The sequence below is a fragment of the Achromobacter sp. ACM02 genome (assembly GCF_014851605.1).
Lineage (GTDB): Bacteria > Pseudomonadota > Gammaproteobacteria > Burkholderiales > Burkholderiaceae_B > Achromobacter > Achromobacter aegrifaciens.
In genome coordinates this window covers 282,481-508,296 of sequence record NZ_JACUZY010000002.1, presented here as the reverse complement: position 1 = coordinate 508,296, position 225,816 = coordinate 282,481, and the positions used below count along the sequence as shown (strand labels likewise).

Annotated in this window: 216 protein-coding genes, 1 tRNA gene and 1 pseudogene (2 of these 218 cut by a window edge); 93 read left to right on the top strand and 125 right to left on the bottom strand. The window is 66.8% G+C overall.

The window, feature by feature from the left end; genetic code table 11:
- A protein-coding gene (thiM, locus tag IB258_RS07205; RefSeq protein ID WP_192328522.1) for a hydroxyethylthiazole kinase crosses the window boundary here: on the top strand, positions 1 to 371 show its 3' end. Its footprint begins 448 nt before the window's first position; the window shows 371 of its 819 coding nt (coding positions 449-819); its start codon lies beyond the left edge, outside the window; its stop codon occupies positions 369 to 371.
- 116 nt (positions 372 to 487) lie between these two features.
- Positions 488 to 2,572, top strand: coding sequence for a 5'-nucleotidase C-terminal domain-containing protein (locus IB258_RS07200; protein WP_054456173.1), 2,085 nt, complete (start codon positions 488 to 490; stop codon positions 2,570 to 2,572).
- On the opposite strand, the gene IB258_RS07195 is transcribed toward IB258_RS07200, so the two are convergent.
- From IB258_RS07195 to IB258_RS07175, 5 genes are read right to left on the bottom strand one after another with little or no spacing between them, the layout of a single operon-like run.
- The gene (locus IB258_RS07195; protein ID WP_119451240.1) at positions 2,569 to 3,333 is read right to left on the bottom strand and encodes an ABC transporter ATP-binding protein; all 765 of its coding nucleotides are present in this window, start codon (positions 3,331 to 3,333) and stop codon (positions 2,569 to 2,571) included. The two genes, IB258_RS07200 and IB258_RS07195, sit on opposite strands and share 4 nt — an antisense overlap.
- The gene (locus tag IB258_RS07190; protein WP_175162182.1) at positions 3,330 to 4,316 is read right to left on the bottom strand and encodes an iron chelate uptake ABC transporter family permease subunit; all 987 of its coding nucleotides are present in this window, start codon (positions 4,314 to 4,316) and stop codon (positions 3,330 to 3,332) included. Before IB258_RS07190 ends, IB258_RS07195 begins: the two co-directional genes overlap by 4 nt.
- A complete protein-coding gene (locus tag IB258_RS07185; RefSeq protein ID WP_054456168.1) occupies positions 4,309 to 5,301 on the bottom strand; it encodes an ABC transporter permease in 993 nt (330 codons plus the stop codon). The genes IB258_RS07190 and IB258_RS07185 overlap by 8 nt, the downstream gene beginning before the upstream one ends.
- A gap of 33 nt (positions 5,302 to 5,334) precedes the next feature.
- Entirely contained in the window at positions 5,335 to 6,285 is a 951-nt protein-coding gene (locus IB258_RS07180; protein WP_192352331.1) for a siderophore ABC transporter substrate-binding protein, read from the bottom strand.
- Positions 6,286 to 6,327: 42 nt separating this feature from the next.
- Positions 6,328 to 8,346: a ligand-gated channel protein gene (locus tag IB258_RS07175; protein ID WP_119451239.1), complete on the bottom strand. Its 2,019-nt coding sequence runs from the start codon at positions 8,344 to 8,346 to the stop codon at positions 6,328 to 6,330.
- Positions 8,347 to 8,558: 212 nt separating this feature from the next.
- On the opposite strand from IB258_RS07175, the gene IB258_RS07170 reads away from it, so the two are divergent.
- Positions 8,559 to 9,272, top strand: a complete 714-nt coding sequence (locus IB258_RS07170; RefSeq protein ID WP_054456165.1) for a response regulator transcription factor — start codon at positions 8,559 to 8,561, stop codon at positions 9,270 to 9,272.
- Entirely contained in the window at positions 9,272 to 10,663 is a 1,392-nt protein-coding gene (locus tag IB258_RS07165; protein ID WP_054456162.1) for an ATP-binding protein, read from the top strand. Before IB258_RS07170 ends, IB258_RS07165 begins: the two co-directional genes overlap by 1 nt.
- Before the next feature lie 12 nt (positions 10,664 to 10,675).
- Here the strand turns inward: IB258_RS07165 and IB258_RS07160 are convergent, their stop codons facing one another.
- From IB258_RS07160 to IB258_RS07150, 3 genes are read right to left on the bottom strand one after another with little or no spacing between them, the layout of a single operon-like run.
- The gene (locus IB258_RS07160) at positions 10,676 to 11,494 is read right to left on the bottom strand and encodes a TatD family hydrolase (protein WP_054456160.1); all 819 of its coding nucleotides are present in this window, start codon (positions 11,492 to 11,494) and stop codon (positions 10,676 to 10,678) included.
- A gap of 39 nt (positions 11,495 to 11,533) precedes the next feature.
- Positions 11,534 to 12,223 carry an ABC transporter ATP-binding protein gene (locus IB258_RS07155; protein WP_119451237.1) on the bottom strand — a complete coding sequence of 230 codons (690 nt, stop codon included), beginning with the start codon at positions 12,221 to 12,223 and terminating at the stop codon, positions 11,534 to 11,536.
- Complete coding sequence (locus IB258_RS07150; RefSeq protein ID WP_233564600.1) at positions 12,216 to 13,448, bottom strand: lipoprotein-releasing ABC transporter permease subunit; 1,233 nt, start codon at positions 13,446 to 13,448, stop codon at positions 12,216 to 12,218. Before IB258_RS07150 ends, IB258_RS07155 begins: the two co-directional genes overlap by 8 nt.
- A 178-nt stretch (positions 13,449 to 13,626) precedes the next feature.
- Here IB258_RS07150 and IB258_RS07145 point away from each other — a divergent pair, with 178 nt between their 5' ends.
- Both IB258_RS07145 and recJ read left to right on the top strand, forming a co-directional pair.
- The gene (locus IB258_RS07145) at positions 13,627 to 14,571 is read left to right on the top strand and encodes a hypothetical protein (RefSeq protein ID WP_192352330.1); all 945 of its coding nucleotides are present in this window, start codon (positions 13,627 to 13,629) and stop codon (positions 14,569 to 14,571) included.
- Positions 14,553 to 16,253 carry a single-stranded-DNA-specific exonuclease RecJ gene (gene recJ, locus IB258_RS07140; RefSeq protein WP_119451235.1) on the top strand — a complete coding sequence of 567 codons (1,701 nt, stop codon included), beginning with the start codon at positions 14,553 to 14,555 and terminating at the stop codon, positions 16,251 to 16,253. Before IB258_RS07145 ends, recJ begins: the two co-directional genes overlap by 19 nt.
- Before the next feature lie 92 nt (positions 16,254 to 16,345).
- Here the strand turns inward: recJ and IB258_RS07135 are convergent, their stop codons facing one another.
- Positions 16,346 to 17,656, bottom strand: a complete 1,311-nt coding sequence (locus IB258_RS07135) for an MFS transporter (RefSeq protein WP_125470689.1) — start codon at positions 17,654 to 17,656, stop codon at positions 16,346 to 16,348.
- A 257-nt stretch (positions 17,657 to 17,913) separates the two neighbouring features.
- Here IB258_RS07135 and prfB point away from each other — a divergent pair.
- The 4 genes from prfB (at position 17,914) to IB258_RS07115 (ending at position 21,685) form a co-directional block, all read left to right on the top strand.
- Positions 17,914 to 19,018 (top strand): peptide chain release factor 2 gene (prfB, locus tag IB258_RS07130; RefSeq protein WP_119451233.1). Its coding sequence is split into 2 segments (ribosomal slippage): positions 17,914 to 17,994 and positions 17,996 to 19,018, totalling 1,104 coding nucleotides; the frame shifts between segments, so codons are not numbered across the junction.
- A gap of 41 nt (positions 19,019 to 19,059) precedes the next feature.
- A complete protein-coding gene (locus IB258_RS07125; RefSeq protein WP_119451232.1) occupies positions 19,060 to 19,815 on the top strand; it encodes an SDR family oxidoreductase in 756 nt (251 codons plus the stop codon).
- 10 nt (positions 19,816 to 19,825) lie between these two features.
- Positions 19,826 to 21,349, top strand: a complete 1,524-nt coding sequence (lysS, locus tag IB258_RS07120; RefSeq protein ID WP_054456145.1) for a lysine--tRNA ligase — start codon at positions 19,826 to 19,828, stop codon at positions 21,347 to 21,349.
- A 15-nt stretch (positions 21,350 to 21,364) separates the two neighbouring features.
- Positions 21,365 to 21,685 carry a preprotein translocase subunit TatB gene (locus tag IB258_RS07115; protein WP_192352329.1) on the top strand — a complete coding sequence of 107 codons (321 nt, stop codon included), beginning with the start codon at positions 21,365 to 21,367 and terminating at the stop codon, positions 21,683 to 21,685.
- Between the two features lie 21 nt (positions 21,686 to 21,706).
- Here the strand turns inward: IB258_RS07115 and IB258_RS07110 are convergent, their stop codons facing one another.
- The 8 genes from IB258_RS07110 to IB258_RS07075 form a co-directional block, all read right to left on the bottom strand.
- The gene (locus IB258_RS07110; RefSeq protein WP_370539818.1) at positions 21,707 to 22,342 is read right to left on the bottom strand and encodes a TetR/AcrR family transcriptional regulator; all 636 of its coding nucleotides are present in this window, start codon (positions 22,340 to 22,342) and stop codon (positions 21,707 to 21,709) included.
- A gap of 6 nt (positions 22,343 to 22,348) precedes the next feature.
- Positions 22,349 to 23,503, bottom strand: a complete 1,155-nt coding sequence (locus IB258_RS07105; RefSeq protein WP_054456139.1) for a thiolase family protein — start codon at positions 23,501 to 23,503, stop codon at positions 22,349 to 22,351.
- Positions 23,500 to 25,359, bottom strand: coding sequence for a long-chain fatty acid--CoA ligase (locus IB258_RS07100; RefSeq protein ID WP_192352328.1), 1,860 nt, complete (start codon positions 25,357 to 25,359; stop codon positions 23,500 to 23,502). Before IB258_RS07100 ends, IB258_RS07105 begins: the two co-directional genes overlap by 4 nt.
- Positions 25,356 to 26,150, bottom strand: a complete 795-nt coding sequence (locus IB258_RS07095) for an ABC transporter ATP-binding protein (RefSeq protein WP_054456135.1) — start codon at positions 26,148 to 26,150, stop codon at positions 25,356 to 25,358. Before IB258_RS07095 ends, IB258_RS07100 begins: the two co-directional genes overlap by 4 nt.
- Positions 26,151 to 26,211: 61 nt before the next feature.
- Positions 26,212 to 27,393: an ABC transporter substrate-binding protein gene (locus IB258_RS07090; protein ID WP_054456133.1), complete on the bottom strand. Its 1,182-nt coding sequence runs from the start codon at positions 27,391 to 27,393 to the stop codon at positions 26,212 to 26,214.
- A 41-nt stretch (positions 27,394 to 27,434) separates the two neighbouring features.
- Positions 27,435 to 28,472: a branched-chain amino acid ABC transporter permease gene (locus IB258_RS07085; protein WP_013394582.1), complete on the bottom strand. Its 1,038-nt coding sequence runs from the start codon at positions 28,470 to 28,472 to the stop codon at positions 27,435 to 27,437.
- Between the two features lie 3 nt (positions 28,473 to 28,475).
- Positions 28,476 to 29,354, bottom strand: a complete 879-nt coding sequence (locus IB258_RS07080) for a branched-chain amino acid ABC transporter permease (protein WP_054456130.1) — start codon at positions 29,352 to 29,354, stop codon at positions 28,476 to 28,478.
- The gene (locus IB258_RS07075; protein ID WP_175162167.1) at positions 29,354 to 30,178 is read right to left on the bottom strand and encodes an ABC transporter ATP-binding protein; all 825 of its coding nucleotides are present in this window, start codon (positions 30,176 to 30,178) and stop codon (positions 29,354 to 29,356) included. Before IB258_RS07075 ends, IB258_RS07080 begins: the two co-directional genes overlap by 1 nt.
- Before the next feature lie 230 nt (positions 30,179 to 30,408).
- Between IB258_RS07075 and IB258_RS07070 the strand changes: the two genes are divergently transcribed.
- Positions 30,409 to 31,212, top strand: coding sequence for an enoyl-CoA hydratase/isomerase family protein (locus IB258_RS07070; protein WP_175181411.1), 804 nt, complete (start codon positions 30,409 to 30,411; stop codon positions 31,210 to 31,212).
- A 36-nt stretch (positions 31,213 to 31,248) separates the two neighbouring features.
- Here the strand turns inward: IB258_RS07070 and IB258_RS07065 are convergent, their stop codons facing one another.
- Genes IB258_RS07065 through IB258_RS07055 form a run of 3 tightly spaced genes read right to left on the bottom strand, consistent with a single transcriptional unit; the run spans position 31,249 to position 34,228 of the window.
- Entirely contained in the window at positions 31,249 to 32,025 is a 777-nt protein-coding gene (locus IB258_RS07065) for an enoyl-CoA hydratase/isomerase family protein (protein WP_054456124.1), read from the bottom strand.
- 14 nt (positions 32,026 to 32,039) lie between these two features.
- Positions 32,040 to 33,251 carry a CaiB/BaiF CoA-transferase family protein gene (locus IB258_RS07060; protein ID WP_225590308.1) on the bottom strand — a complete coding sequence of 404 codons (1,212 nt, stop codon included), beginning with the start codon at positions 33,249 to 33,251 and terminating at the stop codon, positions 32,040 to 32,042.
- 2 nt (positions 33,252 to 33,253) lie between these two features.
- Positions 33,254 to 34,228, bottom strand: a complete 975-nt coding sequence (locus IB258_RS07055) for a tripartite tricarboxylate transporter substrate binding protein (RefSeq protein WP_054456123.1) — start codon at positions 34,226 to 34,228, stop codon at positions 33,254 to 33,256.
- A 126-nt stretch (positions 34,229 to 34,354) separates the two neighbouring features.
- Here IB258_RS07055 and IB258_RS07050 point away from each other — a divergent pair, with 126 nt between their 5' ends.
- The gene (locus IB258_RS07050; RefSeq protein WP_192352327.1) at positions 34,355 to 35,314 is read left to right on the top strand and encodes a LysR family transcriptional regulator; all 960 of its coding nucleotides are present in this window, start codon (positions 34,355 to 34,357) and stop codon (positions 35,312 to 35,314) included.
- Here the strand turns inward: IB258_RS07050 and IB258_RS07045 are convergent.
- From IB258_RS07045 to uvrB, 11 genes are all read right to left on the bottom strand, one after another.
- Entirely contained in the window at positions 35,307 to 36,191 is an 885-nt protein-coding gene (locus IB258_RS07045; RefSeq protein ID WP_175162163.1) for a methylglyoxal synthase, read from the bottom strand. The two genes, IB258_RS07050 and IB258_RS07045, sit on opposite strands and share 8 nt — an antisense overlap.
- Positions 36,192 to 36,329: 138 nt before the next feature.
- The gene (iscX, locus tag IB258_RS07040; protein ID WP_054456117.1) at positions 36,330 to 36,524 is read right to left on the bottom strand and encodes a Fe-S cluster assembly protein IscX; all 195 of its coding nucleotides are present in this window, start codon (positions 36,522 to 36,524) and stop codon (positions 36,330 to 36,332) included.
- A complete protein-coding gene (gene fdx, locus IB258_RS07035) occupies positions 36,524 to 36,865 on the bottom strand; it encodes an ISC system 2Fe-2S type ferredoxin (RefSeq protein WP_013394592.1) in 342 nt (113 codons plus the stop codon). The genes iscX and fdx overlap by 1 nt, the downstream gene beginning before the upstream one ends.
- A gap of 9 nt (positions 36,866 to 36,874) precedes the next feature.
- A complete protein-coding gene (gene hscA, locus IB258_RS07030) occupies positions 36,875 to 38,737 on the bottom strand; it encodes a Fe-S protein assembly chaperone HscA (RefSeq protein ID WP_054456114.1) in 1,863 nt (620 codons plus the stop codon).
- A 72-nt stretch (positions 38,738 to 38,809) separates the two neighbouring features.
- Entirely contained in the window at positions 38,810 to 39,322 is a 513-nt protein-coding gene (hscB, locus tag IB258_RS07025) for a Fe-S protein assembly co-chaperone HscB (RefSeq protein ID WP_054456112.1), read from the bottom strand.
- 3 nt (positions 39,323 to 39,325) lie between these two features.
- Complete coding sequence (iscA, locus tag IB258_RS07020; protein ID WP_042794073.1) at positions 39,326 to 39,649, bottom strand: iron-sulfur cluster assembly protein IscA; 324 nt, start codon at positions 39,647 to 39,649, stop codon at positions 39,326 to 39,328.
- A gap of 2 nt (positions 39,650 to 39,651) precedes the next feature.
- Positions 39,652 to 40,059, bottom strand: coding sequence for a Fe-S cluster assembly scaffold IscU (gene iscU, locus IB258_RS07015; RefSeq protein ID WP_054456111.1), 408 nt, complete (start codon positions 40,057 to 40,059; stop codon positions 39,652 to 39,654).
- Positions 40,060 to 40,092: 33 nt separating this feature from the next.
- On the bottom strand, positions 40,093 to 41,304 hold the full coding sequence (locus IB258_RS07010) for an IscS subfamily cysteine desulfurase (protein ID WP_054456109.1): 1,212 nt from the start codon (positions 41,302 to 41,304) through the stop codon (positions 40,093 to 40,095).
- A 21-nt stretch (positions 41,305 to 41,325) separates the two neighbouring features.
- A complete protein-coding gene (gene iscR, locus IB258_RS07005) occupies positions 41,326 to 41,868 on the bottom strand; it encodes a Fe-S cluster assembly transcriptional regulator IscR (RefSeq protein ID WP_054456107.1) in 543 nt (180 codons plus the stop codon).
- Positions 41,869 to 42,062: 194 nt separating this feature from the next.
- On the bottom strand, positions 42,063 to 42,554 hold the full coding sequence (locus IB258_RS07000; protein ID WP_006386176.1) for a low molecular weight protein-tyrosine-phosphatase: 492 nt from the start codon (positions 42,552 to 42,554) through the stop codon (positions 42,063 to 42,065).
- Between the two features lie 249 nt (positions 42,555 to 42,803).
- Positions 42,804 to 44,924, bottom strand: a complete 2,121-nt coding sequence (gene uvrB / locus IB258_RS06995; RefSeq protein ID WP_225588755.1) for an excinuclease ABC subunit UvrB — start codon at positions 44,922 to 44,924, stop codon at positions 42,804 to 42,806.
- Between the two features lie 75 nt (positions 44,925 to 44,999).
- On the opposite strand from uvrB, the gene IB258_RS06990 reads away from it, so the two are divergent.
- Positions 45,000 to 46,199 carry an amino acid aminotransferase gene (locus IB258_RS06990; protein WP_054456103.1) on the top strand — a complete coding sequence of 400 codons (1,200 nt, stop codon included), beginning with the start codon at positions 45,000 to 45,002 and terminating at the stop codon, positions 46,197 to 46,199.
- A gap of 202 nt (positions 46,200 to 46,401) precedes the next feature.
- Positions 46,402 to 47,052: a transcriptional repressor LexA gene (gene lexA, locus IB258_RS06985; RefSeq protein ID WP_054456101.1), complete on the top strand. Its 651-nt coding sequence runs from the start codon at positions 46,402 to 46,404 to the stop codon at positions 47,050 to 47,052.
- Between the two features lie 123 nt (positions 47,053 to 47,175).
- Here the strand turns inward: lexA and lon are convergent, their stop codons facing one another.
- The 5 genes from lon to IB258_RS06960 all read right to left on the bottom strand — a co-directional run bounded on the left by lon (position 47,176) and on the right by IB258_RS06960 (position 54,178).
- Positions 47,176 to 49,626 carry an endopeptidase La gene (lon, locus tag IB258_RS06980; protein ID WP_054456099.1) on the bottom strand — a complete coding sequence of 817 codons (2,451 nt, stop codon included), beginning with the start codon at positions 49,624 to 49,626 and terminating at the stop codon, positions 47,176 to 47,178.
- A gap of 259 nt (positions 49,627 to 49,885) precedes the next feature.
- Positions 49,886 to 51,184: an ATP-dependent Clp protease ATP-binding subunit ClpX gene (gene clpX / locus IB258_RS06975; RefSeq protein WP_054456097.1), complete on the bottom strand. Its 1,299-nt coding sequence runs from the start codon at positions 51,182 to 51,184 to the stop codon at positions 49,886 to 49,888.
- A gap of 100 nt (positions 51,185 to 51,284) precedes the next feature.
- Positions 51,285 to 51,938 carry an ATP-dependent Clp endopeptidase proteolytic subunit ClpP gene (gene clpP / locus IB258_RS06970; RefSeq protein WP_054456095.1) on the bottom strand — a complete coding sequence of 218 codons (654 nt, stop codon included), beginning with the start codon at positions 51,936 to 51,938 and terminating at the stop codon, positions 51,285 to 51,287.
- A 4-nt stretch (positions 51,939 to 51,942) separates the two neighbouring features.
- Positions 51,943 to 53,253 carry a trigger factor gene (tig, locus tag IB258_RS06965; RefSeq protein WP_054456093.1) on the bottom strand — a complete coding sequence of 437 codons (1,311 nt, stop codon included), beginning with the start codon at positions 53,251 to 53,253 and terminating at the stop codon, positions 51,943 to 51,945.
- 169 nt (positions 53,254 to 53,422) lie between these two features.
- Entirely contained in the window at positions 53,423 to 54,178 is a 756-nt protein-coding gene (locus IB258_RS06960) for a M48 family metalloprotease (protein ID WP_119449349.1), read from the bottom strand.
- Positions 54,179 to 54,437: 259 nt separating this feature from the next.
- On the opposite strand from IB258_RS06960, the gene IB258_RS06955 reads away from it, so the two are divergent.
- A complete protein-coding gene (locus tag IB258_RS06955; RefSeq protein WP_054456088.1) occupies positions 54,438 to 54,989 on the top strand; it encodes a TIGR00645 family protein in 552 nt (183 codons plus the stop codon).
- A 120-nt stretch (positions 54,990 to 55,109) separates the two neighbouring features.
- On the opposite strand, the gene IB258_RS06950 is transcribed toward IB258_RS06955, so the two are convergent.
- The 5 genes from IB258_RS06950 to IB258_RS06930 form a co-directional block, all read right to left on the bottom strand.
- A complete protein-coding gene (locus IB258_RS06950; RefSeq protein ID WP_006225311.1) occupies positions 55,110 to 55,316 on the bottom strand; it encodes a cold-shock protein in 207 nt (68 codons plus the stop codon).
- Between the two features lie 330 nt (positions 55,317 to 55,646).
- A complete protein-coding gene (locus IB258_RS06945; protein WP_054456086.1) occupies positions 55,647 to 56,210 on the bottom strand; it encodes a DUF924 family protein in 564 nt (187 codons plus the stop codon).
- 228 nt (positions 56,211 to 56,438) lie between these two features.
- Positions 56,439 to 56,642, bottom strand: a complete 204-nt coding sequence (locus IB258_RS06940) for a cold-shock protein (RefSeq protein ID WP_006220190.1) — start codon at positions 56,640 to 56,642, stop codon at positions 56,439 to 56,441.
- A gap of 375 nt (positions 56,643 to 57,017) precedes the next feature.
- Complete coding sequence (locus IB258_RS06935; protein ID WP_054456085.1) at positions 57,018 to 57,338, bottom strand: hypothetical protein; 321 nt, start codon at positions 57,336 to 57,338, stop codon at positions 57,018 to 57,020.
- Positions 57,339 to 57,431: 93 nt separating this feature from the next.
- Positions 57,432 to 57,830 carry a hypothetical protein gene (locus tag IB258_RS06930; protein ID WP_054456082.1) on the bottom strand — a complete coding sequence of 133 codons (399 nt, stop codon included), beginning with the start codon at positions 57,828 to 57,830 and terminating at the stop codon, positions 57,432 to 57,434.
- Between the two features lie 125 nt (positions 57,831 to 57,955).
- On the opposite strand from IB258_RS06930, the gene IB258_RS06925 reads away from it, so the two are divergent.
- Complete coding sequence (locus IB258_RS06925; RefSeq protein ID WP_054456477.1) at positions 57,956 to 58,255, top strand: DUF2513 domain-containing protein; 300 nt, start codon at positions 57,956 to 57,958, stop codon at positions 58,253 to 58,255.
- 12 nt (positions 58,256 to 58,267) lie between these two features.
- On the opposite strand, the gene IB258_RS06920 is transcribed toward IB258_RS06925, so the two are convergent.
- From IB258_RS06920 to IB258_RS06910, 3 genes are all read right to left on the bottom strand, one after another.
- On the bottom strand, positions 58,268 to 58,540 hold the full coding sequence (locus IB258_RS06920; protein WP_054456080.1) for a hypothetical protein: 273 nt from the start codon (positions 58,538 to 58,540) through the stop codon (positions 58,268 to 58,270).
- Between the two features lie 70 nt (positions 58,541 to 58,610).
- Positions 58,611 to 58,997 carry a RidA family protein gene (locus IB258_RS06915; RefSeq protein ID WP_054456078.1) on the bottom strand — a complete coding sequence of 129 codons (387 nt, stop codon included), beginning with the start codon at positions 58,995 to 58,997 and terminating at the stop codon, positions 58,611 to 58,613.
- A gap of 24 nt (positions 58,998 to 59,021) precedes the next feature.
- On the bottom strand, positions 59,022 to 60,179 hold the full coding sequence (locus IB258_RS06910) for a DSD1 family PLP-dependent enzyme (RefSeq protein ID WP_054456077.1): 1,158 nt from the start codon (positions 60,177 to 60,179) through the stop codon (positions 59,022 to 59,024).
- A 98-nt stretch (positions 60,180 to 60,277) separates the two neighbouring features.
- Here IB258_RS06910 and IB258_RS06905 point away from each other — a divergent pair, with 98 nt between their 5' ends.
- Positions 60,278 to 61,183 (top strand): LysR family transcriptional regulator, encoded by a 906-nt coding sequence (locus IB258_RS06905; RefSeq protein ID WP_054456075.1) that lies wholly within the window; start codon positions 60,278 to 60,280, stop codon positions 61,181 to 61,183.
- On the opposite strand, the gene IB258_RS06900 is transcribed toward IB258_RS06905, so the two are convergent.
- Positions 61,180 to 61,578, bottom strand: a complete 399-nt coding sequence (locus tag IB258_RS06900) for a RidA family protein (RefSeq protein WP_054456073.1) — start codon at positions 61,576 to 61,578, stop codon at positions 61,180 to 61,182. The two genes, IB258_RS06905 and IB258_RS06900, sit on opposite strands and share 4 nt — an antisense overlap.
- A 63-nt stretch (positions 61,579 to 61,641) precedes the next feature.
- Positions 61,642 to 62,832: an MFS transporter gene (locus tag IB258_RS06895; protein ID WP_175181415.1), complete on the bottom strand. Its 1,191-nt coding sequence runs from the start codon at positions 62,830 to 62,832 to the stop codon at positions 61,642 to 61,644.
- Between the two features lie 92 nt (positions 62,833 to 62,924).
- On the opposite strand from IB258_RS06895, the gene IB258_RS06890 reads away from it, so the two are divergent.
- The 3 genes from IB258_RS06890 (at position 62,925) to IB258_RS06880 (ending at position 65,472) form a co-directional block, all read left to right on the top strand.
- Entirely contained in the window at positions 62,925 to 63,509 is a 585-nt protein-coding gene (locus IB258_RS06890; protein ID WP_125470709.1) for a TetR/AcrR family transcriptional regulator, read from the top strand.
- A gap of 117 nt (positions 63,510 to 63,626) precedes the next feature.
- Positions 63,627 to 65,069 (top strand): MFS transporter, encoded by a 1,443-nt coding sequence (locus IB258_RS06885; RefSeq protein WP_192352326.1) that lies wholly within the window; start codon positions 63,627 to 63,629, stop codon positions 65,067 to 65,069.
- A gap of 94 nt (positions 65,070 to 65,163) precedes the next feature.
- A complete protein-coding gene (locus tag IB258_RS06880; protein ID WP_054456476.1) occupies positions 65,164 to 65,472 on the top strand; it encodes a hypothetical protein in 309 nt (102 codons plus the stop codon).
- Positions 65,473 to 65,526: 54 nt separating this feature from the next.
- On the opposite strand, the gene IB258_RS30310 is transcribed toward IB258_RS06880, so the two are convergent.
- Positions 65,527 to 65,778, bottom strand: coding sequence for a hypothetical protein (locus IB258_RS30310; protein ID WP_225590307.1), 252 nt, complete (start codon positions 65,776 to 65,778; stop codon positions 65,527 to 65,529).
- 33 nt (positions 65,779 to 65,811) lie between these two features.
- Here IB258_RS30310 and IB258_RS30305 point away from each other — a divergent pair, with 33 nt between their 5' ends.
- Positions 65,812 to 66,018 (top strand): hypothetical protein, encoded by a 207-nt coding sequence (locus IB258_RS30305; RefSeq protein WP_225590306.1) that lies wholly within the window; start codon positions 65,812 to 65,814, stop codon positions 66,016 to 66,018.
- Position 66,019: 1 nt separating this feature from the next.
- On the opposite strand, the gene IB258_RS06870 is transcribed toward IB258_RS30305, so the two are convergent.
- Entirely contained in the window at positions 66,020 to 67,669 is a 1,650-nt protein-coding gene (locus IB258_RS06870) for an intermembrane transport protein PqiB (RefSeq protein WP_054456064.1), read from the bottom strand.
- A 176-nt stretch (positions 67,670 to 67,845) separates the two neighbouring features.
- On the opposite strand from IB258_RS06870, the gene IB258_RS06865 reads away from it, so the two are divergent.
- A complete protein-coding gene (locus IB258_RS06865) occupies positions 67,846 to 68,331 on the top strand; it encodes a GNAT family N-acetyltransferase (protein WP_054456062.1) in 486 nt (161 codons plus the stop codon).
- A gap of 21 nt (positions 68,332 to 68,352) precedes the next feature.
- Here IB258_RS06865 and IB258_RS06860 read toward each other — a convergent pair whose 3' ends face one another.
- The 9 genes from IB258_RS06860 to IB258_RS06820 form a co-directional block, all read right to left on the bottom strand.
- The gene (locus IB258_RS06860) at positions 68,353 to 68,661 is read right to left on the bottom strand and encodes a hypothetical protein (RefSeq protein ID WP_054456059.1); all 309 of its coding nucleotides are present in this window, start codon (positions 68,659 to 68,661) and stop codon (positions 68,353 to 68,355) included.
- A gap of 66 nt (positions 68,662 to 68,727) precedes the next feature.
- On the bottom strand, positions 68,728 to 69,585 hold the full coding sequence (gene kdsA / locus IB258_RS06855; protein WP_054456057.1) for a 3-deoxy-8-phosphooctulonate synthase: 858 nt from the start codon (positions 69,583 to 69,585) through the stop codon (positions 68,728 to 68,730).
- A gap of 93 nt (positions 69,586 to 69,678) precedes the next feature.
- Positions 69,679 to 70,242: a cytochrome b gene (locus tag IB258_RS06850; protein WP_192352325.1), complete on the bottom strand. Its 564-nt coding sequence runs from the start codon at positions 70,240 to 70,242 to the stop codon at positions 69,679 to 69,681.
- 77 nt (positions 70,243 to 70,319) lie between these two features.
- Complete coding sequence (locus tag IB258_RS06845; RefSeq protein ID WP_054456053.1) at positions 70,320 to 71,009, bottom strand: MgtC/SapB family protein; 690 nt, start codon at positions 71,007 to 71,009, stop codon at positions 70,320 to 70,322.
- Positions 71,010 to 71,060: 51 nt separating this feature from the next.
- A complete protein-coding gene (gene aqpZ / locus IB258_RS06840) occupies positions 71,061 to 71,774 on the bottom strand; it encodes an aquaporin Z (protein WP_054456051.1) in 714 nt (237 codons plus the stop codon).
- 260 nt (positions 71,775 to 72,034) lie between these two features.
- Positions 72,035 to 72,427 (bottom strand): VOC family protein, encoded by a 393-nt coding sequence (locus IB258_RS06835; RefSeq protein WP_054456049.1) that lies wholly within the window; start codon positions 72,425 to 72,427, stop codon positions 72,035 to 72,037.
- 116 nt (positions 72,428 to 72,543) lie between these two features.
- Positions 72,544 to 72,873 (bottom strand): hypothetical protein, encoded by a 330-nt coding sequence (locus IB258_RS06830; protein WP_054456047.1) that lies wholly within the window; start codon positions 72,871 to 72,873, stop codon positions 72,544 to 72,546.
- Positions 72,874 to 72,916: 43 nt separating this feature from the next.
- Complete coding sequence (locus IB258_RS06825; RefSeq protein ID WP_054456045.1) at positions 72,917 to 73,249, bottom strand: hypothetical protein; 333 nt, start codon at positions 73,247 to 73,249, stop codon at positions 72,917 to 72,919.
- A 234-nt stretch (positions 73,250 to 73,483) separates the two neighbouring features.
- Positions 73,484 to 73,570: transfer RNA gene (locus IB258_RS06820), tRNA-Leu, on the bottom strand.
- A gap of 47 nt (positions 73,571 to 73,617) precedes the next feature.
- Here IB258_RS06820 and dapC point away from each other — a divergent pair.
- The 9 genes from dapC (at position 73,618) to IB258_RS06775 (ending at position 85,081) form a co-directional block, all read left to right on the top strand.
- A complete protein-coding gene (dapC, locus tag IB258_RS06815) occupies positions 73,618 to 74,814 on the top strand; it encodes a succinyldiaminopimelate transaminase (protein ID WP_192352324.1) in 1,197 nt (398 codons plus the stop codon).
- A gap of 24 nt (positions 74,815 to 74,838) precedes the next feature.
- The gene (gene dapD / locus IB258_RS06810) at positions 74,839 to 75,660 is read left to right on the top strand and encodes a 2,3,4,5-tetrahydropyridine-2,6-dicarboxylate N-succinyltransferase (RefSeq protein WP_013394697.1); all 822 of its coding nucleotides are present in this window, start codon (positions 74,839 to 74,841) and stop codon (positions 75,658 to 75,660) included.
- Positions 75,661 to 76,803, top strand: a complete 1,143-nt coding sequence (dapE, locus tag IB258_RS06805; RefSeq protein WP_175213693.1) for a succinyl-diaminopimelate desuccinylase — start codon at positions 75,661 to 75,663, stop codon at positions 76,801 to 76,803.
- Positions 76,804 to 76,812: 9 nt separating this feature from the next.
- Positions 76,813 to 77,709, top strand: coding sequence for a 50S ribosomal protein L3 N(5)-glutamine methyltransferase (gene prmB / locus IB258_RS06800; protein ID WP_192352323.1), 897 nt, complete (start codon positions 76,813 to 76,815; stop codon positions 77,707 to 77,709).
- On the top strand, positions 77,706 to 79,640 hold the full coding sequence (locus tag IB258_RS06795) for an ABC-F family ATP-binding cassette domain-containing protein (protein WP_119449339.1): 1,935 nt from the start codon (positions 77,706 to 77,708) through the stop codon (positions 79,638 to 79,640). Before prmB ends, IB258_RS06795 begins: the two co-directional genes overlap by 4 nt.
- A gap of 124 nt (positions 79,641 to 79,764) precedes the next feature.
- A complete protein-coding gene (locus IB258_RS06790) occupies positions 79,765 to 80,253 on the top strand; it encodes an RNA polymerase sigma factor (protein ID WP_054456036.1) in 489 nt (162 codons plus the stop codon).
- Positions 80,254 to 80,255: 2 nt separating this feature from the next.
- Positions 80,256 to 81,176: a FecR domain-containing protein gene (locus tag IB258_RS06785; protein WP_175162145.1), complete on the top strand. Its 921-nt coding sequence runs from the start codon at positions 80,256 to 80,258 to the stop codon at positions 81,174 to 81,176.
- 117 nt (positions 81,177 to 81,293) lie between these two features.
- Positions 81,294 to 83,927 (top strand): TonB-dependent receptor, encoded by a 2,634-nt coding sequence (locus IB258_RS06780; RefSeq protein ID WP_192352322.1) that lies wholly within the window; start codon positions 81,294 to 81,296, stop codon positions 83,925 to 83,927.
- On the top strand, positions 83,900 to 85,081 hold the full coding sequence (locus tag IB258_RS06775) for a cytochrome-c peroxidase (RefSeq protein ID WP_125469996.1): 1,182 nt from the start codon (positions 83,900 to 83,902) through the stop codon (positions 85,079 to 85,081). The genes IB258_RS06780 and IB258_RS06775 overlap by 28 nt, the downstream gene beginning before the upstream one ends.
- Before the next feature lie 63 nt (positions 85,082 to 85,144).
- Here the strand turns inward: IB258_RS06775 and IB258_RS06770 are convergent, their stop codons facing one another.
- The 3 genes from IB258_RS06770 to IB258_RS06760 are packed head-to-tail and all read right to left on the bottom strand — an operon-like array spanning position 85,145 to position 88,955.
- Positions 85,145 to 85,450, bottom strand: coding sequence for a chorismate mutase (locus IB258_RS06770; RefSeq protein ID WP_054456030.1), 306 nt, complete (start codon positions 85,448 to 85,450; stop codon positions 85,145 to 85,147).
- Positions 85,451 to 85,455: 5 nt separating this feature from the next.
- Positions 85,456 to 87,750, bottom strand: coding sequence for a UvrD-helicase domain-containing protein (locus IB258_RS06765; protein ID WP_059373632.1), 2,295 nt, complete (start codon positions 87,748 to 87,750; stop codon positions 85,456 to 85,458).
- The gene (locus IB258_RS06760; protein ID WP_054456025.1) at positions 87,747 to 88,955 is read right to left on the bottom strand and encodes a fatty acid desaturase; all 1,209 of its coding nucleotides are present in this window, start codon (positions 88,953 to 88,955) and stop codon (positions 87,747 to 87,749) included. Before IB258_RS06760 ends, IB258_RS06765 begins: the two co-directional genes overlap by 4 nt.
- 355 nt (positions 88,956 to 89,310) lie before the next feature.
- Here IB258_RS06760 and IB258_RS06755 point away from each other — a divergent pair, with 355 nt between their 5' ends.
- Entirely contained in the window at positions 89,311 to 89,706 is a 396-nt protein-coding gene (locus tag IB258_RS06755) for a hypothetical protein (protein WP_175162139.1), read from the top strand.
- A 14-nt stretch (positions 89,707 to 89,720) separates the two neighbouring features.
- Here IB258_RS06755 and IB258_RS30590 read toward each other — a convergent pair whose 3' ends face one another.
- Together IB258_RS30590 and purN are read right to left on the bottom strand one after the other, a co-directional pair.
- Entirely contained in the window at positions 89,721 to 91,061 is a 1,341-nt protein-coding gene (locus IB258_RS30590) for an RsmB/NOP family class I SAM-dependent RNA methyltransferase (protein WP_192352472.1), read from the bottom strand.
- 1,015 nt (positions 91,062 to 92,076) lie between these two features.
- Entirely contained in the window at positions 92,077 to 92,733 is a 657-nt protein-coding gene (gene purN / locus IB258_RS06745; protein ID WP_088159649.1) for a phosphoribosylglycinamide formyltransferase, read from the bottom strand.
- Positions 92,734 to 92,867: 134 nt separating this feature from the next.
- Between purN and IB258_RS06740 the strand changes: the two genes are divergently transcribed.
- The 4 genes from IB258_RS06740 (at position 92,868) to coaBC (ending at position 98,588) form a co-directional block, all read left to right on the top strand.
- Positions 92,868 to 93,833, top strand: coding sequence for a bifunctional riboflavin kinase/FAD synthetase (locus tag IB258_RS06740; RefSeq protein ID WP_054456020.1), 966 nt, complete (start codon positions 92,868 to 92,870; stop codon positions 93,831 to 93,833).
- Positions 93,823 to 96,684 (top strand): isoleucine--tRNA ligase, encoded by a 2,862-nt coding sequence (ileS, locus tag IB258_RS06735; RefSeq protein ID WP_192352321.1) that lies wholly within the window; start codon positions 93,823 to 93,825, stop codon positions 96,682 to 96,684. The genes IB258_RS06740 and ileS overlap by 11 nt, the downstream gene beginning before the upstream one ends.
- Before the next feature lie 2 nt (positions 96,685 to 96,686).
- A complete protein-coding gene (lspA, locus tag IB258_RS06730; RefSeq protein ID WP_054456015.1) occupies positions 96,687 to 97,223 on the top strand; it encodes a signal peptidase II in 537 nt (178 codons plus the stop codon).
- A gap of 165 nt (positions 97,224 to 97,388) precedes the next feature.
- The gene (coaBC, locus tag IB258_RS06725; protein WP_054456013.1) at positions 97,389 to 98,588 is read left to right on the top strand and encodes a bifunctional phosphopantothenoylcysteine decarboxylase/phosphopantothenate--cysteine ligase CoaBC; all 1,200 of its coding nucleotides are present in this window, start codon (positions 97,389 to 97,391) and stop codon (positions 98,586 to 98,588) included.
- Between the two features lie 99 nt (positions 98,589 to 98,687).
- Here coaBC and IB258_RS06720 read toward each other — a convergent pair whose 3' ends face one another.
- The 7 genes from IB258_RS06720 to IB258_RS06690 form a co-directional block, all read right to left on the bottom strand.
- Complete coding sequence (locus IB258_RS06720) at positions 98,688 to 99,581, bottom strand: cation diffusion facilitator family transporter (RefSeq protein WP_054456011.1); 894 nt, start codon at positions 99,579 to 99,581, stop codon at positions 98,688 to 98,690.
- 124 nt (positions 99,582 to 99,705) lie between these two features.
- The gene (locus IB258_RS06715; RefSeq protein ID WP_175163009.1) at positions 99,706 to 100,695 is read right to left on the bottom strand and encodes a tripartite tricarboxylate transporter substrate binding protein; all 990 of its coding nucleotides are present in this window, start codon (positions 100,693 to 100,695) and stop codon (positions 99,706 to 99,708) included.
- Positions 100,696 to 100,813: 118 nt separating this feature from the next.
- Positions 100,814 to 101,500, bottom strand: a complete 687-nt coding sequence (locus IB258_RS06710; protein ID WP_192352320.1) for an AroM family protein — start codon at positions 101,498 to 101,500, stop codon at positions 100,814 to 100,816.
- On the bottom strand, positions 101,497 to 102,426 hold the full coding sequence (locus tag IB258_RS06705; RefSeq protein ID WP_175181426.1) for a DUF1177 domain-containing protein: 930 nt from the start codon (positions 102,424 to 102,426) through the stop codon (positions 101,497 to 101,499). Before IB258_RS06705 ends, IB258_RS06710 begins: the two co-directional genes overlap by 4 nt.
- Positions 102,423 to 103,127, bottom strand: a complete 705-nt coding sequence (gene pepE / locus IB258_RS06700) for a dipeptidase PepE (RefSeq protein ID WP_054456008.1) — start codon at positions 103,125 to 103,127, stop codon at positions 102,423 to 102,425. The genes IB258_RS06705 and pepE overlap by 4 nt, the downstream gene beginning before the upstream one ends.
- 70 nt (positions 103,128 to 103,197) lie before the next feature.
- The gene (locus tag IB258_RS06695) at positions 103,198 to 103,965 is read right to left on the bottom strand and encodes an IclR family transcriptional regulator (protein WP_175163001.1); all 768 of its coding nucleotides are present in this window, start codon (positions 103,963 to 103,965) and stop codon (positions 103,198 to 103,200) included.
- A gap of 158 nt (positions 103,966 to 104,123) precedes the next feature.
- Positions 104,124 to 105,062 (bottom strand): LysR family transcriptional regulator, encoded by a 939-nt coding sequence (locus tag IB258_RS06690; protein WP_054456005.1) that lies wholly within the window; start codon positions 105,060 to 105,062, stop codon positions 104,124 to 104,126.
- A gap of 137 nt (positions 105,063 to 105,199) precedes the next feature.
- On the opposite strand from IB258_RS06690, the gene IB258_RS06685 reads away from it, so the two are divergent.
- Entirely contained in the window at positions 105,200 to 106,192 is a 993-nt protein-coding gene (locus IB258_RS06685) for a tripartite tricarboxylate transporter substrate binding protein (RefSeq protein WP_192352319.1), read from the top strand.
- Positions 106,193 to 106,208: 16 nt separating this feature from the next.
- Positions 106,209 to 107,636 (top strand): amidase, encoded by a 1,428-nt coding sequence (locus tag IB258_RS06680; RefSeq protein WP_192352318.1) that lies wholly within the window; start codon positions 106,209 to 106,211, stop codon positions 107,634 to 107,636.
- Between the two features lie 9 nt (positions 107,637 to 107,645).
- On the opposite strand, the gene IB258_RS06675 is transcribed toward IB258_RS06680, so the two are convergent.
- On the bottom strand, positions 107,646 to 108,686 hold the full coding sequence (locus tag IB258_RS06675; protein WP_192328550.1) for a metal-dependent hydrolase: 1,041 nt from the start codon (positions 108,684 to 108,686) through the stop codon (positions 107,646 to 107,648).
- Positions 108,687 to 108,792: 106 nt separating this feature from the next.
- On the opposite strand from IB258_RS06675, the gene IB258_RS06670 reads away from it, so the two are divergent.
- The 6 genes from IB258_RS06670 to IB258_RS06645 all read left to right on the top strand — a co-directional run bounded on the left by IB258_RS06670 (position 108,793) and on the right by IB258_RS06645 (position 113,091).
- A complete protein-coding gene (locus IB258_RS06670) occupies positions 108,793 to 109,431 on the top strand; it encodes a DedA family protein (RefSeq protein WP_054455998.1) in 639 nt (212 codons plus the stop codon).
- 16 nt (positions 109,432 to 109,447) lie between these two features.
- Positions 109,448 to 109,966, top strand: a complete 519-nt coding sequence (locus IB258_RS06665; protein WP_054455996.1) for a hypothetical protein — start codon at positions 109,448 to 109,450, stop codon at positions 109,964 to 109,966.
- 69 nt (positions 109,967 to 110,035) lie between these two features.
- A complete protein-coding gene (locus IB258_RS06660) occupies positions 110,036 to 110,722 on the top strand; it encodes a dUTPase (RefSeq protein ID WP_175162993.1) in 687 nt (228 codons plus the stop codon).
- Positions 110,723 to 110,894: 172 nt separating this feature from the next.
- Positions 110,895 to 111,590 carry a 2OG-Fe(II) oxygenase gene (locus IB258_RS06655; protein ID WP_175181429.1) on the top strand — a complete coding sequence of 232 codons (696 nt, stop codon included), beginning with the start codon at positions 110,895 to 110,897 and terminating at the stop codon, positions 111,588 to 111,590.
- 50 nt (positions 111,591 to 111,640) lie between these two features.
- On the top strand, positions 111,641 to 112,345 hold the full coding sequence (locus tag IB258_RS06650) for a 2OG-Fe(II) oxygenase (protein WP_054456471.1): 705 nt from the start codon (positions 111,641 to 111,643) through the stop codon (positions 112,343 to 112,345).
- Between the two features lie 14 nt (positions 112,346 to 112,359).
- On the top strand, positions 112,360 to 113,091 hold the full coding sequence (locus IB258_RS06645) for a 2OG-Fe(II) oxygenase (protein WP_370539817.1): 732 nt from the start codon (positions 112,360 to 112,362) through the stop codon (positions 113,089 to 113,091).
- A gap of 13 nt (positions 113,092 to 113,104) precedes the next feature.
- Here IB258_RS06645 and IB258_RS06640 read toward each other — a convergent pair whose 3' ends face one another.
- Positions 113,105 to 114,040, bottom strand: coding sequence for a LysR family transcriptional regulator (locus IB258_RS06640; RefSeq protein ID WP_054455989.1), 936 nt, complete (start codon positions 114,038 to 114,040; stop codon positions 113,105 to 113,107).
- 146 nt (positions 114,041 to 114,186) lie between these two features.
- Here IB258_RS06640 and IB258_RS06635 point away from each other — a divergent pair, with 146 nt between their 5' ends.
- Both IB258_RS06635 and IB258_RS06630 read left to right on the top strand, forming a co-directional pair.
- Positions 114,187 to 115,176 carry a tripartite tricarboxylate transporter substrate binding protein gene (locus tag IB258_RS06635; protein ID WP_054455987.1) on the top strand — a complete coding sequence of 330 codons (990 nt, stop codon included), beginning with the start codon at positions 114,187 to 114,189 and terminating at the stop codon, positions 115,174 to 115,176.
- A gap of 23 nt (positions 115,177 to 115,199) precedes the next feature.
- Positions 115,200 to 116,270, top strand: coding sequence for a maleylacetate reductase (locus tag IB258_RS06630; RefSeq protein ID WP_054456470.1), 1,071 nt, complete (start codon positions 115,200 to 115,202; stop codon positions 116,268 to 116,270).
- A 36-nt stretch (positions 116,271 to 116,306) separates the two neighbouring features.
- Here IB258_RS06630 and IB258_RS06625 read toward each other — a convergent pair whose 3' ends face one another.
- From IB258_RS06625 to IB258_RS06600, 6 genes are all read right to left on the bottom strand, one after another.
- Positions 116,307 to 117,419 (bottom strand): NADH:flavin oxidoreductase/NADH oxidase, encoded by a 1,113-nt coding sequence (locus IB258_RS06625; protein WP_192352316.1) that lies wholly within the window; start codon positions 117,417 to 117,419, stop codon positions 116,307 to 116,309.
- A gap of 107 nt (positions 117,420 to 117,526) precedes the next feature.
- Positions 117,527 to 118,297, bottom strand: a complete 771-nt coding sequence (ehuA, locus tag IB258_RS06620) for an ectoine/hydroxyectoine ABC transporter ATP-binding protein EhuA (RefSeq protein ID WP_054455983.1) — start codon at positions 118,295 to 118,297, stop codon at positions 117,527 to 117,529.
- On the bottom strand, positions 118,294 to 118,965 hold the full coding sequence (gene ehuD, locus IB258_RS06615) for an ectoine/hydroxyectoine ABC transporter permease subunit EhuD (protein WP_054455981.1): 672 nt from the start codon (positions 118,963 to 118,965) through the stop codon (positions 118,294 to 118,296). The genes ehuA and ehuD overlap by 4 nt, the downstream gene beginning before the upstream one ends.
- Complete coding sequence (gene ehuC, locus IB258_RS06610) at positions 118,962 to 119,615, bottom strand: ectoine/hydroxyectoine ABC transporter permease subunit EhuC (protein ID WP_054455979.1); 654 nt, start codon at positions 119,613 to 119,615, stop codon at positions 118,962 to 118,964. Before ehuC ends, ehuD begins: the two co-directional genes overlap by 4 nt.
- 10 nt (positions 119,616 to 119,625) lie before the next feature.
- Positions 119,626 to 120,534, bottom strand: coding sequence for an ectoine/hydroxyectoine ABC transporter substrate-binding protein EhuB (gene ehuB / locus IB258_RS06605; RefSeq protein WP_156337399.1), 909 nt, complete (start codon positions 120,532 to 120,534; stop codon positions 119,626 to 119,628).
- Positions 120,535 to 120,709: 175 nt separating this feature from the next.
- Positions 120,710 to 121,864 (bottom strand): ABC transporter substrate-binding protein, encoded by a 1,155-nt coding sequence (locus IB258_RS06600; RefSeq protein WP_119449321.1) that lies wholly within the window; start codon positions 121,862 to 121,864, stop codon positions 120,710 to 120,712.
- Positions 121,865 to 122,128: 264 nt separating this feature from the next.
- Here IB258_RS06600 and IB258_RS06595 point away from each other — a divergent pair, with 264 nt between their 5' ends.
- Together IB258_RS06595 and IB258_RS06590 are read left to right on the top strand one after the other, a co-directional pair.
- Complete coding sequence (locus IB258_RS06595) at positions 122,129 to 122,554, top strand: OsmC family protein (RefSeq protein ID WP_054455974.1); 426 nt, start codon at positions 122,129 to 122,131, stop codon at positions 122,552 to 122,554.
- A 130-nt stretch (positions 122,555 to 122,684) separates the two neighbouring features.
- Entirely contained in the window at positions 122,685 to 123,974 is a 1,290-nt protein-coding gene (locus IB258_RS06590) for an Nramp family divalent metal transporter (RefSeq protein WP_175162986.1), read from the top strand.
- A gap of 69 nt (positions 123,975 to 124,043) precedes the next feature.
- Here the strand turns inward: IB258_RS06590 and IB258_RS06585 are convergent, their stop codons facing one another.
- Positions 124,044 to 124,265, bottom strand: coding sequence for a hypothetical protein (locus tag IB258_RS06585; protein ID WP_054455972.1), 222 nt, complete (start codon positions 124,263 to 124,265; stop codon positions 124,044 to 124,046).
- Between the two features lie 184 nt (positions 124,266 to 124,449).
- Positions 124,450 to 125,058: a TetR/AcrR family transcriptional regulator gene (locus tag IB258_RS06580; protein WP_054455971.1), complete on the bottom strand. Its 609-nt coding sequence runs from the start codon at positions 125,056 to 125,058 to the stop codon at positions 124,450 to 124,452.
- A 102-nt stretch (positions 125,059 to 125,160) separates the two neighbouring features.
- On the opposite strand from IB258_RS06580, the gene IB258_RS06575 reads away from it, so the two are divergent.
- On the top strand, positions 125,161 to 126,444 hold the full coding sequence (locus IB258_RS06575; RefSeq protein ID WP_192352315.1) for an MFS transporter: 1,284 nt from the start codon (positions 125,161 to 125,163) through the stop codon (positions 126,442 to 126,444).
- Between the two features lie 57 nt (positions 126,445 to 126,501).
- On the opposite strand, the gene IB258_RS06570 is transcribed toward IB258_RS06575, so the two are convergent.
- The gene (locus IB258_RS06570; protein WP_225590304.1) at positions 126,502 to 127,200 is read right to left on the bottom strand and encodes a GntR family transcriptional regulator; all 699 of its coding nucleotides are present in this window, start codon (positions 127,198 to 127,200) and stop codon (positions 126,502 to 126,504) included.
- Between the two features lie 129 nt (positions 127,201 to 127,329).
- Between IB258_RS06570 and IB258_RS06565 the strand changes: the two genes are divergently transcribed.
- The 3 genes from IB258_RS06565 to IB258_RS06555 are packed head-to-tail and all read left to right on the top strand — an operon-like array spanning position 127,330 to position 130,436.
- On the top strand, positions 127,330 to 128,325 hold the full coding sequence (locus IB258_RS06565; RefSeq protein WP_054455963.1) for a tripartite tricarboxylate transporter substrate binding protein: 996 nt from the start codon (positions 127,330 to 127,332) through the stop codon (positions 128,323 to 128,325).
- A gap of 51 nt (positions 128,326 to 128,376) precedes the next feature.
- Positions 128,377 to 129,177 carry an enoyl-CoA hydratase/isomerase family protein gene (locus tag IB258_RS06560; protein WP_125470024.1) on the top strand — a complete coding sequence of 267 codons (801 nt, stop codon included), beginning with the start codon at positions 128,377 to 128,379 and terminating at the stop codon, positions 129,175 to 129,177.
- Between the two features lie 20 nt (positions 129,178 to 129,197).
- Positions 129,198 to 130,436, top strand: a complete 1,239-nt coding sequence (locus IB258_RS06555; RefSeq protein WP_175213711.1) for a CaiB/BaiF CoA-transferase family protein — start codon at positions 129,198 to 129,200, stop codon at positions 130,434 to 130,436.
- A 901-nt stretch (positions 130,437 to 131,337) separates the two neighbouring features.
- Here IB258_RS06555 and IB258_RS06550 read toward each other — a convergent pair.
- The 13 genes from IB258_RS06550 to clpS form a co-directional block, all read right to left on the bottom strand.
- Entirely contained in the window at positions 131,338 to 132,069 is a 732-nt protein-coding gene (locus tag IB258_RS06550) for an ABC transporter ATP-binding protein (RefSeq protein ID WP_054452351.1), read from the bottom strand.
- Positions 132,066 to 132,866 carry an ABC transporter ATP-binding protein gene (locus tag IB258_RS06545; protein ID WP_054452353.1) on the bottom strand — a complete coding sequence of 267 codons (801 nt, stop codon included), beginning with the start codon at positions 132,864 to 132,866 and terminating at the stop codon, positions 132,066 to 132,068. The genes IB258_RS06550 and IB258_RS06545 overlap by 4 nt, the downstream gene beginning before the upstream one ends.
- Positions 132,863 to 133,951, bottom strand: coding sequence for an ABC transporter ATP-binding protein (locus tag IB258_RS06540; protein ID WP_054452355.1), 1,089 nt, complete (start codon positions 133,949 to 133,951; stop codon positions 132,863 to 132,865). The genes IB258_RS06545 and IB258_RS06540 overlap by 4 nt, the downstream gene beginning before the upstream one ends.
- Positions 133,948 to 134,799, bottom strand: a complete 852-nt coding sequence (locus IB258_RS06535; RefSeq protein ID WP_370126311.1) for a branched-chain amino acid ABC transporter permease — start codon at positions 134,797 to 134,799, stop codon at positions 133,948 to 133,950. Before IB258_RS06535 ends, IB258_RS06540 begins: the two co-directional genes overlap by 4 nt.
- 236 nt (positions 134,800 to 135,035) lie before the next feature.
- Complete coding sequence (locus IB258_RS06530) at positions 135,036 to 136,181, bottom strand: branched-chain amino acid ABC transporter substrate-binding protein (protein ID WP_013394755.1); 1,146 nt, start codon at positions 136,179 to 136,181, stop codon at positions 135,036 to 135,038.
- Positions 136,182 to 136,419: 238 nt separating this feature from the next.
- Positions 136,420 to 140,241: a trifunctional transcriptional regulator/proline dehydrogenase/L-glutamate gamma-semialdehyde dehydrogenase gene (gene putA, locus IB258_RS06525; protein WP_192352314.1), complete on the bottom strand. Its 3,822-nt coding sequence runs from the start codon at positions 140,239 to 140,241 to the stop codon at positions 136,420 to 136,422.
- Positions 140,242 to 140,398: 157 nt separating this feature from the next.
- Complete coding sequence (locus IB258_RS06520; protein WP_225590330.1) at positions 140,399 to 141,115, bottom strand: membrane integrity-associated transporter subunit PqiC; 717 nt, start codon at positions 141,113 to 141,115, stop codon at positions 140,399 to 140,401.
- A gap of 8 nt (positions 141,116 to 141,123) precedes the next feature.
- Positions 141,124 to 142,788, bottom strand: coding sequence for an intermembrane transport protein PqiB (locus IB258_RS06515; RefSeq protein ID WP_054452359.1), 1,665 nt, complete (start codon positions 142,786 to 142,788; stop codon positions 141,124 to 141,126).
- Between the two features lie 39 nt (positions 142,789 to 142,827).
- A complete protein-coding gene (locus tag IB258_RS06510; protein WP_054452361.1) occupies positions 142,828 to 144,144 on the bottom strand; it encodes a paraquat-inducible protein A in 1,317 nt (438 codons plus the stop codon).
- Positions 144,145 to 144,152: 8 nt separating this feature from the next.
- A complete protein-coding gene (gene clpA / locus IB258_RS06505; RefSeq protein WP_054453626.1) occupies positions 144,153 to 146,465 on the bottom strand; it encodes an ATP-dependent Clp protease ATP-binding subunit ClpA in 2,313 nt (770 codons plus the stop codon).
- Positions 146,466 to 146,520: 55 nt separating this feature from the next.
- The gene (gene pbpC / locus IB258_RS06500; protein ID WP_175162975.1) at positions 146,521 to 148,743 is read right to left on the bottom strand and encodes a penicillin-binding protein 1C; all 2,223 of its coding nucleotides are present in this window, start codon (positions 148,741 to 148,743) and stop codon (positions 146,521 to 146,523) included.
- On the bottom strand, positions 148,740 to 153,935 hold the full coding sequence (locus IB258_RS06495) for an MG2 domain-containing protein (RefSeq protein ID WP_370539816.1): 5,196 nt from the start codon (positions 153,933 to 153,935) through the stop codon (positions 148,740 to 148,742). The genes pbpC and IB258_RS06495 overlap by 4 nt, the downstream gene beginning before the upstream one ends.
- A 164-nt stretch (positions 153,936 to 154,099) precedes the next feature.
- The gene (gene clpS, locus IB258_RS06490) at positions 154,100 to 154,414 is read right to left on the bottom strand and encodes an ATP-dependent Clp protease adapter ClpS (RefSeq protein WP_006383989.1); all 315 of its coding nucleotides are present in this window, start codon (positions 154,412 to 154,414) and stop codon (positions 154,100 to 154,102) included.
- A 225-nt stretch (positions 154,415 to 154,639) separates the two neighbouring features.
- Here clpS and IB258_RS06485 point away from each other — a divergent pair, with 225 nt between their 5' ends.
- On the top strand, positions 154,640 to 154,885 hold the full coding sequence (locus IB258_RS06485; RefSeq protein WP_006220277.1) for a cold-shock protein: 246 nt from the start codon (positions 154,640 to 154,642) through the stop codon (positions 154,883 to 154,885).
- A 188-nt stretch (positions 154,886 to 155,073) separates the two neighbouring features.
- Positions 155,074 to 155,481: a DUF192 domain-containing protein gene (locus tag IB258_RS06480; RefSeq protein WP_119449368.1), complete on the top strand. Its 408-nt coding sequence runs from the start codon at positions 155,074 to 155,076 to the stop codon at positions 155,479 to 155,481.
- An 85-nt stretch (positions 155,482 to 155,566) separates the two neighbouring features.
- On the opposite strand, the gene pcaF is transcribed toward IB258_RS06480, so the two are convergent.
- From pcaF to xseA, 5 genes are all read right to left on the bottom strand, one after another.
- Positions 155,567 to 156,772 (bottom strand): 3-oxoadipyl-CoA thiolase, encoded by a 1,206-nt coding sequence (pcaF, locus tag IB258_RS06475; RefSeq protein ID WP_054452365.1) that lies wholly within the window; start codon positions 156,770 to 156,772, stop codon positions 155,567 to 155,569.
- Positions 156,773 to 156,946: 174 nt separating this feature from the next.
- Entirely contained in the window at positions 156,947 to 158,338 is a 1,392-nt protein-coding gene (locus IB258_RS06470) for a chloride channel protein (RefSeq protein WP_054452367.1), read from the bottom strand.
- 72 nt (positions 158,339 to 158,410) lie between these two features.
- Positions 158,411 to 160,102, bottom strand: coding sequence for a methyl-accepting chemotaxis protein (locus IB258_RS06465; RefSeq protein WP_192352313.1), 1,692 nt, complete (start codon positions 160,100 to 160,102; stop codon positions 158,411 to 158,413).
- 282 nt (positions 160,103 to 160,384) lie between these two features.
- Complete coding sequence (gene sodB, locus IB258_RS06460; protein ID WP_013394768.1) at positions 160,385 to 160,963, bottom strand: superoxide dismutase [Fe]; 579 nt, start codon at positions 160,961 to 160,963, stop codon at positions 160,385 to 160,387.
- A gap of 155 nt (positions 160,964 to 161,118) precedes the next feature.
- Positions 161,119 to 162,486 carry an exodeoxyribonuclease VII large subunit gene (gene xseA, locus IB258_RS06455; RefSeq protein ID WP_192352312.1) on the bottom strand — a complete coding sequence of 456 codons (1,368 nt, stop codon included), beginning with the start codon at positions 162,484 to 162,486 and terminating at the stop codon, positions 161,119 to 161,121.
- Between the two features lie 349 nt (positions 162,487 to 162,835).
- Here xseA and IB258_RS06450 point away from each other — a divergent pair, with 349 nt between their 5' ends.
- From IB258_RS06450 to rpsT, 10 genes are all read left to right on the top strand, one after another.
- Positions 162,836 to 163,459 carry a MotA/TolQ/ExbB proton channel family protein gene (locus IB258_RS06450; RefSeq protein ID WP_054452372.1) on the top strand — a complete coding sequence of 208 codons (624 nt, stop codon included), beginning with the start codon at positions 162,836 to 162,838 and terminating at the stop codon, positions 163,457 to 163,459.
- Entirely contained in the window at positions 163,456 to 163,869 is a 414-nt protein-coding gene (locus IB258_RS06445) for a biopolymer transporter ExbD (RefSeq protein ID WP_054452373.1), read from the top strand. The genes IB258_RS06450 and IB258_RS06445 overlap by 4 nt, the downstream gene beginning before the upstream one ends.
- Positions 163,866 to 164,906 carry a tetraacyldisaccharide 4'-kinase gene (gene lpxK / locus IB258_RS06440; protein WP_192352311.1) on the top strand — a complete coding sequence of 347 codons (1,041 nt, stop codon included), beginning with the start codon at positions 163,866 to 163,868 and terminating at the stop codon, positions 164,904 to 164,906. Before IB258_RS06445 ends, lpxK begins: the two co-directional genes overlap by 4 nt.
- A gap of 64 nt (positions 164,907 to 164,970) precedes the next feature.
- A complete protein-coding gene (locus tag IB258_RS06435; protein WP_054452377.1) occupies positions 164,971 to 165,153 on the top strand; it encodes a Trm112 family protein in 183 nt (60 codons plus the stop codon).
- A 10-nt stretch (positions 165,154 to 165,163) separates the two neighbouring features.
- Positions 165,164 to 165,928, top strand: a complete 765-nt coding sequence (gene kdsB / locus IB258_RS06430) for a 3-deoxy-manno-octulosonate cytidylyltransferase (RefSeq protein ID WP_054452378.1) — start codon at positions 165,164 to 165,166, stop codon at positions 165,926 to 165,928.
- 91 nt (positions 165,929 to 166,019) lie between these two features.
- Positions 166,020 to 166,676 (top strand): adenylate kinase, encoded by a 657-nt coding sequence (gene adk / locus IB258_RS06425; RefSeq protein WP_054452380.1) that lies wholly within the window; start codon positions 166,020 to 166,022, stop codon positions 166,674 to 166,676.
- Positions 166,677 to 166,808: 132 nt separating this feature from the next.
- Positions 166,809 to 167,567, top strand: a complete 759-nt coding sequence (locus IB258_RS06420; protein WP_054452382.1) for a 3-hydroxyacyl-CoA dehydrogenase — start codon at positions 166,809 to 166,811, stop codon at positions 167,565 to 167,567.
- 182 nt (positions 167,568 to 167,749) lie between these two features.
- Positions 167,750 to 169,309 (top strand): murein biosynthesis integral membrane protein MurJ, encoded by a 1,560-nt coding sequence (gene murJ / locus IB258_RS06415; protein WP_192352310.1) that lies wholly within the window; start codon positions 167,750 to 167,752, stop codon positions 169,307 to 169,309.
- A gap of 192 nt (positions 169,310 to 169,501) precedes the next feature.
- Positions 169,502 to 170,470 (top strand): FecR domain-containing protein, encoded by a 969-nt coding sequence (locus IB258_RS06410; protein ID WP_175163563.1) that lies wholly within the window; start codon positions 169,502 to 169,504, stop codon positions 170,468 to 170,470.
- A 259-nt stretch (positions 170,471 to 170,729) separates the two neighbouring features.
- Positions 170,730 to 170,993, top strand: a complete 264-nt coding sequence (gene rpsT / locus IB258_RS06405; RefSeq protein ID WP_006396042.1) for a 30S ribosomal protein S20 — start codon at positions 170,730 to 170,732, stop codon at positions 170,991 to 170,993.
- A gap of 150 nt (positions 170,994 to 171,143) precedes the next feature.
- On the opposite strand, the gene IB258_RS06400 is transcribed toward rpsT, so the two are convergent.
- Positions 171,144 to 172,016: a LysR family transcriptional regulator gene (locus IB258_RS06400; RefSeq protein WP_225590303.1), complete on the bottom strand. Its 873-nt coding sequence runs from the start codon at positions 172,014 to 172,016 to the stop codon at positions 171,144 to 171,146.
- A gap of 208 nt (positions 172,017 to 172,224) precedes the next feature.
- Between IB258_RS06400 and IB258_RS06395 the strand changes: the two genes are divergently transcribed.
- The 3 genes from IB258_RS06395 to IB258_RS06385 are packed head-to-tail and all read left to right on the top strand — an operon-like array spanning position 172,225 to position 176,207.
- Entirely contained in the window at positions 172,225 to 173,796 is a 1,572-nt protein-coding gene (locus IB258_RS06395; protein ID WP_175213714.1) for a GMC family oxidoreductase, read from the top strand.
- A complete protein-coding gene (locus IB258_RS06390) occupies positions 173,793 to 175,265 on the top strand; it encodes an aldehyde dehydrogenase family protein (RefSeq protein ID WP_225590302.1) in 1,473 nt (490 codons plus the stop codon). Before IB258_RS06395 ends, IB258_RS06390 begins: the two co-directional genes overlap by 4 nt.
- Before the next feature lie 42 nt (positions 175,266 to 175,307).
- On the top strand, positions 175,308 to 176,207 hold the full coding sequence (locus IB258_RS06385; RefSeq protein WP_192352309.1) for a catalase: 900 nt from the start codon (positions 175,308 to 175,310) through the stop codon (positions 176,205 to 176,207).
- Here the strand turns inward: IB258_RS06385 and IB258_RS06380 are convergent.
- Entirely contained in the window at positions 176,165 to 177,118 is a 954-nt protein-coding gene (locus IB258_RS06380; RefSeq protein WP_192352308.1) for a LysR family transcriptional regulator, read from the bottom strand. The genes IB258_RS06385 and IB258_RS06380 overlap by 43 nt on opposite strands.
- 115 nt (positions 177,119 to 177,233) lie before the next feature.
- Here IB258_RS06380 and lysA point away from each other — a divergent pair, with 115 nt between their 5' ends.
- Entirely contained in the window at positions 177,234 to 178,469 is a 1,236-nt protein-coding gene (gene lysA, locus IB258_RS06375; RefSeq protein ID WP_054452398.1) for a diaminopimelate decarboxylase, read from the top strand.
- Between the two features lie 6 nt (positions 178,470 to 178,475).
- Here lysA and garL read toward each other — a convergent pair whose 3' ends face one another.
- From garL to IB258_RS06345, 6 genes are all read right to left on the bottom strand, one after another.
- Positions 178,476 to 179,243: a 2-dehydro-3-deoxyglucarate aldolase gene (gene garL / locus IB258_RS06370; protein WP_054452400.1), complete on the bottom strand. Its 768-nt coding sequence runs from the start codon at positions 179,241 to 179,243 to the stop codon at positions 178,476 to 178,478.
- Positions 179,244 to 179,317: 74 nt separating this feature from the next.
- Positions 179,318 to 180,313, bottom strand: coding sequence for a tripartite tricarboxylate transporter substrate binding protein (locus IB258_RS06365; protein WP_175181439.1), 996 nt, complete (start codon positions 180,311 to 180,313; stop codon positions 179,318 to 179,320).
- Between the two features lie 47 nt (positions 180,314 to 180,360).
- Positions 180,361 to 182,106 (bottom strand): L-arabinonate dehydratase, encoded by a 1,746-nt coding sequence (gene araD / locus IB258_RS06360; protein ID WP_054452402.1) that lies wholly within the window; start codon positions 182,104 to 182,106, stop codon positions 180,361 to 180,363.
- Between the two features lie 47 nt (positions 182,107 to 182,153).
- Positions 182,154 to 183,260 carry an Ldh family oxidoreductase gene (locus tag IB258_RS06355; RefSeq protein WP_054452404.1) on the bottom strand — a complete coding sequence of 369 codons (1,107 nt, stop codon included), beginning with the start codon at positions 183,258 to 183,260 and terminating at the stop codon, positions 182,154 to 182,156.
- A 49-nt stretch (positions 183,261 to 183,309) separates the two neighbouring features.
- Positions 183,310 to 184,083: a FadR/GntR family transcriptional regulator gene (locus IB258_RS06350; protein ID WP_118932816.1), complete on the bottom strand. Its 774-nt coding sequence runs from the start codon at positions 184,081 to 184,083 to the stop codon at positions 183,310 to 183,312.
- 80 nt (positions 184,084 to 184,163) lie between these two features.
- A complete protein-coding gene (locus IB258_RS06345; RefSeq protein ID WP_059379899.1) occupies positions 184,164 to 185,093 on the bottom strand; it encodes a dihydrodipicolinate synthase family protein in 930 nt (309 codons plus the stop codon).
- A gap of 224 nt (positions 185,094 to 185,317) precedes the next feature.
- On the opposite strand from IB258_RS06345, the gene IB258_RS06340 reads away from it, so the two are divergent.
- From IB258_RS06340 to IB258_RS06330, 3 genes are all read left to right on the top strand, one after another.
- Positions 185,318 to 186,331: a tripartite tricarboxylate transporter substrate binding protein gene (locus IB258_RS06340; protein WP_054453632.1), complete on the top strand. Its 1,014-nt coding sequence runs from the start codon at positions 185,318 to 185,320 to the stop codon at positions 186,329 to 186,331.
- A 74-nt stretch (positions 186,332 to 186,405) separates the two neighbouring features.
- Positions 186,406 to 187,392: a tripartite tricarboxylate transporter substrate binding protein gene (locus tag IB258_RS06335; RefSeq protein WP_054452407.1), complete on the top strand. Its 987-nt coding sequence runs from the start codon at positions 186,406 to 186,408 to the stop codon at positions 187,390 to 187,392.
- 103 nt (positions 187,393 to 187,495) lie between these two features.
- A complete protein-coding gene (locus IB258_RS06330) occupies positions 187,496 to 188,452 on the top strand; it encodes a 2-hydroxyacid dehydrogenase (protein WP_054452409.1) in 957 nt (318 codons plus the stop codon).
- Between the two features lie 143 nt (positions 188,453 to 188,595).
- Here IB258_RS06330 and IB258_RS06325 read toward each other — a convergent pair whose 3' ends face one another.
- The 3 genes from IB258_RS06325 to radA all read right to left on the bottom strand — a co-directional run bounded on the left by IB258_RS06325 (position 188,596) and on the right by radA (position 191,222).
- Positions 188,596 to 188,835: a hypothetical protein gene (locus IB258_RS06325; protein ID WP_054452411.1), complete on the bottom strand. Its 240-nt coding sequence runs from the start codon at positions 188,833 to 188,835 to the stop codon at positions 188,596 to 188,598.
- A gap of 162 nt (positions 188,836 to 188,997) precedes the next feature.
- The gene (locus IB258_RS06320; protein ID WP_054453641.1) at positions 188,998 to 189,777 is read right to left on the bottom strand and encodes a sulfite exporter TauE/SafE family protein; all 780 of its coding nucleotides are present in this window, start codon (positions 189,775 to 189,777) and stop codon (positions 188,998 to 189,000) included.
- An 83-nt stretch (positions 189,778 to 189,860) separates the two neighbouring features.
- Positions 189,861 to 191,222, bottom strand: a complete 1,362-nt coding sequence (gene radA / locus IB258_RS06315) for a DNA repair protein RadA (RefSeq protein WP_059379903.1) — start codon at positions 191,220 to 191,222, stop codon at positions 189,861 to 189,863.
- 413 nt (positions 191,223 to 191,635) lie between these two features.
- On the opposite strand from radA, the gene IB258_RS06310 reads away from it, so the two are divergent.
- Both IB258_RS06310 and hpaR read left to right on the top strand, forming a co-directional pair.
- Positions 191,636 to 192,271, top strand: a complete 636-nt coding sequence (locus IB258_RS06310) for a hypothetical protein (protein ID WP_192352307.1) — start codon at positions 191,636 to 191,638, stop codon at positions 192,269 to 192,271.
- A gap of 98 nt (positions 192,272 to 192,369) precedes the next feature.
- The gene (gene hpaR, locus IB258_RS06305) at positions 192,370 to 192,834 is read left to right on the top strand and encodes a homoprotocatechuate degradation operon regulator HpaR (RefSeq protein WP_054452418.1); all 465 of its coding nucleotides are present in this window, start codon (positions 192,370 to 192,372) and stop codon (positions 192,832 to 192,834) included.
- Here the strand turns inward: hpaR and hpaD are convergent, their stop codons facing one another.
- Positions 192,835 to 193,686 (bottom strand): 3,4-dihydroxyphenylacetate 2,3-dioxygenase, encoded by an 852-nt coding sequence (gene hpaD / locus IB258_RS06300; RefSeq protein WP_054452420.1) that lies wholly within the window; start codon positions 193,684 to 193,686, stop codon positions 192,835 to 192,837.
- 37 nt (positions 193,687 to 193,723) lie between these two features.
- Positions 193,724 to 195,190 (bottom strand): 5-carboxymethyl-2-hydroxymuconate semialdehyde dehydrogenase, encoded by a 1,467-nt coding sequence (gene hpaE, locus IB258_RS06295; RefSeq protein ID WP_175163550.1) that lies wholly within the window; start codon positions 195,188 to 195,190, stop codon positions 193,724 to 193,726.
- Between the two features lie 201 nt (positions 195,191 to 195,391).
- On the opposite strand from hpaE, the gene IB258_RS06290 reads away from it, so the two are divergent.
- The 4 genes from IB258_RS06290 to hpaI are packed head-to-tail and all read left to right on the top strand — an operon-like array spanning position 195,392 to position 198,849.
- The gene (locus tag IB258_RS06290) at positions 195,392 to 196,432 is read left to right on the top strand and encodes a fumarylacetoacetate hydrolase family protein (RefSeq protein WP_192352306.1); all 1,041 of its coding nucleotides are present in this window, start codon (positions 195,392 to 195,394) and stop codon (positions 196,430 to 196,432) included.
- 15 nt (positions 196,433 to 196,447) lie between these two features.
- Positions 196,448 to 197,197, top strand: coding sequence for a fumarylacetoacetate hydrolase family protein (locus IB258_RS06285; RefSeq protein ID WP_054452424.1), 750 nt, complete (start codon positions 196,448 to 196,450; stop codon positions 197,195 to 197,197).
- Positions 197,198 to 197,230: 33 nt separating this feature from the next.
- Entirely contained in the window at positions 197,231 to 198,034 is an 804-nt protein-coding gene (hpaH, locus tag IB258_RS06280; RefSeq protein ID WP_119449295.1) for a 2-oxo-hept-4-ene-1,7-dioate hydratase, read from the top strand.
- A 14-nt stretch (positions 198,035 to 198,048) separates the two neighbouring features.
- The gene (gene hpaI / locus IB258_RS06275; protein WP_054452428.1) at positions 198,049 to 198,849 is read left to right on the top strand and encodes a 4-hydroxy-2-oxoheptanedioate aldolase; all 801 of its coding nucleotides are present in this window, start codon (positions 198,049 to 198,051) and stop codon (positions 198,847 to 198,849) included.
- Here the strand turns inward: hpaI and IB258_RS06270 are convergent.
- From IB258_RS06270 to IB258_RS06260, 3 genes are all read right to left on the bottom strand, one after another.
- A complete protein-coding gene (locus IB258_RS06270; protein WP_192352305.1) occupies positions 198,843 to 199,619 on the bottom strand; it encodes an alpha/beta fold hydrolase in 777 nt (258 codons plus the stop codon). The two genes, hpaI and IB258_RS06270, sit on opposite strands and share 7 nt — an antisense overlap.
- Positions 199,620 to 199,629: 10 nt before the next feature.
- Complete coding sequence (locus tag IB258_RS06265; RefSeq protein ID WP_192352304.1) at positions 199,630 to 200,607, bottom strand: tripartite tricarboxylate transporter substrate binding protein; 978 nt, start codon at positions 200,605 to 200,607, stop codon at positions 199,630 to 199,632.
- Positions 200,608 to 200,679: 72 nt separating this feature from the next.
- Positions 200,680 to 201,573, bottom strand: a complete 894-nt coding sequence (locus tag IB258_RS06260) for an MBL fold metallo-hydrolase (RefSeq protein WP_013394808.1) — start codon at positions 201,571 to 201,573, stop codon at positions 200,680 to 200,682.
- Between the two features lie 110 nt (positions 201,574 to 201,683).
- Here IB258_RS06260 and IB258_RS06255 point away from each other — a divergent pair, with 110 nt between their 5' ends.
- Entirely contained in the window at positions 201,684 to 202,637 is a 954-nt protein-coding gene (locus IB258_RS06255) for a LysR substrate-binding domain-containing protein (protein ID WP_054452434.1), read from the top strand.
- 21 nt (positions 202,638 to 202,658) lie between these two features.
- Here IB258_RS06255 and IB258_RS06250 read toward each other — a convergent pair whose 3' ends face one another.
- Complete coding sequence (locus tag IB258_RS06250) at positions 202,659 to 203,039, bottom strand: tautomerase family protein (RefSeq protein WP_054452436.1); 381 nt, start codon at positions 203,037 to 203,039, stop codon at positions 202,659 to 202,661.
- An 81-nt stretch (positions 203,040 to 203,120) separates the two neighbouring features.
- On the opposite strand from IB258_RS06250, the gene IB258_RS06245 reads away from it, so the two are divergent.
- Complete coding sequence (locus IB258_RS06245; protein ID WP_054452438.1) at positions 203,121 to 203,978, top strand: LysR substrate-binding domain-containing protein; 858 nt, start codon at positions 203,121 to 203,123, stop codon at positions 203,976 to 203,978.
- A gap of 17 nt (positions 203,979 to 203,995) precedes the next feature.
- On the opposite strand, the gene IB258_RS06240 is transcribed toward IB258_RS06245, so the two are convergent.
- Positions 203,996 to 204,715, bottom strand: a complete 720-nt coding sequence (locus tag IB258_RS06240; protein ID WP_042794220.1) for an SDR family oxidoreductase — start codon at positions 204,713 to 204,715, stop codon at positions 203,996 to 203,998.
- A 154-nt stretch (positions 204,716 to 204,869) separates the two neighbouring features.
- Positions 204,870 to 205,997 (bottom strand): alanine racemase, encoded by a 1,128-nt coding sequence (alr, locus tag IB258_RS06235; RefSeq protein ID WP_054452440.1) that lies wholly within the window; start codon positions 205,995 to 205,997, stop codon positions 204,870 to 204,872.
- Positions 205,998 to 206,126: 129 nt separating this feature from the next.
- On the opposite strand from alr, the gene hpnC reads away from it, so the two are divergent.
- From hpnC to hpnE, 3 genes are read left to right on the top strand one after another with little or no spacing between them, the layout of a single operon-like run.
- Entirely contained in the window at positions 206,127 to 206,957 is an 831-nt protein-coding gene (gene hpnC / locus IB258_RS06230) for a squalene synthase HpnC (RefSeq protein ID WP_054452442.1), read from the top strand.
- 1 nt (position 206,958) lies between these two features.
- Positions 206,959 to 207,822, top strand: coding sequence for a presqualene diphosphate synthase HpnD (gene hpnD, locus IB258_RS06225; protein ID WP_054452444.1), 864 nt, complete (start codon positions 206,959 to 206,961; stop codon positions 207,820 to 207,822).
- Positions 207,819 to 209,141, top strand: a complete 1,323-nt coding sequence (gene hpnE, locus IB258_RS06220) for a hydroxysqualene dehydroxylase HpnE (RefSeq protein ID WP_192328601.1) — start codon at positions 207,819 to 207,821, stop codon at positions 209,139 to 209,141. The genes hpnD and hpnE overlap by 4 nt, the downstream gene beginning before the upstream one ends.
- A gap of 16 nt (positions 209,142 to 209,157) precedes the next feature.
- Here hpnE and crcB read toward each other — a convergent pair whose 3' ends face one another.
- Together crcB and IB258_RS06210 are read right to left on the bottom strand one after the other, a co-directional pair.
- Positions 209,158 to 209,550: a fluoride efflux transporter CrcB gene (gene crcB / locus IB258_RS06215; RefSeq protein ID WP_054452448.1), complete on the bottom strand. Its 393-nt coding sequence runs from the start codon at positions 209,548 to 209,550 to the stop codon at positions 209,158 to 209,160.
- Between the two features lie 6 nt (positions 209,551 to 209,556).
- Positions 209,557 to 210,111 carry an HdeD family acid-resistance protein gene (locus tag IB258_RS06210; RefSeq protein WP_054452451.1) on the bottom strand — a complete coding sequence of 185 codons (555 nt, stop codon included), beginning with the start codon at positions 210,109 to 210,111 and terminating at the stop codon, positions 209,557 to 209,559.
- A 187-nt stretch (positions 210,112 to 210,298) separates the two neighbouring features.
- Here IB258_RS06210 and IB258_RS06205 point away from each other — a divergent pair, with 187 nt between their 5' ends.
- The 5 genes from IB258_RS06205 to IB258_RS06185 are packed head-to-tail and all read left to right on the top strand — an operon-like array spanning position 210,299 to position 214,705.
- Positions 210,299 to 210,925, top strand: coding sequence for a PepSY-associated TM helix domain-containing protein (locus tag IB258_RS06205; protein WP_054452454.1), 627 nt, complete (start codon positions 210,299 to 210,301; stop codon positions 210,923 to 210,925).
- Between the two features lie 28 nt (positions 210,926 to 210,953).
- Entirely contained in the window at positions 210,954 to 211,469 is a 516-nt protein-coding gene (locus IB258_RS06200) for a DUF2271 domain-containing protein (protein ID WP_054452457.1), read from the top strand.
- A gap of 20 nt (positions 211,470 to 211,489) precedes the next feature.
- Positions 211,490 to 212,290: a DUF4198 domain-containing protein gene (locus IB258_RS06195; protein WP_054452460.1), complete on the top strand. Its 801-nt coding sequence runs from the start codon at positions 211,490 to 211,492 to the stop codon at positions 212,288 to 212,290.
- 14 nt (positions 212,291 to 212,304) lie between these two features.
- A complete protein-coding gene (locus IB258_RS06190) occupies positions 212,305 to 213,330 on the top strand; it encodes an FAD:protein FMN transferase (protein ID WP_175181448.1) in 1,026 nt (341 codons plus the stop codon).
- 4 nt (positions 213,331 to 213,334) lie between these two features.
- On the top strand, positions 213,335 to 214,705 hold the full coding sequence (locus tag IB258_RS06185) for a sulfite reductase subunit alpha (protein WP_192352303.1): 1,371 nt from the start codon (positions 213,335 to 213,337) through the stop codon (positions 214,703 to 214,705).
- 7 nt (positions 214,706 to 214,712) lie between these two features.
- Here IB258_RS06185 and IB258_RS06180 read toward each other — a convergent pair.
- Together IB258_RS06180 and IB258_RS06175 are read right to left on the bottom strand one after the other, a co-directional pair.
- Positions 214,713 to 215,672: pseudogene (locus IB258_RS06180) on the bottom strand (tripartite tricarboxylate transporter substrate binding protein BugE).
- Between the two features lie 32 nt (positions 215,673 to 215,704).
- Complete coding sequence (locus tag IB258_RS06175; protein ID WP_175164169.1) at positions 215,705 to 217,189, bottom strand: amidohydrolase family protein; 1,485 nt, start codon at positions 217,187 to 217,189, stop codon at positions 215,705 to 215,707.
- A gap of 126 nt (positions 217,190 to 217,315) precedes the next feature.
- Here IB258_RS06175 and IB258_RS06170 point away from each other — a divergent pair, with 126 nt between their 5' ends.
- The gene (locus IB258_RS06170) at positions 217,316 to 218,281 is read left to right on the top strand and encodes a LysR family transcriptional regulator (protein WP_192352302.1); all 966 of its coding nucleotides are present in this window, start codon (positions 217,316 to 217,318) and stop codon (positions 218,279 to 218,281) included.
- A gap of 18 nt (positions 218,282 to 218,299) precedes the next feature.
- Here IB258_RS06170 and IB258_RS06165 read toward each other — a convergent pair whose 3' ends face one another.
- The 3 genes from IB258_RS06165 to IB258_RS06155 are packed head-to-tail and all read right to left on the bottom strand — an operon-like array spanning position 218,300 to position 220,853.
- Complete coding sequence (locus IB258_RS06165; RefSeq protein WP_054452474.1) at positions 218,300 to 218,743, bottom strand: SRPBCC family protein; 444 nt, start codon at positions 218,741 to 218,743, stop codon at positions 218,300 to 218,302.
- Between the two features lie 56 nt (positions 218,744 to 218,799).
- The gene (locus tag IB258_RS06160) at positions 218,800 to 219,630 is read right to left on the bottom strand and encodes a phosphoenolpyruvate hydrolase family protein (protein WP_175164168.1); all 831 of its coding nucleotides are present in this window, start codon (positions 219,628 to 219,630) and stop codon (positions 218,800 to 218,802) included.
- A gap of 11 nt (positions 219,631 to 219,641) precedes the next feature.
- A complete protein-coding gene (locus IB258_RS06155; RefSeq protein WP_119449286.1) occupies positions 219,642 to 220,853 on the bottom strand; it encodes a Tm-1-like ATP-binding domain-containing protein in 1,212 nt (403 codons plus the stop codon).
- A 147-nt stretch (positions 220,854 to 221,000) separates the two neighbouring features.
- Here IB258_RS06155 and IB258_RS06150 point away from each other — a divergent pair, with 147 nt between their 5' ends.
- Positions 221,001 to 221,648: a TetR/AcrR family transcriptional regulator gene (locus tag IB258_RS06150; protein ID WP_054453648.1), complete on the top strand. Its 648-nt coding sequence runs from the start codon at positions 221,001 to 221,003 to the stop codon at positions 221,646 to 221,648.
- A gap of 6 nt (positions 221,649 to 221,654) precedes the next feature.
- On the opposite strand, the gene IB258_RS06145 is transcribed toward IB258_RS06150, so the two are convergent.
- On the bottom strand, positions 221,655 to 222,473 hold the full coding sequence (locus IB258_RS06145) for an IclR family transcriptional regulator C-terminal domain-containing protein (RefSeq protein ID WP_156337347.1): 819 nt from the start codon (positions 222,471 to 222,473) through the stop codon (positions 221,655 to 221,657).
- A gap of 140 nt (positions 222,474 to 222,613) precedes the next feature.
- Here IB258_RS06145 and IB258_RS06140 point away from each other — a divergent pair, with 140 nt between their 5' ends.
- The 4 genes from IB258_RS06140 to IB258_RS06125 all read left to right on the top strand — a co-directional run.
- Positions 222,614 to 224,191 carry an alkaline phosphatase family protein gene (locus tag IB258_RS06140; RefSeq protein ID WP_175213728.1) on the top strand — a complete coding sequence of 526 codons (1,578 nt, stop codon included), beginning with the start codon at positions 222,614 to 222,616 and terminating at the stop codon, positions 224,189 to 224,191.
- A gap of 50 nt (positions 224,192 to 224,241) precedes the next feature.
- Positions 224,242 to 225,210 (top strand): tripartite tricarboxylate transporter substrate binding protein, encoded by a 969-nt coding sequence (locus IB258_RS06135; RefSeq protein ID WP_192352301.1) that lies wholly within the window; start codon positions 224,242 to 224,244, stop codon positions 225,208 to 225,210.
- A gap of 71 nt (positions 225,211 to 225,281) precedes the next feature.
- A complete protein-coding gene (locus IB258_RS06130) occupies positions 225,282 to 225,776 on the top strand; it encodes a hydroxyquinol 1,2-dioxygenase (RefSeq protein ID WP_192328611.1) in 495 nt (164 codons plus the stop codon).
- 34 nt (positions 225,777 to 225,810) lie between these two features.
- A protein-coding gene (locus IB258_RS06125) for a hydroxyquinol 1,2-dioxygenase (protein ID WP_192328613.1) crosses the window boundary here: on the top strand, positions 225,811 to 225,816 show its start. 1,014 nt of this gene lie beyond the right edge of the window; the window shows 6 of its 1,020 coding nt (coding positions 1-6); its start codon is at positions 225,811 to 225,813; its stop codon lies off the right edge, out of view.

Sequence of the window (225,816 nt, the reverse complement as noted above, 5' to 3'; positions counted from 1 at the left end):
GCGACGCGGTCTCGCAGGCGGAGCAGTCCGCGCATGCCATCGCCGCCCACCGCGGAACCGTTGTGGCAGTGACGGGCGAGACCGACTACGTCACGGACGGCACGCGCGCCGTCCGCATCGTGGGCGGCTCGCCCTTGATGCCGCGCGTCACAGCCACCGGCTGCGCGCTGACGGCGGCCGTAGGCGCCTGCGCCGCAGTATCCAGGACTGACCCGTTTTCCGCGGCAGTCGCCGCCCTGTCGTGCTTCGCCATCGCCGGGCGGCGCGCCGGCGCACAGGCGGAAGGACCCGGATCTTTCGCGTGGCGCTTCCTGGATGCGCTGGCGGCTTTGGATGCGGACGACCTCAGCGGCGAATCGCCGCTGCGCTAGGCGGGACACCGCGGCATCCGCTCATGTCACGGGCGGGTCACACACTGTCCCCAGAATTTCTTTCCTTCAAACCCGGAGGAAAGACGGTGAAGCCGAATCTAGGAAAGATCCTTGCGATGTCCGCCAGCGCCGCGCTGCTGGCGGGCCTGGCCGCCTGTGGCGGCGATGATGACGACGATGACGCGCCGCAGACGCCGCCGCAGGCGAGCGTGCCCCAGGGTTCCACGCTGGACGTGGCCATCCTCGGCACCACCGACCTGCATGCCAACGTGCTGGGCTACGACTACTACAAGCTGGCCGAGGACAAAAGCTACGGCGTGGACCGCACGGCCACGCTGATCGCCAATGCGCGCAAAGAGAACGCCAACACCCTGCTGTTCGACAACGGCGACACCATCCAGGGCACGGCCCTGTCCGATTACCAGGCGCTGGTGGCGCCGGTGCAATGCAGCGACATGCTGGCGATTTACAAGCAGATGAAGCTGCTGGCCTATGACGCGGCCACGCTGGGCAACCACGAGTTCAACTACGGCCTGCCCTTCCTGTCGCAAGTCACGAATACGGACTTCGGGCTGGCCGGCATCGGCAAGGGCACGGCGCAGACCAATTCCGCCGGCGCCAAGGACTGCGCGGCGCCGGGCTTTCCCTTCGTCTCCGCCAACGTGGTGTCCGCCGCCAGCAAACAGCCCATCTTCAAGCCCTGGGTCCTGCTGAACAAGACCTTCAAGGCCACCGACCCCAACGGCAAGCAGATCGAGGTCGCGCTGAAAGTCGGCGTGATCGGCTTTGCGCCCCCGCCCATCCTGCAATGGGACAAGGCCAATCTGGAAGGCCACGTGGAAGTCGCCGGCTGGAAGGAATCGGCGCAGCGCTACGTGCCGGAAATGCGCGCGGCCGGCGCGGACCTGGTGGTGGCATTGGCGCATGGCGGCATCGACATGCTCACCGAGTACAGCCCGGCCATGGAGAACGGCGCCGGCTACCTGAGCCAGGTGGCCGGTATCGATGCGCTGATCACCGGCCACCAGCACCTGCTGTTCCCCGACACCAATGCCAAGTCGCAATTCGCGGGCCAGCCCGGCATAAATCTGGAGAAAGGCCTGATCAACGGCGTGCCGACGGTGCAGGCCGGCCAATGGGGCAACAACCTCGGCCAGATCACGCTCAAGCTTGCCTATGACAAAGGCTGGCAGGTGCAGAAGGACGCCACGCGCGTGCAGCGTATCTCCACGCGCCTGACCGCGCAGAACGGCGCCACGCCCGCGACCTACGTCGAACCCGATGCCGCCGTGCAACAGCTGGTGCAGGCAGAACACGCCGCCACCATTTCCTATGTCAAAACGCCCATCGGCCAGAGCCGGTTCGACATGGCGACCTATTACGCGCTGGCGGGCGACGTGTCGGCGCTGCAGATCGTCAACATGGCGCAGATCGATTATCTGACGGACTACATCGCCAAGAACAAGCCGTCATACGCCGCCCTGCCCATCCTGTCGGCGGCTGCGCCCTTCAAGGGCGGACGCAACGGTCCGGGCGACTTCACCTACGTAAAGCAGGGCAACATCGCCATCAATAACGCCGCCGATCTCTACCTGTACCCGAACACCTTGCAAGTGGTGCGGGTCAGCGGCGACATCGTGCGCCAGTGGCTGGAGAAGACTGCCGAGCAGTTCAGGCAGATCGACCCGGGCCAGGTCGCGCCGCAGGACCTGATCGACACGGGCTTCCCGACCTTCAACTTCGACGTGCTGTATGCCGCGGGCAATGCCCTGCGGTATGAAATCGACGTCACCCGCCCCAAGGGCTCGCGCATCACGAAGTTGACGTACCAGGGCGCGCCGCTAGATCCTGCCGCGCAGTTCCTGGTGGTCACGAACAACTACCGCGCCAGCGGCGGCGGCGACTTCCCCGGCCTGGCCGGCGGCAAGGGAGACATCGTGCTGCAAGCCCCGGACGCCAGCCGCGACGTGCTGATCAGCTACATCAGGAAGCACCCGGACCTGGATCTGGCGACCTACGGCCTGGACCGCAGCTGGCGCTTTGCGCGGGTGGGCGCCCTGGCCGGCCCGGTGGTGTTTTCGTCGGTGCCGGGCACCCTGGCCATGGCCGCGGCGCATGGCGTGGACAACGTCACGGTGCACGACGCCACGCCCGACTCCGTGACCCAGTTGTCGCGCTACGCGGTGGACCTCAGCCGCTAAGGCTGGCGGTAGTAGACGCAGATGCGCCGGCCGCCGATCTCGTGCACCTCGATCGGCAGCTCGTAAAGTTCGCTCAGGACCTCCGGCCGGACCAGTTCGGCCGGAGTCCCCTGATGCGCGATGCGCCCCGCCCGCATCGCCACGATGCGGTCCGCGTATGTGGACGCGAAGTTGATGTCGTGCAGCACCAGCACCACCGTCTTGCCCAGCTCGTCCGCCGCGCGCCGCAAGGTGCCCATCATGGCGACCGCGTGCTTCATGTCCAGGCTGTTCAGGGGTTCGTCCAGCAGGACGTAGCGCGTGTCCTGGCACAGCACCATCGCCACGAAGGCGCGCTGGCGCTGCCCGCCCGACATCTCGTCCAGGTAGCGGTCGGCCAGCGGCTCCAGGTTCAGGTAGGCGATGGCGCGGTCGATGTGGGCCTTGTCGTCCAGCGTCAGGCGGCCGCCCGTGTGCGGATAGCGGCCGAACGCGACCAGGTCCCTCGCCGTCAGCCGCAACGGCAAGTGATTATCCTGCCGCAGGATGGCCAGGCGGCGGGCCAGTTCGCGGCTGTCGGCCCGGGTCACGTCCAGCCCCTCGACCAGCACGCGGCCCGCCGACATCGGCAGCAGCCGGCTGACCATGGACAGCAGCGTGGACTTGCCCGCGCCATTGGGACCGATGATGGCCGTCACGCCCCCCGCGGGCAGCGACAGGCTGACGTCGTCGACCACCACGCTGTCGCCGTACTGCTTGCTGACTTGCTGGATCTCTATCATCGGCGCCCCCTGCGCAGGATCAGGACGAGGAACATCAGCCCGCCCAGGAATTCGATCACCACGCTGACGGTGGTATTCAGGCCCAGCACGCGTTCAAGCAGCGTCTGGCCGCCCACCAGGAAGATCACGCTCAGCAGCACGGCCGCTGGAACCGTGTGGCGGTGCCGGTCGGACCCCATGGCCTGATAGGCCAGGTTGCTGACCAGCAGGCCGAAGAATGTCACCGGCCCCACCAGCGCGGTGGACACCGACACCAGCACCGCGATGGCGGCCAGCGTCAGCATCAGCGTGCGGCGATAGTCCACGCCCAGGTTCACCGCAATGTCGCGGCCCAGCGCCAGCACGTCGTAGCGCCGCCGCATGCGCCACACCAGCAGCGACGCCGCGCACACCGCGGCCAGCGCGATCGGCAACAGGCCCACACGCACGGTATTGAAGCTGGCGAACATGCGGTCCTGCAACACCAGGAATTCATTGGGGTCGATCAGCCGCACCACGAAGTTGGACAGGCTGCGAAACAACAGGCCGAAGATGATGCCCACCAGCATCATCAGGTGCAGGCTGCGCACCGCGTCCGAAAACAGCCAGCGGAACAGCAGGCAGGCGAACGCCGTCATGGCGCCGACCTCCAGCAGGAAGGCGGCCACCGGATGGCTGGCGGCCGTGGCCGCCTGGCCGAAGCCGAACACCACCACGGCCTGTATCAGCAGGTACAGGGCGTCAAAGCCCATGATGGCCGGCGTCAGGATGCGGTTGTGGGTGATCGTCTGGAACAGCACCGACGACACCGCCACGGCATAGGCCACCAGCAGCATCGCCGCCAGCTTGGCGCCGCGGAACGGAATCACGAAGGACCACTGGCCGTTGGCGCCCAGCGTCATGAAGGCGATGGCGCAGGTCAGCGCAAGAGCGCCCAGCAGCCACAGACGCCAGGTTTGCGGCGCACGGACCGGCGCCGGCGCGGAGATGGCGAGTTCAGCCAAGCCGGTTCCTCCGCGTGCGCAACAGCCACAGGAACAGGATGCTGCCCAGCACGCCGACCACAGTGCCGATGGGAATCTCGTAGGGATGGATCACCAGCCTGCCGATGACGTCGCAGGCCAGCACGAACACGCCGCCCAGCACCGCCACCCAGGGAATGGAGCGACGCATGTTGTCGCCCAGCACCAGGCTGACGGCGTTGGGCACGATCAGGCCCAGAAAGGGTATGCCGCCCGCCGTCACCACCACCACGGCCGAAATCGCCGACACGATCAGCAGTCCGGCCAGCGTCAGCCGCGCATGGTTCAAGCCCAGGTTGGCGGCGAACTCGCGGCCCATGCCGGCCACGGTGTAGCGATCGGCCGCCGCGTAAGCCGCGCAGGCCAGGCCGAAGCCTATCCATAGCAGTTCATAACGTCCCCGCAGCACGCCGGAAAAATCGCCCGTGGTCCAGGCGTGCAGCGACTGCAGCAGGTCGTAGCGGTAGGCGACGAAGGTGGTGGCGGCGTGGATCACCCCGCCCAGGATCAGGCCGATCAGCGGCACGATGAAGGGCGTGCGCAGCGGTACGCGCTTGAGCAGCGCCAGGAACAGCAGGGTGCCCGCCAGCGCAAAGCCCGTGGCCGTCAGCATCTTGCCGATCACGGGCGTATCCGGCGCCAGCAGCGTGACCACGAGTATGCCCAGTGTGGCGGACTCCACGGTGCCGGCCGTGGTGGGTTCGACGTAGCGGTTGCGCACCAGCATCTGCATGATGAGCCCCGCCACCGCCAGCGACATGCCGGCCAGCAGCAAGGCCAGCGTGCGGGGAATGCGGCTGACCATCAGCAGGCGCCAGGCGCGCTCGGCCTCGTCGCCATTGCCCCACAGCGCGGACAGGCTGAGCTGCCCCGCGCCCAGGCTGACGCTGGCCGCGCACAGGGCCAGCAGCAAGCCCACTGCCGCCGCCAGCCCGCCCCAACCGCCTATCGACTGCCGCCAACTCACCCGCGATTACTCCCGCCGCTCACGCATCAGGCTTTACTTGCCCGCGGCCAGCGCGGCCGCGATCTCGTCCACGTTCTGCTGCATGGCGGTCAGGCCCGCGCTGCCCAGCAGATACCAGTTGTAGCCGTTCAGATAGACCACGCGCTTGTTCTTCCAGGCCTTGGTCGGACGCACCAGCTCGTTGTCCAGCATGCGCTGGGCCGACACGCCTTCACGGCCGATGGCGGCGTCGCGGTCGATCACGAACAGCCAGTCGGGGTCGGTCTGGGCGATGAACTCGAACGAGATCGCCTGGCCGTGGTTCGACACGCTCAGCCCCGTCGTCGCCGGCTTGATGCCGAAGGCGTCGTGGATCACGCCGAAGCGCGAACCCGGACCGTAGGCGCTCATCTTGCCGCCAGTGGTCAGCACGATCAGCGCGGTGCCGGCGTTGGCCGCCTTGCCGTTCAGGTCCGCGATCGAAGCGCGCAGGGCGTCGAGCTTGGTCTTGGCGACAGCCTGCTTGCCGTAGATGGCGGCCAGCGTTTCGGTGTTGCGCGTCACGCTGCCGACCAGGTCCTTCGCATTGACCGTCAGGTCCACGGTGGGCGCCAGCTTGGCGAGCTCGTCGTACTTGGGCGCGGAGCGGCCCGCGACGAAGATGAGTTGCGGCGCGGCGGCGTGGATCACCTCGTAGTTGGGCTCGAACATCGACCCCACCTTCAGGTAGCGCTGATCGGCATACTGGCTGAGCTGCGGCGGCCACTTGGCCACCGTCGGCACGCCCGCCACGTTTACGTCCAGCGCATGCAGGGTGTCCAGCACGGCCAGGTCCATCACCACTGTCTTCGCCGGGTTGGCCGGCACGGCGGTTTCGCCGCGCGCGTGCTTCACCGGCACCGTCGCCTGCGCGGCGCATACCGCCGTGGCGGCGCCCAGGACCAGCGCGGCCCCGGCCTGCATCGCCCAACGCCGGACGCGGCCTGCCTGCATTTGCTTCTTCATGCGTACCTCTTCATGTTGCGGGCGCCAAGCGCCCTTTCAAACTCAGAACTTGACGCCCACGCCCAGCCAGTAGCGGCGGCCGTCCTCGACGTAACCGTAGTCGTCGTACGTGACCTGCTTGTCGAACAGGTTGTAGATGCCGGCGTACACCGCCACCGTCTTGTTCACCTGGTACGAACCGCCCAGATCCACGAACGTGTAGGAAGGCGCGACCACCGACGAGGACGAGGGGCCGGTGATGGGCTGGCTTTCCTTGCCGCGGTAGTTCAGGCGCGCCCATGCCTGCAGCGCGTCCGAGGCCTGCCAGTTCACCGTGGTGGTGAACAGGTGCTTGGGCAGCTGGTTCAGCGGCTGGCCCTTGTACTGGCCCGACTTCTGCTCCGACTTGGTGAAGGTGTAGCTGCTGGTCAGGGACCAGTCGCGCGACAGCGGCAGCTTCAGGTTGGCTTCCACGCCGCGCGAATTGGCCTTGTCCACGTTCATGTAGGTGGTCGGGTCCGAGCCGAACTGGTTCGGGCCGTCCGTGCACTGGGTCGCCGGGCAAGCCACGCGGGTGATCTTGTCCTTGAAGTCGTTGTTGAAGATCGTCAGGCCGGCGTTGAAGCCTTCGCCGTCGTCATACAGGATGCCGATTTCCTCGGTCACCGACTTCTCGGGCGTCAGGTCCGGGTTGCCGTACATATTGCCGCCGCGGCTGACCTGGCCCCAGCCCGCCACCGTCTGGCGCAGGTCGGGCGCGCGGAAACCGGTGGACACGCCGCCCTTCAGGGTCCAGCGGTCGGCCATGTGCCAGACGCCGTACAGGCGCGGGCTGAAGTGCGTGCCGAAGTTCTCGTCTTCGTCCATGCGCAGGCCGGTGGTGACGGCGAAGGTCTCGGTCAGGCGCCATTCGTCTTCGGCGAACAAGGCCCACTGGTAGCGGTCCACCTTGCTGGGGCCGTTGGCCAGCTGGTTGCCGGTCTGGTCGTTCAAGCGCTGGCTCAGGTAGCTGCCGCCCAGGGTCAGCATGTGCGAACCCAGGGGCAAGGTCCAGCTCGTCTGGATGTCCAGGTTCTTGATCTTCATCTGGCGCGAGCGGTTGTCGAACTCTTCCTGCTGCACATAGCTGTCCGACACGCCCCAGCCCCAGCGTCCGGTATGCGACAGCGCCCACTTGTTGCTGCGGTAGTCGGTATCGGACGAGGCCGGGCAACCATTGCGCCCGCAAGCCTGGCCGGGCGGCAGCGGCTCGACCGTCTTGCCCAGCGTTTCGTGCAGCTTCTGGCGCATGGTGGTCGCTTCCAGCACGATGTCGTGGTCGCGGTTGGGCGTCAGCGCCAGCTTGGCCGTGACGCTTTCCGAGTTGCGCTTGCGGAAGCCGTCGACGATGTCGTCTTCGTCGCGCTGCGTGGCCTGGCCGTAGATCTGCAGGCCCAGCAGGTCCGTCTTGATCGGGCCGGACAGGTAGAAGTTGCCCTGGTAGATGTCGCCCGACTTGTTGCTTTCCTGGATGGTGGTGTCCAGGCGGATCTCGCCGCCCCACTCCGAAGGCACCTTGCGCGTGATGATGTTGATCACCCCGCCCATGGCGTCCGAGCCGTACAGCGAGGACATGGGGCCGCGCACCACCTCGATGCGCTCGATGGCGGAAAGCGGCGGGGTCCAGCCGCCTTCGACGCCCGTGGAGTCCGAGTTGGTGCGGGTCTCGCGCGAGTTCTGGCGCTTGCCGTCGATCAGTATCAGCGTGTACTTGGGGCCCATGCCACGCAGGCTGATGTCCTGGCGATCGCCGCCGCCGGTGACGATCACGCCTGGCACGTCCACCAGCGCGTCGTTGATGTCGCGGTAGAACTTCTTGTCCAGGTCCTCGCGGGTGATCACGCTGATCGATGCCGGCGCATCCTGGATCTGCTGTTCATAACCCGAGGCCGTCACCACCACGGTATCCAGCGTCTTTGCGGTGTCGGCGCTCTGCGCCCACGCGGGCTGCGCCACGCCGAAACCCGCTGCGCACAGGGCTGCCGCCAACTGCGTGCGCGAACCCGGACCGCGCCGGCCGGCGACCAATTCTTTGCTGCTCATGATTCCAGTTTCTCCCGTCCCAGGCCCGCGCCCCACCCCGCGTGCGGCGTCCGTCCTGCCCCGTATTTATTAATGAAAACCATTCTCATATTAGAATTGGACCTGCCGGGAGCCAGCAACACGCTTTCCGCAACTTTTATCTTCTTTGAACTTCTTGACACTCCGGCCCGCGGCCATAAGCCAAACTGCCGGATGCAGAACCGACGACACGCATGCCTTTTTCCCACGCACCGGCGACTCGCCGCATCCTGCTGATTGACGACGATGTCGAGCTTGCGCAGATGCTGCGCGAGTACCTGGAACCCGGTCACTGCCAGCTCACCCTGGCGCATAGCGGCACGCAGGGCCTGGCCCTGTTGGCTCAGGACGACTACGACCTGGTGCTGCTGGACCTGATGCTGCCCGACGGCAACGGGCTGGATCTGCTGAAGCAATACCGCCAACGCTCGCGCCGGCCGGTCATCATGTTCACCGCCCACGGCGGCGAGACGGACCGCGTGCTGGGCCTGGAGTTCGGCGCCGACGATTACCTGGCCAAGCCCTTCAGTCCGCGCGAACTCAAGGCCCGCATCACGGCCGTGCTGCGCCGTTTCGAGGAAGTGCCGGACACGGCCCGCCCCGCCCTGGCGCTGGGCGCAGTGTCGCTGGACGCCGCCACCGGCGTGCTGCGGATGGGCGACAGTGAAATCCCGCTGACTGGCGCCGAACAGCGCATCCTGGAAATCCTCATGCGCACGCCCGGCCAGGTGGTCGCGCGCGACCAGATCGGCCTGTACGCGCTGGGCCGCAAGCCGGACCGCTACGACCGCAGCATCGACACCCACATCAGCTCGCTGCGCAAGAAGCTGCGCAGCGACGGCGGCGCCGAGACCTTGGCGATCCGCAACCTGCGCGGCCTGGGTTACGTGCTGGCGGGCGCTGACTGATGGCCTGGCTGCCCACCCGCTCGCTATTCGGACGCGCCTTCCTGACCTTCTGGGGTGCGATGGCCGTCATCCTGGTCTGCGGCATGGTGCTGACGGCCGCGGTCGCCTGGTACCGCTTCAATTCCCTGGATGGCCTGAATCCCGGCAATCTCACGCGCGATGCTGCGCAGATCGCCCGCAGCGAGGGCGTGGATGGCCTGGAACGCTGGGTCGAAGCCATGGACCGGCGCTACTCGGCGCTGAAGATCTACGTCATGGACGCCCAGGACAAGGACATCCTGGGCCGGCGGCTGCCCGCCCGCATGGAAGACTGGCTGAGCGATTTCCGCGCCGGGCCGGACCGTTCGCCGAAAGCCGACTACCTTCCCGCCGACCCCACCGGCGAGCGCGTTTCCTGGTGGGAACCGCAAAAGCTGGTCTTGCCCGATGGTTCGCAGCTGTTGCTGCTGTTCCTGCCGTTCGATTCATCGCATTGGGAAGTGCTGGCCCTGTCGCCCGTGGCGCTGGCCCTGGTGCTGTTCGCGCTGGCGGTGACCGCACCGTTCTGCTGGGCCCTGAGCCGCCACGTGACGGCGCCCTTGGCGCAGTTGCGCCAGACCACGCATGCCCTGTCCGCCGGGCGGCTGGATGCGCACACGCCCGCCAAGCTGGCCCGACGCAAGGACGAACTGGGCCAGCTTGCGCGCGACTTCGACGCCATGGCCGACCGACTGAAGGCGCTGGTCGACACGCGCGAACAGCTGCTGCACAACATCGCACACGAACTGCGTTCGCCGCTTGCACGGCTGCGGCTGGCGGCGGAGCTCGCGCGGCGCAAGGACGAGCGCCAGGATCTGCAGCTGGACCGCATCGAACTCGAATGCGAACGCCTGGACGCGCTGGTCGGCAACACCTTGCGGCTGGCGCGCCTGGGCGCCCTGCCCGTGCCTACTGACACCCTGGACCTGGCCGAACTCGTGTCGGACGTCGTCGAGGATGCACGCTTTGAGGCTGGCGGCCGGCAGATCCGCATAGAGTGGAGCCAACATGCGCCCGTGCCCCTGGTCGGCGACCGCTGCAGCCTGGCCAGCGCCATCGAGAACGTACTGCGCAACGCCCTGCGCTTTGCGCCCGCGCACAGCGCGATCCGCGTGCGCCTGCTGTCGAACGCGCACGAAGCCTGCCTGGAGATCGAGGATCATGGGCCCGGCGTGGCCGCCGAAGAGCTGCAATCGCTGTTCGAGCCCTTCTATCGCACCGCCTCGGGCGCGCGCAAGCCGGGCAGCGGCGCCGGACTGGGCCTGTCGATTGCCCAGGCCGCCGTGGCCGCGCACAAGGGCAGGATGTCGGCCCGCAATATTTCGCCACAGGGGCTGAGCGTGCGGCTGGAACTGCCGCGCCTGAACGGCTGAAGCCAGGGTCGATCAGTCGGCGTCGGCCAGGATCGCGGCCGGCAGCCGCGGCAATACCCGCATGGCGTTGGCGGTGGTGGCATGGGCCACCTGCGCCGGCGTGATGCCACGCAATTCCGCCAACGTGGCCGCGATGCGGACCAGTTCGGCAGGCGCATTGCGCCGATGCGGCGGATGCAGCCAGGCCGGAGGGATGTCCGGCGCATCGGTTTCCAGCACCAGGTGCGCCAGGTCCACGTCTACCGCATGGCGGCGTATCTGCAAGGCGCGCTCATAGGTCATGGCGCCGCCCAGGCCCAGCGCGAATCCCTGGTCTATGAATGCCTGCGCCTGCTGCGCGCTGCCGTTGAAGGCGTGCGCAATGCCGCCGATGCGCGGATGGCGGCGCAGGTACTTCAAGAGGATGTCCTGCGACTTGCGCACGTGCAGCAGCACCGGCAGGCCGAACTCGGCAGCCAGCGCCAGTTGCGCAGCGTAGAAGCGCTCCTGGCGCTCGCGCGGTTCGCCGGAGGCTATTTCGGGAACGAAGAAATCCAGGCCAATCTCGCCGATGGCGACGAAGCGAGGATCGCCCAGCGCATCCTTGACGGCAGCGCGCAGCGCTTCCAGATCGGCGTCGCTGGCGCGCTGGACGTATAGCGGATGGATGCCCAGCGCATAGGCGCCGCCGGCCGTCTTGCCGGCCAGCTCGCGCACCGCGGAAAAATTGGCGCGTTCGACCGCTGGAATCACAATGGACTGCACGCCTGCCTGGCAGGCGCCGTCGGCGACTTGCTCGCGGTCGGCGTCGAACTCGGCGGCATCCAGGTGGCAATGGGTATCGATCAGCATGGGCGCGACCTCCTTGCCCGGATTATCCCCCGGCGCGCCTTAACCCGAAACCAGGCGGCCGTTTTCCATGAGCAGCTGGCGGTCGGCGCGGGCGGCCAGTTCCGGGTCGTGCGTGACGATGGCGAACGCCGTGCCGGACTCCTGGTTCACCCGCGTCAGCAGTTCGAACATATTGTGCGCCGTGTGGCGGTCCAGGTTGCCGGTGGGCTCGTCGGCCAGCACGCAGACGGGCCGCGTGACCAGGGCGCGCGCCAGCGCCACGCGCTGCCGTTCGCCGCCGGACAGCTGGCCCGGGAAGTGACCTTCGCGCGCGGCCAGGCCCACCATGCCCAGGACCTCGTGCGCGGCTTGCCGCGCCTTGTCGCGGCTTTCACGGCGCACGATCAGCGGCATCGCCACGTTGTCCAGCGCCGAGAACTCCGGCAGCAGGTGGTGGAACTGGTAGACGAAACCCAGGCTGCGGTTGCGCACGGCGCTCTTGCGGGCCTCGGACAGCCCGACGGCAAGCTGGCCGTCCACCGAAACCGAGCCGCTGGTGGGCACGTCCAGCAGGCCCAGGATATGCAGCAGCGTGCTCTTGCCGGAGCCGGAGGCGCCGACGATGGCGACCATTTCGCCGCGCGCCACGGTCAGGCTGACGTTGCTCAGCACTTCGATGCGCGCAGGGCCTTCGTCGTAGACCTTGACGATGTTGTCGGCCTGCAGCGCGGGAGTCAGCATGTCAGTCATGGCGCAGCACCTGTGCGGGTTGCAGGCGCGAGGCGCGCCAGCTGGGGTACAGGGTCGCCAGCAGCGACAGCACCAGGGAGGTCACGCCGATGGTGACGATGTCGCCCATCTGCGGATCCGACGGCAAGGCGCTGATGAAATAGATTTCGCGCGGCAGGAAATGCACGCCCAGCAGACCTTCGATGAACGGCACGATCACGTCCACGTTATAGGCAATGAGGATGCCGCCCGCGACCCCCAGCAGCGTGCCGATCACGCCGATCAGCGCCCCTTGCACCAGGAAGATGCGGGCGATTTCTCGCGGTCCCGCGCCCAGCGTGCGCAGGATGGCGATGTCGGACTGCTTGTCCTTCACGGCCATGACCAGGGACGACAGCAGGTTGAACGCGGCCACGGCCACGATCAGCGCCAGGATCAGGAACATCATGCGCTTTTCGGTCTTCACCGCCGCGAACCAGGTGCGGTTGTTGCGCGACCAGTCGCTGGCCATCATGTAGGGCGGCAGCACCTTCTGCAATTCGGCCGCCACTTCCGGCGCGCGCTGCATGTCGGCGATGCGCAGGCGCACGCCGGCGGTGCCGCTGTCGCGGAACACGCGGGCGGCGTCCTCGTCGTCGACGAAGGCCAGCGAAGAATCGTATTCGTAGTGGCCGGACGAGAACACGCCCACCACGGTGAACTGGCGCATGCGCGGCGTGAAGCCCGCCGGGCTGATCGAGCCTTGCGGCGCCATCATCAGGAGCGTGTCGCCCAGCTTGACGCCCATGCCGTCGGCCAGTTCATTGCCCAGCACCACGCCGAAGCTGCCAGGCTTGAGGTCGGCGAGCTTGCCCGACACCATCTGGCGCGGCAGGTCCGACACATTGCCTTCGGTCTGCGGATCGATGCCGCGCACCTGCACGCCGCGCAAGGCCTGCCCGCGCACCAGCATGCCCTGCGCCGCCACGAACGGAGCGCCGGCCTTGACGGCGGGATTCTTCTCGGCGGCGGAAGCGAACTCCTGCCATCTCTCCAGCACCCGCTCCGGCGCCGCGCCGGGGATGTAGAGTTCGATGTGTGGCAGCACCGACAGCATGCGGTCGCGCACTTCCTTCTGGAAGCCGTTCATCACGGACAGCACCACGATCAGGGCGGCAACGCCCAGCGCAATGCCCGCCATGGAACTGGCGGCGATGAAGGAGATGAAGCGATCGCGGCGGCCGCGTCGCTGGCGGATTCGGGCCAACCCGGCATAGCGGGCGCCTATCCATAGTTCGTAGGGTATTTTCAGCACGAGCGCATTATGGCATTAACCGCCTGGATTCCGCCCCGCGGATGTGCGGTTCCGAGACCAGGCGTTTCAAGCTATGGCAGTGGCGGACGCCGCTTAGTTCCCGCGGCCCGCGCGGACTACAATCGCGCCCATGCTGATCGTCATTCCGGGCGCCCTGCCCGCCCTTCCCGTCGCCGCCGAACTGGCCAAGCTCTTGCCCGAACGCGCGCCCACGCTGCACGGCTGGCTCCAGGCCGGCGCCGCCCGGCCCCAGGCCCATGACGTGCGCGTCCAAGGCTGTACGCCCTACGAAGCCTGGCAGTTGGCCCGCGCCGGCTACGTCCCCGAAGCGGGCCTGCCGCCCGGCGCCGGACTGGGTCCGCTGCTGGCCGGCGCCCAAACCGGCGGCGATGGCCCCGTCTGGCTGGCCGAACTGGTCCACCTGGCGCTGGGCACGGACCAGGCCGCCTTGCTGGACCCCGGCCAGATGGAACTGCGCGCCGAGGAAACGGCTGCTCTGCTGGACACCGCCCGCCCCCTGTTCGAAGACACGGGCTTCGAGGTCCAAGCGCTCTCGCCCGAACGCTGGCGCCTGCGCCTGCCGGAGGGCCTGCGGCCGCAGACCGCCAGCCCGCTGGCCGTGGCCGGACAGCGCCTGAACGACTGGTGGCGCCAGGACGCGGAAGCGCGCCCGTGGCGCCGGCTGCTCAATGAAATACAGATGGCCTGGCACGAACACCCGGTCAACGACGCCCGCGCGGCGCGCGGCCTGCCTCCGGTCAATGCGCTGTGGCTGTATGGCGGCGGCAAACCTTGGACGCAGTCCCAGCCAACCCCGGCGCAGGTTTACAGCAACCTGGACGCCCCCCAGCGGGCCGGCGACTGGGCCGCCTGGCTGGACGCCCTGGCCGCGCTGGACGCACAGCATCTGCGCCCGCTGGCCGGCAAGCAAGGCCTGCCGGCCGCGCCCGCCGAACTGCTGCTGCTGGGCGACGACCGCAAGGTCGCCCTCACCCTGAAACCGCGCGGGGGCCTGCTCGGCTTGCTGCCCGCGCCCAAGAAAAACTGGAGCGCCTGGTGGTCTCACCCCGCTTAACCGTCCGCACGCCCGACCTGCAAGCCTGCCGCATCCTGGAAGCCTCGGGCATCCACCCGCTGCTGGCCCGCCTGTGGGCCGCCCGCGGCGTCACCCATCCCGATCAGACCCAGCTCGCCTGGAAGTCGCTGCTGCCGCCCAACGGCCTGACGCATTCGGACCACGCCGCCGGCGTGCTGGCCGACGCCATCCAGACAGGCAAGAAGCTGCTGATCGTGGCCGACTACGATTGCGACGGCGCCACCGCCTGCGCGGTCGGACTGCGCGCGCTGTCCGCCATGGGCGCCGACGTGGACTTCCTGGTGCCCAACCGCTTCGAAACCGGGTACGGCCTGTCGCCGGCCGTGGTCGAGCTGGCGGTCCGGCACCGCGCCGGCAAGCCCGACATCATCATCACCGTGGACAACGGCATCGCCAGCGTGGACGGCGTGGCCGCGGCCAATGAGGCCGGCATCGGCGTGGTGATCACCGACCACCACTTGCCGGGCGACACGCTGCCGGCGGCCCTGGCCATCGTCAACCCGAACCAGCCGGGCTGCGGCTTTCCGTCCAAGAACCTGGCGGGCGTGGGCGTCATTTTCTACATGATGCTGGCGCTGCGCGCCGAGCTGCGCCGCCGCGGCGTCTACGCGGCCGATGGCGGCCCGCGCCTGGACGCGCTGTCCGACCTGGTGGCCCTGGGCACCGTGGCCGACGTGGTCAAGCTGGACGCGAACAACCGCCTGCTGGTCACCCAAGGGCTGCAACGCATGCGCGCGGGCCGCCTGCAGCCCGGGCTGCGCGCGCTGTTCGCCGTGGCCGGACGCGAGCCGCGCGCAGCCAATGGCTTCGACCTGGGCTTTGCGCTCGGCCCGCGCATCAATGCGGCCGGCCGCCTGGCCGACATGAGCCTGGGCATCGCCTGCCTGACCACCGACGACGAGGCGCAGGCGCTGGAAATGGCCCGCGAGCTCGACAACATCAACCGCGAGCGCCGCACCATCGAAGCCGAAATGCGCGAACAGGCGCTGGCCGCCATGGAAGAGCCGAACGCTGCCGCCGGCGCTACGGTCTGCGTGTTCGATCCGGGCTGGCACCAAGGCGTGGTAGGCCTGGTGGCCTCGCGCCTGAAGGAAAAATTCTGGCGCCCCACGCTGGCCTTCGCGCCCGCCGGCGACGATGAAATCCGCGGCTCCGGCCGCTCCATTCCCGACGTGCACCTGCGCGACGCGCTGGACCTGGTGTCCAAGCGCCATCCCAACCTGATCCGCAAGTTCGGCGGCCACGCCATGGCGGCCGGCCTGACGCTGGGCCGCAACGACTTCGCGGCCTTCGCCCCCGCGTTCGACGCCGCCGTGCGCGAGCTGACGGGCCGCGACACCTTCGAGCCGGTGATCGAGACCGACGGCTCGCTGGACACCGGCTACGCCAACGCCGACGTGGCCGGCATGCTGCAGCAGCAGGTCTGGGGCGCCGGCTTCGCCGCGCCGCTGTTCCTGGACGAGTTCGTGGTGCGCAACCAGCGCCTGGTTGGGGAAAAGCACCTGAAACTATCGCTGGAGCGCGGCCACCAGCGCTTCGACGCGATCTGGTTCGGCCACGACCAGTCGCTGCCCGAACACATCCAGGCGGCATACCGGCTGGAGCAGAACGTGTGGAACGGGATGGTGTCGGTGCAGTTGGTGATCGAGCACGCGGGCTAACAAGGCCCGCCATGTAAGCGAGCCCGCCGCGACCCGCGTAGGGTTGCGCGCGGCGGGCGCCTGAACTCTCGTCTCAGGCCGCGCGCTCCCTCCTACTTGTTCACCAGCTTCGCCGGCTGCGCCAGGGCCACCAGCGCCCCCACCACCAGGCAGCCCGACAGCATGTAGAGGCCGGTGTTGGTGGTGCCGGTCATGTCCTTCAGCCAACCCACCAGGTACGGGCTGACGAAACCCGCCAGATTACCCACCGAATTGATGAGCGCGATGCCGGCCGCGGCCGCCGTGCCGCCGAGCAAGGCGGTGGGCAGGCTCCAGAACAGCGGCAGCACCGTGCAGATGCCGATGTTCGCCACCGTCAGCGCAGCGATCGCCAGCACGGTATTGCCGCTCCAGACCGCCGACAGCAGCAGGCCCAGCGCGCCAAACAGCGCGGGCAGCGCGACGTGCCAGCGGCGTTCGCGGTGGCGGTCCGAGTTGCGCGAAATCAGGATCATGCCGATCACGGCGAACAGGTTGGGAACCGCCGTCAGCAGACCGATGGCCAGCGGGCTCTGCACCCCTGTGCCCTTGATCAGGGTCGGCATCCAGAAGCCCACGCCGTAAAGCCCCATCACGAACGAGAAGTAGATCAGCGACATCGCCCAGACGCGCGGCTTGGCCAGCGCGGCGCGGATCGGCGGGTCTTCCTTCTGCTGTTCCTCGGCCGCGATATTGCGGATCAGCACCGCCTTTTCCGTGGCGGTCAGCCATTTGGCCTTATTGATGCGGTCATCCAGATAAATCAGCACCAGCACGCCGATCAGCACCGACGGTATGCCCTCCAGCAGGAACAGCCATTGCCAGCCCGACAGGCCATGGTCGCCATGGAACGTGCTCATGATCCAGCCGGAGATCGGCCCGCCGATCAGCCCGGACATGGGCACCGCGGTCATGAAGAAGGTCGTGATGCGGCCGCGCCGCGCCGCGGGGTACCAGTAGGTCAGGTACAGGATGATGCCCGGAAAGAATCCGGCCTCGGCCGCGCCCAGCAGGAAGCGCAGGATGTAGAACATGTGCACGCTGGTCACGAACATCATGCAGGCGGAGATGATCCCCCAGGTGATCATGATGCGTGCGATCCAGATCCGCGCCCCCACCTTGTGCAGGATGATGTTGCTGGGAATTTCGAAAATGAAGTAGCCGATGAAGAAGATGCCCGCGCCCAGCCCGTACACGGTCTCGCTGAACTGAAGCTCCTGCAGCATCTGCAGCTTGGCAAAACCCACGTTCACGCGGTCCAGGTAGGCCACGACGTAGCAAACCACCAGCAGCGGCACCAGCCGCCAGCCTACCTTGCGGTAGATCCGGTCTTCCTCAGACGCCGGGATCGCCGGCGAAACCCCGGGGGCCATCGCATTTTCCATCTATGTCTCCATTCCTCTGTCGGGATAGGCCGGCTGCGCCGGCGCCTTTACGGCCCGGTCATCCCGATCAGGAACGGCTGGACCGCTTATACGCAGCCTAGAACCGCTGACTTGACAAAAAACTGAACAACTTGGGGTCCACGCCGGGAAACCGCCTGCTCGCGATCCGTCCCCCTTCCCGCCAACGCGGCCGCGCACTTGGCCCAAGCACGGTAAAATGTTTGGTTTCGCACAAAAGTCATCAGGACAGGATCATCATGGAAGCCGAACGTCAGAACCAGCTCGCAGCCCGCCTCGCCGATTACGCGGAGCGCGAACAGGCTCTACGGAGGTATCTTTGACTACGATGCCAAAGCTGAACGCCTGCAAGTCGTAAACGCCGAGCTCGAAGATCCGGCGGTCTGGAACGACCCCAAGCACGCCCAGGACCTGGGCCGTGAAAAGAAAGCCCTCGAAGACGTGGTGGAAACGCTCACGGCGCTGGGTACGGGCCTGTCCGACTCGAACGAACTGTTCGAAATGGCCGCCTCCGACGACGACGACGCCACCCTCGAATCCATCGAGCAGGACGCCGACGCCTTCCAGGAAAAGCTGGAAGCGCTGGAATTCCGCCGCATGTTCTCCAATCCGGCCGATCCGCTGAATTGCTTCCTGGACATCCAGGCGGGCGCCGGCGGCACGGAAGCGCAGGACTGGGCCTCCATGCTGCTGCGCCAGTACCTGAAGTACGCCGAGCGCAAGGGCTTCAAGGCCGAAGTGCTGGAAGAATCCGAAGGCGACGTGGCGGGCCTGAAGTCCGCCACCATCAAGATCGAAGGCGAGTACGCCTTCGGCTACCTGCGCACCGAAACCGGCGTGCACCGCCTGGTGCGCAAGAGCCCGTTCGACTCCTCGGGCGGCCGCCACACCTCGTTCGCCAGCGTCTTCGTCTACCCGGAAGTCGACGAATCCTTCGAAGTCGAAGTGAACCCCGCCGACCTGCGCGTGGACACCTACCGCGCGTCCGGCGCGGGCGGCCAGCACATCAACAAGACCGACTCGGCGGTGCGTCTGACCCACATGCCCACCGGCATCGTGGTGCAGTGCCAGAACGACCGTTCGCAGCACCGCAACCGCGCCGAAGCCATGCAGATGCTGAAGTCCAAGCTCTACGAACTCGAGATGCGCAACCGCATGGCCGAGCAGCAGAAGCTGGAAGACTCCAAGACCGACGTGGGCTGGGGCCATCAGATCCGTTCCTATGTGCTGGACCAGAGCCGCATCAAGGACCTGCGCACCAACGTTGAAATTTCCAACACGCAGAAAGTGCTGGACGGCGACCTGGATCCCTTCATCCAGGCCAGCCTGAAGCAAGGCATCTAAGTTTCGCGATACTCCCCCTCAACGCATCCAGAGGTTCACGAATGTCCGACACCATTGCAATTCTCACCGGCGCATCGCGCGGCATCGGCGCCGCCATGGCGCGCGGCCTGGCCAAACCGGGCACCCGCCTGATCACCCTGGCGCGCCGGGAAGATCCCGAGCTGGCCGCCTATGCGCGTTCGCAGGATGCGCAGCTGGAACAGCTGTCCGTGGACCTCTCGGACCTGAACGCCGTTGAAGCGGCGGCGCAGCGCATCTGCGCGTCGCTGCCGCGCGATGCCAGCCGCTATCTGCTGATCAACAACGCCGGCACGGTGCACCCCATCGCCGGCACCGACGCGCTGGTCGACGGCGCGGCCATCACCGCCGCCTTCAACCTGAACGTCAGTGCCGTCATGCTGCTCACCGCACGCTTCCTGGCCGCGGTCGAAGACCTCAAGGCCGACCGCCGCGTGCTCAACATCTCCTCCGGCGCGGGCCGCAACCCGAACGCCGGCTGGGGCGTGTACTGCGCCACCAAGGCCGCGCTCGACATGTACTCGCGCGTGGTCAAGGCCGAGCAAGGCGCCGACGGCGCGCGCATTGTCGCGCTGGCCCCCGGCATCGTCGACACCGACATGCAGGTCGCCATCCGTTCCAGCGATCCGGAAAGCTTCCCGGCGCTGGCCAAGTTCCAGGAGTTCCACGCGACCGGCAAGCTGTCCTCGCCCGCCAACGTGGCCTCCCGCATCCTCGCCTACCTGGATCGCGAAGATTTCGGCACGACCGAGATCGACGACATCCGCAATTACGACTGATTCCCCGACCATGACCGACCACTCGACCACTCCGGCGCCCGCCCAGGATGAAAACCGCTTGATCGCCGAACGGCGCGCCAAGCTGGCCAAACTGCGTGAAGCCGGGGTCGCGTACCCCAACGATTTCGTTCCCGACGCCCGCGCCGCCGCCTTGCACGACAAGTACGACGGCCAAGAGCAGGAAGCCCTGGCCGCCAACCCCGTCACCGTCAAGGTCGCGGGCCGCATGATGCTCAAGCGCGTCATGGGCAAGGCCAGCTTCGCCACGCTGCAGGACAGCACCGGCCGCATCCAGATCTACCTGGACCGCGGCACCCTGGGCGAAGACAGCTACGCCGCGTTCAAGCAATGGGACATCGGCGACATCATCGCGATCGAAGGGTCGGTCTTCAAGACCAACAAGGGCGAACTGTCGGTGCACGCCGCCAGCGCGCGCCTGCTGTCCAAGTCGCTGCGCCCGCTGCCGGACAAGTTCCACGGCGTGGCCGACCAGGAACTGCGCTACCGCCAGCGCTACGTCGACCTCATCATGACGGACGCCACGCGCCGCACGTTCGAGGCGCGCAGCAAGGCCGTGGGCAGCATCCGCCAGTTCATGCTGAACGCGGGCTTTCTTGAAGTGGAAACCCCGATGCTGCACCCGATCCCGGGCGGCGCGGCGGCCAAGCCCTTCGTCACGCACCACAATGCGCTGGACATGGAAATGTACCTGCGCATCGCGCCCGAGCTCTACCTCAAGCGCCTGATCGTGGGCGGCTTCGAACGCGTGTTCGAAGTCAACCGCAACTTCCGCAACGAGGGCGTGAGCCCGCGCCACAACCCTGAATTCACCATGATGGAGTTCTATGCGGCCTTCGCGGAATACCGCTGGCTCATGGACTTCACCGAAGAGCTGATCCGCCAGGCCGCCATCTCGGCCACCGGCAGCGCCGTGCTGACCTACCAGGAACGCGAACTGGACCTGTCCAAGCCGTTCGACCGCCTGACCATCTGCGAAGCCATCCTCAAGTACGCGCCGGGCTACACCCAGGCGCAACTGGACGATCCGGCCTTCGTGCGCGCGGAACTCAAGAAGCTGGGCGCCGACGCCGACGGCCCGGTGCTGTCGCGCGCCGGCCTGGGCGCGCTGCAGCTGGCGCTGTTCGAAGAGACCGCCGAAGCCAAGCTCTGGAACCCCACCTACATCATCGACTACCCGGTGGAAGTCTCGCCGCTGGCGCGCGCCTCCGATACCCGCGAGGGCATCACCGAGCGCTTCGAGCTCTTCATGACCGGCCGCGAAATCGCCAACGGCTTCTCGGAGCTGAACGATCCCGAAGACCAGGCCGAGCGTTTCCGCTCGCAGGTCGAAGCCAAGGACGCGGGCGACGAGGAAGCCATGTTCTACGACGCGGACTACATCCGCGCCCTGGAATACGGCATGCCTCCGACGGGCGGCTGCGGCATCGGCATCGACCGTCTGGTCATGCTGCTGACCGACAGCCCCAGCATCCGCGACGTCATCCTCTTCCCGCACCTGCGCCGTGAAGACTAAACGGGCGCTGGCATCATGATCTTCAAGATCCTGATGCTGCTGCTGGTCGTGGCGGGGCTGGTCTACTGGATCAAACAGCCCCGCAGCGGCTCGCCCTATTCCCCCTATCCGGCGGCGCGGCCGCGTCGGCCGGTGTTCATCGCGCTGTGTATCGCCGCGGCGCTGTCGGTGGCGGCTTCGCTCATGACCTTCCTGTTGTGGGCGGGCGGCGTGGCCGGCGGCGTAACCGGCGGCGGCTATCACGGGCAGGTGGATTTCCTGCTGCCCGTGGCGGGCACGCTGCTGACGCTGGCCGTCGTCTGCGCCGTAGGCGCGTTCCTCAAGCGCCGGGGCTGAACGCCCGCCCCTGCCGCGCGCCTATTCGGGCCACTTGCCGGCGCCCGCCGGCAACGACGGCAGCGAGGCCTGCAACATCGCATCGATGAATTCGTCGGGCGGCAAGCGGCCGTCCGGCTTGTACCACTGCACCGTCAGGTTCATGGCGCCCAGCACGCAGCGCTTGATGACGCGCGCATCGCCTTGCAGCAGCCCCGCCGCGACCGCTGCCGCCACCGCGTCCTGCCACATCTCCTCATAGTGGTCGCTCAGCGATTTCACGGCCGCGCGGCTGGGTGCGGACAGGCTGCGCCATTCATAGACCAGCGCGTTCATCGCGTCGCCGCCCGCGCCGTGCAGCATGCTCCACATATGCACGCGGAACAGCGCCGCCAGCCGGTCAGCCGGCGCCCGGTAGCGCGCCAGCGCCCGTTCGCCGTCGTCTATCACTTCCTGGATGCCGTTGTTCATCACCGCCACCAGGATCTCCTCCTTGCTGCGGAAATGATGGAACAGGCTGCCGGACTGCAGACCCACCGCCCGCGCCAGCTCGCGCACGGTGGTGCGTTCATAACCGTGCTTGCAGAACAGCTGTCCGGCCGTCAGGATCACCTCGCGCCGGCGTTCGGACTCCGAACCCTCGTCCCGCCCTTGCGCGGCCTCCCGCAGTTTCTCCATGTCCGGTCACAGCCTCTGGATGATGGTCGCCGTGGCCATGCCGTGGCCGATGCACATCAGCTGCATGCCCAACTCGCCTTCGGTGGCTTCCAAACCCGTCAGCATCTTGGCCATCAGGCCGGCTCCCGTCGCCCCCAGTGGATGCCCATGCGCGATCGCCCCGCCCCAGGGATTGACGCGCGACAGATTGGCGCCCAGTTCACGCTGCCAGGCCAGCACCACACTGGCGAAGGCTTCGTTGATCTCGATCCAGTCGATGTCTTCCAGGCTCAGGCCGGCGCGCGCCAGCGCCTGCCGCGCCGCCGGGATCACGCCTGTCAATTGCAGCACCGGATCCGATCCCACCACCACCCGCGCCAGGAAGCGCGCGCGGGGCCGCAAGCCATCGGCCAGCGCCGCATCTCGGTCGGCCAGCAGCACCGCGGACGCCCCGTCCGCCAACTGGCTGGCGTTGGCGGCCGTGACGCCACCCTGGCCTGGCGGCCGCAAGGCAGGCGCCATGGCGGCCATGCGGGCGGGGTCGGTTTTCTCGCGTATGCCTTCGTCACGCCCGGCATCGGCCCGCGGCCCCGGCAGCAGCTCGGCGTGGCGGCCGGCCTGCGCGGCGCTCCAGGCGCGCGCGTGGCTTTCCCTTGCCCATTCGTCCATCTCTGCCTGGGACAGCTGCCAACGTTCTGCGATCCGCTCCGCGCTCTCGATCTGGTGGATCAACGGATAGCGCTCCAGCAGGGCCGGGTTCAAGCCTTCGAAGCCGCGGAACTCGCCCTGGCCCAGCGTCACGTCCAGGAACATCGGCACCCGGCTCATGCTCTCCACGCCGCCCGCGACCACGTAGCGCATGTCGCCCGCGGCGATGGCTTGCGCGCCGAAATGCACCGCCTGCTGGCTGGATCCGCACATGCGGTTCAGGGCCACGCCCGGCACGCTCTCAGGCAGGCCAGCAAGCATGGCGGCCAGCCTGCCGATGTTGGCGCCCTGCTCGCCCGCCTGGCTGACGCAGCCCGCGATCAGGTCCTCGACCTGGGCCCCTGGCAGTCCGGCCCGCGCCAGCAGGCCGGACACCGTCTCGGCCAGCAGCGTATCCGGCCTGGTATCCGCCCACCATCCGCCGCGCCGCCCGAAAGGGGTGCGCACGGCCTCCACGATCACGGCTTCGTTCATGCCGTCGTCTCCTCAACGTAGAGCGCTTCGATCTCATCCGCGTAGCTGCGGTAGATGCTGGCGCGCCTGACCTTCATGGTCGCGGTCACTTCGCCATCGTCGTGATCCAGCTCCTTGGTCAGCAGATGGAAGCGCTTGATCTGCGCCACCGGCGCCAGGCCGGCGTTGGCGCGCGCGACTTCCTGCTGCACCAGTTCGCGCACCTGCGCGCATTCGGCCAGCGAGCGGAAATGCGTGAAGGCGATGCGGCGCGACTCGGCCCATTTGCCCACCGTGTCGAACTCCAGCTGGATCAGCGCGGACACGTACTTCCTGCCGTCCGCGATCACGATGCATTCCTTGACGTAAGGGCTGCCCTTGACCGCGTTCTCGATCTCGGAGGGCGTCAGGTTCTTGCCGCCCGCCGTGATCATGATGTCCTTCAGGCGGTCCACGATGCGCACGCGCCCCGCGTCTTCGGCCACCACATCGCCCGTATACAGCCAGCCGTCGCGCACGGTGCTGGCGGTGGCTTCCGGATTCTTGTAATAGCCCTGGAACACCATATCGCCGCGCACCAGCAGCTCGCCGGCCTCGCCCATGCGCCATTCCACGCCCAGGATGGGTTCGCCCACGGTGCCCACCTTTACGCGGTCCGGATGCTGGCCGAAGATCATGCCGGCGGACTCCGTCAGCCCATAGACCTCGATCAGCGGCACGCCCAGCGTGCGGAAGTAGCGCACAACGTCCGGCGAGATCGGCGCCGCGCCGGTCATGGCCACGCGCACCCGCCGCAGCCCGATGAAGTTCTGCAGGGCGCGCAGCACCAGCCAGTACCAGAGCCAGCGCGTCCAGCGCTCGCGCAACGTGTACTGCGCGGGGGACTTTTCCAGGAACGGCGTGCAGGCGGCCAACGCGCGTCCGTAAAGCCATTGCTGCAAACGCCCGGCCTCCTGCATCTTGATCGAAATGGAGGCGTGCAGTTTTTCCCAGATGCGCGGCACGCCCAGGAAGATCGTCGGCGCGACTTCGCGCAAATCTTCCTGCACCGTGCGTATCGATTCGCCAAAGTTCACCTGCGCGCCCAGATAGATGGGCACGAAGGTGGACAGCATCTGTTCGGCCACGTGACATAGCGGCAGGTAGGACAGGTGCACGCTGCCGCCGTCCATCGCCAGGCGGTCGGCAATGCCCGGCGCCACGCCGCGCATGTTGCCGTAGCTCAGCATCGCGCCCTTGGGCTTGCCGGTGGAACCGGACGTGTAGATCATGAGGCCGGTATCGTCCAGCCGCTGGCCGTCCAGCGCCGCGTTCAACGCGGCGAGTTCCGCCGCCTCGCGCCGCGCGCCCTCGGCCTCGATCTCGGCGTAGGTCACGATGCGCTCGCGCTCGGCCGGCGCATAGGAGCGCAGGCCCTTGGTCTCCATCATGACGATGCGGCGCAAAAGGGGCAGCCGGTCCGCCACCTGCAGCACCTTGTCGGTCTGCTCCTGGTCCTCGCACACCACCAGTTCCACGTCCGCGTGTTCCAGCACGTAGCCCATCTCCTCGGCCGGGCTGGTGGAGTACACGCCCACCGCCACCGCGCCGACCGCGCCCGCGCCCATCTGCGTCAGCAGCCATTCGACGCGGTTCTCGGAGACGATGGCGACCCGCCCGCCCGCGCTCAGTCCCAGGGCGCGCAGGCCCAGTCCCACGCGGCAGGCCCGGCTCCAGTATTCCGCCCAGGTCATGGGCTTCCAGATGCCGAAATCCTTTTGCCGGATGGCGATGGCCGCGGGTTGGCGCCGGGCCTGTTCGCGCAGCATCTGCGGCAGCGTCAAGGCCGGCCACGCCTGCGCCGATGCGCCGGAGGTATCCATATGCTTGTCCATCATGACAGCCAGCGCTTGCGGCGCTTGTAGTGCTTGATGTCGCGAAAGCCACGGGCCTCGCCCGTGCCGCCCACGCCCAGATAGAACTCCCGCACGTCGGGATCCGCCGCCAGCTTTTCGGCGCTGCCGTCGATCACCACCTTGCCGGTCTCCATGATGTAGCCATAATGCGCCACCGCCAAGGCCACCGAGGCGTTCTGCTCCACCAGCAGCATCGACACCCCTTGTTCGTGGTTGATGCGCGCGATGATGGAGAAGATGTTCTCGACCAGCATCGGCGACAGGCCCAGCGAAGGTTCGTCCAGCAGCATCAGCCTGGGCTGCGCGATCAGCGCGCGGCCGATGGCCAGCATCTGCTGCTCGCCGCCCGACAGATAGCCTGCCAGGCCGCGGCGCCGCTCGAACAGGCGCGGAAAGTAGCCGTAGACCAAGTCGAAGTCGACCTTCGCCCCCGGCCTGCCCGTCAAGGCATAGGTCGCGGCCACCAGGTTTTCCTCGACCGTCAGGTCCTCGAACACCCGGCGTCCCTCCATCACATGCGCCAACCCCGCGCGCACCAGGTTCTGCGGCCTGGCGCCCGCGGTGTCGCCGCCGTTGAAGACGATCTGCCCGCGCACCAGCGCACCGTCCTCCAGATCCAGCAGGCCGGACACGGCCTTCAGGGTGGTGGACTTGCCGGCGCCATTGCTGCCCAGGAGAGCCACGATGCTGCCGGCGGGCACCGACAGGGACAAGCCGCGCAGCACCTGCACCGCCTTGTTGTAGACGACTTCGATATTGTTGATATCGAGCACCGCCGCTGCGGGCGCTGCGGGCGCTGCGGCATGCGCGTCATGTCCAGGGTTCACAGCCGCCTCACTTCAGCACGATCCAGTCGGATGCCGGCACCATCTGCTTCTGCTTCACATCGGCGCGATAGATCCGGCCCACCGGGATGGAGTTGCCCTTGATCGAGATCGGCACGCCGATCAGGCCGCCCGTGTCGAAGTCCTTGATGCCGTCCAGCGCCGCCTTCATGTTGGCGCTGGTCAGTTCCTTGCCGGCGTCCAGCGTGCGCTTGGCGACCTCGGTGAACAGCATGGCGGCCAGGAAGCCCTGCATGTAGCCGGTGCTCTGGTACTGCGGGCGCATTTCGCGGATCTTCTTCAGCATCGGCGCGTCGGCCGCCGTGTCGTAGTAGTAGCGGTACGGCATCACGCCCATGAAGCCTTCGGCATCCTCTCCCATCTGCATCACGGTGGAGTTGTCCATGGTCCAGAACGTGCCCATGTAGCGCGTCTTCAGGCCCATGCGCTTGCCCTGCCCCACGAATTCGGGAATCGGCGCCAGCACGTAGCCGTGGAAGATGGTGTAGTCCGGATCGGCGCGGCGCAGCTTGATGACCTCGGTCGACACGTCCACGCTGCCCGGCGGCGTCATGATCTCGGTCGCGACCTTCAGGCCCAGTTTTTCCGCCACCGCGCGCGAGCTGGCGATGGGATCGCGGCCGAACTCCGTGTCCGAATACACGAAAGCCACCTTGGCGCCCGGCTGTTCCTTGGCGATATAGCGCAGCAGGATGCCGAACATTTCCGTGTAGTCAGGTCCCAGCATGAACTGGGCCGGGTACTTGGCCGGATCGTTGAGTTCCGTGGCAAAGGACGCGCCTGTCATCAGGATGTCGCCCGTGCGGTTCAGCTCGGCGTTGATGGTCTTGGAGAAGCCTGTCGAGTCGCCGTAGTAGAAGTTCACCTTGTTCTGGCTGGTGATCTTCTTGAAGGCCGCCACCGACGCGTCCACCTTGTAGGCGGTGTCTTCCGGCACGTAGCGCAGCTTGCGGCCTTTTACCCCGCCCTGGTCGTTGACGATCTTCACGTAGTCGGTGATGCCGGCGTGGATGCCCTGCCCGGCGAAGGCGAACACCCCGCTCAGCGGGATGGAGCCGCCCAGCACCAGGTCCTCGGCCGCCTGCGCGGCGGGCGCCGCCGACAGGGCCGCCGCCAGGCCCAGCGGGGCCAACAACCTCGATAAACCGCTGCCGATCCGGATGCGCTTCATGGTTAGTCTCCTGAGGGTCTTATGGATGGCCGCCGCCATGGCTAGGTACGGAATGGCCAGAGGTGGAAGTAGCGGCGCACGCGCCGCCAGATTTCCGCGAGCCCGTGCGGCTCGAAGATCAGAAAGCCCACGATCAGCAGGCCGAAAACAATGGTGCGCACCGGCGAGATCAGGCGCAGCGCGTCGCCGCCCACCGGCAGCCAGCCCACGATCAGCTTGAGCAGTTCCGGCACCATGGTCATGAAGATGGCGCCCAGGATGGACCCCAGGATCGTGCCCATGCCGCCCACGATGATGGCCGCCAGGAAGAAAATCGACATGATCAGCGGGAAGCTCTCGGGCGTGACCACCCGGAAGAAATAGGCCCACATGCCGCCCGCCACGCCGGCGTAGAACGAGGACAGGCCGAACGACAGCAGCTTGTAGCGCAGCAGGCGTATGCCCAGCACCTCGGCCGAAATGTCGCGGTCGCGTATGGCGATGAAGGCGCGCCCGATGCGCGTGCGGAACAGGTTGGCCGCCCCCAGCACCATCAGCGCCGTCACCGGCACGATCAGCCAGTAGATCTTGAACGAGGTATCCAGGTCCACGCCCAGCACCCGCGCCGGCGGCACCTGCATTCCCGTCGTGCCGCCCGTGAACTGCCAGTTGGCGAAGATGAAATGCGCGATGAACGACGCGGCGATCGTGGCGATGGCCAGGTACAGGCCCTTCACTCGCAAGGACGGAATGCCGACCAGCAGGCCGCCCAGCATCGCCACCAGCCCGCCGGCCACCAGATTGAGCAGCACCGGCGTGCCCAGCCGCTGCTCCAGCACCGCGACCGTGTACGCCCCCAGTCCCATGAAGGCGGCCTGCCCCAGGCTGACCAGGCCGGTATAGCCCGTGAGGATATTCAGTCCCGTGGCGCTGGCGACGTTGATCGCCACCAGGCAGGCCAGGTACAGCCAGTAGGCATCCGCCACGAAGGGAAACATGACCAGGGACGCAGCCAGCAATACCAGCCACGCCTTCTGCGTACGGGTGTCGAACAGCGCTTCGTCCGCAAGATAAGTCTGCTTGGCAGTCGCGATGCGCATCGGTCAGAGCCTCTCGATTTCACGGGTGCCGAACAGGCCATAGGGCCTGACCATCAGCACCACCACCAGCACGATGAAAGTGGCCAGCAATTTGTATTCGCCGCCCATGTAGGCGCCGGCCCAGGCTTCCAGCAGGCCGATGAACACGCCGCCCACCAGGGCGCCCGCCACGCTGTCCAGCCCGCCCACGATGACCACCACCAGCACCGACAGGCCGAACACGCCCATCGACGAGGAGATGCCGCCGATCGCGCCCACGATCACGCCCGACACCGCGGCCAGCGCGCCCGCCGCCACCCAGGCCAGCGAAAACACGCGCGGCACGTTGATGCCCATGGCGTAAGCCGCGCCCTGGTCCGAAGCCGTTGCGCGCAGCGCCACCCCGCCGCGCCAATAGCGGAACACCACCAGCACCAGCAGCGCCAGCACTACCGCCACCCAGAAGCCGTAGAACACCTTGGGCGCGACGAAGGCCTCGCCTATCATCACCGGCGAGCGCGGCATGAATTCCGGCAAGCGGCGCTGGTCCGCCGTCCAGATCAGTTCGACCACGCCCACCAGGATCGACGCCAGCCCCACCGTGATCATGAATACCGAGATCGGCGCTTCGCCCAGCATGGGACGGATGGTCAGCCGCTCGACCAGCGCCCCCAGCGCGCCCGACACCACCACCGCTCCCACGATGGCCAGCCAGATCGGCCATTCCATGCCGGTGGCAAAGGCATAGAACACGTAGGCGCCCAGCATCAGGAATTCGCCGATGGCGATGTTCACCACCCGGGTCGCCTTGTAGACGATGACGAAGGCCAGCGCCGCCAGCGCATAAAGCCCACCGCTGCCCAGCCCGGCCAGCGTGACTTCCAGGAAGAACAGCATGTCCATCAGGCCGCCTCCCGCAGGCGGCGGCGCAGATCGCCGACGTCGCCCGCGCCCAGATAGGCCTGGATGACCTGCGGGTCTGCCTGCACCTGCGCCGGCGTGCCATCGGCAATGACTTGGCCGAAGTTCAGCACCACCACGTGGTCCGACAGGTCCATCACCATGCCCATGTCATGCTCGACCATCAGCACCGTCACGCCCCATTCTGAGCGCGCGTCCAGAATGAAGCGCGCCATGTCATCGGTCTCTTCGCGGTTCATGCCCGCCACCGGTTCGTCCAGCATCAGCACCCTGGGATTCATGGCCAGCGCCCGCGCCAGCTCCACCCGCTTTTGCAGGCCGTAGGACAGCGCGGCCACCGGCGCGTGGCGGATGTGGTCGATCTCCAGAAAGTCGATGATGCGTTCTTCGATGTCGGCGCGCAGCGCCATCTCTTCGCGGCGCGCCCGCCCGAAATACAGCAAGGCATCCAACACATTGGTCCGCAGGTGGGCGTGGCGGCCCAGCTTGATGTTGTCCAGCACCGTCATGCCGCGGAACAGCGCAATGTTCTGGAAGCTGCGCGCCAGGCCCAGCCGGGCGCGTTCGGGCGCCGCCACGCGCGTGATGTCGCGACCCTGGAAGCGGATCTGCCCGGATGCGGGGCGGTAGAAGCCGGAAATGGTGTTGAACAGCGAGGTCTTGCCCGCGCCATTGGGGCCGATGACCGTGGTGATGGAGCCGGACTCCACGCGAAAGCCCACACCGGTAAGCGCCTTGACCCCGCCGAACGCCAGCGTGACCCCATCCACCTCCAGCAAGGGAGGGCTGTCGGACTGATCCACCATTTGTCTCCTCGCCTTTACATGCGAAGTTTTTATCGACGTTGGTCTGGCGAACCCGCGAGGCAGGAGATGCAACGAACCTGTCTTTACCTACGCCAGTACAGCGCCGGAAAATCGTTCTATGCGTTACGCTAAGCGTGCTTAAAAGAAAACCAAGCAAGCGCTCGGTTCAGACCATAGCATCGCGGTTTTTGGATCGACAGTTGGTACTTACCCGATAACGGAGACTCGCCATGACCCAAGAACACCCCGCCTTCCAGACGCTGTTTCTGGAAACCGACGGCGCGATCGCGACCGTGACGCTGAACCGCCCCGACGCGCTGAACGCCATCGACGTGGCGATGGCGCAGGACTTGCAACGGGCCGCGCAATGGCTGGAAGCGCGCGATGAAATCCGCGTCGTGCTGCTGCGCGCGACGGGCAAGACTTTCTGCGCGGGCGGCGACATCAGTATGTTCACGGGCGAACCCGCGTTGGTGCGCGCCACGCTGCTGGACCTGTTCACGCCATTGAACGACTTCATTGCGCGCATCGCCCGCATGGACAAGATCTGGATTGCCCAGGTCCACGGCATTGCCGCGGGTGCGGGCCTGTCGCTGGTCTTGGCCTGCGACCTGGCCATCGCCGACGCCGACGCCCGCTTCATGACGGCCTACCTCAAGCTTGGAGCGACTCCCGACGCCGGCATGACCCACGGTCTCACGCGGGTGCTGGGCGCCCGTCGCGCGCTGGACTTGCTATTGCGCCATGACCCGTTCCCCGCCAGCGACGCGCTGGCCTGGGGCATCGTCACCCGCACCGCCCCAACCGGAGAACTCGCGCAAGCCGCGCAAACCTACGCGCAAGAGATTGCCCGCCACGCGCCGCACGGCATCGCGGGGGCCAAGGACCTGCTGCGCTCGGCCGAACACGCCACGCTGGAAACCCAACTGGCCGAGGAAACCGCGCGCTTTCTGGACAGCGCCTCGCGCACGGACTTCGCGGAAGGCGTACGGGCATTCCGCGAGAAGCGGACGCCGCAGTTCAAGGGTGAATAGGCCCAAAGGTACGTCTGGCGGCGGCTCCACCCCGCCTCACCGCAGCCCGCTCCAGTCGGGCGCGCGCTTTTGCACGAAGGCGCTCAGGCCCTCGCGCGCCTCGGACGTCGCGGCTGAGTTGCAGAACACCTCTACCGCCGTTGCAACCCTGCGCCGGTACTCGTTGTCATTGCTGTAGACGAAAGCGCGCCGCCCCAAGGCCAGGACTTGCGGCGGCTTGTCCGCCAGCGAGCGCGCCAGCAGGCGGGCCTGCTCCAGCAATTCCGCCGTGGGCGCAACGCGCGCCACCAGCCCCAGCCCGTGCGCCTCCTGCGCATCGAAGATGCGCCCGGTGAACAGCAGGTCGAACGCCCGGTGCTTGCCCACGACGCCCGGCAAATGCACGTAATGTATCGCCGGCAAGACGCCGACATCGATTTCCGGATAGCCGAAAGTGGCGGTGTCCGCGGCCACCACCAGGTCGCTGGAAATGGCCACCGTCATGCCGCCGCCGCGCACTGCGCCCGACACCACCGAGATTGAAGGCTTCGTCAGGTTGAACTGCGTGTCGTAGAGCTTGATATACAGCTTGGACAACAGCGCGTGGATCCGCGCCGGCGTGCTGTCCAGCAACTTCTTCATGTCCAGCCCGGCGCAGAAGCGCCCAGGCAAATCGCTGGCCAACAGCACGGCGCGCACCGCGGGATCGGCATTGGCCCGTTCCAGCGCGGCGATCAGCGCGTCCAGCATGTCTTCGTCCAGAGCATTGACGGGCGCATGGCACATATGGATTTCCGCAATACGATCGCGGACTTCGTAGCGCAGGAATGTCATCTGTCTTCTCGCATTCAGGAATGGGTTTGCACGCTGCCCGACGCCAGCAGCGCTTCGATTTCAGCTTGCGCGTAGCCCAGCTCGGCCAGGACTTCGCGAGTGTGCTCACCCAGCACCGGCGCCGGCAGCGCAGCCTGGCGAGGCTGGCGGCCGAACCGTATCGGCAGGCCGACGTTGCGGACCTCGCCCAGCACCTTGTGCTCACTCTTGACGATCAGTTCGCGCGCAGCGACCTGCGGATGCGCCAGCGCCTCGTCCAGCGTGTGGATGGCGGAACAAGCGATGCCCGCGGGCTTGAGCGCATCCAGCCATTGCGCCACGCTGCGCGTCTGCATGCGCGCCTGGACCAGCGCGACCGTCTCGGCGAAATGGCGGACCCGGTCGGCGTTGGTCGCGAATTGGGGCGCATCGACATGGTCCTGCAGTCCCGCGACCGCGCAGAAACGCTGCCATTGCGCATCGTTCCCCACGCCCAGCATGATGTCGCCATCGGCCGCGCGAAATGCCTGATAAGGACACATGGCCGGATGGCCCGTGCCCATGCGGCGCGGAATCTGGCCGGTGCGCCAGTAGTTCTGCGCCATGTACGACATCAGGCCGAGCGAGGTGTCCAATAGGGAAACGTCCAGATACTGGCCCTTGCCGGTCTGGCTGCGCTCCAGCAGCGCGGCCAGAATCCCGCTCAGCGCGAACGAGCCCGTGCCCAGGTCCACAGGCGAGAAGCTGGCGCGCGCGAAATTTCCGTCCGGCTCGCCCATGGTGCTGATCATGCCGCTGAAGGCCTGCAGCATGACGTCGTAGCCCGGCTCCTCGCCCATCGGGCCTTCGCGACCATAGCCCGATATCTCGCAGTACACCAGACGGGGATTGAGCCCGCTGAGCGTCTCGTAATCCACCCCCAGGCGCGCGGCGGTCTTGCCGCCAAAACCCTGCAACACCACATCCGACTGTTGCGCGAGGCGGTGCACCACGGCGCGCCCTGCCGGCGTCTTGAGATCCACGGCCAGGCTGCGCTTGTTGTGGTTCACCGCCAGGAAAGTCGCGGATTGGCCGGCATCCTGCGGCAGCCAGGCGCGCGTATCGTCGCCCTTGCCCACGGGTTCGACCTTGATCACCCGCGCGCCCAACTCGCCCAGATACTGGCCGCATAGCGGCCCGGCCAGCACCTTGCTCAGGTCCAGGACGGTGATGTTCTTCAACGGCGTCATGCGTGCTTCAGTCGACATGATTACTGCTCGCCCTTCAGGCCGATGGTTTGCGCGGCCTGGGTCCATTGCGCGGTTTCACGCTTGAAGAACGCATCCAGTTCGGCGGGGGCGACCTGGAAAGCCTCTGCGCCGCGCTCCTGCATCGCCTTGCGGTAGGCATCGCTCGCGACCACGCGGGCCACGGCCTCGCGCAGCTTCCGCACCACGTCCGGCGGAGTGCCCGCGGGAGTCTGCAGGGAGAACCAGAACTTGAGATCCAGGCTGGGATAGCCCGCTTCCTTCAGCGTGGGCACGTCCGGCAGCAAGGGCGAACGCTCGGCGGCGGTAATCGCCAGGGCCCTCAGCCTGCCGCCTTGCACCTGGCCGAGGCTGGTCGACATGCTGTCGAACAGGAAATCGACCTGTCCGCCGATAACGTCGGTCACTGCGTTCGCGCTGCCCTTGTAAGCCACGCCCACGGCCTGAAAGCCCGCAAGCTGCTGCAACGACGCGCCATAGACATGCGGCGAACTGCCCGGACCGAAGGTGGCATAGCTGAGCCCGTTCTTCATGTCGCGGCCGCGCTGGACCAGCTCGGCCAGGGTCTTGACCGGCGTGCGCTCGGGATTGACCACCAGCAGATTGGGCATGGCGCCCGTCGTGCCGACCGGCACATAGTCCTGCAGCGGAGCCATCTTCGCGCTCGGGTACATCAGCGGATTGATGGCCTGCATGGCCACCGTGTTGTGCATCAGCGTGTAGCCATCCGCGGGACCGTTCAGCACGCTTTGGTAGCCGACATTGCCGCTGGCGCCCGGTTTGTTCTGCACGATGACCTGCTGTCCCAATTCGCGCGCCAGAGGCTCGGCCACCAGACGCGCGATGAAATCAGTCGGACCGCCGGCCGAAAACGGCACGACCAACGTAATGGGCTTGGCAGGCCAGGTATCGGCCCACGCCGGGCCGGACAGCGCCGCCGCAGTCGCACAAGCGGCAAGAATTCTTTGGAACGCCATGATGTCTCCGTTGTGTTCTTAGAGGGATGGCGTCCATTATGCGAAGCGTCTTGATATATTAGAAATACCGTTTAAATATGCAGGCCATAATAAATTTGTGATGGCCTGCCTGCACGAGGTTTACGCATGTCGATGTCAATCCGCGCGATGCAATGCTTTGTCGCCGTGGTCTCCACCGGATCGATCAGCCGCGCCGCGGCCGCGCTGCACGTCGCGCAGCCCGCGCTAAGCCTGCTGATACGCAATCTGGAAGAGGATCTGGGCGTGGTGCTGTTGCATCGCAGCGCTCGCGGGGTCACGCCAACGGCCGCGGGATCGCGCATGCTGGCGCACGCACGCGAGATTCTCGGCCGCATCGACGCGGCGCGCGCCGACGTGCGCGAAGACATCAGCGCACCGCGCGGGACCGTCTCGCTGGCCATGTCCATGTCCATGGCCAAGCTGCTCACTGTGCCGCTCCTGCGCTTTTCCCTGGAACACTGGCCCGGCGTCTACCTGAAGATCATCGAATCCAGCACCGGGTACATCCCGGGCTTCGTCAGTTCCGGCCATGCCGACCTGGGACTGACGTTCAGCGACGACGCCTCGGTCGACCTGCGCTTCCAGCACCTGATAGATGAAGAACTGGTCGTGGTTTCGCCGCCGCCGGCCAAGTCACGCAAAAAGCCGGCCCCAGCCGCGCTACATGCGCTGCCGGCCATGGATCTGCACGCGCTCGCCGAATTGCCGCTGGTATTGCCCGGCAGCCAGCACAGCCTGCGCCGCCTGCTGGACCACTATCAGCAACAGGAGCGCGCCGAATTCCGCGTCATTGCCGAGGCCAACGCCATTCCGCAACTGATCGAACTGGCGCAGGCTGGCATCGCGCACACCATCCTGTCTTACGCGGCGGTGCACCAGGAAGCCGCGCGCGGCGAGGTCCTCCTGCATCGCATCGTCAAGCCGCGCCTGGCGCGGCCTGTGTTCCTGTGCAGGTCCGATGTCCTGCCATTGTCCATGGCCGCGTCCGCCGTTGCCGACCGGGTCAGCCGCATCATCACGGACTCCCGGCCTGGCGACCCGCCCACCCGGGTCAGGCTTAGATGACGCGCTTTTCCACCGCCTGCGCCCAGCGCCGCGCCACTACCGGCGAAGTCGCGCAGGTCGCGGACTCGGTCACCACCCGCACCGCGCGTTCCAGCAGCTGGATGTCGGCCTCGTGCTGGCGCGCCACATGCGGATCCTCGAAGAAGATCACACGCTGGCATTGGTGTTCCAGCACCAGCTCCGCGATCTGGGCGTCGCCGCCCAGCGGCCCGCTCAGGTAGCGGTGCACCCAGGGCGTATCCTTGGGCCAGCCGCGCGACCAGGCCAGCTCGTTCAACCGGCCGCCGGTGGTGCCCGTGGCGACGCGCCGCGCAAACCGCGACAGCACGTCGAAATGCTCGCTGGCGAATGCCACCATCTCGTCCTTGAGCGCATCGTGGGCAATCAGCGCCACCGTCTGGCCAGTGAAGTTGAAATGGCGCGAAGCCGAGACGTCCGGCGCCAAGCCGGCGTGGACCCGTTCGACTTCCATCCATTCGATGGCGCCGGCAAGCGTCGAGATGAACGGGCGGCCGTGCGTGATGCACTGGCGCTTGAGCGCCAGCGCCTCCGGGAAAATCGACGACGGGTCGACGGGATCGATCAGATAGATCGCGCCGTCGAACGGCGCCTGCCCGTCACGCCCTTCCGTCACCCGGGCCACCAGCTTCATCAGGCCGCCCTCGCGGCCGTACGGATAGCGGATCAACCCGCCGTAGCCCTGCAGCATGCCCTCGCGCACGATCGCGTCGTGCGTGCGGCCGACGGTGTGCAACTGCACGCCCAGCTCGCGTATCGTGCCCGAACAGGCGCGCAGCCAGGTAAACAGCGCGGCATCGGGAGTTTCGTGGTGCAGCCGGTTGGCGGCCAGGCCAAAGCGCAATTGGGCAGCGGGCATCGGTGGACTCAGGCAAGTAGGGACAACAAGAAGATCCTTGATGATACCGTGGCGGGCATGGCCGCGGCAGCTTTGGCCCCGATCCGCCGCGCTCAAAAACAAAAACGCTCCCCGCAGGGAGCGTTTCTGGTTTGGCGATCAGTCCGCCTCGTCGATCCAGGCCATCTGGATGGCCTCCAGGATCTTCTCGCCGCAATGCGCGGGGTCGTCGTTGAAGCCCGGCAAGGCCAGGACCCATTCGCGCAGCTGCACGAAGCGCAGCGTCTTGGGGTCCGCGTCAGGATGCGCGTCGAGCAGAGCCTCGGCGATCTGGTAGGTGTCGGTCCACTTCATCAATGGCCCTCTTTGGCGTGGTTGATGGTGTATTTGGGGATCTCGACCGTCAGGTCGGCGTCCGTCACCAGCGCCTGGCAGGACAGGCGCGAGGTCGGGGTCAAGCCCCAGGCCTTATCCAGCAGATCCTCTTCGTCATCGGTCGCGTCTTCCAGCGAAGAATAGCCCTGCTTGACCACCACGTGACAGGTCGTGCAGGCGCACGACAGTTCGCATGCGTGTTCGATGTCGATGTGGTTATCCAGCAGCACGCGGCAGATCGACACGCCCTTGGGCGCGTCTTCGATCACGGCGCCTTCCGGGCAGTAGTCGGGATGAGGCAATACAGTCAGTTTCGGCATAGCGTGTTATCAGGCAATCTCATCAAGTTTGCGGCCCGCCAGCGCGGCGCGGATGCTGCGATCCATGCGGCGCGCAGCGAAATCATCGGTCGCGGCCGACAGGGCCTGGACCGCGTCCTTCACTGTGTCCACGTCCTGCGCATCCTGGGCGGCGATGGCAGCCTGCAGGCATTCGTCCACGCGCTTGCGTTCTTCGGCGTCCAGCAGATCGCCATCGACGGCCAGCGCGGCCTGCACCGACTCGACCAACTGGCGCGCGTCCACCTGTTGCTCGCGCAACATGCGGGCGCGTGCATCGGTGTCGGCTTGCGCCACGCTGTCTGCCAGCATCTGCGCGATCTCGTCGTCGGTCAGGCCATAGGACGGCTTGACCGACACCATGGCCTCGACTCCCTTGCTCTGCTCGCGCGCGGTCACGCTCAGCAGGCCGTCGGCGTCCACCTGGAAGGTCACGCGGATGCGTGCTGCGCCGGCCACCATGGGCGGAATGCCGCGCAGCTCAAAGCGCGCCAGCGAGCGCGAATCGGAGACCAGGTCGCGTTCGCCTTGCACCACGTGGATGCTCATGGCCGTCTGGCCATCCTTGAAGGTCGTGAATTCCTGGGCGCGCGCCACGGGAATCGTGCTGTTGCGCGGGATGATGCGCTCCACCAGGCCGCCCATGGTTTCCAGCCCCAGCGACAGCGGGATCACGTCCAGCAACAGCCAGTCTTCGCCGGGAGCGCGGTTGCCCGCCAGCAGATTGGCCTGCAAGGCGGCGCCCAGCGCCACCACCTGGTCCGGATCGAGGTCGGTCAGCGGTTGCGTGCCGAACAGCTTGCCCACGGCAGCGCGCACGACCGGCATGCGCGTGGCGCCGCCGACCATCACCACGCCGCGCACATCGGCTGGCGTCAGCGAGGCGTCGCGCAAGGCGCGGCGCGCGCAGTCCAGCGTGCGCACGATCAGGGGCTGCGCCAGTTCTTCAAATGCCGCCCGCGTCAGGTTCGTGTCCACGGTCCGGCCATCGGACAATTCCAGCTTCAGGCTGGCCGCATCGGCGTCCGACAAGGCTTCGCGCGCAGCGCGCGCCGCCATCAGCAGGCGGCGGCGGTCCGCCGGCGAAAACTCGCCAGCAGCGAGTCCGGCCACCACGTGATCGACGATCAAGGCATCGAAGTCGTCGCCGCCCAAGGCGGTATCGCCGCCCGTGGCGATGACTTCGAACACGCCCTGGGTCAGGCGCAAGATGGAAACGTCGAACGTTCCGCCGCCCAGGTCGTACACCGCATACACGCCTTCGGCGGCATTATCCAGGCCGTAGGCAATGGCCGCCGCCGTGGGTTCGTTCAGCAGGCGCAGCACGTTCAGGCCGGCCAGACGCGCGGCGTCTCGCGTCGCCTGGCGCTGGGCGTCATCGAAGTAAGCAGGCACCGTGATGACCGCGCCGACCAGGTCATCGCCCAGCACGTCCTCGGCGCGCTGGCGCAGGACGGCCAGGATCTGCGCCGACACTTCAACCGGGCTCAGGTCGCCCTGGACGGTGCGGATGCGCACCATGCCAGGCGCGTCCACGAATTCGTACGGTGCGCGGCTGGCGCGCGCCTCTTCCAGCGAACGGCCCATGAAACGCTTGACCGACACAACGGTATTCAGAGGATCTTCGGCCTGCTGCGCGAGCGGATCGCGCCCCGTGGTGACCTTGCCGCCGGCGAAATAGCGCACGGCGGAAGGCAGCAAGGCGTGGCCTTGCTCGTCCCTCAGCACTTCGGCGACGCTGCTGCGCACGGCCGCGACCAGGGAATTGGTGGTGCCCAGGTCGATCCCGACCGCCAGCTTGCGCTGGTGAGGCGCGGGCGATTCGCCAGGCTCTGATATCTGCAATAAGGCCATGATTCTGTTTTTTTGGTCAGTAGGCGGCGCTGTGCCGGCGCCCGTCTCGCGGACGCCCCGGCGCGGCCTGGGCTATGCGGCGGGCTGGGCGTGCGCCAGTTCTTCCGCCAACTTCTCCACGAACATCCACTCGCGCACCTTGAGCCCCGCCGCGGCGTAGTCGCGGTCCTGGTCCAGCAGACGGGCCAGCGTGGCGCGCATGGCAGCGCGCGCCTGCTGCAATTCCGCCTGCAAGGCCGCCAGGGCGTCGGCGTCGTCGCGCGCGTCGTCCAGCATCTCGCGCCACGTCATCTGTTGCATCAGGAACTCGGGGTCCATGGCCGTGTTGCTCTCGGTCTGCAGATCCACGCCGGCCTGCTCGCACAGGTACCGCGCCCGCAGCAAGGGATCGCGCAACAGGCGGTAGGCCTCGTTGGCGCGAGCCGCCCACTGCATGGCCACGCGGCGTTCCGCGGGGCTGGCAGTGGCGTAGCGGTCGGGATGCACCTGCGCGGCGACGGTGCGCCACGCGGACTCAAGCGCCTGGGCGTCCAGATCGAAACGCGCCGGCAAGCCGAACAGGCCGAAGTGATCGTCTCCAGCCAAGACTTACACCGTGAACGACTCGCCGCAGCCGCAGGTCGCCTTTTCGTTGGGGTTGCGGAACTTGAAGCCTTCGTTCAGGCCTTCGCGGGCGTAGTCGAGTTCGGTGCCGTCCAGGTAGGCCAGGCTTTTCGGGTCAATGAAGACCTTCACGCCGAAGCTTTCGAACACCACGTCTTCCGCTGCCGCGTCGTCCACGTATTCGAGCTTGTAGGCCATGCCGGAGCAGCCCGTCGTCCTAACGCCGAGCCGCAAGCCGATACCCTTTCCGCGCTTCTGCAAGTAGCGGCCGATATGGGTGGCAGCCTGTTGGGTCAGGGTAACGGACATGTTCAGCCCGCCACAGCAGCTTCAGCCGGGGCCGAATGCTTTTCTTTGTAGTTCTGCACCGCGGCCTTGATCGCGTCTTCGGCCAGGATGGAACAGTGCACCTTCACGGGCGGCAGGGCCAGTTCTTCGGCGATCTGCGTGTTGCGGATGTTCATCGCCTCGTCCAGCGTCTTGCCCTTGACCCATTCGGTCACGAGCGAGCTGGAAGCGATGGCCGAACCGCAGCCGTAGGTCTTGAAGCGCGCGTCTTCGATCACGCCGGCTTCGTTCACCTTGATCTGCAGCTTCATCACGTCGCCACAGGCGGGTGCGCCGACCATGCCGGTGCCGACCGACTCGTCCGACTTGTCGAACGAACCGACGTTGCGCGGGTTTTCGTAGTGATCCAGGACTTTGGTGCTGTAAGACATGTTAATTCTCCACGAATTTCAAGGCGCGGGCGCTTAGTGCGCAGCCCACTGCACGGTGTTCAGGTCGATGCCTTCCTTGGCCATTTCCCACAGCGGCGACATATCGCGCAGCTTGCCGACGCGGCTCTTGAGCAACTCGATGGCGTAGTCCACTTCCTTTTCGGTCGTGAAACGGCCCAGCGTGAAGCGGATCGAGCTGTGCGCCAGTTCGTCGTTGCGGCCCAGGGCGCGCAACACGTAGGACGGTTCCAGGCTGGCCGAGGTGCAGGCCGAGCCGCTGGAGACGGCAAGTTCCTTGATCGCCATGATCAGGGACTCGCCTTCGACATAATTGAAGCTGACATTCAGGTTGTGCGGAACGCGTTGGTCCATGTCGCCGTTGAGGTAGACCTCTTCGATCTGCGACAGGCCAGCCCACAGGCGGTCGCGCAGCATGCGGATGCGCTCGTTCTCGGTGCCCATTTCTTCGCGGGCCAGGCGGAAAGCTTCGCCCATGCCGACGATCTGGTGCGTGGCCAGCGTGCCCGAGCGGAAACCGCGCTCATGGCCGCCGCCGTGCATCTGCGCTTCGATGCGGATGCGCGGCTTGCGGCGCACATACAGCGCGCCGATGCCCTTGGGGCCGTAAGTCTTGTGAGCCGAGAACGACATCAGGTCGACCTTGAGCTTTTGCAGGTCGATTTCCACCTTGCCGGTTGCCTGGGCGGCGTCCACGTGGAAGATGATGCCCTTTTCGCGGCAGATCTCGCCCAGCGTTGCCACGTCCTGGATCACGCCGATTTCGTTGTTCACCATCATCACGGATACCAGCACGGTATCGGGGCGCAGCGCGGCCTTGAAGGTGTCCAGGTCGATCAGGCCGTTGTCCTTGACGTCCAGGTAGGTCACTTCGAAGCCCTGGCGCTCGAGTTCGCGACAGGTGTCCAGCACGGCTTTGTGCTCGGTCTTGACGGTGACGATGTGCTTGCCGCGTTCCTGGTAGAAGTTGGCAGCGCCCTTGATCGCCAGGTTGTTGGATTCGGTGGCGCCGGAGGTCCAGACGATTTCGCGCGGATCGGCGTTCACCAGCTTGGCGACTTCTTCGCGGGCGCGTTCAACGGCTTCCTCGGATTCCCAGCCAAACGCATGGCTGCGGGATGCCGGGTTGCCGAAGTTGTCGTACAGCCAGGGCACCATCTTGTCCACGACGCGGGGGTCGACGGGCGTCGTGGCGGAATAATCCAGATAGATCGGGCGGGTGGTCATTTCTACAACTCCTGATACTGCTTATACGGTGGCGTTGGCGGCGACGGTCGCGGCCGGGGCGTTGGCGGCGTTGTTGGCGCCCCCCACCCGGTTCACGCGCACCGCGCAAGCCTGCGCTTGATTGTTGGCTTCCTGCAATTGGCGCACGCGCTGCTGATCGACGAGATCCTGCAGGGACACCGAATCCAGGTAATCCACCATCTTGCGATTCAACGTAGCCCAGAGTTCGTGCGTCATGCACTTGCCCGGCTTGCCGTCGTTGCCGCTCGTACAGTCCCGCTTGCCGCCGCAGCTGGTGGCGTCCAGGGGTTCATCGACGGCGAAGATGATGTCGGCAACGGTAACGTTGCGGGCGAGGCGCGCGAGCGAGTAGCCGCCCCCGGGGCCGCGCACGCTGTCCACGAGTTCGTGGCGACGCAGTTTCCCGAACAGCTGTTCCAGATAGGACAGCGAAATGTTCTGACGCTGGCTGATGGCCGCAAGAGTGACCGGACCGCTATGCTGCCGCATAGCCAGATCGATCATGGCAGTCACGGCGAAACGCCCCTTGGTAGTTAGCCGCATGGTAGGTTCCCAGTGATTCGGCAATGGCCGCAGGCGAATCCAGCGGTCAATACCCGAGTAATTGCCTCAAGTATAGCCTATTCCCGACTAATTTGGTATGGCTCCCGGCTAGAAAAAACCGCGCATTCGCGCGGTCTTTTACTGCCAAGCACCTCCGAGAACCGCCCGGCGGGCAGCCCTGCGGCAAAAGCGGATCAAGCCGCCTGGTACTGGGTAGCGCGCTTGCGCACCAGCTCGAGGACGCCCTGACAGGCGTCTTCCAGGTAGTCCAGGACCTTGCCGAAACCGTCGGCGCCGCCATAGTACGGATCGGGCACGGTGGCCTCTTCGAACTCATTGGCAAAGCGCATCAGCAGCATCAGCTTGTGCTGGTAGGCCTTGGGGCACTGCTGCTGCATGGCGGACAGATTGTCCCAGTCCATGGCGAGGATCAGGTCGAAATCGCGGAAATCTTCCGCGGTGACCTGACGCGCTTCGCAGTGCGTGATCTCGTAGCCGCGCTTGCGCGCTGCGGCCTGCGCCCGGGCATCAGGCGCCTCGCCGATGTGAAACGCGTGCGTGCCCGCGGAGTCGATGCGAACCACATCGCCCAAACCCGCGTCGTTCACCAAATGGCGAAACACGCCCTCTGCGCTCGGCGAGCGACAGATATTGCCCATGCAAACGAAAAGTACCTTGGTCATCATGAAAGTAAGTGTGCGGGAAAACCCGAGATAAGGCAAGCTTTTTTTGCGTCTGCGGGATTCTGACCGGGCGAATATGACCCCAATATTTATTCAATTAAATCAAATACTTAGGAAGAAATCTGGATCCAGCCTGTGAACACTGAATCCGGATATTCGGACGAATCGTGGCAGCCTGATTGCAACGCAGCAGATTTCCGGCATATTCAGCCGCCTGTCAGCATATAGAAACATTCAGACATGATTTCGCCGTTACACCGCCCCATCCAGCAGCACGCGCTGCTTCAGCGCGGTCAGCGCATCGCGCGCCGCGGCAGCCTGTTCGAACTCCAGGTTTCGGGCATGATCCATCATCAGCTTTTCCAGGCGCTTGATCTCGCGAGCCAGGGCCTTTTCGTCCTTCAGGAACTCGGCCGGAACCGCGGCCTCGAGCGCATCGTGCTGGGTTGGAGCGACAACGCCATCGATCAGTTCCCGCACGGCCTTTTGCACGCCCCGGGCGGTAATGCCATGGTCGGCATTGAATTTCAGCTGCTTGGCACGCCGCCTCTCGGTTTCCTCCATGGCGCGTTGCATTGAATCGGTGATGCGGTCCGCATAGAGGATGGCGTGGCCATTGAGGTTGCGCGCCGCGCGCCCGATGGTCTGGATCAGGCTGCGCTCCGAACGCAGGAAGCCTTCCTTGTCGGCGTCCAGGATCGCCACCAGCGACACTTCGGGAATATCCAGCCCTTCGCGCAGCAGGTTGATCCCCACCAGCACGTCAAAGGTGCCCAGACGCAGGTCGCGGATGATTTCGACACGTTCGACAGTGTCGATATCCGAATGCAGGTAGCGCACGCGCACGCCATGCTCGCTGAGGAAGTCGGTGAGATCCTCCGCCATGCGCTTGGTCAGGGTGGTGACCAGCACGCGCTCCGCTTGCGCCACGCGCGCCTTGATCTGCCCGAGCAGATCGTCGACCTGGGTACGGGCGGGCAAGACCTGGACCAGCGGGTCCACCAGGCCCGTAGGCCGGACCACCTGCTCCACCACATTGTCGGTGTGCTCTTTCTCGTAGGCGGCCGGCGTGGCCGACACGAACACGCACTGGCGCATCCGGGCCTCGAATTCCTCGAGCTTCAGCGGCCGGTTGTCCAGCGCCGACGGCAGGCGGAAACCGTACTGCACCAGCGTTTCCTTGCGCGCCCGGTCGCCCCGGTACATGCCGCCCAACTGGCCGATGGTGACGTGGCTTTCGTCGATGAACATGAGCGCATCGGACGGCAGGTAGTCGATGAGGGTGGGCGGCGGTTCGCCCGGCGCCGCGCCCGACAGGTGGCGGGAATAGTTTTCGATGCCTTTGCAGAAGCCCAGCTCCTGCAGCATTTCCAGGTCGAAACGGGTGCGCTGCTCCAGCCGCTGGGCTTCGACCAGATGACCGTCGTCGACGAAGCGCTTGACCCGTTCGCGCAGCTCTTCCTTGATGGTCTCGATGGCGCGCAGCACGGTGTCGCGCGGCGTGACGTAGTGCGAACCGGGGTAGACAGTGAAACGCGGCAGCTTCTGGCGGATGCGGCCGGTCAGCGGATCAAACAGCTCCAGGCTTTCGATCTCGTCGTCGAACAGCGTCAGGCGCAGCGCCAGTTCCGGGCTTTCCGCCGGGAAGATGTCGATGGTCTCGCCACGCACCCGGAAAACGCCGCGGGTGAACTCGGCGTCATTGCGGGTGTACTGCATGGCGACCAGGCGGGCCAGGATCTCGCGGCGCGAGATCTGGTCGCCGGCGCGCAGGATCAGCACCATGGCGTGGTAGTCGCCGGGGTTGCCGATACCGTAGATGCAGGACACGGTGCCCACGATGATGGTGTCGCGGCGCTCCAGCAGGCTCTTGGTCGCCGACAAGCGCATCTGTTCGATGTGCTCATTGATGGACGAATCCTTTTCAATGAACAGGTCGCGCGTGGGGACGTACGCCTCGGGCTGGTAGTAGTCGTAGTACGAAACGAAGTACTCGACGGCGTTCTTCGGGAAGAACTCCCGCATTTCGGCGTACAGTTGGGCGGCCAGGGTCTTATTGGGGGCCAGTACCAGCGCCGGGCGCCCCATGCGGGCGATGACGTTGGCCATGGTGTAGGTCTTGCCGGAGCCCGTCACGCCCAACAGCGTCTGGAACATCAGGCCGTCTTCGACCCCCTGGGTCAACCCCTCGATGGCGGTGGGCTGATCGCCCGCCGGCGGATAGGGTTGGTACAGATGAAACGGGCTGCCCGGGAAATCGATGAATCCAGGGCCTGGCGCGGACGGATCCGCCACGGCCGATGCCGCCGCGGGATCGGCCGCCAGGTTCGCTGCGGCCCCCGCCGTAATCGGGTCTATTGCGCTCTTAGGCATGCTAGACTCTTCCAGGGTAAACCCCTCATTATCCACAGCAGCCTGTACTGCGTCCACCCACCTCATCAGACTCCCATGAGCACCCTTTTCGATTCCGTCGAACTCGCCCCGCGCGACCCCATTCTTGGCCTGAACGAACAATACAACGCTGATACGCGTCCCGGTAAAGTCAATCTGGGCGTGGGCGTGTACTACGACGATCAGGGTCGCATCCCCCTGCTGGGCGCGGTCCGCAAGGCCGAAGCCGCCCGCATCGAAGCCGCCGCCGCCCGCGGCTACCTGCCGATCGAAGGCATCGCCGGTTACAACAACGGCGCGCAAGCCCTGCTGCTGGGCAAGGATTCCGCGCTGGCCGCCGCCGGCCGCGTGCTGACCACTCAGGCCCTGGGCGGCACCGGCGCGCTGAAGATCGGCGCTGACTTCCTGCGCCAGCTGCTGCCGACCTCCAAGGTCCTGATCAGCGACCCCAGCTGGGAAAACCACCGCGCCCTGTTCGAGCGCGCCGGCTTCGAAGTCGGTACCTATTCGTACTACGACGCCGCCACCCGCGGCCTGAACTTCGATGCCATGCTGGCCGACCTGAAGGCCGCGCCGGCCAAGACCGTCGTCGTGCTGCATGCCTGCTGCCACAACCCGACCGGCGTGGACCCCACCGCCGACCAGTGGAAGCAGATCGCGGCCGTCGTGAAGGAAAACAATCTGGTCCCGTTCCTGGACATCGCCTACCAGGGCTTCGGCGACGGCCTGACCGAAGACGCTTCGGTCGTGCGCATGTTTGCCGATCTGGACCTGACCATGTTCATCAGCTCCTCGTTCTCGAAGTCGTTCTCGCTGTACGGCGAGCGCGTCGGCGCGCTGACGGTCGTCGCCGGCAGCAAGGACGAAGCCACCCGCGTGCTGAGCCAGCTCAAGCGCGTGATCCGCACCAACTACTCCAACCCGCCCACCCATGGCGGCACGGTGGTGTCGACGGTCCTGAACACGCCTGAACTCTTCGCGATGTGGGAAGAGGAACTCGCCGGCATGCGCGACCGCATCCGCCTGATGCGCAAGCAACTGGTCGACAAGATCAAGGAACACGGCGGCAAGCAGGACTTCAGTTTCGTGCTGCAGCAGCGCGGCATGTTCTCGTACTCGGGCCTGACCGCGGCGCAAGTGGATCGCCTGCGCGAAGAGCATGGCGTGTATGCCGTCTCCAGCGGCCGCATCTGCGTGGCCGCGCTGAACAGCGGCAACATCGACAAGGTCGCCAAGGGCATCGCGGCCGTGCTGTAAGCCATTTGCAGCGCACAGGCCCACGCGGGCCTGCCGTCAGGAACGGGACCTTCGGGTCCCGTTTTTCTTTTGGTCCGGACCGGCTTCTTCTTTTGGTCCGGACCGGCTTTTTCTTTTGGTCCGGACCGGCTTGCTTTTTTGCGCTGCGTCCCCCAGAATGGCGCTGTATATATGTACAGTCCGCTAGCACCGGATCATCGCCATGGCCAGCAAACTCACTGATCGCCAACAACAAATCCTGGATCTCATCAGGCAGACCGTCACTCGCACCGGCTTCCCGCCGACGCGTGCCGAAATTGCCCTGGCCCTGGGTTTCCGTTCCCCCAACGCGGCGGAAGATCACCTCAAGGCGCTTGCCCGCAAGGGCGCCATCGAACTGACGGCCGGCGCGTCCCGCGGCATCCGCCTGAAAGACACCTCCCCTGCTCCCACGCAAAGCTCGCTGCCCATGCCGGGCCTGGCGCAGTTGCTGCTGCCGCTGGTCGGCCGCGTGGCCGCAGGCAGCCCCATCCTGGCTGCCGAGCACGTCGAACGCGAGGTCGGCGTCGATCCCAACCTGTTCGCCCAGACGCCCGACTACCTGCTCAAGGTGCGCGGCATGAGCATGCGTGACGCCGGCATCCTGGAAGGCGACCTGCTCGCCGTAAAGAAAGCCTCGGAAGCCCGCAACGGCCAGATCGTGGTGGCCCGCCTGGGCGACGACGTCACGGTCAAGCGCTTGCAGCGCCAGAACGGCCACATCGAACTACTGCCCGAAAATCCCGACTTCGAACCCATCGTGGTCGAAGCCGGCCAGGATTTCGCGTTGGAAGGCATCGCGGTGGGCCTGATCCGCACGCACGCGCTGCACTAGCCCCCACTACTCCCGCGTTTGCGCGCGGCATGAAAAAAACCCCGCCAAGAAATTGACGGGGTTTTTTGTTGGAAGCTATCCAGAAGGGGCGCCGCTTACCGGCGGCGTCCCTCCCGGTGTCCATCAGTGCTTGAGCACCGGGTCGGTCGAACCAGGTTCGGCAGGCTTGGCCACCAGGGGTTCCTTGACCGCTTCTTCCTCGGCCAGGGGCTCCGGCAGACGCTCCAGCGCCAGTTCCAGCACCTTGTCGATCCAGCGCACCGGCACGATCTCAAGGTGGTTCTTGACGTTGTCCGGGATCTCCGCCAAATCCTTGACGTTTTCTTCCGGGATCAAGACCGTCTTGATACCGCCACGGTGAGCCGCCAGCAGCTTTTCCTTCAGGCCGCCGATGGGTAGGACTTCGCCGCGCAGCGTGATCTCGCCGGTCATGGCGACATCGGCGCGCACCGGGATGCGCGACAAGGCCGACACCATGGCCGTGGTGATCGCGATACCCGCGGACGGACCGTCCTTGGGCGTGGCGCCTTCCGGCACGTGCACGTGCATGTCGTGCTTTTCGAAGACGCTGTCGGCAAAGCCCAGACGGCGGGCGCGGGAACGCACCACGGTGCGGGCCGCCTCGACCGACTCCTTCATCACGTCGCCCAGCGAACCGGTGCGTTGGATGACGCCCTTGCCCGGCATGTCCGCGACTTCGATCGTCAGCAGGTCGCCGCCAACTTCCGTCCAGGCCAGACCCGTCACCTGACCGATCTGGTTTTCCTTTTCGGCCATGCCGAAGGCGTAACGGCGCACGCCCAGGAAATCGCTCAGGTTGTCGCCCGTGACGTTGACCGGCTTGACCTCGGCGGTCTTGCCTTCGGCCTTGGCGCGGTCGCTCTGGGTCAGCAACTGCTTGATGACCTTGCGGCAGATCTTGCCCACTTCGCGTTCGAGCGCACGCACACCGGCTTCGCGGGTGTAGTAGCGCACGATGTCGCGCAGCGCGCTGTCGTCGACCGTAAGTTCGCTATCCTTCACGCCGTTGTTCTTCATCAGCTTGGGCAGCAGATGGTCGCGGGCGATGTGGATCTTCTCTTCCTCGGTGTAACCCGACAGGCGGATCACTTCCATGCGGTCCAGCAGCGCCGGCGGAATGTTCAGCGTGTTGCTGGTAGCCACGAACATGACGTCGGACAGGTCGAAGTCGACTTCGATGTAGTGGTCCTGGAACGTGTGGTTCTGTTCCGGGTCCAGCACCTCGAGCAGCGCCGACGAGGGATCGCCGCGGAAATCCATGCCCAGCTTGTCGATTTCATCGAGCAGGAACAAGGGATTGCGCACGCCGACCTTCGACATGTTCTGGACGATCTTGCCCGGCATGGAGCCGATGTACGTACGACGGTGGCCGCGGATTTCGGCTTCGTCGCGCACGCCGCCCAGCGCCATGCGCACGAACTTGCGGTTCGTCGCCTTGGCGATGGATTGGCCGAGCGAGGTCTTGCCCACGCCCGGAGGGCCGACCAGGCACAGGATCGGCGCCTTCACCTTGTCCACGCGCTGTTGCACGGCAAGGTATTCCAGGATCCGTTCCTTGACCTTTTCCAGACCGTAGTGGTCATTGTCCAGCACCGTTTCGGCGTTGCTGATGGAATTGTTGATCTTGCTCTTCTTCCTCCAGGGGAGGTTGATGAGCGTATCGATGTAGTTGCGCACCACGGTGGCTTCGGCCGACATGGGCGACATGAGCTTGAGCTTCTTGAGCTCGGCATCGGCCTTCTTGCGCGCCTCTTTGGGCATATGGGCAGCGATGATCTTCTTTTCGAGCTCTTCGATGTCCGCGCCCTCTTCGCCTTCGCCCAACTCCTTCTGAATGGCCTTGACCTGCTCATTCAGGTAGTAGTCGCGCTGGCTCTTTTCCATCTGCTTCTTCACGCGGCCGCGAATCCGCTTCTCGACCTGGAGGATGTCGATTTCGGTTTCGAGTTGCGTGAGCAGACCCTCGAGGCGCTCGGAGGTGCCGACGATCTCGAGCATCTTCTGCTTCTGCTCGAGCTTCAAGGGAAGATGCGCGGCGATCGTGTCGGCCAGGCGTCCGGCATCATCGATGCCAGCCAGCGAGGTCAGGATCTCCGGGGGGATCTTCTTGTTCAGTTTTACGTACTGCTCGAACTGCGCGACGATGGCGCGGCGCAGGGCTTCGGTCTCGGAGCCTTGCATGGCGTCCGGTTCGATCGGCGACACCTGGCAGGTGAAATGCGAATCGGCATCTTCGATGCTGTTGATGCGGGCGCGCTGGGTGCCTTCGACCAGCACCTTGACGGTGCCGTCGGGCAGCTTGAGCATCTGCAGGATGCCGGCTACGCAGCCGATCTCGTAGACGTCTTCGGGGGTGGGATCATCCTTGCCGGCGGATTTCTGGGCCACCAGCATGATGCTCTTGCCCGCTTCCATCGCAACCTCGAGCGCGCGGATAGAGCGCGGACGGCCGACGAACAGCGGGATGACCATGTGCGGAAACACCACGACATCGCGCAGTGGAAGCAGGGGCAGGTCGATCGGGTCGGAAGGCAGGGTCTGGCTGGCAGACATAGGAGGTTCCTCGGTATGACTCGGCGTATCGGGGACGGGAGGCCTGGGTATACCCGGACAATCCACGTCGGTTACGTCTGTTATGGGAACAATAGCCGAAAATTCAAGATCTCGGCGCCTGGATCCCCCAAAGGCTGAAAAAAACCGCGGGGCGGCACCCTCAGTATGCAAGCGTCGCGCCTGCAGGAAAAGCGTGTTTGCACCCGGGAATGTGCCTTAGGCAAAAAAACCCGTTACAGGAACGGGCTTTTTTGAAATATCAGGCTGCGGCGTCGCGGACTTCTCCGCGCTCTGGCTTGTCTGAAGCCGCGTCCTCGTCGGCGTAGATGAGCAATGGCTTGCCCTCGCCTTCGATCGCGTTCTCGTCCAGCACCACGCGCTTGACGTTGCCCTGGGAAGGCAGGTCATACATGGTGTCGAGCAGGGCCTGCTCGATGATGGAACGCAGACCGCGCGCGCCCGTCTTGCGGCGCAGCGCCTTGCGGGCGATCGCCTTCAGGGCGGCGGGACGCACGTCGAGCTCGGCGCCTTCCATGGCGAACAGCTTCTGGAACTGCTTGAGCAAGGCATTCTTGGGCTCGGTCAGGATTTGCACCAGGGCCGCTTCGTCCAGCTCGTCCAGGGTTGCGACCACCGGCAGACGGCCAACCAGTTCGGGAATCAGGCCGAACTTGATCAGGTCTTCGGGTTCGACTTCGGAGAACAGTTCGCCCACGCCGCGCTCCGACTTGGCGCGCACCGAGGCCGAAAAGCCGATGCCCGATTTCTCGGTGCGGTCGCGGATGACCTTTTCCAGTCCGTCGAAGGCGCCGCCCACGATGAACAGGATGTTGGTCGTGTCGACCTGGACGAAGTCCTGGTTCGGGTGCTTGCGGCCGCCCTGCGGGGGCACCGAGGCGACCGTGCCTTCGATCAGTTTCAGCAGGGCCTGCTGCACGCCCTCGCCCGATACGTCGCGGGTGATGGACGGGTTGTCGGACTTGCGGGAAATCTTGTCGATTTCATCGATGTAGATGATGGCGCGCTGCGCCTTTTCCACTTCGTAGTTGCAGTTCTGCAGCAACTTCTGAATGATGTTCTCGACGTCTTCGCCCACGTAACCGGCCTCGGTCAGCGTGGTGGCGTCGGCCATGACGAAGGGCACGTTCAGCATGCGCGCCAGCGTCTGGGCCAGGAGCGTCTTGCCCGACCCGGTGGGGCCGATCAGCATGATGTTGCTCTTGGAGAGCTCGACTTCGTCGCCCTTGATCTCGCCGTGGCGGATGCGCTTGTAATGGTTGTAGACGGCCACGGCCAGCATGCGCTTGGGCGAGTTCTGCCCAATGACGTACTGGTCGAGGAAGGTCTTGATTTCAGCCGGAGTGGGCAGTTCGGAACGAATCGCCGCGCGCGCGGTGGCTTGCGCCTCCTCGCGGATGATGTCGTTGCAAAGATCTATGCATTCATCGCAGATGAATACCGACGGACCCGCGATCAGCTTGCGGACTTCATGCTGGCTTTTATTGCAAAACGAGCAATGCAGCACTTTTGCGTCTGCCGATCCCTTTTTTTCAGGCATATATGTTCGTATCTCAGGTAAAGATGCGCCAGGCCGGCTAAAGGCCTAGCGCATGCGCTTACTCAAACGTGGTGGCAGCGGGTTCGGGTCAACCGGGAAGTCAGCCTTCCGAGCGGGAGGTCATAACCTTGTCCACCAGTCCATACGATACCGCATCTTCGGCCGACATGAAGTTGTCACGCTCCGTGTCTATGCCGATGCGTTCCATGGTCTGGCCGGTATTGTCGGCCAGGATGCGGTTCAGGCGTTCGCGCAGGTCCAGGATCTCGCGAGCCTGGATCTGAATGTCCGAAGCCTGCCCCTGGGCGCCGCCCGAGGGCTGGTGGATCATGATGCGCGAGTTGGGCAGCGTGAAGCGCTTGCCCTTCTTGCCTGCCGCCAGCAGGAACGCGCCCATGCTGGCCGCCAGGCCGGTGCAAAGGGTGGACACGTCCGGCTTGACGAATTGCATGGTGTCAAAGATGGCCATTCCCGCATACACCGACCCGCCGGGCGAGTTGATGTACAGGGAAATGTCCTTGTCAGGATTCTCCGATTCCAGGAACAGCAACTGCGCCACGACCAGGTTGGCCGTTGCGTCATTGACCGGACCCACCAGGAAAATGAGCCGCTCGCGGAGCAGACGCGAATAGATGTCGTAGGCGCGTTCGCCGCGCCCCGACTGCTCGATCACCATGGGAATGTAGCCCAGGCCGGTGGGGGTCACCGAAGACCCGCCATTCATTGCCGCATAGAAATCGGTGAATCTCTGCATAGTGTTACGCCATCCCCATCAACTGATCGAAAGGCACCTTCTCTTCGGTGACCTTGGCCTTTTCAAGCACGTGCGCGACGACATTGTCTTCCAGCACGATAGCCTCGATTTCAGCACGACGCTGGCGGTCGGCCAGGTAATAGCTGACAACCTGTGCGGGTTGTTCGTAGTTCTCGGCGAACTCTTCGATACGCGCACGGACTTGTTCGGGCTTGGCTTGCAGCTGGGCTTGCTTGACCAGTTCCGACACCAGCAGGCCCAGGCGCACGCGGCGCTCGGACTCGGTGGCGAAGGCTTCGGCCGGGATCGGCACGGATTCGGCGTTGGGGATGCCGCGCTGCTTCAGCTCTTCGCGGGCGGCGGCGACACGGCCTTGCACGTCGTTGTCGACCAGGGCCTTCGGCACGTCGAACTTGCCGGCTTCGACCAGGGCGTCCATGACGCTGGACTTGGTGCGGCCAGCCGAACGGACCTTGACTTCGCGCTCGATGTTGCTGCGGATGTCGGCCTTCAGCTTTTCGATGTCGCCTTCGGCCTGGCCGAGGGACTTGGCGAATTCGCCGTTCAGTTCGGGCAGCACGCCTTCAGCCACTTCCTTGACGGTGATGGTGAATTCGGCGGTCTTGCCGGCAACTTCCTTGCCCTGGTAGTCATCGGGGAACTTGAGCGGGAAGACCTTGCTTTCGCCAGCCTTCAGGCCGCGGGCGGCTTCTTCGAATTCCGGCAGCATGCGGCCTTGGCCGAGCACGAACGGGAAGGCTTCGGCCTTGCCGCCTTCGAACGGCACGCCGTCGATGGTGCCGGCGAAGTCCAGCGTGACGCGGTCGCCGTCTTGCGAGGCGCGGCCTTCACGGGCTTCGAACGTGGCGCGCTGCTTGCGCAGGACGTCCAGGGTCTGCTGCACTTCGGCGTCGGTGACGGCCGTTTCGTAGCGGGTGACGGCCAGGGCCGACAGATCCGGCACGGCGACTTCGGGGTAGACCTCGAACGTGGCGGTGAACGCCAGCGTGTCGTCGGCAACGCCTTCAGTCTTGGGCTCGAGGTTCGGGGCGCCGGCGACGCGCAGCTTGGCGCCATCGACAGCTTGTTCAAAGGCACGGCCAACTTGGCTATTGATCACGTCGTAGCGGATGCCGGGGCCATGGCTACGCTCGAGCATGGCGAGCGGAGCTTTGCCCGGACGGAAGCCGGGGACCTTGGCGGTCCGGGCCACGCGCTTCAATTGCGCCTGGACTTCCTTTTCGACGTCGGCCACCGAGACGGCCAGATCAACACGGCGCTCCAGGCCGGAGAGGGTTTCAACCACAGGCTGCATTAAAAGACCTATTTTCCGAGAGATAAAGAGATGACGGGCGGATAAACGGGGCATTTTACCGGAAACTTCCGGTCCCCTGACGCAAAGGGGCGCGAGCACCCGGATAAGTCCGGATACTCGCGCCCCGTTTTCCACCCGGGACGGGAGAATATACGTCAGCCAGAAAGCCTTATTTGGCCTTGGCGATGCGCTCTTCGATGTGCTGCGCGCGCTTGGCCGAGGACGGATGCGAGCTCATCATGTCGCTCTTGCCGCCGTCCAGCTCAGCCAGCTTCTGGAACGCGGTCACCAGGCCGCGGGTGTTCAGGCCCTTGGCCTGCAGCTGGTCGAACGAGTAATCGTCGGCGGCGCTTTCCTGCGACTGCGAGAACTGCGCGTTGATGAACTTCTCGGTCAGGTCGCCCAGTTGCGACGAGCTGAGCGCGGCCACGGTGGCGCCGCCTGCCGCATTGGCGGCATCGCGCGCGGCGGAAACGGTGTAGGCGGTCTGCATCGCCTTCTTGCTGTGGCCCAGCGCGACGTGGCCGATTTCGTGGCCCACCACGCCCATCACCTCATCGTCGGTCATCATGTCCATCAGGCCGCTGTAGACGCGGATGCAGCCGTTGGCCATGGCCCAGGCGTTGACGTCCTTGGTGATGTAGACCTTGTAGCTGGCCTTCTGGCCGTTGACCGTGCCGCCCAGTTGCTTGGCGATCTTCTGCAGACGGGCGTCGTACTTGCTGCCGGGAGCGGCGATCTTTTCCTGGGAATCGCTCTGCGCGCAAGCCTTGTCCGACAGGGTCTTGATCTCGGCATCGCTCAGCGTGGCAGCTTGAACGACCTTGCTGCCGGCGCCGACCAGGCCGCCGATGTCCAAAGCGTGGGAGGCGGAGAAAGGGGCGAGCGCAACGCCCAGGGCGGCGACGGTGTAGCGGATCTTCATGGGAACAAACTCCTCTTTACTGGCTCTATGCGAACGAGGCCGCAATTCTATATACGACCAATGCGCACCAAGCGTTTCGCCACACAGTTTCGCAAATGCCAGTTTTCCTTACATAAAACCCGAACAGGATTTGCGCAATCGTGCTAGCGGGTATTCCCTTGGATCAGACCCTCTCAAAGAAACTGATATCTGCGGCAACGCGGCGTTGATAGAATTGCGCCCGCCATTTTTTCGCACACACCATAGGGCTCGCACCCAAATGATCTCCAACACCCCTCCCCGCCTGGGCCTGCTGCCCAGCCTGATCTTCAGCTCGCGCTGGCTGCAACTGCCCCTGTACCTGGGATTGATCGTCGCGCAAGGCGTCTACGTCATGCTGTTCCTGAAAGAGCTCTGGCACCTGGTGACGCACGCCAGCAGCTTCGGCGAAATGGAGATCATGCTGATCGTGCTGGGCCTGATCGACGTGGTGATGATCTCGAACCTGCTGGTCATGGTGATCGTGGGCGGCTACGAAACCTTCGTGTCCCGCCTGCGCCTGCAAGGCCACCCGGACCAGCCGGAATGGCTCAGCCACGTGAACGCCAGCGTGCTCAAGGTCAAGCTGGCCATGGCCATCATCGGCATCTCCTCGATCCACCTGCTGCGCACCTTCATCGAGGCCGGCACGCTGGGCACGCCGAACGCGCGCTTCTCCGAGGCCGGCGTGATGTGGCAGACCATCATCCACGCCCTCTTCATCCTGTCGGCGCTGGGAATTGCGCTGGTGGACAAGCTGGCCACGCCACCGGCCAACCACGCGAAGCACTGACGCCGGCAAGCGCCCCAGAGGCGCGCCCGCCCGGCAACAAAAAAAGCCCCCGCACATTGCGTGCGGGGGCTTTTTTCTGGGCGGAGCGCCGGGCCGGCCCGGGGCGCTGCCCTGCGAAGGTCAGGCCGCTACCTTGATGTTCTTTGCGCTGGGACCCTTGGGGCCGGTACCGACCTCAAAGGTGACGCGCTGGTTTTCCTGCAGCGACTTGTAGCCTTCGCTGCGGATTTCCGAGTAGTGAGCGAAAAGATCCTTGCTGCCATCATCGGGCATGATGAAACCATAACCCTTTTCGGCGTTGAACCACTTAACGATGCCGGTTGCCATGGAGTGTCCTTGAACCTAGAAAAAGCGATTGCTCGCGGGGCGCCAGATCATCAAGGATGGGAGAGGAAGCAACCGCAGTACCACTGACGGCGACAAGTGAAACGCAGACCGCGTCGCTTGAAAATCTCGCTGAACCCAGTGTATTGGCGAACCCCGAAAAACGTCAAACATCCGCAAATTCAGGAGCACCGCCAAAGCAGCGGAGAAGCAAGGCCGGCGCGGGTTTGACACCGCCAGGCAGCCCGGAAATTTTCAACTTGGCACGCGTAGACACATGCGGATACCTGCTGCCGGAAAGGCGCCTGGACCCACGTGCCGCGCGCGGTGCGCCTACCCCGCAAACCCGCCGGAATCGAGAAACTCCTGCTCCGCCTGCGTAGTTTGCCGGCCCAACGCGGCATTGCGATGGGGAAAGCGCCCGAAGCGCTTGATGATGTCGCGATGCAGGACCGCCCAGCGCAGCGAGTCGGCGTCCAATGGTTCCATCAAGGCCACGGCGCGGTTTTGCGCGGCGAGGTTCTCCGCGTGCTCGAAGGGCAGGTAGAAAAACTGACGCAGTTGCGGGTCCACCCCCAGATCATGGCCGGCCGCGATGGCCCGGTCGGCGAAGTACTGGGCCAAAGGGTCCGTGGCGAACATGTGCGCCGTCCCCCGGTAGGCGTTGCGCGGAAACTGGTCCAACAGGACCATCAGGGCCAAGGCGCCGGTGGCATCGTCCAGCCACGCATCCAACTGGCGCGCGGCCGCAGCCATGTGGGCGGCCTCGAAACGGGCGCGGAAGGCTGCGTCGAAGTCCGCGCTCTTGTTGAACCACTGTTGCGGGCCGGCATCGCGCCAGAACGCCACCACCTCGTGGGGTTGCGGAACGATTTGCGTGGCGGGGGTAGAAGTCATGAGCGCGCATATCCTGAAGTCGAAAGCAAGGCCGACAATAACAGAGACGCGCACCATATTAGGATCCATACACCGAATGAATGAATCGGGTGTGACTTGGAAACCTGAATAACGCACTCTAGGGATTACCCTGAGATTACAAGCGCAGCGATACTTTCCATGTTTAGGAACGCTGCGGCAGAAAACAAAAAAGCCCCACGAGGGGGCTTCTATCGAAAACTCAGACCCTTACAGGACCTGGATCTTCGTAGCTTGCGGGCCCTTGGGGCCGTTGGCCGTCACAAAGCTGACGCGCTGGTTCTCTTCCAGAGACTTGAAGCCCGAGCCCTGAATTTCGGAGAAGTGAGCGAACAGATCCTTACCACCCGCTTCCGGAGTGATGAAGCCATAGCCCTTTTCCGAGTTGAACCACTTAACGACGCCGGTTTCCATACTGTATTTCCTAGAGATAATGGGCAAATGCCCGGAGGTCACGAATCAATCAAGGAGGGGACAGTAGAACAATAACGCTGAGCCGGAAAAGGCACGGCACTGAACGAAAATCGCAACGCTTGTGATCGTGTGCCGACACTATCGTTAGGTTCCCCTCACAAGTCAACATAATCCTAAAAAATGCGTGCCAATAATGCAACAAAGAGAAACTGCACGCGGATTCCACACATTTTCATAGGCAATAAGAAGTCCTGCATAGGTGTTTACACCCACGCATCATAAAAAAACAATCTAGGCTTATATAAATGCCGCCTGCCCGCGTACGAGGATTTCTTCATACGCCGTTCGGGCTAGCACTTTGGTTTGCCGCCAGGCTTACTCGTCGATAGGTAAACCCAGCAGATCGAGCGCCGCGCCGAAAGCATCGGGACCCGAGCAAAGGAAAACCGCCACGTCGCCGGGATTCATATTCTCCAGGACTTGGTCGATCTGTTCTTGCGCATTATCAACATTGTCGACACTAGAGGCGTGTATGTCAGCCCCTGCTTCGACTTTTTCACGCGGCACGATGTCTGCGATCGCATTGAGATCCGCCACGCCTTCCAGGACGTAGACGCTGATGCTCTCGCCATCCAGCGTGGTGTGCAGCTCGACGCCGCCCGCTACGTCGGCAACCTGCCGACTTACTATTTCCATGATCACTCTTCCTTGACTTGCGGGCGCTGCCCGCCTGGGCACGCACCTTGCAGGTGCACTCGCACGCCCAGGCGCGACTATAACAGCCTTGGGCTAATGCTTCTTGACAGTAGGACCAAGCGACTGCCGCGCGGCGCCGGAGGTGGCGGCAACGGAACGGGTCCGCACCCCGGCATCGGCCAGAACCCGGACCAGCGGCTTCTGCGCCGCCAGGAAGCGGTCCTTCTCCTCGCCGGCGAGCTTGCAGACGAACATCTGGGCCAGGAGCTGTGTACGGCGGGCCTTGCGGTTGCCGGCCTCCTGGGCCAGCCAGTCGCCGACCCACGCCGCCGCCGCATCCGCATCGCCCTGCAGCTTGATATGGCCAAGCAGATCGAACACGGTCACGCCTTCGATGCGGCCGTCCTCGCTGCGCGTGAGAAAGAGCTTGGCGGCCTGGCCCGTGTAGCCGGGGATCAGCGCGAGGCAATCGCGCTCTGCGGGTTTCTTCATGGAATCTGCATGTATCGGTTATCGAGAACCCTGGACTGTAACCCGGCTGCGGCCCCTGTCGCGTCGCGGCAATGGATCTCTGCTATCGTCGGCCTGTCTTTTACCCCCAATGAATGGTGGACAACATGCAACGCGATTTCGACCTGGTCGTCACTATCCTGGGCGCCCTGCGCGACGCCCCCGGCCCCAACCTGAGCACGCACGACATCAAGAACGTGGCCCTGGCGCCGCATCCCGAAGAGCAAGGCCTGCAACTGATTGCGCATCACCTCGACCTGCTGGAAGACGCCGGCCTGGTGAAGCAGATCAGCGAGACGGCGGCCACCGCGGGCGCGACGCGCTGGCGCATCACCTGGAAGGGCTACGACGCCCTGGAACAGGATGAAGAAGACGAAGACGACGAAGATTTCGACGCCGAAGAATAAGGCGCGAAGCGCTCAGCGGCGCAAGAGTATGCGCCGCGTGAGCAGCGATGCGGCGGCGCCGATCACCAGGCTGAACATGAAGGCGGCGATCGACAGCATCGCCGACAGTTCGCTGAAGCCGCCGTGGCGGGACAGCAGGAACACCGCCACGCCCACCGCCGCGGCCAGCGCGACAACCCCCAGCAGCACCCGCTTGACGGAGCCCAGGCGCCCGCATAGCGAGCCGCCTGCCAGCGCCGCCGCCACCATAGCGGCCATGGACCAGAACAGGTATTCGTACTGCATGCGGACGGTCTCCCCCGAAGGTATTGAGGCGCAGGCATTATAGGCGTCCGCCTGCGCGGTCCGCCGCGGGCTAGGCGACGGCGACCACGCTGATCTCCACCTGGGCGCCGTAGTGCAGCTCGCGGGTGGGCACAATGGCCCGCGCGGGCCGGTGAGCGCCGAAGCACTCCTCGTAGACTTGGTTGACCTCGTCCCAAAGCGCCACGTCCGGGATGTACACGGTCACGCTGGCGACCGCGGCAAGCGACGCGCCGGCCGCTTCGAGTATGGCGCGAACACTGCGCAGCGCTTCCCGGGTCTGGGCCGCGGCGCCATCGGCCAGCGCTGGTCGCGCGCCCGGCGCAGCGGGCGGCAGGAAGCCCAATTGCCCCGAAACGAATATGAAACCGTTGGCGCGGACCGCCTGCGAATAATGGCCCGCGGGCGGCGTGGCCCGATTCGTATGGATGAGATCCATGCATGCCTCCTCGTGAAAGGCGGCTTACCAGCCGCGAAAGCGTTCCCAATGCGCCACCACCCCGGACGAATCCGGACGCACGACCTCGTAGGCATCATGCTGCGCGCAGGTGGCGCAGGCGTGATTGGGCACGATGCGCAGCTTCGCCCCCAGCGGCAGCTCGGGCAAGGCCGCGCCGCTGCCAGGACGCACCTTGATGATGCCCTGCTCCTGGTTGGTCTCGGCCAGCAGCAAGTCGGGGTAGACCGTACCGCTGGCGTCGCACACCAGGCCGTACAGTTGGTCCACCCGCTGCTTGGCCGTGCCCCGGTCGCGCGACATGGCCATCCATCCGGCATCCACCAGGATCCAGCCCTTGTCCGGCTGATGGCCGATCACGGTCGTCAACACCGTGGCGGCGATGTCGTCGACCGTACACACGCCCAGCCCGGCCATCACCAGATCGAAGAATACGTATACGCCCGCGCGCACTTCGGTCACGCCATCGAGCTTGCGGGCGAAATGCGCGGTGGGGGTGGATCCCACGCTGACCACGGGACATGGCAGGCCAGCCTGGCGGATCGCCTCGGCGCAACTCACGGCCGCCACGCGCTCCTGCTCGGCCATGTCGGCAATGGCGTCGACGCTATCGCAGCCGTACGACTCGCCGGCGTGCGTCATGACGCCGCGCAGGCACGCGCCGTCTTCATGCAGGACGCGCGCAATCGCCAGCAACTGTGCCGTATTACCCGGCTGCACCCCGGCGCGATGGCCGTCGCAGTCGATCTCGATCAGTGCCGGGATGGCGTCGCCAGCATCCCTCCCCCGCTGGGCGACGGCGCGCGCCGCTTCCAGGCTGTCCACCACCACGGTGAGATCCACGCCGCGGCGGCGCAGCGCCAGCACGCGGTCCAGCTTTGCCGGCGACACGCCCACGGCGTACAGCAGGTCGGTGACGCCGGCAGCCGCGAACTGTTCGGCCTCCTGCAGCGTGGACACGGCGGCCGGCCCCTGGGGTGTAGACATGAGCCGGCGCGCGACGTCGATCGATTTGGGCGTCTTCAGGTGCGGACGCAGTTGCACCCCATGCCCGGCCATCAGCGCATTCAGACGATCGATGTTGCGCATCATGCGCGTCTCGTCGAGCAGCAGGCACGGGGTGTCCAGGGTCTCGAGGGAGGAAGGCGTGGCGTTCTGGTTCATGGCGTTCTCGGCATGGCGTATCGGAATGGCTGAAGTATGGCGCGGCGGCGGTTCCGCGTGTTTAATCTAGACTTAATCATCCATTAATCCATGCCTGCATGATTACGACCGAAGACCTGCGTTTCTTCCTTAGCCTGGCCGCCACCCGCTCGCTGGCCGAAGCGGCGCGCGCGCTGGATGTCACGCCGCCCGCAGTCACCCAAAGACTGCATACGCTGGAAAAACGGCTGGGGGTCAGGCTGGTCAACCGTTCGGGACGCGGCACCGCGCTGACCGACGAAGGCAGGCTGCTGGCGCTGCGGGCGGAACAGATCTGCGGCGAACTGGGCGACCTGGCCGACGAACTGGCAGGCCGCAGGGGCGTGGTGGCAGGCCATCTGCGCGTGGTCGCGCCGCTGGGATTCGGGCAGCGCTACATCGCTGGGCTGGTCGCCGAGTTCCGCAGCCAAAGCGCGGACGTGACCGCCAGCCTGACGCTATCCGACGGGCCGCCGCGGCTGGCTTCCGATGACTGGGATGTGATGGTTCACATCGGCGAGCTGCGCGATTCGACATTGGTCGCGTACCCGCTGGCGCCCAATCGCCGGATCCTGTGCGCGGCGCCCTCCTACCTGGCGCGCCACGGCGCTCCTGCCAAGCCCGAGGACCTGCGCGGGCACGACTGCATCGCGCTGCGCGAGAACGATGAAGACGTGACCTTGTGGCGCTTCAAGCATGGACGCGGCCCGGCCGTGGGGGTGCGCGTGGCGCCGGTGCTGTCCAGCAATGCCGGGGAAACCGCCGTGGAGTGGGCCCTGGCCGGGCACGGCATCATCGTGCGCTCGGAATGGGATGTGGCCACGCATCTGCAGGCGCGCGCGCTGGTGCCGCTGCTGCCCGGCTGGACCTTGCCGTCGGCCGACGTGGTGGCCCTGGTGAAATCGCGCCAGGAACTGCCCGCGCGCACGGCCGGCTTTCTGGCGCATCTGCGCGCCGCCTTTGCAACGGCGCCCTGGCGCGCCTAGTCGAGCATGGCCTCGGCCTCGATCTCGATCAGCCATTCCGGCAGCGACAGGCCGCTGACGATGATCCACGATGAGGGCGGAGGATCTTTCTTGAAGCGGTCGCGCAGCGCCTGCGCAATGACTTCCTGATCTTCCCTGGCCGTTTCGCAGATGTAGATGCGCAGCATGATCACCTGCGCCAAAGTGCCGCCGGCCGCAGCCAGCACGCGCTCGACATTGTCCAGCGCGGCTTCGGTCTGCTCCTGCAGGCCCGGCCCCGCCGTACGCTCGTTGATGTCGACGCCAACCTGGCCGGACAGCAGCATGCGGCGCTGCCCCGTGACGATGACGGCCTGGCTGAATCCATACTGGACGGTGTTGAACACGGTGTCGGGATTGACGACTGTTCTGGACATGCGGTTCTCCTTGCGGCGCGCCTGGGGAGGGCGCCGGACTCCCCATTCTATCGGCCGGCCTGGTCAGGCGCCGGCGCGACCGGCCACGGGACTGCGTCCCACCGGCATGGCGGCCAGCAGCACGATGGCGCCCGCCCCTACCGCCGTCCAGAATCCCGCGCCCACGCCGTAGTGGTCGACCACCCAGCCCGCCAGCGCCGCGCCCGCCGCGACGCCCGCACCCAGGCCAGTCACCAGCCACGTCAGGCCTTCCGTCAGGCGATGGCCAGGCACGCTGCTTTCCACCAGCGCCATCGCGATGATCATGGTCGGCGCGAACGACAGGCCGGCCAGCAGCACGCCCAGCACCAGGGTCAGCAGATCGTTCACCAGCAGCAGCGGAACCGTGGTGAACGCTGTTACCGCCGCCGCGACCACAAGCAGGCGGGCCAGCGGCATCTGGAACTTCAGTACGCCGAACACCAGGCCGGCCACGCAGGAACCCAGGGCATAGGCCGACAGCACCAGGCTGGCGCCGGCCGGCATGCCCTGCTGCCGGGCAAAGGCGACGCTCAGGACGTCGATGGTGCCGACGATGACGCCCATGGCGGCCATCATCGCCAGCAGGGACCGCATCGGCGGCATGCGCAACACCGACGCCTGACGCCCTTCCTGCGTAAACCGCACGGCAGGCGCCGTGGCCCGCTGCAGCACGAAGGCCGTGACGCCCACCGCGAGCAGCAGCGCCGCGAACAAGGGGCCAGCCTGCGGAAAAAACAGCGCGCTCAGCCCGACGGCCAGCGGCGGGCCGACGATGAAGCTTAGCTCGTCGGCCACGGACTCCAGCGCGTAGGCGGTGCGCAACTGCGGCTGGTCCCTGAATATCTCGGTCCAGCGCGCGCGTATCATCGCCGGCATGCTGGGCAAGGCGCCAGCCAGCGCGGCGAAGACAAACAGGGTCCACTCGGGCGCATTCCATTGCACGCAGGCCGCCAGGCCAACCAGCCCCGCGACGCACAGGCCCGCGGCTACCGGCAGCACCCTGCCCTGGCCATGGCGGTCCACCAGGCGGGAAATCCGCGGCGCCAGCAAGGCCGTGGCCAGCGCAAACGTGGCGGCGACGGCGCCCGCCAACGCGTAGGACCCGCGAACCTCGGACAGCATGGTGATGATGCCGATGCCGATCATGGGCAAAGGCAGGCGGGCGATGGCGCCGGCCAGGACAAAACCCAGTGCGCCGGGCGCCTGGAACAACTCGCGATACGGATTCGACACCGGAAACCTTTGATTGCCATGGACAGCGGCATCGTATTCACATACGATGCGTATGTCAATTTACATACGTATCGTATGTGCATGGAGAGAGCATGACGCGTTCCCGCGCCGAGATGATCGAAGCCACCCGCGCGAAACTGTTGGCCACGGCCCGGCAAGCCTTCCGCGATGTCGGCTATGCGGCCACGTCCATGGACGACTTCACGGCGGCGGCGGGGTTGACCCGAGGCGCCCTGTACCACCACTTCGGCGACAAGAAAGGCCTGCTCGCCGCCGTGGTCGAACAGATCGACGGCGAAATGGACCAGCGCCTGGCGGCCATCGCAGCGCGGGCGCCCGATGCCTGGTCCGCCTTGCAGGGACGCTGCCGCGCGTATCTGCAGATGGCGGCCGAAACCGAGATCCGGCGCATCGTGCTGCAAGATGCACGGGCGGTGCTGGGCGGGGCGGCGGACGGCTCGCAGCAACACTGCATTGCTTCCCTCGCCGCGCTGTTGCAGACGATGATGGATCAGGACCTGATCGAAGCCGCCGCGCCGCAGGCGCTGGCGCGGCTGATCAACGGCAGCCTGGTCGAAAGTGCCTTCTGGATCGCGCAGGACGCCGAGGACGGCCCGCGTCTGGCGCAGGCCTTGCAGGCGCTGGACCTGCTGTTGCGCGGCTTGCTCAAGCGCTGACCGCCGCCGCGGCGAGGACTGCGGCGCTCGTACACAGCGTTTGCTGTTGCACGCCGGCATGCGTATTATCCAATAATTATCTTGTTTAAATAATTTTTCTCGAAGGCGGAAGACCGCGTGAGCACCGGCACAACCCATGTTTCAAGCGCGTCCTGGGCAGATCTGCTGCACGGGACCAATGCCCTGCGCTCGATCGCGCTGGCGGGCGGGGTGGCGCTGCACGCCATCAACGTCTACATCGTCACCACCATCCTGCCCAGCGTCATCAAGGACATCGGCGGCTTGGAGTATTACGCCTGGAACACCACACTGTTCGTCGTGACCTCCATCGTCGGGTCGGCGCTGTCGGCCAGACTGATCGAAACGCTGGGGCCGCGCGCAGCCTACCTGCTCGCCGTCGCGGTGTTCACCGCAGGTACCGTGGTGTGCGCGCTGGCGCCGAGCATGCCGGCGCTGCTGGCCGGACGCAGCATCCAGGGCTTGGGTGGCGGCATCCTGTTTGCGCTCAGCTATGCCCTGATCCGCCTGGTATTCGAGGCGCCGCTCTGGTCGCGCGCAATGGCCCTGGTGTCCGGCATGTGGGGCGTCGCCACCCTGTGCGGCCCCGCCATCGGCGGCGTCTTCGCCCAGACCGGGCACTGGCGGCTGGCGTTCTGGGCCTTGTTGCCCGTGGCCGCCGCCCTGGCGGCGATCGTGGCCCTCAAGGTAGGCGGCAAGGAATCGGTTCCGGCCTCGCGGCCAAGCCCGCTGCCCGTGACCACGCTGGGCCTGCTGGTGGCCAGTGTGCTGGCGATCACGCTGGCCAGCCTGTCGACGGACCTGCGCTGGAATCTGGCGGGCATCGCCGCCGGACTGGCCATCGCCGCGCTGATCGCGGCGGTGGACCAGCGCGCCGCAAAGCGGCTGCTGCCGACCGGCGCCTACTCGATAGCCACGCCGCTGGGCGCGCTGTACGCGGTGATGTGCCTGGTGGTAGCGGCTATCACCACCGAAATCTTCGTGCCGTATTTCCTGCAGGTCATCCATGGCATGACACCGCTGGCGGCCGGCTACATGACGGCGGCCATGGCGGCGGGCTGGACCTTGGCCGCCATGCCCAGCGCCACCCGCAGCGGCCCGGCGGCGAATTTCCTGGTGCGCCTGAGTCCCATGGTGATCCTGGCCGCGCTGGCCGCCCTGGCCTATATGACGCCGCGCACGGCGCAACTGCAGTCCTACCCGGGGCTGGCGCTCTATGTGCTGGCGCTAGCCGGCGTGGGCTTCGGCATCGGCCTGAGCTGGCCGCACCTGCTGACGCGCATATTCACCGCGGCGCCTGCCGGCGAAGAAACCCTGACATCTTCGTCCATCACGACGGTGCAGCTTTACGCGACGGCATTGACGGCGGCGCTGGCCGGCGTCATCACCAATAGCGCAGGCCTGGCGGATCCCGGGGGCGTCGCGGGCGCACAGCATGCGGCGCAATGGCTGTTTGCTGCGTTCGCGCTGGCGCCGGCCGGCGCCCTGCTGCTGCTCGGGCGCATCACGCGCAGCCATGCGCAGGACGCCATCCAGCAATAGCAGCCAGCCGGGCCCGCCAATTTCCGCCAAAGGCGGTATGGATGGCCCGGGCCGCTTTTGCTACGCTGGACGCTATCTGCAAGGGGTCCTGGCCATGACCAACAGAATCCGCGTGCTGACCGTCCAGCCGTCGTCGTTCTCGGCGCGTTTCGCGTTCCTGGGTATCGCCCTGCGCTGGACTCTGGGCGCAACGCCCCGCCCCAGCCGGCTGCTGATCGGGCCGCACGACCTCGAACCGGTAGGCTCCGAGGCAGCCTTCTGGCAATTCGCCTTGCGGCATGCCGCGACCGGCCGGTCCTTCCTGGTGACGCGCGGCGACCGCTGGGACCTGGCGGCGTCCGTGGACGGCGACGAAGTGCGGGCTTTCGGCCGCAAGTTCGCTTTGCGACAATGCCTGTTCTGATTCGGCCGGCGCGGACGCCTCGCGCGCGCGCCTGCACTGAAAGGAACAGCCATCTCAACGCCCGACACCACCGTCATCCATCTCAACGGCCCGATCAACAGCGGTAAATCGACGGTCGGCGTAGCGCTGGCCGGCCTGCTGCCCGCTGCACGCTTCATCGACGGCGACGATCACGACGCCCCCAGCCATCTGCCATACACCGAGCAATGGGCGCTGGCGCTGGCCCGCCTCACCAGGCTGATCGCCGAGGCGCAGGAGCGTTATCTGGTCATCGCCTACCCCTTGGAGCAGGATAGCTACGAGCAAATCCTGGCTGCGTGCCGGCAACGCGGCGCGTGCTTGCGCGTAGTGACCCTGGCCCCCACGCTTGCGGCCGCGCAATCGGACAGAGGCGGACGGGTATTGACCGATTGGGAGCGGGAGCGCGTCGCGCAGATGTACCGCGAAGGCTATGCCACGCGTCCGTTCAGCGACCTGGTGCTGGACACTTCAGGCACGGATGCGCAAACCAGCGCCCGCCAGATCGCGCAGTGGCTCGCGGCCTAGCCTAGCGCGCCGGCTGGCGCTGATACTGGGCATCGGGAGCGCGGCCGCGCAGCAACGACTCCGGATGCGCTTGCAGATAGTCCGACAGTTCCCGCAGCGACCGGGCCGCCCGCGACAGTTCCTGCAAGACTGCATTGGCATTGACCGGCAGGCCGGCGTCCGGATTCAACACCCCGCCCACGGCAGCCAAGGACTTGCTGGCCTGGCGCAGCATGGCTTGCGCCTCGGGCGCCAGGCGGGTATCGAGCCGCTTCATCAGGCTGGAAGTGGCGCGCAGCAATTGGCCCAGATCGGCGCCCAGCCCTTCGAACGGCACCCTGTCCAGCTTGGTGAGGATACTGTTGATCTGCTGCTGCAACTGATCCAGGTTGTTCGGCACGGTAGGAATGAAGGGATCCTCTTCCATCTTGAACGTCACCGGCTTGGCGTCGGGGAACACCGCCAAGGCGACATATAGCTGCCCGGTCAGCAGATTGCCGATACGCAGTTGCGCGCGCAGGCCCTGCTGGATCAAAGCGGCCAGCAGCTTGCCGCTGGGATGCTGCAGCGTCGAACCCGAGTATTCCTTGATTTCCTCGACCGTCTGCGCGCCCAGGCGTTCGGGGTAGACGGTGGCTCCGACCAGCGCATAGAACTGCTTGATCGCCGGATCGAACTCCAGGCGGATCGAGTCCACCTGGCCGATGGACGCGCCATACGCGTCGATGGGCGCGCCGACCACCAGCCCCCGGACCGACTGGTCAAAGCGCATGCGGATGTGCAGCGGCGTGCCATCGGGTTGCGCGCGGGCCGCGCCTTCAGACGAGAAGATGGTGAACTCGGCATCGGCCTTGGCCGCCACATGCGCATGCTGCTCGACGGTGTCGAACGCAACGCCCCCCACGATCACGGACAGCAGCGACTGCGAGCGCACCTGCAGGCCGCGCGCATCAACGCTGAAATCCACGCCGCTGGCATTCCAGAAGCGCGTGGCGCTGTTGACGAAGTCGTCATTGGGTGCGTCGATGAAAACCTGCACGTTGACGCCTTCCCCGCTGCTGTCCAGATGGTAGGCGACCACCTCGCCCACCGCGATGCGGCGGAAGTAGACGGGTGAACCTATGTCCAGCGAACCCAGGTCGTGGGCTTTGAGGGTGAAGCGCTTGCCGGCGCGGTCCTGCTGCACCTCGGGCGGCGTCTCCAGGCCGACGAAGCTGTACTTGGTGGCGCGGGTTTCGGTTTCCTGGCGGAACTGGTCGGACGGGTCCACGCCTATGTAGGCGCCGGAGAACAGGGTGCTCAGGCCCGATACGCCGCTCAGGGTCAGCCTGGGCCGGACCACCCAGAACATCGTCCCTTCCTGCAGCAGGCTGCCGGCGTCCTTGTTGATGCGCACGGTCGCGACGATACCGGAACGGTCCGAGTTCAAGGCCACGCGTTCGACCACGCCGACGACGACTTCCTTGTAGCGGACCTGGGTCTTGCCGGCCTCCAGCCCTTCGGCGGTCTGGAAGCTGATGGTGGCGGTGGGGCCGGCTTCCATCCAGACGCGTACGACCAGCGCCAGTCCGCCCACGGCTGCGATGAGAGGCACCAGCCAGATCCAGGACAGGCGACGCCTTTTACGGCTTGCGGCAGGCGTGCTGGCAACGGCGGACCCAGATTCAGGCATGGGAGATGTCCCCTGTTGTACGCATTGGACTCGAGGGCAGAACGCTTTCAAGAATCGCGCCCGCAGGGTCAGCGCGCAAGTAAGGGTATTCCCGGAATGGACGCGCTGGCCAAAAATGCGCGCCGCCCGATTCACGGGTAGGATAAGGCCCCCAAAAGCAGCAGCAGGAAGTACCCGTGACTATCGAAATTCGCCCCGCCGTCGCCTCGGACGCGGCCCAGATCCATGCCTTCATCACCGAGCTGGCCGTATACGAACGCGCCGCCCATGAAGTGATCGCCAGCCCCGCGGACGTCGAGCGCACCCTGTTCGCCGAGAACGCGCCGGCCAAGGCCCTGATGTGCCTGCTGGACGGCAAACCCATCGGCTACGCCGTCTACTTCTACAGCTACTCGACCTGGCTGGGCAAGAACGGCATCTATCTGGAAGACCTGTACGTCACGCCGGAGCAGCGCGGCATCGGCGCGGGCCGCGATCTGTTGCGCCATCTGGCGCAAGAGGCGGTGGCCAATGGCTGCGGCCGCCTGGAATGGAGCGTGCTGGACTGGAACACGCCCGCCATCGATTTCTACAAGTCGATCGGCGCGCTGCCGCAGGATGAATGGGTGCGCTACCGGATGGCCGGAGACGCCCTGCTCAATTTCGCCCAGGGCCGGCGCTAGGCGCCTGCCGGGCTGCCCGCATCAGAATTCGGGCAGGTCGAAGAGCGTGTACAAGGTCGAGCTGGGAACCGGCGCGGACGCGAGGTGTTCGCGTCCGTCGTCATCCACCAGCACGCGCACCGGCCGCAACGCCACGCTCATACCGTCCTGGCTGATGGCGGTTTCGACTTCCACGCCATCCTTGATGGCCTCGATGACCTCGGATGCCGCCGCCGTCACCGGCTCGGTGACCCAGCCGGGGACGCCGCGTTCTGCCTGGCCCCAGCGCACATAGGCCACGTGCCCGCTGACGGGCTCTTTTCGAACGGCGACGATCACATACAAAGACATCCAGGCCTCCTCAATGTTTGGCCCGGATCGTATAACAACTTTGCGCAGCCGTTATGACCGCGGGATTCAGGGTTCGATGTCGATAGGGGCAAAGGACTTCACCAGGTCGTCCAGCATCTTCAACTGGGTCAGGAAGGGCTCCAGCTTGTCCAGCGGCAAGGCGCTGGGACCGTCGCACTTCGCGTTCTTGGGATCGGGGTGAGCTTCCAGGAACAGGCCGGCCAACCCCACGGCCATGCCCGCGCGCGCCAGTTCGGCCACCTGCTCGCGGCGGCCGCCCGATGCCGCATCCAGCGCCGAGCGCTGCTGCAAGGCATGCGTGACGTCGAAAATGAGCGGCCGGTTGCCGGACACTTTCTTCATCACGCCAAACCCTAGCATGTCTACAACCAGATTGTCATAGCCGAAGCAGGTACCGCGGTCGCACAGGATGAGCTTGTCGTTGCCGGCCTCGGTGAACTTCTCGACGATGTTCAGCATCTGGGTCGGGCTGAGGAACTGCGGCTTCTTGATGTTGATGATGCGCTGCGTCTTGGCCAACGCCACCACCAGGTCCGTTTGCCGCGCCAGGAAGGCCGGCAGTTGCAGGATGTCGACGACCTCGGCCACGGTCGCGGCCTGCCAGGGTTCATGCACGTCGGTGATGACGGGCACGCCGAATTCCTTCTTGACCGCCTCGAAGATCTTCATGCCCTCTTCCAGGCCCGGGCCGCGATAGGAATGGATGGACGAACGGTTGGCCTTGTCGAAGGAAGCCTTGAACACATACGGGATGCCCAGCTTGCGGGTGACGCGCTGGTATTCCTCGCAGGCGCGCAGCGCCAGTTCCTTGGATTCCAGCACGTTGATGCCGCCGAACAGCACGAAGGGGCGGTCGTTCGCGCAGCTGATCGAGGAGGAGATAAACACTTCAGGGGCGGTCATGATGGGTACATCCTGTGGAAGTAAGGCAGTGATAGTGCGTAATGTACAACCTGCCCGGCCCGGCTTTCACGTCCCGCCCTTGCCGCGCGCTCCTCAGCGGCTGGAGAGCATGCGGCGCAGCACGCCGTCACGCAGGACATAGTGGTGGAACAAGCCGGCCAGGGCATGGAGCAGCGCCAGCACGATGATGCACCAGGCCACGGTGTTGTGCAGTCCGCCGATGAAGCGGCGCTGCTCGTGGTCGATGGCGATCAGCGTGGGCACGTCGAACAGGCCGAAGAAGGCGAACGGCTCACCCTGCGCCCAGCGGAACAGAAAGCCCAGCACGATCTGCGCCGCCATCAACAGGTACAGCAATCCGTGTACGCCCGTACTAGCCGTGCGCAGCCAGCCCGTGGCGGCCGGCGGCAGGCGCCTGCCCGCGCTCACGCGCCAGATGGCGCGCAACACGAACGCGGCGGCAAACAGCAGGCCGAACGAAATATGCAGGTGCTGCAGCAGGCGCCGCGTGGGCGTGCCGCGCGGCAGGAATTCCCAGATTTCGGCCAGCGCGAACAGGCCCACCACCAGCGCCGCCGTCAGCCAGTGAAACGCGATGCTGACGCGGTCATAGTGCGCCAGGCCGGCGGGCCCGGCAGGGGGAATCGTTGTCGTCACGGAATACGCTCATCTTCTTGGAATCGGAGTGCAAGCGTATTGAGATCGGACTTACGGCGTCCTGATTCGGGCCGGCTTCAGGCGTTGCCGGTGTCGGAGGTCCATCTGGCCGAATAGGTCTGCGGCAGCAGGCTGAGGCTGCCCACCAGTTGCTCCACCCGTTCGTCTTCCTGGCGCATGGAATAGACCACCGCGGTCACTTCGGAGCGGCCGCCGTCGCGCTGCTGGCTTTCCACGCCGCGCAGGCGCAGGCTGTGCTTGCCCAAGGCGTTCAGCAATTCCGCCCGCACCATGGCTTCGTCCGTGGAGGCGCAGGTCAAGGCGATGTTGTAGTAACGCTCTTCGGTTTCCGCATCGGGCACGTAGCGGTCCATCAGCCTGGCGCCGCGCCGCAGCAGCACATTGGTGACCAGGATCAGCGCCGTGACCGCGCTGGCTTCGGCCTGGAAGCCATAGCCGGCAAGTACCCCTACGGCGCCGGTAGCCCAGATGGTGGCCGCGGCGCTCAGGCCGCGTATGGTCAGGCCGTCGCGCATGATCAGGCCCGCACCCAGAAAGCCTATGCCGGTCACGACCTGGCTGCCCAGGCGCATGTCGTTGCCGGCGTCCAGCAGCGCCGGCAAGGCGGTATAGGCGGCCGCGCCCAGCGAGACCAGCGCATGCGTGACCACGCCGGCATAGTTCTGCCGCCATTGGCGCTCGGCGCCGATGGCGGCGCCAAGCAGCATGGCCAGCACAAGATTGATGGCGATTGAAAATTCGTTCATGGGACCAGGATCAGAGACTTGGCCCCATTATCGCCCGGTGCAGCGCCTGGCTCAGCTACGCTCCTGCGCGGGATCGCTGACCAGCCGGTAGGCGATGGCGCCGACGATCGCCCCGACGATGGGCGCGACCCAGAACAGCCACAGCTGCTCCAACGCCCAGCCGCCCACGAACAGCGCCGGGCCGGTGGAACGGGCCGGATTGACCGAGGTGTTCGTCACCGGAATGCTGATCAGGTGGATGAGCGTCAGCGCCAGTCCGATAGGAATCGCCGCGAAGCCGGCCGGCGCGCGCTTGCTGGTCGCCCCCAGGATCACGAAGATGAAGCCAGCGGTCAGCACGACTTCCGTCACCAGGGCGGACACCATCGAGTACTTGCCCGGCGAATAGGCCCCGTAGCCGTTGGCCGCGAAATGGCTGCCCTTCAGATCGAAACCCAGCTTGCCGCTGGCGATGCAGGCCAGCACCGCAGCGGCCACGATCGCGCCCAGGACCTGGGCAATGACGTAAGGCAGGATTTCCTTGGCGGGAAAACGGCCGCCCGCCACCAGGCCTACCGTGACGGCCGGGTTGAAATGCCCGCCGGAAATATGGCCGACCGCGAACGCCATGGTCAGCACGGTCAGGCCGAAGGCCAGCGCCACGCCTGCGAAACCGATGCCCAGTTCCGGGAAACCAGCGGCCAGCACGGCGGCGCCGCAGCCCCCCAATACCAGCCAGAACGTGCCAAAGAACTCCGCGCCGCAACGCTTGGAAAGCGGATACATGTCGACTCCCGAAAAACGAAAATGCCACGGTATCGCGGGGCGGCGACGGCAACTTCAAAGCAATGTAAATTCTTGACAATTCTTGAGCGCAGCCGGACGCGGACACCCCTGCCGCAACCAAGGTAACGGCGTAGGGCGGACTCGGGGATCGTCCGGACCGGCTAGACGGAAAGGCGCACGCCGCACGGACACCGATGATGCGGACCGCAGCGGCAGCGTATCGGAGCGCTTGGTCTCGGCCGCGGCGACGAGCGGCGTGCCTAGCCCTGCATGGGAGTGCAAAGCTCCACCAACGTGCCGTCCGGACAGCGCACATAGGACACGACCTGCCCCCAAGGCTTGGAGACAGGCGCGCTCATTTCCGTGGCGCCCGCCGCAAGCGCGCGGGCGTGCGCCGCGGCCAGGTCGTCCGTCACGAAAGCCACTTCCATGCCCAACGGCTCGGCCGACGCCGAAGCCGCTACATGGCCGCCGCCGAAATTGGCGTCGGCCAGTTCATGCGCCGCGAACGCCAAGGTGGTTTCGCCGGTATCCAGTTCGCCGTAGGTCCGGGACTCGTGCAGAAAACGCCTGGCGAATCCGAATGCCTGTTCAAAAAAGGACAGCGACGCGGCGACGTCCGGCACGTAGATGATGGTGTATCCGAATTTCATGGTTCGTCCTGATCGTGGGAAAGGGCGCTTCTGCAGGTGCATGCGCCGGAGGCCTGATGGGATTGAACCAAATTACTGTTTATTTATCCAGTAAATTATGAAGTACCAAACCTCTCCTAAGCCGCCTCTTGGTGCAGCCCGCCGCTGGACCACCGGTCCACGTCGCGGATCAGATACAGCAGGAACTTGGTGTAAGCCACGTCCAGCGCCTGCACCCAGGCGGAGTTGTCGTGGCGAGCGCAGGACGCGCGGATGGCGCAATCCAGCGTTTCCGCCAGATGGCTGACCGTGGTCCCGGACATCCGGAAGCAGATCGGCGCCTGGCAGGAATGCCGGTGGGCGTGGCGCAGCGCGCTATCGCGCGCCTGCGCCGTGGCGTGGGCATCGGCCACGTCCCGCAGCAAGCGGTTCAGGATTTCGCACCAGTCGGCCAACAGCTCATGCACGGCTCACCTCTCAGGGAACACGTCTGCGTCAGGAATCGGAGTACTAGGCGGGGGCGTGCAGCACCGTCACCAGCACGGTCGCGTCGCGCACGGCCTGCAGCGCGTGCGGTTCGTGCGCGGCCAACGCGACGAGCTGGTTTTCGCGCAACTGGCGCACGCCATCACGCAATGCCAAGCTCACCTCTCCGGCGATGCAATGAATGGTGATTTCGCCCGCCACGGCATGTTGCGGCAGGCCCTTGCCGGCGGGCAGCGCCAATTGCAGCAGTTGCATATGCGCCGTCTTCATCAGGCTGACGCTGACGGCCTCCCCGTGTTCGCGATGCGGGGTGCGTATATCGATGACATCCAGAAATGCAGCGTGCTTGAGCGCCATGGGAGGCTCTCCTTATCGTGCTGTGTACGGGGCTGTTTGAGAGACTGTTGCGATGCCGGCCAGCGGCAAGCCTCCACCGAAGAGCGCGAAGATATATCAAAAATGCGCTTTCGGCACGGGAGGTTATCCCTAAGCGCAAGGGCGCGCCGGCAAAGGAAAAGCCCCAAGGCATTCAATGCCTTGGGGCTTGCGGGACACTGGTGGCATGAAGCGGGATCAGTGCCTGAATAAGGTTGGTGCGAAGGAGGGGACTCGAACCCCTACACCTGTTACGGCGTCAGGACCTAAACCTGGTGCGTCTACCAATTTCGCCACCTTCGCTATAGGCCAAGCCCGCTATTGTAGCTTGCTTGTTAAAATCTTGCGTCATGAATCCGCGCCTCGATGCTCTACACCCCTACCCGTTCGAAAAATTGCGCGCTTTGCTGGCTTCGGCCAGCCAGCAGCCGGACGGTCTGACGCCCATCAATCTGTCGATCGGCGAGCCCAAACACGCCGCGCCCGCGCGCGTCGAACAGGCCATCCGCGACAGCCTCGCGGGCCTGTCCGTGTACCCGTCCACCAAGGGCGACCCGGCGCTGCGCCGGGCGATCTCTGAATGGCTGGCGCGGCGCTACAGCATCCCTGCCCCGGATCCGGAAACGCAGGTGCTGCCGGCGCTGGGCTCGCGCGAGGCGCTGTTCGCGTTCACGCAGACCGTCATCGACCCGGCCGCCGGCTCGGTGGTGATCTGCCCCAATCCGTTCTACCAGATCTACGAAGGCGCGGCGCTTCTGGCCGGCGCCACGCCCTACTTCGTCAACGCCGATCCGGTGCGCAATTTCGCCAGCGACTGGAACCAGGTGCCGGACGAAATCTGGAAGAAGACGCGCATGGTGTTCGTCTGCTCGCCGGGCAACCCGGCCGGCAACGTCATGTCGCTGGACGAATGGAAAACGCTGTTCGAACTGTCCGACCGCCACGGCTTCGTGATCGTCTCGGACGAGTGCTATTCGGAAATCTACCTGGACGAAGGCAACCCGCCGCTGGGCGGATTGCAGGCCGCGCGCCGCCTGGGCCGCGACACCTACCGCAACCTGGTGGCGTTCTCCAGCCTGTCCAAGCGTTCCAATGTGCCCGGCCTGCGCTCGGGCTTCGTGGCGGGCGACGCCGCGCTGATCGGCCGCTTCCTGCTGTATCGCACGTATCATGGCAGCGCCATGAGCCCCATCGTGTCGGCGGCCAGCATCGCCGCCTGGACGGACGAGGCGCACGTGAAGGACAACCGGCGCCTGTACCGCGAAAAATTCGACGCCGTCGTGCCCATCCTCCAGAAGGTGCTGGACGTGTCCCGGCCGCAGGCTTCGTTCTACCTGTGGGCTGCCACGCCCGGTTCGGATACGGCGTTCGCGCGCGACCTTTTTGGCCGTACTGGTGTTACCGTGCTGCCGGGCAGTTTCCTGGCACGCGAGGCGCATGGCGTGAATCCCGGCCAGGGCCGCATCCGCATTGCTCTGGTGGCGCCCTTGGCTGACTGCGTACAGGCAGCCGAGCGCATCGCCCATTTTGTGCATACTTCCGTTTGATCAACCTTTAAAAGCTGAGCCGCTATGACTCTCGACCTGCAGACCACCATCGAAAAAGCCTGGGACGACCGGGCCAACCTGTCGCCCACCGACGCCAGCGCCGAAGTGCGCGAAGCGGTCGAGCGCACCATCGACGGCCTGGACCTGGGCCGCCTGCGCGTGGCCGAGAAAATCAACGACGACTGGGTCGTGCATCAGTGGATCAAGAAGGCCGTGCTGCTGTCGTTCCGCCTGAACGACAACGCCATCATGGGCCAGGCTCCGCTGCAGTTCTACGACAAGGTGCCGCTCAAGTTCTCGGAATACGGCGACAACGCCTTCAAGCAGGGCGGCTACCGCGTGGTGCCGCCGGCCGTTGCCCGCCGCGGCGCCTACCTGGCCCGCAACGTGGTGCTGATGCCCTCTTACGTGAATATCGGCGCCTACGTCGACGAAGGCACCATGGTCGACACCTGGGCCACCGTCGGCTCCTGCGCCCAGATCGGCAAGAACGTTCACCTGTCCGGCGGCGTGGGCATCGGCGGCGTGCTGGAACCGCTGCAAGCCAACCCGACCATCATCGAAGACAACTGCTTCATCGGCGCCCGCTCGGAAGTCGTGGAAGGCGTGATCGTCGAAGAGAACTCGGTGCTGGCCATGGGCGTGTTCCTGTCGCAAAGCACCAAGATCTATGACCGCGCCACCGGCAAGATCACGTACGGCCGCGTGCCCTCGGGTTCGGTCGTGGTCCCGGGTTCGCTGCCTTCGGCCGACGGTTCGCACAGCCTGGCCTGCGCGGTCATCGTCAAGCGCGTCGACGCGCAGACCCGCGCCAAGACCAGCATCAACGATCTGCTGAGGGCTTAAATGAGCACGACGGCTGTACTGGATCTGGTCAAGGACCTGATCGCCCGCCCTTCGGTCACGCCGGCCGATGAAGACTGCCAGGCGACGCTGGCCGCGCGCCTGGAGCGCATCGGCTTCGCCTGCGAGACCATCGCACAGGGCGGTGTCACCAATCTGTGGGCGCGCCGCGGCAACGCGGCGCCGCTGACCGTGTTCGCCGGTCACACGGACGTGGTGCCTCCGGGTCCGCGCGAGAAGTGGGAAAGCGATCCCTTCGTTCCCACCGAGCGCGATGGCTACCTGTACGGCCGCGGGGCAGCCGACATGAAAAGCTCGATCGCCGCCTTCGTGGTGGCGGCCGAGGAATTCGTGGCGGCCCACCCGCAGCATGGCGGCTCGATCGCCCTACTGATCACCTCTGACGAAGAAGGCCCGTCCATCGACGGCACCGCCATCGTCTGCGACGCGCTGAAGGCGCGCGGCGAACAGATGGACTACTGCATCGTCGGCGAGCCCACTTCGGGCGACGTGCTGGGCGACACCTGCAAGAACGGCCGCCGCGGCTCGCTGTCGGGCAAGCTCACGGTCAAGGGCATCCAGGGCCATGTGGCCTACCCGCACCTGGCGCGCAACCCCGTGCACCAGCTGGCGCCGGCCCTGGCCGACATCGTCAGCATCGAATGGGACCAGGGCAACGAGTACTTTCCGCCCACCACGTTCCAGGTGTCGAACCTGAACTCGGGCACCGGCGCCACCAACGTGGTGCCGGGCGAGGCGGTGGCGCTGTTCAACTTCCGTTTCTCCACCGCCAGCACGCCGGAAAGCCTGCAGGCGCGAGTACATGAAGTGCTGGACCGCCATGGCCTGGAGTACACGCTGGACTGGGAGCTGGGCGGCGAGCCCTTCCTGACGCCGCGCGGCTCGCTGACGGACGCGCTGGTCTCGGCCATCCGCGACGAAACCGGCGTGACGGCAGAACTCTCCACCACTGGCGGCACGTCCGATGGCCGCTTCATCGCCAAGATCTGCCCGCAAGTCATCGAATTTGGTCCCTGCAACGCCACGATCCACAAGGTCAACGAACGCATCGAATTGGCCTCGCTGGATCCGTTGAAGAACATTTATCGGCGCACGCTGGAAAACCTCCTGCTGCCGCCCAAGTAAAAGCCTCACATGTATCAATCCGCCCGCCAAGAACTGCTGACCCTGCGCGACCTGATCCGCTACGGCGTATCGCGCCTGAACGCCGCCCAGGTGGCGCTGGGACACGGCAGCGACAACGCCTGGGACGAGGCGGTCTACCTGACGCTGCACGCCTTGCATCTGCCGCTGGACACGCTGGAGCCCTTTCTGGACGCCCGCGTGCTCAGCGAAGAGCGCAACCGCGTGCTCGAATTGATCGACCGCCGCGTGACCGAGCGCCTGCCCGCCGCCTACCTCACCAACGAGGCCTGGCTGCGCGGCCACCGCTTCTACGTGGACCAGCGCGTCATCGTGCCGCGCTCGCCCATCGCTGAATTGCTGGACCAGGGCCTTGCGCCCTGGGTGCAGGATGCGCTGGCGGTTGAGAACGTGCTGGACATGTGCACTGGGTCCGGCTGCCTGGCTATCCTGTCGGCGCTGGCCTTCCCCTATGCCCATGTGGACGCGGTCGACGTGTCGCCGGACGCGCTGGAAGTGGCGCGCCGCAACGTCGACGACTACGGCCTGGCGGACCGGCTGGACCTGCACGAAAGCAATTTGTTCGACAGCCTGCCGCCGCGCCTGTACGACGTCATCATCTGCAATCCGCCCTACGTGAACAGCGGCTCCATGGACGTCCTGCCCCAGGAGTACCGCCATGAACCGCAGTTGGCCCTGGCTGGCGGCGACGACGGCATGGACCTGGTGCGCCGCATCCTGGAAGCCGCGCCGCGCTTTCTCACGCAGGAAGGCGTGCTGGTGCTGGAGATCGGCCACGAACGCGACTTCTTCGAGGCCGCCTTCCCGCAGCTCTCGCCCGTGTGGCTGGACACCGAAGAAGCCTCCGACCAGCTTCTGCTGCTTACCCGCGAGCAACTCAGCCTGTGATACGCGCTACTGGATTGACCCTGCGCCGCGGCACCAAGGTGCTGCTGGACGGCGCTGAATTCGTCGTGCATCCGGGCGAGCGCGTGGGCATCGTCGGCAAGAACGGCGCGGGCAAGTCCTCGCTGTTCGCGCTCTTGACCGGCACGCTGGACCTGGACGCGGGCAACCTCGCCATGCCCGCCGGCTGGCGCATCGCCAGCGTCAAGCAGGAAATCGAAGCTGACGAGCGTCCGGCGCGAGAGTTCGTCATCGACGGCGACACGCATCTGCGCGAACTGCAGGCGCGCCGCGCCGAACTGACGGACGAACAAGGCACGCAGATCGCCGAAGTGGAAGCGGCGCTGGTGGAAGCCGGCGCCTGGAGCGCGGCCTCGCGCGCCGAGCAACTGCTGGCCGGCCTGGGCTTCAAGCCCGCCGAATGGATGCAGCCGGTGGCGAGCTTTTCCGGCGGCTGGCGCATGCGCCTGGCCCTGGCCCGCGCGCTGATGGCGCCGTCCGAATTGCTGCTGCTGGACGAGCCCACCAACCACCTGGATCTCGACGCCATGCTGTGGCTGGAGAAATGGCTGGCCGCCTACCCCGGCACCGTCATGCTGATTTCCCACGACACCGAGTTCCTGGATGCGGTCGCCAAATCCATCCTGCATTTCGACCACGCCAAGCTGGTGCGCTACCGCGGCGGCTATGGCGACTTCCTGACGCAGCGCGCCGAGCGCCTGCGCCAGACCAATATCGCCTACGAACGCCAGACCCGCGAAGCGGCCCGGCTGCAAGGCTTCATCGACCGCTTCAAGGCCAAAGCCTCCAAGGCCAAGCAGGCGCAGAGCCGCGTCAAGGCGCTGGCGCGCATGCAGGTGCTGGCGCCCTTGCACGCCGAGGCCGGCATCGACATCCGCATCCCCTCGCCCGACCAGGTGCCGGATCCCCTGCTGACCCTGGAGCACCTGTCGGCCGGCTACACGGACGCCGACGGCAACGCCGTGCCCATCCTGCGCGACGTGACGCTGATGGTGCGCGCGGGCAGCCGCGTCGGCGTGCTGGGCGCCAACGGCGCCGGCAAGAGCACGCTGATCAAGACCCTGGCCGAAGAACTGCCGGTGCAGGCGGGTACGCGCCGCGCCTCGCGCGGCTTGGCCATCGGCTATTTCCACCAGCACCAGCTGGACATGCTGGACGTGGACAGCACGCCCATCGCCCATCTGGCGCGCCTGGCCCCCGAGACCCGCGAACAGGAACTGCGCAACTATCTGGGCGGCTTCGGCTTTTCCGGCGACACGGTGACCAGCAAGGTCGGCCCCATGTCCGGCGGCGAAAAGGCGCGCCTGGCGCTGTCCCTGATCGTCTGGCAAAAGCCCAACCTGCTGCTGCTGGACGAACCCAGCAACCACCTGGACGTGGAAACGCGCGAGGCCCTGGCCGCCGCGCTGGCCGACTTCGGCGGCAGCATGCTGCTGGTATCCCACGACCGCCACCTGCTGCGCACCACGGTGGACAGCTTCTGGATCGTGGCCGACGGCGCGGTACGCGAGTTCGACGGCGACCTGGAGGACTACCGCGACTGGCTCGCCGCCCGCAACGCCGGTGAACGCGCGGAAGCCGCGCGCGAGAACGCCGAAGGCAACGAACCGGTGGTGGACCGCAAGGCCCAGCGCCGCGCCGAAGCCGAACAGCGCCAGCGCCTGTCCGCGCTGCGCAAGCCGCTCGAATCCAGGCTCGCCAAGGTCGAGGCCGAGATGGAGAAGCTGCGCGCCAAGCTGCATGCGCTGGACGCCGTCATCGCCGATCCGGACCTGTACTCGGATGCGCGCCGCGCCGAACGCCAAAAGGTCATGGCCGAGCATGGCGAACACGGCAAGCGCATGGACGAGCTGGAAGAACAGTGGCTCGAAATCCAGGGCTCGCTGGAAGAGATCGAACAGTCCGAGGCCTGACGGCCTGCGGCGGGCGCCCTGCCCGCCGCCGCTTCCTGCGCTCTCTCCTTATCTAGAAATAGAAATCGTTATCATTTATACTCTGGCGCGAATTTGACTCTATCTGGCGCCTGGCGCCGGCGACATGTCTACGCTCACGGATGTATTTCTCCGCCATTACCGAGAGGTGCTGGGTTTTCTCTCTTTGCGCACCGGCTCGCGCGACGTCGCGCAAGACTGCGCCCAGGACACCTGGATCAAGCTGGCGGAATTCAAGGACAGGACGCGTCCCGACAACGACCGTGCCTACGTCTTCCGCGTGGCCGCCAACATCGCTACCGACTGGCACCGGCGCCGCAGCCGCGAACAGGCCGCCACCGCCGACTACGCCGCTTCGCGCCCTACCCTGCATGAACCCGACACCCTGGACGTGGCTGCCGCGCGGCAAATGCTGCGCAGGCTGGAAACCGCGCTGCTGGCCCAGCCGCGCCGCAGCCTGGACGTGTTCGTGCTGCACCGGCACGAGGGCCTGAGCTACCGCGCCATCGCCGAGCGTTTCGCGATTTCGGTCAGCGCGGTGGAGAAACACATGATGCGCATCCTGCTGGCCTGCGACCAGGCGCTGGCATCCTGAGCATGGCCGCCCCCAAGACCGGCAGCGCCCAGGAAGAAGCGTCGCGCTGGGTCGTGCGCCACAGCGGTCAGGGCATGGATGCGCAAGCCCAGGCGGAGTTCGAAGCCTGGTACCGCGCTGACGCCAGCCACGCCGCCGCCTATGAACGGCTGGCGCGCCTGTGGCGGCGAATGGGCGAGATCGAACGCGGCAAGCTGCTGGCGCCACGGCGCGCGCATAAGCGCGGCGCGGCGGCCGCGCTTGTATTGCTGGCCGCCTGGCCAGCCTGGCAATTGCTGCGTACGGTCCATCCTGACGCCGACTACACGACCGGCGCCGAAGTGCGCCGCGTGGCCCTGCCCGACGGCTCCAGCGCCACCCTGGATGCGGACTCGGCCATCGCCATCGATTTCGCGCCGGGCAAGCGCGAAGTACGGCTCCTGGCCGGGCGAGCGTTGTTCACGGCCGCACCACGCGCGCCTGGTGGTCCGGATTTCACGGTGGTGACGCCGGACGCGTCCGCAGCCGCACTAGGCACCCGCTATGTCGTGGCGCGCGAGGCCGGCGGCACGCGCGTGGCGGTGTACGAACATCGCGTGGCAGTCCATTGCCTGGTCTGCCAGGATGACGCCGCCTTGACGCTGGACGCGGGCCAGGAGGCTGCCGTGTCGGCGACGGGCATCACGCGCTTCGCCGCGCCGCAGGAACCGGCGCCGGACTGGAGCCAGGGCCTGCTGGCCTTCAACGATGTCGCATTGCCCGAGGCCGCTGCGCGGCTATCCCGCTATGGCGGCAAGCACATCCTGGTGCTGGGTGATACCGCCAGGCGTTTGCGCGTCTCGGGCATCGCCAGTATCGACGATCCCAAGCGAGCGCTGGAATTGCTGCTGGCGCAGGCCAAGGTCGGCATTACCGAGCTGCCAGGCCTGCTGATCCTGCGTTGAAGCCGATTGCCAATCAGTAAATGAGAATCGATATAAATTATTCATCGGCAATCCGCTGAGGTAATCCGTGCCTGCACACGTCCTACGGCTGACATCAACACCCGCTTGGACGCATTCATGCTGTTTCCCCACTTCAACCGGCGCGCCCGCCGGTCTGGCGCTTCGGCGGCGCTGCTCATCGCCGCGTTGATAACGGCTTCGCCGGCCCCCGCTCAGTCGACCGCGCCCGTCGCCTATGACCTGCCGGCCCAACCCCTGGGCGACGCACTGCTCGCGCTGGGCCGACAGGCGGGCCTGGAGATCTCGTTTCCGCCGGCGGCGGTGGCGGGCAAGACTTCGCCCCCACTGCAAGGAGAGTATTCGCCGCTGCTCGCGCTGAACCACCTGCTGGTGGGGTCCGGACTGGCGCTGCGCGCGGACGGACCTGGCCGCTACATCGTCTACGTGGACAAGACCAACCAGTTTTCCGCCCTGCGCCTGGATGCCGTGCGGGTCTACGGCGAGCAGGTGGGCGAGCGCATCTATACCCGCGAGGACATCGCCGAAACGCCCAGCTCCAACCGCGACCTCAGCACGCTGGTGGCGACGCATCCGGCGGTGCGCACCAATCCGGGCGCCGCCGGCTCGCAGAACCGCGGCTCGCTCAATGTGGAGGACATTTCCTTCCACGGCTCCAGCCCCTACCAGAACTTGTTCCAGCTCGACGGCATGGACGCGACCAACCGCGTGGACCCGGCCAGCAAGAACCTGAACCTGCAGGTCGGCAACGTGCCCAGCAACCCGCAGTCGTACTTCGTGGACACGAGCCTGCTGGAGGAAGTGCGCGTGCACGACAGCTTCGTGCCGGTGGAGTACGGCCGCTTCACGGGCGGCGTCGTCGACGCCAGGCTGCGCCGCTTTTCCGGCGAAAACCGCTTGAATCTGGACTACCGCTGGAACACTTCCAAAATGACGCGGCAGGAGGTCGCCGAGGGCGAACAAAACAGTTGGGCGCAGGGCAAGCCGGGCTATTCGCCGGAATGGAAAAAGCGCTTCTACTCCGCCGTGGGCGACCTCGCCTTCAATGAAAAATCAGGCGCCGTGCTGGCCATGTCGCGCCGCGAATCGGACATCACGCGCTGGAACATGGGCGTGGACGACAAGGGACAGCCGGCGCCGGGCCAGGCCGCCTATAGCGACCGAATCGACAACTTCCTGGGCAAGTTCAGCGTGCGCGCCAGCGCCGATACCACGGCCGACCTGACGCTGAAATACAGCGACCGCAGCGAAACCCTGGCCAGCGACCTGTTCCGGCACACGCGCTGGGACAACAACCATGAGGCGCGCGGCATAGGCGTCAACGTAGACCACTACTTCCAGGGCGGCCGGCTTGCGCTGCAGGCGGGCTGGGACCGGTCGCTCAGCAACCGCGAATCCGTCGGCGACGAGCTGGTGACATTCAGCCCCTACCTGCTGCCGCGGTACACGGCGGGCGGCTTCGGCAAGGAGCAGACGCGGCAGGACACCTGGACGCTGAAGGGCCGGGTCGACCTGGATCCGGTGCGCACGGGCGTGTTCACGCACATCCCCTATGCAGGCGCGGAACTGAACCAGGTGCAGGCGAACTTCGAGCGTTTCCAGGAAAGCCACTCCTACCAGCGCGCTTACAACCGCGACGGCAGCTATCGGGATTTCAGCAAGGTCCGCTACCTGCCCGGCACCGTGGACGTGAACTACAACATGGCCAGCCTTTATCTGTCGGACCGCATCGAATGGCAACGGCTGGCGCTGGACGCCGGCCTGCGCTACGACCGCGAGACGTTCCTCGGCAACAACAACCTGTCGCCGCGTACGCGGTTGGATTGGGACATGTTCGGTTCGGGCGATACCCTGCTCAGCGCCGGCTGGTCGCGGTACTACGGGGCCGGCGTGCTGGAGACGGCGCTCAAGGAAGAACGCAGCCGCCTGCGGCGCCAGGTGCTGGACAAGAACGGCAAGCCCGTGGCGGACGGCAGCAAGGAGTACTACGTGGAGTACAAGGGCCTGCGCATGCCCTATGACGATGAATGGGCGGTCTCGCTGCGCCAGCGCATGGCGGGCATGGAAGGCGTGCTGAGCTACGTGCGCCGCAACGGCCGCGACCAGTGGGCCACGACCGGCAACGACAAGGACGGCTACCGCTACACCAACGACGGCCTGTCCACCACCGACGGGGTCAGCCTGTCGCTGCGCACGCTGGAGCCCTGGCGCCTGGGCGAGACGCGCTGGAACATGCAGGCAAGCTGGAGCTGGCAGAAGCGCAAGACCAACGCGGACCTGGTCGAAGGCTACAACGGCGACGCGCGCGACCCCGGCGAATACGTGATCTACAACGGCTCGCGCCTGCGCGCCATCGACCTGCCTCCAAGCTCCTTCTACCAGCCACAGATCGCCACCCTCAGCCTGACCGGCGCGTGGCCGCGCGCCGGCCTGACCTGGAGCAACATGGTGAACTGGCGCAGCAAGCGCGACGCCACCGTCTACGTCGGGCGCGGTCCGCGGCCCGACTACCTGGATCGATTCGAATCCGGCGAGATCCCGTCCTACTGGACCTGGGACACCAAGCTTTCCTGGAATCCCACGTTTGCGCGCAGTCTGGAATTCACGGTCGAAGTCCTGAACGTGCTGGACCGCAGGCCCGCCGTGACGGCCAGCAATCCCAACGTCAAGACCAACCGCAGTACCTATCAGACGGGACGGGAGCTATGGCTGCAAGTCGGTTACCGCTTCTGATCCTGGGCGCGGCGCTGGCGCTGGCGGCGTCCCTATCCCACGCCGACGCAGACGCCCAGGACGATCAGGCCGCCTGCCGCACGCCCACGGGCTGGAATGCCGCGTGCCTGCGGCCGCTGTACGCTGGGCCGCCCTCGGCGTGGCCAGCGCCCACTATCGATCCTGGCGTGGCCTGGCGCGAATGGGGGCCGGTGCCGCCGGCCTCCAATCCGCCCCTATCCTGGACCGCGGCCAACGCCGGCCAAGCGGAACTGGCTGCGGACGTCGCGCGCCCGGCGGTGGTGACGCTGGGGCAGATGCTGTTCTTCGATACCCGGCTGTCGCGCAAGGGGCAGGTGTCCTGCGTCTCCTGTCATCTGCCGCAGCGCGCCTTCACCGACGGCCTCGCGCTGGCCGTGGGCGAAGACAAGCTGATGGGCAGGCGGCGCTCCACGCCGCTGTATGCGGCGCCGTTCGCGCCCCGGTTGTTCTGGGACGGACGCGCCGCCAGCCTGAAGGAACAGGTGCTGGGCCCCATCCACGATCCCCGCGAAATGAACCATGACGCCGACGGCGCCGTGGCGCGCCTGTTGGCGGCCGATCCCTACCCTGCGCAGTTCCTGCAAGCATTCGGCGCCGCCCCGGCAGCGCAGCCGCCTGTGGACGCCGACCGCCTGGCGCGCGCGCTGGCCGCCTATGTCGCTACGCTGCGGCCCGAAACCACGCGCTTCGACAAGTTCCTGGATGGACAATCGAATGCGCTGGACGACAGCGAGTTAATCGGCATGCACCTGTTCCGCACCCAGGCGCGCTGCATGAACTGCCACAGCGGCGCGATGCTGACGGATCACCAGTTCCACAACATCGGCCTGTCCTTCTATGGCCGCCGCAACCAGGATCTGGGGCGCTACGAAGCGACGCGCAATCCCGCCGATCTTGGCAAATTCCGCACGCCCAGCCTGCGCAATGTGTCGCGCGCCGGACCGTGGATGCACAACGGACTGTTTCCCGACCTGAAGGGCCTGCTGCGGATGTACAACGCCGGCATGGGCCGCGATCCCGTGCCCAGCGATCCGCCCGACCCGTATGCGCCGCGCAAGTCCGAACACATCCGGCCGCTCGCGTTGAGCGCGGACGAGATCGACGCCTTGCTGGCGTTCATGCAGGTCTTGTAGGAAAGGGAGAGGCGGCGCCCGGCAGCTCGCAGATGCAAGCTCCCATGCGCCGCCGGCCTGGCATTACGAGTACGGGCGCTCGCGCAGGCGGGTGTGGTGGTCGACCACGGTGTCGATCACTTCGCGCAGGATGGTTTCGGCAAGCGCGGGCGGCACGCCCGCCTCTTGCGCCAGGCGGCGGATGCGCGCGACCTGCTGCTCCTCGCGCTTGGGATCCACCAGGTCCATGCCCAGATCGCGCTTGAGCTCGCCGATCATGTCCGTGCAGCGGAACCGCACGCCCAGCAGCAGCATGATCTGCTGGTCGATTTCATCGACCTCGGCGCGCAGCGACGCCAGCTCGGCTTTGGAAGTATCGTTGTCGGCCATGAGTATCAACCCTGAACAATGTCAAGTTTGGCGATGCCCAGCGCCAAGGTCTTGGCGCCCACGTCGCGGAACTGGATTTCAGCCTGGGCGTCCTGCCCTGCTCCGCTCAAGCCGATGATCGTGCCTTCGCCGAACCGCGCGTGGTGCACGCCCTGACCTACACGATACTGCTTGTCGCCCACCGTGACGCCGGTGGTAACGCTGCGGGCTTGACGCGGCGCAATGGTATTGGTGGGCTTGCGGCCGAAAGCGTCGCCGCGATTGCCGCCGCCCCAGCCGGCGCCCGTGCCGCCAACCTGGGCCAGACCGGCCTTGGGCGACAGCCACTTCAGGTGCTGTTCGGGGATTTCTTCCAGGAAGCGCGAACGCATCGCGTAGCGCGTCTGGCCGTGCAGCATCCGGCTTTGCGCCAGGCTGATGTACAGACGCTGGCGCGCACGCGTGATGGCCACGTACATGAGGCGGCGTTCTTCTTCCAGTCCGGAAGCTTCCAGGACGCTGTTCTCGTGCGGGAACAGCCCCTCTTCCAGGCCGGTGATGAACACCGCGTCGAACTCCAGGCCCTTGGCGGCGTGCACGGTCATTAGCTGGACGGCGTCCTGGCCCTGCTGGGCCTGGTTGTCGCCCGCTTCCAGCGCCGCATGCGACAGGAACGCCGCCAGCGGAGTCAAACCGTCGGATGCCACGACCGGCGCGTCGACCACGCCCGCGTTCAGCGTGGAGGCCGTGTCCTGTTCGGGCACCACGCCGGCAGGCATGCCGTCGTAGTTTTCCTCGGACGCGAACACCGCCGCGGCGGTGACCAGTTCGCTCAGGTTTTCCAGGCGCTCCGCGCCTTCGCGTTCCGCCTTGTAGTGCGCGTTCAGGCCGCTGGCCTCGAGCATGTGCTCGACCATTTCCGGCAGCGGCAGGTCGCGGGTCTCTTCGATCAGGCGATGGATCAGCTGCGCGAATTGCGCCAGGTTGGAGCCGCCCTTGCCGGGCACCAGGGCCACGGCCGCGTAAAGGCTGGTGTCGTGCGCGCGCGCGGCGTCGCCCAATTGCTCCAGCGTGCGCGCGCCGATGCCGCGCGTGGGGAAATTGACGACCCGCATCCACGAGGTGTCGTCGTGCGGATTGGCCATCAGGCGCAGGTAGGCCAGCGCGTGCTTGATTTCCTGGCGCTCGAAAAAGCGCAGGCCGCCGTACACCTTATAGGGAATGCCGGCGGAAAAGATGGCGTGTTCCAGCACGCGCGACTGCGCGTTGCTGCGGTAGAGCACGGCGATCTCGCGGCGCAGGCTGCCTTCGCGGATCAGGGAGCGGATCTCGTCCACGATCCACTGCGCTTCCATGCCGTCGGACGGCTGCTCGATGACGCGCACCGGCTCGCCGTCGCCCTGCTCGGTCCAGAGGTTCTTGCCCAGGCGGCCGGTGTTATGGCCGATCAGCGCGTTGGCGGAATCCAGGATGTGGCCAAAAGAGCGGTAGTTCTGCTCCAGGCGGATCACGGTGCCGCGCGCGTAGTCGCGTTCAAAGTCAGCCATGTTGCCGACGTTGGCGCCGCGGAAGGCATAGATCGACTGGTCGTCGTCGCCCACCGCGAAGATTGCGGCGCCGCCGCCGGCCAACAGGCGCAGCCACTTGTACTGCAGCGTGTTGGTGTCCTGGAACTCGTCGACCAGGATGTGGCGGAAACGGCGCTGGTAGTGCTCGCGCACCGGCGCATTGCGCGACAGCAGTTCGTAGGCGCGCAGCAGCAGCTCGGCAAAGTCCACCACGCCTTCGCGCAGGCACTGGGCCTCGTAGAGCTGGTAGATCTCGATCAGGCGACGGCGATGGGCGTCGTAGGCTTCCACGTCGGCGGGACGCAGGCCTTCTTCCTTGGCGCCGTTGATGAAGCGCTGCACATCGCGCGGAGGATACTTTTCGTCGTCGACGCCATTGGCCTTCATCAGGCGCTTGATCGCCGCGAGCTGGTCGGTGACGTCCAGGATCTGGAAGCTTTGCGGCAGGCCGGCATCGCGGTGATGCGCGCGCAGCATGCGGTTGCACAGGCCATGGAAGGTGCCGATCCACAGGCCGCGCGTATCGATCGGCAGGATGGCCGACATGCGCGCGAGCATTTCGCGCGCCGCCTTGTTGGTGAACGTGACCGCCAGCAGCCCAAAAGGCGAGGCCTGGCCGGTTTGAATCAGCCAGGCCATGCGGGTGGTGAGCACCCGGGTCTTGCCGCTGCCCGCCCCGGCCAGGACCAGGGCGTGCTGCGGTTCTAACGTTACTGCGGCGCGTTGTTCAGGATTGAGCTTCTCTAGCATCATGCCGCGTAGCGGCGCAGACGTTGAGCGAATTGCTCGAGCCCGGCGATGCCGCTTTGCTGGGCGCGCTGGCACCAGGCCTGCAGGTCATGAAGAAGCTGTTCGCTGCTGGCGCTGGAGCTTTCCCAGATGCGGCCGAGTTCACGGCGCATCTGTACCAGCGTGGCGAGCGACTTGTTGCGGGCGATGGCTTGATCCACGGCGGCAACCTGTTCGGGCTGGAGGATATCCTCGTTGCGGTGGATGGCGCGGCGCACGCTGTGCAGCTTGGTCCAGTCGCACTCGGCGCTGTCCTTGTTGCGCGAATCCTTCAGCTTGGCCAGCTCTTCACGGGCGGCGCTCTTGATCACGTCCGCATAGCGGGCCATGACTTCGTAACGGTGCGTGATCACGCCCTGCAGGGTGCGCAGGTCGATGCCGGTCTTGCTGTCGTCCAGCTTGAGCTTGGGCGCAACCTTCTTGATCTTGGCCAGGCCGAAGAACTTCAGGATGTTGATGTAGCACCAGCCGATGTCGAATTCGTACCACTTGGCCGAGAACTTGGCCGACGTGCCATGGGCGTGGTGGTTGTTGTGCAGCTCTTCGCCGCCGATCACGATGCCCCAGGGGAACACGTTGGTGCTGGTGTCCGGGCTGTTGTAGTTGCGGTAGCCCCAGTAGTGGCCGATGCCGTTGACGACGCCGGCGGCCCAGAAGGGGATCCAGGCCATCTGCACGGCCCATACCGTGACGCCGATGGCGCCGAACAGGGCGATGTCGATGGCGAGCATGGTCAGCACGCCCCACAGGCTGTGCTTGCTGTAGACGTTGCGCTCGAGCCAGTCGTCAGGCGTGCCGTGGCCGAACTTGGCCATGGTTTCCTTGTTGTTCGATTCTTCGCGGTACAGTTCCGCGCCGCGGAACAGCACCTTCCAGATGCCGAACAGGATGGGCGAATGGGGATCGCCTTCCTTTTCGCACTTGGCGTGGTGCTTGCGGTGAATGGCCACCCATTCCTTGGTGACCATGCCGGTCGTCATCCAGAGCCAGAAACGGAAGAAGTGCATGACGGCCGGATGCAGATCCAGACCACGGTGCGCTTGGCTGCGATGGAGAAAGACCGTGACCGACACAATCGTGATGTGCGTCACAACCAGAGTGAACACGACAACCTGCCACCAAGTGGCTTGGGTCAGACCGCCGGCAATGAAGGAAAGGATGTAATCCATAAAGCTGTTAGGAGCCTCGCTAGAGAAGTGCCTGGAGTTTAGCTTACCTTGGCTGACTTATGACAAGGTAGTTTCAAAATAGTTTTTGAGCGAAATCAAGGACTAAGCCCCGGTTTTTCAGGGCAAAAACCCACTCTCGCCACCAAAAATGCGGGTTGCGAGGCCGAGCCTTGCGGCACGCGGCGCTAGGGCCATCCTCCCCAGGGTAGGTGGGGGGCATACGCGAAGGCGCAAGGTTTGGGCTCGATTTCGCCGTTAAAGTTCCTGTCAGCTTGGCGTCCGGTCTTGAAGCGGACTTGCGGCTGGCGCACACTGCGGGTGCTTTACCGACCAAACTGTCTCTTTTGTCCCACTGATGTTGCTGAAAAAAATCCGTCCCCAATTTTTTTACGCCCTGGCCGCGCTGGGCACCGCCCTGCCCGCCACCGTTTCCGCGCAAACGCTGAAATCGGGCGACGTCGCCGTGCTGGCCTCGTACTACGAGATCCGCGGATCGGACTGCCTGGCGCTGCGCGCGCCGCGCGTATCGCTCACCATGACGCCGCGCCTGGGCAAGGCCAACATCATGCAGACGCGGGGCCAGTCCAGCGATTCCGGGCGTTGCGCCTACCAGACCGTGCCGGTATCCCAGGTGGTCTACCAGGCGGACCAGCCAGGCAATGACAGCCTGGCCTGGGAAGTGAAGTACCAGAACAAGACCCTGGGCACGCGCCGCTACAGCGCCACGGTGGTGGTGACGCCGGGTCCCTGACCCGGCGCTCCCGATCAGGCCGGCTGGTCCTGTGGACCGGCCGCGTCCCCGTCGGACGTTTCTTCAGTCGAAGCCTCGTCCGCTTCCGAAGCTTCTTCGGCCACGGTCGCCGCGCCCTTCTTCTTGCGCTCGAATACCGCGGCGAAAAAGCCGTCGGTGCCGTGCACGTCGGGGCGCAGCTGCACGTAGGGGCCGTCCAGCTTCAGGTTTTCACAGCGCGCGGCCAGGATCTCGGCGGCGTCCAGGCGCTCGAAATCCGGATGGCTGGCGAGGAAACGCTCGGCCTGGACCTCGTTTTCCTCGGCCAGCAGGCTGCAGGTGGCGTACACCAGGCGGCCGCCCGGGGCGACGCAGCGCGCCGCGCTGTTGAGGATGCGTTCCTGCAGCTGGCCCAGTTCGGCCAGCGCCTCGGGGTGCTGGCGCCATTTCAGGTCTGGATTGCGGCGCAGGGTGCCAATGCCGCTGCACGGGGCATCGACCAGCACGCGCTGGGCCTTGCCGGCCAGGCGCTTGACGCGGGCGTCGTTTTCGCTGTCGATGACCACCGGCACCACGTTGGACAGGCCGCTGCGCGCAAAGCGCGGCTTGGCGCGCTGCAGGCGGGCCGCGGACACGTCGAACGCGTACAGGCGGCCGGTGGAGCGCATCAGCGCGCCCAGCAGCAGTGTCTTGCCGCCCGCGCCGGCGCAGAAGTCGATGATCATTTCGCCGCGGCGCGGCGCCACCAGCAGCGCCAGCAACTGGCTGCCCTCGTCCTGGACTTCGATGCTGCCGTTCTCGAACTGCGGCCAGCGGTTGATGGCCGGACGGCCTTCCATGCGGATGCCCCAGGGCGAATAAGGCATGGCGACAGGTTCGTAGCGGCCGGCGCCCTGCTGCAATTCGGCCAGCATGGCGTCGCGCTCGACCTTCAGCGGGTTGACGCGCAGGTCCAGGCTGGCCTGGCGGTTCAGCGCCTCGATCAGCGTTTCCGGGCTGTCCATGGCGCCCAGGCGTTCGTCCAGCCAGTCCGGGATGCTGCCGCGCACGGCGCGCGGCAGTGTCGCCAGGTCGATCTGCGACACGCGCTGCAGCCATTCGGCTTCGGCGGCGTCCATGCCTTCGGCCAGCGCCTCGGCGCCCAGCGTCGCGGCCAGGCCCAGGATCGCCAGGCGGCGCGAAGCAGGACCGACGCCGCTTTCGCCGAACTGGCGGTAGCGGCGCAGATGGCGCAGCACGTCGTAGACGGCTTCAGCGACCTCGGAGCGATCGCGCGCGCCCAGATTCGGATGATTGCGCAGCCAGTGCGACAGGGCCGCGTCGGCCGGATAGGTCCATTGCAGGATTTCGCCCAGGACGCGCTGGACCTGGTCGATGCGGATCGCCGCGTGCGATTGGCGCGGGCGATTGAATTGGGGCTTGGGCGGGCGGTCCTGGCCGCCGTCGCCGCCGCGCGGGCCGCCATACTGGCCGCGCTCGCCGCCGCGATCATCGCCTCGCGGCGAGCCATAGGACGGACGCGAGTCCGCGCGGCCTTCGCGACGATCCGGGCCATAGGAGGCGCGCTCGCCGCCACGGCCTTCGCCACGCGGGGCGTCATAGGACGGACGCGAGTCCGGACGCCCTTCGCGGCGCTCCGAACCATAGGAAGCGCGCTCGCCGCCACGGCCTTCGCCGCGCGGAGCGTCGTAGGACGGACGCTGGCCCGGACGGCCTTCGCGGCGTTCCGAACCATAGGAAGCGCGCTCGCCGCCACGACCTTCGCCGCGCGGGGCGTCGTAGGACGGACGTTGGCCCGGACGGCCTTCGCGGCGTTCCGAACCATAGGAAGCGCGTTCGCCGCCACGACCTTCGCCGCGCGGGGCGTCGTAGGACGGACGCTGGCCCGGACGGCCTTCGCGGCGTTCCGAACCATAGGAAGCGCGCTCGCCGCCACGGCCTTCGCCGCGTGGAGCATCGTAGGATGGACGCTGGCCCGGGCGGCCATCACGGCGCTCGGAACCATAAGAACCGCGCTCGCCGCGGCCCTCGCCGCGCGCCGGATCGAAGGACGGACGCGGGCTCGGTCGACCCTCGCGACGGTCCGAACCGTAGGAACCGCGTTCACCGCCGCGGCCTTCGCCGCGCGGCGCGTCGTAGGACGGGCGCGGCGTCGGGCGGCCGGCCGAGCGTTCGTCGCGGCTGCCACCGGAGCGCTCGTCGCGGGCGTTGTCGCGTGCGATCGGGGCGCGCGCCTCGCCCTTGGGGCGCGAGAAGAAGGACCGACCGTCGCGGCCTTCGGACGCGGCCCTGGCGGCGCCAGCCGGACGGGAACGCGGAGATTGGGGTTTGGTCATGGTGTATTCCAGTGGGGCGGAGGGCTTCCGCCCGAAAAATTCGATTCGGGGCCGCTCAGGCGGCCGGCGACCAGGCGAAAAGGCGATCGGGATCGCCTTGCACGTTGACGCGGTGGTCGCTGGTCAGGGTAACCCGGCCTTCGGCCAGCCAGCGCACCGCCGCCGGGAAAGCCCGGTGTTCGACCGCCAGCACGCGCTCGGCCAGGGATTCGGGCGTATCGCCCGCCAGGACCGGCACGCAGCCCTGGGCGATGATGGGACCGTGGTCCAGCACCGGCGTGACGAAGTGCACGGTGCAGCCGTGCACGCGCACCCCGGTGGCCAGGGCCTGGGCGTGCGTGTGCAGCCCGGGAAACGCCGGTAGCAGCGACGGGTGGATGTTCACCAGCCGGCCGGCATAGTGATTGACGAAGCCCGGCGTCAACACGCGCATGAAGCCCGCCAGGATGACGTAATCGGGTTCGTAGCGGTCGATCTCGGCGGCCAGCGCGGCGTCGAAGGCTTCACGGCTGGCGTAGTCCTTGTGATACAGCGCGCCGGTGGGGATGCCCTGCTGGGCCGCCCATTCCAGGCCGGCGGCATCGGGCTTGCTGGCGATGACGGCGGCGACTTCGGCCGGCCAGCCTTCATTGCGGCAGGCCTCGGCCAAGGCCTGCATATTGCTGCCGCGTCCCGAAATCAGGATGACGATGCGGCGCTTGGTGGTAGATATTTCCGGCAAGATAAGGAATTCCAAGGGAAATCGGGCCCGTCCGCCCTACGCAATCCCGCGCGCGGCGACAGCCTGGACGCGCGGCAGGTAAGGACAGGAACAAACCCGGAATCCAAAATTGTAAACTCTCGCTCGTGAAACCATCGCTGCGCATCTACCGATCCCTGCCCCCGCCCGACCGGCGCGCCCCTTGCGCGCTGACGATCGGCAATTTCGACGGCGTCCATCGCGGACACCAGGCCATGCTGGCGCGCGTCTGCCAAGTCGCTCGCGACCGCAACCTGACGCCCGCCGTGATGACCTTCGAGCCGCATCCGCGGGAGTATTTCGCCACCCTGAATCAACGCCCGGAGCTGGCGCCCACCCGTATTTCGGGTTTGCGCGACAAGCTGGCGGCGCTGGCGCGTTACGGCATCAGCCAGGTCGTGGTGGAGCGCTTCAACGCCCGCCTGGCCGAAATGTCGGCCAACGCCTTCATCGAACAATTGCTGGTCCAGGGCCTGCATGCCAAATGGCTGCTGGTGGGCGAGGACTTCCGCTTCGGCCACAAGCGCAGCGGCGACATCGACCTGCTGCGCGAGGCCGGCCTGCGCCATGGCTTCGAGGTGCAGACCCTGGCGGACGTGACCGACCAGCAAGGGCACCGGATCTCCAGTTCCGAGGTGCGCACCGCGCTGGCGGTGGGCGACCTGGAGCGCGCCCGCCACCTGCTGGGCCACCCGTACCACATCAGCGGCCACGTGATCCACGGCCAGAAGCTGGGCCGCACGCTGGGCTTTCCCACCATGAATCTGCGGGTGGCCGAGCGCTGCGCCGCGCGCTCGGGCATTTATGTGGTGCAGGTCTACGGCCTGGCCGACCGCCCGCTGCCGGCGGTCGCCAGCCTGGGCGTGCGCCCCACGGTCGAAGACCGCGGCCGCGTGCTGCTGGAGTCGCACCTGCTCGACGAGACTGTCGACGCTTACGGTAAACTCGTACGCGTCGAATTCCTGCAAAAGCTGCGGGACGAAGAAAAATTTCCTGACCTCCCTTCCCTGACTGCCGCCATCGCCGAAGACGCGCGAAACGCGCGCGCCTATTTTGCCGTTCATGGACTATAAAAAGACCCTCAACCTGCCCGATACCCCCTTCCCCATGCGGGGCGACCTCGCCAAGCGCGAGCCCGCCTGGATTTCGCAGTGGGAAGAAAACCACGTCTACCAGGCGATCCGCGCCGCCAGCCGCGGCCGGCCGCGCTTCGTGCTGCACGACGGCCCGCCCTACGCCAACGGCGACATCCACATCGGCCACGCGGTCAACAAGATCCTGAAGGACATCATCGTCAAGAGCCGCAACATGGCCGGCTATGACGCGCATTACGTGCCGGGCTGGGACTGTCACGGCATGCCGATCGAAATCCAGATCGAAAAGAAATACGGCAAGCACCTGCCCGTGGCGGAAGTGCAGTCCAAGGCCCGCGCCTACGCCCTCGAACAGATCGACCGCCAGCGCAAGGACTTCAAGCGCCTGGGCGTGCTGGGCGAGTGGGATCGTCCCTACATGACGATGAACTTCAGCAATGAAGCCGACGAAATCCGCGCGCTGGGCCGCATCCTGGACAAGGGCTACGTGTTCCGCGGCCTGAAGCCCGTGAACTGGTGTTTCGACTGCGGCTCGGCCCTGGCCGAAGCCGAGGTCGAGTACGCCGACCGCGTCGACCCGGCGGTGGACGTGGCTTTCCCGTTCGCCGAGCACGCCAAGCTGGCCAGCGCCTTCGGCCTGGACTCGGTGGAAGACGGCGCCATCGTCATCTGGACCACCACGCCCTGGACCATCCCGTCCAACCAGGCGCTGAACCTGCATCCCGAAATCGAATACGCGCTGGTGCGCGTGACGCCGGTTCCCAAGTTCGGTCCGCTCCTGCTGATCGCCAAGGAACGCGTCGAAGCCTGCCTGAAAGCCTGGAACCTGGAAGGCGAAGTGATCGCCACCGCCCCGGGCGCGGCGCTGTCGGGCATCGAATTCCGCCACCCGCTGGCGCAGTTCAACGCCGCCTACGACCGCAAGTCGCCCGCCTACCTGGGCGACTACGTGACGGCCGACTCCGGCACCGGCGTGGTGCACTCGGCGCCGGCGTACGGCATCGAGGACTTCATCTCGTGCAAGGAGCACGGCATGAAGGACACCGACTTCATCAGCCCGGTCATGGGCGACGGCAAGTATGTGGACAGCCTGGCGCTGTTCGGCGGCCTGTCCATCTGGGACGCCAACCCCAAGATCGTCGAAGCGCTGACGGAAGCCGGCGCGCTGATGCACGTGGAAAAGCACAAGCACAGCTACATGCACTGCTGGCGCCACAAGACCCCCATCATTTACCGCGCCACCAGCCAGTGGTTCGCCGGCATGGACGTGGCCCCCAAGGACGGCGGCCCGACCCTGCGCGAATCGGCGCTGGCCGGCATCGACGCCACCGCCTTCTATCCGGCCTGGGGCCGCGCCCGCCTGCACGCCATGATCGCCAACCGCCCCGATTGGACGCTGTCGCGCCAGCGGCAATGGGGCACGCCGATGGCCTTCTTCGTGCACAAGGAAACCGGCGAACTGCACCCGCGCACCTCCGAATTGCTGGAACAGGTGGCGCAGCGCGTCGAACAAGGCGGCATCGAAGCCTGGCAGACCCTGGATCCGCGCGAATTGCTGGGCGACGAAGCCGACCAGTACGAAAAGAACCGCGACACGCTGGACGTGTGGTTCGACTCGGGCAGCACGCACGCCACGGTGCTGGGCGGCAAGGACGGCGACTTCGCCGGCTCGCATGGCGCTGAACTCGCCTGGCCCGCCGACCTGTACCTGGAAGGCTCGGACCAGCACCGCGGCTGGTTCCATTCGTCGCTGCTGACTGGCTGCATGCTCTACGGCCAACCGCCCTACAAGGCCCTGCTCACGCACGGCTTCGTGGTGGACGGCCAGGGCCGCAAGATGAGCAAGTCGGTGGGCAACGTGATCGCCCCGCAAAAGGTGTCCGACTCGCTGGGCGCGGAAATCCTGCGCCTGTGGGTGGCGTCCACCGATTACTCGGGTGAACTGTCCATCTCGGACGAGATCCTGAAGCGCGTGGTCGAAGGCTACCGCCGCATCCGCAACACGCTGCGCTTCCTGCTGGCCAACCTGGCCGACTTCGACGCGGTGACGCAGTCCGTTCCTTATGGCGAACTGTTCGAGATCGACCGCTATGCGCTGGCCATGACGGCGCAGATGCAGGCCGAGGTCCAGGCCAACTACGAACGCTACGACTTCCACCCCGCCGTCTCGCGCCTGCAGACGTTCTGCTCGGAAGACCTGGGCGCGTTCTATCTGGACATCCTGAAGGACCGCCTGTACACCTCGGCCGAGGACAGCCGCGCGCGCCGCTCGGCCCAGACGGCCCTGCTGGACATCACGCAGACGCTGCTCAAGCTGATGGCGCCGATCCTGTCCTTCACCGCTGAAGAAGCCTGGAAGGAACTGGTCAACTCGGCCTTGAAGAACCAGGCCGACGCCGCCCGCACCACGATCTTCACCGAGGTCTACCACGCGCTGCCCCCGTTCGCCGATGCCGACGCCTTGTCGGCCAAGTGGGCGCGTCTGCGCGCCATCCGCGCCGAAGTCCAGCGCAAGCTGGAAGAAGTGCGCACGGCCGGCGACATCGGCTCCTCGCTGCAGGCCGAAGTGGACCTGTACGCCAACGGCGCCGACCAGGAACTGCTGGCCAGCCTGGGCGACGACCTGCGCTTCGTGCTGATCGTCTCGCGCGCCACGGTGCACGCGGGCGAAGACGAGACCCGCATCGAGGTCACGCCGTCCACGCACAAGAAGTGCGAGCGCTGCTGGCACTGGCGCCTGGACGTGGGCCAGGACGCGGATCATCCCGAGATCTGCGGCCGCTGCGTGTCCAACCTGTTCGGCACGGGCGAAGCCCGCGACAAGGCTTGAGCATGGCCCGCCCCTCCGACCCCGGAGTGACGGGCGCCGCCCCCGTCCGCGCCGCGCCGGCGCGCGTGGGCGGCTGGCTGGCCCTGGCATTGCTCATCATCGTGCTGGACCAGTTGACCAAGGTCTACTTCAACACCTCGTTCCAGTACGGCGAACGCGTCAACGTGCTGCCGGTCTTCGACTTCACGCTGATGTACAACCGCGGCGCCGCCTTCAGTTTCCTGGCGTCCGAAGAAGGCTGGCAGCGCTGGCTGTTCACCGGCCTGGGCTGCGTGGCGGCGGTGGTCATCACCATCATCCTGCGCCGCACCCATGGCCAGCCGCGTTTCAGCCTGGCGCTGACCCTGATCCTGGGCGGCGCCATCGGCAACGTCATCGACCGCGTGGTCTATGGCCACGTGGTGGACTTCCTGCTGTTCTACTGGAACACCTCCTACTTCCCCGCCTTCAACCTGGCGGACGTGGGCATTACCTGCGGCGCCATATTGCTGGTGCTGGATGAACTCCTGCGCGGCCGCAAGGCCAAGACCCAGGCCTGAAGATGGCCCGGCCGGGGCCCGATGCCCCGGCTTTCCCCCGCATTTCCCACGGTTTTTGTCCTGCTTGATGCCCCCTGAACGCATCGCGAAAGGCGCAATGCCGCAATGCAGAATAAAATCACTGTCCGTTCCTCGATTACACGGCGCTGAACCGCCGCCTCCCTCATGCTCGACCTCGCCCGCAAACGCATCGTCCTCGGCCTGACCGGCGGCATCGCCTGCTACAAAATCGCCGAACTGGTGCGGCGCATGACCGAACAAGGCGCCACCGTCGATGTGGTCATGACCGAGGCGGCCACGCACTTCATCACGCCGGTCACCATGCAGGCCCTGTCGGGCCGTCCGGTGTTCGTGGATGCCTGGGATGCCCGCGTGCCCAACAACATGGCGCACATCGACCTGACGCGCGGCGCGGACGCGGTGCTGATCGCTCCGGCCAGCGCCGACTTCATGGCCAAGCTGGCGCACGGCATGGCCGACGACCTGCTGTCCACGCTGTGCCTGGCGCGCGCCTGTCCGCTGCTGGTGGCGCCCGCCATGAACCGCGAGATGTGGGCCAACCCGGCCACGCAGCGCAACGTCGAACAACTGCGCGCCGACGGCATCAGCGTGCTGGGCCCCTCCGCCGGCGAACAGGCCTGCGGTGAAACCGGCGATGGCCGCATGCTGGAAGCGCATGAGCTGCTGACCGACCTGATCGCCTTCTTCCAGCCCAAGCTGCTGGCCGGCCGCCACGTGCTGCTGACCGCCGGTCCCACGTCCGAACCCGTGGACCCGGTGCGCGTGCTGAGCAACCGTTCGTCGGGCAAGACCGGCTACGCGCTGGCTCGCGCCGCCCGCGAGGCCGGCGCCCGCGTCACGCTGATCACCGGCGCCACCTTCCTGCAGGTGCCGCGCGGCGTCACCGCGCTGTCGGTCACGACCGCGCGCCAGATGCACGACGCCGTGATGGCCAGCGCGGCCGACGCGGACATCTTCATCGCGGTGGCCGCGGTGGCCGACTGGCGCGTCAAGAACGTCAGCAACCAGAAGCTGAAGAAGACCAGCGAAGGCGGCGGCGCGCCCGTGATGGAATTCGAACCCAATCCGGACATCCTGGCCGAAGTGGCCAAGCTGCCCGACGGCCCCTGGTGCGTCGGCTTCGCCGCCGAAACCGAGAAGCTGGCCGAGCATGCCGAAGCCAAGCGCACGCGCAAGGGCATTCCGCTGCTGGTGGGCAACCTGGCGCACAAGGTCATGGATGCGGACACCACCGAACTGGTGCTGTTCGACGAGCAAGGCACCCATCCCCTGCCCGCCGCCGACAAGCTGGACGCCGCGCGGCGACTGATCGCCGAGATCGCGGCCAGAGTGCCAGGCAAATAAAAAGAGCAGGCCTCGCGGCCTGGCCTGGCTGCCGATGAACCCCTGTCTGCGGACAGGGGTTTTTATTTGCTTGCGGGCTTGCCGCTCATGCGGCCGTCGTCAGTGGATATGCTCCTGCGAGGAACGATCCTCGCGCTCCATCTGCAGCGTCGTGTGGTGCAGGTCGAAATCCGCCTGCAGCCTGTCCTCGATGGCCCGGCGTACCTGTTCGCCGTCGGCCCCGGCCGCCAGCACCACGTGCCCCGTGAGCATGGGATTGCTCTGCGTCACCGCCCACAGGTGTATGTCATGGATGGAAGCCACACCGGCCGTGCCGGCGATGGCGGCGCGCACGGCCTGCAGGTTCATGCCCGGCGGCACGCCTTCCAGCAGGATATTCACGCACTCGCGCAGCAGCACCCAGGTGCGCGGGAACACCATGAAGCCTATGCCCACCGCCAGCGCCGAATCCACCCAGCGCCAGCCCGTGAACCAGATGAGCACAGCGCCGACGATCACTCCGATCGAGCCCAGCATGTCGGCCCATACCTCCAGATAGGCGCCCTTCACGTTCAGGCTTTCGTCCTTGGCGCCTGCCAGCATGCGCATCGAGATCAGGTTGACGATGAGCCCCACCACGGCGACGGCCAGCATCCCCAGCGACTGGATCTCCTGCGGCGCCGACAGGCGCTGGTAGGCCTCGTACAGGATGTAGAACGCGACGCCCAACAACACCAGCGCATTGACCGCCGCCGCCAGTATCTCGAAGCGGGCGTAGCCATAGGTGCGCATCAGGTCCGCCGCCTTGCGACCGGCGCGTATCGCCACCAGCGCCAGCAGCAAGGCCATGGCGTCGGTCATCATGTGCATGGCATCGGAAATCAATGCCAGGCTGCCTGTGATCAGGCCGCCCGCGATCTCGACCAGCATGAAGCTGCCGGTCAGGCCCAAGGCGATCCAGAGGCGGGATTCGGGCAAGGCGCGCACGTCGCCGTGCTGATGGCTGTCGCTCATGGCTGTCCTGGTCGGGGAAAGGCACCATGACAAAGCCTGTAGCGGCTTCAGAGTCAAGCGCGGCGGCTTGCGCCATGAAAAAAACCCTCCGTGCCACCGGAGGGTTTTTGTTGGACAACCCGGCTTACTGTTCCAGGCTGATGTTGGCCGCCTTGACGATGTCGGCCCATTGCTGGCGGTCCTTCTCCAGGAACTGGCCGAACTGCTCGGGCGTCATGCCGGTGACCGGCTCGGAACCCAGGCCGGCCATCTTCTCGACCAGCGCCGGCTGCTTCAGCACGTCCTGCATGGCCGCGTAGTAGGCGGCCAGCACGTCGGCGGGCAGCCCGGCGGGCGCGAACACGCCTTGCCAGGTCGGCATGTCGAAGCCCTTCAGGCCCTGCTCGTCCAGCGTCGGCACGTTGGGCAGCTGCGGCGCGCGCTTGATCGAGGCCACGGCGATGGCCTTGACCTTGCCTTGCGAGGCCAGCGGCGCGGCGGTGGAGATGTTGTCCATCGTCATGGCGATGTGGCCGCCCAGCAGGTCGGTGATGACGGGCGCGGCGCCGCGGTAGGCGGCGTGCGGCACCTTCACGCCCAGCTTGTAGAGCATGGTCTCGGCGATCAGGTGGTTGGAAATGCCCACGCCGGCGGTGCCGTAGGTGGCGGTCGGCGTCTTCTGGAAGTATTCCTTCAGCTCGGCCAGATTGTTGGCCGGCACGTCCTTGTTGACGATGACCACGTTGGGCTGCACCGCGGCCAGCGTGACAGGCGTGAAGTCCGCCGGCTTGTAGTTGGTGCCCTTGGGGTTCAGGACATGGGTGATGGCCATGGACCCGGCGGCGGCGATGCCGATGGTATAGCCGTCGGCCGGCGACTGGGCCAGGCGGTACGCCATGATGTTGCCGCCTGCGCCGGCCAGGTTTTCGACCACGACGGGTTGGCCCAGGCGCTGCGACAGCGGCTCGGCCAGGAGGCGCGCCAGGGTATCGGCGGAACCGCCGGGCGCAAAGCCCACCAGGAGGCGCACCGGCTTGGCGGGCTTCCAGGCGTCGGCGGCGAAGGCCGGCGCGGCCGTCAGGGCTGTGACGGCGAACAGTGCGCCAGCGGCGCGATGCAGATTACGGCTGAACATGAAAAACACTCCCAACGATTGATTGACGAAGCCCGCTTCGTCTCCTCTCGCCGCTCGCCCGTCCCACGCCGCGCCGCGCATCCATGCGCGGCCCGGTAGCGGAGCGGTACCTGCGGCGTTATTCCAGTATTTGCGCCAGCGTCTGCGCCACCATGCGGTTGGACAGCAGCACCAGCCGGCCCGAGGCCTGTGCCACGGCCTGGCGCATGCGCTCGGCGTAGCCCATGCAATGCATGACGATCAGGTCGCAGGACGCGAGTTCGCGGCCGGCCCGCTCGAAGTTGAGTGCGGCCTGGGCCGCGTCGGCTTCGTAGGGGGAGGCATGCACGACCACGGTCTCGCAGGAAAGCGGCACGACCATGTGGAAGGCATCGACCTGCGCCTCCAGCGGCACCACCAGGCCCACCTTGCGGCAATGCTCGGCCAGGCCGGCGACCAGGTGGTCCACCACCTGCTGCGGCTCCACCACCAGCGTGCGCATCGGCGCGATCGCGGTGCCGGTGCACAGCGGCACCAGCACGTCGTAGCCCGCGGCATCGGCCTGGCGCATGACCTCGGCCAAGCGCGCCTCGGCGGCGGCCGCGTCCAGTTCGATCTGCGAGCCGTCGCGCATGCGGGTGGCGAAGCGGTATTCGCCCGGCTTGGGCGCCAGCGCGGCCAGGCCCGCGGCGTCCAGCCCGTCGAGCGCGCCGAATTCGTCGATGCGCACCTGCGCGCCCAAAAGCGGGGCCATCTCGGGCACCACGTCGCTGCGCGGCGACTGGCCGATGGTGAAGAACGCCACGCGGCGCGGCTGCGCGCTCATGCCTCGCCCGCGCTTTCGCGGCCCACGGTCTGCAGATGCGCCATCGAACCGTAGCGGCTCTGCAAGGCGGCCCATTCCGTTTCGTCGACGAAGCTCATCGCGCCTTGCCCGTAGAGCTTGGCGATCTCGATGCAGAAACGCATGGCGACGTCGGCGTCCACGGCGTTGGTCACGCCCGTGGCGCAGCCCGGCACAGTGGTCTGCGCGGTCAGCGCCACGCCCACCACCGGCGCGCCGGTGACGATCGTGGGCTGCATCAACGAGTTCACGTGCCACAGGCCGTTTTCGTAAGGCGTGATGTCCTGCGTGGTCAGCGGCAAGGTCACCGGCAGTTCGCCGCTGACCCAGCCCATGACGTCCAGCATGGTCTCGGGAATGCGCAGCAGATAGCCCTGGCGCGCGACCGGCGTCAGCGCCACGCCGCGCTTGTTGACCAGGCGGTTGCCGCGCGTGGTGTCGACGGACAGGATCGCGTCCATGCGCGGGTCGACTTCATGCGACATCATCTCGCGCATCGGGAATGGCGAACGCATCATCGGCACCGGATGGTGCGGCCGCGTGCCGGCGCGCGGGCAGATGTGGGTGCGGATGCGCACGGTGCCCGGCATGACGTCGCCTTGGCGCGCCATGGCCATCAGCTTGAACGCCGCGGCAATCGCGACCACCGCGCCGTCGCTGTCGGACACCAGGCCGGTGACCGCCGGACGCGCGCCGATGCCGCCAAGGCGGCCGACGATGCCGAGTTGCGGCGCGGTTTCGTCGAGGCCCGGAATGACGATGGACAGGAATTCGGTGGCCGCGCCGTCGCGCTCCAGCCGGGTCACTTCGACTTCACAGTTGCCCGCCGCGCGCAGCTGTTCGGCCACGGCCTCGCCCGTGATGTGCGCAGAGGACAGCAGTTCGATGGCGTCGATGACGTGCTTCATGCCGGGATCTCCACGGGACCCGGACGGAACACGCGCGGCTCTTCGTTGCCGAGGAACAGCGGCGCGTCGTGCGGGCCGACCAGGTCGATCCGATTGCCGCGCACGCGCAGCGCGGAGCCTTCCGGCAAGCCCAGCACGGGCATCTGCGGATTCAGCGTGCAGAACTCGGCCAGGCGCTGGGCGCGGGTTTCGCCGCGGTGTCCGGGCGGATGGGCATTGGTGTAGTGCGGATTGATCTGGAACGACAGCAAGCCCAGGGCGTCAAAGCCTTGCGGGTCCGTGATGGGCATGTCGTTGGTGGTGCAGATGCTGGGGCAGCTCAGGTTGGAGCCTGCGCTCCAGCCCAGATAGGCCGCGCCCTCGCGCACGCGGCGCGCCACGACGTCCAGCAGGCCCTGGCGGCGCAGCTGGCCCAGCAGGTTGAAGGTGTTGCCGCCGCCCACGATGATGATCGCGGCGCCTTCCAGCGCGGCCACGGGATCCTCGGCGCGATGCAGCCCCTGGATGTCCAGGCCGGTATCCGCCAGGGCCGACGCCACCAGCGCGGTGTAGTCGTCCCAGTCGCGCGTGACGCCAGCGTACGGCACGAAGACGGCCGGCGCGCCTTGCGGCAGCGACGCGATCAGTTCGCGGATGTCGGGCAGCGCGTGGACCAGATAGCCGGCGTCGCTGCTGGAATTGCTGAGGAGCAGTAGGTTCATGTGGAGGATTTCCGTAAGGGGATTTTCTGGGTGTCCGGCGGCGCGGACGCATCTGTGGGCCTGAAAGCGTTCAGGCCAGCCAATAGGGATCGTTCAGTTCGCGGCCCAGCGCCCCCACCTGCCGCAGCACCGACTCGCGCAAGCGCGCGACGCGGGCGGCATCGGCCTGAAAGGAAACGAAGGACAAGCACAGGCCGCGCAGTTCGCCGGTGGCGGGGTCGCGCACGGCGGCCGCCACCGCGCCTATGCCCGGCATGGCCTGGTCGATGGCCACGCCGCAATGGTCCGCGCGGGTCTGCGCGACCAGGCGGGCCAGATCGCCGACCGTGGCGGGACAGTCGCGGCCTTCGGTGGGCAGCGGCTGGTCGGCGTCGGCGCCGTACAGCGCCTGGAACTCGGCTTCGCTCAGGCGCGACAGCAGCGCCCGGCCCATGGCGGTGCCCGAGGCGGCGCGGCGCGAACCGGGCGGCGACAGCACCTGCACCGGGTGCGAGCCGTTCAGGCGCTGCAGCACCACGGTCTCGCGCTGGTTCAGGGTGGAGAGATAAGCGGTCAGGCCGCTGTCGTCGGAGAGCCGGGCCAGCACCGCGCGGCAGGCGTCGTCCAGCGGCGTGGCCGCCATGCCGGCGCGCACCGCCTGCGCCAGCATCGCCCCCGCGCGGTAGCGGCGCGTGGCGGCGTCCTGGTCGAGCAAGCCGTAGTGCTGCATCTGGTTGAGCAGGCGCGACGCGCTGCTCTTGGGCATGGACAGGCGCGCCGCCACTTCCGTGAAGCTCAGCTCCGACGCGCCTTCCGCGTATAGCCCCAGGACACGCTGGACGCCATCGAGAATACTCATACTTGTTCCATAAAACGGAACTTATGTTCCTGTAAGTTGAACAAGAATAATGCGGGGCTCGACGGCGGTCAATATGGGAACAGCATGAAAAAGCCCCGGGGTCGCCCGGGGCCTGGTCGCGGGAGCCGCCAGCCCCCGATGTAGATCAACGGAATGCCTCAGCCAACCGGCGTCTCGCAGAACTGCAGGAATCGATGCAGCGGAGTCTGCCGTTCGGCGGCACGTTGCCATACGACGACCGTGGGCGGATTCTGTTCACGCAGCTCGACCGGCAGGATGACCGCCTCTGCCGCGACGGTCAGGCGCTCGGCCGCCGCCAGCGGCAGCATGACCAGGTAATCCGTGGTGCGCACGAATTCATCGGTCAGCAAAAGATCACTTACCTGAATGCCGCGCGGCGGCAGTCCCAGGTCGCATCCCAGGAACAGCGCGGTCAGCTTGTCGTGCATCATCGTGCCCGGACGCGGCTTGCACCAGGGTTCTGCATGCAACTCCGGCAGCGTAAGGCGGCGGCGGCCGGCCAGCGGCGACAGCCGGGCATTGGCGACGACCACCAGCGGCTGCGGCGGCACCAGCCGCAAGCGTCCCAGGCCAGGCGCTGTCAGCTCGGGCGCGTCGTAGCACACCAGCGCGTCCAGCTTGTCGTCCAGCAACAGGTCCGCCATGGCGCGGTATCCACCGGCCTGCACATCCAGCGCGACGCCGGGCTGGGCCTGGTTGAAGGCATGGATCAAGGGCGCAAGCGTCAGTTTGCCCATGTCGGTCGCCACGCCGATGCGCAGTTCGCCCAGGCGGCCGCTGCGTACGTCCGTCACGGCTTGGGCCAGCCCGCGCGATTGCGCCACCACGGCCTCCATCATGGGCAGGATCTGGCGGCCCATTTTCGTCGGGCGCTTGGCATTGCCGATGCGCTCGAACAGCTTGAAACCCAGCTGCGATTCCAGCTCGGCCAAGGTTTTGGAGACCGCGGACTCGCTCACGTTCGCGGCCGCGGCCACCTCCTTGGCCGACGGCGCATCGCGCAACGCCAGCGCGATCTGCAGATGCCGCAGCTTCAGGCGCGAAGCCAGCGACTCAATGGGCTGCGACTTGACCATTTTCTCAATCCATTAGTCGAATAATTCACTATACGGTAAACCCGGGCGGACCGATGATAACGGCATAGCGCATGGCCATGAGCCGATCCGCGGCCGGCCAGGCCGCAGGAGCAACAGAGCGCAAACAGGAGACCGCCTTGCTAGCCCGCCCCCGACTTCTCGCCTTCATCCTTGCCGCCGCGACGACGGCAGGCCTGCAACCCTGCGCGATGGCCCAAGAGCCAGCCGGCGGCGACAAGCTCGTGCGCCTGGTGGTCGGCTACGCCGCGGGCGGCGCCGCCGACGCGGTGGCCCGCGCCTACGCCGAACAGTTGCAGACGGCGGGCTACGCCAATGTCATCGTCGAGAACCGTCCCGGCGCATCGGGACGCCTGGGTTTCGACGTGGTGAAGCGCGCCAAGGCGGACGGGCTCACCCTGTACCTGGGCTCGTCGCCGATGTTCGTGATCTTTCCGCTGACCTACAAGAAGCTGGGATACGACCCGGACCATGACCTGCGCCCGGTGGCCCTGGTCGCCGACGTGCCCACCGGCGCCGTCACGGGCGCCGCCCAACCCTACGGCAACATGGCCGAATACGTGCAATGGGCCAAACAGGCGCGCGCCAAGGCGACCCTGGGCCTGGCGACGCAAGGCAGCCCCGGCCAGTTGGGCACGATAGAAATGGGCGGCCAGAACGGCCTGGAGGTCGTGCCCGTGCTCTACCGCGGCGCGGCGCCGATGCTGGTGGACGTGGCGGGCGGCGAAGTGTCGATGGGCTGGGACGCCGTCGCCAGCATGCTGCCGCTCTACAACGCCGGCAAGGTGAAATTCCTGGGCGTGGCTGGCAGCCGCCGCCTGCCCACCCTGCCCGATGTGCCGACGCTGCTGGAACAGGGCTACCCGCAGTACCAGCATGCCGCCAGCTGGTATGGCGTGTACGCTCCCGCGGCCACGCCGGACGCCACGATCGCCCAACTGGAACAGGCTTTCGTCGCCGCCGGCAAGCGGCCGGCGCTGGTGGAAAAACTGCAGACCGCGGGCTTCCTGGTCGACCCCCAGGACGCGCAGAGCGCCAAGCGCCGCATCGGCGTCGAGCGTGCGCACTGGGCCCCCATCGTCAAGGCCGCCGGCATTTCCTTCGACGAATAGGCGCAACGTGGCTTCGATGAGCGATTCCCTTTGCGACTTGAGCGCGGTAGAGGCCGCAAGCCTGATCCGGACCAAGGCAGTGTCCCCGGTCGAGCTGGTGCGCGCCTCGCTGGAACGGGCCGAAAGCCTGCAGCCCGTCCTGAACTGTTTCATCACGCTGTGCGCCGAAGAGGCCATGGCCGAGGCCCGGCTTGCCGAGGCCGCGCTGATGCGCGGCGATGCGCCGGGCCTTTTGCATGGCCTGCCCTACACGGTGAAGGATCTGGTCAATACCGCGGGCGTGCGGACCACCTTCGGCGCCGTGCCGTTCAGCGCCAACGTGCCGGCCGAGGACGCCGTGGCCGTGGCGCGGCTGCGCCAGCAAGGCGCCGTCCTGATCGGCAAGACCACGACGCCGGAATTCGGCTCCAAGTCCATGACGGATTCGCCGCTGTTCGGCCACACCCGCAACGCCTGGAACCTGGAACGCACCTGCGGCGGCTCCAGCGGCGGCGCCGCGGCGGCAACGGCCGCCGGCATCACGGCGCTTGCGGTGGCCAGCGATGGCGGCGGATCCACCCGCATCCCCGCGGCGTGCAACGGCGTGGTGGGATTCAAGCAAAGCCTGGGCGCGATACCGCACAGCCAGGCGCAGGACGCCATCGGCAACCAGACCTACGTGACGCCGACCACGCGCACCGTGGCCGATACCCGCCTGATGATGGCGGCCATGGCCGGCCCGCATGACTGCGATCCGTGGTCGCTGGGCGTACCCAGGACCGACTACGCCGGCGCGGCGGCCAATCCCGAGATGCTGCGCGGCAAGCGCGTCCGCTATTGCGCCGCCCCGCCCGGCCGCCCCGTGGCCGCCGACGTGCGCCGCGCATTCGAAGCGGCGCTGGCGCGCCTGGCCGACCTGGGCGCGGAAGTAGAACCGTTCGACGGCGAGGGCTTCGATGTCGAGCCCATCTGGCGCGTCATCAACCACACGGTCTGGCGCACCCGCTTCCTGCCACTGATAGAACGCGAGCCCGACGCCTACAGCCCCGCCTTCCGGCGGCAGATCGCCACCGCCGCGGCGTTCAGCGCCCAGCAATACCAGGAAGCCATGTTTGCCCGCACCGCGCTCTACCGCAAGGTGCAGGCGCTGTTCGGCCAGGCCGACCTGCTGGCCATGCCGACCATGTCACGCACCGCCTTGCCGCTGGGCACGGACATATTCGACACCATGGACATCGACGGCCGCTCGTACGGCGACATCCGCGCGCACTGGTATCCGTGGACCATGCTGTTCAACCTGACCGGGCACCCCGCCGTCAGCGTGCCTTGCGGTCTGGGCCAGGATGGCCTGCCGATAGGCTTGCAGCTGGTTGCCCCTTGCCACGCCGACCTGCAGCTGCTGCAGGCGGCCGAAGCCTATGAGCAAGCCGGCACTCCGCTGCCGCGGCCGCCGGCGGTGACCTGAATCACGTTCCTATCTGGTCGACAGTTCCGACCACTGCGCCAGCGGCAAGGGCGGCTGCGCATGCAGGATGCGCGCCAGCACCAGCTTCAGTTCGGCCCAACCGCCGCGCTCGGTGGGCCAGATGGAAGGCGTCACCGCCTGCCAGTTGCCGTCCGCCGCGCGTTCGGCCATCTTGAAGCGGAAGGTGTAATGCCCCGCCATGCCCATGCGCAGGTCCGTCACCACCAACGCATTGCCGATGACGTCGTAGCGCAGCCAGTCGTCCGTGAACCAGCGCAGGCGCTGGTGCAACGGCACGTCCGCCAACGCCCGCGCCACATCCAGGTTCAGCGGCTGGCGCAGCCATTCCGGCGGATCGCTGTCGAACAGGCTGCTGACCGATTCGTAATAGTGGCCGTCGGGCGTCTTGGCGATGACGCGCCACACCAGCGTGTTGAAGGGCATGGGCACGGCGCGCAGTTCGCTCAGCGCAATGCCCTGCGCCTGCATCGCCTCGCGCACGCGGTCCTCGGCGGCGATGCGCGCGGCCAGCCCGAATCCCAGGTAGGCCGTGCTGAACACCAGCGCCGCGGCCAGCAGCCGGCGCGCCGTCAGCGTCATGCCGAAGCCGATGGCGAACAACACCGCCAGCAGCAACGGCACGGTATAGACCGGGTCGATGATGAACACGGCGGCCCAGCTTTCGGGGATGAGCGCCAGCGGCCAGAACAGCTGCGTCCCGTAGACCGTGAAGGAGTCCAGCACGGGATGGGTCACCAGCACCAGCCATAAGGTCAGGAACAGCCGGCGTCCGCTGTATGGCGCCTGTGGCCAGTACTTGCGGATCAGCCAGGTCAGGAAAACCGCAAGGCCGGTCAGCACGAAGACCGAGTGCGAGAAGCCGCGGTGGTAGGTCATGAGCGACACCGGGTCCGGATAGCGCATCAGGACATCCAGATCCGGCACCGTGGCCAGCGTCGCGCCGTAGATCAACGCCCGCCGCCCCTGCACCCGCCCCAGGAGGGCGCCCTGTATGCCCGCGCCCAGTACCGCCTGCGTAACCGAATCCATAACTCTCCAACAATTAGCTTCATCCAGACGGACTATACGGTGCACCGGCAGTTCCGCAGGCGTTAACATACCTGATTGCGTTCAGCTAATTTTCAACTTCGTAAATATGGACCAATACATCGACCAGATCGCGATGTTCATCGAGGCCAACCAGGCCTGGGCGGGACCGATCACCTTTCTGCTCACGCTGGGCGAATCCATGGTGCTGCTGGGCCTGTTCATCCCGGCCACGGCCCTGATGCTGCTGACCGGCGGCCTGATCGGCGCGGGCACCCTGAATCCCTGGGCCATCATCGCCTGGGGCATCGCCGGCGCCATCGTGGGCGACGCCCTGTCCTACTGGCTGGGCCGCTGGGCCGGCCCTGGCATCCTGCGCCGCTGGCCGCTGAAGCAGCAGCGCAGCGGCGTGGCGCGCGCACGCCTGTTCTTCTACCGCTACGGCTTTGCCTCCGTGCTGATCGGCCGCTTTCTCGGCCCCATCCGCTCCACCATTCCCACCGTCGCCGGCGTGATGGGCATGGGGCACAGCCGCTTCCAGATGGCCAACGTCGCCTCGGCCATCCTCTGGATGCCGCTGATGCTGGCCCCGGGCTATATCACCGCGCGCAGCCTGGGTACGGCGGACAATGCGCAACAGATTGCCATGATGATCGGCGCGGGCCTCTCGGTACTGCTAGGATGCGGGCTGTTGATAGCCATGCTGCGCAAACGCCGGGTCCCGGCACGCCAACGCCGCGGCAACTGAACCGGAGAGAGGGGCAATGGCCATAGATGGGGAACCCAGGAATGGCGATTTCGCGCGCTACGTCGAAAACCTGACGCGCGCCGGCGGCGCATCGCCGGGACAGGTTCCCGACAAGCGGGCGCAATCCCGCCCGGCAGCTCCGCCGCCCTCGCCCCCCGCTTCTCCGTCTGAAACGCTATCCGGCGCGCCCTGGGGCAAGGCGGCCCCGCCGCCCCTGCAATCGCGGCAAGCGCCGCCCGCGGCCCCGGGCCAGACCGATGCCGCCGAGGTATCGATGGCCCGCCAAGCCACCCAGCGCAAGATCGGCGTCATCCTGACGGTGGGCGGCATCCTGGCCGGCTGGGCCGGGGCGCGCATCATCTTCGAAGCCCTGCGCGGCCCCGGGTTCGACCTGGACGAGGCCATGCCCGCCGTCTTCCTGTTCTTCTTTGCCATGATGCTGTTCAAGGCGGCCCGCAATGCGCGCAATCCGCGCGGCAAGACGCCGCTGCCTCCGCTCAAGCGCTCTTCCTACCGCAAGGACGGCGACGCCTGATTCCGCCATCACGGCGGCGCGGCCCCCGCGGGTAATGGTGCTAACATTTCCGCCGCTGTCGAAAGACCCATGAACCACGGAGTGAAAGTGAATAACGTAGTCGGATTGAACCAGGCCCAGGCGGCCACGATGCTGAAGCTGCAGGGCCACTTGAACAGCATGATCAATCCGGACTGGGTCAACGGCGGAGCCCGCTTCCTGCGCGCCGCCTTCGTCGAATCCGCCGAAGCGCTGGAACACTACGGCTGGAAATGGTGGAAGAAGCAGACCATCGACCTGCCGCAAGTGCAGATGGAGCTGGTGGACATCCTGCACTTCTATCTGTCGCACACCATCGTCCAGTCCCGCGGCGACATCGGCGCCGCCGCCGACGCGCTGGTCGCGGACCTGTCCGGCCCGGCCTCGGTCGCGCTGGACGGCAAGACCCATGCGCTGGACCAGCTGAACGTGCCCGAACTGCTGGAGCTGATCGGCGGCCTGGCCGTGTGCGGACGCGCCAGCTTCAAGGTCCTGGAACAGACCATGACGTCCTGCGAGATGAGCTGGAACGACGCCTACACGCAATACGTGTCCAAGAACGTGCTGAACATCTTCCGCCAGCAGCATGGCTACAAGGAAGGCACCTACATCAAGATCTGGAACGGCGAGGAAGACAACGTCGTGCTGGCCCGCCTGCTGTCGCAGCTGGATCCCGCGCGCGAGGATTTCGCCGACCAGTTGCACCGCGAACTGGAGCAGGCTTATTCGCGCCTCTGAGCCGCGACGGTTCCTGCCCGCCTGAAGACGCCGCCATCCGCGGCGTTTTTTGTTTTGGGGGAAGCAAGCGCAACAAACGGAGTTTCAAAAAGGCGGTGGATTTCTACACTGGCCTCGCCTGTAATCACCGGGAGGACCGGGCATGCGCGCCGCGGCAAGCGGAGACAAGGACATGACAGCAGCAGCCGACTATGACTGGCAGAACGTGGAGCAAGCGCTCGATGCCCACGGCAACGCCGTGCTGCCCGGACTGCTGACGCCCGCGCAATGCCGCGCCCTCGCCGCCCTCTACCCGGATGAAGCGCGCTTTCGCTCGCGCATCGTCATGGCGCGGCATGGCTTCGGCCGCGGCGAGTACAAGTACTTCGCCTACCCCTTGCCGCCGCTGCTCGATCAATTGCGCCACGCGCTCTATGCCCGGCTGGCGCCGATCGCCAACCGCTGGAACCAGCGGCTGCGCGCGGATACGCAGTACCCGCCCGAACTGGACGCCTACCTGCAACGCTGCCACCGGGCGGGCCAGACGCGTCCCACGCCATTGATGCTCCAGTACGGCGAGGGCGACTACAACTGCCTGCACCAGGATCTCTATGGCGAACATGTGTTTCCGCTGCAGGTCGCCATCCTGCTAGCCGTGCCGGGCAAGGATTTCACCGGCGGCGAATTCGTCATGACCGAGCTTGCGGCCAGAAGCCAGCGCGCCGACGTCGTGACGCTGGGCCAGGGCGACGCGGTGGTGTTCACCGTCAATCAACGGCCCGCGGCGGGCGCGCGCGGGCCGCGCAAGGTCGCCATGCGGCATGGCGTGAGCCGCGTGCGCAGCGGCCGGCGCCACACCTTGGGCATCATTTTTCATGACGCGGCATGATGCCGCGCACGCTTGCGACCATTGATGAGGACCCTATGCATCACAGCGGCATGACCGCCCTCGAAACGAGCCTGGACCACCTGGATTGGCCGGACATCGGATCGCAGCTCGACGCCGAAGGCTATGCCGTGCTGCCAGGACTGCTGGGCGCGGAACCGGCGCGCAGTCTGGCGCGGCAAGCCGACGCGCCAGACGCCCGGCGGGTGAGCCTGGCATCCGCCGGCCTGGGGCGCGGCGACCTGTATTACTTCGATGCCGGCATCCCGCCGCCGCTGGAGCAATGGCGCTCGGCGCTGTACCGTCGGCTCGTCGTACACGCCAATCGCTGGAACGAGCTTCTGGACGTGCGCGCGCGCTATCCCGATGAGCTGGAAGATTTTCTTCAGCGCAACCGCGACGCCGGCCAGACCCGGGCGCAATCGCACCTGAGCCGGCTCGGCGTCGAAGACTACATCGCGCTGCACCAGCGCAATACAGGCGGACAGGTCTTCCCCATGCAGGCGGTCGCGCTCCTGTCCGAGCCGGGAGACGGCTTCCAGGGCGGCGAGTTCGTGATGACGGAGCAGCGCCCGCGCATGCAATCGCGTCCGCTGGTGGCGCCGCTCGGTTTCGGCGACGTCGCCATCATCGCCACGGGGGAACGCCCCTTTCACGGTTCCAAGGGCTATTACCGCGTCAACCTCAAGCATGCCGTCAGCCGCGTGCGCAAAGGCACGCGCATCGGCCTTGAACTGTTTTTCCACGATGCGCCCTGATGCCAGCCCCAGCCATGCCTACCTCAACCATGCTGCACGGCCTGCCTGAAACCCGGATTGCAGATACGGACTGGCAGGACGTCGAAGACGATCTGGGCCACGATGGCTACGCCGTGCTGCCGGGACTGCTGACGCAGGCCCAGTGCGAGGAACTTGCGGCCGGCTACTGCGACGAAACGCGCTTTCGCAGCCGCATCGTGATGGAACGCTATGCGTTCGGCCGCGGCGAGTACAAATACTTCAGCTATCCGCTGCCGGATATCGTCGCAAGCTTGCGGCAGTCGCTTTATCCACGCCTGGCGCCCATCGCCAACCGCTGGCATGCGGCCATGCGCCTCGAAGCGCGCTTTCCCGCAACGCATGAAGAATTCCGGAGTATCTGCCACGCCGCCGGACAGCGCCGGCCCACGCCGCTGCTGCTGCGCTACCAGGCGGGCGACTACTGCTGCCTGCATCAGGACCTGTACGGCGACCATGTCTTTCCGTTCCAGGCCATCTTCCTGCTCAATGAGCCGGGACGCGATTTCGAAGGTGGAGAGCTGCTGCTGGCCGAAAGCAATCCCAAGCAACCCGGACGGGCCGACGTGGTGCCCTTGCGGCAAGGCGATGCCGTGGTGCTTGCCGTCAATCACAGGCCGGTGCGGTCGGCGCGCGGCTATTACCGCGCGAATCTGCGGCATGGGGTCGGCCGGCTGCGCAACGGAGAGCGGCACACGCTGGGCATCATCTTCCACGATGCCACGTAAGGCTGCGCGATCGTCAGGCCGCGCGCGCAGCCTCGATGGCCGCATCCCACACGGAAGGCGAGCCGATCTGCCGCCGCAATTGTTCGGTGAAGGCGCGGATGCGCGCATTGGCGCGCGGCATGGCGCGCAGCAGGTAGATGCCGCTTTCGGGCGGCGGGCTGGCGTCCTGCAAGGTCAGCTGCACCAGCCGGCCGGCGCCCAGGTCCGCGCCCGCGGACCAGTTGGGCATGAGCGCGATGCCCAGCCCTTCCAGCGCCGCGAACCGGCGCGCGTCGCAGTCGTCGCACTCCAGGACGAACCTGGCGTCCTGGGCCCATTGGCCGTCGCCCAGTTCGCGCCAGCCGCGCACGCTGGTGCTGTGGCGCCGGTCGATGAGGCGATGGCGCGACAGGTCCGCCAGCGTGCGCGGTACGCCATGGCGTTCCAGGTATGAGGGCGCGGCGCAGATCAGGTAGCGATGGCTGCCGATGCGTTGCCCGATCAGGCTGCTGTCTGGCTGTTGCCCCACCCGCACCACCACGTCCATGCGTTCGACCACCGGATCCACCACGCGCTCGGTCAGTTCCAGCTCCACCTGCAATTGCGGATGGCGTTCACCCAGCTGTTGCAGCATGGGCACTACGTAGCGCCGCGCGAACGCCGGCAGGCAACTGACCCGCAACAGGCCCTGCACGGTCTGCTCCAGCGAAATGACCTCGGAACGCGCCTCGGTCATGTCGTGCAGGATCTTCACGGCGCGCTCGTACAGCACCTCGCCGGCCTCGGTGGGCATCAATGCACGGGTCGAGCGCACGAACAGCGGCACCTTGAGCTCGGACTCCAGCGCGCCGATCTGCCGCGCCACGGACGAGGCCACCATGCCCCGGCGGCGCGCCACCTCGGAAAAGCTCTGGGCGCGGGCGACGTCGACGAAGATGGAGAGGCTTTCGGCGAATTTGACGGTTTTCATTTGTGCGTGTGGCGCAAAAGGCTTTGGCGCGGGACGCCAGCTTTCCTGGGAGATTTGGCAATTACGATACCGTGCATGGCCGCACTTTGGCAATTTTGACAAAGATAGACGGCCGGACACAACGACGATAAGCCCAGGAGACCCGCATGCCCCCGATCACTTCCCCCCGCCGCTCGCCCCGCGCCCTGCTGGCCAGCGCCGCCCTCGCCGCAGGCGCCTGGGCCGCCGCCCTGCCCGCGCTGGCGGATTCCTATCCCAGCAAGCCGGTGACGGTGGTGGTGCCCTTCGCCGCGGGCGGCACCGTGGACCGGGTGGCGCGCCAGGTGCAGCAGGCGCTGCAGGACAAGCTGGGGCAGACGGTGGTCATCGACAACCGCGGCGGCGCCGGCGGCACCATAGGCACGGCGCTGGTGGCCAAGTCCGCGCCCGACGGCTACACGGTGGAAATGGTGTTCGATTCCTACGCCACCGAGCAACACATCTACCCCAAGCTGTCTTATGACACGGCGCGCGACCTGACGGGCGTGTCGTACATGGTGCGCTCGCCCATGGTGCTGGCCGTGACCGCCAGCGGTCCGTACCAGACGCTGGCCGACTACGTCGCGGCCGGCAAGAAGGGCAGCGTGTCCTACGCCTCGGTCGGCGCGGGCAGTTCCAACCATCTGGCGGCTGAAATGTTCCATCAGGCTGCTGGCACCAGCGGCATCCACACGCCCTACCGCGGCGGCGGCCCGGCGGTATCGGACCTGATGGGCGGACACGTGGAGTCCATCATCGCCAGCCTGCCGCTGGTGCTGCCCCACATCCAGAGCGGCAAGCTGCGTGCGCTGGCGGTGACGGCGCCCAAGCGGGTCGCGGCCCTGCCGGACGTGCCCGCCATCGCCGAGAGCTATCCGGGCTTCGAGATCTATTCCTGGGTGGGCATGGTGGCGCCCGCAAGGACGCCGGCGGCGACGCTGGACAAGCTGGCCGACGCCACCATCGCCGCGCTGCGCGACCCGGCCGTGGCCGGACGCATCACCGAATCGGGATTCGAAGTGGTGGCCGGCGGCCGCGATGACATGAACCGGCTGGTGCAGGCCGAGTCCCAGCGCTGGGGCGAGCTCATCAAGAGCCGCGGAATCGTTGCACAATGACCGACATGCAGACGGGGAACGCCATGCAATCCTTCATCTACGCCAGCCGCGCCCAGCGCGTGGTCTTCGGGCCGGGCAGCCTGGGCGGCCTGGCGGCCGAACTCGATGCGCTGGGGCTGCAGCGCGCGCTGGTGCTCTGCACGCCGCCGCAGCGCGCGCAGGCCGAACGGGTCGCGGCGCTGCTGGGCGAAGCGCGGGTTGCCGGGATCTTCGACCAGGCCGTGATGCACGTGCCGATGGAAATCGCGCGCCAGGCGCGGGAAGCGGCGCGCGAGCTGGGCGCCGATTGCGCGGTGGCCGTGGGCGGCGGCTCCACCATCGGGCTGGGCAAGGCCATCGCGCTGGACTCGGGCCTGCCGGTCATTGCCGTTCCCACGACCTATGCGGGCTCGGAGATGACGCCGATCTACGGTCTCACCGAGAGCGGCCTGAAGAAGACCGGCAAGGATGACCGGGTGCTGCCGCGCAGCGTGGTGTACGACCCAGAACTGAGCCTGTCGCTGCCGGTGTCGATGAGCGTGACCAGCGGCATCAACGCCATCGCCCATGCGGCAGAGGGTCTGTACGCGCGCGACGGCAATCCCATCATGGACCTGATGGCGCAGGAAGGCATACGCGCGCTGGCCCAGGCGCTGCCCGCCATACATGCCGGCGCCTGCGGCGCGGACCTGCTGCAGGCGCGCAGCGACGCGCTCTACGGCGCCTGGCTTTGCGGCACGGTGCTGGGCAGCGTGGGCATGGCGCTGCATCACAAGCTCTGCCATACGCTGGGCGGCAGCTTCAACCTGCCGCACGCGGAAGTCCACACCGTGGTGCTGCCGCATGCCCTGGCCTACAACGCCGCGGCCGCGCCGCGGGCCATGGAACGAATCGCCATGGCGCTGGGCGCACCGGCTGCCGCGGCAGGCGTATTCGATCTGGCCAGCACGCTGGGCGCGCCCACGGCATTGCGCGACATCGGTATGCGCCAGGAAGACCTGGACCGCGCCTGCGACATCGCCATGCAGACGCCCTACCCCAATCCGCGTCCGCTGGAACGCGAGGCCTTGCGGGCGCTGCTGCAAAACGCCTACGAAGGCAGGCGGCCTCAATAGACAGGGTCCGGCAGGCTGCCAGCCTGCCGGTTGCGCCTAGCGTTGTCCGAAGCGCGTATCGCCAAACAGCGCCTTCTGGTCACGCGGCTGCGAACGCCAGTACTGGCGCGGCGCGCTGACCTGGCCGCCCAGTTGCGCCGCGGCGTGCCACGGCCAGCGCGGGTCGTACAACATGCCGCGCGCCAGCGCGACCATGTCGGCCTGGCCGTTCTGCAGGATGTCTTCGGCCTGCTGCGCCTCGGTGATCAGGCCCACCGTGATGGTCGGCATGCCCACCTTGCGCTTGATTTCGTCGGCGAACGGCACCTGGTAGTTCGGCCCCACGGGTATCTTCTGCTGGGACGAGACGCCGCCGCTGGACACGTCTATGAATTCACAGCCGCGTTCCTTCAAGGCTTGCGCCAGGACCAAGGTCTGTTCCAGGTCCCAGCCGCCTTCGACCCAGTCGGTGGCCGACACGCGCACACCTAGCGTCACCGACGGCGGAATGGCCTCGCGCAGCGCCTGGAAGACTTCCAGCGGAAAGCGCATGCGGTTCTCGAGCGAACCGCCGTAGGCGTCGTCGCGCCGGTTGGACAGCGGCGACAGGAACTGATGCAGCAGATAGCCGTGCGCGGCGTGCAGTTCGATCACGTCGAAGCCCAGCCGCACGGCGCGCCTGGCGCTGGCCACGAAGGCGTCGCGCACGCGGGCCAGACCCGCCGTGTCCAGCGCGTGGGGCGGAGGTTCCGACGCGTTGTGCGGCACGGCCGAAGGCGCCCAGCCCTGCCAGCCGCCGGCCTCGGGCGGCACCAGTTGGCCGCCGTTCCAGGGCGCTTCGCTGGACGCCTTGCGGCCCGCGTGGCCCAGCTGTATGCCCAGCTTGATGGGCGCATAGCGGCGGATGGCTGCAACGACGCGGCCGATGGCCGCCTCGGTTTCATCGGACCACAGGCCCAGGTCTCCCGGTGTGATGCGGCCGTCGGGCTCCACGGCGGTGGCTTCCACGAACAGCAGCGCCGCGCCGGACAAGGCCAGATGCCCCAGGTGGATCATGTGCCAGTCGGTCGCCAGGCCTTCCTCAGCCGAGTACTCGCACATGGGCGCGATGACGATGCGGTTGGCCAGCTCCAGCTGGCCGATGGACGTGGGACTGAAAAGCAGGGACATGCTGGAGCCTCCGGGGCGTGGGATGCGACAGCATAGCGCCCCGACCCGCCCGGGAACCTGAATACCGCAGCCCCGGGCGGGGTCAAGGCTGGCACGCAAGCGCCGCGCTACTGCCCTTCGATCACCGAATCCAAGAACTGGCGCGTGCGCGCTTCCTTGGGCTGGCTGAACAGCACCGCCGATTCGGCGTCCTCGACGATGTTGCCCTCGTCGAAGAACAGGGTCCGGTCCGAGCTGCGTTCTGCGAACTTCATCTGGTGGGTGACGATGATCATCGTCATGCTGCGCCGGGCCGACAGGTCGCGCAGGATCTGCAGGATGCCGCCCACCAGCTCCGGGTCCAGCGCGGAGGTCACCTCGTCGAACAGCATGATGTCGGGGCACATGGCCAGCGCGCGCGCTATGCCCACGCGCTGCTTCTGCCCGCCCGACAACTGCGCGGGATAGACATCGAGCTTGTCGCCCAGCCCGACCATCTCCAGGTATTCCACGGCGCGCTCGCGCGCCTGGTCGCGCGACATGCCCAGCACGTGGACCGGGGCCTCCATGGCATTGGCCAGCGCCGTCATGTGCGGGAACAGGTTGAAGTGCTGGAACACCATGCCGATCTTGCCGCGCACCTTGCGCAGATGCTCTGAATTGAGGCCGGCGGGGCGGCCCTGCGCGTCGGTCCACATGGGCACGCCGTCGATCTCGATGTCGCCGCTGGTGGGCTGGTCCAGCGTCATCAGCACGCGCAGCAAGGTCGATTTGCCCGAGCCGGAGGGGCCGATCACTGCCACGGTCTGGCCGGCCGGTATCTCCAGGTTGATGCCGCGCAGCACCTCCAGTTCTCCGTACTGCTTGCGCAGGTTCTTGATGCTTACGCTGGCGCTCATCGCTTTCCTCCATATCGTTGCAGGCGGGCCTCCAGGCCGCGCACGCCCCAGGCCGCCACCAGGCTCAACGCCAGGAACAGCAGGCCCACCAGGGTCAGGGGCTCGGTGTAGCGGAAGGTGGCAGAGCCGATCATCTTGCTCTGCTGCAGCAGTTCCACCACGGTGATCGCCGACAGCAGCGGCGTGTCCTTGAACATGGCCACCAGGTAATTGCCCAGCGCCGGCACCACAGGCGGAATCGCCTGCGGCAGCACCACGCCCACGGCCGTGCGCCAGCGCGACATGTTCAGCGCGGTGGCGGCCTCCCATTGGCCGCGCGGCACGGCTTCGATGCCGGCGCGGTAGACCTCGGCGCAATAGGTCGCGTAGTGCAGGCCCAGCGCGGTGATGCCGGTGGCCAGCGGCGACATCCGCACGCCGGTCAGCGGCAGCACGTAGAACAGGAAGTACATCTGCACCAGCAGAGGCGTGCTGCGCACGAACTCGATCACGAAGGCGGTGGGCAGGGACACGATGCGCAGCCGCGAACGCCGCAGCAAGGCCAACACCAGGCCCAGCGTCACAGCCACCAGCATGCCCAGCAGCGTGGCCTCGATCGTGATGACCAGCGCGGAGCCCAGCGTGGGCAGGATCTCCAGGGCGAAGGACCAATCGAATACCGGCTTCATCGCACGCGCACCTTGCGTTCCAGCAGACGCACGCCGGCCGTGATCAGCAGTGCCACGGCGAAGTACATCAGCAGCATCAGGGTGAAGATCTCGGTGGTGCGCAGGGTCTCGCTGCGCAGCAGCTGGCCGCGGAAGGTCAGGTCCGTGATGGTGATGAGGGACACCAGCGCGGTGTTCTTCAACAGCTCGATCAACAGGTTGCCCGCAGGCGGCAGCATGGCCGGCACGGCCTGCGGCACCACGATGCGGCGCATGATCTGGCCGCGCGTCAGGTTCAGCGCGATGCCGGCTTCGCGCTGGCCCGGCGGCACCGCGCGGATCGCGCCGCGCACCACTTCCGCGCCATAGGCGCCGGCGTTCAGCGCCAGCACCACGATGCCCACCAGCATGGCCGGCAGTTGCACGCCGAACAGCGGCAGCACGAAGTAGAACCAGAAGAGCTGCACCAGGGCCGAAGTGCCGCGAAACACCTCGACGTAGACCGCCGCGATCCAGCGCAGCGGGCGCACGGACGACAGGCGCCCGATGCCCGCGGCCAGTGCCAGCGGAACGGCCAGCACCACGGCGCCTGCCATGATCTCCAGGGTCACCGCCAGCCCCTGCAGGAGCGGCGGCGCCAGCTCGGCGAAATGCTCGGATATCAGCCGCATGCGCGCCCCCTTACTGGCCGGCGCACAGCTTGGCGGCCGTGACCCCCTTGGGCAGTTCCTCTGCTGTGAAGCCAAAAGGCGCCACGAGTTTCTGGTGTTCTTCGGTGCCGATGAACTTTGCCAGCTCAGCATTGAAGGCGTCGGCAAAGGCCTTGTCGTCGCTGCGGAAGGCATAGGCGCCGTAGCCGCGCACGTCCTTGCCGTCGATGACGGGATCCTTGAACGGATCGGCCTTCTCCAGGCCGCTGGCCGCGCTGGTCTTGCCCATCAGGTCGTTGACCGTGAGCGCCGTGGCCGCATAGGCGTCGGCGCGGCCCGCCTGCACGCCGGACAGCGCGCTGACCGCATCCGGGAACACCACCACCTGGGCGGGCGGCACCTTGATCTTGGAGGCGTACTCCGCTTCGATCGCGCCGACCACCACGCCGAGCTTGGCGTCGGGATTCTTCATCACGTCTTCATAGCTGTGCAGATTCTTGGGATTGCCTTGCTTGACCAGGAAGGACTGGCCCACCCCATAAGTGGGGTCCGAGAACGCCACCTGCTGGCAGCGTTCGGGCGTGACGTACATGCCCGCGGCGATGATGTCGAAGCGCTTGGCCTGCAGGCCCGGAATGAGCGAGCCGAACTCGGTCAGGACGCCCTCCACTTCGTTGATGCCCATGCGTTTGAGCACCACCCGGGCGATCTCCACGGATTCGCCCGTGACCTTGGCTTCCTTGCTGTCCATGAAGGCGAACGGCGCTTCGTTGGCGTAGCCGATGCGTATCTTGCCGGCGGCCTTGGCGGCTTCCAGGGTGGACGCCGCGGCGGGCGCGTTAGCTGCCGGAGCAGCCTTGTCGGATCCCGAGTCGGAACATGCCGCCAGCACCCCCAGGCTCAAGGCGGCCAGCATACGTCTGGATCGGATCAGGCTCATGGCAGTTTCTCCTGTATTTATTTCGAGGTATATGGATTCACTAAAAATAATACGCTATTAAATGATTTCGACACGAATCATATGCCCGAAAAAAAGCAGGCCGCAGCCTGCTTTTTGCTTCGCCGCCCTATGGGCGTCAGGACAAGTTACGAATCGTAGACGTATATGTCCCCACTTATTCCGCGTAGGAAAAACGGCCGTTCCGGACGATGCCCATGACGCGGGCGCGCTCGTCGAAACCCTGGTGGTTGTCCTTGGTGATGTTTAGCACGCCATTGGGCACGACCAGGTCGCGCGTGTTTTCCAGGGCATCCCGCAGCGCCGCGCGGAATTCCGGCGTGCCGGGCTTGGCCCCGGTCTTGAGCGCCCGCGCCACCGCCGAGTCCAGCAGCATCCAGGCGCCATAGGCGTCGCCCGCGAACTGGGTCAGCGTGTTGGCGCCGTAGCGCGCTTCGTACTTGTCGGCAAAGGCCACCGCCACCTTCTTGACCGGGTTGTCGTCGGGCAGCTCGCGCGCCACCACGCCAGGGCCGGTGGGGAACAGGGTTCCCTCCACGTCCGCGCCGCCGACCTGCAGGAATTCCAGCGTGCCTATGCCGTGCGTCTGGTAGATGGCGCCGGTGTAGCCGCGTTCCAGCAGCGTCTTCTGCGGCAAGGCAGACGGGGTGCCGGCGCCGGCGATCAGCACGGCGTCCGGCTTGGCGGCGATGACCTTCAGCACTTGTCCGACCACCGACGCGTCGGTGCGCTGGAAGCGCTCCTGCGCCACGATCTTCAGGTCGGTCCCGGCAGCGGCGGTGAACTCCTTCCACCAGCTGTCGCCGTAGGAATCCGCGAAGCCGATGAAAGCCACGTTCTTCAGACCCTTCTTCTTCATGTCCGCGACCAGCGCGGTGGCCATCAACGAATCGTTCTGCGGCATCTTGAAGGCCCAGGCGCGCTTCGGATCGGACAGCGGCTCGACGATGACGCTGGAGGCGGCCAGCGCAATCATGGGCGTGCCGGTTTCGGCCAGCACGTCCAGGCCGGCCAGCGCGGCGGCCGTGGTGTTGGGGCCGACGATGGCGTCGACCTTGTCTTCCGAGGTCAGCTTGCGCATGTTCTTCACCGCGCGGCTGACGTCGGTACCGTCGTCCAGCACCACGTAGCGGGCCGGCTCGCCGCCCAGCGTGGCCGGCCACAAGCGGATCGCGTTATTGGTCTGGATGCCGATGGCCGCGGCCGGACCGGTGGTGGACACGTCCACGCCGATGACGATTTCAGCCTGGGCGGACAAGGCGGGGACGGCCAGCGCAATGGCGCAGGCGTAGCGGACGAGCTTGTAAGACATGACAGCAGTTCTCGGCGAGGTGTGAGCAGATGCCTGTATTTTGCCTGATGGCCGCGTGCCGCCTTGCGACGCGCATCAAGAAAGCTGGTCTGCGGTTACATAGGCTTGCCGTTGCGCGCAGACGCTTTCCGCGCCTGGCGCCCGCAGCCGCCTTATCATCGTTCATGCCATTCCAGGCAGCGCGCCCCGCCCCCAGCGGGCGGCCCGCGCCCTCCCACACCGGCCGCGCGCGCGACGGGCGCGGTCCTTCTACAGGAGTCACGCATGAAGAAAACCGCAACCGCCCACTGGTCGGGCGACCTGAAGACCGGCAAGGGCACGATCTCCACGCAGAGCGGCGCGCTCAAGGAACAGGCCTACGGCTTCAACACCCGCTTCGGCGACACCCCGGGCACCAATCCCGAGGAATTGCTGGGCGCGGCTCACGCCGGCTGCTTCACCATGGCCCTGTCCAACATCCTGTCCGAAGCAGGCATGGTCGCGCAAAGCCTGGACACCAAGGCCGAGGTCACGCTGGACAAGGTGGATGACGGCTTTGCCATCACCGCTGTCCATCTGACGGTGGAAGCCGTCATTCCCGGCGCCAGCGCCCAGGCCTTCGAGGACGCGGCCCGCAAGGCGGAAAAAGGATGCCCCGTGTCCAAGGTGCTGAACGCCAAGATCTCCATGGACGCCAAGCTCAAGTCCTGATCCCCGGTGCAGCCCATGGCCCGTCCGAGAAGGATGGCGCCATTGGGCCGCCCTATCCCCTGCTTGCCCAAAATCAATTTGACGATGCCGTCCCCCAAGAGGATGATGAGAATCATTCTCAGGAGCGAGCATGGGCCAATTCATCTACGCGATATCCGGCGGCAGGACCGCGCTGGCGCAGGACGTCCAAGTATCGGCGGGCCTGCGCCGCATCGCCGGCCCTGGCATCCTGGTGGCCGTGGGCTATATCGATCCGGGCAACTGGGCCACCGACATCGCGGGCGGCAGCGGCTTCGGCTACGGGTTGCTGCTGGTCGTCATCACCTCGGCGCTGCTGGCGCTGGGCTTCCAGATCCTGGTGTCGCGCCTGGCGCTGGCAACGGGGCAGGACCTGGCCACGCTGACGGCCCGCCACCTGTCGCCGCGCCTGGCCAAGGCCGCCTGGCTCGCGGGCGAGGCGGCGATCCTGGCGACTGCCCTGGCCGAACTCATCGGCGGCGCAATCGCCCTGCGCCTGCTCTTCGGGCTGCCGCTGATCGCGGGCGTTGCGGTGACCGGCGTCGGCACGTTTGCCGTGCTGGCGCTGACGCGCGGCAACGCCGACAAGCACGAGCGTTTCATTGCCCTGCTGCTGTCGGTGGTCGCCATGTCCTTCGTGTTCCTGCTGTTCAAGGCCAACCCGGCCTGGACGGAAGTGGCGCACGGCGTCACGCAGACCGGCCGCGCGCTGCGCGACCCGCAGGGCTTCCTGATCGCGCTGGGGATACTTGGCGCGACCCTGATGCCGCACAACCTGTACCTGCATTCCGGATCGCTCGCGCAGCGTGCGCAGCAATTGCCGCCCAGCGCCCGCGACCTGGCCATGCGCGTGGCGCGCAACGACACCGTCGTGTCGCTGGGCCTGGCCATGCTGATCAACGCCGCCATCATGATCGTCGCCGCCGCCTCGCTGTCGGGCTCGGGCATCATCGTGTCCAGCCTGGACGACGCGCATGCCGTGATCGGCCAGACCCTGGGCATCGGCGCGGCCATCGTGTTCGCCGTGGCGCTGTATGCCGCGGGCCAAAGCTCCACCATCACTGGCGTGCTGGCCGGACGCATCCTGTCCCAGGGCTTCCAGGTGGGCAGCGGCTGGTCGGACCGCCGCCGCGCGCTGGCGACGCGGCTGGTGGCGGGCGCCGCGGCGGTCGGCCTGCTGGCCTTCACCGGCGGCCAGGATCCGGACGGCCTGCTGGTGCTGAGCCAGGTCATCCTGAGCCTGGCCCTGCCCTTCGCGCTGGGGCCGCTGGTGCTGCTGGCTTGCCGCAAGAGCCTGATGGGCAAGTACGTGTTGCGCGGCGCCTGGGCCTGGGCCGCGGTTGCGGCCACGGTCGGCATCCTGCTGCTGGATGGCTATCTGGTGGCGGACATGCTGGTCTGAGCCCCAGGGATAGCCTGGAATAAAAAAACGCCAGCGATGCTGGCGTTTTTCTCGTACCCGCTATCGGGCTCAGTGGTAGGCGGAGACCACGGGGTGCTGGCGGCGGCCGGCGTCCATGTCGTGCAACACCTCGCCCACGGCGCCGCCGAAGGCGGCCAGGCGCACTTTCAGGCGCAGCCAGCGCGAGCCGGAAGCGTGGCCGGACAGGCTTTCCGCGATGATCGCGTCATGGATCAGGGTACGTTCCAGCTCATCCGACATGCGGGCATTCTTCAGCGCGGTATCGCTCATGGTTCTCTCCTTGAGAAAGCGATGTGGAACAACACGAGTCCATCTTAGACCTGTGCTTGCTGCGCCGCAATAAATTTCTTAACCATTTTTTTGTGCGTTGCGCAATGGGTACAAACACCGAAAATGGTGCACATGTGCACTGCTGCCTGCACCTTTCTTGTGCTGCCCCTTCCGAAGACGCCCGTCAGGGCTGTGCGAGATGCGCCTGGATCAGCATGTCCGCCATCTGCGCGACCCGGCCGGCTGGCCCGCCTTCGCCAAATAGCTGGCTGGAGACGAAGGCCCCTTCGAACAACAGCAACAGGCCATCGCCCAGCGCGTCGGGATCGGCCGCCCCCATTTCCGCCGCCATAGCAGCCAGGCGCCGCCGCAGCTCGGCCTTGTGTTCCACCGCCACGGCGCGGGCGGGATGACCGGCCTCGGGGTATTCCACCGCCGCGTTCGTCAGTCCGCAGCCCCGGTAGCCGCTCTGCACCGCGCGCACGCCCAGGCCGGTCAGGTAGGCCAGGATCTGGGCCCGGGGATCGCCCGGATGCGCCGCGCAGGCCGCGTCGAAACGCGCCCAGAACTCAGCGTCATAGTCGCGCAGATAGGCCGCCGCCAGTTCGTCCTTGGACGAAAAGCTGCGGTACAGGCTGGGTTTGGTCACGCCCGCTTCGCTGACGATGGCGTCCACGCCCACCGCCCGGATGCCGTCCCGGTAGAACATTTCGCGCGCGGTCTTGCGGATGCGCTCGGCCGCCAGCGGCGGCTTGGATGCGGGCCGATCGGCGCTCGAGGTTTTACTGGCCATGGATGGGCTCCTTTCCGGATGACGGATCGACTAAAAATCGCTTGACGATGTTACTGACCGGTACGTACTATTCGCAAACCCCAATACGTACCGGTCAGTAACATGAGTATAGCCCACCCTCCCGTCCCTTTCCGGCGCGCCGGCCAGAAGTACGCTTTTGTCGTCGTCGCGGTGATTTTCCTGTCCCTGCTGGTATCCGCCGGCCTGCGTTCCTCGCCCAGCGTGTTGCTGGTGCCTCTGGAAGAAACCTTTGGCTGGAGCCGCAGCACCATCTCGCTGGCCGCCGCGGTCGGCATCTTCCTGTATGGCATGGTGGGACCGTTCGCGGCCGCCGCGATGGAGCGCTTTGGCTTGCGGCGCGTGCTGATCGGCGCGCTGATGCTGATGGCTGCGTCCAGCGCGGCCAGCGCCTTCATGACCCAGTCCTGGCATCTGCTGCTGACCTGGGGGGTGTTCTCGGGCCTGGGGTCCGGCGCGGTCGCCGTGGTGCTGGGCGCCACCGTCGTCAACCGCTGGTTCACCAAGCACCGCGGCGTGATGATGGGCCTGCTGACCGCCAGTTCCGCCACCGGCACGCTGGTGTTCCTGCCGGTGCTGGCCGCGCTGGCCTCGTCGGGCGACTGGACGCGCGTGGTGTGGACGGTCGCGGCTGCTGCTGCGGCGCTGGTACCGCTGGCCTGGTGGCTGGTGCCGGACCGGCCTGCCAGCGTCGGGCTGGTCCCCTACGGCAGCGATCCGCATGCGCCGCCCGCGCCCGCCGCGCCGCGCACCGGCATGCTGGCCGCCACCTTCGGCGCACTGGCGCGGGCCTCGCGCACCCGCACCTTCTGGTTCCTGTTCGCGACCTTCTTCGTGTGCGGATTCACCACCAACGGCCTGGTCGGCACGCACCTGATCGCGCTTTGCGGCGACCACGGCATGCCCGAGGTGCAGGCCGCGGGCCTCCTGGCGTTGATGGGCATCTTCGACCTGATCGGCACCACGGCGTCCGGCTGGCTCACCGACCGCTACGACCCACGCAAGCTGCTGTTCGTCTACTACGGCCTGCGCGGACTGTCGCTGATCTACCTGCCCTATTCCGACTTCTCGTTCTACAGCCTGTCGATCTTCGCCATCTTCTTCGGCCTGGACTGGATCGCCACGGTGCCGCCCACGCTGCGCCTGACGACCGAAGCCTTCGGCGAGCGCGACGCGTCCATCGTGTTCGGCTGGATCGTCGCCGGCCACCAACTGGGCGCCGCCAGCGCCGCCTGGATGGCGGGCGCCGTGCGCGAAGCCCAGGGCAGCTATCTGATGGCCTTCGTCATCTCTGGCATGACGGGCCTGATCGCCGCCGTCATTGCGCTGATGATAGGCAGGAAGCGCGTGGTGGCGCAGCCGGCCTGAGCGCGCCAGCGGGCGGACGGCCGAGCCCTGGGCCCGCGCCGTCCGCGCGATGACAGGTCACTTCAAGCCTTGGGCCCCGCGCCCGCGCAGGTTGTAGGTCTTCTTGCTGCCCACATGCCTGCGGATGAGCGACTCCGCAAGCTCGCCGTCGCGCTGCATCAGCGCCTGCACGAAGGCCTCGTGGTCGGCCACCGCCGCCGTCCATTCGTCGATATCGAAGTTCGACTTGTAGCGCAACGCCTGCACCTGCAGGTTCAAGCGGTCATACGAATGCGTCAGCGCCGGGTTGTGGGCCGCCCGGTTGATGGCGATATGCGTGCCCATGCTGGCCGCGAAATACGCGCGGATGTCGCGCTGTTCATACCCTTGCTGCATCTGCGCGTGCAATTGTGCGATATGCGCCAGTTCCGCGTCCGTGGCGCGCTCGGCGGCGCTGCGCACCGCCAGCCCCTCCAGCACCGACAGCACATCGAAGATGTTCTCGACATCGTCGGCCGACAACTCGATCACCATCGCGCCGCGCTTGGGCTGCAGAGTCACCAGGCCGTCGGAAGCCAGCATGCGATAGGCCTCGCGCAGCGGCGTGCGTGAAATCTTCAACTGGTCGCACAGGTCCCGCTCGTTCAGCCAGGTGCCCGGCTTGAAGGTGCCGTCGATGATGAGCTGCCGCAATTTTTCCGCCACCACGGCCGGCAGCGTGGGGTGATGAATGGCCAAATCGGGGACGGACTGGTCCATAACTTCAGGGTTAGCCATGAGTTGTTGCCACTCGCTATTTCGACTATTTTTGTATCTGGTATACCAAACACCAAAGGCATACCAACCTGACCCCATCATAGATCAAGCAACACGCGGGCAGGCTGACAACCACCAAAGGAGACCCACATGCACAAGCACGCTCGCGCCTGGGCCGGCGCCCTGGCGTTGACCGCCGGCCTGGCCGCCGCCAGTCCCGCCCTGGCGCAGGACGCATCCAAATGGCCGGAACGGCCGGTACGCCTGATCGTCGGTTTCGTGCCCGGCGGCGGCACCGACGTATCGGCGCGCATCCTGTCCGCGCGCCTGTCGGCGCTGCTGGGCCAGCAGGTCGTGGTCGAGAACAAGCCCGGCGCTTCCGGCCTGATCGCGGCCGACTTCGTGGCCAAGGCCGATCCGGACGGCTACACGCTGCTGCTGGCCAATATGCAGTCCACCGTCGCCGCGCCCTATGTGGTGCAGTCCAGCGTCGACCCGATCAAGGACTTCACGCCGGTGCGCTACATCGGGTCGGTGCCCAACGTGCTGGTGGTCAATCCGGCCAAGCACAGCTACGCCAGCGTGCAGAACCTGGTGGACGACGCCCGCGCCAAACCCAAGCAGCTGACCTACGCCTCCTCCGGCATGGGCAGCCCGCAACACCTGAGCGCCGCGCGCTTCTCTCAGATCGCGGGCGTCAGCATGGAGCACGTGCCGTACAAGGGCAGCGGCCAGGCCATGACCGACCTGCTGGGCGGCAGCGTGGACATGAACTTCGACACCCTGCCCGGCGCCATCAACCAGATCCAGGCCGGCAAGTTGCGGCCGCTGGCTGTGACCAGCACCGAACGCAGCAAGCGCCTGCCCGACGTGCCGACGCTGGCCGAGTCCGGCATCAAGGGTCTGGACATCGTGCAGTGGTATGCGGTGCTGGCCCCGGCCAAGCTGCCCAAGCCGGTGCTGGACAAGCTCGACCAGGCGCTCAGCCAGACGCTGGCCGATCCCGAGATCAAGGCCAAGCTGGCCGACCAGGGCATGGAACTGGGCGGCGGTCCGGCCACCCCCGCGGCCTTCGCCAGCTACGTCCAGGACGAATGGAGCAAGTACGGCAAGCTCACCGCCAGCCTGGGCCTCACCAAGCAGTAAGCCGGCAGCAACCCGGCGGGGGGTGCGCCCCCGCCCACGCAAAGGAACACCATGAGCGCTACCCCCACTTCCGACACCTCCCCCATCCTGTGCCAGCGCGACGGCGACATCGCGACCGTGGTGCTGAACCGCCCGGAAAAGCTCAACGCCTTCACCATAGACAGCTGGCGGCTGCTGGGCGACGCCTTCCTGGAGCTGGACGCCGACGACAGCGTGCGCTGCGTGCTGCTGCGCGGCGCGGGCGAAAAGGCCTTCTCCCCGGGCAATGACATCAGCGAATTCGAGACCGCGCGCAGCAACAAGCGCCAGGCCATCGAGTACGGCGCCGTGATGCGCCGGACCATAGAAGCCATCGGCAACTGCCGCCATCCGGTGGTGGCGCAGATACACGGCATCTGCGTGGGCGGCGGGCTGGAGATCGCCAGCCTGGCCGACATCCGCATCTGCGGCCAGAGTTCGCGCTTCGGCGTGCCCATCAAGAACCTGGGGCTGGTGATGTCGTACTCGGAACTGGCGCCGCTGGTGCGCCTGGTGGGCCCGACCGCCGCGCTGCAGGTGCTGCTGGAAGGCACCATCTTCGACGCGCAGGAAGCGCTGCGCCTGGGCGTGGTCACGCGCGTGGCGCCCGACGATCAGGTCGCCTCCGAAGCCCAGGCCGCCGCCCGCCGCATCGCCGACGGCGCGCCGCTGGTCGCGCGCTGGCACAAGAAGTTCATCCGCAATCTGGTGCAGGGCAAAGCCCTGACCGACGCCGACCGCGACGAAGCCTTCGACTGCTTCGACACCGAGGATTTCCGCACGGGCTACCAGGCCTTCCTGGCCAAGGCCAAGCCGCAATTCAACGCCCGCTGAACCCCATGCAAGGAGGACTCATGCATAACGATACCCAGCGCCCCGCCGGCGCCCTTTCCGGCATGCGCGTGATCGAGCTGTCGCAGATCATGGCCGGCCCGACCTGCGGCATGATGCTGGCCGACATGGGCGCCGACGTCATCAAGGTCGAGAAGATCGACGGCGGCGACGATTCGCGCCAGTACCGGGACCCGCAGATCAACGGCATCTCGGCGCCTTATCTCATGCTCAACCGCAACAAGCGCGCCATCGCGCTGGACTTGAAGCATCCGGAGGGCAAGAAGGTCCTGCTGCGCATGATCCGCGACGCCGACGTGGTGACCGAGAACTTCCGCAAGGGCACGATGGAAAAGCTGGGCCTGGGTTACGACCGGCTGCGCCAGGAAAACCCGGGCCTGATCTATTGCGCGGTGTCGGGCTACGGCACCACCGGCCCCTATGCCGACAAGGGCGGCTTCGACCTGGTGGCGCAGGGCTTCTCCGGCCTGATGGCGATCACCGGGGAACCTGGCGGGCCGCCGCTGCGCACCGGCAACTCCGTCGCGGACATCAACGCCGGCTTGCTGGCGGCTTTCGGCGTGCTGGCGGCCTACCAGCACAAGCAGCGCACGGGCGAAGGCCAGATCGTGGAAACGTCATTGCTGGAAGCCAGCCTGCAGCAGCTGTACTGGCACGCCGCCATCTACTTCGGCAGCGGCGTGTCCCCCGGCCCCACGGGTTCGGCGCACGTGCTGAGCGCGCCCTACCAGGCCTTCCCCACCGCGACCGACTGGATCATCATCGGCGGCGCCAACGAGAAGAACTGGCAGCGCATCACCCAGGCGCTGGGCAAGCCGGAATGGGCCGAGGATGCCCGCTACGCCCGCAATCGCGACCGCATGCAGAACCGCGATCAACTGGTAGAGGATATGTCCGCCATCCTCAAGACGCGCAGCGCGGAGGAGTGGCTGGACGTATTCGACACGGCCGGCGTGCCTGCGGGCCCTGTGCACTCCATCGCCCAGGCGCTATCGCATCCGCAGACGCTGGCGCGCGGCATGGTGGTGGAACAGGAGCACCCGGTCGCGGGCACGGTGCGCACGGTAGGCATGCCGGTGAAGCTGTCGGCCACGCCCGCGCAATACCACCGCGCGGCGCCGCGGCTGGGCGAGGACAGCATCGCGATTCTGGGAGAGTTCGGCTACGACGCCAAGGAAATCGAAGCGCTGATCGATGCGGGCGTGGTCGCGGCCGTGGACCGTGAACGCGCGCCGGCTTAGGACGTTTTTGGCTGAATTGCTGACGTTCGGTTTTGTACGGCTGGGGTTCTTGAGTCGCCGGCGTCCGGACTGCGGAATTCCGATGCTCGCCCCGGTGGGGCTGCGCTTCGGATCCCTCCGTCCGGTCACCGGCTCACGGCATCTGCCCACGAACGGGTCCGAAACCAACGCATTAGGCGACTGCCAGCCGAGGCGGCCCGGAGCCATCCGAAGCGCAGCCCCATTGGGGCGAGCATCGGAATGGCGCAGGGCAGCCTCGGCGGCTAAAGAACCCTGACATCCGCAAGCTCGAAGCCCTGCCATTTCGGTTTTATGAGGCTGAGTTCTTGAGCCGCCGGCGTCCGGACTGCGGGATTCCGATGCTCGCCCCGGTGGGGCTGCGCTTCGGATCCCTCCGTCCGGTCACCGGCTCACGGCATCTGCTTACGAACGGGTCCGAAACCAACGCATTAGGCGACTGCCAGCCGAGGCGGCCCGGAGCCATCCGAAGCGCAGCCCCATTGGGGCGAGCATCGGAATGGCGCAGGGCAGCCTCGGCGGCTAAAGAACCCTGACATCCGCAAGCTCGAAGCCCTGCCGCTTCGGCTTTGTGAGGCTGGGTTCTTTTGTGCGGCAGGGTTCTTGAGCCGCCGGCGTCCGGACTGCGGGATTCCGATGCTCACCCCGGTGGGGCTGCGCTTCGGATCCCTCCGTCCGGCCACCGGCTCACGATGTCTGCCCATGAACGGGGTCCAAAGCCAGCGCATTAAGCGACTGCCAGCCGAGGACCCCGGAGTCATCCGAAGCGCAGCCCCGCCGGGGCGAGCATCGGAATGACGCAGGGCAGCCTCGGCGGCTAAAGAACCCTGGCGTCGGCAAGCTCGAAGCCCTGCCGCGCCCGCCCCAAGATCCCGGCCGCGCCCTACTCGGACTCGCCCAGATAGGCCGCCCGCACCTTGGGATCGTGCAACATGTCGCCGGCCGGACCAGACAGGATGATCTCGCCCGATTCCATCACGTAGCCGCGATGGCTGTTTTCCAGCGCCAGGCGCGCATTCTGCTCGATCAGCAGGATGGTGACGCCTTCGCTGGCGATGGTGCGCACCACCTCGAAGACCTTCTCCACCATCAGCGGCGCCAAGCCCATCGAAGGCTCGTCCAGCAACAGCAGCTTGGGGCGCGCGATCATCGCGCGGCCCATCGCCACCATCTGCTGCTCGCCTCCGGACAGCGTGCCGGCCGCCTGCTTGCGGCGCTCCGCCAAGCGCGGGAACAGCGTGAAGACGCGGTCGGTGTCCTGGCGAATCTGGGCCGCATCGCGACGGATATAGGCCCCCATCGCCAGGTTTTCCTCGATCGTGAGCTGGCCGAAGATGCCGCGCCCTTCCGGCACCATCACCAGACCGCGGCGCACCAGCTCATGCGACTTCTGGCCGCCGACGGACTGGCCGCCGTAGACCACTTCACCGCCCGCCAGCGGCACCAGTCCGCAGATGGCGCGCAGCGTCGTGCTCTTGCCGGCGCCATTGGCGCCGATCAGGCAAACCAGTTCGCCCTGGTCCACGCGCAGGTCGATGCCGCGCACCGCGCGGATGCCGCCATAAGAAACCTGCAGGCCCCGCAATTCCAGTAGGGGTTGGGATGCTGCCGTCATGCCGGGCGCTCCTGATGAATCTGCGGATCCTGCGCGGCGCCTGCGCCCAGATACGCTTCAATGACCTTGGGATCGCGCTGCACCTGGGCGGGTTTGCCCATGGCCAGCACCTTGCCGTATTCGAGCACCAGCACGCGGTCGCACAGGCCCATGACGAGCTTCATGTCGTGCTCGATCAGCAGCACGGTGATGCCGTCGGCGCGGATCTTCTCGACCAATTTGCGCAGCACCACGGTTTCCGATGCGTTCATGCCGGCCGCCGGTTCGTCCAGCGCCAGCAGCTTGGGATCGGTGGCCAGCGCCCGCGCGATCTCCAGGCGCCGCTGGTCGCCGTAGGGCAAGGAACGCGCCACGTCGTTGGCGCGATGGCCGATGCCTACGTAGTCCAGCAGTTCCTGCGCCCGCGCTTCGGTGGCGGCCTCTTCGGCCCGCGTGCCGCGCGTGCGCAACACGGCGCCCAATACGCCCGACTTGGTGCGCATGTGGCGGCCGATCATCACGTTCTCGATCGCGCTCAGGTTGGCGAACAGGCGGATGTTCTGGAAGGTGCGCGCCAGGCCCGCATAGGCGACTTCATGCGGCTTCTTGCCGGACATGGACTCGCCGTTGAACGTGCAGCTGCCCTCTTCCGGGATGTACAGGCCGGTGAGCACATTGAACAGCGTGGTCTTGCCCGCGCCGTTCGGGCCGATCAGGCCGTAGATCTCGCCTTGCTCGATGTCGAAGCTGACGTCCGACAGCGCCTGCAGGCCGCCGAAGCGCTTGCCCAGTCCCTGGGCTTGCAGCAGTTTGCTCATGCTCCGCCTCCCTGGGTCTTGGTTGCAAGTTCACGCTTGCGCACCGCCGACGGCCACAGGCCGGCCGGACGGAACAGCATCACGCACACCATGGCCAGGCCGAACAGCAGCATGCGTATGCCCTCGGGGTCCAGCACCACGGCGCCGAACAGCATGTGCTGCACCGGTTCGACCACCGCGCGCAGGAACTCGGGCAGCGCGGCCAGGATCAACGCGCCCAGGATCACGCCCGGGATGTGGCCCATGCCGCCCAGCACCACCATGCACAGGATCGAGATGGATTCCATCAGCGAAAAGCTCTCGGGGCTGACGAAGCCCTGCATCGAGGCGAACAAGGCGCCCGCCACGCCGCCGAAGGACGCGCCCATCGCGAACGCCAGCAGCTTGATGTTGCGGGTATTGATGCCCATGGCCTTGGCCGCGATCTCGTCTTCGCGGATCGCTTCCCAGGCGCGGCCGATGCGCGAATTCTGCAGGCGCACGCAGACCACGATGATGATCAGCGTCACCGCGAGCAGCAGGTAGTAATACTTTTCGGGTCCCGTCACGCGCAGGCCTAGCAGGCTTTCCGTGCGGCCGAAGGCGAACTCGCCGACCTTGAAGGTGTCGATGCGGTTGATGCCCTGCGGTCCGTTGGTGATGTTGACCGGCGCGTTCAGGTTGTTCAGGAAGATGCGGATGATCTCGCCGAAGCCCAGCGTCACGATGGCCAGATAGTCCCCTCGAAGCTTGAGCGTGGGCGCGCCCAGCAGCACGCCGAACAGGCAGGCCACCGCCAGCGCGATCGGCAGGATCGCCCAGAACGGCAGGTGCAGGCCGAAATGCGGCGATGCCAGCAGCGCCCAGGTGTAGGCGCCCACCGCGTAGAACGCGATGTAGCCCAGGTCCAGCAGGCCCGCGAAGCCCACCACGATGTTCAGGCCCAGCGACAGCATCACGTACAGCAGCGCGAAGTTCAGGATGCGGACCCAGCTCTGCCCGGCCATGCCGATCACGAAGGGCAGCACCGCCAGCACCACGCCGATCAGCGCGATGCCGATCAGGTTGCGGGTGGAGAACCCGCTGCTTTTCAGGGTTGCGTTCATGCCCGGTCTCCCACACGCTCGCCCAGCAGGCCGGACGGACGGAAGATCAGCACCAGCACCAGCACGAAGAACGCGAACACGTCCTGATAGTGGCTGCCGAGGAAGCCCCCGGTCAGGTCGCCGATGTACCCGGCGCCCAGCGATTCGATGATGCCCAGCAACAGGCCGCCCGCCATGGCGCCTACCAGATTGCCGATGCCGCCCAGCACCGCGGCCGTGAAGGCCTTCAGGCCCAGCATGAAGCCCATGGTGTATTGCGACACGCCGTAGTAGGTGGCGACCATCATGCCGGCCACCGCGGCCAGCGCCGAGCCGATCAGGAACGCCGCCGAAATGACCGTGTTGATGTTCACGCCCATCAGCCCCGCGACTTCGCGGTTCTGCGCGGTGGCGCGCATCGCCGTGCCCAGACGGGTCTTGTGCACCACGGCCAGCAGTCCGCCCATGATCAGCGCCGCGATCACCACGATGGCAATCTGCAGCGAGCTCATGCGCGCGCCAGCAATCTCGAATACCTGCGGCGACAGCACCTGCGGGAAGTTCAGGTAGTTGCGGCCCCAGCCCATCATCGCCACGTTCTGCAGGATGATGGACACGCCGATCGCGGTGATCAGGGCAGCCAGGCGCGGCGCGCGCCGCAACGGCCGGTAGGCCACGCGCTCGGCGGTCCAGCCCACGGCCATGCACAGCGGCACGGACACCAGCAGGCCGACGCCCAGCACCACGAAGGCGGACGTGGAAGGATCGCCGCCCACCAGCGAGATGGCGATGGTGGTCGCCGCCATCGCGCCGATCATGACGACGTCGCCATGGGCGAAGTTGATCAGCCCGATGATGCCGTACACCATGGTGTAGCCCAGGGCGACCAGGGCGTACACGCTGCCTAGCGTGACGCCGTTAATCAGTTGTTGAATGAAGATATCCATAGGGGCCGCTGAATAAGCCTGGAAAAATCGCGCGGACCTTGCGGTGACGGCCCTCGGGCCTGCCACGGCGCCGCGCGTGGCGCGCGCCTGACGGCGCGCACGCTGCAATACGGGCGGGACGCGGCGCTCAGCCGCCTCCCCGCCCCGGTCCAGCCGCCTTAGTTGGCTTGGCTGACCATCGTCTCAACCATCTCCCACTTGCCGTTCTTGACTTCGTAGATGGTGACCGAGATTTCCTTCAGGTCGCCCTTGGCGTCGTAGGAAATGTGCTCGCTGGTGGCGCCCTTGCGGTTCAGCTTGGCCAGGGCCGGCAAGTACTTCTCGGGCTTGGCCGAGCCGGCCTGCTCGATGGCGGCGATCATGTTCCAGGCGCCGTCATAGGCGTAGGGAGCATAGACGCCGGGGGCCTTCTTGAAGCGGGCCTGGTAGCGCTGCTCGAAGTCCTTGCCCGCGGCCATCTTGTCCAGCGGCACGCCGGCCAGCGAGGCGTAGGTGCCGTCGGCGGCGTCGCCGGCCAGCTTGATGAAGGTGTCGCTGCGCGTCATTTCGCCCGAAACCAGCGGCGCCTTCAGGCCCAGGGTAGCCAGTTGGCGCTTCATCGGACCGGATTGCGCGTCCAGGCCGCCGTAGAAGATGGCATCGGGCGCCGAACCCTTGATGTTGGTCAGGATGGCGGTGAAGTCGTTGGCCTTGTCGGTGGTGTACTCGCGGCGCACGACCTGGCCGCCAGCGGCCTTGACCGCCTTCTCGACCTCGTCGGCCAGGCCCTGGCCGTAGGCGGTGCGGTCGTCGATGATGGCGACCTTCTTGGCCTTCAGGCTTTCCACCATGAACTTGCCGACCGCGGCGCCCTGCTGGGTGTCGCTGGTCATCATGCGGAAGGTGGTTTCGTAGCCTTGCTTGGTGTACTCCGGCGAGGTCGCCATGGCGATCTGGGGCAGACCGGCTTCATGGTAGACGCGCGAAGCGGGGATGGTCGTACCCGAGTTGAAGTGGCCCAGGATGCCGACCACGTCCTGGTCGACCAGCTGCTGGGCAACCTGCACGCCGACGCGCGGATCGGCCTGGTCATCGCGCGACACCAGCACGAACTTGGCGGTTTCGCCGTCGACCTTGATGCCCTTCTTGTTGGCTTCTTCCAGGGCCAGGTTCAGGCCGTTCTGCATGTCCTCGCCATAGTGCGATTGCGGACCGGTGAGCGGCGCGGCAAAACCGAACTTGACGTCGGCAGCCTGCGCGGAGGCGGCCATGCCGGCGGCGGCGATGCTGGCGGCGAGAAGCTTCAAAGTGGTGCGGAACTTCATGGGTATCCTCCGAGTGTCGGACTTAAGACCTTGTTATACCTGAGCTTTTAACCAGGCTTTTGGTTTTTCACTACTAGCAAGTCCGATATGGCGGAAGCTTGCGTGTGCATGTTCTGCAAAATCCGGAAGCCGGGTTGCGACTTCCGGATTTGAGGTGCGACCGAATTTTCGTGCCAGTGCAACCTCTGCCGATATTGGAGATAACCCTTGGATACCCAAGGGTTGTCCTATACCCGGCTCAACCTATGGTCATGAGGCTGGCGTTGCCGCCCGCCGCCGCCGTATTGACGCTGACGGAGCGCTCCGCCAACAGGCGCTCCGGCACGTAGCCGGCGCCCGCCGCGATCGCGTCGGGGGTCAGTCCATGGACCGACAGGATGGCGCCCGGACGCTGCGCGATGCGCTGGTTCAGCGCCTGCAGCGCGTCGCCATCACCCTCGAACAGCACGGCCTGGTAGTCCGCCTGGTCGACCTCGCCGTCGGCCAGGATGCCCGCCTGTTCCTGCTGGCCGGCGTCCAGCGAGGCCAGCAGCGCCTGCGCCGCGGGCGTGTCCGCGAACCAGGCGTGGTTGCCTGTCAGCTTGGCGACGGACCACTGCGCCCGCGCCCCGGCCTCGGTGGCGGCCACGCAATACACGGCGCCGCGCGGCTCGACCACATAGGTATTGGTCTCGCCGGTCGGCCCCGGCAGCGCAATGCGCTGCGGCAGCGCCGCCGCCGCGTCCAGCGCCGGCGGCAGGCCCGCCGGACGCGTGCCCAGCAGGCGATACATGTAGAGCGGACCGCCGGCCTTGGGGCCGGTACCGGACAAGCCTTCGCCGCCGAAGGGCTGCACGCCCACCACCGCGCCCACGATATTGCGGTTGACGTAGACGTTGCCCGCATGGACCTGGCCGGTCACGTGCGCGATGGTCTCGTCGATGCGGGTATGCACGCCGAAAGTCAGGCCGTAGCCGGTGCCGTTGATGGCATCCAGCAAGGCGTCCAGTTCGTCGCGCTGATAGCGCACCACGTGCAGCACGGGTCCGAACACTTCGCGCGTCAGCTCGCTGACGTTGTCGATTTCGATGATGGTCGGCGGCACGAAGGTGCCGTGGCGGCATTCGCCGTTGAGTTCCACCTGGTCCACGCGATGGCCCGCCGTGCGCATCGTTTCGATGTGCCGCTGGATGCCGTTGCGCGCTTCCGTATCGATCACCGGGCCCACGTCCACCGACAGGCGGTCGGGGTTGCCCACGCTCAGTTCGCGCATCGCGCCGCGCAGCATGGTCAGTACGTGGTCGGCATTGTCTTCCTGCACGCACAGCACGCGCAGCGCCGAACAGCGCTGGCCCGCCGAGTCGAAGGCGGAGGTCAGCACGTCGAACACGACCTGTTCGGACAGGGCCGAGGAATCCACCACCATGGCGTTCTGGCCGCCCGTCTCGGCGATCAGCGGAATGGTGTGGCCGGCGTCATCCAGGCGATCCGCCAGCGTGCGCGCGATGATGCGCGCCACGTCGGTGGAGCCGGTGAACATCACGCCGCGCACGCCAGGGCTTGCGACCAGTTGCGCGCCCACGGTTTCGCCGCGGCCCGGCAGCAGCTGTACGGCGCCGGCAGGCACGCCGGCAGCGCGCAGGATGGCCACGGCTTGCGCGGCGATCAGCGGCGTCTGTTCGGCGGGCTTGGCCACCACCGTGTTGCCGGCGGCCAGCGCGGCCGCGACCTGGCCGGTGAAGATGGCCAGCGGGAAGTTCCAGGGGCTGATGCACAGCACCGTGCCCAACGGACGATGCGTGTCGTTGCTGAATTCCGTTTCGGCCTGGTCCGCGTAATAGCGCAGGAAGTCCACGGCCTCGCGCACCTCGGCGATGGCGTTGGGCAGCGACTTGCCGGCTTCGCGCACGATCAGGCCCAGCAGGGTCTGCATCTGCTCTTCCAGCAGTTGCGCGGCGCGGCGCAGGCACTGCGCGCGTTCGGCCACCGGCGTGGATTGCCAGATGGGAGCGGCATTGGCGGCGGCGCGCAGCGCGGTCTCGGCCTCGTCTGCCTGCGCTTCGACCACGTGGCCCACCACGTCGCGCAAATTGGCGGGGTTGCGGACTTCCATGGCGCGCGAGGCGTCCCAGGCGCCGTCGCCCTCGCCCAGCATGGGGCCGGCGCGCCACGGCATGGCGGCGCTGGCCAGCAGGGCCGCGGACAGCGAACCCAGCCGATGTTCGTTGCTCAGGTCCAGGCCCGCCGAGTTGGCGCGGGCGCCCTCCTGCGGGTCGCCATAAAGTTCGCGCGGCAGCGGAATCTTCTCGTGCGGCGCGCCCAGCGGCGTGATGCGCGCAGCGGCTTCCACCGGGTCGGCCACCAGTTGCTCGACCGGAATGCTGTCGTCGCCGATCAGGTTCACGAACGAGGTGTTGGCGCCGTTTTCCAGCAGGCGGCGCACCAGGTAGGCCAGCAGCGTTTCATGCGTGCCGACCGGCGCGTAGATGCGGCACGGACGGTTGAGCTTGCCCTGCGACAGCGCGCCCACGACTTCGTCGTACAGCGGCTCGCCCATGCCGTGCAGGCATTGGAATTCGTACTGGCCCGGGTAATAGTTCTGGCCCGCCAGCTGGTAGATCGCGGACAGGGTGTAGGCATTGTGCGTGGCAAACTGAGGGAACACCGCTTCCGGCACGCCCAGCAGCTTGCGGGCGCAGGCCAGGTAGGCCACGTCCGTGTAGACCTTGCGGGTATAGACCGGATAGCCTTCCAGGCCGTCGACCTGGGCGCGCTTGATCTCGCTGTCCCAGTACGCGCCCTTGACCAGGCGCACCATCACGCGATGGCGGCTGCGGCGGGCCAGGTCGATCACGTAGTCGATCACGAAGGGAGCCCGCTTCTGGTACGCCTGGATGACGAAGCCGATGCCGTTCCAGCCGTCCAGCTCGGGCTCGAAACAGAGCGCTTCCAACAAATCCAGCGAAATTTCCAGGCGGTCGGCTTCCTCGGCGTCGATGTTCAGGCCGATGTCGTAGCTGCGCGCCAGCACGGTCAGCGCCTTCACGCGCGGCAGCAGCTCGGCCATGACGCGTTCGCGCTGGGCGCGCGAATAACGCGGATGCAGCGCCGACAGCTTGATCGAGATGCCCGGTCCCTCATAGATGCCGCGGCCGGCCGCGGCCTTGCCGATGGCGTGGATGGCCTGCTCGTACGAGGCGTAATAGCGGTCGGCGTCCTCGGCCGTGGTCGCGGCCTCGCCCAGCATGTCGTAGGAATAGCGGAAGCCCCGTGCTTCCATCTTGCGGTTGTTGGCCAGGGCTTCGGAAATGGTCTGGCCCGACACGAACTGTTCGCCCATCATGCGCATGGCCATGTTCACGCCCTTGCGCACCAAAGGTTCGCCGCCCTTGCCGATCAGGCGGGTCAGCGCCTTGGACAGCGACTGCTCGCTGCTCACGGCCACCAGCTTGCCGGTGATCATCAGTCCCCAGGTGGCGGCGTTGACGAACAGGGATTGCGAGCCGCCCATGTGCGACTTCCAGTCGCCGCGGGCCACCTTGTCGCGGATCAGCGCGTCGCGCGTGGCGCGGTCGGGAATGCGCAGCAGCGCTTCGGCCAGGCACATCAGCGCCACGCCTTCCTGGCTGGACAGCGAGAACTCCTGGATCAGCCCTTCCACCCCGCCGCCGCTGCGCTTGCCGCGCAGCTTCCGGACCAGGTCGGCGGCCATGGCGTGGATCTTTTCCAGATTGGGCATGCGGGCCTGGCCCAGCAGCAGCGGCACGCACTCGGGCTCGGGGCGGCGGTAGGCGGCGGTAATGGCCGCGCGCAACACCGACTGCGGCTGCACGTCCTGACCGAACTCGTAGAACGGCGGCGTCGGCGCGGAATGGCCTTCGCCCGCCTCGTCCTCGCCGCCCGCGTCCATGCCCAGGTGCGACATCTCGGCGGGCAGGTGGCCGCGCTCGATCTTGTCCAGGTAGGAAAGGATCGCTTGCTTGTGCAGCCAGTGCGGCGTGCAGTTGAGCTTTTGCGCGGCGGCCTTCAGCCGGTCGCGGAGCGCGTCGTCGACTTTAACGCCTAGGGTCGTGCTGGCCATAAGAGATTGCTTCCTGTCGCATGGCAAAGGTAGTACCGGGCCCCGACGGGACCCGGCATGGGTAGGACCGTATGCTAGACAGGTTGCAACTTGGTTTGCACTATGGTTAACCCTAGGTTAACCATTTGAGATCAGGCGGAATTTTGGACCAGGGCTATCAATCCTTGAGCGCCGCGCAGCCCAGCATCTGCACCGAGGCCGATCCCGCCGGGGTCTGCCCCCGTATGGCCGAGGCCATGGCGCCGGCCAGACTGACCACTGCGCGCTGCTGGGCAGCGATCATGGCGGGCACGCCCTCTTCCGCCACCGGTTCCGTCACCACGCTGCGGCACAGCAGGCCGGAACCCTTCATGTTGACCGGCCGCACGCGCCAGGTCGCATCCAGCTGGGCCATGCGACCCGGCTCCAGCTCGAAACGCTGTACGTCGGTCTGCACCCGCCAGACCGCAGCGCCGGGGCCTGGCTTGACCAGTTGCACATCCAGCGCGCCCAGTTCCCGCTTCAGCGCGTCCGACAGCGCGCCCCGCAACTCGTCGCCCAGCGGTGAGCTCCAACGCTCGGAATACAACGCGGACAGACTGCCTTCGCCGGTGCGCACCATCAGCTGGGGCTGATCCGCCTGCGTCGAGATATTGACCGGTTGCACCTCGATCAGGAAGCTGGCCGGCGCCACCGCACCGCCCGGAGCCTGGGCCGCCGGCGACTGCAAGGTGTGATAGTGCACGGGCGAGGACGCCCCGCAGCCGGCCAGCGCCGCCGACAAGGCCAGCAAGGACAGGACCGGGCGCAGACGGGGCGTCAGCCTGCCCGCGGATTGGGGCTGCTCGGAACTCGGGGCCGCCTGGCGGGCGTGGGGGGACGGGCGTCTATTCATCATGGGATTCAGTTCCTGACAGGACCGGCGCCGGGGATCGGGTCTGGGCCGCGGCCGCGCAACAAGGCCTCGGGATTGGCTTGCAGGAAATCGGCCAGGGCGCGCAGCGAACGGGCCGCGCGGCCCAGCTCCTGCATCGCCTTTTCCGTATTGACCGGCAAGGAAGCATCGGATGCCAGCAGCGCGTTGACCTGCGCCATGGACTCCTTGGCCTGCTTGAGCATGTTCTGCGCTTCAGGCGCGACCTGCTTGTCCAGGCGGTTCATCAGCTTGGAGGTGCTGGCCAAGGTGGTGCGCAGGTCCTCGCCGATCTTGTCGAACGGAATCTTCTCGATCTTGGCGACGATGTTGCTGATCTGCTGCTGCAACTGATCCAGGTTGCCTGGCACCGTCGGGATCAGCGCCGGATCCGAGGGTTTGAATTCAACCGGCTTGGCGTTCGGGAAGTCGTCCAGCGCCACGTACAGCTGGCCGGTCAGCAGGTTGGCGGTGCGCAGCTGCGCGCGCAGGCCGTGCTTGATCATGCCGCCCAACAAGCGGTTGCCGGCAACGTCGCCGTCCTTGGTGGCGCGATCGCGCACTTCGTCGAACACGCGGCCCAGGCGTTCCGGATACAGGGTTGCATCCACCATCGAGTAGAAACGCTTGGCGACCGGATCGAAGTCCATGTTGATCTGCGTGACGTTGCCCAGCGTGATGCCGCTGAAGTCGATCGGCGCGCCCACCGTCAGGCCGCGGATCGACTGGTCAAAGCGCATGCGGATCGGGAAGGCCTCGCCGTCCGGATTGGCCTTGGCTGCGGCCTCGGTCGCGTACAGGTCAAATTGCGCGTCGGCCTGCGCCTGCTTGCCGGCATCGCGCGCGCTGATGACCGGCTCGAAGGCCACGCCGCCCACCGCCATCGACACCAGCGATTGCGTGCGCACCTTGAGGCCGTCCGCATTGACGCTGAAGTCGACGCCGCTGGCATTCCAGAAGCGCGTGCCCTGGGTCACGAACTTGTCGTTGGGCGCGTCCACGAACACCTCGACGTTCACGGCCTTGCCGGTTTCATCCAGCGCGTAGCCGATCACGCGGCCCACGTTGATGCGGCGGAAGTACACGGGAGAACCGATATCCAGGGAACCCAGGTCGGACGCCTTGAGCTTGAAGCGCTTGCCGGCGCGGTCATGCGTGACCGCGGGCGGCACTTCCAGCCCTTCGAAATGCAGTTTGGTGGCCTTCTTGGAACTGTCCTTGCCTTCGGCCGCGTCCACGCCGATATAGGCGCCCGACAACAGCGTGCCCAGGCCGGACACGCCGCTCACGTCCAGACGCGGGCGCACCACCCAGAAGTTGGTGCCTTCGCGCGCCAGATCGGAAACATCCTTGGACAGTTCGGCCTGCACCACCACCTTGGTGCGGTCTTCGTTGAAGCCGATCGACTTCACGGTGCCGATGTTGACGTCCTTGTAGCGCAGCTGGGTCTTGCCGACTTCCAGCCCTTCTGCGGTATTGAACGAAATGGAGATGTCGGGCCCCGCCTGCATCCAGGTTCGCACGACCAGCGACAAGCCCATCAGGGCCGCCACGATGGGCACCAGCCAGATCCATGAAATCCGGCTCTTCTTCTTGCGCGAGATCGCGGGTGACGCAAACTTCTCTTCACCGGATCCGGGTGCTTGCTCGGACATCTACTCTTCCTTGTTCGTGGACGGAAGCCGCGGCGCTTCCTAGCCCATTTCCTTGCCGGCGAGAGACGCCGGCTGGCGCCCGCCTCCCACTGGCGGCGATTCTATTTCACTTTGTCCTTCCAGATCCCAACTGCGGCGCAGGTCGAAACTCATGGCCGACAACATGGTCAGGATCACTGTCAGCCCGAACGCCGCCGCACCCGCGCCGGCGCTGATTTCCATCAAGCCCTGGAAATCCGCCAACGCCGCCAGCAATATAACGACAAAAACATCCAGCATCGACCATTGGCCGATGAACTCGACCATTTGATACAGGCGCGTGCGCGGACGCAGGTTGGTGGTGCTGCGCCATTGTTCCGTCAACAGCAACAGCATGAGCGCCAGCAGCTTGGTCAAGGGCACCGCCACGCTGGCAATGAAGACGATCAGCGCGATATCCCAGGAACCCATTTCCCAGAGTTCGACCACGCCGCCCAGAATGGTGTGGGCGCTGTCCCCCAGCACCGACCTGACCTGCATCACTGGTAGCACGTTGGCGGGGATGTAGAACACCACGGCCGCCAGCAACAGCGCCCAGGTGCGCGCCAGATGATCGGGCTTGCGGAAATGCACCAGGGCGTCGCAACGCACACAGTGGTGGTGCTCTTCCGGATCGGCCGCGCGGGGCAACGCCTGCACCTGGCCACAGACATGGCATCCGGTCAGAACCGTGTCCGGCGCAGCCTGGGGGATATGCACCGGCACCACGCCCACGCTCTCGGCGTAGCGCCACAGCACATGCGGCGACAGCCGCCCCAGCATCGTCAACAGGATGGTCAGGATGCCGAATGCCGCCAACCCGATACCCGGAGTCACGGCGGCCATGCCCGCCAGCTTCACCACCGCCACCAGCACGCCCAGGAGGAACACCGGAACCATGCACCAGGGCCGCAGAATGCCCAACAAACGCATCGCAGTACGAAAGCCCAGGGGTTCCCGGCCGCGCGACAGCGGCCCCAACACCCACAGCAACACCGACAGCTGCAGCATCGGCAGCGCAAAGCCGGCCATGCCGGTCATGATGGCGACGACCCAATGGTCCTGGCGCCAGGTGATGGCAATAGCGTCCAGCAAGGATGCCTGCTGCACCATGCCCTGCACGGACATGGAAGCGACGGGATAGGCATTGGCCACCCCGAACACGATCAGGGCGGAAATGGCGAGCGCCAGCCAATTGGACAAAGTAAGCCCGCTGTAACGCCACAGAGTGGCGCCGCAGCGGGCGCAATTGGCGGTCTCTCCAGGTTCAAGCTGATGCCGGCGATAGATGCTCGCGCAGTGTTCGCACTCGATCAGCGGCTGGCGGTCCGCGGTCATTGAGAGCCTTAATCGACCAGTTCGACTTCCTGCTTGTCAGGCGCATCCGACGAGGGCGGCTTGCCGTTGTCGTCGAAGTCCAGCTTGACCTTGCCCTCCTCGTCCAGGTCGACCGTAACCGTGCCGCCATCGACCAGCTTGCCGAACAGCAGCTCGTCGGCCAGCGCGCGGCGGATGGTGTCCTGGATGAGACGCTGCATGGGGCGTGCGCCCATGAGCGGATCGAACCCTTCCTTGGCGAGATGCTCGCGCAGCCCCGTGGTGAAGATGGCTTCCACGCGACGCTCGTGCAGTTGGTCTTCCAGCTGCATGAGGAACTTGTCCACCACGCGCAGGATGATTTCGCGGTCCAGCGGCGCGAACGGGATGATCGCGTCCAGGCGGTTGCGGAACTCGGGCGTGAACATGCGGCGGATTTCCGCCATTTCGTCGCCCACCACGCGCGAATTCGCGAAACCGATCGACGGACGGTTCAAGGTTTCAGCGCCCGCGTTGGTCGTCATGATGAGGATGACGTTGCGGAAGTCCGCCTTGCGGCCGTTGTTGTCGGTCAGCGTGCCGTGGTCCATGACCTGCAGCAGGATGTTGAACACATCCGGGTGCGCCTTTTCGATTTCATCGAGCAGCAGCACGCAGTGCGGCTGCTTGGTGATGGCCTCGGTCAGCAGGCCGCCCTGGTCGAAACCGACGTAGCCCGGAGGCGCGCCGATCAGGCGCGACACCGCATGCCGCTCCATGTATTCGGACATGTCGAAACGCAGCAGCTCCACGCCCAGCGTGAACGCCAACTGGCGCGCGACCTCGGTCTTGCCCACGCCGGTGGGGCCGGAGAACAGGAAGGCGCCGATCGGCTTTTCCGGCTTGCCCAGGCCCGAGCGCGCCATCTTGATGGCGGCGGACAGGGCTTCGATGGCGTTGTCCTGGCCGAAGACCACGGTCTTCAGGTCGCGGTCCAGCGTCGCGAGCTTGCTGCGGTCGTCGTTGGAGACGGACTGCGGCGGGATGCGCGCGATCTTGGACACGATGTTCTCGATGTCCACCTTGCCGATCACCTTCTTTTGGCGCGAACGCGGCAACAGGCGCTGCGCGGCGCCGGCCTCGTCGATCACGTCGATGGCCTTGTCCGGCAGATGGCGATCATTGATGAAACGCGCCGACAGTTCGGCCGCGGCCGACAGGGCGGCGGACGAGTAGCGCACGCTGTGATGCTCTTCGAAGCGGCTCTTCAGGCCGCGCAGGATCTGCACGGTCTGTTCGACGCTGGGCTCGGCCACGTCGATCTTCTGGAAGCGGCGCGACAGCGCGTGGTCTTTTTCAAAGACGCCGCGGTATTCGGTGTAGGTGGTCGCGCCGATGCACTTGAGCTGCCCGGAAGACAAGGCGGGCTTCAAGAGGTTGGACGCGTCCAGCGTGCCGCCGGAAGCCGAACCGGCGCCGATCAGCGTATGGATTTCGTCGATGAACAGGATGGCGTCGGGGTTGCCGCGGATCTGCTTGAGCACGCCCTTCAGGCGCTGCTCGAAATCGCCCCGGTACTTGGTGCCCGCCAGCAAGGCGCCCATGTCCAGCGAAAAGACCTGGGCGGCCTGCAGGATCTCGGGCACTTCGCCGCGCGTGATGCGCCAGGCCAGGCCTTCGGCGATCGCGGTCTTGCCCACGCCGGCCTCGCCGACCAGCAGCGGGTTGTTCTTGCGGCGGCGGCACAGCACCTGGATCACGCGTTCGACTTCGTGCTCGCGCCCGATGAGGGGATCGATGCGACCCGCCAGCGCGGCGGCGTTCAGGTCGGTGGCGTACTGGTCCAGCGGCGACTGACGCGATTCGCCCTGCTCTTCACCATTGGTCTGCTGCTCTTTCTGCACGGCGGCGGACTCCACCTGGGGCTGTTTGGTAATGCCATGCGACAGAAAATTGACGACGTCCAGCCGCGTCACGCCCTGCTGTTGCAGGTAGTACACAGCGTGCGAATCCTTTTCGCCGAAAATGGCCACGAGCACATTGGCGCCGGTAACCGGCTTCTTGCCGGTGCCTCCCGCGGATACGTGCATGATGGCGCGCTGGATCACGCGCTGGAATCCCAGCGTGGGCTGCGTGTCGACCTCGGCGCCGCTCGGGATCACCGGGGTGTTCTCCGAGACGAACTGGCGCAGATTGCGGCGCAGGTCGTCCAGGTTCGCGGCGCAGGCGCGCAGCACTTCAACGGCCGAAGCGTTGTCGAGCAACGCGAGCAGCAGATGCTCGACGGTAATAAATTCATGCCGGGCCGAACGGGCCTCGACGAAAGCCATATGCAGGCTGACTTCAAGCTCTTGAGAAATCACGCTTCCTCCGTAACGCATCGAAGCGGGCAAATACACGATTCATATTCTATGCCGATCATGGCGTAACGCCAGAGATTTCAAAAACCACTCTGTCGTGGCGGCCTTGCGCATCCATGACGGTAAGCGTATACCGGCCGTCCATGGCCAACACTAATTTAAACGGATGACCCGACGCGCCATGGCCAACCACGCGCCCGTCCAGCATCCACCATACTTCGCCTTCAGTTCCCTGCACATCCACATCCAGCGCCACTTCGCGCCCGCCCGGCACGGGCCGCAGCACCGAGCCGCTGGCCACGCCGCCCAGACGCAACGGTCCGCGCGAGGCGTCGGCGTAGCCGGCAAAGGACGGCGGCGCCGTTTCATTCAGCACCCAGGCCGCGCGCTGCTCCGGACATTCGCCGGACGGCACGCTGCCGAGCTTGTAACCCAGGGGCCAGCATGTCACCGCGGCCTGCACCGTTTCGGGCCTGACGCGGACCTGCTGAGCGCCTTCGGGCAAGGCCGCCACGATATCCTGCAGTAGCGGCGCCGCCACGTTGGCCCCGAAAAATCCGGGGTTGGGCGTCCCGTCCGGACGGCCGACCCAAACGCCCATCGTCCACCTGTCGGTCACTCCAACGGCCCAGGCGTCCCGGAATCCGAAACTCGTCCCGGTTTTCCAGGCCAGCTGCCGCGCCGGACTGCCCGACTGGTAGAACGGCCGGTCGGGATGGCCGCCGCTCTCCAGAATGTCACGGACGATCCAGGCCGCCCCAGGGCTCATCATACGGGACTCGACCCGCGGCTGCTCCGGCCGCAGCCGGGGCCGCCCTGAGACGCCGCCGCGGGCCAAGGCCCGGTAAGCGCCCACCAGTTCTTCCAATGTGGTGCCGCCCCCGCCCAAAATCAAGCTCAAATTCGGTTCCGCGCCCGCGGGCAAACGTAACCGTACCCCGCCGGCCAGCATGACCGAGGCGAAACTGCTGGGCCCGACGCGGTCCAGCAGATCCACCGCCGGCACGTTGAGCGAACGCTGCAGAGCCTGGGCGACGCTGATCGGGCCGGCGAACGCGGCCTGGAAGTTGCCCGGCGCGTAGCCGCCAAACGACATCGGCGCGTCGATCAGCAGGCTTTCGGAGTGGATCAGGCCCTCGTCGAGCGCCTGCGCATACAAAAAAGGCTTGAGCGTGGAGCCTGGCGAACGCACGCCGCGCACCATGTCCACGTGGGCCGCCCGGCTTTCGTCGGAGAAATCGGCGGAGCCGGCATAGGCCTTGACCTCCAGCGTATCGTTGTCCATCACCAACACGGCCATCGACACTTTAGGCGGCAGGCTGTCCACCCGATCCTGCAGCATGCGCTCCACCGCCGCCTGCATGTCCGCGTCCAGGGTGGATGTGACCACCGCGGGCCGCTCGCCAGGACGCCGGCCCGCCTTGCGCTGGCTGCCCGCCTCCTGCAGCAACCGCTGCGCGGCCAGGGGCGCCAGCCAGCGCGCGCGCAGCGGCGGCGCAACCACGTTCTCGATCTTGGCGTCGGCCACCTCGGCCGGGGTCCAGCGGCCCAGTTCGACCATGCGGTCCAGCACCTTGTCGCGCGCGGCCTGCGCGGCCTCGGGGTGACGATCCGGCCGCAGCCGCGATGGCGCCTGCGGCAAGGCGGTCAGCATCGCCGCTTCGGCCGGGCTCAGATCGCGGGCGGGCTTGCCCAGCCACAGGCGCGAGCCCATCTCCACGCCCTCGACGATGCCGCCCATGGGTGCGTGGGTCAGATACAGCGACAGGATCTCGTCCTTGCTGTAGTGCATTTCCAGCTGGATGGCGCGCCAGGCCTGCCGCAGCTTCGCCGACATCGAGCGCGAGGGCTTGCCGGCCAGTTCCGGATCGATCAGCCGCGCGACCTGCATGGTCAGGGTGGACCCGCCCGACACGATGCGGCGGTTGGTGGCCCACTGCCAGCCGGCGCGCGCCATCGCCACCGGGTTGACGCCCGGGTGCCAGTAGAACCAGCGGTCCTCGTAGGTCAGCAACGTTTCCAGATAGCGCTCGGACACCTGGTCGGGCTTGACCGGATAGCGCCAGATGCCGTCGCGGCTGGGATAGTTGCGCAGCGGCGTACCATCGGCGGCCACGACGACGGCGGCGCCGCCCGAATCCACGGGCGGCAAGGGATAGAGGCGGTCGAGCGTGAATAACAACGCGGCCAGCGCAAACAACGCGCTGGCCGCGAAGATTCCTCGCCGCCGCCAGCGGCGGGCGCGCGAGGCGCCCGCCACCGGGGTGGCGGCGGGGTTCAAGGACGCTTGGCGCCGCGGTCGCGGATCTCTACCGTGCTCCATTGCTCGCCTACGCCCCGGATTTCAGGCCGGTACATGTCTTCGGCCACCGTCGACGGCACCGCATAGCGGCCCGGCGTCACCACGCGCACCAGATAGAACACGTCCACCTTGCCGCGACCCAGCGACACCGCGGCCACATAGCGGTCGTCGCGGAACTCGCGGTGCTTGATGTTGGGATCGGACATGGCTTCGGCCACGCGGCGTCCGCCGATCGTCCATTCCTGCATCTCGGGGCTTTGCGACAGGTTCAGGTTTTCGACTTCAAAACCCGCCGGCACGCGGTCCACCAGCAAGCCATCCGGAATGTTCTGGTTGGCGCTGGCCTGCACCCACACCACCAGCATGTCGCCGGTCTGCAGGCTGCCGCCATCCCACGGGCGGCCGTCCGGACGGTACCAGCCGCGCTTGAGCTGGATCACGTCATTGCGCGGCGCAGGCGTGGTGGTCGGACTGCCCTGGATGTCGTATTCGACGAACAGGGACTGGTTGCCGGTGTTCAGCAACTGCACGCCGGCCAGGTCGGCCGCCGACAGCGACACGGTCTGGTCGCTGGTGCCGCCAGCGAGCGCCTTGGTGGAACCATTGACGGTCAACGTGGCGGACCAGGGCGTAGCCTTGTCGCCGCCCATAGCGCGGGCGGCCAGCAACAGCGACATCTGTTCCTGCGTCGACAGGTACGAACGGTTGCCCAGACGGCTGGCCAGCTGCGTCAGCAGGTTGTCCAGGCGCTCATGGCGCAGCTCGTACTTTTCCGCGATCGCAAAGGCCAGCGCATAGTCGCGCACGCCGCTGCCGTAGTCGCCCAGCCATTCGTCGTAATAGCCGGAGTTGCGACGATTGTTGAGACCGTACTCGCGCGCCACGGCCTGGTCGAGCGCGCTCTTCATGCGCCCTTCGTCGCCCATGAGCTTGAACGCGGCCGCCAGCTGGATCAGCGGCAACGGCGAGCGCGCGCGCTCCTGGTAGTTGTCGTACAGCTGACGCACCGTGGACAGCGGCGCCTTCTTGTCGCGCGCCAGCGCCAAGGCGGCAGTGGCCAGGCCGGCGAAGCGACGATGGTCCTCACGCAGGATGTTGGCGTCGCTGGAGTCGTAGCGACCGGATTCGACGCCGCGCTTCAGGTTGGCCGACCAGGTGCCGAACGCGCCCGAACTCTGCTGCACCTGCTCCAGCAGCCACTGGCGCGAACGGTCCAGCGATGCCTCGGGCACTTCGAAATCGTTGTCGCGGGCGTCCTGCATGAAGCCGACGGCGTAGGCCGTCAGCCACACATCGCGCGAGGACGAGCTGCTCCACAGGTTGTACGAACCGACGGCGTTGCGCATGCCCGCCAGGCGGCCGATCGCGCCGGCCACCTTGGCGTCGCGCTCGGCCTTGGTGCGCGGCTTGAGGCCGAACTGCTTGGCCGCGGCCTCATCCAGCATGACCCACGGCAGGGTCGCGCTGATGGTCTGCTCGGTGCAGCCGTAGGGATAGTTGAGCAGCCCTTCGACCAGGCGATTGACGTTGATCGGCGGACGGTTCGATACCGTCATGCTGACCGTGGTCGAGTCCGGGTAGTAGGACGCCACCCACGACGCCTGCGGCGCGTTGGCTTCGCCCGGATTCAGGCGCAGGCGGCGCACCTGGCGCTCGGCCGCGTAGGCCGGTTGCACCTGCAGCACCGATTCGCGCACGATGCGCAAGGGCTTGCCGCCGCCCTGCCCGTCGACGGTCAGGCGCATCAGGCCCAGGCCGTACGAACCGGTGGTGGTGGCGGTGAAGCGCAGCGTGGTGCGCTGCTTGTCCTTCAGAGTCACGGTCTTGACGCCGTCGACGATGGCCAGCGGGTCCAGCGCTTCCAGCTTGACCGTCACCTTCTGCTCGGCGCCGCTCAGGTTGGTCACGTCCAGCGCAATCGCGGCCTGGTCGCCCGGGGTGATGAAGCGCGGCGTGTTCAGCTCGGCCACGATGGGGGCCGCCACCACCATTTCGGTGTCGGTGCTGCCGTAGTTGTCGGGCGTGAAGGCCACGGCCATCAGGCGCAGCGTGCCGTTGAAATCAGGCAGGTCCAGGGGGATGTCCGCCTCGCCCTGCTCGTTCAGCTTGACCGGACCGGAGAACAGGTCCACCAGCTTGACCTTCTTGGGCAGGCTCTTGCTGTCGCCGCGCATGGCGGCGTCGCCGCCCCACTTCAGCTTGCCCTTCGTGCCGTCCATTTTCTCGATCAGCTTGCCGTACATGTCCAGCAATTCGGGCGCGTAGCGGTGCTTGCCGAAGAAGTAGTCCAGCGGATCGGGGGTCTTGTACTGGTTGATGTTGAGGATGCCCACGTCCACCGCCGACAGGGTCACGGTGGCCTGCTTGCCCTGGGCGCCGTCCACCTTGACGCGCACGGTCGCCTTGGTCTCGGGCACCGCCTTGGGCGGCGCCGTCAGTTTCACGTCCAGCTTGCGGTCAGCGCTGGCGATGGGCAGGAAGGTCAGGCCCAGCGCGCGCGCCGGCGTCACGCGGTCGCCTTCGCTGCCGGGACGGAACACGGCGGCGGCGATGTACAGGTCGTGGCGCTTCCAGCTCTTGTCGACCGGGATCTCGACCTGCGTGCCCGTCGCTTTCACGGCCACCCAGGTAGACCACAGCATGCGGTCGCCTTCCACGGTGATGAGCGCCTGGCCGTCATGCGGCGGCGTCAGGGTCAGCTTGACCGTGTCGCCCGGCTTGGCCGGCACGCCTTCGAGCTTCATCTGCACGCGGTCGGGACGATTGCCCATGGCGTCGGAGTCCTGCGCGTTCCAGCCCGCGTAAAAGCGGTAGCGCAGGGTCTGGCCGGTTTCGGGATCGGCGATTTCCAGGCGGTAGCGGCCCCACTTCACGGGCACGGTCAGCTGGGAGCGGTCGTTCAGCGCGATCTCGCGCGAATCCAGCAATTCCTCGGTTTCGGTGTAGCCGCTGTTCCAGCCGCGCTGGTCGTCGAAACGCCAGTAGTACTGGCGGTCTTCGCGGTACAGGCGCATCTGCGCCTGCGCCAGCGGCGCAATCTTGCCCTGCGCATCCACGCGCAGCACTTCAAACCCGGCGGGCGCGCCTTCGCGGGCCACGTCGCCGTCGAATTGCGGACGCACGGCGATCAGGCGGTCGGCGGGCCAGACGCTGCGCTCGATCGAGCGCACCACCGGACGGCCGCCGGATTCCAGCAGGCTGGCCGACACCCGCACCTTCATCGGCGAACGCGTGCCGCCGGTGCGCGGATCGACCTCGAGCTGGCCACGGCCCTTGTCGTCCAGGGCCGTTTCGGGCAGCTCTTCGAAATGGCGGCGGGCATCGTCGGCAACGTCGCCGAAGATGAAGCCAGGCCATTGCTGGGGCAGCGCAAAACGGTCGCGCTTGACCTGGAAGCTGGACAGCAGGCGGTTGCCAGCGGCGGGCGCGCCGTAGAGATAGTCGCCCTGCACGTCGACAGTCAGCGTTTCCTCCGGCGACAGCACCTCCTGGTCGGAGGTCAGCGCCATCTTCATGCGTTCAGGCAGGAATTCCTCGACCTGGAACTTCCAGGACGCGTCCGGCGCGCGCGACGCGGGGTCCACGCGCAGTTCCAGCAGCCACGTGCCGGTCTGCGCATCCAGCGGCAGGTCGATGCTGCGCTCGATATAGCCGGGCAGATCCTTCTGGGGCTGCCACAGGGTGCTCAGCACCGTGCGGCCGTCGGGGCGCTTGATGGTCGCGGTCAGGGGCGACGGCGCCAGCATGCGGCCGTCCAGATCGCGCGGCAGGACCGAGACGTTGAAGGTTTCGCCGGGGCGGTACAGATTGCGGCCAGCGTAGACGAACAGGTTGTTGGGGCGGGAAACATGGCCGCCCGTGTCGAATTCAGACAGGTCCAGGGCAGGTTCGCCCAGGGCCAGCACCGTCATTTCCTTGTCGCGCGAGGCGCGGATGACGCGCGCATTGGCGAAGCTGCCGTCAAAGCGGACATGGCCCTGGCCATCGGCCGCGGCCTTGGCCAGCGACTTGCCGGCGCCGTCCACCAGTTCGAACACGGCGCCCGAGATGGCGGTGCCGCTCTTCAGGGATACCGAATAGGCTTCGATGCGGTCGCTGTAGCGGCGCGCGTGCAGGCCGATGTCGCTGACGTAGAAATACGTCACCTGGTATTCGTAGCGGAAACGGCCGGGCTGGCTCATCACCGCGATGTAGATGCCGGGTTCCTGCAATTCCTTGATGCCTTCGACCGGCAGGAACGTGACATGGCGGCGGTTGGGCTTGTCGTCGGTGACGAAGCGGCCTTGATAGACGCTGGTCGTCAGCGAGTTCAGGCGGTCCAGGTCCCAGTTGCTGACCGAGCCCTTCAGGCTGCGGTTGTCGGAATAGCGCCAGTTGTCATCTTCGTCGCTGCTGTCTTCTTCTTCGCCGGAGCCGGTGCTGCGGCCGATGCCCAGCACGGTGTCGAACAGTTCAGGCACGCGCTCAGGCGATACGCGCAGGAACTGCACGTCCACTTCGGACACGTTCACCGTGGCCACGGGCAGGCCGCCATTCTGGCCGGCCGGCAGCACCACGCCGCGGCTGGCGAAATAGAACGACGGCGGCATGGCCTGCGTGTTCACCTCGCAATTCGACGCTTCCGCCAGCTTGATGCCGCCCGCGCCGGGCAGCCCGGCACGCACGGAGATCGCGTAGGAACGCTGCGGTTGCACGTAGGGGAAATAAACCATGCGGGGGTTGTCGCCCACCACCCAGTTGCCCTTCAGGATCTTGCCCTTGGGCGCCGAGTCGCCCGGCCGGACCGAGGCGGGCTGGTCACCGTTGCTGGCGGCCGATTCGCTGTCCTTGTCGGACGCCGAACCCGTGTCCGTCACCTGCAGAAAGCTGTCCAGGTCGGACTTGGCATCCACCGGCTGCGTGAAGGTCACGGCCAGCGCCAGCGTATCGTTGTACTGGCGCGGCTGGCAGGAAAGCGCGGCAAACGGGTCGGCCGCGCCGACCACCGCGCTGGCGGGCAATGCCGGCTTGGCATCTCCGCCACCCGCCGGGGCAGCAGGCTGCGACACGACGGCTGGCGCCGGATTGGCGGGCTGACGTTCCTTGCCCATCCACCAGCCCACGCCGATGGCGCCGGCCAATACAACGACCCCGGCTGTCGCCAGCCAGGCCTTGCTTATCTTTCCACTCACGGTAAATCTCCCGCTTACTCAAATGCAGACGCACCGCTCCTAAGCGGCGGAGCTGCCGACCTGATCATTCCGCGCGCTTCTCGGGTACGCGGATACTGCTTGTCAAAACAAAATAACCGGACAACACAACGCCGCCATGACAGGCGGCGCATTGATTCTGGGGTTCAGACGGGTTCCATCACGCATTGCAGGGGGTGCTGGCGCGCCCGTGCGTATTGGGCCACTTGCGCGATGCGCGTGGCGGCGAGGTCCCGGGGATAAACCCCGCATACACCACGCCCTTCGTGATGCACCTGCAACATGATCCTCGTAGCCTCTTCGTGATTCTTATTGAAGAACTTTTGCAGTACTTTCACGACGAACTCCATCGGGGTGTAGTCGTCGTTCAGCAGCAGGACCTGGTACATCGGAGGCGGCGCGGCGCGCGCCGGAGCCTTCTCGACGGCCAAATCATGCTGGGTATCCAAGGTAGAACTCATAGGGCCGCTATTCTATTTAAACGGGGGACGGCTAGCGTGTAACTTACGGAAAATTACACGTAGAAATGCGTAGTTTCCATACTTGACGCCGCAAAGAAAAGCGGCGCATTATCCACGCATTCTGGGGTTTTCAAAGCACCGAAAATCTGCCAGGAAGCCGGAGGGGGGACAGGGGTCTAGGCCGCGATGCCCTTCGTCAACATACGATTCAATGAGGCAGTCCGCATGTCTGATACGACCGCAACCGCCGTCCAAGGGGACAATCCCAAATCGACGGGCACCGTCAAATGGTTCAACGATGCAAAGGGGTTCGGCTTCATTACGCCCGACGACGGCGGTGAAGATCTGTTCGCCCATTTTTCGTCCATCCAGATGAATGGTTTTAAAACCCTGAAGGAAGGCCAGAAAGTGGCCTTCGAGATTATCCAGGGGCCCAAAGGCAAACAGGCGCTTAATATCACAGCTGCCTGAGTTACCCTTAAAGCGCAACGGTAAGGTTGCGCCATTATTCAGGCGGGGCTTTCGAGCCCCGCCTTGTTATTTTTCATTCATTGCGCCAGGTCATGCCCAAGAACGCCGTTTTAAATCCTGTCAGCCTCACGTTGTTCAAGACAGCGTTCTTCAGAAACTTCCTGCCGAAAGCCCTGGCAGCCATCGCCATGGCCCTGCCTCTGGCGGCCAGCGCACAGCAAACCGGACCGCAAGCCCCGCTGCCCACCACCCAGCTTTCGGCCGGCATCCATATTATCCGCGCAGAAGTCGCGAACACGGAAGCGACCCGCCGCGACGGCCTGATGTTCCGCAAGGAGCTGCCCGGCAACGACGGCATGCTGTTCGTCTTCGAACAGCCCGACGTGCAGTGCTTCTGGATGCGCAACACCATCCTTCCGCTCTCGATTGCCTTTATCGCCGACGATGGCACGATCGTCAACATTGAAGACATGGCGCCGCAGACCGAAGACCCGCACTGCGCCAAGAAGCCGGTGCGCTACGCGCTGGAAATGGCCCAGGGCTGGTTCGAACAGCACGGCATCAAGGCCGGCAAGAAGCTGGACGGCCTGCCCTGAGGCGAACCGCCGGCGGATATGAAAAGGGAGCCTGCAGGCTCCCTTTTCGTTCCTGCGCGCAGCAAGCCGCTGCGCGCCAGCCCGATTACACGCGTTCGATGATCAGCGCGATGCCCTGGCCCACGCCGATGCACATAGTGCACAGCGCGTAACGGCCGCCGGTGCGGTGCAACTGATTGATCGCGGTGGTGGCCAGGCGTGCGCCGCTGGCGCCCAGCGGATGGCCCAGGGCGATCGCGCCGCCGTTGGGGTTCACGCGCGGGTCGTTGTCGGCGATGCCCAACTGGCGCAGCACGGCCAGGCCCTGGGCGGCAAACGCCTCGTTCAGTTCGATGACGTCCATCTGCGCAAGCGTAAGGCCGGTCTGGGCCAGCACCTTCAGCGTGGCGGGCGCCGGGCCAATGCCCATGATGCGCGGCGCGACGCCGGCCGTGGCCATGCCGACCACGCGGGCGCGCGGGGTCAGGCCATGGCGGGCGGCGCCCTTTTCGTCGGCCAGCAGCAGCGCAGCCGCGCCGTCGTTGACGCCCGAGGCGTTGCCGGCGGTGACGGTGCCGCCTTCGCGGACCACGCCCTTCAGCTTGGCCAGCGCTTCCAGCGTGGTTTCACGCGGGTGCTCGTCCTTGCTGACGATGATCGGGTCGCCCTTTTTCTGGGCGATCGACACCGGCACGATCTCGGTGTCGAAGAAACCTTCCTTCTGCGCGCGCGCGGTCTTCTGCTGGCTGGCCAGCGCGAACAGATCCTGGTCTTCGCGGTTGATCTTGAAATCGTCGGCGACGTTCTCGGCCGTTTCGGGCATCGAGTCCACGCCGTATTGCGCCTTCATCAGCTTGTTGATGAAGCGCCAGCCGATGGTGGTGTCGTAAATCGCGGCATTGCGCGAGAACGCGCTGTCGGCCTTGCCCATGACAAAGGGCGCGCGGCTCATGCTTTCCACGCCGCCGGCCAGCATCAGGCCGGCTTCGCCAGCGCGGATGGCGCGGGCAGCGCCGCCGATGGCGTCCAGGCCCGAACCGCACAGGCGGTTGACGGTGGCGCCGGGCACTTCGATCGGCAGGCCGGCCAGCAGCGTGGCCATGCGGGCCACGTTGCGATTGTCTTCGCCCGCCTGGTTGGCGCAGCCCATGATGGCGTCGTCCAGTTCTTCCCAGCGCACGCCAGGATTGCGCGCCACCAGCGCCTTGATGGCTACGGCAGCGAGATCGTCGGGGCGCACGGAAGCCAGGGCGCCGCCGTAGCGGCCGAAGGGGGTGCGGATCGCATCACAAATAAAAGCATGCACGGTCATGGGAGGCTCGAAGTCAGTGAGAAAAAATCCGGATCGGGCGATCTTAACGCAGCGCTTTCGCGCCAAGTTGGTGCGCCTGCGGGATGTCCGCTGCACGGACAGTGTCCAATGGCTGTTCACCCTGCCTGTGCGCGCCCCGTGCACCGCGCCGGGGCGCGGGCGCGGCTTATGGACTCACGCCGGCGGCTTGGCGGCGCGTCCGGCATCGACGATGGCTTGCCGGCGGAAACGCCCCGCAGCCAGGTGGTAGAAGGGTTGCGGGCAGAATTGGCGCGACACGCCGGAAGCCAGCAGAGAGCCGACCAGCAGCCAGAACAGCATGGGCTGGCTGCCCGTCATTTCCATCACCACCACGCTGGCGGTCAGCGGCGCCTGGGTCGCGGCGGCCAGGAACGCGGCCATCGAGATCAGCACCAGCACGCGATGGTCGACGCCCTCTCCCGCCAGTTGCCAGATGTGATGGCCAATGCCGGCACCGGTGGTCAGGGCCGGCGTGAAGATGCCGCCCGGTATGCCCGCCCAATAGGAGGCGACCGTCGCGGCCAGCTTGGCCAGCCCGAAGCTCGCGGGTGCAGTGTCCTTGCCCGACAGCAGGTCCGCGGCCACGCCATATCCCGTGCCGTAGACGCTGCCGGCGGTAGCCAGCCCGATCATGGCCAGGATCAGGCCCATGATGAAGGCGGTCCAGATCGGATGGGCGCGGATCCAGGCGCGCCAGGACTGTGGCGCGCTGCCAGCAGCCCCCTTGCCGAGCAGGCGGGCGAATATGCCGCCCAATGCGCCATTGAGCGCCGCGCAGATGGCCACCCACATCACCATGCCATGCGTCAGCGGCGCGCCGCCGAACACGCCGAAATAGGGGTTGTTGCCGACCACGGCCACGACCAGGAAGCCCGAGGCCAGCACGCCGATCAACACCAGCCGCTGCCAGCGCAGCACCGTGCCGCGCCCAAGCTCCTCGATGGCGAAGATGACGCCGGCCAACGGCGCGTTGAAGGCGGCCGCCAGGCCGCCCGCGGCGCCGGCGGCAATCAGTTCGTTGGCGTGAAAGCCGCGCAGCTGCACACCGCGACGTTTCCAGAAGTCGCCCCAGGCCAGCATCAAGGCCGCGCCCACCTGCACGGACGGCCCTTCGCGGCCGATCGAGGCGCCGGCCAGCATGCCGCCGAACGCAAGAGGAATTTTCCAGAGAGTCTGCCCCAGCGCCACCAGGCTGTTCTGGCTGGCGCCCGGCGGCAGCGACAAGGCGCCGATGACCTGCGGAATGCCACTGCCGGACGCATTGGGCGCGAAGCGCAAAGTCAGCCAGCGCAAGGCCGCCAGGCTCAGCGGCAGGACCAGCAAGGCCAGCCAGCCGTTGTAGGCGACCCACTCGCGGTTCCATTCCAGCGCCTTGTCGGCCAGATAGGCAAAGCCCAGCGACATCAGCGCCACCAGGCCGGCGCCCCCCAGCAACAGCCCCATCTGCACGCTCTTGCGCGACAGGCGGTTGATCTGGCGCACCTTGCGATGCGCCCATCGGCGCGGGCCGGCCAGCAGCCGGCGTAGAGGGTCGGGCAGGTTCATGGGCAGAAGCCGGCGCGGTTGAAAGTGGCTAACCTTACCACTCCCACCTGACCGCCAGCCCACAGCGCAGGATCAGAACGTCGACCAGTCGTCGTCAGAGGCCTGCGCCAGCGCGGGACGCGCCACCGGCGCGGCCGGCTTGCGCGGCGCCGCAGGCACCGCCTGCACCAAACGGACCTGGGCTTCACGGGCCGATCCGCCTCCGGCTTCGACCTTGAAGCGGCGCACTTCCTGGGCCAGGCGCGTGGCCTGTTCCTGCATGCTGGCCGCCGCCGCTGCCGCCTCTTCCACCAGCGCGGCGTTCTGCTGCGTCACGGTGTCCATCTGCGCCACGGCCTGGTTGACCTGGCCGATGCCGGCGGACTGCTCTTCCGAAGCGCTGGCGATTTCGCGCACCAGCGTGGCGACCTGGCGCACGCTGTCCACCACTTCGCGCATGGTGCGGCCGGCTTCGTCGACCTGGCGCGTGCCGCCCTCGACGCGCGTGACCGACTCGTCGATCAAGGCCTTGATCTCCTTCGCGGCCACTGCGGAGCGCTGCGCCAGCGTGCGCACCTCGCCCGCCACCACGGCGAAGCCGCGACCCTGCTCGCCGGCGCGCGCCGCTTCCACGGCTGCGTTGAGCGCCAGGATGTTGGTCTGGAAGGCAATGCCGTCGATCACGCCCGTGATGTCGGCAATGCGGCGCGAGCTGTCGGAGATCGCGCTCATGGTCTGGACCACGCCCTCCACCACTTCGCCGCCGCGCACGGCCACGCTGGAAGCCTGGTTGACCAGCCGGTCGGCTTCGCTGGCGTTGTTGGCGTTCTGCTGCACGGTGCTGGTCAGTTGCTCCATCGACGCCGCGGTTTCCTCCAGCGACGAGGCCTGTTCCTCGGTGCGCTGCGACAGGTCTGCGTTGCCCTGCGCGATCTGCGAGGACGCCGAGGCGATGCTCTCACAGCCGTCGCGCACGTCCTTGACGATGCGCGCCAGGCTTTCGTTCATGGTCTTGAGCGCGCCCATCAGGTCGCCGGTTTCGTCGCGCGTGGCGACCTGGATGTCGGTCGTCAGGTCGCCGGCCGCAACCTGGCGCGCCGCCGTCACGGCCTGTTCCAGCGGACGCACGATGCCGCGTGTCACCAGCCAGCCCAGCAACATGCCGACCGCCACGCCGATCACGGCCAGGGCGACCATGACGGCGCGCAACGTTTCATACAGATCCGTGCCGCTCTGCACGGTCTGGGCGGCGGCGTTTTCCTTGGTCTTCGCCAAGGTCGTCATGAGGTCATCCAGCTTCTGCGACGAAGCGATCACGCGCGCCTCGATTTCGGCAACGCGCGGATCGGCCTGGGTCAGCGGCCGCGCCTGGGCGGCGGCGAAGAAGGCCGCGGACTCGCGCTTCCAGACCTGCTCGGTCTCGGTGAACTGCGCCAGCGCGCGCTTGCCTTCTTCGGAATAGAAGTTGGCCGCAGCCTTTTCACGCAGCGCGTCCATGTTGGCGACGGCGTCGTCGAACTGCTTGCGCAAGGCCTGGCGTTCCTGGTCGGTGGACGCGGCCAGGTAGCCGTTGCGGGCGCGGCCCGCATAGATCAGATTGATGTTGGCTTCCTTGACGTCCGAGATGCCGCGCAGCTCGGTGTCGTAAAGCCGGTCGTTCATTTCATTGATGCGCGCCAGGCCCCAGACCCCGAAGCCGCCAATCGCACCGCCTATCACCGCCACCAGCAAAAACGCGCCCGACAGGCGCGCGCCGATGCGCAAACCCGAAAATAACCGCAACATGCTTCCCTTCCCTGTAAGTACCACGGTTTATGGCGGGCATGCCGCGGCCGTGGACCCCGTGGTTCAGTCGCCGACCGGGGCCAACGATAGTGGCTGGCAAACCTAGGGATTACCCGGAAGAAAAGCCGGTTTGTTCTTCATTTCCCCGCAATGAATTCGACAATCGACAGGGATTTCGCAGGCTGAATTTTTCCTGAACAAAAAAGAAAACCCCACGCTTGCGCGAGGGGTTGATCAGCAGGAGCCGCGACGCTGACGCCGCGGCGGGCCTGGCTTTGCCTATCAGGCGAAGTTCTTGGCCGCGAATTCCCAGTTCACCAGCGCCCAGAAGTTTTCCAGGTACTTGGGACGGGCGTTGCGGTAGTCGATGTAGTAGGCGTGTTCCCACACATCACAGGTGAGCAGCGGCTTGTCGGCCGTGGTCAGCGGGGTGGCGGCGTTGCTGGTGTTGACGATGTCGACCGAGCCGTCGGCCTTCTTGACCAGCCAGGTCCAGCCCGAACCGAAGTTGCCGGCGGCCGACTTGTTGAAGGCTTCCTTGAAAGCGTCGAAGCTGCCCCACTTGGCGTTGATGGCGTCAGCCAGCTTGCCGGTCGGCGCACCGCCGGCCTTGGGAGCCAGGCTGTTCCAGTAGAACGTGTGGTTCCAGATCTGGGCGGCGTTGTTGAAAATGCCACCCGAGGACTTCTTGACGATGTCTTCCAGCGACAGCGTTTCGAATTCCGTGCCCGGGATCAGGTTGTTCAGGTTCGTGACGTAGGTCTGGTGATGCTTGCCGTAGTGGAACTCCAGCGTTTCCTTGGAGATGTGCGGAGCCAGCGCGTCCAGTTCGTAAGGCAGGGGGGGAAGAGTATGTGCCATGTGAGGTTCCTTCTGTTGAGTGCACGATCAAGCCGTTCAATTGTATCGGCAACTACTGAGGATACCGCGTTAACCCCCCGCCCGCGCGGGGTTAAGGGACGCATCTGCTTATGACTGGAAGCATGTGTTCATGACAGCGGCCCGACCGCCCTCTTTCAGGAAGCCTCGCGCGTCTCGCGCCTGCGCGTGACCGCGACTTCGGCTCCGCCCTGCGCGAAGCTCAGGTCCAGCGCCTGCCCCGCCGTCAGCGCGGCCCCGTCCCGCACGATGCGGCCCTGTTCGTCGCGCGCGATGGCGTAGCCGCGGGCCAGTGTGTTGCCCGGATCCAGCGCGCGCAATTGCGCCGTGGCGGCGGCCAGCCGGTTGCGCCGCTGCACCAGCAGCCGCGCATGCGCCTGGCCGAGCTGGCGCGCCGCGCCGGCCAGCCGGTCGGCCGCGCGGCCCGTGTCGGGTACGCGATGCGCCAGACGCTGCGTCAGCAGATTGACGCGCGCGGCGCGGCGCTCCTGGGGACCGGACCAGCCGGTGGCCAGGCGGAAACGCAGGCTGTTCAGGCGCTCCCGCTGATGTTCGAGCCGTTGGGCCGGAGACACCAGTTGCGCGGCAGCGCGGTCCAGCCGCTGGGCAGCGCGTTCCAGGCGGCGCTGCTGACCGCGCGTCATGGCCTCTGCCGCCTGCATGACCCGGCCCAGCAATTCCGAACGCGGCACGCAGGCCAGTTCGGCGGCTGCGGTCGGCGTCGGCGCGCGCACGTCGGCCACGAAATCGACGATGGTGAAATCCGTCTCGTGCCCCACCCCGCTGATGACGGGGATTGCGCTGGCCGCAACCTCGCGGGCCAAGGCTTCGTCGTTGAAGCTCCAAAGATCCTCGATGCTGCCCCCGCCGCGCACCAGCAGCAGGGTATCGACCTCGGCGCGCTGGTTGGCCATGCGCACCTGGGCGGCCAGCCGCCCGGCGGCGTCCGCGCCCTGGACCGGCGCGGGGTAGATGAACACGGGCACCTGGGGCGCGCGGCGCGCCAGCGCCGACAGCACGTCCCGCAACGCCGCGGCATGCAGGGACGTCACCACGCCGATCGCCCGCGGCAGGCGCACGGGTTCGCGCTTGGCGGCGGGATCGAACAGGCCTTCGGAAGCCAGTTGCTCCTTCAGGCGCAGAAACGCCTCGTACAGATTGCCTAGTCCGGCCCGTCTCATGGCGTCAGCCTGCAGCTGATAGTCGCCACGGGGCTCGTAGAGCGACACGCGGGCCCGGATTTCGACCTGATCACCGGCCCGCGGCGTGAAACCCACCGCACTGGCGCGGCTTCTGAACATGACTGCCCGCACGGAGGCCCGGCTGTCCTTGAGCGTGAAGTACCAATGCCCGGAAGCCGCCGCCGTGAAGTTGGAAATCTCTCCACGCACCCATAGCGCCGGGATGCTGCGCTCCAACAACTGCCCCACAGCTTGATTCAGCTGGGCAACCGTCAGGATATCCCGCGCAAATACGTTGTTTGTGACTGTAGATTCAATTGTCATGGGGCTTTCCGATGCGTACCTGTCCACAGGAGCCGCGTAGCGGGCCGCAATCATACCGCGTCCCAGCAGATTTCCCCCAACCGGCCCGAAAGCCAGCAAATTCGAACTAAATCATTGATTTTTATATAACTTTATTGAAAACAAAGCTGCTCGAAATTGAAGCAAACAAGTGCAAGCCCTGTGCCCACAAGCACTTCCGGGAAGTTTTGCACAGAATTATCCACAAGATCTGTGGATAGATTGGGGGTCGTACCGACTTGCCACACCCCCGCCGCACCGTTACAGTTTCGGCTTGATCAGATGCCGGTTCGCGCCGCTTTGCGCACCGGTCCCCCGGGAGTTGAACGCTTTGCTTTCCATACTGCGCGAGGCCGGCTGGCCGATATGGCCCCTGCTGGCGACATCCGTCCTGGGCCTGGCGCTGATCTTCGAGCGCTTCCTCTCCCTGCGCCGCGGCCTGGTCATGCCGCGCGGCCTGAGCGACCAAGTCGCTGAAATGCTGCGCAACCGCCAGGACACTCCCGACGCGATCAACCGCCTGGAGCGCAACTCGCCGCTGGGCCGGATCCTGGCCGAGGTGATGCGTCACCGCCACCTGCCGCGCGAGGAACTGCGCAACGTGGTCGAGGATACCGGCCGCGCCGTCGCCCACGACCTCAGCCGCTACATCTCCGCCATCGGCACCATCGCCGTGGTCGCGCCCCTGATGGGCCTGTTCGGCACCGTGGTCGGCATGATCGAGATCTTCGGCTCCTACACCCCCGGCGGCGGCGATCCCGCGCAACTGGCGCGCGGCATCTCGATGGCGCTGTACAACACCGGCTTCGGCATTCTCATCGCCATTCCCGCCATGATCGCGCACCGCTATCTGCGCGGCCGTGTGGACGGCTACCTCAGCGCCATGGAACAGACCGCGTCGCGCCTGGTCCGCGCCGTCTCCCCCGGGTCCGCCATGCGCGAGGGCCGTTCATGAATTTCCGCGGCCCCCGCGGCGAGCGCGATGAGCTGGATATCAACCTGATTCCGCTCATCGACGTGCTGCTGGTCATCCTGATCTTCCTGGCGGCAACCACATCCTTCGCGCGCTTCACCCAGCTGAAGGTGACGCTGCCCCAGGCCTCGATGGAACAGGACACGCCTCCGGCGCTGGAAGTCGCCGTCAGCCAGGACGGGCGCTACGCGCTCAACGGCACGCTCATCGACGTCTCCACGCCGCCCGAAATCGCCGAGGCCTTGCGCCAGGCCGCCGCCGGCAAGACCGAACCGCTGGTCGTCATCAACGCCGACGCCCAGGCCACCCACCAGTCCGTGATCAACATCATGGAAGCCGCCCGGCTGGCTGGCATCGGCCGCGTCAACTTCGCCGCGCAGACCACCCGGTGACCGCCAAGCGCGCCTCGACGCTGCTGGCGCGCCAATGGCAGCACGGCGGCTGGCTCTCCAATCTGCTGCTGCCGCTGTCCAGGCTGACCGCCTGGGAAGTGGCGCGCAAGCGCCAGCGCTACCTGGACGGCACCCGCCGCTCGTACCGCGCCCCCGTTCCCGTCGTGGTGATCGGCAATGTCTACGTCGGCGGCACGGGCAAGACCCCCATGGTCATCGCCACCGTCGAAGCGTTGCGGGCCCGCGGCTACACCCCCGGGGTCGTCAGCCGCGGCTACGGCGTCAAGGTCGGGCCGCACGCCCGCGTCGGGCTGGGCCAACTCGAAGCCGCCCGCTTTGGCGATGAACCCGCGCTGATCGCCCGCGCCACCGGGGCGCCGGTTTCCGTGCACCCGAAGCGCGCCCTGGCCGCCCAGGCCCTGCTGCAGGCGCACCCCAAGGTGGACGTGATCGTGTCGGACGACGGCCTGCAGCATCTGGCGCTGGCGCGCGACATCGAAATCGTGGTGCAGGACGAGCGCGGCGTGGGCAATGGCCGCCTGCTGCCGGCGGGCCCCCTGCGCGAGCCCGCCGAACGGCTCCGGGAGGTCGACGTGGTCGTGACGAACATCGGCACCCCCGGCGGCCAGCCCCAAGCCGGGGGCAGCGTCCGGCCGCGGCAAGTCCGCATGTGGCTGGAACCGGGCGATACGCGCCAGGTCTCGGGCCGCGGCGCGCGCCCCCTGGCCGCCTTTGCCGGCCAGCCGCGCATCGCGGCGGCGGCCGGCATCGGCAATCCGGAACGCTTTTTCACCACCCTGCGCGGCGCCGGCATCCAGCTGGAAACCGCGCTCGCCCTGCCCGATCATCACGATTACGCCGAGTCGCCCTTCCAGGCGCTGACAGCCGAGGCCATCCTGATCACCTCCAAGGACGCGATCAAATGCGCCGCCCTGGACGATCCGCGGCTGTGGGAAGTGCCCGTGCGCGCCGGCTTCTCCGATCCGCAACTGTTCGACTGGCTGGCGCAGGCGCTGCGCCAGCCAGTCCGGGCCTAGCAAACCGTCCGCCTGGCAGCGCCGCGCGGCCCGGCCCTCGGCAAACTGCTTTAGAATTCCGGTCATGGAATCCCGCCTACTCGACATCCTCGTCTGCCCGCTGTGCAAGGGCCGCCTCGAACACGACCGGCAGCAAGCCGAACTGGTTTGCCGCGCCGACCGCCTGGCCTTCCCTGTGCGCGACGGCATCCCCGTCATGCTGGAATCGGAAGCCCGCGCGCTGGACGACGCCCCCGCTTCCCACTGAACCGCCGAGCATGAGCTTCATCGCCCTGATCCCGGCGCGCACCGCCTCGACCCGGTTGCCCGACAAGCCGCTGGCCGACATCGCCGGCAAGCCCATGGTCGTGCGCACCGCCGAACGCGCGGCGCTGTCCGGCGCTTCCCGCGTCTATGTGGCCACGGACGACGTCCGCGTGCAACAGGCGGCGCAGGCGCACGGGCTGCAGGCGCTGATGACCCGCGCCGACCACCCGACCGGCACCGACCGCTTGGCCGAAGCCGTGGAGCAACTGGGCCTGCCTGACGACGCCATCGTGGTCAATGTGCAGGGCGACGAGCCCCTGATCGAACCCGAACTCATCGACGCGGTCGCGGCCAAGCTGCAAGCCAGCCCCGAGGCCGACATCGCGACCTGCGCCTGTCCCCTGGCCAACGCCGAGGCCCTGTTCAACCCCAACGTGGTGAAGCTGGTCTGCGCCGCGAACGACCGCGCGCTGTATTTTTCACGCGCCCCGATCCCCTGGGCCCGCGATGCGCTGGCCTCGGGCGAACGCGTGCTGGCCGACGGCCTGCCGGCCTGGCACCACATCGGCCTGTACGCGTACCGGGTGTCGTTCCTGCGCCGCTATCCGTCCCTGCCGCAGGGCGCGCTGGAACGTTTCGAATCTCTGGAGCAGCTGCGCGCCATGGAACACGGCCACGTCATCGTCGTCCATCGGGCGTCCAACCCTCCTGCCGCAGGCGTAGATACCCCGGCAGATCTGGAACGCGTCCGACTGGTCTACAGCAAGCAGATATAAGGGTTATTTCCTATGGCGCGGCTCCGCATCGGCTGCTGCATTGCGGCATAATTCCCCGGATCACAAAAAATACACCCCTTCAGGAGCACTCATGCGTCTCATCTTGCTCGGACCTCCCGGCGCCGGCAAAGGCACCCAGGCCGCGTTTCTCACCCAACACTTCGGCATTCCCCAGATTTCCACCGGCGACATGCTGCGCGCCGCGGTCAAAGCGGGCACGCCGTTGGGCATTGAAGCCAAAAAGGTCATGGATGCCGGCGGTCTGGTTTCCGACGAGATCATCATCGGCCTGGTACAGGACCGTCTGAAGCAGCCCGACTGCGCCAACGGCTACCTGTTCGACGGTTTCCCCCGCACCATCCCGCAGGCGGACGCGCTCAAGAGCGCCGGCGTCAAGCTGGACTACGTGGTGGAAATCGAAGTCCCCGAAGAAGACATCATCGAACGCATGAGCGGCCGCCGCGTGCACCAGCCCAGCGGCCGCAGCTACCACGTGCGCTTCAACCCGCCCAAGGTCGAAGGCCGTGACGACGTCACCGGCGAAGAGCTGATCCAGCGCGACGACGACCGCGAGGAAACCGTGCGCAACCGCCTGGCCGTGTACCGCGACCAGACCCGCCCCCTGGTCGACTACTACTCGTCCTGGGCGCAGCAGAATCCCGCCGACGCGCCGAAGTACCGCAAGATCTCCGGCGTCGGCGCGGTCGAAGAAATCAAGGCCCGCCTGTTCGAAGCCGTCCAAGGCTGATCGGCGCCTCGATGGCTCACAGGCCTTCGGCGCTGGCACCGGAACGCAACGCGTCCGGCCGGCCCCGAAGGCCTAGTCATATCCGGCGCCTGCCGCGCCGCTTTCATCCCTAGAACTACTGGTGGTAGACACATGGAAATCGCGAACAAGGTATTCATCGTCACGGGCGGCGCGTCCGGACTGGGCGCCGGCACGGTGCGCATGCTGGTCGAAAACGGCGCCAAGGTCGTCATCGCCGACGTGCAGGACGAGCCGGGCTCGGCCCTGGCCAAGGAACTGGGCCAGCGCTACGTCCACTGCGACGTGACCCAGGAAGCCGACGGCAAGAACGCCGTAGCTGCCGCGCTCGAGCTGGGCTCGCTCTTTGGCCTGGTGAACTGCGCCGGCGTCGCGCCCGCCGCCAAGATCGTGGGCAAGAACGGCGCGCATCCGCTGGAACTGTTCCAGAAGGTCGTGTCGATCAACCTGATCGGCAGCTTCAACATGATGCGCCTGGCCGCCGAGGCCATGAGCGCCAACGCGCCCGAACCCACCGGCGAACGCGGCGTGATGATCAACACCGCCTCCGTCGCGGCCTTCGACGGCCAGATCGGCCAGGCCGCCTACGCCGCCTCCAAGGCCGGCGTGGCCGGCATGACCCTGCCCATTGCGCGCGACCTGTCCAAGACCGGCATCCGCTGCATGACCATCGCCCCGGGCATCTTCGGCACGCCCATGATCTTCGGCATGCCGCAGGAAGTGCAGGACTCGCTGGCCGCCAGCATTCCCTTCCCCGCCCGCCTGGGCCGCCCGGAAGACTACGCCAAGCTGGTCCACAGCATCATCACCAACGACATGCTCAATGGCGAAACCATCCGCCTCGACGGCGCCATCCGCATGCCGCCGAAATAATGCCCCCACGCTTCGCCCGCTGCGCGGGCTCTCTGCCCCCCGAGGGGGCTCTTTTTCCCTTGGGGCGGTCCAAGGGAAAAAGGCGCTCCGGCGTAGAGAAAAAACGTAGGGCGAAGTGTTGCCCCATTCAAGGGGCAATGTTGGTTATGGGGCCTGCCGGCCCCCTTTTTACGTAGTCTTCCATGAGCCTGTTTCGTTCGGCGGCCACGGTCAGCAGCTTCACCCTGCTGTCCCGCATTTCCGGCCTGATCCGCGACATCCTGGTGGCCCGCGCTTTCGGCGCCGGCCCCATCACCGACGCCTTCTGGGTCGCTTTCCGCATTCCCAACCTGCTGCGCCGCCTGTTCGCCGAAGGAGCCTTCGCCCAGGCCTTCGTGCCCATCCTGGGCGCCGCGCGCAACAACCGTTCCGAAGCCGAAGTCCGCACCCTGCTGGACCGCGTGGCGCTGCTGCTGACCGCGGCGCTGATGCTCATCACCCTCATCGGCATAGTCGCCGCGCCCTGGGTGGTATCGGCCATGGCCAGCGGCCTGCGCGGAGCCGCCCGCGACACCGAATTCGGCGCCGCGGTCTGGATGACGCGGGTGATGTTCCCCTATATCTTCTGCATGTCGCTGATCGCCTTCGCCTCGGGCGTGCTCAATACCTGGCGGCGCTTTGCCGTGCCGGCTTTCACGCCGGTGCTGCTCAACCTGGCGATGATCGCGGCCTGCATCTGGCTCGCGCCGCGCATGGACGTGCCGGTCTACGCGCTGGCCATCGGCGTCATGATCGGCGGCGTCGCGCAACTGGCTGTGCAATGGATCGCCCTGGCCCGGCTCGGCCTGACGCCACGCTTCACCCTGCGGTTCCGCGAGGCCTGGAGCGACCCCACGGTGCAGCGCATCCTCAAGCAGATGGCGCCCGCCACCCTGGGCGTCTCGGTCGCGCAGATCTCGCTCTTGATCAACACCAACATCGCCACCTGGCTCACGCCGGGCAGCGTTACCTGGCTGTCATTCGCCGATCGCCTGATGGAATTCCCCACGGCGCTGCTGGGCGTGGCGCTGGGCACGGTGCTGCTGCCCAGCCTGTCCGCCGCCCATGCCCGCGACGACCACGGCGGTTACAGCGGACTGCTGGACTGGGGCCTGCGCCTGGTGCTGCTGCTGGGCCTGCCGGCGGCGGTGGGCATGGCGCTGCTGTCCGACGGCCTGGTCGCCACCCTGTTCCACTACGGCGCCTTCGCCGCCCAGGACGTAAGCCAGACCCGGCTGGCGGTCATTTCCTATTCCGCCGGACTGATCGGTCTGCTGGCAGTGAAGATCCTGGCGCCCGGCTTCTACGCCAAGCAGGACATCCGCACGCCGGTGAAGATCGCCATCGGGGTGCTGATCATGACGCAGTTGATGAACCTGGTGCTGGTGCCTCTGATGGCGCATGCCGGGCTGGCCCTGGCAATCGGCCTGGGCGCCTGCCTGAATGCGCTGGCGCTGCTGATCGGCCTGCGCCGCCGCGGCGTCTATCAGCCCGGCCCCGGCTGGGCGGCGTTCGCGCTGCGCCTTTTGCCCGCCTTGGCGGCGCTGGCGGCCTTGCTCTGGTATGCGGACGGACGCATCGACTGGATCGCCCTGCAGGCCCACTCCGGTCAGCGGGTGGCCTGGCTGACTGGGGTGCTGGCGGCCAGCGGCGCGGTCTACTTTGGAATGTTGTTACTGTTTGGCTTCCGCCCTAGGGACTTCGGCCGACGTCCGGCGCGCTAAGTTCGGACAATCTGCCTATATACACGTCAAAAGCCGGTCTAGTACCGGCTTTTTTTGCATTAGATTCGTCAAGAATTGACAATCAGCCGGTAATCTTTGGTAAAAAACCTTTATTATTTACAAATTGCCATCGAAAGGATCCCCCTTGAAGCACTGCGGGGACATGAAGTGAAGTACGCCCAAGGACAACCCATGGCGGACCAGGTAATCAATTGGCTGCTGTTATTGCGCTCCGGCAAGGCGACCGCCCAGGACTATAACGACTTCCTGGCGTGGCGTGCTGCCGACCCAGCCCACGAGAACGCCTGGCAGCAGCTGACCGGCTCGCTGGAAGGATCGACGTTCGGCCGGCTTGGCGACGCCTATCCCGCCGGCTACGCGACCACCGGCCCGGCCATCCCGCATCTCGCGGCCCCTCCCGGCCCCGCCATTGCGCCCCCTCGCCGCCGTTTTCTGGCCGGCGCGCTGGCGCTCGCCGGTACCGGCGCCTGCGCCGCCTACGTGGGCAATGCCTTCTATCCCCTGGGTAACGTCGCGGCGGATGCCGCCACGGCCACGGGCGAGCGTCGCCGCTACGTGCTGTCCGACGGCAGCCAACTGCTGCTGGACGCGCGCAGCCGCGTTAACCTGGACTTCACTCCCGCGTATCGCCAGGTCCGCCTGCTGGACGGCGCCGTGACGGTGTCGGTGGCTCCTGACGCGCGCCGCCCTTTCCTGGTCCAGACGGCAGAAGGCACGGTCCGCGCGCTGGGCACCCGTTACATGGTGCGCCAGCAAGCCCAGCGCACCCTGGTGGTGGTGCATGAGCACGAGGTCGAGGTCGAAACCATGTCCGGGGCCCACGGCACCGTCCGCGCCGGCACCGGCGCCCGGTTCGACGCGGCCCGCATGGACACCCCGCGCGCCGAACTCATGGCCGAAGCCGCCTGGGAAGCCGGCTGGGTCGAAGCCCGCGGCCGCCCGCTGGCCGAAGTGATCGCCGCCCTGCGCCCCTACCGCAGCGGCACGCTGCGCGTGTCCATGGCCGCTGGCGGCCTGCCGGTATCCGGCCACTTCCCGCTGGACGACACCGACGCCGCGCTCGATACGCTGCGCGACATCATGCCCATCCACGTCCGCCGTTTCACGCCCTGGTTCGTCTCCATCAGCGTCGCCACCTGACAACGCCGGCATTCGCCCCGTGCCGCCGGAGCGGCTTCGTTGTATACTAAGCACGGTGTTTTTATCCAGTAGGCGCCACGGGTTTTCCTCAAACGCATGAGGACCATCCGCAAGGGCTCTCCAGCCCAGGGAATTCCTCCCGCAGCGCCCCCCGCCCGGTTGACGGGCGCTCCATCGGCTGATCAAACATTAAAAGCTTGCATTCCCGTAGGGACTTGCTACAATGTTCGACTTTGCCGAATTCAACTTATATAGCAACATGGCCAATACCGCCCAAGCCCGCAAGCGCGCTCGCCAATCCGTTGAGCGCAACAAGCACAATTCCAGCCTGCGCTCGATGCTGCGCACCGCCATCAAGCGCGTTCGCCAATCCATCGCCGCTGGCGACAAGGCTGCGGCTGGCGAAGTGTTCCAGAAGGCCTCCAGCGTGATCGATCGCGTGGCCGACAAGAACATCATCCACAAGAACAAGGCCGCTCGCCACAAGAGCCGCCTGGCTGCCGCCATCAAGGCGCTGGCCTAAGCCATTCTGCCGCCCTGTTTTCAGGGCGTCACGAATACGGCAAATGAAAAAGGATGCCCATGGGCATCCTTTTTTGCGTTTCGGGCCGCCGCAAAGCCTCTATTTTTCGGCGTCCATATACTCCCCTTTGCCCCCTTGCGCCCGCCGCGGCTATAACTGCGCCGCGATCCGCTCGGCGAAGAAATCGATGAACGCGCGCACCCGGGCAACCTCCGCCGATCGGGGCGGCCATAGCAGCGAAACGCTGCCCCGGTTTTCGGTGTAATCCTCGAGCACCGGCCGCAGCCGCCCCGCCGCCACGTCTTCCTTTACCAGGTAGCTGGGCGCCTGCACGATCCCCAAGCCGCCGATCGCCGCGGATGCCAGGGCCTCGCCATCATTCAATATGCTGGAGGGTTTGAATACCCTGCCCGACGGCTCTCCCTTGAAAGCCCAGGTTTCCGTCCTGCCAGTCGTTGGAAACCGATAGTAGATACAGCAATGCTCACTGAGATCCGCAGGCGTACGCGGCGTGCCGCGCTGGGCCAGGTAGGCGGGCGAGGCGCAAGTCGTGAACGCGTGCGGGCCGATGTTGCGGGCCTGCAGCCCTGAATCCTCCAGTTCGCCCAGGCGCAATACGAGGTCGTATCCGTCCTCGATCACGTCGACGATCAGGTCGTCCAGATTGATGTCGACCATCACCTCGGGAAAGCGCGCGTGGAAGTCGCTGAGCGCCGGCAACACGATCCTGCGGCCCATCACCGTGGGAACACTGATCTTGAGCCGGCCGCGGGGCGCGTTCTGCACCAGCTGCAACTCGCGCTCCGCCTCCTGGAGATCCTTCAGGATCTTGCTGACATAGCGGTACAGGACCTCGCCTTCACCGGTCGGCCCCAGAGAGCGCGTACTGCGATGCAGCAGCCGCACGCCCAGCTTGAGCTCCAGCCTTTCAACCGCCTTGCCCGCCGCGGACGCGGACAGGCCCAGCTTGCGCCCGGCCGCAGCGAAACTGCCGGACTCCACCGTGGCCGCGAAGGCCACCATTCCACTGAACGATTCGATCGAAAAGGTTCCGGACATATGTTCGCGACTCTAAAGACCGCCACCCGTCTTCTGTCGGAGGCGGTACCGATGAATGATGCATCCCAATGGGATGCCGGGCTGAACGCTGGCTACAGCTGATTCGATCAGCCGTCGATGCGCTTGAACCTCCGATCCTGACACAAGGCTGGAATTTTTAGAGGAGACCACAATGAATACAGGACTACGCCACCCTTCGGCGTCAGAAAATTCAGACTTTCAGCACGCTGCCTTCGACATCATCGTGGTGGGAGGCGGTTCGGCGGGCGCCGTGCTGGCCAGCCGCCTGAGCGAGGATCCCGCCCGCCGGGTACTGCTGCTCGAGGCCGGCCAGGCCTATCCGCCCCACGCCTACCCGGACGCCGTCCGCGCCCAGAACATCATCGGCGGCGACGCCAAACACGACTGGGGATACGTGTCCCAGCCAGGCTGGGGCGGAAAGTCCTTCCCGGTTCCGCGGGGCAAGGTGCTGGGCGGCTCCTCGGCCGTGAATGCCGGCGTCTGGATGCGCGCGCCCGCAGCCGACTTCGAGCGCTGGACCCGAGCAGGACTGCCGCATTGGTCCATCGCCGACGCGCTGCCATTCTTCCGCGGCAGTGAATGGACCGCCTCGGGCGCGGACCAATGCCATGGCCGCACCGGCCCGGAGCCGGTGCACCAGTTGCAGGACGACGAAATCTCCGACATGCAGCGCGCGTTCCTGGTTTCGGCCCAGATGGCGGGCCATGCCCGCGTGCAGGACTTCAACAGCGACGCGCCTTTCGGCGTCGGTCCCTACCCGATGAACAACCGCATGGGCCAACGGCTGAACACGGGTATGACCTACCTGTCGGACGTCGTGCGCGCCCGCCCCAACCTGACGATCTACAGCGAGACGCTGGCGGACCGCGTCGAGATTGAAAATGGCCGGGCGCAGGCCGTGATCCTGGCCGATGGCGAGCGGATCGCAGCTGGCGAAGTCGTACTCGCGGCTGGGACGTATGGATCGGCGGCCATCCTGCTTCGCTCCGGCATCGGGCCGGCGGCGGACCTCAAGGCCCTGGACATCCCCGTGGTCGCCGATCTTCCGGTCGGCCTGCGACTGCAGGAGCATCCCTTCTACTTCACGGTCTGGGCCGCGCATCCCGACCGGCTGGGGCTGCCCATCCCGCCGGTTGGCGCCATCCTGTGGACCCGGTCATCCCGGGCCGGGCCCGGCGACGGCGACCTGCATGTCAGCGCAGTGCATTATGGCGACCCCGCCGACTCGCCCACCGGCGCAATCTTCATGCTGGCCCTGGCGCTGACTCGTCCCAGCTCCATCGGCAGCCTCAAGCTGCAAGACCGCGATCCCCGCACTGCGCCGCTCATCGACCTCAACATCCTGGGGACTGCGCGCGATCGGAAACTGATGGTCGAAGGCATTCAATTGATCCGCCGGATCGCGAGCCAGGGCCCGCTGTCCGAGATCATCGCTCAGGAGCTCGTGCCGGGCCCCGCCGCAGCAGACGCTGCGGCGCTGGAAGCGGCCCTGCCGACAGCGTTGGACATCTATCACCACCCCACCTCGACCGCCCCCATGGGCGGCGACGGCGATCCTGGCGCGGTAACGGACTATCAGGGACGCGTGCGCGGCATCGCCAGACTGCGAGTCGCGGACGCATCCTGTTTCCCGGACGTCCCCTCCGTCGCCACCAATCCCACCGTAGTCATGCTGGCCGAACGCGTCAGCCACTGGATCAGGAACACGGAGGCCAGATCATGAAAGATGCCGCAAACACCGCCTGGACCCGCAAGGCCTACAACTGGATCGGCGGCGTCCAGCGCTCCGAAGGCGCCCTGAGGGAATCGATCGACCCTGCCACCTACAACATCATCGGCCACTACCCCGACAACGGCTTGGCGGCGGCAAAGTCGGCCGTCACGGCAGCCGTACGCGCCTTCCGCACGACGCCTTGGGCCCATGACCACGAACTGCGCGCCCGCGTGCTGGAGCAGTTGGCGCGGGCATTCGAGCGCAACCGCGACCGGCTGCTGGACATCCTCTCCCTCGAAAACGGCAAGATCAAGGGCGAAGCGGGCTTCGAGCTCGACATGATTCCAAGCAAGCTGCGCTACGCGGCCGCCGCCGCCCTGCTCGAAAGCGGCCGGGCGCTGACGCCCAGGCCCGGCAGCATTTCCATGGTCCTGCGCCAACCCATGGGCGTAGCGGCGGTAATCGCGCCCTGGAATTCACCGGCCGTGCTGACGATACGGTCGCTGGCGCCGGCGCTGGCGGCCGGCTGCACGGCGGTCGTCAAGCTGCCCGGCCAGGTGGCGCAAACAGCCAGCTTCATGGCCGAGATCATGGCCGAGGCGGAGGACCTTCCGGACGGCGTGATCAATCTGTTCTTCGAAAGCGGACCCGATGGCTCCGCCTATCTGGTGGACTCGCCCGAGGTGCCCGTCATCAGCTTCACCGGCTCCACCCGCACGGGCCGCGCGATCAGCGCCGCCGGCGCCAGGCACTTGAAGCGCTTCGGCATGGAACTCGGCGGCAAGACTCCCATGATCCTGTTCGATGACGCGGACGTCGACGCGGCGCTGCCCGTGCTTGAAAAGGCCTTGACTGTCTTCAGCGGCCAGTTCTGCATGACCGGCTCCCGCTTGCTGGTCCAGGACGGCATCTACGCCGAGGTTCGCGACGGACTGGCCTGCCGGCTGCGCAAGGTCAAGGTCGGCCCGGCTGCCGATCCGGACAGCGACATGGGGCCGCTGATCGACCGCGCCAGCGTAGAACGCGTCGACCATGCCGTCGTCCTAGCGATCGCCGCGGGCGCTACGGCAGTCGAGCGCGGCGGGCCGGTGGACACAGGCCCGCTGGCCAGCGGCGCCTTCTACCGCCCCACGCTCCTGGAGGTGACCGAAAACAGCCTGGCCATCGTCCAGCAAGAAACTTTCGGCCCGGTGTTGACGATCCAGCGCTTTGCCGACGAGGCCGAAGCCATACGCCTGGCCAACGACAGCGAATACGGCCTGGCCGCCAGCGTCTGGACCCGCGACGTCGAGCGGTCGCTGCGTGTCGCGCAAGCCATCGACGCAGGTTCGGTATGGATCAACGACTGGGCCAAGGTCTACGACAGCACCGAGGAAGGCGGCTTCAAGCAATCCGGGCTGGGACGCCTGAATGGCGTGGCCGCGCTGGAGGACTTCATCGAATACAAGCACATCGCGCTCAAATCCGGCCTCGGGTAATGCCGACCAGCCAGAACATCCATTAGAAAAAAGGAGGCTCCCATGCCGGATTCCATCGCCGCAAAGCTGATTGACGCGCTCCATGCGGGCGCGGACGTCCCGCCAGGCTGCCGCGTCAATCACGCGCGCGGACTGCTTGTGGAAGGCAGATTCCTTGGCGTGCCCCGGGCAGCGCAATTCTGCGCTTCGCCCATGTTCAACGACGCTGAGCAGCCGCTCCTCGCCCGATTCTCGGACTCCGGCCCCGACCCGCGGATTCGCCAGGACAGTCCGCAAGCCGAACCGCGCGGCCTGGCCGTGCGTATCGGACAGGGTTCGCAGTTGGTGCTCGTAGGCCACTCGATCGAAGGTTTTCCCGCACAAGACCCGCAGACGTTTCTTGCATTCATACAGGCCCTGAACACGCAGCACACCGCCCCCGAGGCGTTGCAAGCCCATCTGGCGACCAATGCGCCGGCGCAACGCTTCGGCCAACTGCAGCAAGACGCCCTGCCCACGGGCTACGCCTCCCGCAGCTATCACATGCTTCATTCCTACCGCCTGACCGCCGCGGATGGCGGAACGCGAACTGGCAGGTTGACGATCCGGGGCAGGAACGCCGATGGCGCTCACAAGGCCCTGACCGGTCGGAACTGTATGGACGAGGCCTTGCGCCATGCAATGGCGGCGGGCCCGGTGGCGCTGGAACTGGCGTTTACCCCGGAGCCGGAACGAGGCACGACGGACGACCCGTCCACGGGCTGGTCAGGACATGGCGGCTCGATGCTCCTGGGATATCTGATGCTGGAACGCCTTGCGCCAGATCAGGACGCACAGCGCACCCTGGTATTCGACCCTTCCATCCTGCCTGCCGGCATCGAGTTCGCGGGCGACCCGCTGCTGAAGGCGCGCTTGCAGGCCTACCGGCTGGCGACAGAGCGACGACTGCGCGGCATTTCCTGATCCAGGCCAGACGCCAGGCGGCTCCGGGCCGCCTGCGCCGCCTCGCGCAACGACGCCATCAATGCATCCACCAGCGGATTGCCCGGCCGGTGCTCCGGAAACACCACGCTGACCCGGAACGGAAACGAGCGCGCCAAGGGGCGGATATGCAGGCCCCGGCCGGCAAAATCCAGCGCAGTCAGCGGGTTCACGATGGCCAGGCCCAGGCCCTGACGCACGAAAGTACACACAGACACGGCAGTCGTCGTCTCGACGATGGACCGCCGCAGCACGCCGGCTTCGGCAAAGGCTTCGTCGATCTGGATACGATAGGGATCGCTGGAGGACAGGCTGACGAATGCATGGCCTTCGAAATCGGCCAGCTCGATGCGCTGCCTGCCCAGGAGTTCGTGGGCGTCGGGCAGCACGCAGACTTCGTCCACTTCCAGCAGCAGCTCCACGCGCGTGCCGGCCGGCGCCGCGTCGTGCTCGGTCAGGCCCAGGTCGTAGCGCTGGGCGCTCAGCCATTCCTCCAGGAAGGGCGATTCCTGGGTTTCCAGCGCCAGGCTCACCCCGGGATGGCGCTCATGGAAACGCCGGAACGCGTCCGGCAGGATCGAATGGGAAAAGACCGGCAGCGCGATCACCGACAGTTGCCCGCCCTTGTAGGCCCGCAGGCGGGCCGCGGCCGAAGCGACCCGTTCCAGGCCGGCGTAGGACTGGCGGACCTCGTCGAACAGCGCCAGGCCCGGCATGGTGGGCCGCAGCCGCCCTGCCACCCGATCGAACAGCGTGAAGCCTATGCCCTGCTCCATGCGCGCCAGCTCGCGGCTGACGGTCGGCTGGGAAGAGCCCAGCAGCTCGGCCGCCTTGGTCACGCTGCCGGCGATCATGACCGCACGGAAGACTTCGATTTGCCGGTGCGTCAGCATCGCCTACCCATATCAAAAATGAATCGATCAAGGAATTTTAAGCATTTTACTGGATGACCGAAGCCGGGCATCATGCCGCCTTGTTTTCACTTCCACCAACAAGGTTTCGCCCGCCATGGCCTTCGATCCGCGCCAACTCACCCAACTCGCCGCCGAGCACGGCACGCCGCTCTGGGTGTACGACGCCGCCGTCATCCGTGAACGCATTGCGCAACTGCGCCGCTTCGACACCATCCGCTATGCGCAGAAGGCCTGCTCCAACCTGCACATCCTGCGCCTGATGCGCGCCGAAGGCGCCGTGGTGGACGCCGTCTCGCTGGGCGAGATCGAGCGCAGCCTGGCTGCCGGCTTCCAGCCCCAGGGCGAGCCGGAAGGCATCGTCTTCACCGCGGACCTGATCGACCACGCCACGCTGGCCGCGGTGCTCAAGCACGGCATCACCGTCAACGCCGGTTCCCTGGACATGCTGGCCCGCGTGGGCCAGGCCTCGCCCGGCCATCGCGTCTGGCTGCGCATCAACCCGGGTTTCGGCCACGGCCACAGCAACAAGACCAATACCGGCGGCCCGCAGAGCAAGCACGGCATCTGGATCGGCGATGTAGCCGAAGCCATGGCCATCGTGCGCCGCCACGGCCTGAAGCTGGTCGGCATCCACATGCATATCGGCTCGGGCGTGGACTACGCCCACCTGTCCAGCGTGTGCGACGCCATGGTCGACGTGGTCGCCTCGCTGGACCATGACATCGAAGCCATTTCGGCGGGCGGCGGCCTGTCCATCCCGTACCGCGAAGGCGATGCCCGTATCGACTGCGACCACTACTTCGAGCAATGGGACGCGGCGCGCCGCCGCATCGCCGAACGCCTGGGCCACGAGATCCGCCTGGAGATCGAGCCGGGCCGCTTCCTGGTCGCCGAGGCCGGCGCGCTGGTGTCGGAAGTGCATTCGATCAACCGCCGCCCGGAGCGCGACTTCGCGCTGGTCGATGCCGGCTTCAACGACCTGATGCGCCCGGCCATGTACGGCAGCTATCACCGCATTTCGGTGCATGCGCCCGATGGCGGCAAGCCGCAGGGCGCGGCGGAGACCCGCATCGCCGTAGCCGGCCCGCTGTGCGAATCGGGCGACGTGTTCACCCAGGACGCCGGCGGCGTCGTGTCGGATCAGTTGCTGCCGCAGCCGCGCATCGGCGACTTCCTGGTGTTCCACGACGCGGGCGCCTACGGCTCGTCCATGTCCTCGAACTACAACAGCCGCCCGCTGGCGCCCGAAGTGCTGCTGGACAACGGCGCGGCGCGGCTGATCCGCCGGCGCCAGACGATAGGCGAACTGCTGGCGCTGGAAGACGCCTGAGCGCCATCAGGTCGGGAACGCCTCGCGCAAGGCGAAGGTTGCCTGCTTGAACACGCCCAGGTCGGTGCCCACCGCCACGAAGTGCATGCCCATGTCCAGGTAGCGCCGCGCATCCGCATGCACCGGCGCAAGAATGCCCACGGCCTTGCCTTGGGCGGACACCCGCTGGTACAGATGGCGGATGGCCTCCTGGACTTCGGGATGGCCGGGATTGCCGATATGTCCCAGCGCCGCGGCCAGGTCGGACGGCCCGATGAACACGCCGTCCACGCCTTCCACCGAAGCGATCTCGTCCACCGCGGCGATGCCCGGGCGGCTTTCTATCTGCAGCAGCACGCAGATGTTGTCGTTGATGGTGTGCAGGTAGTCCGGCACCGTGCCATAGCGGTTGCTGCGCTGGGCGCCCGCCACGCCGCGCATGCCCTGCGGCGGATAGCGCGTGGCGGCCACGGCCCGGCGCGCGTCCTCTTCGGATTCGATGAACGGAATCAGCAGGTTGTAGAAGCCGATATCCAGCAGCCGCTTGATCTCCACCGGATCGTTCCACGACGGCCGGCCGACAGCGGCGCTGGCGCTGCCCTGCAAGGCCTGCAGCTGCTGCAGGAACATCGGCACCTCGTTGGGCGAGTGCTCGCCGTCCAGCAGCAGCCAGTCGAAATCGGCCAGGCCCACGAGCTCGGCCGTGATGTGGCTGGACATGCACATCCAGAATCCGATGAGCCGTTCGCGCGCCAGGATGCGTTGGCGGAAACGGTTGGGTAGGGGTGAGTTCATTGCACTTTTCACTTCATCAAGAAAAACAGGTCAGGCCGGGCCAGCAAGCCCGGCCGCGCATTCAATCCACGCATTCAATCCATTTTCGCGCCCGAGGCCTTGGCGGCCTTGCCCCATTTCGTGATCTCGTTATCCACGAACGCCGAGAACGATTTCGGGTCGTCGGCCACCACCACGAACCCCACGCTCTCCAGCTTCTGCCGGATCTCGGGCGAGGATAGCGCCTTCACCGTCGCCTGGTTCAGGCGCTGGATCACGGCGGGCGGCGTCTTCGCTGGCGCCGACAAGCCAAACCAGGACTCGGCCGAAAAACCCGGATAGCCTGATTCCGCCACCGTCGGCGTATCGGGATAGGCGGGATTGCGCTTGGCGCTGGCCACGGCCAGTGCGCGCAGCTTGCCCGACGTGACCTGCGGCAGCAACGCGTCCTGGTTCAGGAACAATACCGAGACACGGCCTCCGATGGTGTCGGTGATGGCGGCGGCGCCGCCCTTGTAGGGCACGTGCACCAGGTCGATCTTGGCGTCCTGTTTCAGCATCTCCATGGCCAGGTGGCCGGAGGAGCCGCTGCCCGAGCTCGCATGCGTGTACTTGCCCGGATTCTCCCGCGCCAGCTTGATGAAGTCCGCGAAAGTCTTGCCCGGGAAGTCGTTGTTGGCCACCAGCACATTGGGGCCGGTGGCCAGCAGCGAGATATGCGCGAAGTCGCTGTTGCGGTATGGCATGTTCTGGTAGATCGCGTAGCTGATGGCGTTGGACCCCACGCCGGACAGCAGCAGGGTATAGCCGTCGGGCTCGGCCTTGGCCACCATGTCGGAGCCGATATTGCCATTGGCGCCGCCCTTGTTCTCCACCACCACGGTCTGGCCCAGCTCCTTGGACAGTTCGGCCGCCAGCAGGCGCCCCACCGAATCGGTGCTGCCGCCCGCGGGGAACGGCACCACCAGCTTGAGTTGCTTGGCGGGCCAGGCCGCGCCCTGCGCCATCAGCATGCCGGGCAGCATGGCCAGTGTCCCCGCCGCCGCCAGGATGGCCAGGCGCGCGCGCGCCGCCGGTTTCTTCTGTTGCATGGTTGTCTCCTCTATGGTTTTTTTAGTATGTGCGCCCGGTGTCCGGGTCAGTGGATTTCAGGCTCGCCCGCGGCCGGAGCGCGCGTTTCGGTCTGAAGAAAATCAAAATCGCAGCCCGTGTCGGCCTGGCCGATATGCTTGAGGTACAGCACGCCATAGCCGCGCTCGAAACGCGGCGGCGGCGCCTGCCAGGCGGCGCGGCGCGCGGCAAGCTCCTCGTCGGACACCAGCAGTTCCAGGCGCCGCGCCGGCACGTCCAGCGTGATGCGGTCGCCGTCCTGCACCAGCGCCAACGGGCCGCCCACATAGGCCTCAGGCGCCACGTGCAGCACACAGGCGCCATAGCTGGTGCCGCTCATGCGCGCATCCGAAATGCGCACCATGTCGCGCACGCCCTGCTTCAGGAGCTTTTGCGGAATCGGCAACTGCCCCCATTCGGGCATGCCGGGCGCGCCCTGCGGCCCCGCGTTCTGCAGCACGATGACGCTGTCGGCATCCACGTCCAGGTCGGGGTCGTCGATGCGCGCCGCCATGTCGTTGTAGTCCTTGAAGACCACCGCGCGGCCCGTGTGCACCTGCAGATGCGCCTCCATCGCGGGCGGCTTGATCACCGCGCCGTCGGGCGCCAGGTTGCCGCGCAGCACCGCCAGCCCGTCGCGCTCGATCAGCGCCTGCGCGCGCGGCCGGATCACGTCTTCATTGAAGATCCGCGCGCCCGCGATGTTCTCGCCCAGCGTGCGGCCGTCCACGGTGCGCTGCGTCGTGTCCAGCAGGTCGCCCAGCTGCACCAGCATGGCGCGCAGGCCGCCGGCGTAATAGAAGTCTTCCATCAGGTACTTGCCGGCCGGCCGCAGATTGGCCAGCACCGGCGTGGTGCGCGCCAGATGGTCGAAGCGGTCCAGGTCCAGCCCGAAGCCGCTGCGCCGCGCCATGGCGATCAGGTGCACCACGGAATTGGTTGAGCCGGACAGCGCCAGCACCGTGCGCACGGCATTGTCGAACGACGCGGCGGTCAGCAGGTCCGAGGGCTTCAGGTCTTCCCACACCATCTCCACGATGCGCTTGCCGGTCAGGCTGGCCATCTGCGCGTGACGCGAATCCGGCGCGGGGATCGACGAAGCGCCCGACAGGCACAGGCCCAGCGCCTCGACCGCGCCCGTCATGGTGGACGCGGTGCCCATCGTCATGCAGTGGCCGGGCGAACGGGCGATGCCGTCCTCCACGCCCTGCCAGTCTTCCTCGGTAATGTTGCCGGCGCGCAGCTCGGCCCAGTATTTCCAGGTGTCCGAGCCCGAGCCCAGCGTGTTGCCGTTCCAGTTGCCGCGCAACATGGGGCCGGCCGGCATGAAGATGGTGGGCAAGTCCATGGACACCGCGCCCATCAGCAGCGCGGGCGTGGTCTTGTCGCAGCCGCCCATCAGCACACAGCCGTCCGCGGGATAGGAGCGCAGAAGCTCTTCGGTCTCCATCGCCAGCAGGTTGCGGTAGAGCATGGTGGTCGGCTTCTGGAAGGGTTCCGACAGGCTCATGGCGGGCATTTCCACCGGGAAGCCGCCCGCCTGCCAGATGCCGCGCTTGACCTCTTCGACGCGCTGCTTGAAGTGGCTGTGGCAGGGGTTGATGTCGCTCCAGGTGTTGATGATGGCGATCACCGGCTTGCCGGCGTAGTCCGAGCGGTGATAGCCCATCTGCGCGGTGCGCGAACGGTGGCCGAACGAGCGCAGGTCGCGCACGCCATACCAGCGGTGGCTGCGCAGTTCTTCGGGTTTCTTGCGCTTGTCTGAATTGCTCATGTCTCTGTTCCTGTGCTCTTGGGCAAGGGTTTATAGGGAAAACGGAATCACGCCGGGTCCAGCAGATAAGGCGTGCCGGCGCGCTCGCAGATGGCGCGCAGGCGTTCGGCCAGCGCGGCGGAAATGGGTATGCCGGCGCGCAGCCGGCGCGCGCGCTCGGCGGCTTCGGGCTCGCCCGCCACCAGCACCGGCTCGTCCGGGTTGGCGGGCGGCGTATCGTGCATGGCGTCGATCATGTCGTCCATGTCGGACTCGAACGAGCCCGCCGCGCGGAAGGCGTCGGGGTTCAAGGCCAGGAAGAAATGGCCCACATCGTCGGGTTCGCCCGGCCGGCGCGTCGGTGCGCGGCGCGCGGCGAAGGCGCTGCCGCTGAGCGTGCCGCCCAGGATCTGCGCCATCATCGCCAGGCCGTAGCCCTTGTGGCTGCTCATGGCGGCAGTGCCGCCCAGCGGGGTCAGGCCGCCCTCGGGATGCGTGAAGATGAATTGCATGGCGGCCGCCGCATCGGTAACCGCGCCGCCCTGCCCGTCCACCGCCCAGCCTGGCGGCAAGGGCTGATCCAGGAAGTCGTAGACCTTGACCTTGTTGGCGGCGACGGTGGTGGTCGCCATGTCCAGCACAAAGGGTTCGTTGTAGGCGGCCGGCGCGCCGAAGGCGATGGGATTGGTGCCCAGCATGGGCATGGCGCCGCGCGTGGGCACCATGATGACGCCGTTGGCGCTGCTGGTCACCAGCCCGACCACGCCGCGCTCGACCGCGATGCGCGCATAGACGCCGGCCGCGCCGAAGTGATGCGAATTACAGACCGACACGGCGCCCACGCCGTGCTCCAAAGCCTTGTCCACCGCCAGGTTCATGGCCTGCGCCGCCACCGGATAGCCCAGGCCGCCCATGCCGTCGATCAGCGCGCTGGCGCCGCCGTCGCGCAGGATCCGCGGCCTGGCGTCCAGCCGCAGGGCGCCAGCGCGCAGCTTGTCCTCGTATGCCGGCAGCATAGAGATGCCGTGCGAGTCGATGCCCAGCAGGTCGGTGCGCGCCATCAGGCCCGCGGTGATGTGCGCCAGGTCCTGCGCCATGCCCCAGGCCATCAGCACCTGCAGGATCTGCTCGCGGACCTGCTCCACCGGCACTTCCGCCGCGATATTCCCTTGCACTCTGGTCTCCTGTAGTTTTGGTTTGATCGCAGCGGGCGGACGGAAGGGATCAATCGCGCTCGCGGTCCACCAGCCGGTGACGGGCCTGGCCCAGATGGAACTGCATGGCCACGCGGGCGCGCTCGCTGTCCTGTTCGCGGATGGCGTCCAGGATAGCGGCATGCTCGTCCACCACGCGCTGCGCACGCTGGCGCGAACCGGTGCGGGTCAGGTTCAAGGTCAGCCGCATGAAGCCGCTGATGGATTCGTGGATGCTTTCCAGCACGCCCAGATAGAAGTCGTTGCCGCTGGCTTCGGCGATGCTGGCATGGAAGGCCAGGTCGGCCTCGGCCGACACCTGGCCGCGCGCCAGGCTGTCGGCGAAGGCCGCATGCGCATCGGCGATCTTCCTGAGCTGCTCGTCGGTGCGCCGCAGCGCCGCCAGGCGCGCGGCGTCGCCCTCCAGCGCCACCCGGACCTCCTGGGCCCGCAGGTAGGCGCTGACGTTCTGCACGTCGTTGAAGGTCTTCAGGCGCGGTGCGGGCGCATGGCTGACAAAGGTGCCCAGCCCCTGGTGCGCGGTGATCAGGCCGTCGGCGCGCAGCCGCAGCAGCGCTTCGCGCACCACCGGACGCGAGACGCCGAAGCGTTCGGATATTTCGTTCTCGGAAGGCAGCTTGTCGCCCACGTTCAACCCGCCAGAGACGATCTGCTCGAAGATCTGGCCGTACAGCTGATCCGCCAGCCGCACCCGGTGCCCGCGTTCGAGCACCAGCGCGCCCGCGGCATCGTGTTCGGCGGGCGCCTGCGGCGCTGGCGCGGGTGTTGCTTTGGGTCGGGCCACGAAACCTCCTCGATGCTATGGCGCTGTCCGCGATGGCGGGACAGCGCTCATCGTACCGTCAATGCGCGGCGCCAGTGCGCTCACGCAGCAGCCGCCTCCCGGTCCCAGGCCGCCAGGGCGCGCGCCACCGGCGCCACCCGCTCGCGCTCGGCGGCGGAGATGCCGGTCAGCAGGGGCAGCATCGGCCCCATGTCCGCCACGCCCGACAGCGTCACGGCATCGTGCAGCACGCGGATGGGACTGATGCTGTCGCGGCAGTCTTCCAGGCCCAGGTACTGCTGGCGCACAGCCTCGGCTTCGTCATAGCGGCCGTCGCGCAGCAGATGCAACAGGCGCATCGAACCGCGCGGCGCCACGCAGACCGAGCCGGAGGTGAAGCTCTTCAGGCCGAAATCGCGGTAGTGCACGATGGCCGGACGTTCGCCGATGCCGCTGACGATCCAGCGCGCGTCCACCGCCTGCAGCAGCGATGACAGGTAGGCGTCCTGCGACGGATCATCGCGCACGACGGCGTACTTGAAGGCCACGATGCGACCCTCTTCGATCAGGCGCGCGGCGCTTTCCGGCGCCAGGTAGCCGGACGACTTGATGTAGATCACCGCGGGCTTGCCCAGCGCGTCCGTGAAGCGGCGCACGCCTTCGGCCAGGCCCGCGTCCGTGTAGGGAAAGGACATGGGCAGCAACATGGCCGTGGGAAACGCACGCGTACGCAGGATCGCCGCCTGGTCCATCATCTTGCCGTAGTCGGGCCCCACGGAAGGCAGGATCCACGTGTCCGCGCCCGCCAGTCCGGCCAGCATGTCGACGATGCGCGCGTACTCGCCCACGCCCACGTTGTAGAAGTTGGCGTTGCCGCCATACATCACGTTGCGCACGCCGCCCGCTTCCAGATGGCCGAGCAAGGCCTTGTTGGCCGCCTCGTTCAGGGAAAGATCGTCGTGGCGCGCCAGCGGCGGCACGGCGATGACCGAACGCTGCAAATCCTGCGCGGTGACCGGGGAGGTTTTCATGGACGGGGCTCCTGGCTGATCCTGCTATCGGGTGTGGGGGTTCGAAAAAGTATACTTGGTTGACAAGCACAAGCTCAATACATATATTTGTTTTACAAGTAGTCCGGCAGCAAAACGCAGGGCGCCGCGGGGCGCCATGCGGCGTCAAAGCCTCGGGCCATGCCAGGGGCGGAATACCCCCAGAAACGATGCGCGGCCACGCGCACACCGAGGAGACGAATTCCATGCATGCAGCCCCTGCGCGAGGCCGGTCCGCCTTGGCCGTTCTTTGCAGCGCCGCCCTGGCGGCGGCCGCCTTCCTGTCGCCGGCCGCGCCGGCGCGGGCAGACTACCCGGAACGGGACGTCAAGATCATCGTGCCCTTCCCGGCCGGCGGCACCACCGACATCGCGGCCCGCATCGTCGCCGCCGAACTCGGCAAGACCTGGAACAAGGCCGTGGTGGTGGACAACAAGGCAGGCGCAGGCGGCAACGTCGGCACGGCCGAAGCCGCCCGGGCCGCGCCGGACGGCTACACGCTGCTGATGGGCACCGTCAGCACCCATGCGATCAACCAGTCGGTCTATGCCAAGCTGCCTTACGACCCGGTCAAGGACTTCGTGCCGGTGACGCTGGTGATCCCCGTACCCAACATCCTGGAACTCAACCCCGCGTTTGCCGACAAGCACGGCATCCGCACTGTGGCCGACCTGATCAAGTACCTGAAGGCCAATCCGGGCAGCGTCAACATGGCGTCCACCGGCAACGGCACCTCCACGCATCTGTCGGGAGAGCTCTTCCAGAACATGACGGGTACGCGCATGACCCACGTGCCGTACAAGGGAAGCAGCCCCGCGCTGACCGATGTGATGGCCGGTTCCGCCGATCTGATCTTCGACAACCTGCCGTCCTCCATGGGGTTTCTCAAGAGCGGCAAGCTGCGCCCGCTGGCCGTCACCAGCGCCCAGCGTTCACCCGCCTTGCCCGACGTCCCCACCATGGCCGAGGCCGGCGTGCAGGGCTATGACGCGTCCAGCTGGTTCGGCCTGCTGGCGCCCGCCGGCACGCCGCAGGCGGTGGTCGACAAGATCCAGCGCGACGTGGCCGCGGCCCTCAAGCAGGAATCCGTGCGCACGCAGTTGCAGGCGCAAGGCGCCACGCCCTCCGGCAACACGCCGGCCCAGTTCAAACAGTTCATGGCGCAGGAATCCGCCAAATGGGCGGAGGTCGTGAAGAAATCCGGCGCCAAGGTCGACTGACCCCAAGCCGATCCGGGTCCGTCCGCAACGCGTGGGCGGCGGGCTCTTCATCAGCACGCGAACCAGGAGACACCATGAACAAACTGATGAGCGCCGCGGCCGTCGCAGCCGCCGTCGCCGCAGGCGCCGTGCTGCCCGGGATGCCCGCGGCGCAGGCCGCCGGCTATCCCGACAAACCCGTGACGATGATCGTGCCTTTCGTGCCGGGCGGTTCTTCCGACATTACCGCGCGCTCGGTCACGCCGGGGCTGACGAAAATCCTGGGGCAGACCTTCGTGGTCGAAAACAAGCCCGGCGCCAACAGCGCCATCGGCGCGCAGGCGCTGGCCCGCTCCACGCCTGACGGGTACACCATGATGGTCGGCTCCATCGGCACCTTCGCCATCAACGAGGCGCTCTACAAGAACCTGTCGTACAACCCCAGCAAGGACTTCGAATACCTGACGCAGGCGGTGCGCAATCCCAACGTGCTGGTGGCAGCGCCGACGTTTCCGGCCAGCACCGTCGCCGAGCTGGTCGAATACGCGAAGAAGAATCCGGGCAAGGTGTCCTATGCCTCGTCGGGCACGGGTTCGTCGGACCACCTGTCCGCCGTGCTGTTCCGCCAGCGCACCCAGAGCACGGGCGTGGACGTCCCCTACCGCGGCGGCGGCGCGGCCATCGCCGACCTGATCGGCGGGCAGGTCAACGTGTCATTCCAGAACCTGGGCGCGGTCCAGACCCACATCAAGGCCGGCAAGCTCAAGGCGCTGGCCATCACGGGCGACGCCCGCGCCGCCGACCTGCCGGACGTGCCCACGCTGGCCGAGGCCGGCATCAAGGACATGGTGGTGTACTCCTGGCAAGGCTTTGCCGTGCCCAAGGGCACGCCCGCGCCCATCGTCCAGCAACTGTCCAAGGCCTTGCAGACCGCGCTGCGCGATCCCCAGACCGAGAAGACCCTGCAAGGCCTGGGCTTCGAGGTCGTGGCCAACACGCCGCAGCAGTTCACGGCATTCCAGCAGGCCGAGGTCAAGCGCTGGAAGGACGTCATCCAGAAAGCCAACATCCAGCTCGAGTAAGGTCGCGACCGGGACCCGGGATGCCCCTGGCGGGCATCCTGTCAGCCTGCATCAAGGCCGGATCAAGTAGCATCAACGTTTTGCCACCCACCTGTACGACAACATGACCACCAAGCATCGCATCATCCAGGTCGGCTCGCTGGCCGGTTCCCCCTACGCCAACAAGACGCTCGCGGACCGCTACGACGTCGTCGAACTATGGAAGTACCCGGACCGCAAGGCGGCGCTGGCCGAGCATGGCAAGGGCGTCACCGCCGTCGTCACGTCCGCCACCTACGGCGCCAACGCCGAACTCATCAACGCCCTGCCCGACCTGAAGGCCATCTGCAGCTGGGGCGTGGGCTACGAGACCATCGACGTCCAGGCCGCCAAGCAGCGCGGCGTGCAGGTCAGCAATACCCCCGACGTGCTGACCGACTGCGTCGCCGATCTGGCCTGGGGCCTCCTGATCGCGGGAGCGCGCCACATGGGCCAGGGCGAACGCTTCGTGCGCGCGGGCCAGTGGGGCCAGGTGCATGGCGGCATCCCGCTGGGCCAGCGCGTCAGCGGCAAGAAGCTGGGCATCGTCGGCCTGGGCCGCATCGGCGAGGCCATCGCCCGCCGCGGCATGGGCTTCGACATGGACGTGCGCTACCACAACCGCCGCAAGCGCGATGACGTGGAATACGGCTACGAAGCCTCGCTCACCGACCTGGCCAAGTGGGCCGACTTCCTCATCGTGGCCACCGTCGGCGGTCCCAGCACGCGCCATCTGGTCAACCGCGAAGTGCTGGAAGCGCTGGGCCCCACGGGCATCATCGTCAACATCGCGCGCGGCCCCGTCATCGACGAGACCGCGCTGGTCGCCGCGCTGGAAGCCGGCAAGCTGGGCTGCGCCGCGCTCGACGTGTTCGAGCATGAGCCCAAGGTGCCCGAAGCGTTGCTCAAGACCGATCGCGCAGTGCTGCTGCCGCACATCGGCAGCGCCACGCTGGAAACCCGCGTGGCCATGGAGAACCTGATGCTGGAAAACCTGCAGGCGTTCTTCGAGACCGGCCGCGTGATCACTCCTGCGGAGTAAGGCCCGCCCTGCGCCGCAGCCGCGGCGCGCCAAATGAAAAAGCCTCTCGGCGCCCATACCGAGAGGCTTTCGACTTTCCGGCCCCCGCGGGAATCGGAAGTCGTTTGCGCAAAGGAACTACCGGGCGCTCAGGCCCTCAGTGCTTACTTCGCTGGCGCCGCTGCGCCGGAATGATCCGTCTTCGCGGCCCCGCCCGATTTGGCCGCCGCCGGTTTGGCGGAGGTCTTGTCGGACTTGTGATGCTTGTGCTGCGCCTGGGTCTTGGTTTCACCCGTCTTGGACGTGGCATCGGCGCCCGCTGCAAACGCCGAAGGCGCGGCAGCCAGACCGAGGCACAGGGCCGAGGTGGATAGGAACGCAGCAATACGGGAGTGAGTCGTCATTTCATGAACTCCTGAATGTAAAAGGACCGAAGTCCTTTTTTCGACACGGGGCGGCAACATCGCCGCTTTACCCGTTCCCGTTTGAACCGGCCCCATCCAGAAGGTTCAGCGCGGAACCAGAAAATTTCGGTCGCTAACGCTTCGAAATATGGCGCGGACGGTTCAGCTCTCGAACGCCAGCAGCGCCACGGTGGCGAATAGCATCAATGCGAAGCAGGCTCTCAGCTTGCGTTCAGGCAGACGGTACGCAAGCTTCACGCCCACCGGCACGAACAGCAGGCTGCCTATCGCCAGCGGCGCGCCGACCAGCCAATCGGCCTGCCCCGCCCAGGAGTAGGTGATCAACGCGATGAAAGATCCCGGAATCACCATGCTCAGCGCCAGCGCCTGCGCCGTGGTCTGCGGCAACCTGAACACGGACGTGATGATGGGCACGGCCAGCACCGCGCCGCCCACGCCGAAGAAGCCGCCCAGCGTGCCGCACAAAATGCCCAGCACGCTGGCGCGGCGCGGCGTGAAGACCGGCGCATCGCCCTTGGCCGCCGGCTTGCGCGCCGCAACGGGACGCGAGGCGCGCCAGGTCTGCCACACATAGAACAGCGCAATGAAGAACAGGAACACGGCGAAGCTGCGGCGCAGGATGCCGGAATCTATGCCCAGCGCCAGTTGCGCGCCGACCCAGGTGAACACCACGGCCCCGGCCGCTCCCGCCAACGCCACGCGCTTGTCGATGCGGGTCTGCTGGTTGTACTTGCGCACCGCCATCATGATGGTGGGCAGGACCATGATGAGCGCCGTGCCCTGCGCCAACTGCTGCGACATGCCCATCAACAGCACCAGCGCGGGAATCGCGATCAGGCCGCCCCCGATGCCCAGCACGCCGCCCATGAAACCGATCAGGCCGCCCGCAGCCAGGCACGCGGCGATAACTAACAGACTCACTTCTTGCTCCAGCAGGCCCGGCCAGTGCAGGCCGGGCAATCAGAATGTCGATATGAAACCGCCGCAGGCCGCCGCTCTCGGCGTCAGCGCAGCTTGTCCAGCGCGGCGTCCAGCCGGTCCACCGCCCAGATCTCCAGTCCTTCGATGGGCTGGCGCGGCGCGTTGGCCTTGGGGATCAGCGCAATCGAAAAGCCCAGCTTGGCCGCTTCGCGCAAGCGTTCCTGTCCGCGCGGCGCGGGCCGGATCTCGCCCGCCAGGCCGACCTCGCCGAAAGCGATCAGGCCGCGCGGCAGCGGCTTGTCGCGCAGCGAGGACATGATGGCCAGCAGCACCGGCAGGTCGGCCGCAGGTTCCGTGATGCGCACGCCGCCCACCGCGTTGACGAACACGTCCTGGTCAAAGGTGGACACGCCGGCGTGCCGGTGCAGCACCGCCAGCAGCATCGCCAGGCGGTTGCCCTCCAGGCCAACCGTGAGCCGGCGCGGGTTGGGCGCGTGCGAACTATCCACCAGCGCCTGGATCTCCACCAGCAGCGGGCGCGTGCCTTCCTGCGTGGCCATCACGCAGGATCCCGCGACCTGCTGTTCATGCTGCGACAGAAACAGCGCGGAAGGGTTGGCCACGCCGCGCAGCCCGCGGTCCGTCATGGCGAAGACACCCAGTTCATTGACCGCGCCGAAGCGGTTCTTGAAGGCGCGCACCAGGCGGAACGAGGAATGCGTGTCGCCCTCGAAATACAGCACGGTGTCCACGATGTGCTCCAGCACCCGCGGCCCGGCCAGCGCGCCGTCCTTGGTCACGTGGCCGATCATGACGATGGCGATGCCCGTCTGCTTGGCCAGGCGCGTGAGCTGCGCCGCGCATTCGCGCACCTGCGACACCGACCCCGGCGCCGCGGTCAGTTCGCCGCTGTACAGGGTCTGGATCGAGTCGATCACCGCCACAGTGGGCTTCTGCTCCGACACCGCCGCCTGGATCGACTCCAGCCGGATCTCGGCCAGGAGGTTGACGTTGCCCGTCTGCAGGCCCAGCCGGCGCGCGCGCAGCGCCACCTGCTCGGCGGATTCCTCGCCCGTCACGTACAGCACGTTGGTGACTTCGGACAGCGAGGCCAGCGCCTGCAGCAGCAAGGTGGACTTGCCTATGCCCGGGTCGCCGCCGATCAGCACCACGGCGCCGGCCACCAGGCCGCCGCCCAGCACACGGTCGAATTCTTCCAGCCCGGTAGGCTGGCGCGGCGTTTCGCGGGCCTCGATTTCAGACAGGCTGCGCACGGGGCTGGCGGCCGCCAGCGGCGCATAACGGTGGGAGGCGGCGGCCGGCGCCGACGATTCCACGGTTTCTTCCAGCGTGTTCCAGGCGTTGCAATGCGGGCATTTGCCCTGCCACTTGGGGGTGGTGCCGCCGCAATCGGAGCACACATATACGGTTCGGGATTTGGCCATGCGCGAAAGTGTACCGGCAAGCCAGGGCGGCATGCGCGCGCACACGCGCGCTTTCGTCCTTGCACGCCCCATGATGGGGCGGTATCTGTCATTCTGCTTTCAAAAACAGGGACGTGCTGAAGTTACATGATGCAAACTCAAGAAATTCTCTGGCGGATTTCTCCAAATCGCGCATAATCATCAGGTGCAGCGCATTGACGAACCGCCCGGCCCAGGGCGGCATACCTGCAGCCAGACGCCCTCGGGGCGCGGCGGCGGGAATCGCGGCGCAATCACCCGCGGCTTTCCAGGAAGCCGCCTAAACCGGAACAGGACCCGAGCTACGACGAGACCGCCGGACCACCGGCGCGGCGTGCGCAGAGGTCAGACGCGGATGCGCCTTGCCACCAGGCGCATGTGCGAGGAGTACGCGCATGAGCATTACCTACCGCCCCCCTTTCGACGAAGACGATGAACGGGATCTGCGCGCCTTGTATCGCAGGCACGGTCCCGGCGCCAATCCCGAATTGGACGCGGCAGTGCGCCGCCGTTGGCATCCCGGCCATAGCTGGCACCCCGCCTGGGGCGCTGCCGCTTGCGCGGCCATGGTCTTCGGCCTGTTCGCCTGGACCGAGATGCGCGAAGCCCAGGACTTTCCCGAGCAGAACACGCCTGTCATCACCCCCCACGAAATAGGGACAAGCTCGGAACGCGCGCCCGCGCTGCTGTCCACGCCTGCGCAAGCGCCCGCCGAACAGTCCGCGCCCGTCACCGAACGCGTGGCCGCGCCGCCGCAAGAAACGGCGCCGCAAGCCGCTCCTGCCCAGGAAGCCTCCCCCGCCGCTCAGGAAACCTCGCCCGCGGAACAACCAGCCGCCGAGCCCGCCGCGCCGGAAACGCCCGCCCTCAGCGATCAAGACATCGAAGCCCGCGTGACCCACATCCGGGCGCTGGTGCGCGAGGAACAGCAGGAAGAGGCAGTACAGGCGCTGCGCGAATTGCAGCAGGCCGCCCCCGACCTGACCCTGCCCGACGACCTGCAGGAACTGGCCCAGCAGAACCCCGCCTGATCACCGCCACCCATCGGCGCCGCGCCCGGCGCGGACCGATGGGCGCGCGCGTCCGATTTCGCTGCGGCGCGGCCCGGCTTCTTGCTAACATAGCCGCCATGAGTCCGAGCTTCCACCACCGCAATCTCCCCCATCTGCTGCTCTACGCGCGTGAAACGCTGATGGCGCACTTCCGCCCCATCCTGCACGCCGCGGGCGTCACCGAACAACAATGGCGGGTGCTGCGCACGCTGAGCGAAGTGGGCTCCATGGAACCCAACCAGATCGCCCGCACCTGCCAGATTCTCAGCCCCAGCCTCACGCGCATGCTGGCGGGCATGCAGGAACAGGGCCTGATCAAGCGCACGCGCTCCAGCGCCGATCAGCGGCGCCAGGAAATTTCGCTGACGCCCAAGAGCAACAAGCTGATCGACCGCATGCGTCCGCAAGTGGACGCGAAGTACCAGGAAATCGAGGCCCGGATCGGCAAGGAATTGCTGGACCGCCTGTATCGCGACGTCGACACCATGGTCGAACTGATCAAGCGCGAGCCCGCCGACGCGCGCGCCTCCGAAGAAGAATGATCAGGCCGGCACCGGGAAGATCGCGTTGATCTGCCCCGTGCCGGAACTGGCGAAGTAATCCGTCACGATCTCCACCGGCTGGTCGTAGCCGTCCCAGCCCAACAGGCCCAGCAGCATCGCGGTATCGTGCATGCCGCCCTCGCCCACGCACAGGTCCGCGTATTCGGGCAGCATGGCGCAGAAGGCCTTCCAGTCGCCCTGGCGCCACAACTCCACCACCCGCAAGTCCACCTGCCGGAAGAACTCGCGGCTGATCTGGTGCATGGCGGCCTCGGGGCTGCCGTTGTCGTTGAAGCGATGCGACAGCGAACCGCTGGCCAGCACCGCCACGCGGCTGTCGCTGGCCTCGATGGCCTGGCGCAACGCCGCGCCGAAGCGGCGGCTTTCGTCCAGCGAGTGCCAGGCGCACCAGGCGGCTACCGACACCACGTTGAAGCGCCCGTCGCCATTCATGTAGCGCATCGGCACCAGTGTGCCGTACTCCAGTTCCAGGCTGTCGATTTCATGCGAACGCGTGCCCACGCCCGCGGCGTTGGCGCATTCAGCGATGCGGCGCCCCAGTTGCGGATTGCCGCGGTAGGCGTAATCCATGTCCTTGATGAAATGCGGCAGCTCGTTGCTGGTGTAGCGGCCCTTGAAGCCGCTGTTGCAGTTCACGTGATAGCCGCCGTTGACCAGCCAGTGCACGTCCAGCACCACAATGCTGTCCACATCCAGGTCGCGGCAACGCTGGCCGATGATGCGATGTCCCTGGATCGCCGCCTCCCTGCAACCCTGGTGCTTGCCAGGCAGTTCCGAAAGATACATGGACGGCACATGCGTTACCTTGGCCGCCAGCGCGAGCTTGCCCATGATGCTAGTCTCCTCGTTCTTGTGGTCGGGGCCGGATTCAGACGCCCCATCTGGGGATGTGGTGGCTGCCCATGGACACGCACACGTTCTTGATCTCGGCAAAGACCTCGTAACTGTATTCGCCGCCTTCGCGTCCCGTGCCCGATTCCTTGGTGCCGCCGAAGGGCTGGCGCAGGTCGCGCACATTCTGGCTGTTGATGAATACCATGCCCGCCTCGATGCCGCGGGCCAGTCGGTGCGCCCGCCCAATGTCGCGGGTCCAGATGTAGGACGCGAGACCGTACTTCACGTCATTGGCCAGCGCCAGGCCCTCGGCCTCGTCCTTGAATGGCAGCAGGCAGGCGACCGGTCCGAAGATCTCTTCCTGCGCGCAACGCATGCGGTTGTCGACATCCGCCAGCACCGTAGGGCTGACGAAGTTGCCGCCCGCCAGGTGGGCCGGCAAGCCTGCGGGCCGGTCCGCGCCGCCCGCGAGTATGCGCGCGCCTTCCTGCTCGGCCAGGCGGATGTAGCCCGTGACCTTTTCCCAGTGCTGGCGCGTGATCATCGCGCCCACGTGGGTATTGTCATCGGTGGGGTCGCCCACGGCCAGGCGCTGCGCGCGTTCGGCAAACCTGCGCACGAAATCGTCGTAGATGGATTGCTGGATGAAGATGCGCGAACCCGCGGTGCAACGTTCGCCGTTGAGCGAAAAGATGGTGAAGAGCGCCGCGTCCAGCGCGCGCTCCACGTCCGCGTCGTCGAAGATCAGCACGGGCGACTTGCCGCCCAGTTCCATCGAATACTTCTTGACGCCGCCAGCGCTGGCCAGGATCTTCTTGCCGGTCACGGTGCCGCCGGTGAACGAGATTGCGCGCACGCCGGGATGCCGCACCAGCGCATCGCCAGCGGTGGCGCCGTAGCCCTGCACCACGTTCAGCACGCCGGCCGGAATGCCGGCCTCCAGCGCCAGCATCCCGAGCTGGTCCGCCGTCAGCGGCGAAAGCTCGGACATCTTCAGTACCGCCGTATTGCCCAGCGCCAGGCAAGGCGCCGTCTTCCAGGTGGCGGTCATGAACGGCACGTTCCAGGGCGACACCAGCGCGCACACGCCCACCGGCTGGTACAGCGTGTAGTTCAGCATCTGGTCGTCCACCGGATAGGTGTGGCCGTTCATGCGCGTGCAGACCTCGGCGAAGAAATTGAAATTCTCCGAGGCGCGCGGGATCAGCTGCTTGCGGGTCTGCGAGATCGGCAGCCCGGTGTCGCGGGTTTCCAGTTCGGCCAGCTGCGGCACGTTCTGGTCTATCAGTTCGCCCAGCCTGCGCATCAGGCGGGCGCGTTCCTTGGCAGGCGTGTTGGCCCATTTGGGGAAGGCCTCGGCGGCTGCCGCGACGGCCGCGTCGATCTCGGCCTGCCCGCCTGCGGCCACCTCGGCGATGGGTTCGCCCGTGGCCGGGTTGCTGGTGATGAAGCGGTCGCGGCTGTCGACCTGCTTGCCGTTGATCCAGTGCTTGATGCTCACGCGCGGCTCCTCGTCCTGTCCGCGCCGGACCGTCCGGCGCAAATTTAATTAACAAGTTAACATTATGCTTGCCGGAACGCGCTGTCAACGTCGGGAAACCCCCAGGCGGAACAGGCCCTGGCAACCCTATGGCCGATTGTTGCCATCGCAGTTTTTCATTAAACTAGTTAACATGATAATTACATCATGCGGAGCAAGGCCATGCCCCATATCTGGATCGAATACTCCGGCAATCTGGCCCTGGATACGCAGGCGCTGATGCGGACCGTGCAGGACGCCGCCGTGGGCGACGGCAGCCTGTTCCCGCTGGCCGGCGCGCGCACCCGCGCGCTGCGCGTGGATGACTGCCTGATCGTCGACGGCCATCCCGACAACGCCTTCGTCCACGTGGTGCTGCGCATCGGCCACGGCCGCAATGCAGAACAGAAAGCCGCTCTGGGCGAGCGGGTGTTCCAGGCGCTGACCGCCGCGCTCGCGCCGCAGATGGCGGCGCGCCCGCTCGGCATCTCGATGCAGATCGAGGAAGCCGACCCGGTGCTGAACTACAAGCTCAACAACTACCGCGAACACCTGGCCGCGCGCGCAGCCGCGGCCGCGACGCCGTGGCCGCGGACCGTGGTGGGCGCGGCGCTGAACACGCGCCAGGCGCTGGCCGCGCTGGGCGAGGCCGTGGACGCGCCCCCCTACAAGGCCGCGCCCAAGGCGCCCGTGCTTTACATCAAGCCGGCCAATACCTATGCCCGCAATGGCGACGTGATCGCCCTGCCCGCCGACGTGGACGAGGTCGAAGTGGGCGCCTGCCTGGGCGTGGTGTTCGCCCGCCGTGCGACCCGCGTGAGCGAAGCCGAGGCGCTGGACTATGTGGCGGGGTACCGCGTGGTGGCGGACCTGTCCGTGCCGCACGCCAGCTACTTCCGCCCCGCGCTCAAGCAGAAATGCCGCGACGGCTTCTGCCCCATCGGCCAGGATCTCGCCCCCGTGGCCGCGGTCGGCGACGTGGATGCCCTGGACATCGAAGTGCGCATCGACGGCCAGGTGGCGCAGCGCGCCAGCACCGCCGACCTGATCCGTCCCGTAGCGCGGCTGATCGCCGACGTGACCCAGTTCATGACGCTGGAAGCGGGCGACATCCTGCTGGCCGGCACGCCTCACGGCGCGCCCCGCGCGCGCGCCGGACAGCGCTACGAGATCAGCATTTCCCGGGTTGGCACGCTGGGCAATGCGCTGGCCGCCGCCCGATAAGCCCAGGAGCCCGCCATGAAACATGCCCGTATTTCCCTGGACGGCGTCATCCATGCCGCCACCGAAGCCGGCCCCGGCCAGGTCCGCCTGGCCGACGGACGCGTGTATGCCGAAGACGCGGTGCAATGGCTGCCGCCCTTCGAGCCGCGCACCACCTTCACGCTGGCCATCAACTATGCCGACCACGCCAAGGAACTGGCGTTCAAGGCCCCGGACGAGCCGCTGGGCTTCCTCAAGGCCGCCAACACCTTTGTCGGGCACCGCGCCCAGACCTTGCGCCCCGCCGACGTCGCCTTCATGCACTACGAATGCGAACTGGCGGTGGTGATAGGCAAGACCGCCAGCAAGGTCAGCCGCGCCCAGGCCTATGACTGCGTGGCCGGCTACACCGTGGCCAACGACTATGCGCTGCGCGACTACCTGGAAAACTGGTACCGCCCCAATCTGCGCGTGAAAAGCCGCGACACCTGCACACCGCTAGGCCCCTGGCTGGTGGACCGCGACGACGTGCCCGACCCCATGAACCTCAACCTGCGCACCACCGTCAACGGCGTGGAGACGCAGCGCGGCAATACCCGCGACATGGTGTTCGACGTGCCCGCGCTGATCGAGTACTTCAGCAGCTTCATGACGCTCTCGCCCGGCGACCTGATCCTGACCGGCACGCCCGACGGCATCGTCAACGTGCAGCCCGGCGACGAAGTCGTGACCGAGATCGAAGGCGTGGGACGGCTGGTCAACACGCTCGTCCCCTTCCCCAATTGATTCCACACCAACTCCATGACACCTGGAACTCCGATGCTAGATAAAGATACCGTGCGCGCCATCGCCGCGCGCCTGCACGAAGCCGAACGCACCCGCCAGCAGATCCGCCAGATTTCGCTCGAGTACCCCGACATCACCATTGCCGACGCCTATGCCATCCAGCGCGCCTGGATGGACATCAAGCTGGCCGAAGGCCGCATCAAGCGCGGCCACAAGATCGGCCTGACCTCGCGCGCCATGCAACAGGCCTCGCAGATCGACGAACCCGACTTCGGCATGCTGCTGGACGACATGTTCTTCAATGACGGCGCGGACATACCCGCGGGCCGCTTCATCCTGCCGCGGCTGGAAGTCGAACTCGCCTTCGTGCTGGGCAAGCGCCTGCAAGGCCCCGACGTCACGCTGTTCCAGGTCTATGACGCGGTCGACTACGTGATCCCGGCGCTGGAAATCATCGACGCGCGCTCGCACAGCATCGATCCGGACAGCAAGCGCCCGCGCAAGGTGTTCGACACCATCGCCGACAACGCCGCCAACGCCGGCGTGGTGATGGGCGGACGGCCGGTGAAGATCGGCGAGCTGGACCTGCGCTGGATCGGCGCCATCCTGTCGCGCAACGCCGTGATCGAGGAAACCGGCGTGGCCGCGGGCGTCTTGAACCATCCCGCCAATGGCGTAGTATGGCTGGCGAACAAGCTGGCCGCCCACGACGTGGCGCTGGAAGCGGGAGAGATCATCCTGTCGGGCTCCTTCACCCGGCCGGTGCTGGCCCGCCCTGGCGATACCTTCAACGTCGATTACGGCGTGCTGGGTTCCGTCAACTGCCATTTCATCTGACCACGCCACCATCCATGGACATATTGACCAACACCTTCAAGCAGGCCCTGCGCAGCGGCAAGCCCCAGATCGGCCTGTGGGCGGGCCTGGCCAGCGCCTACTCCACCGAAATCATCGCCGGCGCGGGCTTCGACTGGCTGCTGATCGACGGCGAGCACGCGCCCAACACCTTGCAGACCACGCTGCAACAGCTGCAATCCATGGCCGCCTATCCGGTCGCTCCGGTGGTGCGGCCGGCCTGGAACGACGCGGTGCAGATCAAGCAGATCCTGGACACCGGCGCGCAGACGCTGCTGGTGCCCATGGTGCAATCCGCGGAAGAAGCCGCGGCCGCCGTGGCCGCGGTGCGCTATCCGCCGCAAGGCGTGCGCGGCGTGGGCAGCGCGCTGGCCCGTTCGTCGCGCTGGAACCGCATCCCCGACTACCTGCGCCGCGCCAATGACGAGATGTGCGTGCTGGTGCAGATCGAAACGCCGCGCGGCGTGGACGCGCTGGAAGAGATCCTCGCGGTGGACGGCGTGGACGGCGCCTTCATCGGCCCGGCCGACCTCTCGGCCAGCATGGGCTACCTGGGCCAGCCGGAGCATCCGGAAGTGGTCAAGGCGATCGACGACGCCATCCTGCGCATCGTGCGCAGCGGCAAGGCCGCCGGCATCCTGCATAGCGGCGTGGACCGCGCCAAGCACTATCTGTCGCTGGGCGCGACCTTCGTCGCCGTGGGCGTGGACGCAACCCTGCTGGCGCGCGCGGCCGAACAGCTGGCGGGCCAATTCAAGAACGCGGCCGCCCCCGTGGCGGCCAAGGGTCCCTACTGACCCGCAGGCCGGGGCGCACCGTCCCGGCCCGCCAGGAACTCGCGCACGGCGGTATTGAACAATAGCGGGCGCTCCAGGTGCGCGGCATGCCCGCAGTCCGGCAGCACGCACAGGCTGCCGTGGGTCAAGGCGGCGCGCAAGGCCAGCGCCGAGGGCAGCGGATGGCTGCGTTCAAGCTCGCCCGATATGACCAGCACCGGCGCGCGCACCGCCGCCAGCGCCTGCGTGTAGTCCACGCCCGCAACCGCCGCGATCATCGAGGCCGCGCCGGCCGCGCTCATGGACATGCCGTCTTCCAGGCAGCCCGCGTAGGCCGGCGCCTGCTCCCCCTGCCGGAACCAGGCGCCCAGCACGCGCCTGGCGGTGGCCCGCGGGCCGTCCGCGCGCAGGCGCGCCAAGGTCTGGTCCATGGGCTCAAAGCGCGCGGCGCCATCTACCCTCAAGCCCGCGCCGTACAGCACGGCACGGCCGACGCGCCCCGGAACCGCGCACAGCAGCTGCTGCGCAACGAAGCCGCTGAACGAATGCCCCAATACGTCGAAGCTGGCGATGCCCAGTTCATCCGCCAGCGCGACGAGCGCGTCCGCGTAGGCCGGCAAACCCTGCAAGGGAGCCGCTTGCGCGCCGCGCCCGAAGCCCGGCCAATCCACGGCGATCACGTCATGCTCATCGGCCAGCGCGCCCAACAGGCCGCTCCAGATCGCAGACGATGAACAGAAACCATGCAGCAGGAACAGCGGGCGGCCTGAACCGCGGCGCGTGTACTTCATGTCCCGCTCCTCAGTTGTCCAGCACCACGCCGGATTCGCGCACCACCGCCTGCCATTGCGGCGCTTCGCTGCGCCAGGCCGAGGCGAACGACGCGGGCGTGTCCTGTCCCGGTACGAAGCCGCCCGCCAGGAACGCCTGGCGCACCTCCGGCAAGGCCAGCACCTCGTGCAGGACGTCGGCAAAGCGCGCCACGCGCTCGGGCGGCGTGCCCTTGGGCGCGGCAAAGCCCCACCAGTTGCCCTGCACCACGTCCGGCATGCCAGCCTCGGCCGCGGTAGGCACGTCGGGCAGGCCGGCAAAGCGCTCGGGAGCCGCCACCGCCAAGGCCCGCACCTTGCCCTGCGGCATGTAGGCCGCGGCGATGCTGTAGCCGCCGATGTACATCTGGATCTCGTTGGCCAGCAAGGCCTGCACCCCCGGCGAGGAACCGCGGTAGGCGATGTGCGTCATGCCCGCACCCATGGCATGCGACAGGCGGTAGCCGGAAAGATGCGGCGTAGTGCCCATGCCCGGCGATCCGTAGTTCAGCTTGCCGGCCTGCGCGCGCGCATACTGCGCGAACTGCGCGTAGTCCTGCGCCGGCACTTGCGCGCTGACGTAGACGAAGGCCGGCACGTCCGCCAGCTTGCCCACCGGCTCCAGGTCGGCCAGCGGATCGAAGCCCAGCTTGCGGTACAGAAACTGGTTGATGACGAAGTTGTTGGTCGCGCCCAGCACCAGCGTGTAGCCGTCGGGCTTGGCGCGCGCCACCTCCAGCGCGCCGATGTTGCCGCCGGCGCCCGTCTTGTAATCGACGACGAGAGGCTGGCCCAGACGCTTTTCCAGCAGGGGCTGGATCTGGCGCATGGCCACGTCGCCCGCCGCGCCCGGCGCGTACGGCAGGACGACGCGGATGGGATGATCGGGATACTGCGCCCGGGCGGCCAGCGGCGATGCCGCCAGGCCCCAGGCAAGCAAAACGGATACGGCGCAAGTCCGGTACGTCATGGTGTTCTCCCTGGCCGGCGGGCCGTGCCCGCGCGCGCCGGCCCGGCGGCCGGCAGGTTTTCCTCGCGGATGCTACAAGTCGATGCGCATCAGGTCATGGGCCAGCCGCAGCGGGCCCGAATAGTTCTTGCGGATGTCGGCCACGATCTCGTCCATCAAGTGCGGTCCCATCAGTTCCACCGGCAGATGCTTGGCCGCAGCGCGCTTGATCACCGGACTGGTCGAATCGAAATGGCCGAAGTGCGTCGCCACCAGGCTCTTGACGCCGGCGCGGCTGGCGATGATGCCAAGGTCCGTGGGGCTGGTGTGCGCATAGGTGCCCACGCCGGTCTTGGCGCGGTGCGCGATGAATGATTCGGGAAAGGTGCATTCATGGATCAACAGGTCTGCGTCCTGCGCCAGGCGCACCATGGCTTCACAGGGCGCGGTGTCGCCGCTGAACGCGATGACCTTGCCTTCGGCCTCCACCCGCACGCCGAAGCATTCGCAGACGTCGCGCGGAATGTGCTCCACCCAATCGACCGAAATGCGCACCCTGCCGTCGTCGAACACCGGCCCGGGGCTGACTTCCCGCACCTCGGGCCGCATGGCTTCCAGATTGGCCTGGCGTACCGGATAGGCGCTGCGCGCCTGGTAGTCGGTGTGGTAGGCGCCGTTCTCGAACAGGTGGTCGACGAAATGGCGGGTGCCCTTCGGCCCCAGCACCAGCGGCGCGCCGGTCTTGTTCAGCATCCAGCTGGAGATGACGAAGTAGGGATAGTCGCAGATGTGGTCGTGGTGCAGGTGCGTCAGGAACACGAAGCCGACCTTGGCCGGATCGACGTTGGCGCGCACCATCTGGCGCGTGGCGCCCTCGCCGCAGTCAAACAGGTAGTGGGTATCGTCATCCAGGGTCAGCAGGATGGCGGACTGGCCCCGGTCGGGATCGGGCAGCGCGGCTCCGGTTCCCAGCATCGTGATCTTCATGTTTTCCCCTTTTGCACAGGTCGGTTGAACTGCGATCCAGTATAGGGATGGGGTGCATACAATCTAATCAATTATTAGAATGCTGTGATAACCAACAGGAATTGCAAAAAATGCCTGCCACGCCCCGCATTCCCGAACTGCACCACATTGGCGGACGCCTGCGCATGCGCCACCTGGACCTGCTGCGCGCCCTCTATGCCCTGGGCAGCGTGCACAAGGCCGCGGCCGAGCTCGGCATGACGCAGCCCGCGGCCAGCAAGCAGCTGCTGGAACTGGAAGACATGTTCGGCGTGCCGCTGTTCCAGCGCACGCGCCGCGGCATCGTGCCCACGGGCTTCGGCCATGCGCTGGCGCGCAAGGCGGATGTGCTCTGGTCCGACCTGTCCGGCGCGCGCAACGAGATCGCCGCGTTGGCCGCCGGCGCCAGCGGCCGCATCCGCGTCGGCGTGCAGCAGGTGGCCCTGCCCGTGCTGGTGCCGCGCGCCCTGCAGCGCCTGCGCGCCGACCATGCCGGCGTCACCGTCATGCTGCAGGAAGGCGCGCACGACGCGCTGCTGGCCGGCCTGGCGCGCGGCGAACTCGATTGCGTACTGGGCCGCCTGATGCTGGACGCGACACAGCCCGTGTTCCGTACCGAGGTCCTGTACGAAGAGCCCATCTGCGTGGTGGCGCGCGTCGGCCATCCGCTGGCCAAGTCCACCCGCATCACCGCCGCTGCGCTGGCGCGGCAGGACTGGATCCTGCCGCCGCCCCAGGCGCCACTGCGCCAGCGCATCGACTCCTACTTCGCCGAACAGGGACTGACGCTGCGCGCGCCCATGGCCGAATCGGTATCGCTGCTGGCCAACGAGGTGCTGTTGCGCAGCAGCGACCTGCTTTCGGCCATGCCGCGCGCGGTGGCGCAGCACTATGCCGCGCTGGGCGTGCTGGCCATCCTGAGATTCCGCCCCGACTGGAACCTGCCGCCGGTAGGCGTGGTGCAGCGCGCGCAGGTTGAAGCGGCGCCGGCGCTGCAGCGCTTTCTGGACGCGCTGCGGGTGGAAGCTGGCGCGCTGGGCGCGTAGCGCCGCAGCCGCCTCCCGGTCTCAGGCGTATTGCGCGAGACCGTAACCGAAAGACCAGTTCTCTTTCGCCACCTCCACCAGGTTCACGAACACGTCCTCGGGCCGCAGGCCGGGATCTTCGCCCAGGCGCTGCGCGATCCGCTGGAACAGCGCCTTCTTCTGTTCCAGGCTGCGCGTGTTGTTCGCCGTGATCTGGATGTAGACGAGGTCGTCGCTGCGCGCCACGTCCATGTAGGTCGGGCTATAGCGGAAGTTCGACGCCTCATGCTCGGTCATGGTCATGAATTGGTCGTCTTCGGGAACATTGAACGTTTCGCGCATGGCCAGATAGATGTTGTCGAAGATGGCCTGGCGATAGGCTTGCGGCTTGCCAGCGCGCAATGAGACATGGACTAGCGGCATGGTGGTTCTCCGTTGTTGTGCCGTTCCATGTTAGCCATTCTGATAAGCTATGGCTCTATATTTCAATGATAAGCATCTGAAATGACTGAACGCCCACTGGATATCGCCGCGGTCAGGGCCTTTGTCCGCATTGCCGAACTGGGCAGTTTCACGCGCGCCGCCGAAGTCCTGCAGACGACGCAGGCCGCCATCAGCCTGAAACTCAAGCGGCTCGAGGACCGGCTCGGTTTCCGCCTGATCGAACGCACGCCGCGGTATGTGGAGCTTTCGGCCAGGGGCGCCGCCTTTCTTGGACAGGCGCGCGAACTGCTGGCGGCGCATGACCGTGCACTGTCCGCGGCTGCCGAGGACAGGCAGCGCCTTGCCGTCGGCATCAGCGAACACGTGGCGGGACCGGAACTGCCGGCGCTGATCGCGCGCATGAACGCGGCGGATCCCCAGTTGCTGATCGAAATCCGGATTGCCTCATCCGGCGATTTGCTCCAGAGCTACGACCGGCGCGAACTCGATACGGTGATCGTGCGCCTGCATGCGGGACGCGACGACGGCCAGGTCCTGACCAAGGAAAAATTCGGTTGGTACGCGGCGCCCGACTGGCAGCACCGGGCAGGCGAACCGCTGCCCCTGGCCACCATGGCGCAACCTTGCGGCGTGCGCGCCATCGCCGAACAACTGCTCGACGAATCGGGCATACCGTGGACGGAAGTTTTTGTGGGCGGCGGCGTAATGGCGGTCGCGTCCGCCGTGATGGCGGGACTCGGCGTTGCGGCGCTGTCTCCGCGCATGCTGCCCTTCGGCGCGGTCGACGCGGGCCCGAGGATGGGACTGCCTGCCCTGCCGCAACTGCCGGTCTTACTGCACACCAGGGTCAGGGATGGCCGCGCGCGCGATGCGCTGACGGCCCTGGGCGCGGCGTTCCGCAGCGCAGTGAAAGGCTGAAAACAAGCCTGAAAACGTCAGGAACGGCCGCCCAGGCTGCCGCCGCCATCCACGCCCAGCACCTGCCCGGTGATGAAGCCGGCATCGTCCGACAGCAGGAAGGCAATCGCGGCCGCCACTTCGGCGGGCGTGCCCAAACGCTTCATGGGCACGGAGGCCAGCGCGCGCTTTTCGGCGTCGCTGCCGGCAGGCCGCGTGGCGCGGAACATCTCGGTTTCGATCGGGCCGGGGGCCACCGCGTTGGCGGTGACGCCGTATTCGGCCAGTTCCAGCGCCCAGGTGCGCGTGCAGCCGACCAGCGCGCTCTTGGCGGCCGAATAGGCGGTGCGCTCCAGGCCGCCGTGGATGGCGCGGCTGACCACGTTGACGATGCGCCCTGCGCGGCGCACCTTCATGGATTCGATGAAGGCCTGGGTGACTTGCACCGCCACCCGCACGTTCAGGTCGAGCACGTTGTACAGCGTGGCCAGATCGATCTCGCCCAGCGGCTGGGGCGAGACGATACCGACGTTGTTGACCACGGCGTCGACCGGGAATTTCTCGCGGATCTCGCGCAGCACCTCTTCGGTGCGGCCGGCGTCCGCCAGGTCACAGGCATAGAGGTAGCCCGGGAAGTCCACGTCGGTGGTGTTGCGCGCGATGCCCACCACATGACAGCCCATGTCGGACAGCCGCTGAGTAAGCGCCCAGCCTATGCCTTTGGTGGCGCCCGTGACGAGCACGCATTTGTCCTTCATGGGTTGAAACCTCGCTTCTGTTTTCTTGGTAAAAAACGGGCGCTTGGGCGCCCGGTCTTCCAAGTAGACACCATCCGGCGCCACCTGTCTTGTAAATTGCGTAGCAATTCTTGCCTGCCGGACAGCCTGCCCGGCCGCAAGGGACCGGCCCTTTTCAGACGTCCCGGGTGACCGGAACGCGCGGCGCCAGGGCGCACAGCAGCTCGTAGCCGATGGTCCCGGCGGCCAGGGCCACCTCGTCCACGGAGGGGCCTTCCTCGCCCCAGAGCGACACGGGGGAGCCGACGCCGGCGGCGGGGACGGGCCCCAGATCGACGATCAGCATGTCCATGGAAACACGGCCCACCAATTGGGTGCGGATGCCGGCCACCACCACCGGCGTGCCGGTGGTGGCGTGACGCGGATAGCCGTCGGCATAGCCGCAGGCCACGATGCCGATGCGCATGGAGCGGTCGGCGCGGAAGATGGCGCCATAGCCCACCGAATCACCGGCTTTCAAATCCTGCACGGCAATGATTTCCGATCGCAGCGACATGGCCGGTTTCAGACCGAAGGAAGATGCTTCGGCGTCCGCGAACGGCGACGCGCCGTACAGGCAGATGCCCGGGCGCACCCAGTGCGCCTGGGTTTCCGAGGCAACCGCGATCTCCGCGAAGCGCAGCGTGGCAGCCGAATTGCAGACGCTGATGGCGCCCGGCATCTTATGCGTCACCGAATTGAATACCGCCAGTTGCTCGTTCACGCCCTGGGGGCCGTCGGCGCAGGCGAAATGGGTCATCTTGCCCACCGAGCCCAGCACGCCCTGCTGTTGCAGCAGCATGGCGCGCTCATGCGCCGCGGCGTAGGCGGCGGGGCTGAAGCCCAGGCGGTTCATGCCGCTGTTCAGTTTGAGCATGATGTCGACGCGGCGCGAGAAGCGCGCGCGGGCCAGCATGTCCAGTTGCTCGCGGTTGTGCACCGTGGTGCTCAGGTGGTAGCGGTCGACGATGTCCAGGTCGGAGGGTTCGAAAAAGCCTTCCAGCAGCAGGATGGGGCCGCCCCAGCCCGCCTCGCGGCAGCGCACCGCTTCGTCCAGGTCCAGCATCGCCAGGCCTTGGGCCTTGGAGAAGCCGGCCACGGCCTGCTCGATGCCGTGTCCATAGGCATTGGCCTTGATCACTGCCCAGATGGAGGGCGGCAGGCCGGAAGCCGCGGCGGCCGTCTGGTCCAGGTGGCGGCGCACGGCCGCAAGATTGTGCGCAAGCGCGGAAACGGAGACGGTGGCGGATATGGGACGCGGCATGGTGTGGGATCCTGTGGCGCTTAAGTCTAACTGATCCGCGTCCCGCACGGCATGGCGCCGTGCCGCCGGAATGCGACTACTCTAAAATGGATCGGTCCAGGCCTCCAGGCCAGATCCGCAATTCCAAATATGCCCATCGATCACTACGAGAACTTTCCCGTCGCCTCGCTGCTGCTGCCGCGCAGGCTGCGCGGCGCCGTGACCGATATCTACCGTTTCGCCCGCGCAGCGGACGATATCGCCGACGAAGGCAGCGCCACCGACGCGGAACGGCTGAGCCAGCTGGCCGCGTTCCGCGCCGAGCTGCACCGCATCGGCGCCGAACCAGGCGCCACGCCCGAACCCGGCTCGCCCGAACTGGCCGGCATCTTCGTGCCGCTCGCGGCCACCATCGCGCGCCACCAGTTGCCCATCACGCCGTTCTACGACCTTTTGTCCGCCTTCGAACAGGACATCAGCGTCAAGCGCTACGAAGACTACGCCACGCTGGCGGACTACTGCACCCGCTCCGCCAACCCTGTGGGCAGGCTGATGCTGCACCTGTTCGAAGCCACCAATCCGCATAACGTGACCGAGGCCGACGCCATCTGCACCGGCCTGCAGCTGGTGAATTTCTGGCAGGATGTACGGGTGGACTGGCACAAGCAGCGCGTCTACCTGCCACAGGAAGACCTGCGCCGCCACGGCGTGACGGACGAGGACCTGGCCGCCTGCCGGTTGACGCCCGCCTGGCGCGACCTGATGGCCTTCGAAGTCGAACGCGCCCGCGCACTGCTACACTTCGGCGCTCCGCTGGCGCGCCGCCTGCCGGGCCGCATGGGCCTGGAGCTGCGTCTGGTGGTGCAAGGCGGGCTGCGCGTGCTGGAGCGTATCGAGGCGGGCGGCTACGATGTATTCATGAATCGCCCCGAATTGGGCGCCAAAGATTGGGCCATCATGTTGTGGCGCGCAATTACCTGATATGACCCCTGACGAATATTGCCAGGAGAAAGCCGCCAAGAGCGGTTCCAGCTTCTACTACTCGTTCCTCTTCCTGCCGCCCGAGCGGCGGCGCGCCATCACGGCGCTGTATGCGTATTGCCGCGAAGTGGACGACGTGGTCGACGAATGCACCGACCCGTCGCTGGCCCGCGTCAAGCTGGCCTGGTGGCGCACGCAGGTCGACCAGATGTACAACGGCAATCCGGACCACCCGGTGACGCGCGCGCTGCAGCCGCACCTGCAAAGCTGTTCGATCACGCGCGAACGCCTGCTGGCCGTCATCGACGGCATGGAAATGGACCTGGACCAGACCCGTTACCTGGACTGGCCGGGCCTGCGCAAATACTGCTGGCACGCCGCCGGCGTAGTGGGCGAACTGTCGGCCGGCGTCTTCGGCTACTCCGACCCCAAGACCCTGGTCTACGCGGAAAAGCTGGGCCTGGCGTTCCAGATGACCAACATCATCCGCGACGTGGGCGACGACGCCCGGCGCGGCCGCATCTACCTGCCGGTCAACGACATGCAGCAATTCGAGGTCAAGGCCTCGGACATCCTGAACGGCGAGTACTCCGACCGCTTCAGCGCGCTGATGAAGTTCCAGGCCGAGCGCGCCCGCGGACTGTACCGCGAGGCCATGAGCAACCTGCCCGAGGCGGACCGCCGCGCGCAGCGCCCGGGCCTGATGATGGCGGCCATCTACCACGCGCTGCTCGACGAGATCGAGCGCGACAACTGGCAGGTGCTGCATCAGCGCATCTCGCTCACCCCTTTGCGCAAGCTGTGGCTCGCCTGGAAGACCTGGGTGGGCGGCGGACGCGGACTGGTCCGCCGGTTGGCGCGGTGAAGGCCGCGGTCATCGGCGCTGGCTGGGCTGGCCTGGCAGCCAGCGTCGCCCTGCGCGAAGCCGGCGCCAAAGTCACCGTCTTCGAAGCCGGCCATACGCCGGGCGGCCGCGCCCGGCGCGTCTTCCACACCGATTTCGACGCGCCGCTGGACAACGGCCAGCACCTGCTGTCGGGCGCCTACAAGCACACGCTGGCGCTGATGCGCCGCGTCGGCCGCAACCCGGACGCCTTGCTGATGCGCCGGCCGCTGCAGCTGGCCAGCCTGGACGGCCGCTTCCGCCTGGCCGCGCCGCGGCTGCCGGCCCCATTGCACATGGCGGCGGCGATCCTGCGCGCGCGCGGCCTGGCCTGGAAGGACCGCCTGGCGACGCTGCGCCTGATGCGCGGCCTGAAGACCATGGCCTGGACGCCGCCGCGCGAATGGACCGTCCTGCACCTGCTGCACTACCACGCGCAATCGGATGCACTGATCCGCCAGGTCTGGGAACCGCTATGCCTGGCCGCGCTGAACACGCCAACCGCCACGGCCAGCGCCGCGCTGTTCGCGCGCGTGCTGCGCGACAGCCTGACCGGCAGCCGCGAAAACAGCGACATGCTGCTGCCCTGCACCGACCTGTCCGCGCTCTGGCCCGACGCCGCCGCGCGCCAGGTGACCATGCGCTACGGCAGCACCGTGCGCCAGCTCCGCCCGTCCGCTGAAGGCATCGACATCAACCAGGAACGGTTCGACGCGGCCGTGCTGGCGGTGCCGCCCGCCTTTGCCGCGCGGCTGCTCGACGCCCCGCTGCGGGAAGCGGGCGCCACCGGGCTGCTGGATGCGCTCAAGGCATTCGAGTACATGCCCATCGCCACGCTGAACCTGCGGCTGCAGGATCCCTGGCGCCTGCCCGAACCCATGATGATGCTGCGCGAGGAATCCGCCCGCGACCACTACGGCCAATGGCTGTTCGACCGCGCGCAGCTGGCCGGCGACACCAAGGCCGGCGAACTGGCCGTGGTGACCAGCGCGGCCACCGGCATCGCGGAACGCAACCGCCGGCAGGTCATCGAAGCGCTGATCGACCAGGTGGCCGAACAGGCGGCGCGCCATCCCGCGCGCCTGCCGGCCATGCCGGAAGTGACGGCCGCGGAACTGTTCATCGAGAAACGCGCCACCTTCGCGGCGGTGCCGGGCCTGACCCGGCCATTGAATTCCACGCCCTGGCCCACGCTGGCGCTGGCCGGCGACTGGACCGACACGGGCTACCCTGGGGTGCTCGAAGGCGCGGTGCGCAGCGGCCTGCAGGCCGCCCGCGTGCTGAATCCGGCAGCAGCCTGAACGCCGCCCGCAGGCCTTAGCGCAGCAGGCTGGCAGTGGCCAGCCCGGCCGCCGTCAGCAGCAGCGACCCGATCAGGCTGAACCCGGCATAGCCCAGCGCGCTGGCGTAGGCGCCGCGCTCCAGCATCGCCACCGTCTCGGCCGAAAAGGTCGAGAACGTGGTCAAGCCTCCCATGAAACCCGTGATCGCGCCCAACCGCACCCAGGCCGGCCATTCGGGATGCCCGGCCACCAGCGCCAGGACCAATCCGACCAGGTACCCGCCGGCCAGGTTCACCGCGAAGGTGCCCCAGGGCCAGGACTCCACGTTGAGCCACATGCTGACCAGCCAGCGGGTCCAGGCGCCGAACATGGCGCCCAGGCCCACGGCCAGGAAATTCAGGGGAATCAGGGTTTGGTATGCGGACATCGGATTTCAGGACGCCTTGTGCTGTTTGAGGCGGAAGGAAAAGACCAGCAGCAGTATGCCGAAAAACACGGCGTAGGCGCCGATGACCCAGACCAGCGCCAGCGCGCCCGCGCCCGGCTGCATGATCAGCATGCCGCCGAACAGGATGGACACCAGGCCCGAGAGGCCGAGCAACCACTCGTTGCGGATGTCCTTGCGGAAACGGATGGCGGCGACAACCTGGAATATGCCGGACACCAGCGCCCAGATCGCAATGATGTAGAGCAGGACGAGCGCGGTCAGGCCTGGATAGAGGAAGGTGACGATGCCGGCCGCGATCCCCAGCAGGCCCACGATGATGAGCGCCCACAAAGGTTTGCCGTTGTCGCGGATGCGCACGCCGGCGACCAGGGCCAGCACGCCGTCCACCAGCGCGAAAGCGCCCCACACCAGCACCAGCGCGGACAAGGTGATGGCAGGCATGAGCAAGGCCATGAGCCCGAACAGGATGGCGACGACGCCGCGCAACGCCACCCAACCCCAATGACGACCGATCTGATCCACGACTTGCTGTTCAAGCATGACGACCTCCGGTGTTTGTAACGGGTGGCCTATCTTATCGCCGCTGGCAGGCAGGCGCCACGACGCGCCCTTTTCTGCCGACGCTTGCCCCGAAACCAATTGAAATTTCCTTGGGCGGACCACGGAGGCATTTATAAGAGTCATTCTCATTAAATGTTAGAATCCGCGGGCTTTCACCCTATACCCCATGGACAGTCAACCCACTCCCCGCCGCCGGGCCTATTGGCTCAAGACGCTGCACCAATGGCATTGGATCAGCTCGGCGCTGTGCCTGCTGGGCATGCTGTTGTTCGCGGTGACGGGCCTGACCCTGAACAATGCCTCGCATATCGAGTCCCGGGCGGTCGTGACCAGCCGCGAGGCCCGCATGCCGGACGCCGTGCTGCAGCAACTGTCCCCCCCGCCAGCCCAAAAAAAGGCGCCGCTGCCCGCGCCCGTCGCGCAATGGCTGGACCAGACGCTGGATGCCTCCGCCGCCGGCAAACCGGCCGAGTGGTCGGCCGACGAGGTCTACCTGTCGCTGCCGCGCGCTGGCGGCGACGCCTGGCTGTCCATCGACCTGGCCAGCGGCGACGTGGAATACGAACGCACCGACCGCGGCTGGATCTCGTACCTGAACGACCTGCACAAGGGGCGCAACACCGGCCTGGCCTGGAGCTGGTTCCTGGACATCTTCGCCGTCGCCTGTCTGGTCTTTTCGCTGACCGGACTGGTGCTGCTCAAGATGCACGCCGGCAACCGCAGCGCGACCTGGCCCATGGTCGGCCTGGGCGTGGTGATCCCGGTGGTGCTGGCCCTACTTTTCATACATTGATTCCAACGATCCGCCCCTGGAGATTTCCATGCGCAAGCTGTTGCTGTCGGCCCTGCTGGCCGGCCTGATCGCCCGAACGGCCCAAGCGGCCGACATCGGCCTGTCCATCGAGATCCCGCGCCTGGACGTGGCGGAGTACCACCGCCCCTACGTCGCGATCTGGATCGAAAACCCGGATCAGAGCGTCGCGAGCGACCTGGCCGTCTGGTACGACGTGGCCAAGAAGAACAACGAAGGCACGGAATGGCTCAAGGACATGCGCCAATGGTGGCGCCGCAGCGGCCGCAACCAGCAGTTCCCGGTGGACGGCGTCAGCGGCGCGACCAAGCCCGTGGGCAAGCATGCGCTGAGCTTTGACGCGGCCAGCAAGCCGCTGTCGGGCCTGAAGCCCGGCCAGTACGCCGTGGTGGTCGAAGCCGCACGCGAAGTCGGCGGCCGCGAGCTGCTGCGCATTCCCTTCCAATGGCCGCCGCAAAAAGCCGAGCAATTGACCGCGCGCGGCGAACACGAACTGGGCGCCATCGCGCTCGACCTGAAACCTTGAGATCCCCTAGGAGCGCAACGATGAAATCCGCCGCCAAACTGGCCGCCGCCCTGGCGCTGTGCCTGCCCTTCGCCTCCCAGGCGCATGACGTCTGGATGGTGCCGTCCTCGACGGTGCTGTCGGGCACCGACAGCTGGGTCACCGTCGACGCCGCCGTCGGCAACGACAAGTTCTATTTCAACCACGCCCCGCTGCGCCTGGACGGCCTGGCCGTGACGGCCCCGGACGGCAGCGCCGCCGAAGCCGAGAACATCAACAAGGGCAAGCTGCGCAGCACCTTCGACCTGCAACTGAAGCAGGCCGGCACCTACCGCGTGGCCGTGGTCAACGACGGCGTGTTCGCGCGCTGGAAGGAAGACGGCAAGAACAAGCGCTACTTCGGCAAGCCCGAAGGCCTGGCGCAGGCCGTGCCGGCCAAGGCCGATGAACTGGAAGTCTCGCAAAGCCTGGGCCGCGTCGAAACCTTCGTGACCGCCGGCAAGCCTTCGGCCGTCAAGCCGGTCGGCCGCGGCCTGGAACTGGCGCCCGTGACCCACCCGAACGACCTGTTCACCGACGAGCCCGCCACCTTCCAGATGCTGCTGGACGGCAAGCCCGCCGCCGAACTGGAAGTCAACGTGGTACCCGGCGGCAGCCGCTATCGCGACAAGGTCGGCGAAATCCAGCTGAAGACGGACAAGGACGGCAAGTTCTCCGTGAAGTGGCCGCAGCCCGGCCTGTACTGGATCGAGGCCGGCATGGAAGACGCCAAGGTCAGCGTGCCGCAAGCCAAGAAGCGCCGCCTGTCCTACGCGGGCACGGTCGAAGTGCTGCAGCCCTAAGCCGCCGCAGGCGCATGGCCAACTCTCCTTCGTACGCCCAGCGCGGCGCGCCGGCCGCGGCCGTGCGCGTCGCCTATGGCGCCATGCCGGCAATGCCGGCGGCGCCCGCGGCGTTGGCCGGCGCCACCATGGGCACCACCTGGTCGGCGCGCATGGCGCTGCCGGCCGGACGCACGGAAGCCGCGGCGCGCCATGCCATCCAGGCGGCACTGGACGAAGTGGTCGCCCAGATGAGCACCTGGGAAGCGGATTCCGACATCACGCGCTACAACCAGGCCGCGGCCGGCTGGCAGGAATTGCCCGCGGAATTCTTCCATGTGCTGAGCCACGCGCTGGCGCTGGCCGGGGACTCCGGCGGCGCGTATGACCCCACGGTAGGACCGCTGGTGAACGCCTGGGGATTCGGACCGCACCAGCGCGCCTTCGAGCCGCCCGCGCCTGCCGCCATCGAGGCGGCGCGCGCGCGCTGCGGCTGGCGCCGCGTGCGGCTCGACACCGAACGCCACGCCGCGCTGCAGCCGGGCGGCGCCTATCTGGATCTTTCCTCCATCGCCAAGGGTTACGGCGTGGACCGCGCCGCGATGGCGCTCGATGCCCTGGGCATCACCCAATACCTGGTCGAAGTGGGCGGCGAATTGCGCGCGCGCGGCAAACGGCCCGACGGCCAGCCCTGGCGCGTCGCGATCGAAGTGCCGGACGCGAGCGACGACCATGCGCTGGCCCTGCCGCTATCCGACCGCAGCATCGCCACCTCGGGCGATTACCGCCGCCACGCGGGCAACGGCGACGAGCGCTACGCCCACACCATCGATCCGCGCACCGGACTGCCGGTGCGCAACAATCTGGCCTCGGTCACCGTGCTGCATTCCGGATGCATGCAGGCCGACGCGCTCGCCACCGCCCTGACCGTGCTGGGCGAAGACGAGGGCCTGGCCTATGCGCGCCGCCACGATCTGGCGGCCTTGTTCATCCTGCGCGAGCGCGACGCCTGGCGCGTCGTCGCCACGCCCGCATTCCAGGCGCTTGCCGCCATAGCCTGACGACATGCCAGCAACCCGGTTGATCGCGGCAGCATGCGTGGTGGGCGCCTGGCTGCTTCTGTGCGTCTGGGCCCGCCGCCGCGCCAAGCGCCATCAGGCGCAGCAGGAGCAGGCCTTGCAAGCCCTGCAGGCGCCCGTCCCTGAAGACACCTTGCTGATCGCCTATGCCACGCAGACCGGCTATGCCGAATCGCTGGCGGCGCAGACCGCCGAATCCCTGCGCGCGGGCGGCCTCGCCGTGCGCGTGGCCTCGCTGGAACAGCTGGATGCCAAGCGTCTTGCGGCGTATCGCCGCATGCTGTTCGTGGTCAGCACCTATGGCGAAGGCGATCCGCCCGACGCCGCCGCGGCCTTCGCCGAACAGATGCAGCAGACGGTCCCGGCGCTGGCCGGCGCGCATTACGCGGTGCTGGCACTGGGCGACAGCGAATACGCCCAGTTCTGCGGCTTCGGCCATCGCCTGGACGACTGGCTGCACGCGCAGGGCGCGACGCCGCTGTTCGACCTGGTGGAAGTCGACAACGGCGACCCCGCCGCCCTGCGCCATTGGCAACACCACCTGGGCCTGCTGGCCGGACGCAGCGACCTGCCCGACTGGCAGGCGCCGGTGTACGAATCCTGGCGCCTGGCCGCGCGCGAGCAGCTCAATCCACATAGCCAGGGCGGCCCCTGCTACCTGCTGACGCTGACGCCGCCAGCCGATGGCGTGCGCGGCTGGCAGGCCGGCGACATCGCCGAGATCGGCCCGCGGCGCGAAGCCGGCGGCCCCTTGCTCGCGCATCGCGAATACTCGATCGCATCGCTGCCGGAAGACGGTTCGATCCAGTTGCTGGTGCGCCAGATGCGCGGCGCCGATGGCGCGCTGGGCCTGGGCAGCGGCTGGCTCACCCACATCGCCCAGCCCGGCGACGCGATCGACCTGCGCGTGCGCGTCAACCGCAATTTCCACGCCCCTGCCGACGACCGTCCGCTGCTGCTGGTGGGCAACGGCACCGGCCTGGCCGGCCTGCGCGCGCTGATCAAGGCGCGCCGCGCCGCGGGCCGCCGTCGCAACTGGCTGGTGTTCGGCGAACGCAATGCGGCGCATGACTGGTTCTGCCGGGAAGAGATCGACGCCTGGCGCGCCGACGGCACGCTGGAACGCGTGGACGCGGTGTTCTCGCGCGATCAGGCCGACCGCCGCTACGTGCAGCACCATCTGCGCGATGAGGCCCAGGCCGTGCGCGCCTGGGCCGATGCCGGCGCCGCGATCTACGTCTGCGGCAGCCTGCAAGGCATGGCCGGCGGCGTGGACGCCGCCCTGCAGGACATACTGGGCGCCGCGCGCCTGCAGGCCATGCAGCGCGACGGCCGCTACCGCCGCGACGTGTACTGAGCTGTGTTTACTGCAGCTTGATATCGGCCTTCTCGATCACGGTCTTCCAGCGGTCGCGCTCGGCGCGGATCTGCTGGCCGAACTCGGCCGGAGTATTGCCCAGCGGGAACGCGCCCGTCTCTTCCATCTTGGCCGCGGTCGCCGGATCGCGCACGGCGCGGGCGAAGGCGTCGGCCAGCTTGTCGCGCACGTCGTCAGGCATGCCGGCAGGTCCCACCACGCCGTACCAGGCCGTCACGTCGTAATCCTTGTAACCCTGCTCCGCGAACGTCGGCACGTCCGGCAGACGCGGGTTGCGCTGGGCGCCGGTGATGGCCAGGGCGCGCAGGTGATTGCTCTTCAGATAGGGCAGCGACGACGGGAAATTGTCGAAGATCACCGGCACCACGCCGCCCACCGTATCGGTCAGCGCGGGCGCCGAACCGCGCTAGGAAATGCTGTTCATCTTGCCGCCGATGATCTGCAGGAACCAGATCATGCCCAGGTCGTTCACGCCGCCCGCGCCGGCATTGGCATAGCCGTCCTTGTTGGGATTGGCGCGCACGTGCTCGACGAACTCGGCCAGCGTCTTGGCTGGGAACTGCGGATTCACGCTGAGGATGTTGGGGCTGGTGACCAGGTTGCTGACGGGCGTGAAATCCTTCACCGGATCGTAAGCCAGCTTGGGGAACAGGTGCGGCGCGGTGCCGTGCGTGCTGACGGTGGCCAGGCCCACGGTGTAGCCGTCCGGCTTGGCCCGAGCGGTGGCGGTCATGCCTATGGTGCCGGACGCGCCCGTGCGGTTCTCCACGACGATCTGCTGGCCCAGGATCTCGCCCGCCTTGGCGGCCGCAAGCCGGCCCACGATATCGGTCGGGCCGCCCGCAGGGAACGGCACGATCAGCGTGATGGGATGGTCGGGAAAAGCCGCGTGGGCGGCGGGCAGCATGGCGGCCAGCGCCAGGGCTACGCAAGTCTTGCGCATCATGGGTATGTCTCCTGTACGGATGGTTGGAATTCTTATGTGGCCGCGCCGGCGGCGGCTTGCGCCATTGCTTCACGGCGCAGGATCTTGCCGGGGCGGGCCATCCCGGGGCGGGCCATGCCGGCTTCGGCCGGGAAGACCTGCTGGCCGTTGACCAGCACGTGCTCCACGCCCGCGGAAGCCAGCGTCGGCGCCTCCCAGGTGGCGCGGTCCTCGACCGTGTCGGCGTCGAACACGACGATGTCGGCCCAGGCGCCCTCGCTCAGCTGGCCGCGCCCGGCCAGGCCGAACACGCGGGCCGGCAGGGAAGTCATCTTGGCGACCGCGGTCTCCAGCGTCATCAGCTCGGCCTCGCGCACGTAGCGGCCCAGCACGCGCGTAAAGCTGCCCCACAGCCGGGGATGCGGATGCGCGTCGTTGGGCAGGCCGTCCGAGCCCACCATGCAGCATTCGTGCTGGAAGATGCGCTGGACCTCGGCCTCGTCCATGGCGAAGTAGATCGCGCCCGCGGGACACAGCCGCTGCGCCGCGGTGGTCTTGTCGCAGCCCCAGCGCGCCGCAATGTCGCTGAGAAACTGGCCGCCGCATTCGGGATGGGGCGTGGACCAGGTGATGCGTATGTCCTCGATGGTCTCGGCGCGCTCTGGAATCAGGATGGTGGAGCTGCCGGGGTACGGGTAGATGTCCAGCGCCACCTCGACGCCCTCGCCACGCGCGCGGTCGATGTTGGCCAGCGTGGCGCGGCTCTTGCCCCAGTTCTGCGGCATCATGCATTTGTGGTGCGACAGCACGGTGGCGCAACCCGTGTTACGACCAACCGAGAGCACCTCGTCGACGGCCGCCTCGACCTCGTCGCCTTCGTTGCGGATATGGCTGGTATGCATGGCGCCGCGCGCCGCCGCCACCCGCGCAAGCCCCTCCAGTTCAGCGGGACGCGCCGCGCCGCCAGGCTGGTAGGCCAGGCCCGTGCTGAAGCCCACCGCGCCCGCGGCCAGGGCTTCGTCCAGCATGCGCTGCATGCTGTCCTGTTCTTCGGCCGTAGGCTGCGCCGCGGGGTCGCGCATGGCGGCCAGTCGCAGGTTGGCGTGCCCCACCAGGGCCGCCACATTGATCATGGGCTGCTGCGCGCGCAACTCGCCGAAATAGGCCTGCATGTCGGCGAACAGCGGCGTCTCCCCCAGCAGGGCCAGCGCCGCGGCCGTATTGCCCGGCAAGGGCGCCGGGGCGCCGCTCACTCCGCAATTGCCCACCACCACCGAGGTGATGCCCTGGGTGGTCTTCCATTCCAGGCCGGGCCGCTCCACGAACATCAGGTCGTCGTGGCCATGCACATCGATGAAGCCGGGGGCCACGATCTTGCCGCGCGCGTCCACCCGGCGCGTGGCAGTCCTGCCCGACAGGTCGCCGATGGCGGCGATGCGCTCGCCCGCCACGCCCACGTCGGCGCGCCGACGTGGGCCGCCCAGGCCGTCGATGACCCAGCCGCCTTCAATGATCAGATCCAGAGGTTCCTGCCGCATGGTGCTCCCGCCTTGAGGGTGTCGCCGGCGGATACGCCAGGCCAGCGGACGCCGAAAGGGTCTAGTATCGTCGGCCGGATCAATCTGGGAAAATTGTTTTTATTGATCCATCTATCGCTATTTGAAATGAATCGTCTGCCCAAGCACGTCACCCTGAAGCACCTGACCGCCTTCGTCGCGGTGGCCCAGGAATCCAGCTTCACGCACGCGGCCAAGCGCCTCTTCCAGACGCAGTCGTCGGTGACCAGCCTGGTGCGGCAGCTGGAAGACGCGCTCGCCACGCAACTGTTCGCGCGCACCAGCCGGCGCGTGCTGCTGACGGCGGCCGGCGAGGAATTCCTGCCGCGCGTCATGCGGCTGCTGGCGGATTTCGATGGGGTGATAGACGACGTGCAGCGCTATGGCGCGCTGGAGCGCGGTCGGGTCGGGGTGGCGGCAGCGCCGTCTGCCATCACGCAGATCATCGCGCCCGCCGCCACGGCGTTTTCCGCCCGCTACCCGGCGGTGCGCCTGTATCTCAGCGACGACAACTCCGGCCGCATCCAGCGCAAGGTCGCCGCGCGCGAGGTCGACTTCGGCCTGACCAGCCGCTGGGCCGACGCGCCCGGCCTGCAGTTCGACGCCCTGCTGGAAGATCGTTTCGGCGTGTTGTACCGGGAAGACGACGCCAGCCTGCGCCCCGTGCGCGACGGCACGATGCGCTGGTCGGACCTGGCCGGCCGCAAACTGGTGGGGGTGGTGGACGAGACCGGCATCATGGCGCTGTTGCGCGCCCGCGCCGACCTGCCGATAGAAGCCGGCGCGCCATTCTACGAAGCGTCCAGCACCACCTCGCAGGCGGCGCTGGTCCAGGCCGGCCTGGGCGTGGCGCTACTGCCTGCGCTGGCCGCGCAGCGGGTAATGGAGCCGGGACTGGCCTACGCACTGCTGGCGCGACCCACGGTCGTGCGCACGGTCTGCATCATCCGGCACAAGGAATACCCCTTGAGCCCCGCCGCGCAGGCGCTGATTCGCGCCATCCACGACTACCTGCGCAGCGCGCCGCTGCCGGCCGGCTGCAAGCGCATGCCAGCCAAGGCTTTGAAAGCCTGAAAGACAGGCTCGGCGCGATCAGGCTCCGCGCAGCTTCTCATCCAGCGCCGCCAGCCCCGCCGCGAACACGTTGCGGCCCACGGCGTTGGCCACGTCGCTCAGCTCCGCGCCCTCGACGCGGAAATCCGCCCACCACTCCACCAGCGTGTGGCCGCCCTCGGTGACGGCATGCAGGGACACGCCGGCGATGTAGTCGCGCATGGGCAGGTCGGTCTCGATGATGGAGTAGCGCAGCGCCGTGCCCGGATCGTCCAGCATCAGCAACTGCTCGCGGACGAAACCGGAAGGCTTGAGCGACAGGTGCCGCACGCTGCCTACGGCGTCATGGCGGCCGCCCTCTTCCAGGCGGCTTTCGGCGATGCCGGGATGCCAGGCGGCCAGGCCGTTGAAGTCGCGGAAACTGGCCCAGACTTTCTGAAGCGGCGCGTGGATGATGGCGCTGACGTGTACGGTATGCGGCATGCGGACTCCTGCGGGCGCGCGGCCCAGGGATGGAGAAAACGTCGGAAGCGACGGAATCAGAACGTCAGGCTCTTGAATTCGCGCGTTGCCGCGGTCAGTGCCTGTTCAGTGGGCAGCCGCTCCATCGAGCTGGCGCCATAGAAGCCATGGCAATGCTTGCACGCGCGCAGCACGTAGGCCGCGTCTTCGGGCGTGGCGATGGGACCGCCGTGGCACAGCACGATGATATCCGGGCGCACCGCCAGCGCGGCAGCGGCGATGCGGTCGATGGCCGCCACGCAACCGTCCAGCGTCTGCGCGGTCTCGGCGCCAATCGAGCCGCCGGTCGTCAGGCCCATATGGGCCACGATGATGTCGGCGCCGGCCTTCGTCATGGCGACGGCGTCGTCCTCGTTGAACACGTAGGGCGTGGTCAGCATGCCCTTCTTGTGGGCCAGGCGGATCATGTCCACTTCCAGCGCGTAGCCCATGCCGGTCTCTTCCAGGTTGGCGCGGAAGGTGCCGTCGATGAGGCCCACGGTGGGAAAGTTCTGCACGCCGGCAAAGCCCTGGCGCTTGAGGTCGTCCAGGAACACGTCGAAATCGCAGAACGGATCGGTGCCATTGACGCCGGCCAGCACCGGCGTCTTCTTCACCACCGGCAGGACTTCGCGCCCCATGTCCACCACGATCTCGTTGGCGTTGCCATAAGCCAGAAGCCCCGCCAGCGACCCGCGCCCCGCCATGCGGTAGCGGCCCGAGTTATAGATCACGATCAGGTCGATGCCGCCCGCTTCCTCGCACTTGGCGGACAGGCCGGTGCCCGCGCCGCCGCCGACGATGGGCGTGCGCGAGCGCACCATGGCGCGATACTTGTCCAGGAGTTCGTTGCGGTCAAAGCGCGGCATGGCGGCGGTCCTCAGTGTGTAGCGATTTCAAGAAATTGGTCGACCGCGGTCTGGGCGAAGAGCGGGTCGTTGATATGGCACGGCACGCGCACCAGGCGGCGGTCGGCGGTCTGCACCAGATTCGCCTCCAGCGCCGCGTACAGCGCGGCGTCGGCTTCCGGATCCCAGAACGCCTGTCCCGGCGCGTCCAGCGCAGAGACGCCGCCCTCCGGGATCAGGAAGCGCACCGGACCCTGGCATTGATTCAGCCTTGCGGCGATCCATTCGCCCTGGCGGGTGTTTTCTTCCACGGTGGTGCGCATCAGCGTCACCTGCGGATTGTGCGGATAGAACTTGCGGCCGCGGTAGCGTTCCGGAACGGTGTCCATGGCGCCGAAATTCACCATGTCCAGCGCGCCGCAGGAGCCCACGTAGGGCAGCCCGGTGCGGGCCACTGCGCCGAAGCGGTCCTCGGTGCAGGCCAGCACGCCGCCAAACAGGAAGTCGCAGACTTCGGTGGTGGTCAGGTCCAGCACGCCGCCCAGCAGATGGCTGTCCAGCAGCTTTTCCATCGACTGCCCGCCCGTGCCGGTGGCATGGAACACCAGGCAGTCGTAGCGGGACTCCAGCAGCGGCGTCACCTGCTGCACGCAGGCGGTGGTGACGCCGAACATGGTGATGCCCACGGCGGGCCGGCCGTCATCGGCCGTAGCGCTCGCCGCCTGTTTGAAGGCGCCGCCGATCGCGCCGGCGGCATTGGCCAGCACCCGGCGGGAAATGCGGTTCAGGCCCGCGACGTCGGTCACGGAATACATCATGGCAATGTCCGAGGGCCCGACATAGGGCGCGACATTGCCCGAGGCCATCGTCGACACCATCAGCTTGGGCGTGCCGATCGGCAGCGCGCGCATGGCGGGCGTGATCAGCGCGGTGCCGCCCGAGCCGCCCAGGCCCAGCAGCGCGCCTATCCCGGCGTTGCCGGCCGCGTAGCGTTCGAACGCCAGCGCCATGGCCGCGATGGCCGTGCCACGGTCGCCGGTGAAGACCGCGCCGGCGCCGCCCGGATGGCTGGCGGCCACCTCGCTGGCCTGCACCTGTGCCGCGCTGGCGGCGCCGGAAGTGGACACGTCCACCGACACCGGATCCAGTCCGTCCCGGCGCAGCAGGTCCATCACGTACTCAGCCTCTTGGCCCTTGGTGTCATAGGTGGCGGCCACGTAGATCCGCCGATTCGTATGCGTCATGACTCCTCCGCGGGCGGCTACACTCGGTGCGCGCCTCGATATGTGAGGCCGCGAGGCCTGTAGAATCTAGAAATGAGACGAAAGAATCATACTGAGACACCTGTCTCACGTCAAACTCCCGCCCCCTCCGCGGCCGGCACGGCGCGCCTGATCGCGCCGGCCAGTCCGCAAGCCGCCGCCAGCGGCGAACCGCCGCACGGGCCGCGCGCGCGCATGCGCAAGATCCTGCTGGATGCGGCGCAGCGGCTGATGGCCCAGGGCATCACGCCGTCGGTGGCCGAACTGGCCGAACACGCGCAGGTATCGCGCGCCACCGCCTATCGCTACTTTCCCAGCCAGAGCGCGCTGATCGCAGCCGTGGTGGACGAGAGCCTCGGGCCCATCCTGGCCTGGGACTCTGCCGCGCCCGACGCCGCCGACCGCATCGACGAACTGCTGCGCTTCGCCTACCCCCGGCTGGCAGCGCACGAAGCGCCGCTGCGCGCCGCCATCATGGTGTCGCTGCAGCAGCACGCCGAAGCCAGCGCCGGACGCGCCGCAACCGAACCCCGGCTGGTGCGCGGCCATCGCGTCGACATACTCAGGCGCGCCATCGCGCCGCTGGCGCCCGAGCTGACCCCGGCCCAGCTGGACCGCGTGGCCCAGGCCTTGTCGCTGGTCTATGGGACGGAGGTGTTCCTGGTGTTGAAGGACATCTGGAAACTGGAGCTGGCCGAACTCACGGACGTGGCGCGCTGGACCGCCCGCGCCATCATCGCGCAGGCGCGCGCAGAGGCGAAGGCCGCCAAGGCCTGAACGGCTTCAATCGCGCCGGTTCATCCCGGCGGAGATGGCCCGCGCCGTGCGGCACAGCGGCTCCAGGCACTGCTCCACCATCTGCTCGGCCGTGCGCACGCCCTGGATCCACACGATGTTGACGCAGCCGTAGAGCCGCCCCGGCGCGGCCAGGATAGGCAGGGCGATGGCCTCCAGCCTATCGTTCTGGTCCTTGCGGGTCTTGTCGTAGTCGCCGCCAAAGCGCTGCTCGCGCAGGCCGTAGCCTTGGCGGCGTGTCTGCTCCAGCATTTTCTCCACGGCGGCGCAATCGTGGGCCAGCGCGTCGCCCTCGCGGCGGCTGCGGCGCAGCGCGGCCAGGATCGAATCGCGCTCTTTGTCGGCGCAGAACGCCAGATACGCGCGCCCCACCGCGGAGCGCAGCATGTTGATCTGGAAGCCGATGTTGTCGCGGCGGATGGTGAAGTACGACTGGCTGCGGTTGGTTTCGCGCACGATCATGGCGGTGCCGCGGCGCACCGTCAGGTCCGACGGCCACAGCACCTGCGCCTGCAGCCGGTCCAGCTCCGGCGCCGCGCACTGGCCCAGCAGATCCAGCACGCGCGCGCGCCGGCTGGGCTCGTTGAGCGAGCTGGCGGGGCAAAAATAGTCGTCCGCGATCCGCCGCCAGATCAGTCCGCGCAGTTGCAGCGTCGCCAGGATGCGCAGCAGCGTGGCCTTGGCGTAGCCGGTGCGCACATGCAGCTCCTGCAGGCTTGCGCCCTGCGTGGCGCGCACCTCGTCCAGCACGATCAGGCCGCGCTCCAGCGCGTCTATGGTCTTTACCTTCGGCGTCCAACGGCTCATTGCGCCCCCTCTTTCAGCACAACCGGAAATTTCACTCAGTGAAACTCTAGCAAAACCTGCTTGAGCCGCCCACCCCCCGCGAAATATCGTGGCGTCTAACGCAAGCCGCGGTGGCTGGCGGAACGGGAAGAGAGGCGGGAATGAGCGGACAGGCTGTACGCAATGTGCTCTGGATCATGTGCGACCAACTGCGCTGGGACTACCTGTCCTGCTATGGGCACCCGCGCCTGCGCACCCCCAATATCGATCGTCTGGCCGCCGAAGGCATGCGTTTCGACAATGCCTTCGTGCAGGGCCCGGTCTGCGGGCCGTCGCGCATGTCCTATTACACCGGCCGCTATGTCACCAGCCACGGTGCGGTGTGGAACTTCGTCCCCATGCCTGTCAGCGAAATGACGCTGGGCGACTACCTGCGCCCCCTGGGCGTGCGCGTGGCGGTGGCGGGCAAGACCCACGTGGAGGCCGACAGGTCCGGCATGCGGCGCCTGGGCATAGATCCGGCAAGCGCCAGCGGCCTGCTGGCCGCGCAAGGCGGCTTCGAGCCCTACGACCGCGACGACGGCATCTGGCCGCCGGGCTTCAGCGACGAATCGCACCACTACACGCAATACCTGCGCAAGCAAGGCTACGACGGCGCCAATCCCTGGCACGACCACGCCAACTCGGCGCTGGGCGCCAACGGCGAGATCCTGTCCGGCTGGAACATGCGCTATGCCGGCCTGCCGGCGCGCGTCGCGCAAGCCGACTCCGAAACGCCCTACATGACGCGGCGCGCGATCGAATTCATGGAGCAAAGCGGCGAGCAGCCCTGGGTGCTGCATCTGTCCTACATCAAGCCGCACTGGCCCTATGTCGCACCCGCGCCGTACCACGCCATGTACTCGGCCGACGACATGCAACCCGCCAAACGCGCGGCGCGCGAACTCGAAAACGCGCATCCCGTGCTGCAGGGCTTTCGCCAGGCCGAGGTCAGCAGGAACTTTTCCTGCGACCAGGTGCGCGAGACCGTGATACCCACCTACATGGGCCTCATCAAGCAGGTCGACGACCAATTGGGCGTGCTGTTCGACTACCTGCGGCGCAGCGGCCGCGACCAGGACACCATGGTCATCTTCTGCAGCGACCATGGCGACTACCTGGGCGACCACTACCTGGGCGAGAAGGAACTGTTTCACGATTGCGTGGCCAAGGTGCCGCTGATCGTGCGCCTGCCCGGCGACGGCGCGCGCCGCGGCGCGGTGGAATCGCGGCTGGTGGAAGCGATCGACCTGGTGCCCACCATCCTGGACGCGCTGGGCGCCGAGATCCCCGACCACATCCTCGAAGGCCGTTCCCTGCTGCCGCTGCTGCGCGGCGAGGAACCCTCCGACTGGCGCCGCGCCGTGTTCTCGGAAAACAACTACGCGTTCCGCGACTTCGTGCGCGAACCGCTGGGCCGTCCCGCCGACGGCTGCCACACCATCATGGTGCGCGACCACGATTGGAAGTACGTCCATTTCGAAGGCCTGCGTCCGCAGCTGTTCGATTTGCGCGCCGACCCGGACGAGTACGACGACCTGGGCGCGGATCCCGCGCACGCGTCCGTGCGGGAACGCTACCAGGCCATGCTGTTCGACTGGCTGCGCAACCGCAGGATCCACCCCACCGTCAGCCACGCCGCCATGACGGGATGGACACGCAAGGAGGACTCGGTCGGCATCCATATCGGCAGGTGGTAGCGCAGCGCGCCCGGACCAGGGCGCCTGAAAAAATAAACTCAGGAGACAGCATGAAATCGCAATTACTTGCGCTGGCAGCCTGTATGGCCGCCAGCACGGCGTCGCACGTCCAGGCGCAGGAGGAGTGGCCCACGCGCGCCATCCGCATCGTGGTCGCCTTTCCCGCGGGATCGCCGGGCGACACCGCCGCGCGCATCGTGGCCGACGCCGTGGGGCAGTCGCTCAAGCAGCCGGTCATCGTCGAGAACCGCCCCGGCGCGGGCGGCAACATCGGCGCCGAAGCGGTGGTCCGTGCGCCCGCCGACGGCTACACCTTCCTCGAAGCGCCCGACACCGTCGTCACCATCAACCCCGCCATCTACCGCAAGCTGAATTTCAAGGCCGACGACCTGACGCCGGTGGTCGCGCTGGCGAACTTCAACCAGATGCTGGTGTGCTCGGCCGCCTCGGGCCTGCGCACGCTGGCGCAGCTGGACGCGCAAGCCAAGAAGACGCCTGGCGCCCTCAGCTATGCCTCCGGCGGCCAGGGCGTGCCTGGCCATCTGGCGATGGAGCTCTATCTGTCGGGCGCCGGCCTGGACATCCTGCACGTCCCCTACAAGGGGCCGTCGCCCGCCACGCAGGACGTGCTGGCCGGCCAGGTGCCCTGCGGTTATCTGGCCTCGCCGGTGGTCGCGCCCTACGTTGCGGCCGGCAAGCTCTACGGGCTGGCGGTGTCGGGCAGCGCGCGCTCGGGCCAGGCGCCGGACGTGCCGACCATGCAGCAGGCCGGCGTGGCCGGCTACGACGCCACCTTCCGCGAAATGCTGTTCGCGCCCAAAGGCACGCCGGCCGCCATCGTGCAACGCATGAATACGGAGGTGGCGCGCGCCCTGGCGCTTCCGGAGGTGAAGCAGAAGCTGCAAGGCAACGACCTCGATCCGCAGCCCGAATCGCCCGACGCCACTGCGCTGCGCTTGCGCGAGGACGCCGCCAAATGGACCGGCGTCATCCGCAAGATCAATCTCAAGGTGGACTGAGACGCCCGCCCCTTTCCCCCGTCCGCGCCCTTTCCGCCGCGCGGGCAGCAGTACCCGACACAGGAGGCACCATGAACACCGCAACACCGACCACCGTCTTCGGCTCGCTCAAGGATTACCGCAAGGGCTCGATCGAGATCACGCAAGGCTCGCCGCGCCATTACGTCTTTTCCAACATTTTCGAGGTGGCCGCGAACTCGGCGCCCTACGAAAAGGTCGTCGTCGGCAAGAACCTGGAATACGTCATCGAAACGCTGCGCGCCGAAGGCGTATCGCCTTGGTACGCCTGCAGCCACGACGAGTTCGCGATCCTGATGGACGGCCAGGCCCAGGTCGAGTTCCTGGCGCTGGACCAGCCGCCCCCCGCCGCTGACGGCACGGCGCTGGCGGGGACGGCCCCCGCCGGCAAGCCCATGGGCCGCGTGCTGCTGGGCCGCGGACACCAATGCCTATTGCCCGCCGGCTGCGCCTACCGCTTCACCGCACCGTATCCGGGCGTGCTGCTGATCCAGACCCGCGCCGGCGAATTGTCCGTCGAGAAGTGGGCGGACATCTGCCTGCAGTAAGCCGCCCCCCTTTTTCCTTTTCTGGAGTACCGATATGGCC

Bases quoted from the DNA above. Each gene is read 5' to 3' on its own strand.
- IB258_RS07200 (WP_054456173.1), top strand. From the start codon at position 488: ATGTCCGCCAGCGCCGCGCTGCTGGCGGGCCTGGCCGCCTGTGGCGGC.
- IB258_RS07195 (WP_119451240.1), bottom strand. From the start codon at position 3,333: ATGATAGAGATCCAGCAAGTCAGCAAGCAGTACGGCGACAGCGTGGTG.
- IB258_RS07180 (WP_192352331.1), bottom strand. From the start codon at position 6,285: ATGAAGAAGCAAATGCAGGCAGGCCGCGTCCGGCGTTGGGCGATGCAG.
- IB258_RS07175 (WP_119451239.1), bottom strand. From the start codon at position 8,346: ATGAGCAGCAAAGAATTGGTCGCCGGCCGGCGCGGTCCGGGTTCGCGC.
- IB258_RS07170 (WP_054456165.1), top strand. From the start codon at position 8,559: ATGCCTTTTTCCCACGCACCGGCGACTCGCCGCATCCTGCTGATTGAC.
- IB258_RS07165 (WP_054456162.1), top strand. From the start codon at position 9,272: ATGGCCTGGCTGCCCACCCGCTCGCTATTCGGACGCGCCTTCCTGACC.
- IB258_RS07160 (WP_054456160.1), bottom strand. From the start codon at position 11,494: ATGCTGATCGATACCCATTGCCACCTGGATGCCGCCGAGTTCGACGCC.
- IB258_RS07155 (WP_119451237.1), bottom strand. From the start codon at position 12,223: ATGACTGACATGCTGACTCCCGCGCTGCAGGCCGACAACATCGTCAAG.
- IB258_RS07145 (WP_192352330.1), top strand. From the start codon at position 13,627: ATGCTGATCGTCATTCCGGGCGCCCTGCCCGCCCTTCCCGTCGCCGCC.
- IB258_RS07135 (WP_125470689.1), bottom strand. From the start codon at position 17,656: ATGGAAAATGCGATGGCCCCCGGGGTTTCGCCGGCGATCCCGGCGTCT.
- IB258_RS07125 (WP_119451232.1), top strand. From the start codon at position 19,060: ATGTCCGACACCATTGCAATTCTCACCGGCGCATCGCGCGGCATCGGC.
- lysS (WP_054456145.1), top strand. From the start codon at position 19,826: ATGACCGACCACTCGACCACTCCGGCGCCCGCCCAGGATGAAAACCGC.
- IB258_RS07115 (WP_192352329.1), top strand. From the start codon at position 21,365: ATGATCTTCAAGATCCTGATGCTGCTGCTGGTCGTGGCGGGGCTGGTC.
- IB258_RS07110 (WP_370539818.1), bottom strand. From the start codon at position 22,342: ATGGAGAAACTGCGGGAGGCCGCGCAAGGGCGGGACGAGGGTTCGGAG.
- IB258_RS07105 (WP_054456139.1), bottom strand. From the start codon at position 23,503: ATGAACGAAGCCGTGATCGTGGAGGCCGTGCGCACCCCTTTCGGGCGG.
- IB258_RS07100 (WP_192352328.1), bottom strand. From the start codon at position 25,359: ATGATGGACAAGCATATGGATACCTCCGGCGCATCGGCGCAGGCGTGG.
- IB258_RS07090 (WP_054456133.1), bottom strand. From the start codon at position 27,393: ATGAAGCGCATCCGGATCGGCAGCGGTTTATCGAGGTTGTTGGCCCCG.
- IB258_RS07085 (WP_013394582.1), bottom strand. From the start codon at position 28,472: ATGCGCATCGCGACTGCCAAGCAGACTTATCTTGCGGACGAAGCGCTG.
- IB258_RS07080 (WP_054456130.1), bottom strand. From the start codon at position 29,354: ATGGACATGCTGTTCTTCCTGGAAGTCACGCTGGCCGGGCTGGGCAGC.
- IB258_RS07075 (WP_175162167.1), bottom strand. From the start codon at position 30,178: ATGGTGGATCAGTCCGACAGCCCTCCCTTGCTGGAGGTGGATGGGGTC.
- IB258_RS07070 (WP_175181411.1), top strand. From the start codon at position 30,409: ATGACCCAAGAACACCCCGCCTTCCAGACGCTGTTTCTGGAAACCGAC.
- IB258_RS07065 (WP_054456124.1), bottom strand. From the start codon at position 32,025: ATGACATTCCTGCGCTACGAAGTCCGCGATCGTATTGCGGAAATCCAT.
- IB258_RS07060 (WP_225590308.1), bottom strand. From the start codon at position 33,251: ATGTCGACTGAAGCACGCATGACGCCGTTGAAGAACATCACCGTCCTG.
- IB258_RS07055 (WP_054456123.1), bottom strand. From the start codon at position 34,228: ATGGCGTTCCAAAGAATTCTTGCCGCTTGTGCGACTGCGGCGGCGCTG.
- IB258_RS07050 (WP_192352327.1), top strand. From the start codon at position 34,355: ATGTCGATGTCAATCCGCGCGATGCAATGCTTTGTCGCCGTGGTCTCC.
- IB258_RS07045 (WP_175162163.1), bottom strand. From the start codon at position 36,191: ATGCCCGCTGCCCAATTGCGCTTTGGCCTGGCCGCCAACCGGCTGCAC.
- iscX (WP_054456117.1), bottom strand. From the start codon at position 36,524: ATGAAGTGGACCGACACCTACCAGATCGCCGAGGCTCTGCTCGACGCG.
- fdx (WP_013394592.1), bottom strand. From the start codon at position 36,865: ATGCCGAAACTGACTGTATTGCCTCATCCCGACTACTGCCCGGAAGGC.
- hscA (WP_054456114.1), bottom strand. From the start codon at position 38,737: ATGGCCTTATTGCAGATATCAGAGCCTGGCGAATCGCCCGCGCCTCAC.
- iscA (WP_042794073.1), bottom strand. From the start codon at position 39,649: ATGTCCGTTACCCTGACCCAACAGGCTGCCACCCATATCGGCCGCTAC.
- iscU (WP_054456111.1), bottom strand. From the start codon at position 40,059: ATGTCTTACAGCACCAAAGTCCTGGATCACTACGAAAACCCGCGCAAC.
- IB258_RS07010 (WP_054456109.1), bottom strand. From the start codon at position 41,304: ATGACCACCCGCCCGATCTATCTGGATTATTCCGCCACGACGCCCGTC.
- iscR (WP_054456107.1), bottom strand. From the start codon at position 41,868: ATGCGGCTAACTACCAAGGGGCGTTTCGCCGTGACTGCCATGATCGAT.
- IB258_RS07000 (WP_006386176.1), bottom strand. From the start codon at position 42,554: ATGATGACCAAGGTACTTTTCGTTTGCATGGGCAATATCTGTCGCTCG.
- uvrB (WP_225588755.1), bottom strand. From the start codon at position 44,924: ATGCCTAAGAGCGCAATAGACCCGATTACGGCGGGGGCCGCAGCGAAC.
- IB258_RS06990 (WP_054456103.1), top strand. From the start codon at position 45,000: ATGAGCACCCTTTTCGATTCCGTCGAACTCGCCCCGCGCGACCCCATT.
- lexA (WP_054456101.1), top strand. From the start codon at position 46,402: ATGGCCAGCAAACTCACTGATCGCCAACAACAAATCCTGGATCTCATC.
- lon (WP_054456099.1), bottom strand. From the start codon at position 49,626: ATGTCTGCCAGCCAGACCCTGCCTTCCGACCCGATCGACCTGCCCCTG.
- clpX (WP_054456097.1), bottom strand. From the start codon at position 51,184: ATGCCTGAAAAAAAGGGATCGGCAGACGCAAAAGTGCTGCATTGCTCG.
- clpP (WP_054456095.1), bottom strand. From the start codon at position 51,938: ATGCAGAGATTCACCGATTTCTATGCGGCAATGAATGGCGGGTCTTCG.
- tig (WP_054456093.1), bottom strand. From the start codon at position 53,253: ATGCAGCCTGTGGTTGAAACCCTCTCCGGCCTGGAGCGCCGTGTTGAT.
- IB258_RS06960 (WP_119449349.1), bottom strand. From the start codon at position 54,178: ATGAAGATCCGCTACACCGTCGCCGCCCTGGGCGTTGCGCTCGCCCCT.
- IB258_RS06955 (WP_054456088.1), top strand. From the start codon at position 54,438: ATGATCTCCAACACCCCTCCCCGCCTGGGCCTGCTGCCCAGCCTGATC.
- IB258_RS06950 (WP_006225311.1), bottom strand. From the start codon at position 55,316: ATGGCAACCGGCATCGTTAAGTGGTTCAACGCCGAAAAGGGTTATGGT.
- IB258_RS06945 (WP_054456086.1), bottom strand. From the start codon at position 56,210: ATGACTTCTACCCCCGCCACGCAAATCGTTCCGCAACCCCACGAGGTG.
- IB258_RS06940 (WP_006220190.1), bottom strand. From the start codon at position 56,642: ATGGAAACCGGCGTCGTTAAGTGGTTCAACTCGGAAAAGGGCTATGGC.
- IB258_RS06935 (WP_054456085.1), bottom strand. From the start codon at position 57,338: ATGGAAATAGTAAGTCGGCAGGTTGCCGACGTAGCGGGCGGCGTCGAG.
- IB258_RS06930 (WP_054456082.1), bottom strand. From the start codon at position 57,830: ATGAAGAAACCCGCAGAGCGCGATTGCCTCGCGCTGATCCCCGGCTAC.
- IB258_RS06925 (WP_054456477.1), top strand. From the start codon at position 57,956: ATGCAACGCGATTTCGACCTGGTCGTCACTATCCTGGGCGCCCTGCGC.
- IB258_RS06920 (WP_054456080.1), bottom strand. From the start codon at position 58,540: ATGCAGTACGAATACCTGTTCTGGTCCATGGCCGCTATGGTGGCGGCG.
- IB258_RS06915 (WP_054456078.1), bottom strand. From the start codon at position 58,997: ATGGATCTCATCCATACGAATCGGGCCACGCCGCCCGCGGGCCATTAT.
- IB258_RS06910 (WP_054456077.1), bottom strand. From the start codon at position 60,179: ATGAACCAGAACGCCACGCCTTCCTCCCTCGAGACCCTGGACACCCCG.
- IB258_RS06905 (WP_054456075.1), top strand. From the start codon at position 60,278: ATGATTACGACCGAAGACCTGCGTTTCTTCCTTAGCCTGGCCGCCACC.
- IB258_RS06900 (WP_054456073.1), bottom strand. From the start codon at position 61,578: ATGTCCAGAACAGTCGTCAATCCCGACACCGTGTTCAACACCGTCCAG.
- IB258_RS06890 (WP_125470709.1), top strand. From the start codon at position 62,925: ATGACGCGTTCCCGCGCCGAGATGATCGAAGCCACCCGCGCGAAACTG.
- IB258_RS06880 (WP_054456476.1), top strand. From the start codon at position 65,164: ATGACCAACAGAATCCGCGTGCTGACCGTCCAGCCGTCGTCGTTCTCG.
- IB258_RS06870 (WP_054456064.1), bottom strand. From the start codon at position 67,669: ATGCCTGAATCTGGGTCCGCCGTTGCCAGCACGCCTGCCGCAAGCCGT.
- IB258_RS06860 (WP_054456059.1), bottom strand. From the start codon at position 68,661: ATGTCTTTGTATGTGATCGTCGCCGTTCGAAAAGAGCCCGTCAGCGGG.
- kdsA (WP_054456057.1), bottom strand. From the start codon at position 69,585: ATGACCGCCCCTGAAGTGTTTATCTCCTCCTCGATCAGCTGCGCGAAC.
- IB258_RS06845 (WP_054456053.1), bottom strand. From the start codon at position 71,009: ATGAACGAATTTTCAATCGCCATCAATCTTGTGCTGGCCATGCTGCTT.
- aqpZ (WP_054456051.1), bottom strand. From the start codon at position 71,774: ATGTATCCGCTTTCCAAGCGTTGCGGCGCGGAGTTCTTTGGCACGTTC.
- IB258_RS06835 (WP_054456049.1), bottom strand. From the start codon at position 72,427: ATGAAATTCGGATACACCATCATCTACGTGCCGGACGTCGCCGCGTCG.
- IB258_RS06825 (WP_054456045.1), bottom strand. From the start codon at position 73,249: ATGGCGCTCAAGCACGCTGCATTTCTGGATGTCATCGATATACGCACC.
- dapC (WP_192352324.1), top strand. From the start codon at position 73,618: ATGAATCCGCGCCTCGATGCTCTACACCCCTACCCGTTCGAAAAATTG.
- dapD (WP_013394697.1), top strand. From the start codon at position 74,839: ATGACTCTCGACCTGCAGACCACCATCGAAAAAGCCTGGGACGACCGG.
- dapE (WP_175213693.1), top strand. From the start codon at position 75,661: ATGAGCACGACGGCTGTACTGGATCTGGTCAAGGACCTGATCGCCCGC.
- prmB (WP_192352323.1), top strand. From the start codon at position 76,813: ATGTATCAATCCGCCCGCCAAGAACTGCTGACCCTGCGCGACCTGATC.
- IB258_RS06790 (WP_054456036.1), top strand. From the start codon at position 79,765: ATGTCTACGCTCACGGATGTATTTCTCCGCCATTACCGAGAGGTGCTG.
- IB258_RS06785 (WP_175162145.1), top strand. From the start codon at position 80,256: ATGGCCGCCCCCAAGACCGGCAGCGCCCAGGAAGAAGCGTCGCGCTGG.
- IB258_RS06780 (WP_192352322.1), top strand. From the start codon at position 81,294: ATGCTGTTTCCCCACTTCAACCGGCGCGCCCGCCGGTCTGGCGCTTCG.
- IB258_RS06775 (WP_125469996.1), top strand. From the start codon at position 83,900: ATGGCTGCAAGTCGGTTACCGCTTCTGATCCTGGGCGCGGCGCTGGCG.
- IB258_RS06770 (WP_054456030.1), bottom strand. From the start codon at position 85,450: ATGGCCGACAACGATACTTCCAAAGCCGAGCTGGCGTCGCTGCGCGCC.
- IB258_RS06765 (WP_059373632.1), bottom strand. From the start codon at position 87,750: ATGATGCTAGAGAAGCTCAATCCTGAACAACGCGCCGCAGTAACGTTA.
- IB258_RS06760 (WP_054456025.1), bottom strand. From the start codon at position 88,955: ATGGATTACATCCTTTCCTTCATTGCCGGCGGTCTGACCCAAGCCACT.
- IB258_RS06755 (WP_175162139.1), top strand. From the start codon at position 89,311: ATGTTGCTGAAAAAAATCCGTCCCCAATTTTTTTACGCCCTGGCCGCG.
- ileS (WP_192352321.1), top strand. From the start codon at position 93,823: ATGGACTATAAAAAGACCCTCAACCTGCCCGATACCCCCTTCCCCATG.
- lspA (WP_054456015.1), top strand. From the start codon at position 96,687: ATGGCCCGCCCCTCCGACCCCGGAGTGACGGGCGCCGCCCCCGTCCGC.
- coaBC (WP_054456013.1), top strand. From the start codon at position 97,389: ATGCTCGACCTCGCCCGCAAACGCATCGTCCTCGGCCTGACCGGCGGC.
- IB258_RS06720 (WP_054456011.1), bottom strand. From the start codon at position 99,581: ATGAGCGACAGCCATCAGCACGGCGACGTGCGCGCCTTGCCCGAATCC.
- IB258_RS06715 (WP_175163009.1), bottom strand. From the start codon at position 100,695: ATGTTCAGCCGTAATCTGCATCGCGCCGCTGGCGCACTGTTCGCCGTC.
- IB258_RS06710 (WP_192352320.1), bottom strand. From the start codon at position 101,500: ATGAGCGCGCAGCCGCGCCGCGTGGCGTTCTTCACCATCGGCCAGTCG.
- IB258_RS06705 (WP_175181426.1), bottom strand. From the start codon at position 102,426: ATGAAGCACGTCATCGACGCCATCGAACTGCTGTCCTCTGCGCACATC.
- pepE (WP_054456008.1), bottom strand. From the start codon at position 103,127: ATGAACCTACTGCTCCTCAGCAATTCCAGCAGCGACGCCGGCTATCTG.
- IB258_RS06695 (WP_175163001.1), bottom strand. From the start codon at position 103,965: ATGAGTATTCTCGATGGCGTCCAGCGTGTCCTGGGGCTATACGCGGAA.
- IB258_RS06690 (WP_054456005.1), bottom strand. From the start codon at position 105,062: ATGGTCAAGTCGCAGCCCATTGAGTCGCTGGCTTCGCGCCTGAAGCTG.
- IB258_RS06680 (WP_192352318.1), top strand. From the start codon at position 106,209: ATGAGCGATTCCCTTTGCGACTTGAGCGCGGTAGAGGCCGCAAGCCTG.
- IB258_RS06675 (WP_192328550.1), bottom strand. From the start codon at position 108,686: ATGGATTCGGTTACGCAGGCGGTACTGGGCGCGGGCATACAGGGCGCC.
- IB258_RS06670 (WP_054455998.1), top strand. From the start codon at position 108,793: ATGGACCAATACATCGACCAGATCGCGATGTTCATCGAGGCCAACCAG.
- IB258_RS06665 (WP_054455996.1), top strand. From the start codon at position 109,448: ATGGCCATAGATGGGGAACCCAGGAATGGCGATTTCGCGCGCTACGTC.
- IB258_RS06660 (WP_175162993.1), top strand. From the start codon at position 110,036: ATGAACCACGGAGTGAAAGTGAATAACGTAGTCGGATTGAACCAGGCC.
- IB258_RS06655 (WP_175181429.1), top strand. From the start codon at position 110,895: ATGACAGCAGCAGCCGACTATGACTGGCAGAACGTGGAGCAAGCGCTC.
- IB258_RS06650 (WP_054456471.1), top strand. From the start codon at position 111,641: ATGACCGCCCTCGAAACGAGCCTGGACCACCTGGATTGGCCGGACATC.
- IB258_RS06645 (WP_370539817.1), top strand. From the start codon at position 112,360: ATGCCTACCTCAACCATGCTGCACGGCCTGCCTGAAACCCGGATTGCA.
- IB258_RS06640 (WP_054455989.1), bottom strand. From the start codon at position 114,040: ATGAAAACCGTCAAATTCGCCGAAAGCCTCTCCATCTTCGTCGACGTC.
- IB258_RS06635 (WP_054455987.1), top strand. From the start codon at position 114,187: ATGCCCCCGATCACTTCCCCCCGCCGCTCGCCCCGCGCCCTGCTGGCC.
- IB258_RS06630 (WP_054456470.1), top strand. From the start codon at position 115,200: ATGCAATCCTTCATCTACGCCAGCCGCGCCCAGCGCGTGGTCTTCGGG.
- IB258_RS06625 (WP_192352316.1), bottom strand. From the start codon at position 117,419: ATGTCCCTGCTTTTCAGTCCCACGTCCATCGGCCAGCTGGAGCTGGCC.
- ehuA (WP_054455983.1), bottom strand. From the start codon at position 118,297: ATGAGCGCCAGCGTAAGCATCAAGAACCTGCGCAAGCAGTACGGAGAA.
- ehuD (WP_054455981.1), bottom strand. From the start codon at position 118,965: ATGAAGCCGGTATTCGATTGGTCCTTCGCCCTGGAGATCCTGCCCACG.
- ehuC (WP_054455979.1), bottom strand. From the start codon at position 119,615: ATGCGGCTGATATCCGAGCATTTCGCCGAGCTGGCGCCGCCGCTCCTG.
- ehuB (WP_156337399.1), bottom strand. From the start codon at position 120,534: ATGAGCCTGATCCGATCCAGACGTATGCTGGCCGCCTTGAGCCTGGGG.
- IB258_RS06600 (WP_119449321.1), bottom strand. From the start codon at position 121,864: ATGTCTTACAAGCTCGTCCGCTACGCCTGCGCCATTGCGCTGGCCGTC.
- IB258_RS06595 (WP_054455974.1), top strand. From the start codon at position 122,129: ATGAAGAAAACCGCAACCGCCCACTGGTCGGGCGACCTGAAGACCGGC.
- IB258_RS06590 (WP_175162986.1), top strand. From the start codon at position 122,685: ATGGGCCAATTCATCTACGCGATATCCGGCGGCAGGACCGCGCTGGCG.
- IB258_RS06585 (WP_054455972.1), bottom strand. From the start codon at position 124,265: ATGAGCGATACCGCGCTGAAGAATGCCCGCATGTCGGATGAGCTGGAA.
- IB258_RS06580 (WP_054455971.1), bottom strand. From the start codon at position 125,058: ATGGCCAGTAAAACCTCGAGCGCCGATCGGCCCGCATCCAAGCCGCCG.
- IB258_RS06575 (WP_192352315.1), top strand. From the start codon at position 125,161: ATGAGTATAGCCCACCCTCCCGTCCCTTTCCGGCGCGCCGGCCAGAAG.
- IB258_RS06570 (WP_225590304.1), bottom strand. From the start codon at position 127,200: ATGGCTAACCCTGAAGTTATGGACCAGTCCGTCCCCGATTTGGCCATT.
- IB258_RS06565 (WP_054455963.1), top strand. From the start codon at position 127,330: ATGCACAAGCACGCTCGCGCCTGGGCCGGCGCCCTGGCGTTGACCGCC.
- IB258_RS06560 (WP_125470024.1), top strand. From the start codon at position 128,377: ATGAGCGCTACCCCCACTTCCGACACCTCCCCCATCCTGTGCCAGCGC.
- IB258_RS06555 (WP_175213711.1), top strand. From the start codon at position 129,198: ATGCATAACGATACCCAGCGCCCCGCCGGCGCCCTTTCCGGCATGCGC.
- IB258_RS06550 (WP_054452351.1), bottom strand. From the start codon at position 132,069: ATGACGGCAGCATCCCAACCCCTACTGGAATTGCGGGGCCTGCAGGTT.
- IB258_RS06545 (WP_054452353.1), bottom strand. From the start codon at position 132,866: ATGAGCAAACTGCTGCAAGCCCAGGGACTGGGCAAGCGCTTCGGCGGC.
- IB258_RS06540 (WP_054452355.1), bottom strand. From the start codon at position 133,951: ATGAACGCAACCCTGAAAAGCAGCGGGTTCTCCACCCGCAACCTGATC.
- IB258_RS06535 (WP_370126311.1), bottom strand. From the start codon at position 134,799: ATGGTGTACGGCATCATCGGGCTGATCAACTTCGCCCATGGCGACGTC.
- IB258_RS06530 (WP_013394755.1), bottom strand. From the start codon at position 136,181: ATGAAGTTCCGCACCACTTTGAAGCTTCTCGCCGCCAGCATCGCCGCC.
- putA (WP_192352314.1), bottom strand. From the start codon at position 140,241: ATGGCCAGCACGACCCTAGGCGTTAAAGTCGACGACGCGCTCCGCGAC.
- IB258_RS06520 (WP_225590330.1), bottom strand. From the start codon at position 141,115: ATGAATAGACGCCCGTCCCCCCACGCCCGCCAGGCGGCCCCGAGTTCC.
- IB258_RS06515 (WP_054452359.1), bottom strand. From the start codon at position 142,788: ATGTCCGAGCAAGCACCCGGATCCGGTGAAGAGAAGTTTGCGTCACCC.
- IB258_RS06510 (WP_054452361.1), bottom strand. From the start codon at position 144,144: ATGACCGCGGACCGCCAGCCGCTGATCGAGTGCGAACACTGCGCGAGC.
- clpS (WP_006383989.1), bottom strand. From the start codon at position 154,414: ATGAGTTCTACCTTGGATACCCAGCATGATTTGGCCGTCGAGAAGGCT.
- IB258_RS06485 (WP_006220277.1), top strand. From the start codon at position 154,640: ATGTCTGATACGACCGCAACCGCCGTCCAAGGGGACAATCCCAAATCG.
- IB258_RS06480 (WP_119449368.1), top strand. From the start codon at position 155,074: ATGGCCCTGCCTCTGGCGGCCAGCGCACAGCAAACCGGACCGCAAGCC.
- pcaF (WP_054452365.1), bottom strand. From the start codon at position 156,772: ATGACCGTGCATGCTTTTATTTGTGATGCGATCCGCACCCCCTTCGGC.
- IB258_RS06470 (WP_054452367.1), bottom strand. From the start codon at position 158,338: ATGAACCTGCCCGACCCTCTACGCCGGCTGCTGGCCGGCCCGCGCCGA.
- IB258_RS06465 (WP_192352313.1), bottom strand. From the start codon at position 160,102: ATGTTGCGGTTATTTTCGGGTTTGCGCATCGGCGCGCGCCTGTCGGGC.
- sodB (WP_013394768.1), bottom strand. From the start codon at position 160,963: ATGGCACATACTCTTCCCCCCCTGCCTTACGAACTGGACGCGCTGGCT.
- xseA (WP_192352312.1), bottom strand. From the start codon at position 162,486: ATGACAATTGAATCTACAGTCACAAACAACGTATTTGCGCGGGATATC.
- IB258_RS06445 (WP_054452373.1), top strand. From the start codon at position 163,456: ATGAATTTCCGCGGCCCCCGCGGCGAGCGCGATGAGCTGGATATCAAC.
- IB258_RS06435 (WP_054452377.1), top strand. From the start codon at position 164,971: ATGGAATCCCGCCTACTCGACATCCTCGTCTGCCCGCTGTGCAAGGGC.
- kdsB (WP_054452378.1), top strand. From the start codon at position 165,164: ATGAGCTTCATCGCCCTGATCCCGGCGCGCACCGCCTCGACCCGGTTG.
- adk (WP_054452380.1), top strand. From the start codon at position 166,020: ATGCGTCTCATCTTGCTCGGACCTCCCGGCGCCGGCAAAGGCACCCAG.
- IB258_RS06420 (WP_054452382.1), top strand. From the start codon at position 166,809: ATGGAAATCGCGAACAAGGTATTCATCGTCACGGGCGGCGCGTCCGGA.
- murJ (WP_192352310.1), top strand. From the start codon at position 167,750: ATGAGCCTGTTTCGTTCGGCGGCCACGGTCAGCAGCTTCACCCTGCTG.
- IB258_RS06410 (WP_175163563.1), top strand. From the start codon at position 169,502: ATGGCGGACCAGGTAATCAATTGGCTGCTGTTATTGCGCTCCGGCAAG.
- rpsT (WP_006396042.1), top strand. From the start codon at position 170,730: ATGGCCAATACCGCCCAAGCCCGCAAGCGCGCTCGCCAATCCGTTGAG.
- IB258_RS06400 (WP_225590303.1), bottom strand. From the start codon at position 172,016: ATGGTGGCCTTCGCGGCCACGGTGGAGTCCGGCAGTTTCGCTGCGGCC.
- IB258_RS06395 (WP_175213714.1), top strand. From the start codon at position 172,225: ATGAATACAGGACTACGCCACCCTTCGGCGTCAGAAAATTCAGACTTT.
- IB258_RS06390 (WP_225590302.1), top strand. From the start codon at position 173,793: ATGAAAGATGCCGCAAACACCGCCTGGACCCGCAAGGCCTACAACTGG.
- IB258_RS06385 (WP_192352309.1), top strand. From the start codon at position 175,308: ATGCCGGATTCCATCGCCGCAAAGCTGATTGACGCGCTCCATGCGGGC.
- IB258_RS06380 (WP_192352308.1), bottom strand. From the start codon at position 177,118: ATGCTGACGCACCGGCAAATCGAAGTCTTCCGTGCGGTCATGATCGCC.
- lysA (WP_054452398.1), top strand. From the start codon at position 177,234: ATGGCCTTCGATCCGCGCCAACTCACCCAACTCGCCGCCGAGCACGGC.
- garL (WP_054452400.1), bottom strand. From the start codon at position 179,243: ATGAACTCACCCCTACCCAACCGTTTCCGCCAACGCATCCTGGCGCGC.
- IB258_RS06365 (WP_175181439.1), bottom strand. From the start codon at position 180,313: ATGCAACAGAAGAAACCGGCGGCGCGCGCGCGCCTGGCCATCCTGGCG.
- araD (WP_054452402.1), bottom strand. From the start codon at position 182,106: ATGAGCAATTCAGACAAGCGCAAGAAACCCGAAGAACTGCGCAGCCAC.
- IB258_RS06345 (WP_059379899.1), bottom strand. From the start codon at position 185,093: ATGAAAACCTCCCCGGTCACCGCGCAGGATTTGCAGCGTTCGGTCATC.
- IB258_RS06340 (WP_054453632.1), top strand. From the start codon at position 185,318: ATGCATGCAGCCCCTGCGCGAGGCCGGTCCGCCTTGGCCGTTCTTTGC.
- IB258_RS06335 (WP_054452407.1), top strand. From the start codon at position 186,406: ATGAACAAACTGATGAGCGCCGCGGCCGTCGCAGCCGCCGTCGCCGCA.
- IB258_RS06330 (WP_054452409.1), top strand. From the start codon at position 187,496: ATGACCACCAAGCATCGCATCATCCAGGTCGGCTCGCTGGCCGGTTCC.
- IB258_RS06325 (WP_054452411.1), bottom strand. From the start codon at position 188,835: ATGACGACTCACTCCCGTATTGCTGCGTTCCTATCCACCTCGGCCCTG.
- radA (WP_059379903.1), bottom strand. From the start codon at position 191,222: ATGGCCAAATCCCGAACCGTATATGTGTGCTCCGATTGCGGCGGCACC.
- IB258_RS06310 (WP_192352307.1), top strand. From the start codon at position 191,636: ATGAGCATTACCTACCGCCCCCCTTTCGACGAAGACGATGAACGGGAT.
- hpaR (WP_054452418.1), top strand. From the start codon at position 192,370: ATGAGTCCGAGCTTCCACCACCGCAATCTCCCCCATCTGCTGCTCTAC.
- hpaD (WP_054452420.1), bottom strand. From the start codon at position 193,686: ATGGGCAAGCTCGCGCTGGCGGCCAAGGTAACGCATGTGCCGTCCATG.
- IB258_RS06290 (WP_192352306.1), top strand. From the start codon at position 195,392: ATGCCCCATATCTGGATCGAATACTCCGGCAATCTGGCCCTGGATACG.
- IB258_RS06285 (WP_054452424.1), top strand. From the start codon at position 196,448: ATGAAACATGCCCGTATTTCCCTGGACGGCGTCATCCATGCCGCCACC.
- hpaH (WP_119449295.1), top strand. From the start codon at position 197,231: ATGCTAGATAAAGATACCGTGCGCGCCATCGCCGCGCGCCTGCACGAA.
- hpaI (WP_054452428.1), top strand. From the start codon at position 198,049: ATGGACATATTGACCAACACCTTCAAGCAGGCCCTGCGCAGCGGCAAG.
- IB258_RS06270 (WP_192352305.1), bottom strand. From the start codon at position 199,619: ATGAAGTACACGCGCCGCGGTTCAGGCCGCCCGCTGTTCCTGCTGCAT.
- IB258_RS06265 (WP_192352304.1), bottom strand. From the start codon at position 200,607: ATGACGTACCGGACTTGCGCCGTATCCGTTTTGCTTGCCTGGGGCCTG.
- IB258_RS06260 (WP_013394808.1), bottom strand. From the start codon at position 201,573: ATGAAGATCACGATGCTGGGAACCGGAGCCGCGCTGCCCGATCCCGAC.
- IB258_RS06255 (WP_054452434.1), top strand. From the start codon at position 201,684: ATGCCTGCCACGCCCCGCATTCCCGAACTGCACCACATTGGCGGACGC.
- IB258_RS06250 (WP_054452436.1), bottom strand. From the start codon at position 203,039: ATGCCGCTAGTCCATGTCTCATTGCGCGCTGGCAAGCCGCAAGCCTAT.
- IB258_RS06245 (WP_054452438.1), top strand. From the start codon at position 203,121: ATGACTGAACGCCCACTGGATATCGCCGCGGTCAGGGCCTTTGTCCGC.
- IB258_RS06240 (WP_042794220.1), bottom strand. From the start codon at position 204,715: ATGAAGGACAAATGCGTGCTCGTCACGGGCGCCACCAAAGGCATAGGC.
- alr (WP_054452440.1), bottom strand. From the start codon at position 205,997: ATGCCGCGTCCCATATCCGCCACCGTCTCCGTTTCCGCGCTTGCGCAC.
- hpnC (WP_054452442.1), top strand. From the start codon at position 206,127: ATGCCCATCGATCACTACGAGAACTTTCCCGTCGCCTCGCTGCTGCTG.
- hpnD (WP_054452444.1), top strand. From the start codon at position 206,959: ATGACCCCTGACGAATATTGCCAGGAGAAAGCCGCCAAGAGCGGTTCC.
- crcB (WP_054452448.1), bottom strand. From the start codon at position 209,550: ATGTCCGCATACCAAACCCTGATTCCCCTGAATTTCCTGGCCGTGGGC.
- IB258_RS06210 (WP_054452451.1), bottom strand. From the start codon at position 210,111: ATGCTTGAACAGCAAGTCGTGGATCAGATCGGTCGTCATTGGGGTTGG.
- IB258_RS06205 (WP_054452454.1), top strand. From the start codon at position 210,299: ATGGACAGTCAACCCACTCCCCGCCGCCGGGCCTATTGGCTCAAGACG.
- IB258_RS06200 (WP_054452457.1), top strand. From the start codon at position 210,954: ATGCGCAAGCTGTTGCTGTCGGCCCTGCTGGCCGGCCTGATCGCCCGA.
- IB258_RS06195 (WP_054452460.1), top strand. From the start codon at position 211,490: ATGAAATCCGCCGCCAAACTGGCCGCCGCCCTGGCGCTGTGCCTGCCC.
- IB258_RS06190 (WP_175181448.1), top strand. From the start codon at position 212,305: ATGGCCAACTCTCCTTCGTACGCCCAGCGCGGCGCGCCGGCCGCGGCC.
- IB258_RS06185 (WP_192352303.1), top strand. From the start codon at position 213,335: ATGCCAGCAACCCGGTTGATCGCGGCAGCATGCGTGGTGGGCGCCTGG.
- IB258_RS06175 (WP_175164169.1), bottom strand. From the start codon at position 217,189: ATGCGGCAGGAACCTCTGGATCTGATCATTGAAGGCGGCTGGGTCATC.
- IB258_RS06170 (WP_192352302.1), top strand. From the start codon at position 217,316: ATGAATCGTCTGCCCAAGCACGTCACCCTGAAGCACCTGACCGCCTTC.
- IB258_RS06165 (WP_054452474.1), bottom strand. From the start codon at position 218,743: ATGCCGCATACCGTACACGTCAGCGCCATCATCCACGCGCCGCTTCAG.
- IB258_RS06160 (WP_175164168.1), bottom strand. From the start codon at position 219,630: ATGCCGCGCTTTGACCGCAACGAACTCCTGGACAAGTATCGCGCCATG.
- IB258_RS06155 (WP_119449286.1), bottom strand. From the start codon at position 220,853: ATGACGCATACGAATCGGCGGATCTACGTGGCCGCCACCTATGACACC.
- IB258_RS06145 (WP_156337347.1), bottom strand. From the start codon at position 222,473: ATGAGCCGTTGGACGCCGAAGGTAAAGACCATAGACGCGCTGGAGCGC.
- IB258_RS06140 (WP_175213728.1), top strand. From the start codon at position 222,614: ATGAGCGGACAGGCTGTACGCAATGTGCTCTGGATCATGTGCGACCAA.
- IB258_RS06135 (WP_192352301.1), top strand. From the start codon at position 224,242: ATGAAATCGCAATTACTTGCGCTGGCAGCCTGTATGGCCGCCAGCACG.
- IB258_RS06130 (WP_192328611.1), top strand. From the start codon at position 225,282: ATGAACACCGCAACACCGACCACCGTCTTCGGCTCGCTCAAGGATTAC.